Source organism: Streptomyces sp. NPDC006872, from assembly GCF_040635845.1.
GTDB lineage: Bacteria > Actinomycetota > Actinomycetes > Streptomycetales > Streptomycetaceae > Streptomyces.
Genome location: NZ_JBEYIL010000008.1, coordinates 110,918 through 335,784, shown reverse-complemented (window position 1 = coordinate 335,784; position 224,867 = coordinate 110,918). Strand labels below are relative to the sequence as shown.

Annotated in this window: 210 protein-coding genes, 2 pseudogenes and 1 riboswitch (2 of these 213 running past the window's edge); of the genes and pseudogenes, 101 read left to right on the top strand and 111 right to left on the bottom strand. The window is 71.8% G+C overall.

Annotated elements, in window-relative coordinates; genetic code table 11:
• The 9 genes from ABZ725_RS25150 to ABZ725_RS25110 all read right to left on the bottom strand — a co-directional run.
• A protein-coding gene (locus ABZ725_RS25150; RefSeq protein ID WP_358804826.1) for a glycoside hydrolase family 95-like protein crosses the window boundary here: on the bottom strand, positions 1-2,335 show its 5' portion. 14 nt of this gene lie to the left of the window's left edge; only the first 2,335 of its 2,349 coding nucleotides appear in the window; the start codon lies at positions 2,333-2,335; its stop codon lies beyond the left edge, outside the window.
• Between the two features lie 162 nt (positions 2,336-2,497).
• Positions 2,498-3,220 (bottom strand): phosphate ABC transporter ATP-binding protein, encoded by a 723-nt coding sequence (locus tag ABZ725_RS25145; protein ID WP_358804965.1) that lies wholly within the window; start codon positions 3,218-3,220, stop codon positions 2,498-2,500.
• A gap of 117 nt (positions 3,221-3,337) precedes the next feature.
• On the bottom strand, positions 3,338-4,228 hold the full coding sequence (locus ABZ725_RS25140) for a sortase (protein ID WP_358804825.1): 891 nt from the start codon (positions 4,226-4,228) through the stop codon (positions 3,338-3,340).
• Positions 4,229-4,305: 77 nt separating this feature from the next.
• Entirely contained in the window at positions 4,306-6,288 is a 1,983-nt protein-coding gene (locus tag ABZ725_RS25135; RefSeq protein WP_358804824.1) for an Ig-like domain repeat protein, read from the bottom strand.
• Positions 6,289-6,402: 114 nt separating this feature from the next.
• Complete coding sequence (locus ABZ725_RS25130; RefSeq protein WP_358804823.1) at positions 6,403-9,033, bottom strand: hypothetical protein; 2,631 nt, start codon at positions 9,031-9,033, stop codon at positions 6,403-6,405.
• Entirely contained in the window at positions 9,030-10,667 is a 1,638-nt protein-coding gene (gene pstS / locus ABZ725_RS25125; protein WP_358804822.1) for a phosphate ABC transporter substrate-binding protein PstS, read from the bottom strand. Before pstS ends, ABZ725_RS25130 begins: the two co-directional genes overlap by 4 nt.
• Positions 10,664-11,956 (bottom strand): phosphate ABC transporter permease PstA, encoded by a 1,293-nt coding sequence (gene pstA, locus ABZ725_RS25120; protein WP_358804821.1) that lies wholly within the window; start codon positions 11,954-11,956, stop codon positions 10,664-10,666. The genes pstS and pstA overlap by 4 nt, the downstream gene beginning before the upstream one ends.
• A gap of 1 nt (position 11,957) precedes the next feature.
• Positions 11,958-12,953 (bottom strand): phosphate ABC transporter permease subunit PstC, encoded by a 996-nt coding sequence (gene pstC / locus ABZ725_RS25115; RefSeq protein ID WP_358804820.1) that lies wholly within the window; start codon positions 12,951-12,953, stop codon positions 11,958-11,960.
• A 240-nt stretch (positions 12,954-13,193) separates the two neighbouring features.
• Positions 13,194-13,787 (bottom strand): TetR/AcrR family transcriptional regulator, encoded by a 594-nt coding sequence (locus ABZ725_RS25110; protein ID WP_358804819.1) that lies wholly within the window; start codon positions 13,785-13,787, stop codon positions 13,194-13,196.
• 266 nt (positions 13,788-14,053) lie between these two features.
• On the opposite strand from ABZ725_RS25110, the gene ABZ725_RS25105 reads away from it, so the two are divergent.
• Together ABZ725_RS25105 and ABZ725_RS25100 are read left to right on the top strand one after the other, a co-directional pair.
• The gene (locus ABZ725_RS25105) at positions 14,054-14,995 is read left to right on the top strand and encodes a chlorophyllase (RefSeq protein ID WP_358804818.1); all 942 of its coding nucleotides are present in this window, start codon (positions 14,054-14,056) and stop codon (positions 14,993-14,995) included.
• Between the two features lie 14 nt (positions 14,996-15,009).
• A complete protein-coding gene (locus ABZ725_RS25100) occupies positions 15,010-15,903 on the top strand; it encodes an LLM class flavin-dependent oxidoreductase (RefSeq protein WP_358804817.1) in 894 nt (297 codons plus the stop codon).
• 150 nt (positions 15,904-16,053) lie between these two features.
• Here ABZ725_RS25100 and ABZ725_RS25095 read toward each other — a convergent pair whose 3' ends face one another.
• Positions 16,054-16,476 carry a VOC family protein gene (locus ABZ725_RS25095; protein ID WP_358804816.1) on the bottom strand — a complete coding sequence of 141 codons (423 nt, stop codon included), beginning with the start codon at positions 16,474-16,476 and terminating at the stop codon, positions 16,054-16,056.
• Positions 16,477-16,680: 204 nt separating this feature from the next.
• On the opposite strand from ABZ725_RS25095, the gene ABZ725_RS25090 reads away from it, so the two are divergent.
• Both ABZ725_RS25090 and ABZ725_RS25085 read left to right on the top strand, forming a co-directional pair.
• Positions 16,681-17,382, top strand: a complete 702-nt coding sequence (locus ABZ725_RS25090; protein ID WP_358804815.1) for a TetR/AcrR family transcriptional regulator C-terminal domain-containing protein — start codon at positions 16,681-16,683, stop codon at positions 17,380-17,382.
• A gap of 152 nt (positions 17,383-17,534) precedes the next feature.
• On the top strand, positions 17,535-18,524 hold the full coding sequence (locus ABZ725_RS25085; RefSeq protein ID WP_358804814.1) for an NAD(P)-dependent alcohol dehydrogenase: 990 nt from the start codon (positions 17,535-17,537) through the stop codon (positions 18,522-18,524).
• A gap of 73 nt (positions 18,525-18,597) precedes the next feature.
• Here the strand turns inward: ABZ725_RS25085 and ABZ725_RS25080 are convergent, their stop codons facing one another.
• The 3 genes from ABZ725_RS25080 to ABZ725_RS25070 all read right to left on the bottom strand — a co-directional run bounded on the left by ABZ725_RS25080 (position 18,598) and on the right by ABZ725_RS25070 (position 22,531).
• Positions 18,598-20,106: a hypothetical protein gene (locus tag ABZ725_RS25080; RefSeq protein WP_358804813.1), complete on the bottom strand. Its 1,509-nt coding sequence runs from the start codon at positions 20,104-20,106 to the stop codon at positions 18,598-18,600.
• 190 nt (positions 20,107-20,296) lie between these two features.
• Positions 20,297-21,862, bottom strand: a complete 1,566-nt coding sequence (locus ABZ725_RS25075; protein ID WP_358804812.1) for a serine/threonine-protein kinase — start codon at positions 21,860-21,862, stop codon at positions 20,297-20,299.
• Positions 21,863-21,994: 132 nt separating this feature from the next.
• Complete coding sequence (locus ABZ725_RS25070; protein ID WP_358804811.1) at positions 21,995-22,531, bottom strand: hypothetical protein; 537 nt, start codon at positions 22,529-22,531, stop codon at positions 21,995-21,997.
• A gap of 209 nt (positions 22,532-22,740) precedes the next feature.
• Here ABZ725_RS25070 and ABZ725_RS25065 point away from each other — a divergent pair, with 209 nt between their 5' ends.
• Complete coding sequence (locus ABZ725_RS25065) at positions 22,741-24,711, top strand: potassium transporter Kup (protein ID WP_358804810.1); 1,971 nt, start codon at positions 22,741-22,743, stop codon at positions 24,709-24,711.
• Positions 24,712-24,784: 73 nt separating this feature from the next.
• Here the strand turns inward: ABZ725_RS25065 and ABZ725_RS25060 are convergent, their stop codons facing one another.
• The 15 genes from ABZ725_RS25060 to ABZ725_RS24990 all read right to left on the bottom strand — a co-directional run bounded on the left by ABZ725_RS25060 (position 24,785) and on the right by ABZ725_RS24990 (position 41,217).
• A complete protein-coding gene (locus ABZ725_RS25060; RefSeq protein ID WP_358804809.1) occupies positions 24,785-25,996 on the bottom strand; it encodes a substrate-binding domain-containing protein in 1,212 nt (403 codons plus the stop codon).
• Positions 25,993-27,039, bottom strand: a complete 1,047-nt coding sequence (locus tag ABZ725_RS25055) for an ABC transporter permease (protein WP_358804808.1) — start codon at positions 27,037-27,039, stop codon at positions 25,993-25,995. Before ABZ725_RS25055 ends, ABZ725_RS25060 begins: the two co-directional genes overlap by 4 nt.
• Positions 27,036-28,673: a sugar ABC transporter ATP-binding protein gene (locus tag ABZ725_RS25050; RefSeq protein ID WP_358804807.1), complete on the bottom strand. Its 1,638-nt coding sequence runs from the start codon at positions 28,671-28,673 to the stop codon at positions 27,036-27,038. The genes ABZ725_RS25055 and ABZ725_RS25050 overlap by 4 nt, the downstream gene beginning before the upstream one ends.
• Positions 28,674-28,744: 71 nt before the next feature.
• Positions 28,745-31,612: a SpoIIE family protein phosphatase gene (locus ABZ725_RS25045; protein WP_358804806.1), complete on the bottom strand. Its 2,868-nt coding sequence runs from the start codon at positions 31,610-31,612 to the stop codon at positions 28,745-28,747.
• 119 nt (positions 31,613-31,731) lie between these two features.
• On the bottom strand, positions 31,732-32,700 hold the full coding sequence (locus ABZ725_RS25040; RefSeq protein ID WP_358804805.1) for a cyclase family protein: 969 nt from the start codon (positions 32,698-32,700) through the stop codon (positions 31,732-31,734).
• Positions 32,697-33,779: an NAD(+)/NADH kinase gene (locus tag ABZ725_RS25035; protein ID WP_358804804.1), complete on the bottom strand. Its 1,083-nt coding sequence runs from the start codon at positions 33,777-33,779 to the stop codon at positions 32,697-32,699. Before ABZ725_RS25035 ends, ABZ725_RS25040 begins: the two co-directional genes overlap by 4 nt.
• Before the next feature lie 95 nt (positions 33,780-33,874).
• Positions 33,875-34,855: an ABC transporter substrate-binding protein gene (locus tag ABZ725_RS25030; protein ID WP_358804803.1), complete on the bottom strand. Its 981-nt coding sequence runs from the start codon at positions 34,853-34,855 to the stop codon at positions 33,875-33,877.
• 79 nt (positions 34,856-34,934) lie between these two features.
• Positions 34,935-35,357 carry an acyl dehydratase gene (locus tag ABZ725_RS25025; RefSeq protein WP_358804802.1) on the bottom strand — a complete coding sequence of 141 codons (423 nt, stop codon included), beginning with the start codon at positions 35,355-35,357 and terminating at the stop codon, positions 34,935-34,937.
• Positions 35,354-35,899 carry a MaoC family dehydratase N-terminal domain-containing protein gene (locus ABZ725_RS25020; protein WP_358804801.1) on the bottom strand — a complete coding sequence of 182 codons (546 nt, stop codon included), beginning with the start codon at positions 35,897-35,899 and terminating at the stop codon, positions 35,354-35,356. Before ABZ725_RS25020 ends, ABZ725_RS25025 begins: the two co-directional genes overlap by 4 nt.
• The gene (locus ABZ725_RS25015; protein WP_351907432.1) at positions 35,896-36,696 is read right to left on the bottom strand and encodes an IclR family transcriptional regulator; all 801 of its coding nucleotides are present in this window, start codon (positions 36,694-36,696) and stop codon (positions 35,896-35,898) included. Before ABZ725_RS25015 ends, ABZ725_RS25020 begins: the two co-directional genes overlap by 4 nt.
• Positions 36,697-36,712: 16 nt before the next feature.
• Positions 36,713-37,582, bottom strand: coding sequence for an alpha/beta fold hydrolase (locus ABZ725_RS25010; protein WP_358804800.1), 870 nt, complete (start codon positions 37,580-37,582; stop codon positions 36,713-36,715).
• Entirely contained in the window at positions 37,579-38,535 is a 957-nt protein-coding gene (locus tag ABZ725_RS25005) for a catechol 1,2-dioxygenase (protein ID WP_358804799.1), read from the bottom strand. Before ABZ725_RS25005 ends, ABZ725_RS25010 begins: the two co-directional genes overlap by 4 nt.
• Positions 38,532-39,869 carry a deacylase gene (locus ABZ725_RS25000; protein ID WP_358804798.1) on the bottom strand — a complete coding sequence of 446 codons (1,338 nt, stop codon included), beginning with the start codon at positions 39,867-39,869 and terminating at the stop codon, positions 38,532-38,534. Before ABZ725_RS25000 ends, ABZ725_RS25005 begins: the two co-directional genes overlap by 4 nt.
• Positions 39,866-39,988 (bottom strand): hypothetical protein, encoded by a 123-nt coding sequence (locus ABZ725_RS24995; RefSeq protein WP_351907440.1) that lies wholly within the window; start codon positions 39,986-39,988, stop codon positions 39,866-39,868. The genes ABZ725_RS25000 and ABZ725_RS24995 overlap by 4 nt, the downstream gene beginning before the upstream one ends.
• Positions 39,985-41,217, bottom strand: a complete 1,233-nt coding sequence (locus ABZ725_RS24990; RefSeq protein WP_358804797.1) for a Rieske 2Fe-2S domain-containing protein — start codon at positions 41,215-41,217, stop codon at positions 39,985-39,987. The genes ABZ725_RS24995 and ABZ725_RS24990 overlap by 4 nt, the downstream gene beginning before the upstream one ends.
• Before the next feature lie 256 nt (positions 41,218-41,473).
• Here ABZ725_RS24990 and ABZ725_RS24985 point away from each other — a divergent pair, with 256 nt between their 5' ends.
• Genes ABZ725_RS24985 through ABZ725_RS24970 form a run of 4 tightly spaced genes read left to right on the top strand, consistent with a single transcriptional unit; the run spans position 41,474 to position 45,088 of the window.
• The gene (locus ABZ725_RS24985) at positions 41,474-42,472 is read left to right on the top strand and encodes an ABC transporter substrate-binding protein (protein ID WP_358804796.1); all 999 of its coding nucleotides are present in this window, start codon (positions 41,474-41,476) and stop codon (positions 42,470-42,472) included.
• Complete coding sequence (locus tag ABZ725_RS24980; protein ID WP_358804795.1) at positions 42,472-43,332, top strand: ABC transporter ATP-binding protein; 861 nt, start codon at positions 42,472-42,474, stop codon at positions 43,330-43,332. The genes ABZ725_RS24985 and ABZ725_RS24980 overlap by 1 nt, the downstream gene beginning before the upstream one ends.
• Entirely contained in the window at positions 43,329-44,150 is an 822-nt protein-coding gene (locus ABZ725_RS24975) for an ABC transporter permease (protein ID WP_358804794.1), read from the top strand. The genes ABZ725_RS24980 and ABZ725_RS24975 overlap by 4 nt, the downstream gene beginning before the upstream one ends.
• On the top strand, positions 44,147-45,088 hold the full coding sequence (locus ABZ725_RS24970) for a zinc-binding alcohol dehydrogenase family protein (protein WP_358804793.1): 942 nt from the start codon (positions 44,147-44,149) through the stop codon (positions 45,086-45,088). The genes ABZ725_RS24975 and ABZ725_RS24970 overlap by 4 nt, the downstream gene beginning before the upstream one ends.
• A gap of 41 nt (positions 45,089-45,129) precedes the next feature.
• On the opposite strand, the gene ABZ725_RS24965 is transcribed toward ABZ725_RS24970, so the two are convergent.
• Together ABZ725_RS24965 and ABZ725_RS24960 are read right to left on the bottom strand one after the other, a co-directional pair.
• A complete protein-coding gene (locus tag ABZ725_RS24965; protein ID WP_358804792.1) occupies positions 45,130-45,543 on the bottom strand; it encodes an acyl dehydratase in 414 nt (137 codons plus the stop codon).
• On the bottom strand, positions 45,540-46,034 hold the full coding sequence (locus tag ABZ725_RS24960) for a MaoC family dehydratase N-terminal domain-containing protein (RefSeq protein ID WP_358804791.1): 495 nt from the start codon (positions 46,032-46,034) through the stop codon (positions 45,540-45,542). The genes ABZ725_RS24965 and ABZ725_RS24960 overlap by 4 nt, the downstream gene beginning before the upstream one ends.
• 141 nt (positions 46,035-46,175) lie before the next feature.
• Here ABZ725_RS24960 and ABZ725_RS24955 point away from each other — a divergent pair, with 141 nt between their 5' ends.
• From ABZ725_RS24955 to ABZ725_RS24945, 3 genes are read left to right on the top strand one after another with little or no spacing between them, the layout of a single operon-like run.
• Positions 46,176-47,042, top strand: a complete 867-nt coding sequence (locus ABZ725_RS24955; protein ID WP_358804790.1) for an alpha/beta hydrolase — start codon at positions 46,176-46,178, stop codon at positions 47,040-47,042.
• A 17-nt stretch (positions 47,043-47,059) separates the two neighbouring features.
• Positions 47,060-49,351, top strand: a complete 2,292-nt coding sequence (locus ABZ725_RS24950; RefSeq protein ID WP_358804789.1) for a CoA transferase — start codon at positions 47,060-47,062, stop codon at positions 49,349-49,351.
• Positions 49,348-50,883 (top strand): AMP-binding protein, encoded by a 1,536-nt coding sequence (locus tag ABZ725_RS24945; RefSeq protein WP_358804788.1) that lies wholly within the window; start codon positions 49,348-49,350, stop codon positions 50,881-50,883. Before ABZ725_RS24950 ends, ABZ725_RS24945 begins: the two co-directional genes overlap by 4 nt.
• On the opposite strand, the gene ABZ725_RS24940 is transcribed toward ABZ725_RS24945, so the two are convergent.
• Positions 50,855-51,649 carry an alpha/beta fold hydrolase gene (locus ABZ725_RS24940; protein ID WP_358804787.1) on the bottom strand — a complete coding sequence of 265 codons (795 nt, stop codon included), beginning with the start codon at positions 51,647-51,649 and terminating at the stop codon, positions 50,855-50,857. The genes ABZ725_RS24945 and ABZ725_RS24940 overlap by 29 nt on opposite strands.
• A 47-nt stretch (positions 51,650-51,696) precedes the next feature.
• On the opposite strand from ABZ725_RS24940, the gene ABZ725_RS24935 reads away from it, so the two are divergent.
• Positions 51,697-51,969, top strand: coding sequence for a hypothetical protein (locus ABZ725_RS24935; protein ID WP_358804786.1), 273 nt, complete (start codon positions 51,697-51,699; stop codon positions 51,967-51,969).
• A 78-nt stretch (positions 51,970-52,047) separates the two neighbouring features.
• Here ABZ725_RS24935 and ABZ725_RS24930 read toward each other — a convergent pair whose 3' ends face one another.
• On the bottom strand, positions 52,048-53,184 hold the full coding sequence (locus tag ABZ725_RS24930) for an Lrp/AsnC family transcriptional regulator (protein WP_358804785.1): 1,137 nt from the start codon (positions 53,182-53,184) through the stop codon (positions 52,048-52,050).
• 49 nt (positions 53,185-53,233) lie between these two features.
• On the opposite strand from ABZ725_RS24930, the gene ABZ725_RS24925 reads away from it, so the two are divergent.
• The gene (locus ABZ725_RS24925; RefSeq protein WP_358804784.1) at positions 53,234-54,517 is read left to right on the top strand and encodes an amidohydrolase family protein; all 1,284 of its coding nucleotides are present in this window, start codon (positions 53,234-53,236) and stop codon (positions 54,515-54,517) included.
• Positions 54,517-56,091: an AbgT family transporter gene (locus ABZ725_RS24920; protein WP_358804783.1), complete on the top strand. Its 1,575-nt coding sequence runs from the start codon at positions 54,517-54,519 to the stop codon at positions 56,089-56,091. The genes ABZ725_RS24925 and ABZ725_RS24920 overlap by 1 nt, the downstream gene beginning before the upstream one ends.
• A gap of 203 nt (positions 56,092-56,294) precedes the next feature.
• Here ABZ725_RS24920 and ABZ725_RS24915 read toward each other — a convergent pair whose 3' ends face one another.
• The 6 genes from ABZ725_RS24915 to ABZ725_RS24890 all read right to left on the bottom strand — a co-directional run bounded on the left by ABZ725_RS24915 (position 56,295) and on the right by ABZ725_RS24890 (position 61,759).
• Complete coding sequence (locus tag ABZ725_RS24915; RefSeq protein ID WP_358804782.1) at positions 56,295-57,347, bottom strand: LLM class flavin-dependent oxidoreductase; 1,053 nt, start codon at positions 57,345-57,347, stop codon at positions 56,295-56,297.
• Positions 57,344-57,679, bottom strand: a complete 336-nt coding sequence (gene fdxA, locus ABZ725_RS24910; RefSeq protein ID WP_351907488.1) for a ferredoxin — start codon at positions 57,677-57,679, stop codon at positions 57,344-57,346. The genes ABZ725_RS24915 and fdxA overlap by 4 nt, the downstream gene beginning before the upstream one ends.
• 1 nt (position 57,680) lies before the next feature.
• Positions 57,681-58,703 carry an NAD(P)/FAD-dependent oxidoreductase gene (locus tag ABZ725_RS24905; RefSeq protein ID WP_358804781.1) on the bottom strand — a complete coding sequence of 341 codons (1,023 nt, stop codon included), beginning with the start codon at positions 58,701-58,703 and terminating at the stop codon, positions 57,681-57,683.
• A gap of 80 nt (positions 58,704-58,783) precedes the next feature.
• Positions 58,784-59,650: a sugar phosphate isomerase/epimerase gene (locus tag ABZ725_RS24900; RefSeq protein WP_358804780.1), complete on the bottom strand. Its 867-nt coding sequence runs from the start codon at positions 59,648-59,650 to the stop codon at positions 58,784-58,786.
• Positions 59,647-60,663 carry a Gfo/Idh/MocA family oxidoreductase gene (locus ABZ725_RS24895; protein ID WP_358804779.1) on the bottom strand — a complete coding sequence of 339 codons (1,017 nt, stop codon included), beginning with the start codon at positions 60,661-60,663 and terminating at the stop codon, positions 59,647-59,649. The genes ABZ725_RS24900 and ABZ725_RS24895 overlap by 4 nt, the downstream gene beginning before the upstream one ends.
• A gap of 205 nt (positions 60,664-60,868) precedes the next feature.
• On the bottom strand, positions 60,869-61,759 hold the full coding sequence (locus ABZ725_RS24890; protein WP_358804778.1) for a helix-turn-helix transcriptional regulator: 891 nt from the start codon (positions 61,757-61,759) through the stop codon (positions 60,869-60,871).
• A 141-nt stretch (positions 61,760-61,900) separates the two neighbouring features.
• Between ABZ725_RS24890 and ABZ725_RS24885 the strand changes: the two genes are divergently transcribed.
• The gene (locus ABZ725_RS24885; protein WP_358804777.1) at positions 61,901-62,659 is read left to right on the top strand and encodes a nuclear transport factor 2 family protein; all 759 of its coding nucleotides are present in this window, start codon (positions 61,901-61,903) and stop codon (positions 62,657-62,659) included.
• 36 nt (positions 62,660-62,695) lie between these two features.
• Here ABZ725_RS24885 and ABZ725_RS24880 read toward each other — a convergent pair whose 3' ends face one another.
• Genes ABZ725_RS24880 through ABZ725_RS24870 form a run of 3 tightly spaced genes read right to left on the bottom strand, consistent with a single transcriptional unit; the run spans position 62,696 to position 65,417 of the window.
• Positions 62,696-63,685 (bottom strand): macro domain-containing protein, encoded by a 990-nt coding sequence (locus ABZ725_RS24880; RefSeq protein WP_358804776.1) that lies wholly within the window; start codon positions 63,683-63,685, stop codon positions 62,696-62,698.
• A gap of 3 nt (positions 63,686-63,688) precedes the next feature.
• Positions 63,689-64,546 carry an SDR family oxidoreductase gene (locus tag ABZ725_RS24875; protein ID WP_358804775.1) on the bottom strand — a complete coding sequence of 286 codons (858 nt, stop codon included), beginning with the start codon at positions 64,544-64,546 and terminating at the stop codon, positions 63,689-63,691.
• On the bottom strand, positions 64,539-65,417 hold the full coding sequence (locus ABZ725_RS24870; RefSeq protein WP_358804774.1) for an NAD-dependent protein deacetylase of SIR2 family: 879 nt from the start codon (positions 65,415-65,417) through the stop codon (positions 64,539-64,541). Before ABZ725_RS24870 ends, ABZ725_RS24875 begins: the two co-directional genes overlap by 8 nt.
• Before the next feature lie 263 nt (positions 65,418-65,680).
• Here ABZ725_RS24870 and ABZ725_RS24865 point away from each other — a divergent pair, with 263 nt between their 5' ends.
• Entirely contained in the window at positions 65,681-66,784 is a 1,104-nt protein-coding gene (locus tag ABZ725_RS24865) for a HoxN/HupN/NixA family nickel/cobalt transporter (protein WP_358804773.1), read from the top strand.
• Here the strand turns inward: ABZ725_RS24865 and meaB are convergent.
• From meaB to ABZ725_RS24850, 3 genes are read right to left on the bottom strand one after another with little or no spacing between them, the layout of a single operon-like run.
• Positions 66,781-67,800 carry a methylmalonyl Co-A mutase-associated GTPase MeaB gene (gene meaB / locus ABZ725_RS24860; protein WP_358804772.1) on the bottom strand — a complete coding sequence of 340 codons (1,020 nt, stop codon included), beginning with the start codon at positions 67,798-67,800 and terminating at the stop codon, positions 66,781-66,783. The two genes, ABZ725_RS24865 and meaB, sit on opposite strands and share 4 nt — an antisense overlap.
• A 14-nt stretch (positions 67,801-67,814) precedes the next feature.
• A complete protein-coding gene (gene scpA, locus ABZ725_RS24855) occupies positions 67,815-69,992 on the bottom strand; it encodes a methylmalonyl-CoA mutase (RefSeq protein WP_358804964.1) in 2,178 nt (725 codons plus the stop codon).
• A gap of 14 nt (positions 69,993-70,006) precedes the next feature.
• Entirely contained in the window at positions 70,007-71,815 is a 1,809-nt protein-coding gene (locus tag ABZ725_RS24850; RefSeq protein ID WP_358804771.1) for a methylmalonyl-CoA mutase subunit beta, read from the bottom strand.
• A 205-nt stretch (positions 71,816-72,020) separates the two neighbouring features.
• On the opposite strand from ABZ725_RS24850, the gene ABZ725_RS24845 reads away from it, so the two are divergent.
• Entirely contained in the window at positions 72,021-73,118 is a 1,098-nt protein-coding gene (locus ABZ725_RS24845; protein ID WP_358804770.1) for an enoyl-CoA hydratase/isomerase family protein, read from the top strand.
• Between the two features lie 24 nt (positions 73,119-73,142).
• Here the strand turns inward: ABZ725_RS24845 and ABZ725_RS24840 are convergent, their stop codons facing one another.
• From ABZ725_RS24840 to ABZ725_RS24820, 5 genes are all read right to left on the bottom strand, one after another.
• On the bottom strand, positions 73,143-73,952 hold the full coding sequence (locus ABZ725_RS24840; RefSeq protein ID WP_358804769.1) for an ABC transporter ATP-binding protein: 810 nt from the start codon (positions 73,950-73,952) through the stop codon (positions 73,143-73,145).
• Between the two features lie 24 nt (positions 73,953-73,976).
• Positions 73,977-75,041: an iron chelate uptake ABC transporter family permease subunit gene (locus ABZ725_RS24835; RefSeq protein ID WP_358804768.1), complete on the bottom strand. Its 1,065-nt coding sequence runs from the start codon at positions 75,039-75,041 to the stop codon at positions 73,977-73,979.
• Positions 75,038-76,075: an ABC transporter substrate-binding protein gene (locus ABZ725_RS24830; protein WP_358804767.1), complete on the bottom strand. Its 1,038-nt coding sequence runs from the start codon at positions 76,073-76,075 to the stop codon at positions 75,038-75,040. The genes ABZ725_RS24835 and ABZ725_RS24830 overlap by 4 nt, the downstream gene beginning before the upstream one ends.
• Before the next feature lie 41 nt (positions 76,076-76,116).
• Positions 76,117-76,322: riboswitch (cobalamin riboswitch) on the bottom strand.
• Positions 76,323-76,382: 60 nt separating this feature from the next.
• Complete coding sequence (locus ABZ725_RS24825) at positions 76,383-77,246, bottom strand: citryl-CoA lyase (RefSeq protein WP_358804766.1); 864 nt, start codon at positions 77,244-77,246, stop codon at positions 76,383-76,385.
• Complete coding sequence (locus tag ABZ725_RS24820) at positions 77,243-78,406, bottom strand: CoA transferase (protein WP_358804765.1); 1,164 nt, start codon at positions 78,404-78,406, stop codon at positions 77,243-77,245. Before ABZ725_RS24820 ends, ABZ725_RS24825 begins: the two co-directional genes overlap by 4 nt.
• A 204-nt stretch (positions 78,407-78,610) precedes the next feature.
• Between ABZ725_RS24820 and ABZ725_RS24815 the strand changes: the two genes are divergently transcribed.
• The 3 genes from ABZ725_RS24815 to ABZ725_RS24805 all read left to right on the top strand — a co-directional run bounded on the left by ABZ725_RS24815 (position 78,611) and on the right by ABZ725_RS24805 (position 80,782).
• The gene (locus ABZ725_RS24815) at positions 78,611-79,420 is read left to right on the top strand and encodes an IclR family transcriptional regulator C-terminal domain-containing protein (protein ID WP_358804764.1); all 810 of its coding nucleotides are present in this window, start codon (positions 78,611-78,613) and stop codon (positions 79,418-79,420) included.
• Between the two features lie 12 nt (positions 79,421-79,432).
• The gene (locus ABZ725_RS24810; RefSeq protein WP_358804763.1) at positions 79,433-80,128 is read left to right on the top strand and encodes an alpha/beta fold hydrolase; all 696 of its coding nucleotides are present in this window, start codon (positions 79,433-79,435) and stop codon (positions 80,126-80,128) included.
• 123 nt (positions 80,129-80,251) lie between these two features.
• On the top strand, positions 80,252-80,782 hold the full coding sequence (locus ABZ725_RS24805; RefSeq protein ID WP_358804762.1) for a VOC family protein: 531 nt from the start codon (positions 80,252-80,254) through the stop codon (positions 80,780-80,782).
• Here ABZ725_RS24805 and ABZ725_RS24800 read toward each other — a convergent pair.
• A complete protein-coding gene (locus tag ABZ725_RS24800) occupies positions 80,773-81,252 on the bottom strand; it encodes a DUF1801 domain-containing protein (protein WP_358804761.1) in 480 nt (159 codons plus the stop codon). The two genes, ABZ725_RS24805 and ABZ725_RS24800, sit on opposite strands and share 10 nt — an antisense overlap.
• 95 nt (positions 81,253-81,347) lie before the next feature.
• The gene (locus tag ABZ725_RS24795) at positions 81,348-81,809 is read right to left on the bottom strand and encodes a pyridoxamine 5'-phosphate oxidase family protein (protein ID WP_358804760.1); all 462 of its coding nucleotides are present in this window, start codon (positions 81,807-81,809) and stop codon (positions 81,348-81,350) included.
• A gap of 140 nt (positions 81,810-81,949) precedes the next feature.
• On the opposite strand from ABZ725_RS24795, the gene ABZ725_RS24790 reads away from it, so the two are divergent.
• On the top strand, positions 81,950-84,793 hold the full coding sequence (locus ABZ725_RS24790; protein ID WP_358804759.1) for a LuxR C-terminal-related transcriptional regulator: 2,844 nt from the start codon (positions 81,950-81,952) through the stop codon (positions 84,791-84,793).
• A 40-nt stretch (positions 84,794-84,833) separates the two neighbouring features.
• On the opposite strand, the gene ABZ725_RS24785 is transcribed toward ABZ725_RS24790, so the two are convergent.
• Both ABZ725_RS24785 and ABZ725_RS24780 read right to left on the bottom strand, forming a co-directional pair.
• Entirely contained in the window at positions 84,834-85,562 is a 729-nt protein-coding gene (locus ABZ725_RS24785) for an NAD(P)H-binding protein (protein WP_358804758.1), read from the bottom strand.
• 110 nt (positions 85,563-85,672) lie between these two features.
• The gene (locus ABZ725_RS24780) at positions 85,673-86,341 is read right to left on the bottom strand and encodes a nitroreductase (protein ID WP_358804757.1); all 669 of its coding nucleotides are present in this window, start codon (positions 86,339-86,341) and stop codon (positions 85,673-85,675) included.
• 154 nt (positions 86,342-86,495) lie between these two features.
• On the opposite strand from ABZ725_RS24780, the gene ABZ725_RS24775 reads away from it, so the two are divergent.
• Positions 86,496-87,146 (top strand): NAD(P)H-dependent oxidoreductase, encoded by a 651-nt coding sequence (locus ABZ725_RS24775; protein ID WP_358804756.1) that lies wholly within the window; start codon positions 86,496-86,498, stop codon positions 87,144-87,146.
• 101 nt (positions 87,147-87,247) lie between these two features.
• Here ABZ725_RS24775 and ABZ725_RS24770 read toward each other — a convergent pair whose 3' ends face one another.
• Positions 87,248-87,733 (bottom strand): MarR family transcriptional regulator, encoded by a 486-nt coding sequence (locus ABZ725_RS24770; protein ID WP_351911450.1) that lies wholly within the window; start codon positions 87,731-87,733, stop codon positions 87,248-87,250.
• Between the two features lie 504 nt (positions 87,734-88,237).
• Between ABZ725_RS24770 and ABZ725_RS24765 the strand changes: the two genes are divergently transcribed.
• From ABZ725_RS24765 to ABZ725_RS24750, 4 genes are all read left to right on the top strand, one after another.
• Positions 88,238-89,392: an NAD(P)/FAD-dependent oxidoreductase gene (locus ABZ725_RS24765; RefSeq protein ID WP_358804755.1), complete on the top strand. Its 1,155-nt coding sequence runs from the start codon at positions 88,238-88,240 to the stop codon at positions 89,390-89,392.
• Between the two features lie 215 nt (positions 89,393-89,607).
• Positions 89,608-90,582, top strand: a complete 975-nt coding sequence (locus ABZ725_RS24760) for an EamA family transporter (RefSeq protein WP_358804754.1) — start codon at positions 89,608-89,610, stop codon at positions 90,580-90,582.
• A 66-nt stretch (positions 90,583-90,648) separates the two neighbouring features.
• Positions 90,649-91,482: an NAD(P)H-binding protein gene (locus ABZ725_RS24755; protein WP_358804753.1), complete on the top strand. Its 834-nt coding sequence runs from the start codon at positions 90,649-90,651 to the stop codon at positions 91,480-91,482.
• 148 nt (positions 91,483-91,630) lie between these two features.
• Positions 91,631-92,860 (top strand): glycoside hydrolase family 88 protein, encoded by a 1,230-nt coding sequence (locus tag ABZ725_RS24750; protein ID WP_358804752.1) that lies wholly within the window; start codon positions 91,631-91,633, stop codon positions 92,858-92,860.
• Between the two features lie 58 nt (positions 92,861-92,918).
• Here ABZ725_RS24750 and ABZ725_RS24745 read toward each other — a convergent pair.
• Positions 92,919-93,329, bottom strand: a pseudogene (locus ABZ725_RS24745) (alginate lyase family protein); the annotation flags it as partial.
• 292 nt (positions 93,330-93,621) lie between these two features.
• Positions 93,622-94,287 carry a ScbR family autoregulator-binding transcription factor gene (locus ABZ725_RS24740; RefSeq protein WP_358804751.1) on the bottom strand — a complete coding sequence of 222 codons (666 nt, stop codon included), beginning with the start codon at positions 94,285-94,287 and terminating at the stop codon, positions 93,622-93,624.
• Between the two features lie 142 nt (positions 94,288-94,429).
• Between ABZ725_RS24740 and ABZ725_RS24735 the strand changes: the two genes are divergently transcribed.
• The 7 genes from ABZ725_RS24735 (at position 94,430) to ABZ725_RS24705 (ending at position 102,120) form a co-directional block, all read left to right on the top strand.
• On the top strand, positions 94,430-95,413 hold the full coding sequence (locus tag ABZ725_RS24735; RefSeq protein WP_358804750.1) for a ScbA/BarX family gamma-butyrolactone biosynthesis protein: 984 nt from the start codon (positions 94,430-94,432) through the stop codon (positions 95,411-95,413).
• Positions 95,407-96,522, top strand: coding sequence for an acyl-CoA dehydrogenase family protein (locus ABZ725_RS24730; RefSeq protein ID WP_358804749.1), 1,116 nt, complete (start codon positions 95,407-95,409; stop codon positions 96,520-96,522). Before ABZ725_RS24735 ends, ABZ725_RS24730 begins: the two co-directional genes overlap by 7 nt.
• Entirely contained in the window at positions 96,519-97,202 is a 684-nt protein-coding gene (locus tag ABZ725_RS24725; protein WP_358804748.1) for an HAD-IB family hydrolase, read from the top strand. The genes ABZ725_RS24730 and ABZ725_RS24725 overlap by 4 nt, the downstream gene beginning before the upstream one ends.
• A gap of 158 nt (positions 97,203-97,360) precedes the next feature.
• The gene (locus tag ABZ725_RS24720; RefSeq protein ID WP_358804747.1) at positions 97,361-98,347 is read left to right on the top strand and encodes a LuxR C-terminal-related transcriptional regulator; all 987 of its coding nucleotides are present in this window, start codon (positions 97,361-97,363) and stop codon (positions 98,345-98,347) included.
• 369 nt (positions 98,348-98,716) lie between these two features.
• A complete protein-coding gene (locus tag ABZ725_RS24715) occupies positions 98,717-99,742 on the top strand; it encodes an enolase C-terminal domain-like protein (RefSeq protein WP_358804746.1) in 1,026 nt (341 codons plus the stop codon).
• Between the two features lie 405 nt (positions 99,743-100,147).
• Entirely contained in the window at positions 100,148-101,302 is a 1,155-nt protein-coding gene (locus ABZ725_RS24710; protein ID WP_358804745.1) for a pyruvate carboxyltransferase, read from the top strand.
• A 98-nt stretch (positions 101,303-101,400) separates the two neighbouring features.
• The gene (locus ABZ725_RS24705; RefSeq protein ID WP_358804744.1) at positions 101,401-102,120 is read left to right on the top strand and encodes a response regulator transcription factor; all 720 of its coding nucleotides are present in this window, start codon (positions 101,401-101,403) and stop codon (positions 102,118-102,120) included.
• A gap of 31 nt (positions 102,121-102,151) precedes the next feature.
• Here the strand turns inward: ABZ725_RS24705 and ABZ725_RS24700 are convergent, their stop codons facing one another.
• Both ABZ725_RS24700 and ABZ725_RS24695 read right to left on the bottom strand, forming a co-directional pair.
• Positions 102,152-103,159 (bottom strand): TauD/TfdA family dioxygenase, encoded by a 1,008-nt coding sequence (locus ABZ725_RS24700; protein WP_358804743.1) that lies wholly within the window; start codon positions 103,157-103,159, stop codon positions 102,152-102,154.
• Between the two features lie 114 nt (positions 103,160-103,273).
• The gene (locus ABZ725_RS24695; protein WP_358804742.1) at positions 103,274-104,113 is read right to left on the bottom strand and encodes a winged helix-turn-helix domain-containing protein; all 840 of its coding nucleotides are present in this window, start codon (positions 104,111-104,113) and stop codon (positions 103,274-103,276) included.
• Between the two features lie 64 nt (positions 104,114-104,177).
• Here ABZ725_RS24695 and ABZ725_RS24690 point away from each other — a divergent pair, with 64 nt between their 5' ends.
• Entirely contained in the window at positions 104,178-105,653 is a 1,476-nt protein-coding gene (locus ABZ725_RS24690) for an MFS transporter (RefSeq protein WP_358804741.1), read from the top strand.
• A gap of 22 nt (positions 105,654-105,675) precedes the next feature.
• On the opposite strand, the gene ABZ725_RS24685 is transcribed toward ABZ725_RS24690, so the two are convergent.
• Entirely contained in the window at positions 105,676-106,857 is a 1,182-nt protein-coding gene (locus ABZ725_RS24685) for a pyridoxal phosphate-dependent aminotransferase (RefSeq protein WP_358804740.1), read from the bottom strand.
• Positions 106,854-107,510: an isochorismatase family cysteine hydrolase gene (locus ABZ725_RS24680; protein WP_351911467.1), complete on the bottom strand. Its 657-nt coding sequence runs from the start codon at positions 107,508-107,510 to the stop codon at positions 106,854-106,856. The genes ABZ725_RS24685 and ABZ725_RS24680 overlap by 4 nt, the downstream gene beginning before the upstream one ends.
• Before the next feature lie 141 nt (positions 107,511-107,651).
• Between ABZ725_RS24680 and ABZ725_RS24675 the strand changes: the two genes are divergently transcribed.
• Both ABZ725_RS24675 and ABZ725_RS24670 read left to right on the top strand, forming a co-directional pair.
• Positions 107,652-109,520 (top strand): FAD/NAD(P)-binding protein, encoded by a 1,869-nt coding sequence (locus ABZ725_RS24675; RefSeq protein ID WP_358804739.1) that lies wholly within the window; start codon positions 107,652-107,654, stop codon positions 109,518-109,520.
• A gap of 57 nt (positions 109,521-109,577) precedes the next feature.
• On the top strand, positions 109,578-109,988 hold the full coding sequence (locus ABZ725_RS24670) for a cupin domain-containing protein (RefSeq protein WP_351911469.1): 411 nt from the start codon (positions 109,578-109,580) through the stop codon (positions 109,986-109,988).
• Positions 109,989-110,034: 46 nt separating this feature from the next.
• Here ABZ725_RS24670 and ABZ725_RS24665 read toward each other — a convergent pair whose 3' ends face one another.
• The 11 genes from ABZ725_RS24665 to ABZ725_RS24615 form a co-directional block, all read right to left on the bottom strand.
• Positions 110,035-110,931, bottom strand: a complete 897-nt coding sequence (locus ABZ725_RS24665; protein WP_358804738.1) for a LysR family transcriptional regulator — start codon at positions 110,929-110,931, stop codon at positions 110,035-110,037.
• Positions 110,928-111,536: a 3-isopropylmalate dehydratase small subunit gene (gene leuD, locus ABZ725_RS24660; protein ID WP_358804737.1), complete on the bottom strand. Its 609-nt coding sequence runs from the start codon at positions 111,534-111,536 to the stop codon at positions 110,928-110,930. Before leuD ends, ABZ725_RS24665 begins: the two co-directional genes overlap by 4 nt.
• Before the next feature lie 15 nt (positions 111,537-111,551).
• Positions 111,552-112,952: a 3-isopropylmalate dehydratase large subunit gene (gene leuC, locus ABZ725_RS24655; RefSeq protein ID WP_358804736.1), complete on the bottom strand. Its 1,401-nt coding sequence runs from the start codon at positions 112,950-112,952 to the stop codon at positions 111,552-111,554.
• Positions 112,953-113,252: 300 nt separating this feature from the next.
• Complete coding sequence (locus ABZ725_RS24650) at positions 113,253-114,293, bottom strand: TauD/TfdA family dioxygenase (RefSeq protein WP_358804735.1); 1,041 nt, start codon at positions 114,291-114,293, stop codon at positions 113,253-113,255.
• Positions 114,294-114,298: 5 nt separating this feature from the next.
• Positions 114,299-115,438, bottom strand: coding sequence for an aspartate kinase (locus tag ABZ725_RS24645; RefSeq protein ID WP_358804734.1), 1,140 nt, complete (start codon positions 115,436-115,438; stop codon positions 114,299-114,301).
• Positions 115,435-116,478, bottom strand: a complete 1,044-nt coding sequence (locus tag ABZ725_RS24640; RefSeq protein ID WP_358804733.1) for an aspartate-semialdehyde dehydrogenase — start codon at positions 116,476-116,478, stop codon at positions 115,435-115,437. The genes ABZ725_RS24645 and ABZ725_RS24640 overlap by 4 nt, the downstream gene beginning before the upstream one ends.
• Positions 116,475-117,467, bottom strand: a complete 993-nt coding sequence (locus ABZ725_RS24635) for a DMT family transporter (RefSeq protein ID WP_358804732.1) — start codon at positions 117,465-117,467, stop codon at positions 116,475-116,477. The genes ABZ725_RS24640 and ABZ725_RS24635 overlap by 4 nt, the downstream gene beginning before the upstream one ends.
• Before the next feature lie 44 nt (positions 117,468-117,511).
• Positions 117,512-118,450 (bottom strand): transporter substrate-binding domain-containing protein, encoded by a 939-nt coding sequence (locus ABZ725_RS24630; RefSeq protein ID WP_358804731.1) that lies wholly within the window; start codon positions 118,448-118,450, stop codon positions 117,512-117,514.
• Positions 118,451-118,577: 127 nt separating this feature from the next.
• Complete coding sequence (locus tag ABZ725_RS24625) at positions 118,578-119,924, bottom strand: methylaspartate mutase (RefSeq protein WP_358804730.1); 1,347 nt, start codon at positions 119,922-119,924, stop codon at positions 118,578-118,580.
• Complete coding sequence (locus ABZ725_RS24620) at positions 119,921-120,385, bottom strand: cobalamin-dependent protein (RefSeq protein ID WP_358804729.1); 465 nt, start codon at positions 120,383-120,385, stop codon at positions 119,921-119,923. The genes ABZ725_RS24625 and ABZ725_RS24620 overlap by 4 nt, the downstream gene beginning before the upstream one ends.
• A 191-nt stretch (positions 120,386-120,576) precedes the next feature.
• On the bottom strand, positions 120,577-121,476 hold the full coding sequence (locus ABZ725_RS24615) for a LysR family transcriptional regulator (RefSeq protein WP_351911480.1): 900 nt from the start codon (positions 121,474-121,476) through the stop codon (positions 120,577-120,579).
• Between the two features lie 785 nt (positions 121,477-122,261).
• Between ABZ725_RS24615 and ABZ725_RS24610 the strand changes: the two genes are divergently transcribed.
• Entirely contained in the window at positions 122,262-122,579 is a 318-nt protein-coding gene (locus ABZ725_RS24610) for a hypothetical protein (protein ID WP_358804980.1), read from the top strand.
• A 240-nt stretch (positions 122,580-122,819) separates the two neighbouring features.
• On the opposite strand, the pseudogene ABZ725_RS24605 reads toward ABZ725_RS24610, so the two are convergent.
• Together ABZ725_RS24605 and ABZ725_RS24600 are read right to left on the bottom strand one after the other, a co-directional pair.
• A pseudogene (locus ABZ725_RS24605) lies at positions 122,820-122,964 on the bottom strand (alginate lyase); the annotation flags it as partial.
• Between the two features lie 35 nt (positions 122,965-122,999).
• Complete coding sequence (locus ABZ725_RS24600; protein ID WP_358804963.1) at positions 123,000-124,709, bottom strand: glycosyl hydrolase family 28-related protein; 1,710 nt, start codon at positions 124,707-124,709, stop codon at positions 123,000-123,002.
• 388 nt (positions 124,710-125,097) lie between these two features.
• Here ABZ725_RS24600 and ABZ725_RS24595 point away from each other — a divergent pair, with 388 nt between their 5' ends.
• Entirely contained in the window at positions 125,098-125,973 is an 876-nt protein-coding gene (locus ABZ725_RS24595; protein WP_358804962.1) for a phosphotransferase, read from the top strand.
• A gap of 138 nt (positions 125,974-126,111) precedes the next feature.
• Positions 126,112-127,050 carry an endonuclease/exonuclease/phosphatase family protein gene (locus tag ABZ725_RS24590; RefSeq protein WP_358804728.1) on the top strand — a complete coding sequence of 313 codons (939 nt, stop codon included), beginning with the start codon at positions 126,112-126,114 and terminating at the stop codon, positions 127,048-127,050.
• Positions 127,051-127,073: 23 nt separating this feature from the next.
• Here ABZ725_RS24590 and ABZ725_RS24585 read toward each other — a convergent pair whose 3' ends face one another.
• From ABZ725_RS24585 to ABZ725_RS24540, 10 genes are all read right to left on the bottom strand, one after another.
• On the bottom strand, positions 127,074-127,892 hold the full coding sequence (locus ABZ725_RS24585) for a class I SAM-dependent methyltransferase (protein WP_358804727.1): 819 nt from the start codon (positions 127,890-127,892) through the stop codon (positions 127,074-127,076).
• The gene (locus ABZ725_RS24580) at positions 127,889-128,080 is read right to left on the bottom strand and encodes a hypothetical protein (protein WP_358804726.1); all 192 of its coding nucleotides are present in this window, start codon (positions 128,078-128,080) and stop codon (positions 127,889-127,891) included. Before ABZ725_RS24580 ends, ABZ725_RS24585 begins: the two co-directional genes overlap by 4 nt.
• 27 nt (positions 128,081-128,107) lie before the next feature.
• Complete coding sequence (locus ABZ725_RS24575) at positions 128,108-129,943, bottom strand: ABC transporter ATP-binding protein (RefSeq protein ID WP_358804725.1); 1,836 nt, start codon at positions 129,941-129,943, stop codon at positions 128,108-128,110.
• A complete protein-coding gene (locus tag ABZ725_RS24570) occupies positions 129,940-130,065 on the bottom strand; it encodes a hypothetical protein (RefSeq protein ID WP_358804724.1) in 126 nt (41 codons plus the stop codon). Before ABZ725_RS24570 ends, ABZ725_RS24575 begins: the two co-directional genes overlap by 4 nt.
• Positions 130,066-130,067: 2 nt before the next feature.
• A complete protein-coding gene (locus tag ABZ725_RS24565; RefSeq protein WP_351911488.1) occupies positions 130,068-130,688 on the bottom strand; it encodes a hypothetical protein in 621 nt (206 codons plus the stop codon).
• Positions 130,685-132,589 (bottom strand): alpha/beta fold hydrolase, encoded by a 1,905-nt coding sequence (locus ABZ725_RS24560; RefSeq protein ID WP_358804723.1) that lies wholly within the window; start codon positions 132,587-132,589, stop codon positions 130,685-130,687. Before ABZ725_RS24560 ends, ABZ725_RS24565 begins: the two co-directional genes overlap by 4 nt.
• Before the next feature lie 105 nt (positions 132,590-132,694).
• Complete coding sequence (locus ABZ725_RS24555) at positions 132,695-132,982, bottom strand: hypothetical protein (RefSeq protein WP_351911490.1); 288 nt, start codon at positions 132,980-132,982, stop codon at positions 132,695-132,697.
• Between the two features lie 192 nt (positions 132,983-133,174).
• Positions 133,175-134,587, bottom strand: coding sequence for an NAD(P)/FAD-dependent oxidoreductase (locus tag ABZ725_RS24550; RefSeq protein ID WP_358804722.1), 1,413 nt, complete (start codon positions 134,585-134,587; stop codon positions 133,175-133,177).
• Positions 134,588-134,780: 193 nt separating this feature from the next.
• Positions 134,781-136,124, bottom strand: coding sequence for a histidine kinase (locus tag ABZ725_RS24545; protein WP_358804721.1), 1,344 nt, complete (start codon positions 136,122-136,124; stop codon positions 134,781-134,783).
• A 99-nt stretch (positions 136,125-136,223) separates the two neighbouring features.
• Entirely contained in the window at positions 136,224-136,913 is a 690-nt protein-coding gene (locus ABZ725_RS24540; protein WP_358804720.1) for a response regulator transcription factor, read from the bottom strand.
• Positions 136,914-137,136: 223 nt separating this feature from the next.
• Here ABZ725_RS24540 and ABZ725_RS24535 point away from each other — a divergent pair, with 223 nt between their 5' ends.
• Entirely contained in the window at positions 137,137-137,490 is a 354-nt protein-coding gene (locus ABZ725_RS24535) for a helix-turn-helix transcriptional regulator (protein ID WP_358804719.1), read from the top strand.
• Positions 137,491-137,502: 12 nt separating this feature from the next.
• Here ABZ725_RS24535 and ABZ725_RS24530 read toward each other — a convergent pair whose 3' ends face one another.
• The 3 genes from ABZ725_RS24530 to ABZ725_RS24520 are packed head-to-tail and all read right to left on the bottom strand — an operon-like array spanning position 137,503 to position 143,108.
• Complete coding sequence (locus ABZ725_RS24530) at positions 137,503-140,412, bottom strand: hypothetical protein (RefSeq protein ID WP_358804718.1); 2,910 nt, start codon at positions 140,410-140,412, stop codon at positions 137,503-137,505.
• 3 nt (positions 140,413-140,415) lie between these two features.
• Entirely contained in the window at positions 140,416-141,702 is a 1,287-nt protein-coding gene (locus ABZ725_RS24525) for a hypothetical protein (RefSeq protein ID WP_358804717.1), read from the bottom strand.
• On the bottom strand, positions 141,702-143,108 hold the full coding sequence (locus tag ABZ725_RS24520) for a hypothetical protein (RefSeq protein WP_358804716.1): 1,407 nt from the start codon (positions 143,106-143,108) through the stop codon (positions 141,702-141,704). The genes ABZ725_RS24525 and ABZ725_RS24520 overlap by 1 nt, the downstream gene beginning before the upstream one ends.
• Before the next feature lie 117 nt (positions 143,109-143,225).
• On the opposite strand from ABZ725_RS24520, the gene ABZ725_RS24515 reads away from it, so the two are divergent.
• The 6 genes from ABZ725_RS24515 to ABZ725_RS24490 are packed head-to-tail and all read left to right on the top strand — an operon-like array spanning position 143,226 to position 146,993.
• Positions 143,226-143,651, top strand: coding sequence for a hypothetical protein (locus tag ABZ725_RS24515; protein ID WP_358804715.1), 426 nt, complete (start codon positions 143,226-143,228; stop codon positions 143,649-143,651).
• A complete protein-coding gene (locus ABZ725_RS24510) occupies positions 143,648-143,926 on the top strand; it encodes a hypothetical protein (RefSeq protein WP_351911499.1) in 279 nt (92 codons plus the stop codon). The genes ABZ725_RS24515 and ABZ725_RS24510 overlap by 4 nt, the downstream gene beginning before the upstream one ends.
• 1 nt (position 143,927) lies before the next feature.
• Positions 143,928-144,392 (top strand): hypothetical protein, encoded by a 465-nt coding sequence (locus ABZ725_RS24505; RefSeq protein WP_351911500.1) that lies wholly within the window; start codon positions 143,928-143,930, stop codon positions 144,390-144,392.
• Positions 144,389-145,246 (top strand): DUF3592 domain-containing protein, encoded by an 858-nt coding sequence (locus tag ABZ725_RS24500; RefSeq protein WP_358804714.1) that lies wholly within the window; start codon positions 144,389-144,391, stop codon positions 145,244-145,246. Before ABZ725_RS24505 ends, ABZ725_RS24500 begins: the two co-directional genes overlap by 4 nt.
• Before the next feature lie 51 nt (positions 145,247-145,297).
• Positions 145,298-146,695 carry a hypothetical protein gene (locus tag ABZ725_RS24495; protein WP_358804713.1) on the top strand — a complete coding sequence of 466 codons (1,398 nt, stop codon included), beginning with the start codon at positions 145,298-145,300 and terminating at the stop codon, positions 146,693-146,695.
• A 10-nt stretch (positions 146,696-146,705) separates the two neighbouring features.
• Complete coding sequence (locus tag ABZ725_RS24490) at positions 146,706-146,993, top strand: hypothetical protein (protein WP_358804712.1); 288 nt, start codon at positions 146,706-146,708, stop codon at positions 146,991-146,993.
• A gap of 3 nt (positions 146,994-146,996) precedes the next feature.
• On the opposite strand, the gene ABZ725_RS24485 is transcribed toward ABZ725_RS24490, so the two are convergent.
• The gene (locus ABZ725_RS24485) at positions 146,997-147,449 is read right to left on the bottom strand and encodes an Lrp/AsnC family transcriptional regulator (protein ID WP_358804711.1); all 453 of its coding nucleotides are present in this window, start codon (positions 147,447-147,449) and stop codon (positions 146,997-146,999) included.
• Positions 147,450-147,565: 116 nt separating this feature from the next.
• Between ABZ725_RS24485 and ABZ725_RS24480 the strand changes: the two genes are divergently transcribed.
• The gene (locus ABZ725_RS24480) at positions 147,566-148,183 is read left to right on the top strand and encodes a LysE family translocator (protein ID WP_358804710.1); all 618 of its coding nucleotides are present in this window, start codon (positions 147,566-147,568) and stop codon (positions 148,181-148,183) included.
• Positions 148,184-148,234: 51 nt separating this feature from the next.
• Positions 148,235-148,696: a PaaI family thioesterase gene (locus ABZ725_RS24475; protein WP_358804709.1), complete on the top strand. Its 462-nt coding sequence runs from the start codon at positions 148,235-148,237 to the stop codon at positions 148,694-148,696.
• Positions 148,697-148,780: 84 nt separating this feature from the next.
• Here the strand turns inward: ABZ725_RS24475 and ABZ725_RS24470 are convergent, their stop codons facing one another.
• A complete protein-coding gene (locus tag ABZ725_RS24470; RefSeq protein ID WP_358804708.1) occupies positions 148,781-150,229 on the bottom strand; it encodes a hypothetical protein in 1,449 nt (482 codons plus the stop codon).
• A gap of 98 nt (positions 150,230-150,327) precedes the next feature.
• Between ABZ725_RS24470 and ABZ725_RS24465 the strand changes: the two genes are divergently transcribed.
• Positions 150,328-151,662: a cytochrome P450 gene (locus tag ABZ725_RS24465; protein ID WP_358804707.1), complete on the top strand. Its 1,335-nt coding sequence runs from the start codon at positions 150,328-150,330 to the stop codon at positions 151,660-151,662.
• A 36-nt stretch (positions 151,663-151,698) separates the two neighbouring features.
• On the opposite strand, the gene ABZ725_RS24460 is transcribed toward ABZ725_RS24465, so the two are convergent.
• The gene (locus tag ABZ725_RS24460; protein WP_358804706.1) at positions 151,699-152,628 is read right to left on the bottom strand and encodes a LysR family transcriptional regulator; all 930 of its coding nucleotides are present in this window, start codon (positions 152,626-152,628) and stop codon (positions 151,699-151,701) included.
• A gap of 70 nt (positions 152,629-152,698) precedes the next feature.
• On the opposite strand from ABZ725_RS24460, the gene ABZ725_RS24455 reads away from it, so the two are divergent.
• From ABZ725_RS24455 to ABZ725_RS24410, 10 genes are all read left to right on the top strand, one after another.
• Positions 152,699-153,649 (top strand): cyclase family protein, encoded by a 951-nt coding sequence (locus ABZ725_RS24455; RefSeq protein ID WP_358804705.1) that lies wholly within the window; start codon positions 152,699-152,701, stop codon positions 153,647-153,649.
• Positions 153,646-153,900 carry a hypothetical protein gene (locus ABZ725_RS24450; protein WP_358804704.1) on the top strand — a complete coding sequence of 85 codons (255 nt, stop codon included), beginning with the start codon at positions 153,646-153,648 and terminating at the stop codon, positions 153,898-153,900. Before ABZ725_RS24455 ends, ABZ725_RS24450 begins: the two co-directional genes overlap by 4 nt.
• Positions 153,901-153,956: 56 nt before the next feature.
• Positions 153,957-154,769 carry a hypothetical protein gene (locus tag ABZ725_RS24445; protein ID WP_358804703.1) on the top strand — a complete coding sequence of 271 codons (813 nt, stop codon included), beginning with the start codon at positions 153,957-153,959 and terminating at the stop codon, positions 154,767-154,769.
• Positions 154,770-154,903: 134 nt separating this feature from the next.
• On the top strand, positions 154,904-155,341 hold the full coding sequence (locus ABZ725_RS24440; RefSeq protein ID WP_358804702.1) for a hypothetical protein: 438 nt from the start codon (positions 154,904-154,906) through the stop codon (positions 155,339-155,341).
• Between the two features lie 30 nt (positions 155,342-155,371).
• A complete protein-coding gene (locus tag ABZ725_RS24435) occupies positions 155,372-155,827 on the top strand; it encodes a hypothetical protein (protein WP_358804701.1) in 456 nt (151 codons plus the stop codon).
• A gap of 209 nt (positions 155,828-156,036) precedes the next feature.
• A complete protein-coding gene (locus ABZ725_RS24430) occupies positions 156,037-156,633 on the top strand; it encodes a hypothetical protein (protein ID WP_358804700.1) in 597 nt (198 codons plus the stop codon).
• Between the two features lie 2 nt (positions 156,634-156,635).
• Positions 156,636-157,910 carry a peptidoglycan-binding domain-containing protein gene (locus tag ABZ725_RS24425; RefSeq protein WP_358804699.1) on the top strand — a complete coding sequence of 425 codons (1,275 nt, stop codon included), beginning with the start codon at positions 156,636-156,638 and terminating at the stop codon, positions 157,908-157,910.
• The gene (locus ABZ725_RS24420; protein ID WP_358804698.1) at positions 157,907-158,605 is read left to right on the top strand and encodes an ABC transporter ATP-binding protein; all 699 of its coding nucleotides are present in this window, start codon (positions 157,907-157,909) and stop codon (positions 158,603-158,605) included. The genes ABZ725_RS24425 and ABZ725_RS24420 overlap by 4 nt, the downstream gene beginning before the upstream one ends.
• 68 nt (positions 158,606-158,673) lie before the next feature.
• Positions 158,674-159,855, top strand: a complete 1,182-nt coding sequence (locus tag ABZ725_RS24415; protein ID WP_358804961.1) for an ABC transporter permease — start codon at positions 158,674-158,676, stop codon at positions 159,853-159,855.
• A gap of 109 nt (positions 159,856-159,964) precedes the next feature.
• On the top strand, positions 159,965-161,605 hold the full coding sequence (locus ABZ725_RS24410) for an ATP-binding protein (RefSeq protein WP_358804697.1): 1,641 nt from the start codon (positions 159,965-159,967) through the stop codon (positions 161,603-161,605).
• On the opposite strand, the gene ABZ725_RS24405 is transcribed toward ABZ725_RS24410, so the two are convergent.
• Positions 161,591-162,298, bottom strand: coding sequence for a response regulator transcription factor (locus tag ABZ725_RS24405; RefSeq protein WP_358804696.1), 708 nt, complete (start codon positions 162,296-162,298; stop codon positions 161,591-161,593). The genes ABZ725_RS24410 and ABZ725_RS24405 overlap by 15 nt on opposite strands.
• Before the next feature lie 214 nt (positions 162,299-162,512).
• Here ABZ725_RS24405 and ABZ725_RS24400 point away from each other — a divergent pair, with 214 nt between their 5' ends.
• A complete protein-coding gene (locus ABZ725_RS24400) occupies positions 162,513-163,256 on the top strand; it encodes a flavodoxin family protein (protein WP_358804695.1) in 744 nt (247 codons plus the stop codon).
• A gap of 199 nt (positions 163,257-163,455) precedes the next feature.
• Here the strand turns inward: ABZ725_RS24400 and ABZ725_RS24395 are convergent, their stop codons facing one another.
• Both ABZ725_RS24395 and ABZ725_RS24390 read right to left on the bottom strand, forming a co-directional pair.
• Positions 163,456-164,817, bottom strand: coding sequence for a DUF3533 domain-containing protein (locus ABZ725_RS24395; RefSeq protein ID WP_358804694.1), 1,362 nt, complete (start codon positions 164,815-164,817; stop codon positions 163,456-163,458).
• 247 nt (positions 164,818-165,064) lie between these two features.
• Positions 165,065-165,523 (bottom strand): MarR family transcriptional regulator, encoded by a 459-nt coding sequence (locus ABZ725_RS24390; protein WP_351911522.1) that lies wholly within the window; start codon positions 165,521-165,523, stop codon positions 165,065-165,067.
• Positions 165,524-165,650: 127 nt separating this feature from the next.
• Between ABZ725_RS24390 and ABZ725_RS24385 the strand changes: the two genes are divergently transcribed.
• Positions 165,651-165,941, top strand: coding sequence for a hypothetical protein (locus ABZ725_RS24385; RefSeq protein ID WP_358804693.1), 291 nt, complete (start codon positions 165,651-165,653; stop codon positions 165,939-165,941).
• A 10-nt stretch (positions 165,942-165,951) separates the two neighbouring features.
• On the top strand, positions 165,952-166,500 hold the full coding sequence (locus ABZ725_RS24380; RefSeq protein ID WP_358804692.1) for a GNAT family N-acetyltransferase: 549 nt from the start codon (positions 165,952-165,954) through the stop codon (positions 166,498-166,500).
• A gap of 126 nt (positions 166,501-166,626) precedes the next feature.
• Here ABZ725_RS24380 and ABZ725_RS24375 read toward each other — a convergent pair whose 3' ends face one another.
• From ABZ725_RS24375 to ABZ725_RS24365, 3 genes are read right to left on the bottom strand one after another with little or no spacing between them, the layout of a single operon-like run.
• The gene (locus tag ABZ725_RS24375; protein ID WP_358804691.1) at positions 166,627-169,173 is read right to left on the bottom strand and encodes an FtsX-like permease family protein; all 2,547 of its coding nucleotides are present in this window, start codon (positions 169,171-169,173) and stop codon (positions 166,627-166,629) included.
• A 5-nt stretch (positions 169,174-169,178) separates the two neighbouring features.
• Positions 169,179-169,967: an ABC transporter ATP-binding protein gene (locus ABZ725_RS24370; protein WP_358804690.1), complete on the bottom strand. Its 789-nt coding sequence runs from the start codon at positions 169,965-169,967 to the stop codon at positions 169,179-169,181.
• Positions 169,964-170,203, bottom strand: coding sequence for a hypothetical protein (locus tag ABZ725_RS24365; RefSeq protein WP_358804689.1), 240 nt, complete (start codon positions 170,201-170,203; stop codon positions 169,964-169,966). Before ABZ725_RS24365 ends, ABZ725_RS24370 begins: the two co-directional genes overlap by 4 nt.
• 245 nt (positions 170,204-170,448) lie before the next feature.
• Between ABZ725_RS24365 and ABZ725_RS24360 the strand changes: the two genes are divergently transcribed.
• From ABZ725_RS24360 to ABZ725_RS24350, 3 genes are all read left to right on the top strand, one after another.
• Positions 170,449-171,726 (top strand): sensor domain-containing protein, encoded by a 1,278-nt coding sequence (locus tag ABZ725_RS24360; protein ID WP_358804688.1) that lies wholly within the window; start codon positions 170,449-170,451, stop codon positions 171,724-171,726.
• Positions 171,727-171,791: 65 nt separating this feature from the next.
• On the top strand, positions 171,792-172,451 hold the full coding sequence (locus ABZ725_RS24355) for a response regulator transcription factor (protein WP_358804687.1): 660 nt from the start codon (positions 171,792-171,794) through the stop codon (positions 172,449-172,451).
• Positions 172,452-172,635: 184 nt separating this feature from the next.
• Positions 172,636-173,850 carry a serine hydrolase domain-containing protein gene (locus ABZ725_RS24350; RefSeq protein ID WP_358804686.1) on the top strand — a complete coding sequence of 405 codons (1,215 nt, stop codon included), beginning with the start codon at positions 172,636-172,638 and terminating at the stop codon, positions 173,848-173,850.
• Positions 173,851-173,867: 17 nt separating this feature from the next.
• On the opposite strand, the gene ABZ725_RS24345 is transcribed toward ABZ725_RS24350, so the two are convergent.
• Complete coding sequence (locus ABZ725_RS24345; protein WP_358804685.1) at positions 173,868-175,244, bottom strand: mucin-1; 1,377 nt, start codon at positions 175,242-175,244, stop codon at positions 173,868-173,870.
• Between the two features lie 182 nt (positions 175,245-175,426).
• Between ABZ725_RS24345 and ABZ725_RS24340 the strand changes: the two genes are divergently transcribed.
• The 4 genes from ABZ725_RS24340 to ABZ725_RS24325 all read left to right on the top strand — a co-directional run bounded on the left by ABZ725_RS24340 (position 175,427) and on the right by ABZ725_RS24325 (position 179,872).
• On the top strand, positions 175,427-176,446 hold the full coding sequence (locus ABZ725_RS24340) for a LacI family DNA-binding transcriptional regulator (protein WP_351920816.1): 1,020 nt from the start codon (positions 175,427-175,429) through the stop codon (positions 176,444-176,446).
• Positions 176,447-176,569: 123 nt separating this feature from the next.
• Positions 176,570-177,913 carry a sugar ABC transporter substrate-binding protein gene (locus tag ABZ725_RS24335; RefSeq protein ID WP_358804684.1) on the top strand — a complete coding sequence of 448 codons (1,344 nt, stop codon included), beginning with the start codon at positions 176,570-176,572 and terminating at the stop codon, positions 177,911-177,913.
• Positions 177,914-177,983: 70 nt separating this feature from the next.
• Positions 177,984-179,009 carry a sugar ABC transporter permease gene (locus tag ABZ725_RS24330; RefSeq protein ID WP_358804683.1) on the top strand — a complete coding sequence of 342 codons (1,026 nt, stop codon included), beginning with the start codon at positions 177,984-177,986 and terminating at the stop codon, positions 179,007-179,009.
• A 2-nt stretch (positions 179,010-179,011) separates the two neighbouring features.
• Positions 179,012-179,872, top strand: coding sequence for a carbohydrate ABC transporter permease (locus ABZ725_RS24325; protein ID WP_358804682.1), 861 nt, complete (start codon positions 179,012-179,014; stop codon positions 179,870-179,872).
• Positions 179,873-180,014: 142 nt separating this feature from the next.
• On the opposite strand, the gene ABZ725_RS24320 is transcribed toward ABZ725_RS24325, so the two are convergent.
• The 5 genes from ABZ725_RS24320 to ABZ725_RS24300 all read right to left on the bottom strand — a co-directional run bounded on the left by ABZ725_RS24320 (position 180,015) and on the right by ABZ725_RS24300 (position 187,676).
• A complete protein-coding gene (locus ABZ725_RS24320) occupies positions 180,015-181,223 on the bottom strand; it encodes an ABC transporter substrate-binding protein (RefSeq protein ID WP_358804681.1) in 1,209 nt (402 codons plus the stop codon).
• Positions 181,224-181,300: 77 nt separating this feature from the next.
• A complete protein-coding gene (locus tag ABZ725_RS24315) occupies positions 181,301-183,856 on the bottom strand; it encodes an ATP-binding cassette domain-containing protein (RefSeq protein ID WP_358804680.1) in 2,556 nt (851 codons plus the stop codon).
• A 12-nt stretch (positions 183,857-183,868) separates the two neighbouring features.
• Positions 183,869-184,738, bottom strand: coding sequence for a branched-chain amino acid ABC transporter permease (locus tag ABZ725_RS24310; RefSeq protein WP_358804679.1), 870 nt, complete (start codon positions 184,736-184,738; stop codon positions 183,869-183,871).
• 202 nt (positions 184,739-184,940) lie between these two features.
• Positions 184,941-186,344 (bottom strand): FAD-dependent oxidoreductase, encoded by a 1,404-nt coding sequence (locus tag ABZ725_RS24305; RefSeq protein ID WP_358804678.1) that lies wholly within the window; start codon positions 186,342-186,344, stop codon positions 184,941-184,943.
• 246 nt (positions 186,345-186,590) lie between these two features.
• Positions 186,591-187,676: an NAD(P)-dependent alcohol dehydrogenase gene (locus ABZ725_RS24300; RefSeq protein ID WP_358804677.1), complete on the bottom strand. Its 1,086-nt coding sequence runs from the start codon at positions 187,674-187,676 to the stop codon at positions 186,591-186,593.
• Positions 187,677-187,737: 61 nt separating this feature from the next.
• Here ABZ725_RS24300 and ABZ725_RS24295 point away from each other — a divergent pair, with 61 nt between their 5' ends.
• From ABZ725_RS24295 to ABZ725_RS24215, 17 genes are all read left to right on the top strand, one after another.
• On the top strand, positions 187,738-188,532 hold the full coding sequence (locus ABZ725_RS24295; RefSeq protein WP_358804676.1) for an SDR family NAD(P)-dependent oxidoreductase: 795 nt from the start codon (positions 187,738-187,740) through the stop codon (positions 188,530-188,532).
• Positions 188,533-188,657: 125 nt separating this feature from the next.
• On the top strand, positions 188,658-189,794 hold the full coding sequence (locus ABZ725_RS24290) for an acyl-CoA dehydrogenase family protein (protein ID WP_358804675.1): 1,137 nt from the start codon (positions 188,658-188,660) through the stop codon (positions 189,792-189,794).
• Positions 189,795-189,940: 146 nt separating this feature from the next.
• The gene (locus ABZ725_RS24285) at positions 189,941-190,729 is read left to right on the top strand and encodes an enoyl-CoA hydratase/isomerase family protein (protein ID WP_358804674.1); all 789 of its coding nucleotides are present in this window, start codon (positions 189,941-189,943) and stop codon (positions 190,727-190,729) included.
• Positions 190,714-191,121: an OB-fold domain-containing protein gene (locus ABZ725_RS24280; protein WP_358804673.1), complete on the top strand. Its 408-nt coding sequence runs from the start codon at positions 190,714-190,716 to the stop codon at positions 191,119-191,121. The genes ABZ725_RS24285 and ABZ725_RS24280 overlap by 16 nt, the downstream gene beginning before the upstream one ends.
• Positions 191,118-192,266, top strand: coding sequence for a thiolase family protein (locus tag ABZ725_RS24275; RefSeq protein WP_358804672.1), 1,149 nt, complete (start codon positions 191,118-191,120; stop codon positions 192,264-192,266). The genes ABZ725_RS24280 and ABZ725_RS24275 overlap by 4 nt, the downstream gene beginning before the upstream one ends.
• A gap of 57 nt (positions 192,267-192,323) precedes the next feature.
• Positions 192,324-193,535, top strand: coding sequence for an acyl-CoA dehydrogenase family protein (locus tag ABZ725_RS24270; RefSeq protein ID WP_358804671.1), 1,212 nt, complete (start codon positions 192,324-192,326; stop codon positions 193,533-193,535).
• Entirely contained in the window at positions 193,532-194,515 is a 984-nt protein-coding gene (locus ABZ725_RS24265) for a phosphotransferase family protein (protein WP_358804670.1), read from the top strand. Before ABZ725_RS24270 ends, ABZ725_RS24265 begins: the two co-directional genes overlap by 4 nt.
• A gap of 12 nt (positions 194,516-194,527) precedes the next feature.
• Positions 194,528-195,742 carry an acyl-CoA dehydrogenase family protein gene (locus tag ABZ725_RS24260; RefSeq protein ID WP_358804669.1) on the top strand — a complete coding sequence of 405 codons (1,215 nt, stop codon included), beginning with the start codon at positions 194,528-194,530 and terminating at the stop codon, positions 195,740-195,742.
• Positions 195,739-196,515: an SDR family oxidoreductase gene (locus ABZ725_RS24255; protein WP_358804668.1), complete on the top strand. Its 777-nt coding sequence runs from the start codon at positions 195,739-195,741 to the stop codon at positions 196,513-196,515. Before ABZ725_RS24260 ends, ABZ725_RS24255 begins: the two co-directional genes overlap by 4 nt.
• 5 nt (positions 196,516-196,520) lie before the next feature.
• Complete coding sequence (locus ABZ725_RS24250; RefSeq protein WP_358804667.1) at positions 196,521-197,297, top strand: SDR family oxidoreductase; 777 nt, start codon at positions 196,521-196,523, stop codon at positions 197,295-197,297.
• The gene (locus ABZ725_RS24245) at positions 197,294-198,097 is read left to right on the top strand and encodes an enoyl-CoA hydratase-related protein (RefSeq protein WP_358804666.1); all 804 of its coding nucleotides are present in this window, start codon (positions 197,294-197,296) and stop codon (positions 198,095-198,097) included. The genes ABZ725_RS24250 and ABZ725_RS24245 overlap by 4 nt, the downstream gene beginning before the upstream one ends.
• A gap of 112 nt (positions 198,098-198,209) precedes the next feature.
• Positions 198,210-198,836: a TetR/AcrR family transcriptional regulator gene (locus tag ABZ725_RS24240; RefSeq protein ID WP_358804665.1), complete on the top strand. Its 627-nt coding sequence runs from the start codon at positions 198,210-198,212 to the stop codon at positions 198,834-198,836.
• 97 nt (positions 198,837-198,933) lie between these two features.
• Positions 198,934-199,284: a nuclear transport factor 2 family protein gene (locus ABZ725_RS24235; RefSeq protein ID WP_358804664.1), complete on the top strand. Its 351-nt coding sequence runs from the start codon at positions 198,934-198,936 to the stop codon at positions 199,282-199,284.
• The gene (locus ABZ725_RS24230; protein ID WP_351919510.1) at positions 199,281-199,661 is read left to right on the top strand and encodes a hypothetical protein; all 381 of its coding nucleotides are present in this window, start codon (positions 199,281-199,283) and stop codon (positions 199,659-199,661) included. The genes ABZ725_RS24235 and ABZ725_RS24230 overlap by 4 nt, the downstream gene beginning before the upstream one ends.
• A gap of 89 nt (positions 199,662-199,750) precedes the next feature.
• Positions 199,751-200,071: an EthD family reductase gene (locus tag ABZ725_RS24225; RefSeq protein WP_351919508.1), complete on the top strand. Its 321-nt coding sequence runs from the start codon at positions 199,751-199,753 to the stop codon at positions 200,069-200,071.
• A gap of 48 nt (positions 200,072-200,119) precedes the next feature.
• On the top strand, positions 200,120-201,652 hold the full coding sequence (locus tag ABZ725_RS24220; RefSeq protein ID WP_351919507.1) for a class I adenylate-forming enzyme family protein: 1,533 nt from the start codon (positions 200,120-200,122) through the stop codon (positions 201,650-201,652).
• Complete coding sequence (locus ABZ725_RS24215) at positions 201,649-202,704, top strand: MBL fold metallo-hydrolase (protein WP_358804663.1); 1,056 nt, start codon at positions 201,649-201,651, stop codon at positions 202,702-202,704. The genes ABZ725_RS24220 and ABZ725_RS24215 overlap by 4 nt, the downstream gene beginning before the upstream one ends.
• Before the next feature lie 147 nt (positions 202,705-202,851).
• Here the strand turns inward: ABZ725_RS24215 and ABZ725_RS24210 are convergent, their stop codons facing one another.
• The 3 genes from ABZ725_RS24210 to ABZ725_RS24200 all read right to left on the bottom strand — a co-directional run bounded on the left by ABZ725_RS24210 (position 202,852) and on the right by ABZ725_RS24200 (position 205,359).
• Positions 202,852-203,601: a glucose 1-dehydrogenase gene (locus ABZ725_RS24210; RefSeq protein WP_358804662.1), complete on the bottom strand. Its 750-nt coding sequence runs from the start codon at positions 203,599-203,601 to the stop codon at positions 202,852-202,854.
• Positions 203,602-203,652: 51 nt separating this feature from the next.
• Positions 203,653-204,456 (bottom strand): SDR family NAD(P)-dependent oxidoreductase, encoded by an 804-nt coding sequence (locus ABZ725_RS24205; RefSeq protein WP_358804661.1) that lies wholly within the window; start codon positions 204,454-204,456, stop codon positions 203,653-203,655.
• A 195-nt stretch (positions 204,457-204,651) separates the two neighbouring features.
• On the bottom strand, positions 204,652-205,359 hold the full coding sequence (locus ABZ725_RS24200) for a TetR/AcrR family transcriptional regulator (protein WP_358804660.1): 708 nt from the start codon (positions 205,357-205,359) through the stop codon (positions 204,652-204,654).
• 226 nt (positions 205,360-205,585) lie between these two features.
• Between ABZ725_RS24200 and ABZ725_RS24195 the strand changes: the two genes are divergently transcribed.
• Entirely contained in the window at positions 205,586-206,410 is an 825-nt protein-coding gene (locus ABZ725_RS24195) for an SDR family oxidoreductase (RefSeq protein WP_358804659.1), read from the top strand.
• Positions 206,411-206,431: 21 nt separating this feature from the next.
• Here the strand turns inward: ABZ725_RS24195 and mftG are convergent, their stop codons facing one another.
• Entirely contained in the window at positions 206,432-208,015 is a 1,584-nt protein-coding gene (gene mftG / locus ABZ725_RS24190; protein ID WP_358804658.1) for a mycofactocin system GMC family oxidoreductase MftG, read from the bottom strand.
• 123 nt (positions 208,016-208,138) lie between these two features.
• Between mftG and mftA the strand changes: the two genes are divergently transcribed.
• The 9 genes from mftA to ABZ725_RS24145 all read left to right on the top strand — a co-directional run bounded on the left by mftA (position 208,139) and on the right by ABZ725_RS24145 (position 215,877).
• On the top strand, positions 208,139-208,285 hold the full coding sequence (gene mftA, locus ABZ725_RS24185; protein ID WP_351911121.1) for a mycofactocin precursor MftA: 147 nt from the start codon (positions 208,139-208,141) through the stop codon (positions 208,283-208,285).
• Positions 208,286-208,295: 10 nt separating this feature from the next.
• Entirely contained in the window at positions 208,296-208,571 is a 276-nt protein-coding gene (gene mftB / locus ABZ725_RS24180) for a mycofactocin biosynthesis chaperone MftB (RefSeq protein ID WP_358804657.1), read from the top strand.
• Positions 208,568-209,788: a mycofactocin radical SAM maturase gene (mftC, locus tag ABZ725_RS24175; protein ID WP_358804656.1), complete on the top strand. Its 1,221-nt coding sequence runs from the start codon at positions 208,568-208,570 to the stop codon at positions 209,786-209,788. The genes mftB and mftC overlap by 4 nt, the downstream gene beginning before the upstream one ends.
• Positions 209,781-211,013: a pre-mycofactocin synthase MftD gene (gene mftD / locus ABZ725_RS24170; RefSeq protein WP_358804655.1), complete on the top strand. Its 1,233-nt coding sequence runs from the start codon at positions 209,781-209,783 to the stop codon at positions 211,011-211,013. The genes mftC and mftD overlap by 8 nt, the downstream gene beginning before the upstream one ends.
• A gap of 2 nt (positions 211,014-211,015) precedes the next feature.
• A complete protein-coding gene (mftE, locus tag ABZ725_RS24165) occupies positions 211,016-211,837 on the top strand; it encodes a mycofactocin biosynthesis peptidyl-dipeptidase MftE (RefSeq protein ID WP_358804654.1) in 822 nt (273 codons plus the stop codon).
• The gene (gene mftF, locus ABZ725_RS24160; protein WP_358804653.1) at positions 211,834-213,285 is read left to right on the top strand and encodes a mycofactocin biosynthesis glycosyltransferase MftF; all 1,452 of its coding nucleotides are present in this window, start codon (positions 211,834-211,836) and stop codon (positions 213,283-213,285) included. The genes mftE and mftF overlap by 4 nt, the downstream gene beginning before the upstream one ends.
• Before the next feature lie 63 nt (positions 213,286-213,348).
• Entirely contained in the window at positions 213,349-214,530 is a 1,182-nt protein-coding gene (locus tag ABZ725_RS24155) for a hydroxylase (RefSeq protein WP_358804652.1), read from the top strand.
• Positions 214,527-215,099, top strand: coding sequence for a flavin reductase family protein (locus ABZ725_RS24150; protein WP_358804651.1), 573 nt, complete (start codon positions 214,527-214,529; stop codon positions 215,097-215,099). The genes ABZ725_RS24155 and ABZ725_RS24150 overlap by 4 nt, the downstream gene beginning before the upstream one ends.
• A 37-nt stretch (positions 215,100-215,136) precedes the next feature.
• Positions 215,137-215,877 (top strand): hypothetical protein, encoded by a 741-nt coding sequence (locus ABZ725_RS24145; RefSeq protein ID WP_358804650.1) that lies wholly within the window; start codon positions 215,137-215,139, stop codon positions 215,875-215,877.
• 61 nt (positions 215,878-215,938) lie between these two features.
• On the opposite strand, the gene ABZ725_RS24140 is transcribed toward ABZ725_RS24145, so the two are convergent.
• Genes ABZ725_RS24140 through ABZ725_RS24130 form a run of 3 tightly spaced genes read right to left on the bottom strand, consistent with a single transcriptional unit; the run spans position 215,939 to position 218,619 of the window.
• Complete coding sequence (locus ABZ725_RS24140) at positions 215,939-216,697, bottom strand: SDR family oxidoreductase (protein ID WP_358804649.1); 759 nt, start codon at positions 216,695-216,697, stop codon at positions 215,939-215,941.
• Positions 216,698-216,705: 8 nt separating this feature from the next.
• Positions 216,706-217,470, bottom strand: coding sequence for an SDR family NAD(P)-dependent oxidoreductase (locus tag ABZ725_RS24135; RefSeq protein WP_358804648.1), 765 nt, complete (start codon positions 217,468-217,470; stop codon positions 216,706-216,708).
• Positions 217,471-217,494: 24 nt separating this feature from the next.
• Positions 217,495-218,619: an acyl-CoA dehydrogenase family protein gene (locus ABZ725_RS24130; RefSeq protein WP_358804647.1), complete on the bottom strand. Its 1,125-nt coding sequence runs from the start codon at positions 218,617-218,619 to the stop codon at positions 217,495-217,497.
• A gap of 416 nt (positions 218,620-219,035) precedes the next feature.
• Between ABZ725_RS24130 and ABZ725_RS24125 the strand changes: the two genes are divergently transcribed.
• Positions 219,036-219,329, top strand: a complete 294-nt coding sequence (locus ABZ725_RS24125) for a hypothetical protein (RefSeq protein ID WP_358804960.1) — start codon at positions 219,036-219,038, stop codon at positions 219,327-219,329.
• Here the strand turns inward: ABZ725_RS24125 and ABZ725_RS24120 are convergent.
• Complete coding sequence (locus ABZ725_RS24120) at positions 219,310-220,788, bottom strand: aldehyde dehydrogenase family protein (RefSeq protein WP_358804646.1); 1,479 nt, start codon at positions 220,786-220,788, stop codon at positions 219,310-219,312. The genes ABZ725_RS24125 and ABZ725_RS24120 overlap by 20 nt on opposite strands.
• Positions 220,789-221,046: 258 nt before the next feature.
• On the opposite strand from ABZ725_RS24120, the gene ABZ725_RS24115 reads away from it, so the two are divergent.
• Positions 221,047-222,306, top strand: a complete 1,260-nt coding sequence (locus ABZ725_RS24115; RefSeq protein ID WP_358804645.1) for an amidohydrolase family protein — start codon at positions 221,047-221,049, stop codon at positions 222,304-222,306.
• An 83-nt stretch (positions 222,307-222,389) separates the two neighbouring features.
• Here ABZ725_RS24115 and ABZ725_RS24110 read toward each other — a convergent pair whose 3' ends face one another.
• Positions 222,390-223,406, bottom strand: coding sequence for an LLM class flavin-dependent oxidoreductase (locus ABZ725_RS24110; protein ID WP_358804644.1), 1,017 nt, complete (start codon positions 223,404-223,406; stop codon positions 222,390-222,392).
• 64 nt (positions 223,407-223,470) lie between these two features.
• The gene (locus ABZ725_RS24105) at positions 223,471-224,244 is read right to left on the bottom strand and encodes an enoyl-CoA hydratase/isomerase family protein (protein ID WP_358804643.1); all 774 of its coding nucleotides are present in this window, start codon (positions 224,242-224,244) and stop codon (positions 223,471-223,473) included.
• Positions 224,245-224,358: 114 nt separating this feature from the next.
• Between ABZ725_RS24105 and ABZ725_RS24100 the strand changes: the two genes are divergently transcribed.
• Positions 224,359-224,670 (top strand): hypothetical protein, encoded by a 312-nt coding sequence (locus ABZ725_RS24100; protein WP_351911137.1) that lies wholly within the window; start codon positions 224,359-224,361, stop codon positions 224,668-224,670.
• Between the two features lie 18 nt (positions 224,671-224,688).
• On the top strand, positions 224,689-224,867 hold the beginning of the coding sequence (locus tag ABZ725_RS24095) for a long-chain fatty acid--CoA ligase (protein WP_358804642.1). The gene runs 1,342 nt beyond the window's last position; 179 of the gene's 1,521 nt are visible here — the first part of the coding sequence; its start codon is at positions 224,689-224,691; its stop codon lies off the right edge, out of view.

The following is a 224,867-nucleotide window of genomic DNA, read 5'->3' as shown; positions in this document are numbered from 1 at the left end:
GTCCCCAGCGGGGTGCGTCCTCGTTCGCGTGCACGGGCGCGACGGTCAGGTCGGGGCGGTCGCCCCTGGCGGTGATCAGCGCCGACTCGCCCTTGCGCAGGGGGACATGGAGGGCGCCGTCGCCGGCTTCGGAGTACCGCAGGACGCGGCCCCGCCGGTCACGGACATCGACCGGCCCCGCGATCCCGTGCCGTACGACGCAGTCGGCCCCCGCCTCGCTGACCAGCCGCACCCAACGGGTGGCGCCGCCCTGACGGCGGGCGCTCAGCAGGAAGGCGCCCTGGGTGCGGAAGTCGTGCACGACGAGGTCCGCCCAGGCGGCCGGCAGCGCGGGGAACACCCTGATGATCCCGCCCCAGGACTGGCACACCATGTCGTGCAGCGACTGGGCCGCCGACAGGGGCGTTTCGATGACCGGGCCCGACTCCTGGTACATGGTGTTGGGCTTGATGAAGCGGGTCATGAGCTCGCCGAGGTACCGCAGCGCGTCCTCACCCTTGCCGAGCAGCGCGGACATCGAGGCGGCACCCGTGAACGTGTAGCCCTGGAGAGCCCCCTCGAAGCCCACCCAGTGCGCCAACGACCTCTCGATCAGGGCGCGTTCGTCGGGCGTGCGGCCGGTCACCTCGTACAGCGGGTAGACGGCGAGCAGGTGCGAGTAGTGGCGGTGGGACTTCGCGAAGGGGAGGTCCGCGCCGATCATGAAACCGTTCGTGTCCGTCGGATACGCCGCCCGCCTCGCCAGCACCTCGCGCCAGCGGGGGGCCGACGGGTCCTGGACGCCGAGGAGTTCGGCGGATTCGAGGAGGGTGCGGCAGCCCCAGGTCAGGAGCATCAGGTCGTAGTTGCAGTCGCGTGAGTCGCCGCCGTACTCGGGGGAGAAGGTGGCGGGCAGGTGCAGTCTGCCGTCCGGTCCGGGCTCCAGGAAGTGCAGGTAGTAGTTGATCGCCTTACGGAGGAGGGGGTAGAGGACGTCCCGGAGGATCGACCTGTCCATCGTGTGGCGGTAGCTGAGCCAGACGTTGTGCAACGCCCAGGTCAGATTGCCGACTTCGGGGGTCGGCGGGTCCTGGCCGGGGATGCCGACGCCGTACCCCATGAGGGTGCTCGCCGCACCGTTGACCAGGTGGGGGTCGGTGGTGCGGGGGATGCCGAGCGAGTCGGTGCGGTACGGCGTCGGCGTCTCGGCCGCGAGGTTGTCCCGGAACTCGCTCAACGCCCGGGTGATCGCGTCGAGTTCGAGATGGTTGGAGCCGTGGATGAGCCAGTACTCCAGCTGGGCGTTGAGGTTCCACCAGGTGTTGGGCCATGGCGTGGGCTCCAGCCAGGGGCCGCTCGTCGCCATCACCGGAGCGTCGCGGCGGGCCGCGGAGGCGGCCTTGTAGAGCTGGATCCAGTAAAAGCGCTGGATGCGGGCGTCGGGGACGGACAGGAAGCTCTTGCGGTAGTACCCGTGCCACCATGCGCGGTGGTCCACCGCCAGGGCGGAGTACGGCAGCAGGGCCGCGGCACGGACCGTCCGCAGGGCCCGGTCCAGGGCTGTGCTGTGCGGGAACGAGTGGGCGACGTGCACATAGAGCGTCCGCGTCCGGCCCCTGGTCCGCTCCCGCCAGGCGGTGACGTGCTGTCCGCCCGCCAGCAGCGGCTGCACGGCGGCCGTCACCGCGCCGTGGCCGGCGACCTGCGCGGGCGGGTTGCCCCGGTAGCCGTCCGGCAGCGGCTTGAACGCGGCTCGTGGACTGATCGCGTCCGCCGGGTGGAACACCCAGCGGAAACCGCGCTCGCCCGCGCTCGGCGTCACTTCCACGGCGAGGAGCGAGCGGTCGTTGTGGACCAGGGCGCGCAGCGACAGAGTGCCCTTGTCGGTGGTGAGCGTGCCGGTCAACTCGGCGTCGTGCAGCGACAGCCGCCAGTCCAGGCCGGTGATCGCACCCACCGGCTCCAGGGTGAAGTAACCGATCGGCAGCCGGGCCAGGCCGAAGAGGGAGCCGAACTCGGGCCGGTGGTCCTGTACTTCGGAGTGCTGGACGTTGAAGCGCACGGCCGTCGACGCGGCGCCCGGCCCGGCGCTCGGCTCCGCGTAGATCCCGGAGCCGAGGAGGCCGTTGCCGAGGAACGGGCCCTCATACCAGGTCGTCGGCATCCGCTGCCAGACGAGGTCGGCGTCGTCGAGAACGACCCGCCAGGGGTCCTCACGGGGCGTGGCCGCCTCGGCGCGGTCGGCCGCGCTCGCCTGGGCGGCCGACAGGCCGGTGGCCAACAACGCGCCGCCCACGGCGGATCCGGTGGCGAGGACGGTACGTCTGGACGGATCGGGCGCAGAGGGGCAGGGCACGGTGCCTCCAGGCAGGCTCAGTGATTCATCGGAGCTATCCCGTGGCGCAACATAGGGAAGGGGATGATGTACGTCAATGCACTGCGAGAGATCCGATCTATCGGGGGCCAGCGCTCAGGGGCCGTAACAGTGCCCTGCCGCACGCGGACCGTGCGCCGTGTCTCAGCCGAAGCGGCCCGCCACATAGTCCGCCGTCCGGGAGTCCTTCGGGGCGCCGAAGACCTCGGTCGTGGGGCCGGCCTCGACGATGCCGCCCGGGGTGCCCTGTTCGGCGAGGAAGAACGCGCACTGCTGGGAGACGCGGGCGGCCTGCTGCATGTTGTGGGTGACGATCACGACCGTGACCTGCCCGGCCAGCTCCTGGACGGTCTCCTCGACGCGGCGGGTGGAGGTGGGGTCCAGCGCCGAGCACGGCTCGTCCATCAGCAGCACCCGGGGGCGTACGGCCAACGCCCTCGCGATGCACAGGCGTTGCTGCTGGCCGCCGGAGAGCGCGCCGCCGGGCTGGCGCAGGCGGCCCTGGACCTCTTTCCAGAGGCCGGCGCGGGTCAGGGACTCCTCGACCAGGACGTCCCGCTCGCGGCGGCCGGTCCGCGTGCCGGTGAGGCGCAGGCCCGCGACCACGTTGTCGTAGATCGACATCGCGGGGAACGGGTTCGGCTTCTGGAAGACCATGCCGATGCGCCGCCGGGCGTCCGTGAGCCGCCACGACGCGTCGTAGACGTCCTCGCCCTCGAAGAGCACCTCGCCGCCGAACCGGGCGGCCGGGGTCAGCTCGTGCATCCGGTTCAGGGTGCGCAGGAACGTCGACTTGCCGCAGCCGGAGGGCCCGATGAGGGCGGTGACCTCGCCCGCGGGCATCGTCAGCGACACCCGGCTGAGCACCTGGTGGCTGCCGAACCAGGCGGAGACGGAACGCGCTTCGAGGGTGGCGGGGGCGGCGGCCGGAGCAGGAGCGACGGTCGGCAGGACGATCGTGTCGGTCACGGGGGCACCTCGGGTCTAGAGCAGATTGGGCAGGAGTTCGGTGGTGCGGGTGGCGACCTGGAGGCCGAGGACCAGGACGACGGGGGCGAAGACGATCCAGGTCTGGTGACGGCCCCACCGGTGCCAGGTCCACACGGCGGCCACGGAGCCGAGCAGCAGCGCCTGGAGCCACATCACCAGCGGCCAGGGCGCGCCGGACGGGCGGGCCAGCGGCTCCTCGGAGTCAGGGAGCGTGCCGGAGCGGATGACCGCCGCCGGGGTCGGGAAGGGCGCGGAGACCAGCTCGGCGTCCACCCGCAGCAGTCCGGCCGGCATGAAGCGCTGACCGGTGGCGGTGACCAGGACCAGGCGGCCCTTGCCCGCGGCGAGCGGAGCGGGGGCCGGGTCGCCGGCCCGCCGTACGCCGGTGACCCGGTAGGCGGCCTTGCCCTGGCCGGTGGTGACGGTGAACCGGTCGCCCGCGCCGAGGGAGGCGAGCTCGCCGAAGGGGGCGCCGTAGGCGGCGGCGCGGCCCATCAGGACGCTGGTGCCGGTCTGACCGGGCAGGGGGGTGTCCCGGCGGTGGCCGGGGCCCTCGGTCAGGACGGAGGAGTCGGTGCCCTCCAGGACCACCTGGGTCATGCCCAGCCGGGGGACGTCGATCAGCGCGACCGGTGTGCCCGGCGCGAGCAGCCGGCCGTCCTGGTCGGTCTGGGCCACCGGGGCGGTGCCCAGGGCGAGTCGACCGCGCAGTTCGTCGAACGAGGCCTGCTGCGCGGACCGTTCCTGGACGCCGCTGACCAGCAGCAGCTGTGCGGTGATGCCGAGCAGCAGGGCGGCGAGGGCGAGCAGCCCGCCGCGCGCGAGGTGGCGGACGGCGGTGACGCCGCGGGCGCGGGTGAGCGTGCTGGGTACGGCGACCGTCACGGCGGCCCGCCTCCTTCACAGATGTCGGCCCGGCGGCCCGAAGCCCGGGCCGCCGGGATCAGCCACTGGGCTGGGGATCAGGTGGACTTGATGACGAAGTTGGCGCCGCTCCTGCTGTTCACCGTCGTCGAGCCCGCGTAGAAGGCGCGCAGGGTGTGCCGGGCCTTGCTCAGCTTCGGCAGGGTGACGGTGACCTTGCCGCCGCTCAGGGTGCCGGTGGCGATCACCCGGGAGCCCTCGTAGATGCGGACCGTGCCGCCGGGGACGGTGCCGGTCGCGGTGACCTTGACGGTGACCTTGGCGCGGGCCGTGTGCTTCACCGAGACGGGCGCGCTGGTGGAGACCGCGGGCGACGCCTTGGTGACCGCCAGGGAGACGGTCGTCGCGGACGCGTTGAGCTTGGCGGAGCCGCCGTAGGAGACGGTCAGCTTGTGCGTGGCCGGCTTCATGTGGTTCGACAGGCTGACGGTCACCTTGCCGGTGGAGCCGAGGATGCCGGTGCCGAGGGTGGCGGTGCCCTCCTTGACGGTCACCGTGCCGCCCGGCACGACCGCGTGCGTACCGGTGACGGTGACGGCGATCTTCGGGGTCCTGCCGTACGGGGTCGCCGCGGCGGTGGCCTTGGTGGTGCTGGCGTACTTGACCGCGCCGGACCAGATGGCCTCCGCGCCGGTGCCGTTGACGTTGTTCGCGGTGACCGTGGCGGTGTAGGAGCCGGTGGCCAGAGCGGTGAAGGAGTACGACGTGGTGGCCGCCGTCAGGTCCTTCGTGGCGACGACGCCGCCGTCCGCGTCCTTCAGGGTGACGCGGTAGTCGGTGATCGCCTGGGCGGGGGCGGGGCTGGGCGCGGTCCAGGCCAGCTGGAGGCTCGCGTCGCCCAGGGTGGCCTTCAGGGTGGGCTTGGCGGGCGTGCTGCTGTCCAGGCCCGAGATCTCCAGGCCGCCGACCTTGGCGTGCTTGGCCAGGTTGATCGAGCCGTTGTACGACTCGTTCAGGAAGCCGAAGTCGGAGATGACCTTCTCGGCGTTGTCGGAGGCCAGGGCCGCCTCGTGGGCGCCGCTGGTGACGAAGACGTCGTAGAGGTCCTTGTCGAAGAAGATGCTGGTCGCGTCGATGGCCCGGCTCGGGACGACGTTGTAGACGTCACGGCCGAAGGTGGCGTTCTCGTAGTAGCCGGCGACCGGGGTGAGCTTGCCGTTCACTGTGGTGACCGGGCTGGTGTCGCCGCTGTCGTTGGGCAGCGTGATGCTCGCCAGGTGCGCGCCGGCGGCGATCGCGGTGTCGCTCTTGGTGGGGGCGACGCCGTTGTTCTGGGCGATCCAGCTGCCCACGGAGAACGGGACGAGCGTGCCGTCCGTGGTGAGGGCGTCGTTCGCCTGGTTCTCCTGGACGGTCGGCAGGCTCGTGTCCACCGTGTTCTCGTTCAGGCCGATCGCCCCGAGGAAGAACTTGCGGGTGCCGGAGCCGTTCTGCGGGAGGACCGGGTGCACGGTCTGGCCGTTGACCGTGTGGGCGCTGCCGGCCGCGTAGACGTCGTGCAGTTGGGCGACCGTCAGCGAGTCGAGGCCGGAGCCGCGGACCGCGACGCCGACCGCGTCCCGCGCGAACGGGATGTAGGTGAGGGCGTTGCCGGAGACGCTCGGGCCGCCGGAGGACCGGGCGAAGTCGACCTGGCCCTGGACGGCGACACCGGTCGCGGTGGGGAACTTGTCGCCGGTCAGCGACATGCTGAGCGCCGTACGGCCCGGTCCCGAACCGTTGGGGCGGGTGAAGACCGGACCGCCGGAGCGGGTCTGGATCGTGCTGGAGCCGATCGCGTCGTAGGAGGCGAGGCCCGCGCCGGACGCCGACTTCACCGCCGTGGCGGTGTAGTCCGTGCCGTTGACAGTGTCGCCGGCCAGGGCGTTCAGCACGTCCTGGGTGGTGTCGGAGCCCGTGCCGACCAGCTGGCGGAAGGTTCCGGCGGGGGTGGGGTCGGCGTACGCGGGGCTCGCGAGAGCCATGCCGCCGGCCACCACTGAGGCGGCGACGAGGGCCGCCGTGGAGCGCGTTCTGCGCATCGAGAGTCTCCGTGACTGTGCGAATGGGGTGGTGCGGAGAGGGATCTGGCAGGGTGGTGCGGGCCGTCCGCCCCGACTGTCCTTCGGGGCGGGCGGCCGTCTGTGGGGGCGCTCTCAGCGCCGCAGCAGCTTGCGCAGCCGCTCGGGAAGCGCCGGCAGGGCCGGTAGGGCCGGTAGGGCCGGTAGGAGGGTCGCCGTGCGGCCACCGGGCAGTTGCACCCGCAGCGGGAGCCGCAGCCGGCGGCCGCCCGCGAAGGGCGCGCCCACCGCGGCCGCCGCGCCGAGGGCCGCGCCCACGGGAACGGCGTAGCGCAGGGCGTTCGCGGGGTCGTCGGGGGTCGTGCCCAGCGCGGTCGTGCGCACCGCGTCGCCACCGCCGAACGACGCCGAGGCGGCCGGTGAGGCACTCGCGGCGCCGCTCGCCGCCGGGCCGGCGCCGCCGTCGGCCGAAGCACTGCCCGCGCCGGTCTCCGTGCCGGAGCCGCCGGTCGACGAGCCGGCGGAGGAACCGCTGCTCCCGCTGCCGGAGGCACCGCCCTTGTATGCGGCCAGGGCGTTGGCGGCGGCGACGGTGCGGTCGCGCAGCTTCATCGGCAGCGGGGCGTAACCGGCGGGCAGCCGGCCCGGGTCGGCGCCGGTGAGCTGGCCGTCGCCCGCCGCGTACCGCAGCAGGGTCGCGTAGTCCTTGCGGGCGGCGGCGTCGAGCTCGGCGGGGCGGGCGGCGGCGTAGACCAGCTGGGCGAGCGGGTAGGCGGCCTTGGCGGTGGCCGTCGCCGGGCTGATCTCGGCGACCTGGGAACCGGCGGCGCTCGCGGCGGCGGCGGTCAGGGCGGCGGTCGTCGGCGCGGCGAACGTTCCGGCCGCGTTGCGCAGCCGGGCGGTCTGCAGGCCGTAGCGGGTGGCCGAGGCCGCGTCGGTGACGGTGATGACGAACCGGGAGCCGACGGTCTGCGGGCCCGGACTCCTGTAGGCGGGCGGGCTGGCCAGCGGGTCCCAGGTGGACTTCCACAGGCCGTCCGTGCGGCGGGTGTGCAGCGCGGCGGAGTGCATGTCGTCGACGTACGGATGGAAGTCGATCATGCACTGCTGCTGGGTGGCGCCGGTGCCGGGCGGGACGGTGCACCAGGGGTCGCTCTTCGGGTAGTCGTCCGTGCGGGACGGGTCGAAGGCGGCGCCGGTCGGGTTCAGATCGGCGTTCGTGGAGTAGTACGGGTTGACGCGCATGCCCCAGTCGTCGGAGACCCCGCCGAGGAACTGCCGGGCGTCCCTGTCCGACCGGATCCACTGCCACAGCGCCCGGGCCGAGTCGGAGTGGCCCAGCGAGGTGAGCAGGTCGGTGTCGGTGGCCGGGGTCTCGGCGACCGACAGCTCCGCGAACTCGGGGTTCAGCTCCACGAACTCGGGGTCGGTGGCGAGACCGGCCGGGTTGTTCTTCGCCCACCCGTACTTCTTGGCGGCGGTGCCGCTGATCACCGCGCCCCAGGGCGAGTTGCGGTAGGACGAGGTGAGCAGCTTGGCGACCAGCCGCGGGGTGAGGTCGATCGACTCGACCTTCGTGCCCGCGAGTCTCTCCACCGCCTGGGACGCCCCGGCCTTCGGTCTGCGTTCGACGGTGAACCCGACGACGGTCGCGGACAGCGCGACCGGCGCGTACGACGTCGTCCCCGAAGGAGCGGTCGTGCCCTCGTCGGCGCCCAGCGCGCGGGTGGTGAAGGCGAGCCCGGAGCCGCCGTCGCGGGTGAGGCGGGCGCGGGCGTCGGGCTCGCCGAGCTCCGTGTAGCCGTACACCTTGCCGGACGGGCACAGGGCCGCCTGCCAGCTGGTCATCGCGTCGGCCGCGAGCTCGCTGCCGGCGGTGGCGCGTTCGTCCGAGCCCAGGGCGCAGTTGACGCCGACCCGGTTGAAGCCGAGCGGGATCGCGATGCGGTTCTGCCAGTTGCTGGAGGAGACCGGGGAGCCCGCGTTGACCTGGCTCCGGTCGGCGTACGGCTTGCCGTCGAGGTCGAGACGGCCCTGCGGGACGATCACCAGCCAGCAACCGCGCGGCTTGGTCACGCCGCCCGCGGTGACGGGTGCGCCGCAGCCGAGATGCGGGGCCTCGTTGGCGGTCTGGACCTCGAAGAACTCCTTGCCGGTGCCGTCGGCGCCGGTGCGGGCGAAGTCGACCTCGTTGGTGGTGTTGCGGTTGAAGTAGGGGTTGTTCTGGGTGCCGCTGGTGACGGTGTCGCCGCTGACCGGCTTGAAGGGGACCTCGCCCGGCGCGTTCGGATTGGCGGCCCCGTAGCGGTTGTCCTGACCGTAGTTGGCGGGGTCGGCGCTGTAGAAGACGCGGCGGGTGTCGTCGTAGTCGTTGCCCGGCCAGCTGCCCCGGTCGGTGGTCGGGGAGGCGCCGAACTGGCACTGGGTGCGCGACGGGCCGGGGTTGGCCGGGACCGTCCCGTCGTCGTCGCCCCAGCACTGCATGATCTGCACGAAGTCCGTGTTGAACAGCGTGCCCGCGAATGTGGTCGGGGTGCCCCCGGTCCAGGAGACCGTGACCGCCTGGCTGGTGAGGTGCGTGGTCCGGTCGACCGTGAACCTCATGTCCTTGAACTCGCCGCGGCCGGAGACCGTGACGGCGGATCCGCCGCCGGTGCTCGCGGCGGTCGCGGGCGGGGCGGCCTGGGCGAGGGCGAGTCCGGCGAGCGCGCCGACGGCTGCGCCGGCCAGAAGACGGGTGAGAAGACCGCGGACGGCGTTCCTCATCGCGAAGCCCCCTTGTCGCGGAGGAGACGGGACACCACGGACGGCAGCAGAATCAGCCCGAGCACCAGGAACGCGGCGAGCAGCATCAGGGTCTGGGCGCCGGTCCAGCCGGTGCGGCCGGCGACCGCGACCGGCTGGGCCAGGGCGACCGTGCCGTCCGCGGTGGTGGCGGCGTCCCCCGAGCCGCCGGCGGTACCGGATCCTCCGCCCGGGCTCAGCGTCTGACCGGTGTCGGGATCGACGGAGGGCCGGCCGCCCGCGCTTCCTGCGGAGGAGCTGCCGCCGGTACTGCCGCCGGACGTCGTGCCGCCGGTGGATCCGCCGGCGGCAGCGCCGGAACCGGTGCTCGTGCCGGTCGACTTGGCGCCGCCGCTGCCGCCGGTGCAGGACGCGGCGCCCTTCTTGTCGCAGGCCTTGGGGTAGGGGGCCGTCTCGGCGAGCTTGTTGCGGCCGTTGGAGGTGAAGGTGGGGTTGTTGCACTTGCGGATGTCGATGTTCTGCGCCTGCACGCCCGGGATGCGGCGGATCTGGTCGAAGCCGGCCTGGACGAGGTTGATCGGCAGCGGCGAGTAGCCGAGGTCGGGCGCCTGCTGCTGGCCCTGGCACATGAAGTAGTAGGAGAACGCGCCGAGCGTCTTGCCCTTGGCCTTGGTGAAGGTGCCCTGCACCTTCAGCGGCAGGATCATGTACGAGTAGCTGGACAGCGGGTAGTTGCGCCGGTCGCTGTCGTTGTAGACGCCTTCGAGCTGCTGGGTGAGGTAGTCGGCGGAGCTCTTGTTGGTGTTGATCTTCGCCTTGAGGAGCGATACCGCGACGTTCTGCGGGGTGGGCTCGGTGTAGTAGCCGGCGTGGTTGAGGACCTTGGCGACCGGATAGTGCGCGTTGAGGGCGTACGAGTAGTTGACGTAACCGATCGCGCCCTCACCGTAGTTCTGGGCGACGTAGCCGGCCACGCCCAGATCGCCGGACTGCGCGATCATGCCGGAGACGGTGGGGAAGTACGAGGTCTGCCCGCATGCGCCCGAGCGGCCGACCTTGGCGCAGTAGGCCTGCCACAGCGACCTGTGCTGGTTCGCCATCCACATCGTGAACTGGGCGGTCGAGCCGGAGCCGTCGGAGCGCACGACGGGGACGATCGTGCGGTGGGGGAGCTGGAGCCCCGGGTTGTCCGCCTTGATGACGGGGTCGTCCCAGGTCTTGATCACCCCGGTGAAGATCTTCGTGACGACGTCCCCGGAGAGGCGCAGATTGGTGACCCGCTTGCCGTTGACGGTCAGGTGGTACATGAACACCGTGCCGCCGGCGACGATTGGCATATAGGCGTACGATCCCGCGCCCGGGCGTTCGGCCGCGGAGCCGTCGGTCGGGTTGGTCTGGAACGGGATGTCCGAGACGGCGAAGTCGACGGTGCCGGAGAGGAACTGACGCCGTCCGTCGGAGGAACCGGTACCGGCGTAACTGATCCGCATGCCGTACTGGTTGACCGCCCTGCGCCACTCGTCCACGGCGTTCTCGGCCCAGGTGGAGCCTGCGCCTGCGATGGGGGTGTAGCTGTCGGCCGAGGCGGGGGTGGCTGTGGTGAGGATGCCTATGAGCGCGGCCAGGATGCCCAGTCGTCTTAGGGCGTTGATCATCGGTCGCCATCTCCGTGGTCGGGTGCGGGTTGGTTGTCGCTGGTCGCGCCCACGCGGCGGAGCCGCATGTCGATACGGCCCGCGCCCCTTGGTCGGTCGGTGTCGGCGTATCTTTCGACGTCCCGGCGGGACGCTCGCGCCGTTCTGCGGGCCTGGCGTTTCGTCTGGTGCCCGGGGCCCCGCCCGCCGATCACCCGGGCGATCACGAAGAGGATCAGGACGATGGCCATCAGCACCGCCGCCGCGCCGAAGCCGCGCGCGATCATCGTGGGCTCGGGGGACTTGACGAAGTTGAAGACGGCGAGGGGGAGCGAGACCATCGGCCCGCTCGTCGGGTCGGCGTTGAGCGCGGCCGTGAAGCCGGCCGTGAGCAGCACGGGCGAGGTCTCGCCGATGCCGCGCGCCGTGCCGAGGATGACCGCCGTCGCGAGGCCGGAGCGGGCGGTCGGCAGGACGACGTGCCAGACGGTCCGCCAGCGCGGCGCGCCCAGCGCCTCGGCGGCCTCGGTCAGCGTGCCGGGTACCAGCCGCAGCACCACGTCCGCCGCGCGGATCACGATCGGCAGCATCATCACGCTGATCGCGAACCCCGCCGCCAGCCCCGACTTCTGCATGCCGAGGCCGAGGATCCAGACGGCGTACACCATGAGACCCGCCACGATCGACGGCAGCGCGGTCATCGCCTCGACGATGGTCCGCACGAAGCGGGAGAAGCGGCCCGGGAGCTGGTTGAGGTAGACCGCGCAGGCCAGCCCCAGCGGGACCGTGACGGCGAGCGCGATCGCGATCATGATCAGCGTGCCGACCATCGCGTGGGCGATGCCGCCGTTGCTCAGCGGGTCGAGCGGGCCGGCCGCCTGCATGTCCTGGGTGAAGAAGTTGCCGTGCGGCAATGCCTCGCGCCCGCGCCACGCGGTGAAGCCGACGACGAGGGCGAGCGCCGTGAACAACAGCCCCGCCGCCGTCCACAGCACCGTGGTCATCACCCGGTCGCGGACCGCCTGTCCGTCCTCCTCCAGGCCGGTGAGCACGGCGTAGATCGCGAGGAAGGCGGCGTACCAGGTGACGGCGAAGCCCAACGAGCCGGAGAACGGCGCGATCTGACCGAACAGCAGCACCGCGACGCACAGCCCGGACACGGCGGCCCCGCACAGCGCCAGCACACCGGAACGGGTGGGTCCGCCGATGCGGCGCGGCTGGTCGGGAGGTTCGACGGGGGTTTCGAGGGGGGCTTCGAGGGGGCCCGGAGCCGCGTCCGCCACCGAGGGCATCTCTTCTACGACGGTCATCTCATGCCTCGCTCTGCGCGCCGGACCGGGAGCGGGCCACGATGGAGGAGGCGGTGAAGTTGACCGCCAGGGTGAGCAGGAACAGCGCCAGGCCCGCTGCCATCAGCGCAGACATGCCGAAGTCGGAGGCGTCGCCGTAGTGCAGGGCGATGAGGGAGGAGACCGAGTTGGAGCCGGTCTGCAGGATGTGCGGCTGGATGAGGAAGACCGGCGAGATGATCAGATACACGGCGATCGTCTCGCCGAGCGCCCGCCCGAGCCCCAGCATCGTGCCGCCGATGATGCCGCCCTTGCCGTACGGCAGGACGACCGAGCGGATCATCCCCCAGCGGGTGGCGCCCAGCGCGTACGCGCCCTCCCGTTCACCGGCCGGTGCCTGCGCGAACACCTCACGCATCACCGAGCACTGGATCGGCGCGACCATCAGCGCGACGACGATCCCGGCGACGAAGGCGGACGCGGTGTACACGCTCTCGGACGCGAGAGGTTCGCCGGGATCGGCGCCGTCGACCGCGAACAGCGGGATCCAGCCGAACCAGGTCGACAGCCACCGCGACAGTCCGATCACGTGCTGCTGGAGGAAGAACAGCCCCCACAGCCCGTACACCACCGACGGGACGGCCGCCATCAGGTCGACGAGCGTGACGAGGGTGCGGCGCAGACCGCGCGGGGCGACGTCGGAGATGAACAGCGCGGTCCCGACGGCCAGCGGCACGGAGATCGTCACCGCCACGGCCGCGATCAGCAGGGTGCCCGTGAGGACGGCCGCGATGCCGAAGTTGTGGACGTCCGGCTGCCATTGGGCGGTGGTGAGGAATCCGAACCCCCGCGCGCGCAGCGCCTGACCGGCCCTCAGCAGCAGGAACAGTCCGACCGCCGCCATGATGCCGAGGACGACGACCCCCGTGGCCGTCAGCTGGTACCGGAAGATCCGGTCACCGAGCCCCCGGGCCGTGTGCAGTCGGCGTGGCACGGGTGGGTCCAACTTTCCGAACATGCCGGATCTATCGGGCTCCGGTTCATCGGCAGCGTCCAGTACGGACGTCACTGCGCCCCCCAAAGGAAACGTTTCTCCGCAAGCGGCTTCGTGATCGAGGCGCGCGTGCAGAGTCAATGGCCGAATCCTTTCCCCCCAACGCGTCGGATGTGGACGAGATGTGAACCCCTGATGTCTCTTTCGTGGGGGCGCTGTGGGGCTGGATGGTGGCCTGGGGGTGTCGCGGGTGACTCGAAGGGTTCAGGGGGCTGGTCGGCGCAGACCCGCGACGAGGAACGCGACCAGTCGGCGTGCGTCGTAGCGGGAGTCGCTGTCGGCGCCGATGCAGAGGTTTCCGATGCCGCGCATGAGTTGGTAGGCGTCGAGGTCGGCGCGGATCTCGCCGGAGGCGGCGGCGGCGTCGAGGAGTTGGGTGCACACCGGCAGGAGGCGGTCGAGGAAGTAGGTGTGCAGCGCCTCGAAGCCGGCGTTGTCCGTCTGCATCGCGGCTGCCAGTCCGTGCTTGGTGACCAGGAAGTCGACGAAGAGGTCGACCCACTTGCCCAGGGCCGCGTGCGGTGTCGGGCCGGCCGCGAGCAGAGCCGGGCCGGCCTCGGCGCAGGCCTCCACCTGATGGCGGTAGACGGCGATGACGAGATCCGCCCGGGTGGGGAAGTGGCGGTAGATCGTGCCCATCCCGACGCCGGCCTCGGCCGCGATGTCGCGCACCGGCGCCTCCACGCCCGAGGTGACGAAGACCGCGGCGGCCGCGTCCAGCAGGATCTGCTGATTGCGCCGGGCGTCCTTGCGCTTGGACCCGGCCGCGCTGCCCGCCTTCTGGCCGCTGTCGTTCACCGCGGCCCTCCTTCCGTGACGTCTGTGACGTCTGTGGCTTCCATGGCTGAACCTTGCGAAGCGGAACAGTGTTCCGTATCGTAAGCGGAGCAAGGTTCCGGTTTGCTCATGATGGCAGACCGGGGGACCGGCGGCCATGCCGTCATGCCATCACACGCCACCCGCGTCCACCCGGCCCGGCCTGCGGCGCGCTTCGCCGCCGGGCTCGCCGAACCAGGACTCGAAGAAGCCGAAGAAACCGAAGAAACCGAACGGAAGGCACCTCCATGTCCGGATCGACCGCTCCGACGACCTTGACCACCTCGACCACCTCGACCACCGTGATCTCCGCGAAGCCCGTCGTCCTGTCCGCCCCGGGCCGGGGCGAGGACCTCCAGGTCCGCGTGTCCGCCCCCGCCACCGGCGCCGACCTGCCCGTCATCGTCTTCTCGCACGGCTTCGGCTGGTCGATGAACGGTTACGCTCCGCTGGCGGACCACTGGGCCGCGCACGGCTTCGTGGTCGTCCAGCCCACCCACCTCGACTCCCGGACGCTCGGCATCCCCGCCGAGGACCCCCGTACGCCGCGGATCTGGCGCATCCGGATCGAGGACCTCACGCGCGTGCTGGACGGACTCGACGTGCTGGAGGCCTCCGTGCCGGGCCTCGGCGGGCGGATCGACCGCGATCGCATCGCGGTGGCCGGCCACTCCTGGGGCGCCCAGACGGCGAGCACGCTGCTGGGCGCGCGGGTCCTCGACTCCGCCGGCGCGCCAGGCGAGGACATGTCCGACCCTCGGGTCAAGGCGGGCGTGCTGCTCGCCCTGACCGGCCTGGGCGACGACCTCACTCCGTTCGCCGCCGAGCATCTCCCCTTCCTGAGGCCGTCCTTCGACGCCATGACCCCGCCTGCTCTCATCGTCGCCGGGGACAACGACCGGTCCCAGCTGTCCACCCGTGGACCGGACTGGTTCACCGACCCCTACACCCACAGCCCGGGCGACAAGAGCCTGCTCACCCTGTTCGGCGCGGAGCACTCGCTCGGCGGCATCCCCGGCTACGAGGTCGCCGAGACGACCGACGAGAGTCCCGCCCGCGTCGCCCTGATCCAGCAGCTCAGCACCGCTTTCCTGCGCAGCGTCCTCTACCCCGGGGACACCGGTTGGAAGGCGGCGACCGTCGCACTCGAGGGCGACCCCGACCCGCTGGGGAAGCTGCAGAGCAAGTGACGACTCACGGTTCCATGGCGCAATCTCCCACTCCCCGCTTCGGGATCATGACCGCTCCCTCGCAGGTCGACTACGACGACATCCTGCGGGTCTGGCGTGAGGCCGACACCCTCCCGGAGATCGAGCACGCATGGCTGTTCGATCACCTCATGCCGATCGGCGGCGACCCCGACGGCGTGACCTACGAAGGCTGGACTCTGCTCTCCGCCCTGGCCGCCCACACCCGACGGCTGCGTCTGGGCGTGATGGTGACCAGCAATCGTTTCCGGCCGCCGGCGATGCTGGCGAAGATCGCCGCGACCGTCGACGTCGTCTCCGGCGGACGCCTCGACTTCGGCATCGGCGTCGGCTCACGCCCCGGCCACCCCTTGGCCCGGCGCGAGTACGCCGCCCACGGTCTGCCCTTCCACGACACCGCCCAGGCCGTGGGCGGCCTCGCCGAGGCGTGCACGGTGATCCGGCGGCTGTGGACCGAGACCGAGCCGTTCGACTTCCACGGCACCCATGTCCAGCTGACCGGCGCCTTCGGCAACCCCAAGCCGGTCCAACGCCCCCACCCGCCGATCCTCATCGGCGGGCGCGCCGCCTCGACGCTGCGGGTGGTCGCCGAGCACGCCGACCTGTGGAACATCCCGGGCGGCGACATCGTCGACGCCGTCGAGCGCAGCGCACTGCTGGACCGCTACTGCGCCGAGATCGGGCGCGATCCCGCCGCCATCACGCGCTCGATCGTGCTCCACGTCTCCTATGACGACCCCGGCGCGACCCGGGACGCGATCGCCGAAGCGATCGACGCCGGTTTCCGGCACATCGTCCTCGGACTGGCCGCGCCCTACCCCGACGACGTCGCACGCTGGGTCGCGGAGCAACTCGTCGCCGCCTCGCTCGGGGGACGCCGCCCGGTGTGAGGGCACCGCATCGAGGCCGGCCGGGGGTGCGAGGCCGACGCCTGGGCGGCCGACCTGGTCACCGGTCTCGGCCCGTACTGGCCGGCCTCGTACCCGGCCGGCCTCGTACCCGGTCTCGAACCGGCCTCGGTCCCGTACCCGGCCTCGGTCTCAGCCCTGTGCCGCGGTGATGTTGACCATCCACGTGATGCCGAAGCGGTCCGTACACATGCCGAACACATCGCCCCACATCTGCTTGTCCAGCGGCACCGACACCGTGCCGTCGGCGGACAGCTTGTCCCAGTAGCCGCGCAGCTCGGTGTCGTCGTCCCCGCTCAGGCTCACGGAGAAGTTGGTGCCGACGGTGAAGTCCGTGCCGGGCGGGGTGTCCGCGGCCATCAGGGTGAAGCCGCTCGGGGTCTCCAGCATGCCGTGCATGATCTTGTCCGCGCCGGCCGAGCCCGGGGCTTCGCCCTGGCCGAAGTCGCCGTACGTGTTCAGCGACAGGGTGCCGCCGAAGACCTCCTTGTAGCGCTCCAGCGCCTGCCGGGCCTCGCCGGCGAAGGTGATGTAGGGGTTGAGTCGCGAAGCCATGGAATCCTCCTGAAAGAGGCAGCGGGTCGGTTCTGCGGACATTAGCCGGGGGCACTGACAACGGCACCCGGGACGGTTCCGGCTGCATCGGCTCCGTCCCCCATATGACCGACGCGAGACGCCGAACTCATCGGTGGTCACGGACGTTGTACCTTCGTCGACGGGAACGAGGGGCGGCTCCGGGGCCTGCCCGCACGGAAGGGGATGGTGGAGATGGCCACGCAGGTCGGCACCGCCACGCAACCCCGTGCGCCGTTGAGCAGGCAGCGGGTGCTGAGTGCCGCCGTCGCCCTCGCCGACGAAGGCGGAGTCGACGCGCTCAGCATGCGCAGGATCGCGCAGGCGCTCGGTGTCGTGCCCATGGCGCTGTACAAGCACGTGGCGAACAAGAACGAGCTGCTCGACGGCATGATCGACGCCCTCGTCGGCGAGATCGACCCGCCGGCCGACGACGCCGACTGGAAGACCGCCGTCCGGCTGCGGGTGCTGTCGGCCCGCCGCATGCTGCTGCGCCACCCGTGGGCGCCCGAGGTCATCGAGTCGCGGATGAAGGCGCGGTCCGCCCCGACGCCCGCACTCATGGCGTATCTGGACTCGATGATCGGGATCTTCCGGGCCGGGGGGTTCTCACTCGACCTGGTCCATCACGCGATGCACGTCATGGGGAGCCGTCTGCTGGGCTTCTCCCAGGAGTTGTTCGAGGACAGCTCCGACCGCGAGCCGGATCCGGACGCGCTGCCGCCCGAGGAGATGGCCGCGCGCTATCCCCACATCACGGAACTGGCCATGGCGGTCGCCCATGACGAGGAGTCCGTGGTCGGCTCGGGCTGCGACGACCAGTTCGAGTTCGAGTTCGCGCTGGACCTGACCCTGGACGGCCTCGAACGGCTCCAGCGCACGACCTGATCCACTCGCGTGGTTTGTCTTTTTCGGTCCTCTTTCCTCTCCTTTCCTCTTCGCCCCTTGACGGGTGTACGGCGTACACCTACCGTGCGACTGGAGGTGTACGCCGTACACCTCCAGTCGCGATCACGAGGTGACAGGGGAGACGAGACCTGATGAAGGCGATCGTTCAGGAGCGGTTCGGTCCGCCGGACACACTGCGGCTCGCGGACACCGACCGGCCGACGGCCGGGGCCGGCCAGGTGCTGGTACGGGTGCATGCCGCCGCCCTCAACCCCTACGACTGGCACATGCTGCGCGGCGACCCGTATGTGGCACGGCTGATGGGCGGAGTGGGGCTGAACCGGCCCAAGCGCCGGGTCGCCGGCATCGACGCGGCCGGACGGGTGGAGGCGGTCGGCGCCGACGTGCACGGGCTCGAGCCCGGCGACGAGGTGCTGGGCTTCTGCCCGGGCTCCTTCGCCGAGTACGCGCTCACCACCGCGGACCTGCTGGTGCCCAAGCCCGTCGGCCTGACCTTCGAGCAGGCCGCGGCCGTGCCGATGGGGGCGGTGACCGCCCTGCGCGGCATCCGGACCGTGGGGCGGACGCAGGCCGGGCAGCGGGTGCTGGTCAACGGGGCCGCCGGTGGCGTCGGCACGTTCGCCGTGCAGATCGCCGCGGCCCTCGGCGCGGAGGTCACCGGGGTGTGCAGTGCCCGCAACGCCGACCTGGTGGCCGCACTGGGCGCCGCGCATGTCGTCGACTACGCCCAGGAGGACTTCACCGACGGTCGCGTGCGCTACGACGTCATCCTGGACAACGTCGGCAACCGCCCGCTGAGCCGGCTGCGCCGGGCGCTCGCCCCGAGCGGGACCCTGGTGGCCAACGGCGGCGGCTCGCCCGGCCATGTCTTCGGAGCGGTCGGCTCCATGCTGCGGCTGGTCGCGGCCGACGCGTTCGCCCGGCAGCGGCTCCGCCCGATCCTTCCGTCGGCCCCGGCCGGTCCCACCCACGAGGACCTGCTCGCCGTCATCGCGCTCATCGAGGCCGGCACGCTCACCCCGGTGGTCGACCGGACCTACCCCCTGGCCGACACCGCCGAAGGCGTGCGCCATGTGGAGCGGGGCCATGCCCGCGGCAAGGCCGTGATCACCGTGCTGTGAGTGCTGTGAGTGCTGTGAGTGCTGTGAGTGCCGTGAGCGCGCGGAGCGGCGGGTCGCCCCGTGTGACGGACGCTCAGGGCGCCGCTGTCCGCGAGGCGGTCGGCGTCACGTACACCCGCCAGCCGGCCACCTCGTGCCAGGGCCAGGCGCGCGCGTACGCGGGCGGGCCGGCGTCCCCCTTCGCCAGTACGGCGACGGGGGTGTGGCGCGCGGTGTGCAGCAGGGTCGCCGCCGTGGTGTTGGCGTTGTGGCCGACGGTCGCCACGGAGGAGCAGCCCGCGTAGAAGGCGATCGGGACGTTGAAGTGCCCGGTGAGCAGACAGGGCGGCCGGATGCCGAGCCGGTGCAGGCCGGCGGCGACGTGGGTCCAGTTGTGGTGGGCGGCCGTGGTCCGCCGCACCGTGCGGTCCAGCACGGCGAACTGCACGGCGAGGTGCCCGGCCAGCGCGACGGTCACGCAGATCACCGCCACCGTCCGCCGGATCCGGCCCGGCGTCGTGACCAGGCGGACGAGCAGGTCGGCGACCGGCACGGCGAGCAGCGCGTAGGCGGGCAGCAGGAAGCGGGGCGCGGCGTATCCGATGAGGAAGAGGTAGGGGAAGGCCGCCGTCGCGGCGCAGGCCAGCGGCACCAGCGTGGCAGCCGTGCGGCGGGCCCGGACGGCGACCACGAGTGCGAGGGCGGCGAGCAGCGGGAGGGCGTACCACCAGAGCGTCACCGCCGGGTGGGGCAGGTCGCCCGTGCACGGGCGGCACAGGGTACGTCCGCCCATGCTGCGCAGTTGGTCCGCGACGGCGATGTTCCAGCCCAGGCCGCCCTGGATGCGGGAGCCGTCCGACAGCCGCTGCGCCAGGCCGCCGTAGGAGACGTACGCCTCGACGACCCACTGGGCGGCCCCGGCGACCAGGCCGCCGGCCAGCGCCGGCAGCAGCGCGAGCCGCCGCCACTTCGGTACGCACACGAGCAGCGCGAGCAGCGGCAGGGTCGCCCAGAGTGCGTCCGTGGGGCGCATCCAGGCCATCAGGGCGGCGCTCAGGCCCACGCCCCACAGGGCCGTGCGGTCGCGGCGGTCGTCCTGGGCGCGCAGGAAGTACCCGGTGCCGGCCAGGGCGGCGACGGCGACCCAGTAGTTGGGCATGGCCTGCGGGCCGTAGAACAGCGTCACCCACAACGTGGCGAACAGGCCGCCCGCGGTCGCGAGGACGCGGATCGGGAAGACGCCCCGCCAGGCGTGCAGCGCGAGGAACAGCGTCAGGCCGGACAGGGCCGCCAGGTAGACCCGCAGCAGTTCGGTGGACGACGACCACGCGGCGATCGGGGCCACCAGCAGCGGGACGCCACGGGCGCGCGGGGCGCTGAAGAACGCGGCCGGCGCGTGCGGGCTGACCTGGCTGACGTAGACCGTCTCGTCCCAGCCGAGTCCCATCCCCGGCCGGACGAGGAGGAGTTGGGCCAGGGTGAAGGCGCCTGCGACGAAGGCGAGCCATGCAGTGCCGCGAACCGGCCACCGAGCGCCCTCGGCCGTCGGCGCCACTCGCCCGCGGGCGCTGCCGACCAGCGTGGCCTGGGAGCTGTCGGTCATCGCTCACCCCTTGCCCCTACCGCCCGCAGGGTCCGTTTCGCCCCATGGGACGCGGGGCTGCGACAAGGGCCGGTCCAGCAGCCCCTACAGCCGCAACGTTTCATCCATGGTCGGCCCGGGCGCGCGGGGCACCGCCGAACGGCGTAACGCGCCTCGATGCTTCAAGGTGCCTCAAGGGCGTGTCGGGTGGTCAAGGTTGGTGCGTGACGGTCACCTGCACGGTCATCGAGCCCCGGTTGTCCTGGGAGCAGAAGCCGGCGACGTCGTTCGCGCCCAGTTGCAGGGTGCCGTTCCCGGCGGCCCGGAAGGTCAGCTTCTGCCCGACGGAGTGGACCGGGGAGTCCTGCTCGCCCACGAGACGCGCCAGCAGGGCGCCGAACGGAGCCGTGGGCTTGACCTTGCAGTCCTTCGCCCCCTCCATCAGCTTGTCGGTGGCGGCGTCGTAGCCGCTCGGCCCGGTCATGGGCCAGTTGCGGTAGTCGCCCGTCCACTCTCCCGAGAGGAAGTGGACGGTTACCGTGTCGCCCCGCTGGACGGACACTCCGGCCACCGGCTGCCAGCTGGTCGCCGACTGGACGACCTGGCGGGTGGTCGTCGTCTTCGGGTCCTCCTTGAGCGGCAGCGTGCCGGTGGCGAAGAGACCGCCCACGACGCCCGCGGCCGCCACGGTCGTACCGGCCAGTGCCCACCACAGCCGCCTCCGGCCCGCCGGACGCGGCGGCTGCGCGGCCGCGGGTCCGAGCGAGGTGGTGTGCACCGCCGTCGGCACGGTCCCCCAGGCCGGGACGAGCCGCCCCTGGCCGCTGGTCACCGTGTCCGCGTCGGCCGACGGCGTCGAGGGCCACGGCACCCGCTCGGTCGCCGACGGCAGTGGCCCGGCGTCGGCCTCTCCCGCCGCCACGCGCCGCAGCGCGGCACGCGTGCCCGCCGCCGAAGGACGCTCGTCCGGGGACTTGCGCAGCAGCGCCTCGATCACCGGACGCAGGGGGCCGAGCCGCTCCGACAGGGCGGGGCCCTCGTACGCCACCGCGTGCAGTGTCGCGGGCCGTGCCGGTCGGCGGAACGGGGAGTGCCCGCCGCAGACCGTGGCGAGGGTCGCGCCCAGCGACCACAGGTCGGAGGCCGGTCCGACCTCCGCTCCCAGCACCCGCTCGGGCGCCATGAAATCGAGGGAGCCGACCAGTTCGCCGGTGGTCGTCAGGAACTCGCCGTCGTCCAGGGCCGCGATGCCGAAGTCGGTGAGGACGGCGGCGCCGCCGGGGCGCAGCAGCACGTTGGCGGGCTTGACGTCACGATGCAGGGTGCCGGCCGCGTGCACGGCTTCCAGCGCGTCGAGGAGTTGCAGACCGAGGGCGGCCGTGTGCTGCGGGGTGAGCGGTCCGGTCTCGGCGATCCGGTGCGCCAGCGAGGGGCCCTCGACGAGTTCCATGACGATCCACAGCCGGTCCTCGGCCTCGATCAGATCGTGGATGCCGACCACGTGCGGGTGCGGCACCCGGGCCACCGCGCGCGCCTCACGGACGGCGCGGCGCACCCGGACGCGGTGCTCCTCGTCGCCGTGGGGGAGGAAGTGCAGTTCCTTGGCGGCGACCGGACGGTCCAGCAGTTGGTCGTGAGCGCGCCAGACCGTGCCCATGCCGCCCCTGCCGAGGACATCCTGGAGCAGATACCGGTCGGCGATCAGTCGTGCTGAGCCGCGCTCCGAATGTGTCGCCGCCTGGTGATCGCCATGTCCGGATATCACGAGCTCTCTCACGTTTCCTTGGGCATTCGTTCGAACGGCGCCGAGCATAGCCGAGCACAGCCCGGTGACATGCCGTCAACTTACCTGTGAGGAAGGGGATTTGACGGACCGGGCAAAGGCCGCCGCCGGGGACCGGCGTCGAACCTAGGGCCGGTCGAGGGCGTGCTCCTTGAGGAAGGCCCCTGCGTGGGCCGCGGCCTCTTCCTTCGTCGCGTACCGGGTGTCGTCGGCGGCCGGGCCGTGCGTTCCGTCGGCGCCCCGGCCGGTCCACGCCCAGCCGCCGGACGCGGGGTCCTGCCCCAGTTCGGCCACTCCGCCGCACAGTTCGAGCGTGGCGCTCGGCTGCGCTGCCCTGGCAGCCGAGCGGTTGACGGCGTCGGGCCACTTCTTGCGGGCGCCCTGTCGGGTGATGCCCCAGACGGCGCCCAACTGTTCGTAGCTCGCTCCGTAGGCTCCGGCGGTCCCCGCCGCGACGGCGGTCAGCCGCTTGACCTCCGCGTCCACCGCCTTCCAGGCGGCCAGCACGGACAGCGCCACCTCGACCGGATCCGCCTCCCACATGCGGTCCGCGGGCAGCCCTGAGGCTCGCGAGCGCAGCGCCGACGCGAGCGGATGGAGAGCGTCGTAGAGGGCCTTGTCGAGCTCTGTCTGTTCCTCGGGGGTGATCTCGGATGAGGTCATGCGACAACTCTAGTTAACGAATAGCATCTTGTAAACTTTTGTTTCCGAGTCGGATCGCCGCGACGTGGGGCCGTAGCCGGCCGAGCGTTGTCGCGCAGTGCTGTCACGAAATGTGTGAGTGGCTGTGTCGATGGTTGCGTGATGGGATCGACCCGTCCCGTACGTCGCGTCGACCTCACGGCGCGTCGACCCGGTGGAGGAGGGTTGCCGTGAGCGATCGTCAGCACCCGACCGGGCCGGACGACGGTTCCGTGCCGCGATCGGAGTCGGCCGGCGGGCCGAGCGCACGGGAAGCCGTCCGCCTCGCTGTGGTGATCGGCGCCCTCGGCGTCGTGTTCGGCGACATCGGGACCAGCCCGATCTACACCCTCCAGACCGTGTTCAACCCGGACGACCCGCACCCCGTCCCGGTCAGCACGGCGAACGTGTACGGGGTGGTGTCCCTCGTGTTCTGGTCGGTGATGATCATCGTCATGGTCACCTACGTCCTGCTGGCGATGCGCGCCGACAACGACGGCGAGGGCGGCATCATGGCGCTGATCACGCTGCTGAGGCGGCAGAGCGAACAGCGAGGACGACAGGCCGCCGCCTTCCTCGCGGCGCTGGGCATCTTCGGCGCCTCGCTGTTCTTCGGAGACAGCATGATCACCCCCGCGATCTCGGTCCTGTCCGCGGTCGAGGGGCTCAAGGTCGTCGAGCCGTCCATGGACGACGCGGTCGTCCCGATCACCGTAGTGATCATCGTGGCGCTGTTCCTGGTGCAGCGCAGAGGGACCGCGGCCGTCGGCAGGGTGTTCGGACCGGTGATGATCCTCTGGTTCGTCTCCATCGGAGCCTGCGGCGTGGACGGCATCGTCGACCACCCGGAGATCCTCAAGGCGCTGTCGCCGTCATACGCACTCGGCTTCCTGACCGGCCACTTCGGCACCGCGTTCTTCGCCCTGGCCGCGGTCGTGCTGGCGGTCACCGGCGCCGAGGCGCTCTACGCCGACATGGGGCACTTCGGACGCCGGGCGATCACCCGCGCCTGGCTGCTCCTCGTCTTCCCCGCGTGCATGCTCAGCTATCTGGGCCAGGGCGCCCTGATCCTGGGCGACCAGGCGCACGTCAGCAGCCCGTTCTTCCTGCTCGTGCCCGAGTGGGGTCGATGGCCCATGGTCGTGCTGGCCACGGCCGCGACGGTGATCGCCTCCCAGGCGGTGATCACCGGGGCCTACTCGGTCGCCTCCCAGGCGGCCCGGCTCGGCTACCTGCCCAGGCTGCGGATCGAGCACACCTCCGAGTCCACCATCGGCCAGATCTACGTCCCGTGGATCAACTGGCTGCTGATGGTCTCGGTCCTCACCCTCGTCTTCGCCTTCCGCAGCTCCGCGGCGCTGGCCTACGCGTTCGGCATGGCGGTGACCGGGACCATCACGATCACCACCCTCCTGTTCTTCTACGTCGCCCGGGTCAAGTGGGCGACGCCGCGATGGCTGCTCGCCGGCGGCCTGAGCGTGCTGCTGTTCGTGGACCTGCTCTTCGTGGCGGCCAACCTCACCAAGCTCGTCCACGGCGCCTGGCTGCCGCTGCTGATCGGCGTCACCGCGTTCACCGTCATGACCACCTGGCAACGCGGCCGCGCGATCGTCACCGAGGAGCGGGTACGGCACGAAGGCCCGCTGCCCGAGTTCATCGACCGACTGCGCACCGGGGAGGCGCCGACGTTCCGGGTGCCCGGTACGGCCGTCTTCCTCAACCGCGGCAGACAGACGGCGCCGCTGGCCATGCGGGCCAACGTCGAGCACAACCATGTGCGACACGAGCAGGTCGTGATCCTCTCCCTCGAGACCGAGCCCGTGCCCAGGGTGCCGGCCGACCGGCGGATGAGCGTGGACCCCCTCGGCTACGGCGACGACGGGATCATCTACGTCACCGCCCGGTACGGCTACCTGGAGACACCGGACGTGCCCGCCGCACTGGCGACGCTCGACCCGGCCCTGACCGAGGGGCGGCTGGAGTTGGACCAGGCGTCCTACTTCGTGTCGAAGATCAAGCTCCGGCGAGGAACGGAGCCGACCATGGCGGCCTGGCGAAAGCGGCTGTTCATCGCCACCTCCTACATCACCGCGGACGCCGCCGAGCACTTCGGCCTGCCCCGCGACCGCACGGTCATCATGGGAGCGCACATCGACGTGTAGCGGATCCCTCGACCGTGATCCCGGACACCGACGGCTCTCGCGCGAGCCCTGCATCCGCTCGTCTGACCACGCGTCACCGGCCCCAGATCATCCGGTAGGCCTCCTGGTAGCCCGACGGGTCCCAGGAGGTGGCGCCCTGGCTGTTCTCGGCCGTCGCGATGTGGACGGGGGCCACATACCCGCTGGCGGGCCGGCCGGAGAAGGCGCGGTTGAACTCGTCGACGATCTGCCAGCCCTGCAGGGTCAGTGGCTCGGGCACCGTGGCGGACTGGTACTGCCTGCTGTCGATGCGCTGGAAGGCCGAGGGGTCGCCGTCGCCCGCACCGATGTTGAAGGGCGGGCCGGAGCCCTTGCGGCCGGCCGCGCGGAAGGCGGGGGCGGCGTCGGCGAAGTACAGGTCGTTGATGGCGACGGAGTGGGTCCACCTGCCTCGGAACCGGGAGAGGAGGGTGGAGATCTCCCACCGGGTGCGGTTGCTCGCGTCCGCGATCGGGATGTTCTCGTACGAGAGCAGCCGCACGCCCGAGCAGGTGGCGAGTTCCTCTCTGATCAGTTCGGACTTGTGCTTGGCGAACGGGATCGAGGCGTCCGTGATGAGCACGACCCCGGCGCGACCGTCGGAGTGCGCGATGATCCACTGCGCACTGATGTCGGCCACGTCCTCGACCCGCGTGGTGACGTTGGTGAAGAGCTCGGGGCGCCGACTGGGACCCGGTGTGGCGACCGCGTGCCAGCCGATGAGCGGGATGCCCTCGGCGTTGGCCCGGGAGACCTGCCGGGTCGTCGAGCCGGGGTCGAAGCCGCCGATGACGATGCCGGACGGCCTGAGCGTCACGGCCTCGCTCATGGCCGCCTGGATGCCCGCGGGCGTCCCTCCGCCGTCGATCACCCGGACGTTCCATCCGATCGCCCGCGCGGCCTCCCGCACCCCCTTCGCGGCGCCCGCGACCCCGGGATTGATCATGGCCTGGGCGACGTAGACGAGGCTCTTGCCGGATGTCGCCGCGGGCCCGGTGGTCGGACCGTTCCAGGGGACGTCGGTCTGCTCCGCCCGGATGACGGCGGCCTGAGCCCTGCCGCGAACGGAAGGACAGCCGCCCGGACCGCCTGTCGAGGCCCCACCCGACCCGTCCGCCGAGCCCCGCTCGCACCCGACGAGAAGGCTTGCCGTCGCCGCCGCCGCCAGGACACCCGCAACGAGCCGCGACCGCGGACTGCGGACCGGGCGGCGGTCCCGATACCCAGGGCGGGCCGGCGGCGAGGCCCGCCGGGTTCGCCCGGTCATGGTGTGGGGCCCGTCGTGCCGGCGGGTTCCGGCGCCGGTGCGGGCTCCGGGCCCCTGCGCAGACGGTGGCGGGCTGTGTAGCCGGCCAGGCCGACGGCGGCCAGGAGGGTGCCGCCGTAGAACAGGGGGACCGCCCAGAAGTCGGCGCCCAGTTGGCCGATGCCGGTGAGGCCCACCGCGAGGACCGCGACGGCGACCACGGTGCCGAAGGAGTTGGGACGGCCGGGCTTGATGGCCGTGGCGCCGAGGAGCGCGCCGACGAACGCGGGCAGCAGATAGTCGAGGCCGACGCTCGGGTTGCCGATCCGCTGCTCGGCCGCGAGCAGCACGCCGGCGCAGCCGACGATCAGCCCCGACGCGGTGAACGCGTAGACGGTGTATCTGCGGGTCGGGATGCCGACGAGGTCGGCGGCGCGCGGGTTCGAGCCGATGACGTACAGGTACCGGCCGAGCGGCAGTCGCTCAAGCATCAGCCAGAGCACGACCGCGAGGGCGAGCACGTAGAACGCGGGGACCGGCAGGCCGAGGAACGTGGAGTCGTACAACTCGGTGAACGCGGTCGGGAGGCCTTGCGGGCCGGGGACGATCCGGCCGCCCTCGGTGACCCAGCCGGTCACGGCGTAGAGCATGCTGCCGGTTCCCAGGGTGGCGATGAAGGAGTCGATCCGGCCGAACACGACGATGACGCCGTTGACGACGCCCATGACCGCCCCTCCGACGATCACCGCGAGACAGGCGAGCGGCCAGGGCCACCCGGCGTGCACGATGAGCTGCATGACCATGACGTGCGCGAGGCCGAGGGCGTAGCCGAGGGAGAGGTCGAACGAGCCGGTCACGATCGGGACCATGGCGGCGAGCGCGAGGACGGCCGGGATCGACTGGGTGTAGAGGATCGAGTCGACCGTGTCCAGCGTGGGAAAGGTGCGGGGCAGGGCGAGGGAGAAGACCAGGAAGAGCAGGGCGGTCAGGGCGAGCAGACCATACGCGCTGATGAGCTGCCCACCGGGGCGATGTCCCCCGGGTCGCCCGCGCGGGGCCGTCATGTGTGCGCCGGGGGTTCGGAAGGGGGCACGGACGGCGGAGCGGAAGGCGGCACGGACGGCGGGCTGGAAGGCGGCACGGACGGTGGCATGGAAGGCGGCATGGCCGAGGCCGCTCGGGTGAGTTCCGCGACCGTGAGGGCCGTACCGCTCAGTTCGGACGTCACGGCTCCGCGCACGAAGACCAGGGCGCGTCGGCACACGCTCGCGACCTCCTCGAAGTCGGTGGAGACGAGCAGGACCGCGAGGCCCGCGGCCACCGCCTCGTCGAGCAGGCGATGGATCGCGGCCTTCGCCCCGACGTCCACGCTCGCGGTCGGCTCCTCGAGGATCAGCAGCCGCAGATCCACACGCAGCCACCGGCCGAGCATGACCTTCTGCTGGTTCCCGCCGGACAGGGTGGCGATGGGCGCCTCGCTGTCGCGGGGGCGCACCGAGAACCGTTCGATGAGCGCGGCGGCCTCGGCGCGTTCGCGGCGGGGGAGGAGCGGGCGCAGCGCGGACAGGCCTCCCGCACGCGGATTGGCCAGCAGGTTCTCCCGGACGGTCAGCCCGGCGGCGCAGCCCTCCCGCACCCGGTCGCCCGGCACGAAGCCGACTCCGAAGCCCACGGCCTCCGCGACCGTACGGGGGCGGTACGGCTGTCCGCCGAGCAGGGACCGCCCGTCTAGGAGGGGCCCGGACCCGGCGAGGGCCCGGCCCAGCTCCAGGTGTCCGGCCCCCGAGAGGCCGACCAGGCCGAGGACTTCCCCGGCCCGCAGCTCCAGGCCGACCGGCCCCGTGCCGACGGTCCGTACGCCGTCGAGGTTCAGGAGGGCAGGTCCGTGGGCCGGAGCCATGGCGGGCCGGTGACCGATCGGTCCCACGCCATCTCTGTCCCTGCCTCCGTCCCCGTCTCCGACTCCGTCCCCGTCTCCGCCGACGATGTCGTGGACCAGGCGGACCGGGCTGTGGTCCGCCAGTGGGCCGTGGCTGACGAGGCGGCCGTCCCGCAGCACGGCGAAGGAGTCGGCGACCCGGTACACCTCGTCCAGCCGGTGGGTCACGTAGAGGATGGCGTGCCCCCGGACGCGCAGGGCGTGCAGCACGTCGAACAGCCGGGCGCAGTCGGCGGCCGGGAGGCGGGCGGTCGGCTCGTCGAGGACGATGAGCTTCGCGCGGGCCGCGAGTGTTCTGGCGATCGCGACCAGCGAGCGCTCGGCCGGATCGAGCCCGGCGATCGGCGCGTCGGGGTCGAGCTGTCCGGCGACGGTCCGCAGGGCGTCGGCGCAGCGCTCGCGGGTCCGCCGCCAGGAGATCAGTCCGGCGCGGCGCGCATAGCCGGCGCTCAGGGCGATGTTCTCGGCGACCGTCATCCACTCCACGAGACCCAGGTCCTGGTGGATGAAGGACATGCTCCGGGAAGCGGCGTGACTGCCGAGCGGGTGCCCGTCCACCGTGATCCGCCCCGCGTCGGCTTGGTGGACGCCGGCCAACACCTTGATCAGCGTCGACTTCCCCGCGCCGTTCGGCCCGAGCAGGGCGAGCGTGCTGCCGGGGTGGACGTCCAGGTCGACGTCGTCCAGCGCGATCGTCCCGCCGAAGCGCTTGCGGAGCCCGCGGACGCGGACCAGGGGCTCCGACGCGAAGGGACGCATGAGTCGATCCTATAGGGATCATTCATTACATTTCAGACATTCACTTCGCGTGCCTGCCTCGCATGCCTGGTTCACGCCGCGTCGAGCTCGCATTCGGCCCAGATGACCTTGCCCTGCGCGAGGTAGCGCGTGCCCCAGCTCCGGGACAGCTGCGCGACGAGGAACAGGCCCCGTCCGCCCTCGTCGGTGCTGGCCGCCCGGCGCAGGTGCGGGGCGGTGTTGGCGGCGTCGGAGACCTCGCAGATCAGGGCGCGGTCGTACAGCAGCCGCACCCGGATGGGCCCGGAGCCATGGCGGACGGCGTTGGTGACCAGCTCGCTCAGGATCAGCTCCGCGGCGAACGAGGCCTCGTCGAGTCCCCAGTCGGCCAGCTGCCGCAGGGCGGCCGCCCGCACGTCGCTGACCAGGGCCGGGTCGGCGGGCAGCTCCCACGTCGCGATGCGGTCGGGGTCCAGCGCGTGGGTGCGGGCGACGAGCAGGGCGATGTCGTCGCAGGGGTGGGCGGGCGCCACGGTGTCCAGGATCGCCTGGCACGTCTCCTCGGGGGTGCGCCCCGGCTGGGCCAGGGCCTCGCGCAGCTGTTCGAGGACCACGTCGACGTCGCGGTGCCGGTCCTCGATGAGCCCGTCGGTGTAGAGGACGAGCTGACTGTCCTGGGGGACGTCGATCTCGACGGCGTCGAAGGGCAGCCCGCCGAGTCCCAGCGGCGGCCCGGCCGGCAGATCGGGATAGGACACCGTGCCGTCGGGGCTGACCAGCGCGGGCGGCGGATGGCCGGCGCGGGCCATGACGCACCGCTGTGTGGTCGGGTCGTAGATGGCGTAGAGGCAGGTCGCGCCGATGATGCCGACGCCCTCGCCGTCGGGGTCCTCCCGGTCCAGCCGTCCCACGAGGTTGTCGAGGTGGACGAGGACCTCGTCCGGCGGGAAGTCGAGTTCGGCGTAGCTGCGCGCGGCGGTGCGCAGCCGGCCCATGGTGGCGGCGGAGAGCATGCCGTGCCCGACGACGTCGCCGACGAGGAGGCCGATGCGGCTGCCCGAGAGCGGGATGACGTCGTACCAGTCGCCGCCTACGTCGGATTCGGCGGGCAGATAGCGGTGGGCGACCTCGACGGCGTCCTGATCGGGCAGGCCGTGCGGGAGCAGTCGGCGCTGCAGGGCCAGGACCATGGCGCGTTCGTGGGTGTAGCGCCGGGCGTTGTCGAGGGACAGGGCGGCCCGGGTGGAGAGTTCCTGGGCGAGCGAACGGTCGTCGTCCCCGTAGGGTTCCCCGGCGCGGTAGAAGCTGGCGATGCCGAGGAGGACGCCGCGTGCGACCAGGGGGACGGCGATGAGGGAGTGGACATGCTCCAGCAGTTGCCGGGTGTGCTCGGGATCCTGGGCGAGCCAGCCCGCCGCAGCCTTCAGATCCGGCTCCAGCACCGCCCGTCCGCTGGTCAGGCAGCGCAGCTGGGGCGCGGTCGGGCCGAACTCGATCCGCTTGCCGACCGGAGTGAAGGGCAGGCCGTCGCGGATGCCGTGGACCACGATGCGGCGCAGGTCCTCGACGGGGTCGGCGGACTCCTCGCCGCGCAGCGCGGCCTCGGGCAGATCGACGGTCACGAAGTCGGCCAGCCGCGGGACCGCCGTCTCGGCCAGCTCCTCGGCGGTGCGGCGCACGTCCAGCGTGGTGCCCATCCGGGCGCTGGCCTCGGACAGCAGCTCCAGACGGCGGCGCGCGGCGACGGCGTACGCCCCCACGTGCGGCTCTCCCAGCAGCACGAGCCCTCTGGCCGCGGGCGACGGCTCCGCGGCTTCGGGCGGCCGCTCGGCCCGCTCGGCCCGCTCGGCCCGCTCGGCCCGCTCGGCCCGCACGGCGACCGCGAGTCGTGGGTGCGATCGGGCCGCCGACAGGACGGCGTGCTCGGCAGCGGATCCGGCAGCGGCTTCGGCGATGGCTTCGGCGGTGGGGAAGTCCGACACCTCGTCGACCTGGTGGGGGACGAGCAGGGGCATCCCCGGGGCGGAGCCGGGGAGCAGCGCCTCGATGGCGATGCCCTGCACCCCGGACTTGCTCGTCATCGGACGGCTCACCAGCGTGATGCGTCGGCCGCCGGGCAGGGAGACGTCGACGGCGGCCCGCTGGGCGCCCGAGATGAGCTCGGCGGCCTTCTCCTTGAGGATCTCCCGGTCGCGGGGGCGCAGATCGAGGGTCGGCGCGCGGTCCAGCCCGTCGGCGGCGTCGGCGCCCGACACGTCGGCTCCGGTCGCCAGATACGCCTGCAGCAGAGCGCGCTCGCGCGTGGAACTCTGCCTCAGCAGCCGCCGCTCCGTGGCCTGGGCCGCCTTGCGGATCACGGCGGTCAGCGCCGGGGTCTCGGCGCTGAGCGGGTAGCCGAAGCAGAGGATGCCCTCGATGCGCCCGCTGAGCGGGTCGCGGACCGGCAGCGCGATGCAGGCGCCCCGCTGGGAGCGCTCCGCGAAGTGCTCGGCGCCGTAGACCCGTATGAGCTGCCGTTCCGCCAGGGCGAGGCCGATGCCGTTGGTGCCCGCGACCTGCTCGGCGAACACGAATCCGGGCACGGTCTGGATCGCCGGAAGCTTTCTGAGCAGCGACGACTGTCCGAAGCGGCGCAGCAGGACGGTACCGCTCGCGTCGGCGAGGGAGATGTTCATCTCGCTGCCGGAGAACCTGGTCTGCAGCCGGTCGAGCACCGGCACAGCGGCGCGGACGAGACGGCCGCCCGAATCGAAGTCCTCCCGGAAGGGCAGGACGGTCTGGTCCGGCGAGAGGCCCAGGGCCAGGCTGCGCCGCCACGAGCTCAGAATGGGCGTCCGGACACCCGCGTCGACCGGCTCGCCCTGCAGAAACCGCTCACGGAAGCGTGTGGGGCCCGTGCCGCCCGTCGCACGTCCCGTCGCTGTCGGTATCGGTGTCGGCTCGCTGTCGGACCGGACCACGCTCTGCCTCGCTCGCCTCTGCCATAAGCCACTTTCCGGAGGAATCCGGCATTGCCGAGGATACGGTCATTGGTGGCGCGAGTCACGGCCGTCACCTCGCGCCCGGCACCGGGCAGCCGTCAGAGAACCGCGATCGGGGTGACGGGCGAGCCCGTGCCGCCCGGCACGTTCAGCGGCGACACGAGAAACAGGAACGTGTGGCGCCCCGCCTCGGCGGTCGCGGCGGAGAGCGCCTCCAGATCGAGGTTGTCCAGCAGCGGCACCCCCATCGCGGCGACGGCCAGGGTGTGCACCGGCGAGTGCACGCCGGCCACCGGCGAGGGCCGCACATCGCTGTCGCCGTCGCCGCCGAGCAACGCGATCCCCCGCTCGGCCAGCAGCGGCACGGCGTCCACATGGAAGCCCGCGCTGCCCGCGCCGGAGTCCCAGGCGCCGAGTTCCGTGCGGCGGCGGACGTGCCCGGAGCGCAGCAGCACCGCGTCGCCCTCGCCGATCGTCACCCCGAGCGCCTCCTCCACGGCGATGACGTCCTCCGCGTGCACCGCCCGGCCCGGCTCCAGCCAGGGGACGCCGAGGGCGGCCGGCAGGTCGAGGAGCACGCCCGTCGTGACCAGGGGGCCGAGCGCCGACACCGCGCCGAAGCGGGCGCCCGCGGCGTCCACGACCTCGTGTGCGGTCCGGCCGTCGTAGAGCCGCCCCCGGTAGGCGATGTGACACAGGGCGTCCAGATGGGTGACGGCCTTGCCGTGGTGGTCGACGGCGATGAAGTCCTTGTAGGCGGTCGGCTCCGGGCTCTCCACGTCACCGAGGTCGGTCATGTGGTGCAGGGCCGGCCGGCGGTTGTCGGGGCCGGGCTCGGTGTTCCAGGGCAGCGCCATCGGGACGACCGTCCCCGACCGTACGCGCGCCGTGGCCCGCCGTACGTGATCGGCGGTCACCCGGTTCCAGGCGCCGCGGTCGGCCGGGGTCCAGCGACCCCACGTCCGCACGGCCTCGAAGAGCGCGTCGAACTCCCGACGGGAGACGGCCGGCCCATTGCCGGCGCCGGACAGCTCGATCCCGGCGTCCCCGGCGGGCCCCGGGCTCATCCGGACGCGCCGGGATGCGAGGCGCCGTCCGGGCCGGCGGGCAGCGCGAGGTGGGCGAGATCGCCCGGCGGAGGACTCGTCACGGACCACAGCGGAGCGGCGTCCCCGTCGGCGATCGCGGCCGGGGCGTCGGTGAGATTCATGCGCTCGCGCAGCCTGCCGTAGAAGTCCGTCGGACCCAGCCGGACCGCTCGAAGCCGCCGCGGAGCCGCGTACACCCCGATCCAGTCGCCCGGGTCGAGCACTCCGCGCAGCTGGCCGTCGACGCTGACGGCCGCCTGACCGGACCGTTCGAGGATCCGCAGCCCGACGGGTTCGTCCGGAGCGGCCACCACCGAGCGGTTGAACGTCATGTGCGGGGCGACCGGAGTGAACACGAGGCCCTCCGCACGGGGCGAGACGACGGGACCGCCGGCGGCGAAGCTGTACGCGGTCGACCCCGTCGGCGTGGCCACCAGCACCGCGTCGGCGGAGTAGGACGCCAGGAGCCGCCCCGCCAGATAGACGCCGACCGACACCTGCCGGTCCCTCGACAGCTTCTCCACGACGATGTCGTTCAGCGCGATGACGTCGAGGGCGACGCCCCAGTCGTCACCGGACTCGCAGTCGAGCCGCACCGCCGGCGCCGGCAACAGCGGCCCGCGGCCGTACCGCAGCAGCGCCGCCACGTCCGGCGGCACCCGCAGCGGGCACGAGGCCCGCATGGTGAGCAGCATCCGGCTCTCGACGGTGAGCCGCTCCTCGCGCACGGCGTCCAACGCCGCCCGGACGGCCGTGGCGGGAACCTCCGTCAGAAAGCCCACCCGGCCGAGATCGACCCCCAGGACCAGGGCGTCGTGCTCGGCGGCCAGCCGGGCCCCGCGCAGGAAGGTGCCGTCGCCGCCCAGCGTGACGACGAGATCCGGGTCTCCCGCGGCGGCGACCTCCTCCCGGGCGCTGTGCCGCTCGCCTTCCCGCCAGACGTCGATGTCCGCGCACCCCACGGCGTTCTCGGCGCACCACGCCCGCACGGCCCGCGCGGCGTCCACGGCCGCCGCGCGCCCACCGTGTACGACCAAGCCGATCCGGTTCACCGCCATGCCTGCCTCCCAGCCGACTCGCGCGGACGCCTAGAAAGCCATAGTCACCGCGAAAGCCCCCCGGCGCGCCCCGCACGCCATGCCGCCGTGTGCCGTCAGGTGGCGTGCTGCTCGTACCAGCCCTTGAGCAGCGTGGTTCCGAGGTCGGGCGATTTCTTGATCAGCTTCTGGGAGAGCAGGAAGTCGACGATCTTCTGGGACGAGGCGATGTCGGAGTCGTCGATGCCGCGCGCGGCGAAACTGATCTCCGGGAGCACCTGAGTGGTCTGCGCCACCGGGAGCTTGGCCTGCTGGGAAGCCGCCTTCGCCGCGGCGGCGGGGTCCTCGCCGACCAGCTTGTCCGCCTCGGCCACGACCTGGAAGATCTTCCCGGCGACGTCCTCGTTGTCCTTCAGCCAGTTCTGGTCGGCGAGCAGCCACTGTGCGTACCGCACGCCGAAGTCGCCGATGCGGCCCGCGATGTGCCCGCCGTCGGCCGCGCCCTTGGCCGCCCACGGTTCGAACAGGATGTACCCGTCGATCAGACCGCGCTTCAGCATCCCGGGGATCTCCGGCGGTGAACTCTGCACGATCTTCACGGACTTCGGGTCGATGCCGTTGTGCCGCAGATACGTGTGGGTGGCGTAGAGGCCGAGCCCCTGGATCGACGCCATCGTCCTGATCTGCTGAGGCTCGGTGATGCCGTTGCGCAGGACCACCTTGAGGTAGCGGTCGGACGTCTGGAAGACGCCCAGGGCCCGCAGGCCGGGGCTGGTCACCATCAGCGGCAGCGCCGTGGAGTCGGCGTTGGCCGAGATCTGCGCGGTGCCCGCCGTCACCGCCTGGGCCGCGGCCGGCCCGCCCTCCGTCTGCACGAGCTGGACGTTCACCCCGGCCTTGTCGAACAGACCGCGCTCCTCGGCCAGATAGAACGGGGCGTACGAGGCGTCGACGCCCAGGGCGACGCGGACCGTCGGCCGCCCGGCCGACCCCACGGACGCCGAGTCCGTCGACCCGGCGGTACAGGCGGAGGCGAGGAGCAGCGCCGCGCAGGCGGCGATCAGGGCACTGAGGGTGCCGGTTCTGGCGGTGTGCATGGACGTCCTCCCAGGGGCGGAAAGCTCGAGGACTCGACGGTCCCAGCGCGGGCCCGGACCGGTAAGCGCGACGTCCTGCTCACCGGACCGACAGCTCCACCGTCCCCGTGACGCAGGGCGTTCCGTTCTCCTTGACGATCGACACGTCGAGCGACACCCGGACCCCGCCGTCGGAGCCGGAACCGGAGCCGGAGTCGGTGACCGAGCGGACCGTCGCCGTCCAGGTGAGGGGTTCGCCGGCCGTGGCGGTCGAGGCGTTGCGCCAACTCACGGCGAGGAGACGGGCGTCGGGACCGGCCCAGGCCAGTGCGTGCCGACTGAGCGTCTCGCCGTGGAGGGTGGACTGCACGACGACGTCCGCGAACCCCTCCGAGACCGCGAAAGCGGTGTCGTAGTGGATGCGGTGCGAGTTCCACGACACGGCGCTGAACCGGAACAGCTGCACCTTGCTGTGCATGTACCGCAGTGGCGCGCAGACCTCACCCGCGATCGGGGCCGTCACGCCGCGCCTCCCCGGGTCTCCGGTTCCAGGGCCTCGCGGACGACGATCGTCTCGTCCACCGCCGTCAGCTCGCTCCCGTCCGCCGACGTGAACCGTGTCGTGAGCGCCAGGAGCACGAACGCGCCCGAGCGGCCGTGCTTGCGCTGGGCGGACACCACCGCCCGGGACGCCGTGACCCGGGTGCCGGCGACCGGCGCCCGCATCAGCCGCACCGACTGACCGCCGTGCACCTGACGCACCGGCAGGCCCCGGGTGCACGGCGACTCCCGCACGGCCAGGCCGTCCGGCCGCAGGTCCCGTTCCACCGGCCCGTCCTCCCAGCTTATCGTTCCCGCGAGGAACAGCGGGGGCGCCTCGACGGGCTCCCCGGCCGCCTCCCGGGCGCGTGCCCACCGGACGTACGCGTCGTCGTTCAGCGCCGCCGCGTACCGGCAGAAGTCCCGGACCGTCATCGCGCCGCAGTCCTCGTGGTCCCAGCGGTCGACGAGACGGCGGGCCCGGGCCAGCACCTCGTCCAGCGCGGACCCCCCGCCGGCGTTCACAGCGCCGACCGCAGGGCTCGGCTGATCCCCAGACCCGCGGTGCGCAGCGCGCCGGCGTGGGCGGTCGCGTCGACGCGGTAGGTGGGCGCCGTGATGGACAGCGCGCCCGCCGGAACGTCCTCGCGCCCGAAGACCGGCACGGCCATGCTCGTGTAGCCGAGCCGCACCTCCTCCGCCTCCGTCGCGACGCCCTGCTCCCGGATCCGCTCCAGCTGGCCGCGCAACCGGCCCGGCGAGGTGATCGTGTGCCGGGTGAACGGCTTCAGCCCGCTCCTGACCACCTCGCCGAAGAGCGCGGCGGGGGAGAAGGCGAGGATCGCCTTGCCGGTGGCCGTGCAGTACAGCGGCAGCCGGCCCGCCACCCGGGACTCCTCGCTCAGCCCCCGGTGCGGCAGGATCTTCTCCAGGTACACCACGTCCAGGCCGTCGTGGATCGCGAAGTGGATCGTCTCCCGGGTGGCCAGCAGCAGATCCTCCATGTACGGCTGGGCCACCTCGCGCAGGATGCGCTGCCGGTGCACCCGCTGGCCGATCTCGAAGAGCCGCAGTCCCAGCCGGTAGTTGCACCCCGCCCTCTCCAGCAGCCCCCAGACGACCAGCTCCTGGCAGAGCCGGTGCACGGTCGCCTTCGCCACGCCCGTGCGGCGCACGAGATCGGCGAGGGACAGCGAGTCGTCGTCGACGGTGAACGCCTCCAGGATGGGCCGCACCTTGCCGAGCACGGAGTTCATCGAGTCGTGGTCGGAAGCGGAGCCGGGGCCGGGGACTGCGGAGCGGTCGATCGGGACGACGGTCATGGGAGCACCTCGCGATTCAGTCGACGGAGGACGCCTCGGCGAGGAACGCCAGGCTGAGCGGGTTGTAAAGATCGGCCTTCTCATGCTGAGGCCAGTGCCCGCATTCGGGGAAGACCTCCAGGCGGGCGCCCGGGATCGCCGCGGCGATCGCCTCCGCCTCCGGGACGTCGCCGAGCGGGTTCTTGTTGCCCCACACGACCAGCGTCGGCGCCTTGATCCGGGCCATGCGGTCCGGGCGCAGCAGGTTGCGCTCGCGGGCCTCGACCTCCTGCAGCGCCAGCAGGTTGTGCAGGTTCCGCCGGAACTCGGGGTGGTGGTAGATCTCGTACCGCACCCGGGTCAGCTCGTCGCCCAGCTCCTCGTCCCACTCCGCCCACAGCAGCCGCAGCCGCTCGCGGGTGAAGGAGACGTCGTCCTCCAGCGCGGCGGCCCGGGTGGAGGTCTTCAGCCGGTCCATCACCTTCGGGTTGATCTTCGTGCCGCCCATGCACAGCAGCTGGAGCGAGGCCACCCGGTCCGGGTGCTCGCTCGCCGCCCACGAGCCCACCCAGCCTCCCAGCGACTCACCGACGAGGTGCGCGCGTTCGGCGCCGACCGCGTCCAGATAGGACAGCAGGTGATCGACGTACGCCGGGATCTCACCGGGCCGGTCCGGCTTGCCGGTGTAGCCGTGCCCCAGCATGTCGACGGCGTGGCAGCGGTAGCCGGCCTCGGCGTGCGCCGGGATGTTCCGTACGAACGCCTCCAGATGCCCCGTGGTGCCGTGCAGGAACACCACGTGCTCGCCGTCCTCCGGGCCGGCCTGCAGGGCGCGGGTCCTGAAGTCGCCGGTCTCGACATACGCATGGCGGTAGTCGAGGCCCGACAGTTCGGTCCAGATGCTCATGGCTGCCTTTCGTCGGTCGGTGCGGGATCGAGGACGGCGACGGCCATCCCGGTGAGCCATTCCGGCATCGGCTCGTAGGCCAGTCGCCGCCCCGGGGCGTGGTCGAGGACGGCGGCCATGAGCAGCCAGGTGCGCAGCTCCTGCGCCCCGTTGCCGGCGGCCTTCTCCAGCTCCTCGGTGGTGAACGCGGTCGTCCGGTGCGCCTGGCCGCGCTCGACGAGCGTCAGGAACTCGTCGTCGAACTCCGGGGTGATCGCCGCCTCGGCGGCGCGGATGATCTCGCGGCGACGCGCGTCGTAGTCCTGCCAGTTCTCGCGGCCGTTCAGCCAGGCGCCGACCATGAACTCCTCGTCGTCGCCGTGCGGATCGCGCCAGTCGGGCCAGGGCAGCCGGTGCGACAGCCCACCGGAGCCGATCACCGCGATCCGGCGGTCGTCGGGGAACGCCAGCGCCGCCTCCCGGATCGCCCGGCCCAGCTGATCGCAGCGCTCCATGGTCGGCAGGGGAGGGGCGAACACGTTCAAGACGAGCGGCACGATCTCCACGTCCAGCCCGTCGAGCAGGTACTGGATCGCGTGCGACTGGCCGTGGTCGATCTGCAGCCGCGCCGAGAACGCGACGTCGAACCGGCCGCCCTCCACCAGCGAGTCGGCGAGATGCCGGGCGAGCGGGACGTCCACCGGCTGCGGACCCTTCGGGGTGCCGGACTCGCCGCTCGCCACGCATTCGCCGACGCCGATCGTGAACGACGGGATCAGATCGAGCCAGAAGCCCCGGAAGTGGTTGGAGCCGACCAGGATCACGGTGTCGGGCCGGGCCGCGGCGAGCGCCTCGCGCGCCTGGCCGAGCGCGTCACGGAAGCGTTCCGCGCGGTCCTTGTGGAGGGTCTGCTCCCAGTGGGTGTTCATCAGCGTGCTGTGCGACGCGCCCACACCCAGGACGATCTCGGTCATGCCGTGGCTCCTTCCAGCTCGGCGCGCGTGCGGGTGACGGTGTCGACGGCCGTCCGGATCAGATGGCGCGTCAGCTTCTCCATGGCCCGCACGGAGACGGTGTTCATGCCCCGCGCGAAGTCGATCCCGAAGGGCGCCTCGACGACCTTGGGCATGCCGACCCGCACGGTGGGGATGCCCCGGCTGCGCAGGATGTTGGCGTCGGTGGCGCCGCTGTTGCCCCGGATCACCTCATGCTCGCGGCCCTCGAACGCGGCCCAGCCCGCCGTCGCGCTACGGCAGATCCAGCTCTCCGGGTCCGTCCGCGTGCCCGGGATCACGACCGCCGTCTCGGCGCTCACGTCGAGGCCGGGCAGCTTGCCGCGGATCGTGTCGATCGCCGCGAGGAACTCCCGCTTGGCCCGCATCGGAGTCATGTCCGGGCCGATGCGCAGATCGACCATCAGGGTGCAGGAGGCCGGCGTCACCGCCGCCGTCCGCGACCAGCCGCCGTGCACGGAGGAGACGATGCCCTGCGGGGCGACCGTGCCCGACGTGTGGCGCTCGGCGTACTCGACGAACCACTCCTCCAGGTACCGGATCACCTCACCGGCGCGGGCGATCGCGTTGTCATAGGGCAGGCGATGCCGTGAGCCGACGTAGGTGTGCGTGCCGCGGACGGTGACCTCGAACCAGACGAGGCCCACCTCGTCCCAGGAGACCGTCCAGCCCGGCTTGGCGATGACCGCGTAGTCGGTCCACACGCCCTGCTCCAGAAGGAACGAACAGCCCACGCCCTGGCCCGTGTTGCGCCGCACCCCGACCGGCCGGGCGTTCGTGGGCATGCCACCCGCGCCGAACGCGGCCACCAGATCGCCGGTGAGCGGCACGCCCGCCAGCCCGATGGCCTCGGCGGCCATCATCACGCACGCGGCGTGCCCCTTCGGGTTGGAGGCGCCGAGGCCGACGACGAGATCGTCGTAGACCGTGGCCTGCGGGCGCATGTCGTCCCGCAGCTCGGGGCCGATCCACGGGAGGTCCTCGCTCTCCTCGCCGACGGTGAGGGTGTCGATCGGCGCGTAGAGCATCAGGTCGGGGCCGGTGCCGTCGCCCTCCAGCCGGGCCCAGGCGTTGGCCTGCCGGTCGTCGAGCGGCTGAACCTCCGTACGGCATCCGGAGATCGCGAGAGTGTCCGCGATGTGCGCGGCGAGCGGCCCCTCGTCACCGGTGGGGCTCGGGATGTCGACGAGCCCGATGATCAGCTCGCGCAGCCGGTCGCCGGTCACATGCCGCCAGGCCTCCTCGGCCCAGCCGCGCCGGCGGTCGTCGAGGCCCGCGAGCCCGTCGGCGCTCACTGGTTGATCCTGTGGACCTGGGTCATGGCGGTGCGCGCGAGGCGCTTCCTCGCCAGGGGGATGCCGACGGCGATCGCGGCCCCGGCCAGCAGGGTGAGCAGGGTACGGCCCATGGTCATGCCTTCTTCTCGATCGGGGGGTTCCCGCCCGCCGGGTTCGCGCCCGCCGCCGCGAGTTTCTTGGCGTACTCCTCCTCGCTGAGGTTCCGCCAGGCGGTCAGTGAGATGTCGGGGCGGTAGAGCTTCTCCGGCGGCGCGTCCGTGATGTCGACCATCCACGCGTCCTGGCCGGAGAACTGGCCGTGGAACAGCCAGCGGATCGCGCCCAGGTACTTGGCGTAGAAGCGGAGCGTGTTCCAGCCCTCGGTGAAGTTGACCATCACGCCGACGTAGCGGTGGCTGTCCTCGTCGACGGGGACGTAGAACTCGTAGTGGATGAAGTTCGGGTAGGCGATCCGCAGCACCCCCGGCATGGACAGGGAGGCGAAGCCGGGGAACTCCTGCGCCTCGATGACCGGGTCGACCCGGTCCGGCTTGCCGGTGTTGCCGATGTTGAAGGTCTCCTTCGGCGGCTGCTGCTTCCACCAGCGCTTGTTGCTCCAGCGGCCCACGCCGGGGAAGTCGGCCTCCCAGTGGACCTCGTCCTGCACCCGGAAGATCCACCGGTCCCTGGGCACGATCCGGGTGATGTTCCAGGTCGGCATGGGCTTGAACAGCCGCCACAGCGCCGTGCGGTGCAGATACTTGGCGTGCCCCTCGTCGAAGCCGTTCTCGCAGGCGAAGCGCCAGTTGCCGGAGCGCGGATCGATCCGCCCGCCCATCACGAAGGCGTTCTCCACCAGCTCCTCGGGGAGCTGCGAGTCGATCGGCTGCGGTTCCTCGTCGGCGATTGGGATGTACACCCACACCATGCCGAGCCGCTCCTCGACCGGGTACGTGCGCACCGAGACCTTGCCGGTGAGCCGGCAGCCCGGCCCGTCGGTGATGACCGCGCTCAGCTTCCCGGTGGGCAGGTCGAAGGTCCAGCCGTGGTACGGGCAGCTGACGGTGCCGGGGAACTGCTGATCGCCCTCCGACAGCGGCACCCCCCGGTGCGGGCAGCGGTTGTGCAGGGCGTACGCCGTGCCGTTGTCCCTGATCAGCGTGATCTTCTCGCCGCAGATCGTGAACGGCAACGGTTTGCCGGTGATCTGGCCGGCCCAGGTGACCGGATACCAGTAGCCGCGGAAGCCCGCGCCCGCCGCGTCGTAGTGGGGCCAGGACCGCCAGTCCTGGCGGCCGGGCTCGCCGGATGCTCTGCGGCGCCCGCGGACGGGAGTCTGTGCCTCGGGTGAGTCCTCGACCGTCATCGTGCGTGTCCTCCTGCTGCCGTGCGAACAGTCGACCCGAGCATGCGGGCGCCGACGGATCTGCCCAAGGGACCCGTCTCGCTGAGCAGAACGCACCCTCGACGACGGGACGGCGGAGGGATCCTCGGGCCGCGTCCCGCTCAGCGGACCCATGCCGATGCGGGGAGGTCGGGCCGAGGTCTACGGTGCGCCAATTCGGGCCGCTCTTCGACGACCCGCCGCGACCGGCGGTCTCTTCCCCATCACCGAGGTGCGCATGCAGACACCGTCCCGCCCAAGACGTCTCCTCGCAGGTTCCGCAGCCCTGACCGCCGCACTCCTCACGCTCACCTCGTGCGGCGCCGGCACCACCGACTCGACCGCGGCCGGGGGCGGGAAGGACGCCGGCCCCACGATCCGGATCGCCGTCGGCATCGACCCCTCCTTCGCCCCCTTCTTCCTCGCCGACGCCCAGGGACTGTGGGCGAAGCACGGCGTCGACGTCCGACTCGTCCAGTTCGGCAAGGGCGGTGAGGGGGTGGACGCCCTCGGCGCCGGCCAGGTGCAGCTGGCCGGCAACTCCGACACCACCACCATCGGAGTGCTCCAGCAGACCCCCTCGCTCCGGTCGCTGCTGGTGTACGAGCAGTCCGGCCGCTATCTGAAGGTCGTCCTCGGCCCGAAGACCGAGTCGGCCGCGCAGATCAGGAAGATGGCCGTCGTCCCCGGCCTCTCCGAGCTCGCCGCCACCCGGTTCCTGGAGTCGAAGGGCATCGACCCCGAGACGGTCGACCTGGTCACCGCCGACCCGCCCGAGATCCCGGCGCTGACCCAGAAGGGAGACGTCGACGCCTACGTCCTGTGGGAGCCCTGGCCCACGAAAGGCATGGCGCTCGGCGAGAGGATCCTGGAGACCACCGGCGACTTCGGCCTGTCCTACTCCCACTGGCTGCTGACGACCGACACCTGGCTCAAGGACGACCCCGCGACCGCCGTCAAGGTCGCGCAGGCCCTCCAGGAGGCCGCCGAGAAGACCGAGAGCGACCCGGACGCGGCTGCCGAGGCCACGAAGAAGGCCACCAAGATCCCGACGGCCCAGACCGTGAACGCGATCAAGGAGATCGACTTCGCGGTCCGTGACTTCACCGCCGAGGACCTGAAGGCGTACGACGACACCGCCTCCTTCTATCTGGGCACCGGCAAGGTCAAGGCGAAGCCGGACGTGTCCACGGCCGTCCTGCGCGGCTGGTCCACCGAGCACCTGAAGGGATCCTGATGACCAAGGCCATCGAGACCACCGAGACCGAGACCACCGAAGTGGCGAGCGGGCGGGCGGCCGGGCGCGGCGCCGCACTGCGCGCCGACGGCGTCGGCATCCGCTTCGGCTCGTTCGAGGCGGTGCGGGACATATCCCTGGACATCGCCGCCGGTGAATTCCTCTGTCTGCTCGGCCCGAGCGGCTGCGGCAAGTCCACCCTGCTGTCGGCGATGGCGGGATTCGTGACGCCGAGCGAGGGCAGCCTCACCGCGGGCGGCGCCGAGATCACCGGGCCCGACCCCGAACTGGGCATGGTCTTCCAGAGCAGCGAGGCGCTCTTCGACTGGATGACGATCCGGCAGAACGTGATGTTCGGACCGCGCATGCGCCGAAAATCACGAGCGGTGCAGAGGGAACTCGCCGACGAATATCTGCGGTTGGTCGGGCTGCGGCACTGCGCCGACCGCTTCCCCGGCCAGTTGAGCGGCGGCATGCGGCAACGCGTGCAGATCGCCCGCGTGTTGGCCAACGAACCGGGCGTCGTCCTCATGGACGAACCGTTCGGCGCGCTCGACGCACAGACCCGGCAGGTGCTCCAGGAGGAGACGGACCGCATCTGGCGCGCCTCGGGCTGCACCGTCGTGTTCGTCACCCACGACATCGACGAGGCGATCCTGCTCGCCGACCGCATCGCCGTGATGACCGCGGGACCGGCGGCGAGGATCAAGTCCGTGTACCCGGTGGATCTGCCGAGACCACGCGACGAGGCCGACCCGGGCGTCGTCGAACTGCGCCGCAGCCTCCGGGAGGACATCGGCGAAGAGGTCCGCAAGGCCCTGCGCGACCAGGGCCTGGACACGGAGGAGGACGTCCGATGACGGTTGCGACGGCGGGCACAGCCGCCACCCCACAGGCCAGGCGGCGCTCCGACCGGGCGAGCGCCCGGAGCCTGCGCACGATCGGCCTGTACACCCTGTCCGTCCTCATCGGCGTCGGCGTCTGGCAGCTGCTGGCCATCCAGTACGGCTCCTCCCTGGTCGCCTCGCCCAAGGAGACCCTGTCGGCGGCGGAGGAACTGGCCCGGGACGGCACGCTGACCAACTCGATCATCGCCTCCGGCCGGCGCATCCTGATCGGCTGGGGACTCGGGATCGTCGTCGGCGTGCCGGTCGGCCTGCTGGTGGGACAGATCAAGGTCGTACGCCAACTGCTGGACCCGTACATCGAGTTCTTCCGGTTCATCCCGCCGGTCGCCTTCGTCACCCTGGCCGTGGTGTGGCTGGGCATCGGCGAGTCGTCGAAGGTGGTCCTGATCTTCTACACGGCCGTCTTCATCGTCACCCTCAACACGAGCGCCGGCGTCATGGCGGTGAGCGAGTCCAAGCTCAGGGCGGCGGCCGGCCTGGGCGCGAGCCGACGGCAGATCCTTCAGCGGATCGTCCTGCCGTCCACCGTGCCGCACATCATCACCGGCGCACGGCTGGCCATGGGCAACAGCTTCCTGACCATCGTCTCCGCCGAGATCGTCGCCGCCCAGGTCGGTCTCGGCTCGCTGATCTGGACCTCCCGCAACTACGGCCGGATCGACTGGGTCTTCGTCGGAATCATCACCCTGGGCATCCTCGGGTTCGTCTTCGACCGCGTCCTGCGGATCGTCGCCTCCCGGGCCCTGCGTCGATACGGAGTGAAACTGTGAGTCGTGCCCTTGTCCTGGAGACGTTCGGCGCGCTGCCGAGGCTCGTGGAGCGGCCGATACCGGAGCCGAGGCCCGGCCACACCCTCGTACGGCTGAGCGCCGCCGCCGTCACCCACCTCGATCTCAACGTCGTCGACGGCCGGTTCGGCATCCTCCCCGACCTGCCGGCGGTGCCCGGAACCGCGGGCAGCGGAACCGTCCTGGCCTCGGACACCCATCCGGAGGGCAGCCTCGTCCAACTCCGGGGCAAGGCCCTCGGGCTGCGCAGGGACGGCTGCTGGGCGGAGCACGCCCTGGTGCCGGACGCGGCCGTCGAGGCCGTACCGGCCGGCACCGATCCCGCGCTGGCGTGCAGCTACTTCTCCCCGGTGGGCACGGCCTGGGCGGCGGTGCACCCGGTCGCGGCCGTGCTGCCGGGGGAGCGGGTCCTGGTGACCGGGGCCGCGGGCGCGGTCGGCGCGCTGACCGTGCAGCTCGCCGCGCGGGCCGGGGCGGAGGTGGTCGGCGTGGTCGGCCGCCCGGCCAAGCTGGCGCACGTCCCGCCGCCCGCGAAGGCCGTGTCGGCGGCCGAGCTGTCGCCGGAGGCGGTCGGCGGACCGATCGACGTGCTGATCGACACCGTGGGCGGGCCCGTGCTGCGGGACGCGCTGCGGCTGGTCCGTCCACGCGGGCGCGCCGCCCTCGTCGGCTACACCGCCGGACGCGAGTTCACCGTGGACCTCGCCGACTTCCTCCTCGCCGACGTGTCGCTCAGAACCGTCAACCTGATGTCACGGGCCGCGGAGGTCGCCGGCGACGTACGGCGACTGCTCGCCGAACTCACGGCGGGAGAGCTGACGCTGCCGATCGAGCGGTACGCGCTCGACGACCTCGCCGAGGCCGTCGAGCGGCTGCGGACCGGGGAGGCGGTCGGCAGGGTGACGCTCGACCTGGACTGACGCCGGGTCCTGGGGCCTGTCCGGCCGGACAGGCCCCAGGCTCACTCCGGTACGACCACCGCGCGGCCCCGGCAGCACACCGTGCCGTCGGGGCCGCAGTGTTCGACGAGGTCCAGCGTGACCGCACCGCTCGCCGCGTCCACCGCCCGCACCGTGCCGGTCACCACGAGCCGGTCCCCGGCGTGCGCGGGCGCCCGGTTCTGCCACCCGACCTCCACGACGCGTCCGGCGTCCCCCGCGAACCGCGCCGCCGCGCGATGGAACAGACAGCCGTGCAACTGCGCCATGACCACCGGCCCGGCCAACCCCTCCGAGCGCGCGAACTCGCCGTCGTAGTGGATGCGGTGGGCGTTGCGCGTGACCGCGCCGAAGCGGAGCAGGCCGACGGCGCTCGGGGTCAGCTCGACGGCCGGCACCGCCTGTCCCACGGTGATCTGGCGGACATGAGCCGTCATCGGACGATGAACCTCTCCGTGACGTCGATGATCTCGACGGCCTCGACGAGGGCGCTCCGCTCCGCCGCGTACGTCTTCTCGACCGTCAGCAGCAGGAACCCCGCGTCGCCGCCCTTGCGTTCCACGCCCGTGAGGGCCCGGCGCATCCTGATCCGGTCCCCGGGCCGCACCTCGGCCCGGAAGTGCACGTCCTGGCCGCCCGCCATCAGCCGGACGTCGAGTCCGTCGGTGCCGGGCACCTCGTCGCGGTACATGCCGTCGGGCCGGAACTCGGCCGGTTCGGCGCCCGGCGCGCCGCGCAGCAGACTCACCGCGTACAGGGGATGGACGCGGAAGCCGGGGTGACCGGGATCGACCAGGTGCGGTGCGCTCTCGCCGGCGGCGCGGGCGAACTCCGCGGCGTCCTCGGCCCGTACGACTCCCAGGGACCGCTGCTCCGGGACCCCGATCGCCGCCCGGGCCCTCTGCTCGGCCAGTTCCAACGCCGACATGCGCCGCCTCCCCACTCACGTCACGGGCTGTGCACACTAAGGTCAGCCTCCGCGCGACGGCCACGGAACCGGACCGTTCAACGGACCGTTCAACGGACCGATCCGCTTGGGCGGCGATCACCCCCGCCCCACCATCGGTCCATGGACCTCATGGACATCCAGACGCCCCCGCAGGGCGCCTACGCGGAAGCGGACGGCGTCAAGTACCACTACGTCGAGCTGGGGGAGGGCAGTCCGACCGTGTTCCTGCACGGCGGCGGGCCCGGCTGCACCGGCTGGTCCGACTTCGGGCAGGTGGCCTCGCTGTTCGCCGCCGACCGCCGCTGCCTCCTCGTCGACATCCTGCAGTACGGCAAGTCCGCCAAGCCCGTCATCGAGGGCCCCATGTGGGACTACCACGCCGCGAAGACCGTGGCCCTCCTCGACGCCCTCGGCGTGGAGCGCGCCGACTTCGTGTGCAACTCGTGGGGCGGCACCATCGCGCTCAACCTCGCCGCCAAGTACCCCGAGCGCGTACGGTCGTTGGTGATCACCGGCAGCATGCCCGTGTTCTACGGCCCCCTCGCGCCCCTCCCCGAGGGCGGCCGCCGCGGCCGCAACGCCCGCGACGTCTACTACGGCGGCACCGGCCCGTCCTGGCAGAAGATGCGCGAGCTGATCGCCCGTCTGGAGTGGTACGACCCGGAGGCCGTCCCCGACGGCACCGTCACCCTGCGCCACGAGCAGAGCCTCGACCCCGAGGAGACCGCCCTCGCCGGCGCCTCCGACAACCCGCGCGGCGACTGGCAGGACCTCACCGCCGAACTCGGCCGCGTCCAGGCCCCTACCCTCTTCCTGTGGGGCATGCACGACGCCTTCCTCACCCCCGACTACCCGCTGATGCTGGCCCGCATGATCCCCAAGGGAAACCTCCATGTGATCAGCGAGGCCTCCCACCACCCCCAGGAGGAGCGGCCGTACGACTACCACAGCGTCGTCAGCGGCTTCCTGAACCAGCGACACCAGTGACACACAGGGGAGGAAACGTGAGCGGACCGGCTCTGCGCGTCGTCGAACTGTCCAGTCCCTTCGTCCGGTTCGCGGGCCGGCTGCTCGTCGGCCTCGGACACGAGGTCGTGCTGGTCGAACCCCCGGACGGCGACCCGACCCGGCGCGAGTCGGCCGGCGCCGCCTTCGCCCACTGGCACGCCGGGAAGCGATCCGTCGTCGTCGGCTCTGTGCAGGAACTGCGCCGCCTGCTCGAAGGCGCGGACGTGCTGCTCGACGGGACACCGGACGGAGCGGAGGCTCCCGACCATCTGGTGCACGTCCGCGTCACGCCCTTCGGGCTCGTCGGGCCGCGTTCCCACTGGCAGGGCACCGACCTCGTGGTGGCGGCGCTGGGCGGGATGCTGGCGCAGGTGGGCGACCCGGACGGGCCGCCGCTGCGGCTGCCCGAGAACCAGGCCGAGCAACTCGCCGGCGTCAACGCGGCGATCGCCGCCCTCCTCGGGCTCCGCGCCCGCCGCCGGGGCCCCGGCCAGCTGATCGACGTGTCCGCGCAGGCCTGTACGGCGGCCGCGCTGGAGGCGGGCGCCCTCGCCTATCTGCACGAGGACCGGGTGCCGCCCCGGCCGGGAGCCGTGCACCCGCTCGTGCCGCACGGTCTGTTCCGCGCCGCCGACGGCTACCTGGGCGGCGGGCTCGGCGGCAGCCCCCGTATGTGGGACGCGCTCCTGGAGTGGCTGCGCGAGGAGGGCGCCGAGGCCGATCTCGGCGAGCCGCGCTGGCAGGACCCGGTCGAACGCAAGAAACACCAGGAGCATGTCTTCAAGGTCGTCCAGGACTTCGCGGGCGCCTGGCCCAAGGCCGAGTTCGCCGAGGCGGCGCAGGCCAGGAAGCTGCCCTGGGCCGCCGTGGACCTGCCGCAGGAACTGCCGGACAACCCGCAGCTCACGGCCCGCGGCTTCTTCACCCGGGTGGCCGGGCGGACCGACGTCGGTTTCCCCTTCGCGTTCCCGGAGGGCCGCCGGACGCAGGACCTGGACGTCCCCGGCCTCGACGCCGACCGCGCCCTCCTCGACACACCCCGCCCGGCGCCCCGGGTCGTCGCCGCGCAGAACCCCGCGCGGCCCGCGCTGGACGGCGTCCGCGTTCTCGACCTGACCTGGGTGCTCGCGGGCCCGTACTGCACGAAGATCCTCGCCGACCACGGCGCCGACGTCATCAAGGTCGAGTCGGCGGGCCGCCCCGACCCCACCCGGTTCGCCCCCTTCATGCACCTCTCCCGGGGCCCGCACACGGACCCGAACACCAGCGGCTACTTCAACGACGTCAACCGCAACAAGCGCAGCATCACGCTGGACACCCGCTCTGCGGACGGCCTCGCCGTGCTGCGCGACCTCATCGCGTCCTGCGACGTCCTCGTGGAGAACTTCAGCTCCACCGTCATGACCCGGATGGGCCTCGGCCACGAGGAGCTCGCCCGGATCAACCCCGGCATCGTCTACGTCAGCATGTCGGGCATGGGGCACACCGGCCCCCGCAACGGCTGGGTCTCGTACGCCGACACGGTCTCGGCCGCCTCCGGGCTGACCGGGCTGACCGGCTGGGGGCCGCAGGACGTGGTCGGCGTGATCTACGGCCACGGCGACATCGTCGCGGGACTCCAGGCCGCACTCGGGACCCTCGCCGCCCTGGAACACCGCGAGGAGACCGGACGCGGGCAGCACATCGACCTGTCCCAACTCGAGGCGATCGCCGCGCACATGGGCACCAGCCTGCTCACCGGCACCCCCTCGGCGCCGACGGGCAACACCCACCCCGAGTGGAGCCCGCAGGGCGTGTACCGGTGTCTCGGCGCCGACCGCTGGCTGGCCGTCAGCGTGCGCTCGGACCCCGAGTGGGCGGCCCTGTGCGAGGTCGTCGGCCGCCCCGACCTCGCCACCGACGAGCGGACCCGGACGGCGCGGGCCCGCCGACGCGACAGCGCCCTCGTCGACGAAGCCCTCGGCGCCTGGGCCCGAGCGATGCCGGCCGACCTCGCCGCCGAGCTCCTCCAGGAGGTAGGCGTCCCGGCCGGAGCCGTGCAGGACGGGCGTGAACTCGTCGAGCACGACCCGCAGTTGCGGGCGCGCGGCTTCTACGTCCGCCAGGAGCACCCGGCCGCGGGCGCCTTCCTGCACGAGGGAGTGCCGATCCGGCTCACCCGCACGCCCGGCGCCGTCCGCGAGCCCGCGCCCCTGCTCGGCGCCGACACCGACGCCGTACTGCGGGAGGTGGCGGGGTACTCGCCGGAGCGGATCGGGCAGTTGCGGGACGCCGGGGTGCTGCGGTGATCGGGGCCCGCTCCGTCCCCGGGCTGCTGGACGCGGCCGCCGAGGAGTTCGGCGACCGGGTCTTCCTGCGGGTGGGCGAGGTGACGCGCACCTACCGGGAGACCCGCCGGACCGCCGCCACGACGGCCGGGGCGCTCGCGGCCCGCGGCTGCCGTCCCGGCGACCGCATCGCCGCCATGACCGGCAACCGCATCGAGCTCGTCGACCTGATCCTCGGCAGCGCGTGGCTCGGCGCGGTCCTCGTCCCGCTCAACACCGGCCTGCGCGGTCCCGGCCTGCGGCACGTGCTGCACGCCGCCGACCCCGCGTTCCTGCTGGCGGAGCCCGAGCCGGCCGCACGCGTAGTCGAGGCCGGCTACCGGGGAACGCTGTGGGTCACCGACGGGATCGACGACCTCCCGACGCCCGGGGACGGCGCGCCGGAACTCCCGCCCGCCCGGGTCCGCGCCGAGGACACCGCGTTCGTCCTGTTCACCTCGGGCACCACCGGGACCTCGCGCGGCGTGCGCTGCCCGCACGCCCAGTTCTCCTGGTGGGGCCGCAACGTCGCCGACTCCCTGCGGCTGACCGCCGACGACGTCCTGCACACCTGCCTGCCCCTGTTCCACACCAACGCCCTGAACGCGCTGGCCCAGGCCATGACCGTGGGCGCCGCCTACTCGCTCGCGCCGCGCTTCTCGGCCTCCCGGTACTGGACGCAGGTCGCGCAGGCCGAGGCGACCGTCGTCCATCTGCTCGGCGCGATGGTCCCCATGCTGCTCGCTCAGCCCCCCGGCCCCGACGACCGTGCACACCGCGCGTGGCGCGGCCTCTCACCGGCCACTCCCGGCCCCGCATGGCAGCCGTTCCGTGAGCGCTTCGGCGTCACCCTCGTCGACGGATTCGGCTCCACCGAGACCAATCTCGTCATCGGATCCACCCCCGAGGAACAGCGGCCCGGCTGCCTCGGCACCGTCCGCGACGGGTTCTCGGCGCGTGTCGTCGACGAGCTGCTCGCCCCGGTCCCCGACGGCACACCCGGCGAACTCGTCGTCCGCAGCCACCAGCCGTTCGCCTTCGCCACCGGCTACCTGGGCGACGCCGAGAGCCCGGCCCCGGCCGACTGGCGGCGCACCGGAGACCGCGTGGTCCGGGAGCCGGACGGCTCGTTCCGGTTCGTCGACCGCATCAAGGACGTCATCCGCCGCCGCGGCGAGAACATCTCCTCGCAGGAGGTGGAGTCCGCCGTCCGCACCCATCCGGCGGTCGCCGACGCCGCCGCCTTCCCGGTGGCCTCGGAGCTGGCCGAGGACGAGGTCATGGTGGCCGTGGTCCTCCGCCCGGACCGCACCCTCGACCCCCACGACCTCGTACGGCACTGCGAGCGCGAGCTGCCCCCGTTCGCCGTGCCCCGCCATGTCGACGTCGTGGCGGAGCTGCCGCTCACCGAGACCGGCAAGGTCCGCAAGGCGGAGCTCCGCGCCCGGGGGATCACGGCGACGACCTGGGACCGTACGGCCCGGCTCAGCCCTTCGCCACCCACTCCCGGATGACCTCGGCGAACTCCTGCGGAAGCTGCTCCGGCACGGGTACGTGACCGCCCGACAGCACCCGGGTCTCCCAGCCGAGCGCCGCGAACTTCTCCAGCGCGGGCAGCGAGTAGTGGTCGCCCGGGGCGCAGACCGCGAGGGCGCGGGCGGTGACGTACGGCAGCCGCTCCTCCATCCGGTACCGGGTCACCGCCAGATGGCCCTCCTCCACCCGGTCCAGGACGGTGAGCGCGTCCACCATGAACCGGTGGAGCGCGGCCTCCTCGCCCGGCCGGTAGAAGCCGCGGCGCCGGTTCCACAGCTCCAGCAGATGCGAGCCGTCGGGCCTGGGGTCGACATGGTCGACCGGCTTGCGGGTCGCGGCCCGGCCGCGCCGCTCCTCGTCGACGAAGGGCGTGCCGGACAACAGCAGGCCGGCCACCCGGTCCTGGAGACGCGCGGCGACCTCCACGGCGATCACTCCGCCGGTGTGGTGGCCCACCAGGTGGAAACGGTCCAGGCCGAGCGCGTCGACGAGCGCGAGCACCCCGTCGGCGAACCGTTCGACGGAGTGCGGCCCGTCGGGCTTCGCGGAGGCGCCGAAGCCCAGGGTGTCCATGGCGATCGCCCGGTGCCCGGCGGCTCCGACCAGTGGCAGCACGTCCAGGTACTCGGTCCAGGAGCGCGGCGTCTGGTGGAGCATCAGCACGGGCTCGCCGGTGCCGTACTCGACGTAGTGCAACTGCCCGAAGGGACTGGGGACATAGCCGCGCCGCAGGACGTGCGTCATGGTGACCTTCTTTCGTACCGGGGAGGGCGGACCGCACGACCACTGTGGTGAGCGTCGCAGCGGCGCACCAGGCCGACGGTCCGGTCTCCGGACCCGCCGCACCCGTCGGCGGTGCACGCACTGCGCCAGGCCGCCACCGCCATCGGCGAGGTCGCGGCCATCCTGGTCCTCGTCCACAACCCCCGCACCCTGGTGCGACCATCACCACAGCCCGCCCCGACGGCGCCTCCGCGATCCACGGCGGCATCGCCCTCGCCCTGCGGGACGTGTTCAGCGAGCAGGGCATCGCCCGGATGCCGGTGGACGACCGGAAAGGCTGAGGCCGCCGACCCGGCGGGGCCGAGCATGAAGTCGCCGTCCTGGACGGCGGCCGGAACGAGCCCGGCTCCGGTGACGTCTCACGCCGCTCCGCTCGGCACCCGGGGCGTGTCCTGGGGCAGCCGGAGCGGCACGATGCCCACGCTGTGGCCGTCACGGTCCAGCAGCCGTCCCATGTGCTTGACGGTCCGCAGCACCACCGAGCGGTCCTCGACCGTGAGCCGCGGCAGCCGCCGGGACAGATGGGCCTCGAAGGCGTGCACGTCGTGCAGGTCGCGCAGCCACACGTCGACCACCAGGTTGTGCGGACCGGCCGTGATCGCGCACGAACGGACCTCGCGCACCGAGGCCAGCACCCGGCTGGTCTCCTCCACGAACTGCCCCGGCACCGAGGCGAAGTACACGGCGGACAGCGGCCAGCCCGACAGCGGCCGGGCCAGATCGCAGCGCAGGCTCAACCGCGAGGCGAGCAGCGACTGCAGACGCCGGCGCACGGTCGTCAGGCTCGCGCCGGTCGCCGCGGACAGGTCCCGCAGCGACATGCGCCCGTCCACACTGAGCAGTGCCAGCAGCTGGGCGTCCAGATCGTCCCACCTGGCCTCCGCGTCGGACAGCAGCGCGGGGGCCGCGACGGCCTGCTCGACGCGTGCGACCTGAGCCGCGTCGAGGCTGCGCAGCCGCCACCGGCTGCCCTCGGCCGGGATCCCCGTCGACACATGGGTGCGCGTCGCCCGCACCCCGGGCGTCCGCTGGAACAACAGCGTCGTCAGCCGGCCCAACTCGTCGAGGCTGCGGGCCTGTACGGCCGCCACCAGGTCCCGGCCGCCGGCCGTGAGCTTGATGTTGGCCACCGACGGGTCGGCCGCCAGCGCCCGCGCCACGTCCTCGGCGACTCCCGGCTCCGTGTCCACCTCCACCACCGCGCTCACCACGAGCCGCGAGTTGGACAGCCGGGGATAGGCGGTCACCCACGCCAGACCCGCTTCCTCCAGCCGCTGCCAACGCCGGGCGGCCGTGACCGGATTGACCCCCAGCACCTCGCCGACCAGCCGCCACGGGGCCCTGGGATGGATCTGCAGGGCATGGACCACCCCCCGATCGATCTCGTCGAGTCCCGAGGCGGCACAATCCTGCACCCCCCGGTGCGGCGCTTCCCTGCGCACATCGACGGAATCCAGCGTGAAAACTGCACAGTGACACGAGGTTTTCTCGCGCATTCCACACTCCGTTCGCCTGTCCCCGACACCGGAGGAGTGACCGCACCCCATGACGGACACCCACACGAATACCCGGACCGCCCTGCGGATCCACCGCGCCCGGCTCATCGACGGCACCGGCTCGTCCCCGGTGGACGACGCGGTCGTCATCGTCGACGGCGACGGCATCATCTCCTACGCCGGAGCCGCCGCGACAGCCCCCGAGGCCTCGGGCGACGCCCCCGACGTCCGGGTCGTCGACGCCGGCGGCCGCACCCTGCTCCCCGGGTTCTTCGACTGCCACGTCCACCTGGCCTACGCGCAGGGCTCGCCGCCCGGCCGCCGCGCCGAACTCGACCCGGTCCTGGTCACCCTGGACACCGCCGCACGGCTGCGGCAGACCCTCGACGCCGGCATCACCAGCGCCCGCGACCTCGGCGGCCTCTCCGCCGGCTACCGCACGGCGGTCGACAGCGGCCGGGTCGTCGGCCCACGCCTGCACACCGCCGTCCGGATCATCAGCCACACCGGCGGCCACGCCGACGTACGGCTGCCCGACGGCACCGACCTCAGCGCCGGCATGTCGGAGATCGCCGACACCGCCGACGAGGCCCGGCTCGCCGTGCGCCGCGTCCTGCGCGAGGGCGCCGACCTCGTCAAGATCTGCGCCACCGGCGGCATGGGCAGCCCCTACGACCAGCCCGACGACGAGGGCCTGCTGGAGGAGGAGATCCGGGCCGTCGTCGACGAGGCCCGCCGGCACGGCGGCAAGCCGGTCGCCGCGCACGCCCAGGGCAACGCGGGCATCCTCAACGCCCTGCGCGGCGGCGTCACCAGCATCGAGCACGGCTACGGCCTCGACGCACGGGCCCTGGACATGGCGGGCGAGCAGGGCACCTTCGTCGTCCCCACCCTCTCCACCGTGTACGCCGGCATCAACAAGGACACGATGCCGCACTACCACTACGAGAAGAAGGTCCGCTGGTCCGGCATCACCAAGGAGAACATCGCCCGGGCCATCGAGTACGGCGCCCGGATCGCGCTCGGCACCGACGCCGCCGTCGGCCCGCACGGTGTGAACCTCATGGAGCTCAGCTACCTCGTGGACCTGGGCATGGACCCGATGGCCGCCATCGTCGCCGGCACCCGCACCTCCGCCGAACTCCTCGGCGTCGCCGACCGGCTCGGCACCCTCACCCCCGGTCGCACCGCCGACCTCGTCCTGTGCGACGGTGACCCGCTCAGGGACATCGGCGTCCTGGGCGACCCGGCCAACATCGTCTGCGTCGTCCAGGACGGCGTCGTCCGCAAGGACCTCCTGCTCCCAGCGGCCCCCACGGGAAGGCAGCCCTGATGTCCTCACTGACCGACCTCCCGACGCCCGACAGCAAGTCGCCCGACACCGGGCGCCCCGGCGTCCTCGACCGCGTCCTGTCGTTCATCGAGCGGGCGGGCAACGCCCTGCCCCACCCGATCGTCCTGTTCGCGGGACTCTTCGCCCTCCTGGCCGTCGTCTCCACCGGGCTGGAGCTGGCCGACGTCTCCGTCGAGGTCCCCGGCACCGGCGAGACCAAGCAGGTGGGCGGGCTGTTCACCGGCGACGGGCTGCGCTGGCTGGTGGAGAACCTGATCCCCAACTTCGCGACCTTCCCGCCGATCGGCGCCGTACTGGTCCTGATCATGGTGGTCGGCCTCGCGGAGCGCACGGGGCTCCTGGAGACGGTCATGCGGGCCACCCTGGCCCGTGTGCCCCGCGCGGCGCTCCCCTACGCGGTCGCGCTCATCGCCAGCCAGGCGCACATGATGAGCGACGTCGCCGCCATCGTGCTGCCGCCGCTGGCGGCCCTGGTCTTCAAGAGCGCCGGACGCCACCCCGTGGCCGGCCTCATCGGCGGCTTCGCCTGCGTGACCGCGGGCTACGCCGCCGGCTTCACCATCGGCTCGCTCGACGCCCTGTACGTCGGCATCACCCAACAGGCGGCCTCGGTGCTCCCGGCCGCCGCCGGCCTCCACATCCACCTGCTCATCAACTACTTCTTCACCGCGGCGAGCAGCCTCGTCCTCGCCGCGCTCGGCGGATTCCTCATCGGCCGCGTCCTGGAACCGCGCCTGGGCACGTACGAGCCGAGCGGCGAGGAACCGCAGACGCAGGACGACCTGACCCTCACGCCGATCCAGCGCCGCGGCCTGCTGGCCACGACCGTCGTCGTCCTGCTCTACGTGGCCGGGGTCCTCGCCCTGTGGCTGCCGTCCGGGGCCCCGCTGCGCGGCGAGGGCGGCGCCTTCGTGCCCTCGCCGGTCCTCAGCGGCATCGTCCCGGTCCTCTTCGGCGCCTTCCTGCTGGCCGGGCTCACCTACGGCTTCACGGTCAAGAAGCTCACCGGCACCGAGGACGTGGTCACCGCGGTGACCGACTCGGTGAAGAGCATGTCCGGCTACATCGTCATGATGTTCGTCGCCGCCCAGGTCATCGCGCTGTTCACGTGGTCCAACGTGGGCATCCTGCTGGCGGTCAAGGCCGCGGCCCTGTTCACCGACCTCGGCGTGACGGGCTTCGGGGCGATCGTGGTGTTCGTGCTGCTCGCGTCCTGCCTCAACCTCTTCATCGTCTCCGGCTCCGCCCTGTGGTCGCTGGTCGGACCCGTCTTCATCCCCGCGTTCATGCTCATGGGCATGAGTCCGGCGCTCAGTCAGGCGGCCTTCCGCATCGGCGACTCCGCGACCGGCGCCATCACCCCGATGAACCCCTACCTCTTCCTCATCCTGGCGATGCTCCGCCAGTACGAACCCGACGCGAAGCTCGGCACGCTGATATCCCGGCTCGCCGTCTTCGTCATCCCGTTCATGGCGGTGTGGCTGGTGATCCTGGCCGTCTTCTACGGCTTCGACCTGCCACTCGGCCCAGGTGCGCACATCGGCCTCAAGTGACCGCCTTACGCACGCGGCCGACCCCGCCGGGACGAACCGGTGGAGTCGGCCGCGTAGCGCTCCGCTGGTCGTGCCGCGATGTGCCGTCGTTTTGCTGCGGCGCCGTCGTGGCTGGTCGCGCCCGCGCGGCGGAGCCGCAGACGTCAGCGCCTCGCGCCCCTTTGGGGCGCTGCCGAACCGCGTTGTCATCGCGCGCCCGCGGTTCAGGCCGGGCGGGGGAGCGCGAGCGCCGGCAGCACCGACGACCCGACCGCCTCGATCAGGTCGGTCGGCGGGTGGTAGGAGCCGACGTGCTGCAGGAGAACCCCCGTGACTCCGGCGGCGTGCAGGGCGCGGAGCCGTTGGGTGAGCTGCTCGGCGGTCCCGAACAGACAGAACTCCTCGGCGAAGCGCAGGGCCGCCGCGTCGCTGATCCAGGCCGAACAGATCTCGACGGCCTTGTCCCAGTCCTCGGCGTGCACCAGGTCCGGGTAGACGCCCTCCACCGTCGCGGGGACGTCCACCTCGATCCCCGCCAGGGCGAGGAACGGCGCACCGCCGTTCTGGGCGATCGACGCGCACACCGGCTTGAGCCGGCGCGCCGCGGACTCGACGTCGTCGGTGACCGCGCAGAACGCGGACACGGTCAACGGGATCGCCCCGTACGCCCGGCCCGCCGCCTCGGCGCCTTCCCGCACCCGGGCGGTCGCGCTCGCCAGGGTCGCCGGTGAGACTCCGCTGAGCAGGATGACGCCGTCGGCGACCTCACCGGCCAGCCGCAGGTTCTTCGGCCCGCTCGCCGCCAGATGCAGCGGCACCCCGGGCTGCGGATCGCGAAGCCGTGAGCGGACCTTGCCCTCGAACTCCCACTCCTGACCGTCCAGCAGGGCGCGCAGCATGCCGATGCCTTCGCGCATCGACGCCGACGTGCTCTGCCGCAGACCGATCGGCCCGACCGAGCTGTTGCCCACGCCGAGCCCCAGGGTGAACCGGCCGGGGGCGAGTTCCGCGACGCTGCGGGCGGCCGACGCGACGACGGCCGGATGCCGGGTCGCCAGATTGGTGACCGCGGTGCCCAGACCGATGCGCCCGGTGCCCAGGGCCGCGGCGGTCAACGTGGTGAACACATCCCGCCACAGCAGCTGGGAGTCCGGGAACCAGACCTCGTCGAAGCCCAGTTCCTCGGCCCGCCGCACGGTCTCCACCACCCGGTCCGCCCGGTCGCAGGGCGGGATGCGGATCCCGACCCGCGGGGCAGTCGTCCCTGCGCCGGTCACCGCGAACCGCTCGGCGACGCGCTGACGAGAGGCGTGTCCGCGCCCACCGGACCGACGCCGGCGGCTCCGCCCGGAGTGCCCAGGGGCGCGGTGCGGCCCGGCAGCGTCTCGTCGAAGAAGCGCCGGTTGTCGGCGCGGAACTCGGGGTCGGCGAGCCGGTCCACGGTGATCGCCAGCTCGGGGCAGGCCGTCTCGCACGCGCCGCAGTCGATGCACTCCACCGGGTTGATGTAGAGCTTGCGCTCGCCCTCGTAGATGCAGTCGACCGGGCACTCCTCCATGCAGGACCGGTCCATGATGTCGACGCAGGCCGGGCCGATGACATAGGCCATGTCAGTTCTCCTTCTCGGTGGAATGCCCGGGAAACAGCTGGGCCTCCGGGTCGATGACGGTGGCGGCGTTGTTGACGGCGGTCGCGACCTCGCCGAAACCCACGGAGATCAGCCGCACCTTGCCCGGGTAGTCGGTGATGTCCCCGGCCGCGAACACCCGGGGCAGATTGGTGGCCATCCGGGTGTCCACCGCGATCTTCCGGGCGTTCAGGGCCAGCCCCCAGTGCTGGAGCGGGCCGAGGTCGGCGAGAAAGCCGAGCGCCGCGACGACCGTGCGCGCCGGCAGCGGACGGGTGTCCTGGGTGACCCGGTGCCGGACCTCCACCCGCTCCAGCCGGCCGTCGCCGTGCAGCGCGCTGACCTCGGAGTCGGTGATGATCTCGATGCCGAGGGTGCGGACCTTGTCGACGGACGCGCGGTGCGCACGGAACCGGCCGGTGCGGTGGACGAGCGTGACGGACCGGGCGACCGGGGCGAGCATCGCCGCCCAGTCGAAGGCGCTGTCGCCGCCGCCGACGACCACGACATCGTGATCGGCGTGGGCGGCCGCGTCCGGCACGAAGTACACCTGACCGCGACCGAGGTAGTCCTCACCGGCCGGCAGGGGCCGCGGCGTGAACGTCCCCACCCCGCCGGTGATCACCACCGCCCCCGCCCGTACGACCGTCCCCTGATCGCCGCGGACGACGGGCCGCCCGTCGGAGTCGTAGGTCAGCTCGACCGCGCGCTCCCCGAGGAGGTAGCGGGGACCGTACGGCTCCGCCTGGGCGACCAGGGCGGCGACCAGATCCCGCCCGCGCACCGAGGGAAACCCGGCGATGTCGAAGATGGGCTTCTCCGGGTACATCGCGCTGATCTGGCCGCCGCGCAGGGGCAGGACGTCCATGACCGCGACCCGCAGCCCCCGGAACCCCGTGTAGTAGGCGCCGTAGAGGCCCGACGGGCCGGCGCCGATGATCAGGACATCGGTCTCGACCGCCCGCGAGGCGTCCGTGGCGACCGGCTCATCTGAAAGAACGCTCATGGGCCAGGAGCGTATGAACGCTCCCGCCGCCACCCAACGGAACCGGTCCGCCTGACGGTACGCCGACCCGCTCGTCGGTCTCAGGCGGTGAGTTCCTTGGTGATGCGGTCGAGCATGAACGCGGAGGATTCGTGGGCGCGCTCCTCCCAGGCGAAGACGCAGGCGGTGGCGACGCCGTCGAAGTTCAGCTCGCGCAGGGTGCCGAAGAACGCGTTCCAGTCGACTTCGCCCTGTCCGATGTCGAGGTGCTGGTGGATGCGGGCGGCGGTGCCGGGCGGGTTCAGGATGTAGCGCAGGCCGGAGGAGCCCTTGTGGTTGAAGGAGTCGGCGATGTGGACGTGCTGGAGCTTGTCGCCGGCGTAGCGCATCATCGCGGCGACGTCGGCGGTGGGATCGGCTCCGGAGAGATGGAAGGAGTGGGGTGCGCAGTAGAGGTAGTTCACCCAGGGCTTGTCGATCGCCCGGACGAGGTCGACGGCGGGAGCGTTCTCCTCGCAGAAGTCGTCGGGGTGGGCCTCCAGGTCGAGGGCGATGCCCTCGCGCTCGAAGAGCGGCAGGAGTTCGTCGAGTGAGCGCCAGAAGGCGGCTTCGCTCGCGGCGGCGTGTTCGGGTCGGCCGTTGAACTCGGAGTTGATCAGGGGGCATTCGAGGTCGGCGGTGATCTCGATGATGCGTTTCCAGTAGCGGACGGCGGCCTGCCGCTCGGTCTCGTCGGGTGAGGACCACTTGTACAGCGGCAGCACGGAGGAAAGTTGCACGCCGTGCGTACGCAGGGAGTTCTTGAGTTCGGCGATGCGCGCGTCGTCCGCACGGGGGTGGAGGAAGAACGGCATGAAGTCGTCGCGCGGCGACAACTCGATGTATTCGTAGCCGAGTTCGGCGACGGTGCGCACCATGTCGTCGATCGGCAGCGCGCGGAACATGTACGGGTCGAGGGCGATTTTCACGCGGCACCTCCATAGAGGACGGGGCGGGGCTCGAGGTCCGTGGCGACGACCCGGCCCGACTCCAGGGCCTCGACGGTCGCGCTGGTGACGACGGTCGCGGCATAGCCGTCCCAGGCCGAGGGGCCGGTGGGCTCGGCGCCGGCGGCGATCCCCGCGATCCACTCGCGGAACTCGGTGTCGAAGGCGTCCGTGAAACGGCCCACCCAGTCGGTCAGGACCTCCGTGGTGTGCTGTCCGGCCGTGCGCACGCCGACCGAGGCGGGATCGGGCAGCCGTACGAGACCCTCCTCGCCCACCGCCTCGCACTGGATGTCGTAGCCGTACCGGCAGTTGACGAACACCTCCAGATCGATACGGACGCCCTTGGCGGTCTCGAAGAGCATGATCTGCGGGTCCCTGAGATGCGCGAACCGCTTGCTCGTGGCGCGCGGGGTGACCACCTGGGTGGAGACGATCTCGTCGTCGAGCAGCCAGCGCAGCACGTCCACCTCGTGCACCGCCGTGTCCAGTGCAGCCATGGCGGAGGTGTACGTCTCGGGGACGGTCGGGTTGCGGTGGGCGCAGTGCACGATCAGCGGCGCACCGATCCGGCCGGAGTCGATGACCTGCTTCAACTGCCGGTAGCCGACGTCGTAGCGGCGCATGAAGCCGACCTGGACCAGACGGCGGCCGTGGGCCGTCTCGGCCTCGATGATCTTCAGACAGTCCTCGGCGGTGGTGGCGAGAGGCTTCTCGCAGAACACCGGCTTCCCGGCGGCCATCGCGTTCAGCACATGCTCGGCATGGGTCGGTCCCCAGGACGTCACAAGGATCGCGTCGACGTCGTCCGCCGCGACCACGGCCGCGCCGTCGGGCAGCACCCGCGCGCCGGCCGGCGCCGCCGCCTCCTCGGCGCGGACCGGGTCGATGTCGGTGACCGCGGTGACACGGGCTCCGGTGACGGTCTCGGTGAGCCGTCGGATGTGCTCCTTGCCGATCCAGCCGGCGCCGATGACTCCGACACGTACGGTCATGGTCGTTCCTTCACAGAGAGGTTCAAAGGGTCGGGAGAAGCGCGCCCGGAACTCGACGAGGACTGCACTGCCGCGCTCTACTAGCGCGCTCTAGTGCGAGTACGATGACTCCTGTCCAAATGTCATGTCAATAGCTTGTTGCTGGGGGATTTCGGTGCCCCGCGCGCCGGCCCTGTGTCTGAGGTCTGCGCGTCAGGTCTGCGCGTCAGCGCTGTGTGTCGCGGAAGGTGCCCGGGGTTCGGTCCGTCGCGCGGGTGAAGAACTTGCTGAAGTTGGTCGGCTCGGTGAAGCCCAGGCGGTGGCTGATGGCGGCGACGGGCAGGTCGGTGTGGGCCAGGAGACGCTTGGCCTCCAGGGTGACGCGGGCGTCGATCAGCTGCTTGGCGGTGTGACCGGTGGCGCGTTGGCAGGCGCGGTTGAGGGTCTTGAGGGAGTAGCCCAGCCGGGCGGCGTAGTCGTGCGCCTGGCGCAGGACGGCGTACGACCGTTCCAGTTCGTGGCGGAAGAGGCGGTACGGCTCGGTCCCGGCGGCGGTGCGGGGTGTGTCCTCGGACTCGGGGAGGCGGGCGATGCGCAGGAGGAGGGCGGCGAGGAGCAGGCGCAGCAGCTCTTTGTCCGTCTCGGGGTCCTGGGGGTCGGCGTACTCGGTGGCGAGGTCGGTCAGGGCGTGGCGCAGGCGGGCGTGGTCGTCGGGGGCGAGCTGTCGGCGGGCCGGGCCGAACGGGTCGTCGGTCACCGGGGCGGTCGAAGGGAGCCGGGGCGGGAACTCGGGGGTGAACAGCACGACCGTGGCGTCCAGGGCGGCGGGGCGGCCGTCGGGCTCCGTGGGCAGGCGCTGCACCTGGCCGGGACGGATGTGCAGGAGCGTCCCGGGCCCGCAGGGGACGTCGACGAAGTCGACCATGGCCGTGCCCTCGCCCCGGTGGACCAGGGTGAGGTGATGGAAGTCGAGCCGGTGCACCCGGTTGAACTCACTGCCCGGCAGGCGGTCCCTGAGGTCGGCGAAGCCGAGTACCTCCAGTCCCAGATCCGGCCGTGCCGGGTTGCGGTAGCCGCGCTCGATCACCGGAGGCTGTCCCATTTCGACCATAGCCATGCCTGACTCTACCGTGCCCAAGTGCCGGCATCCGGCGAGAGTGGAGCCGAGAGCGGAGCACAGGCCGGTGGACGAGATGTCGCAGGATGCCCGCCGGAATGTATGCGCATGTATGGAAATGGAATAGATCGGAGTCGGGTCGTGAGCAACAAGGAAATCGTGGTCCAGGCCGCAGGTGAGCTGTTCGGCAAGAAGGACCCCGGAGCCGTGGACCGCTGGGTGTCCGATGACTACCGTCAGCACAGCAGCCTGGCCGCGGACGGGCCCGAGGCGCTGCGGCAGCTGGTGGCGGGTCTGCCGGAGGGTTTCCGCTACGAGGGCGCCCGGGTGATCGCCGACGGGAACCTGGTGGCGCTGCACGGTGTCTACCACGGCTTCGGCCCCGCGCCGCTGGTCGCCTTCGACCTGTTCCGCGTCGACGCGGACGGCAGGCTCGCCGAGCACTGGGACGCTCTCACCCCGGTGGTCACGGTCACCGCCTCCGGCCGTACGCAGACCGACGGGCCGAGCGCTCCGGGCGACCTCGACGCGACCGAGGCCAACCGCAGGCTGGTGACGCAGTTCGCGGAGAGGGTCCTCAAGGGCGCCGACTACTCGGTGCTGACCGACTTCATCTCCACCGAGACCTACCGCCAGCACAACCCCGAGGCCGCCGACGGCCTGGACGGCTTCGGCGCTGCCGCCGCCCAGTGGGCCGAGCAGGGCAAGAACCTCGTCTACAAGACGATTCACCAGGTCGTGGCCGAGGGTGATCTCGTACTGCTGCAGTCGGAGGGCGAGTTCGGAGTGCCGGTCGCCTACTGGGACCTCTTCCGGGTCGCCGACGGCAGGATCGTCGAGCACTGGGACGTCATCGCCCCGGTCCCGGCCGAACTGCCGCACTCCAACGGCCTGTTCTGACGGGACTGCCCCTCACCGGCGCGGCGCGTGGCGACATCACCGGCCGGGGCCGCTGTCGGGGGCGCCCGCCAGGAGGGTTTCGTAGGCGGTCCGGTCGTCCTCGCCGAACACGGTGAAGACCACGCGGTCCAGCCGTCCCGGGTGGGCGTTCAGCCAGTCGGCCACGGTCCGCAGCGCGATGCGAGCGGCCGGGGCCTTGGGGAAGCCGAACACGCCGGTGCTGACGGCGCAGAACGCCAGGGTGCGGACGGTGTCCACCTCGGCGGCGAGGTCCAGACAGGCACGGTAGGCCGACGCCAGTGCGTGCTCGTGCGGCGGGCGCAGGGGACCGTCGACGACGGGGCCGACGGTGTGCAGGACGTACCGGGCCGGGAGATGGTAGCCGCGGGTGATCTTCGCGGCGCCCGTCGGTTCCGGCGCGTTCTGCCCGCTCATGACGGCGTGACAGTCCTCGCGCAGCCGCGGGCCCGCGGCGCTGTGGATGGCATTGTCGATGCAGGGGTGCTGGGGGACGAAGCAGCCCAGCAGGGCGCTGTTGGCGGCGTTGACGATCGCGTCGGCGGCGAGGGCGGTGATGTCGCCCTGCCACAGGACGGTCCGGTCGGCCGCCGGACCGGGCGTGCCGGGGAAGCTCTGGGCGACGGTGGGGAGGCTGCGCGCGTCGGCGGCGGGACGGGCAAGGCGCTCGCCGCCGAGCAGGGCGTCCAACTCGGCTGTCACGCCGTCGGGCAGCGGGCCGGGGGCACGGACGGTCAACAGGGCCCTCAACGCCCGGCGAGCCGTTGCGAAGTCGGCGTCGCGAAGGCTTCGTACGGTGTTCGCGTCGAGTCCGAGCCGCCGCACGGCCGGGTCGGCGCCGAGCAGACCGAGCGCCTCATGGACATGCCCGAGAAGCTGGTCGGCCGGGGCGGGCGGTGCGGCCGGTCGGAACGGCTCGTCCAGTGAGACGGCCGCACGGTAGGCGTCCAGGGGCAGTGCGGCCGGAGTTCCCGCGAGGTGCGGTGGGCCGGGGCGAGCGGGGACCATGGCTCAGCCTCGGGTGCCGCGGACGACGTCGGCCAGCGGGGTGGCGGGATGCCCGGTGAGGCGGGGCACCGCGTCGCTGACGCCGTCGAGTTGGCCGGAGGCGATGGCCGTGTAGGTGGACACCCAGGCGTCGAGCTGCCACTGCGGGGCGCCGTAGGAAGCGCGGGAGGCGTACGCCTCCTCGACGGTCTCCAGGTGATACCTGACGGTGCGCCCCTGCACCTCGGACAGGACGGCGGCGGCCTCGTCCAGCGTCAGGGACTCGGGGCCGGTGAGGTCGTAGACGGCGCCGGCGTGGTCGGCCGGCCGGGTCAGGATCGCGGCGGCGGCGTCGGCGATGTCGTCCTGGGCGACGAAGGCGGTGCGTCCCTGCCCGGCCGGACCGCGGATGACGCCGTCCTCGCCGACCAGATCCGGGACCATCTCCGCGTAGAAGTTGTCGCGCAGGAAGGTATGGGCGAGCCCGCCGGCGCGGATGTGCTCCTCGGTGTGGAAGTGGTCGCGGGCGAGGGTGAAGGCGGCATCGGGCGCGGCGCCGAAGAAGGACACGTATACCAGGTGTTCGACGCCGGCCTCCGCGACGGCGTCCACAAAAGCCCTGTGCTGTGAGAGCCGGTCCGCGCTCTCGGAGGCGGACACCATGAACACGGTCCGCGCGCCGTCCAGCCCGCGCCGGAGCGCGTCGCGATCGCCGTAGTCGCCGCGTACCGCCGTGGCGCCCGGCAGTCGGGGCGCCCGCTCGGGGCTGCGCACCAGCAGCCGCTGCGCCACACCCCGCTCGGCCAGTCGGCGGGCGACGCGCCCGCCGAGCCGTCCCGTGGCTCCGGTGACCACCACGGTCGGTTCGGACAGATCAGTCATGGCAGAGGTCGCTTTCCGTCGGTGTGTCGAGTGTGTCGAGTGCGTTCAGGAGCCGGTCCGCGTCGAACGGCACGGACCGGGCCCGGTCTCCGAGGTCGGTGGGGACCCCCGGGTGATCGGGATTGACCCGTACCAGACGGGCCCCTGGAGTGTGGCGTACGACGTTCTCGGCGGGCCGGCGAATCACGCCAGGAGTATGGAAACCGGCGCCGATCTCCAGGACGAGCAGGCGGGAGCCGCCGGGCGTGTCGCCGAGCCACCGCATCAGCCGGTCCCCGGCGGGCAGGTACGCGCCGTCGACGAACTCGGGACCCACGCGCACGTTGGGGAAGACCTCCGCTCCGCAGCGGGGGCAGACGGGCAGGACGGCCGGGTCGGTGACCCGCCCGGTGGCCGGGTCGTACGCGGCGCGGATCCGGTCGTAGAACGGCTGGGCGTCCCAGGTCTCCTGGGTGCAGGGCACAGTGCACTGCAGTCGGCCGTAGTCCCCCTGGGGCGTGAAGACCCGTGCCGGCTCGAAGCCGTTGCGGGCGAACAGGGCGTCGACGTTCGACGTCATGACCCAGTGATCGCGGTCGCCGACGAGCGCGCGCAGCTGCCGGTACAGGGAGTTGGGCCGGGACCCGAACCGGATGTCGTCGATATGGACGGCCCAGTAACCCCACATCATGTCGGGCGGCAGCGGCACGCCCAGCAGGTACCGCGAGCGCAGCCCGAGCCGGTACAGCGCGGGGAACAGCTCCTTGAAGCGTTCGACGTCGCCGTAGTCGTACCCGGCGGCCGCGCTCAGACCCGCACCGGCCGCGACCACGATCCGGTCGGCGTCGTCGAGCCAGGTACGAAGCGTCCGGGCGTCGTTCTGGATGGTCATCTGTGGGGGCCCCTTCCGCCGCGGCGAACATGCCTGTCCACGGCTGCACTCAACGTAAGGGGAGGAGGGGGCCGCATACCCGGTCGGATCGCGACCGGCCATGGTCAGAAGGGGACAGTCGGCGGCGCGTGGCGTATCTGTGCGTTGGGCGAAACCTGGTGCGGCCTTTGCCGCGCCATTCTTGTACCTGCAAACAATGTGCAGAAACCTTGTGGGTGCGGCTGAAAACAGTCGTGCGTCGACAAGTAAGGCCCACGCACCGCATGAACCGCATCCGTACATCGATGACCCGCAAGGAGTGGGCGAGCCTCGGCGGGATGGCCGCGTTCATCCTGGCGCTGCACATCATCGGCTGGTTCACGCTCGTGGCGATCGTCGCCCCCGAGCACTACCACCTGGGCACCAAGACGTTCGGCATCGGGATCGGTGTCACCGCCTACACCCTCGGCATGCGGCACGCCTTCGACGCCGATCACATCGCGGCGATCGACAACACCACCCGCAAGCTGATGAGCGAGGGGCAGCGGCCCATGTCGGTCGGCTTCTGGTTCTCCCTCGGCCACTCCAGCGTCGTCTTCGCCCTGACCTTCCTGCTCTCCCTCGGAGTCAGGGAACTGGCCGGGCCGGTCGAGGACGACGGCTCCGCGCTGCACAGCGTCACCGGCTGGATCGGCACCAGCGTCTCCGGGGCGTTCCTCTACCTGATCGCGATCATCAACCTGGTGATCATGGTGGGGATCTGGAAGGTCTTCCGGCAGATGCGCTCCGGCCACTTCGACGAGGCCGCCCTCGAAGAGCAGCTCGACAACCGGGGCCTCATGAACCGCCTCCTCGGCCGACTGATGAAGTCGATCACCGAGCCCTGGCAGATGTATCCCCTGGGCGTCCTGTTCGGCCTCGGCTTCGACACCGCCACGGAGGTCGCGCTGCTGGTGCTGGCCGGTTCGGGCGCGGCCTCCGACCTGCCCTGGTACGCGATCCTCTGTCTGCCGGTCCTGTTCGCGGCCGGCATGTCGCTGCTCGACACGATCGACGGCTCGTTCATGAACTTCGCCTACGGCTGGGCCTTCTCCAAGCCCGTCCGCAAGGTCTACTACAACCTCACCGTCACCGGCCTGTCCGTCGCCGTCGCGCTCATCGTCGGCACCGTCGAACTCCTCGGCCTGATCGCGGACCAGGCCGACCTGCACGGACCGTTCTGGGACCGGGTGTCCGGCCTGGACCTCAACATCATCGGCTACGTCATCGTCGGCCTCTTCTTCGCCACCTGGGCGGTCGCCCTGCTGGTGTGGAAGATCGGCCGGATCGAGGAGAAGTGGACGACGGGCCTGGCCCGGCCCGCCGCCACCGAACAATGCGACGCCTAATCCTGCTCCTGGTCGCCCTGTCCGCCGAAGGCAGCCCCCTGTCGGCCGAAGGCGGCCAGGATGCGTTCGGCGGCCAGCGTGGCCGTCAACTCGCCCTCCCTGACCTGCTGTTCCAGGGCGGGCGCCAGGGACCGTACCGCCGGGTCCGCGTGCAGACGGCCGAGGAGGTCGTCGCGGACCATGTTCCAGGTCCAGTCGACCTGCTGGTCGCGGCGCTTGGCGGCGAGCCGACCGGTGGAGTCCAGCAGAGTGCGATGCTGTTCGAGGCGCTCCCAGACGGTGTCCAGGCCGGATCCCTCACGCGCACTGCAACTCAGCACCGGCGGCGCCCAGAACGCGTCCGCGCCGTGCATCAGGCGCAACGCGCCCGCCAGTTCACGTGCGGCGGAACGGGCGTCGCGCTCGTGCGGGCCGTCCGCCTTGTTGACGGCGAGGACGTCGGCCAGCTCCAGGACGCCCTTCTTGATGCCCTGCAACTGGTCGCCGGTGCGGGCGAGGGTGAGCAGCAGGAAGGAGTCGACCATGTTGGCGACGGCCGTCTCGGACTGGCCGACGCCGACCGTCTCCACCAGCACCACGTCGTAGCCCGCCGCCTCCATCACCACGATCGACTCGCGGGTCGCCTTCGCCACCCCGCCCAGCGTTCCCGCGGTGGGGGAGGGGCGGACGAAGGCCGCGGGGTCCACGGCCAGCCGTTCCATCCGCGTCTTGTCGCCGAGGATCGAGCCGCCGGTACGGCTGGAGGAGGGGTCCACGGCCAGGACGGCCACCCGGTGCCCGAGCCCCGTCAGCATCGTGCCGAACGCGTCGATGAACGTCGACTTGCCCACGCCGGGCACCCCGCTGACGCCGATCCGCCGCGCCCGGCCGCTGTGCGGCAGCAGCTCGGTCAGCAACTCCTGTGCCAGCGACCGGTGTTGGGGACGGGTGGACTCGACGAGCGTGATGGCGCGGGCGATGACCGCCCGCTTGCCGTCGAGTACACCCTTCACATACGTGTCGAGGTCGAGTGCCATGGTGCGCGCGGGCCTCAGCGTTCGTGCCCGAGACCGGCGGACAGCCGCTCGACGAGGTCGTACGCCGCGTCCGGGATCACCGTCCCGGGCGGGAACACGGCTGCCGCGCCCATCTCCAGGAGCGTGGGCACGTCCTGCGGCGGGATCACCCCGCCGACCACGATCATGATGTCCTCGCGGCCCTCCTCGGCGAGCTGCTCGCGCAGCGCCGGCACAAGGGTGAGGTGCCCGGCGGCCAGCGAGGAGACCCCGACGATGTGCACGTCCGCCTCGACCGCCTGCCGGGCCACCTCGCCCGGCGTCTGGAACAGCGGGCCGACGTCCACGTCGAAGCCGAGGTCGGCGAAGGCGGTCGCGATCACCTTCTGGCCGCGGTCATGGCCGTCCTGGCCCATCTTGGCGACCAGGATGCGCGGACGGCGCCCCTCGGCCTCCTCGAAGGAGTCCACCAGCGTGCGGGTGCGTTCGACGGACGGGGACTCGCCGGCTTCGTTGCGGTACACGCCGGAGATCGTACGGATCTGACTCGCGTGCCGCCCGTACACCTTCTCCAGGGCGTCGGAGATCTCCCCGACCGTCGCCTTCGCGCGAGCCGCGTTCACGGCCAGCTCCAGCAGGTTGCCCTCGCCCCCGGCCGCCCGGGTCAGCGCGTCCAGCGCGTCCTGGCAGGCCCGCTCGTCGCGCTCCGCCCGCAGTCGCCGCAGCTTCTCGATCTGCTGGGTGCGCACGGAGGAGTTGTCGACCTTGAGGACGTCGATCGCCTCGTCGGTCTCGACGCGGTACTTGTTGACGCCGATGACCGGCTGACGTCCCGAGTCGATGCGCGCCTGGGTCCGGGCGGCCGCCTCCTCCACGCGCAGCTTGGGAATGCCGGCGTCGATGGCCTGCGCCATGCCGCCCGCCTGCTCGACCTCCTGGATGTGCTGCCAGGCCCGGCGCGCCAGGTCGTACGTGAGCTTCTCGACGTACGCGCTGCCGCCCCACGGGTCGATGACCCGGGTGGTGCCGGACTCCTGCTGCAGCAGCAGCTGGGTGTTGCGGGCGATGCGCGCCGAGAAGTCGGTGGGCAGGGCGAGCGCCTCGTCGAGGGCGTTGGTGTGCAGCGACTGGGTGTGGCCCTGGGTCGCCGCCATCGCCTCCACGCACGTACGCGTGACGTTGTTGAACACGTCCTGCGCGGTCAGCGACCAGCCCGAGGTCTGCGAATGGGTGCGCAGGGAAAGGGACTTGGAGTTCTTCGGGTCGAACTGCTTCACCAGCCTGGCCCACAGCAGCCGGGCCGCGCGCAGCTTGGCGACCTCCATGAAGAAGTTCATGCCGATCGCCCAGAAGAACGACAGCCGGGGCGCGAACGCGTCCACGTCCAGGCCCGCCTCACGCCCGGCCCGGATGTACTCCACGCCGTCCGCGAGGGTGTACGCCAGCTCCAGGTCGGCCGTCGCGCCCGCCTCCTGGATGTGGTACCCCGAGATGGAGATCGAGTTGTAGCGGGGCATCCGCTGCGAGGTGAAGGCGAAGATGTCGGAGATGATCCGCATCGACGGCTTCGGCGGATAGATGTAGGTGTTGCGGACCATGAACTCTTTGAGGATGTCGTTCTGGATGGTCCCCGCGAGCTTCTCCGCGGGTACGCCCTGCTCCTCCGCCGCCACGATGTACAGCGCGAGGATGGGCAGCACCGCGCCGTTCATCGTCATCGACACGGTCATCTTGTCCAGCGGGATGCCGTCGAAGAGCTGCCGCATGTCGTAGATCGAGTCGATCGCCACGCCCGCCATGCCGACGTCACCGGTCACACGCGGGTGGTCGCTGTCGTAGCCGCGGTGCGTGGGCAGGTCGAAGGCGACGGACAGGCCCTTCTGGCCGGCGGCCAGGTTGCGCCGGTAGAAGGCGTTGGACTCCTCGGCCGTGGAGAAGCCCGCGTACTGGCGGATCGTCCACGGCTGGTTGACGTACATCGTCGGGTACGGGCCGCGCAGATACGGGGCCATGCCCGGGTGGGTGCCCAGGAAGTCCAGGCCCTCCAGATCCTGCCCGGTGTAGAGCGGCTTGACCGCGATGCCCTCCGGGGTCTCCCAGAGCAGGTCGTCCCCGTCGGCGGCCCGCTTGACGGCCGAACGCCACTCGTCGGGGCCGCCGTCGGCGGTCGGGGTCCCCAGCTCGATGCCGGAGAAATCGGGGATCGCCCCCATCGGACGGTCTCCCATCAGGACACTCCCATACGGTCGAGGGCGGCGGAGAGGACGGCGACGGCGTCACATCCCGCGAAGACGTAGCTGTCCACCCCGGAGTACTGCCCGGGGCGGCCCGCCAGGAACACGTGCTCGGCGCCCGCTGACCTGAACTGCACGGTGGTCGGCTCGGCCTGTTCCTCGTACAGCGCGTCGCTGGAGCACAGGCAGACCTCCCGCGCCCCGCTCTCCTCGAACCCGCCCTCCGTGACGGGCTCGATGCCGCCCGCCTGGAACAGGTTGGCGGCGAAGGTGAGACGGGCGGTGTGCGCGGCGGCCGGGCCGAGGGCGGCCAAATAGACACGGGGGCGGGCGCCGGTCGCGGCGAGGTGGGCGTCGGAACGGGCGCGCAGCGCCTCGAACGCCTCGTCGCGCCGCACGCGCGGCAGACCGCCGGACGGCGGCTCCGGCGCGGGCGCGCGGACGACCGGCTTCTCCGCCAGGTGCGGGAACTCGCTGACGCCGGTGACGGGTTCACGGCGCTTGGCGAGCTTCGCGCTGCGCACCGACCACGTCTGCGCCAGCCGCTCACGGATCATCCCGGAACGCAGCGCGGCCGCCTGGCCGCCGGCCTGCTCGATGCCCTGGAAGAACTCCCAGCCCGCGTGGGCGAGTTCGTCGGTGAGCCGCTCCACGTACCAGGAGCCGCCCGCCGGGTCGATCACCCGGGACAGATGGGACTCCTCGATGAGGATCGTCGAGGTGTTGCGGGCGATGCGCCGCGCGAACGCGTCCGGGAGACCGAGAGCGTCGTCGAAGGGCAGCACGGTGACGGCGTCGGCGCCGCCGGCCCCGGCGGCCAGCGTGGCGATCGTCGTGCGCAGCATGTTCACCCACGGGTCGCGACGCGTCATCATCACCGGCGAGGTCACCGCGTGCTGGCGCTGTGCGCCCGCCCCCGGGGCCCCGCAGACCTCGGCCACCCTGGCCCACAGCCGGCGCGCCGCCCGCAGCTTGGCGATCGTCAGGAACTGGTCGGCGGTCGCCGCGTACCGGAACTCGAGCTGCGCACACGCCTGGCCGACGCTCAGCCCGGCCCCGGTCAGCTCCCGCAGATAGGCGACCCCGGTCGCCAGTGAGCAGCCCAGCTCCTGGGCGGCCGAACCGCCGGCCTCGTGGTACGGCAGCGCGTCCACGGTCAGCGCGCGCAGCCCCGGGTACCCCTCGGCGCAGCGCCGCGCGAGACCGGCCGCCGGCGCGAACTCCAGCGCCTCGCCCGTACGGGCCTCATGGCCCAGCGGATCCGCGCCCAGGTTCCCGCGCGCGGCCTCCGCACCGACGCCCCGCTCCGCGTAGAGCCGCAGCAACTCGTCCGCGGCCGACTCGACGTCACGGCCGGCGTCGAGGACGACCGGCGCCAGATCGAGATAGACGCCGTCCAGGACCTGGCCGAGCGAGGAGACCGGGATGCCGTCGCCGCCCACGACCAGCCAGAGGGAGGTGACGCCGTTCTCCAGGTCGGCCAGGACCGCGCCGCCGTCCGCCGCGGCGTGCCGCTGGCGTACGTCCCAGCCGCCGACGGTGTTCCCCTCCGCCCGGCCCCCGCGCACGAACGGGGCGAAGCCGGGCAGGCCGGGATCCGGGGCGGTCTCGCGCGCGGTGTAGAGGGGTCGGGTGCCGAGCCCGTCCTCCAGCACGGTGGACAGGGCGTCTTCCGCCGCCGCTCCGGAGACCTCCTTGCCCGACTTGCGCAGGACACCTTCCACGAGACGTTGCCACTGTTCACGTGTCGTGTCGGGGAACTCGGCGGCGAGCGAGAGCCCGTCGTCAGGCAGCACTGTCATGCTCGGATGCTAGGCCAGATCGCCAAAGCCGCAGCAGAGCGCATGGCTGTGAGTTTGTTCTCCCGAAAAGTGTGGCGTGGGTCACTCTTCTGGCCTGTCCATCTTCTGGCCCGTCCATCTTCTGGCCTGTCCATAGGATTCCCGGCAGGAACCGACGAGATCATGCGCGTCATCGTGGCGCGCGGCCCCTGACGGAGGCGTACGGATGAACGGCCCGACCAGCGCGACGAGCGCGAGCAGCACGTCCGAGGCGACCGCCGGAGAGGAACCCGTCCTGCTGCACACCGCCGGACGGGCGGCCCACATCACCCTCAACCGCCCCAGGGCCCTCAACGCCCTGAACCACGTCATGGTGCGCCGCATCGACGAAGCGCTCACCGCCTGGGAGCACGACCCGGCCGTCGAGACCGTCGTCATCACCGGAGCCGGGGAGCGCGGCCTGTGCGCGGGCGGCGACATCCGCGCCGTCCACGACGACGCCCGCGACGCGGACGGCGCCGCCTCGGCCGCGTTCTGGCGCGACGAGTACCGCCTCAACGCGCGCATCGCCCGCTACCCCAAGCCGTACGTCGCCGTCATGGACGGCATCGTCATGGGCGGCGGAGTCGGCGTGTCCGCCCACGGCAGCGTCCGCATCGCCACCGAACGCTCGCGCATCGCCATGCCCGAGACCGGCATCGGATTCGTCCCGGACGTCGGCGGCACCTACCTCCTCGGGCTCGCCCCCGGCGAACTGGGCACCCACCTCGCGCTGACGGGGGCGCAGATCGGCGCCGGGGACGCGGTGCTGTGCGGGCTGGCCGACCACTACGTACCGTCCCCGTCCCTGCCCGACGTCGTCGGCGACCTCGCCCGCCTGCCCGCCCCGGAGGCCCTCGCGCGCCATGTGCAGCCTGCTCCGGAGGGGGAGTTGGCCGGTCAGCGGGAGTGGATCGACGACTGCTATGCCGCCGACACGGTCGAGGAGATCGTCCGGCGGCTGCTCGCGCACGGCGACCCGGCCGCGAAGGAGGCCGCGCAGACCCTGCTCGCCAAGTCGCCCACCACACTGAAGGTCACGTTGACCGCGCTGCGGCGCGCCCGTCGGCTCGGCTCGCTGGAGCGGGTGCTGGAGCAGGAGTACCGCGTGTCCTGCGCGGCCCTGTCCACCGCCGACCTGGTCGAGGGCATCCGCGCCCAGGTCATCGACAAGGACCGCAACCCGCGCTGGTCGCCGGCCACCCTCGCCGAGGTCACCGACGCCGACGTCGAGCGCTATTTCCGTCCCCTCGGCGGACGACCGGAACTCGGGCTCGACATCTGAGCCGAGAGCCCGGCCGGCCGGCGCTCACTTCCCGGCGACCGTCCCCAGGAAGCGGATGTACGGCCGGTCGCCGGGGTCGGGGTGGGTGACCGTGGCGCGCACGCCGTACACCTCGGCGATCAGGGACTCGGTGAGGGTGGCGGCAGGCGCGCCGGCGGCCACCACGCGGCCCTGCCGGAGCACGACGACCTGGTCGCAGTACATGGCCGCCAGGTTCAGGTCGTGCAGGGCGACGACGCTGGTGACGGGCAGTTCGGCGACCAGGTTCAGCAGGTCGAGCTGGTGCTGGATGTCCAGGTGGTTGGTCGGTTCGTCCAGCAGCAGTTCGCGTGGCTCCTGGGCGAGGGCGCGGGCGATCTGGACGCGTTGGCGCTCCCCGCCGGAGAGCGTGTGCCAGGGCTGGTCCAGGCGGTCGGTGAGTCCGGTGCGTTCGAGGGCGGTGCGGACGGCCCTCTCGTCCGCCGCGGTCGTCGGCGTCCAGGCGCGGCGGTGCGGGACGCGTCCCAGGCGCACCACGTCGACGACGGTCAACTCGACCAGGGTGTCCGCCTGTTGCTCGACGACGGCCACGCGCCGGGCGACGGCTCGGCGGCCCCAGTCGCCCAGCGGGCGACCGTCGAGGGTCACGACGCCCGAGGCGGGGGCCAGGACCCCGGACAGCAGCCGCAACAGGGTCGACTTCCCTGATCCGTTGGGGCCGAGCAGTCCGGTCACGGAGCCGGGCCGGGGGGCGAGGCTGACGCCGTCGAGGATCAGCCGTCCGTCGGCGGAGCGGCTCACCCGGGCGGCGGCGAGGGTGGGCGACGCGTTCTCCCCGTCGTGCGTTTCGCTCACCGCGTCCTCCTCATCGGGTCCTCCTCATCGGGTCCCCCTCGTGCGGTACAGGACCAGGACGAACGCCGGGACGCCGACGAGCGACGTCACCACGCCCACCGGCACCTCCTGCGGGTCGAGGACGGTACGGGCCAGGGTGTCGGCCCACACCAGGAACACCGCCCCGGCGAGCGCGCTGACCGGCAGCAGCCGGGCATGCCCGGGGCCGACCAGGGCGCGGGCCGCGTGCGGCAGGACGAGGCCGACGAAGCCGATCGCGCCCGCCGCGCTCACCAGCACGGCCGTCAACAGCGCGGTCACGCACAGCAGCACCAGCCGGGTCCGGACCACCGCGACCCCGAGTGTGGCCGCCGCGTCCTGGCCGAAGGCGAAGGCGTCCAGGGTGCGCGCGTACCCGAGGCACACCGTCAGGGCGAGCGCCAGCACGGCCAGGCAGAGCCACACCTCGGTCCAGCCGGCGCCGCTGAGCGACCCGAGCAGCCAGAACAGCACGCCCCGGGTGGTCTCCGCGTCGGCCGCCGTCAGTACGACGAACGAGGTCACGGCCGAGAACAACTGCATCGCGGCCACACCGGACAGCACCACCCGGTCCGTCGTCCCGCCGAGCGTGTGGCTGAGCAGCAGCACCAGCGCGAACGAGCCGAGCGCGCCCGCGAACGCGCCCCCCGACACGGACACGACGCTCCCGCCGACCCCGAGGACGACCACGACGACGGCCCCGGTCGACGCGCCGGAGGAGACCCCCAGGACGAAGGGGTCGGCCAGCGGGTTGCGCAGCAGCGACTGCAGCACCGCCCCGCACACGGCGAGCCCGGCACCGCACACCGCGGCGAGGAGGGTGCGCGGCAGCCGCAGGTTCCAGACGATGCCGTCCCGGATGGGGGACAGGTCCGAGGCGCCCCAGCCCAGGTGGGAGGCGACCGTGGACCAGACGTCGCCGACGCCGATGTCCGCGGGCCCGATGGTGATGGCCACGGCGACGGACACGGCCAGCACCGCGAGTCCGGCGACCGGGCCGGCCAGGCCCCGCAGCGCCCCGGCGGCTGCCCGCAGCCGTCGGACCCCGGGCGACCGCAGGGCGGTGGTCATCCGGCGAGCCCGTACGCGCGCAGCGCCGCGGCGACCTTCTCCACGCCTTCGACGGTGCGGATCGTGGGGTTCATGGCCTGCCCGCTGAGCAGTACGTAGCGCTTCTTCCGCACCGCGTCCATGTTCTTCGTCGCCGGGTTGGACTCCAGGAACGCGATCTTCCGCGCGGCGGTCTCGGCCGTCTGCGACTTACGGGTGAGGTCGCCGATGACGAGCACGTCGGGGTTGCGGTCGGCGACCGTCTCCCAGTTCACCTGCGGCCATTCCTGTGTGCTGTCGTCGAAGACGTTCTTCGCGCCGAGCGCGTTCGTGACGATGCCCGGCGCCCCGCAACAGCCCGCCAGATAGGGGGACTCCTGGTTCGCGAACCAGTACAGGACGGTGGCGTCCCCGGCGTCGATGCCGGACGTGGCCTCGGCCACCCGGCCCTCGAGCTGCGTGACCAGCTTCTCGCCGCGCTCCGCCACCCCGAAGATCCGCGCCAGTTCGCGCACTTCGCGGTACACGGTGTCCATGGCGAGCGGCTCGGTCCGCGAGCCGTCGCCGCCGCCGCTGTTGTCCTTGCCCTCGCAGTCGGCGGGCGAGAGGTACGTCGGCACCCCCAGCTCCTCGAACTTCTCGCGGGGGGCCACTCCGCCCTTGCTCAGCGTGGAGGCGAAGGAGGAGGCGACGAAGTCCGGCTCGACGTCCAGCACCTTCTCGAACGACGGCTGGTTGTCGGCGAGTCGCGGCACCTTCGCGTCGGCCTTCTCCAGCCCCTTCATGACCGGGTCGGTCCAGGTGGCGGTGCCCACCATGCGGTCGGCCAGGCCGAGCGAGAGCATGATCTCGGTGGTGCCCTGGTTCAGCGAGACGGCCCGCTCCGGAGGGGCCCCGACGGTCACCTTCTGCCCGCAGTTGTCCAGCGTGACGGCCTTCGCGGACGCGCCGGCGCCCGAAGCCCCCTCGGACGACGAGCCCGAACCACAGGCGGACAGCAGCAGTGCCCCGGACAGGAGCAGGACGGAACAGCGGGCGGGACGTGACAGATGCACGAAGCGGCTTCCTAGGCGTCGAGGCCCATGCGCGGGGCCCGTTCGGACGGTCGGCTGCCAGCAGGTCTTCGGACTCGGGATCACCCCGGCGGGGCACCTTCCCAGACCCGGCCATGGCCGTCGTCCAGTGGTTGCCGCCCCGCCCGTCACCCTCACCGCTGCGCGTCAGTTCCGGACTCCCACCGGATTCCCTGACCCGTGCACGCGTACTACCGCGTATACGAATACGACTGGCGTTCGAAAATTACCATGGCATTGCCTGCTCGCCCCACGTGCCCCCGATGCCCCCGATGTCCCCCGGTCGGTCCTACGGCGCTTCGTCAGGGTCGTAGTGGGCGTTGCGGTCGACCGAGCGGTAGATGTCGGGGGCGATGGGCCGGCGCAGTTCCTCGGCGAGATGCCCGAGCAGTCCGGCCGTCCGGGCGAGCAGCGCGAAGCCGCGCAGCAGCTCGACGGGGAGCCCGAGATCGGCGAGCGCCGCTCCGCACACTCCGGCGCCGTTGAGGGGCAGCGCGCGACCGAGGACGTCCGGCGCCACCCGCCCGACGGCCTCGAACAGGGCGAGGTGAGGGCCGTAGACCCCTTCCTCACGCGCGATGCGGACGATCACCGGCGTCCGTGGGTCGCCCTCCTTGTGCACCGGGTGGCCGAGGCCGGGCACGAGCTGTTTCGCCGCCTTGCGTTCCGTCAGCGCCTCTCGTGCCAGCGCATCCCAGCCCGCGTCGGTGGCGGGAAGGGGCTTGCCTGCCGAGCCTGCCGAGTCCGCCGCGCTCGCCTCGGCGAGCACCTCGGCGAGGAAGCGGCCGGTGTCCTCGGTGACGCCCAGGAAGCGGGAGCCGCCGCCGAGCAGCCCGGCGGCGAGGGCTCCTTGCACGGACTCCGGCGCGGAGAACAGGGTCATGCGTGCGGCGATCGCGGTGGGTGTGAAGCCGTGGTCGGCCAGCGCGACCAGCACCGTCTCGAAGAGCCGCACCTCGCCCGCGGTGGGGCGGCGCCGGGCGGTGAGCCAGAACGCGAGTTCGCCGAAGCCGACCTGGCCCATCAGGTCTTCCGCCAGGTTCTGCCCGAGGAGGCTGATGGTGGCGGCGTCCGAGGTCCCGAGACCGGTCGGGTACCGGGGCTGGGGTTGAGGCCGACGCTGGGAGTCGGGTCGGGGCTGTCCGGCGGTCATCGATCTGTTTCCTTGTCCGCCGCGAGCCAGGCCCGTAGCTCTTCTCCGTGCTGGTCGAGGGCGGGCGGCGGAAGATCGTGCCGGGGCGGGGTGCCGCTGAAGGTGATCGGATTGCGGATCATCGGCACGGAGTCCGGCCCGCTGCCCAGGGCGACCACCGGGTCGAGCCCCAGGTCCGCCGCGAGCGCGACACCTGCGTCCACGTGGTTGATCGGTCCGCAGGGCACACCCGCCGCGGACAGTCTCCTGAACCATTCGTCCGCCGGGCGCTGTTCGAGCTTGGCGACCAGGAGCGGACGCAGTTGCTCGCGGTTGCGGGTCCGGGCCTCGTTGCCGGCGAACCGAGGGTCCTCGACCAGCTCGTCCAGGCCCAGTTCGACGCAGAGTCTGCAGAACTGGCCGTCGTTGCCCGCGATGACGATGAGGTCCTTGTCGGCCGTGGGCAGCGGTTCGTAGGGGAACAGGCTGGGATGCGCGTTGCCCATCCGGTGCGGGACGACACCGCCGGCCACGTGGGCCGAGGTGTGGTTCACCAGGCCCGACAGCGCGGAGGAGAGGAGGTTGACCTCGACGTGCTGTCCGGCCCCGGTCGCGTTGCGGTGGTTGAGCGCGGCCAGGATCCCGATGGCGGCGTGCATGCCGGTCATGACGTCGAACACCGAGATCCCCGCCCGGTACGGCGGACCGTCCGCGTCCCCGGTCAGGCTCATGAGCCCGGACGCCGCCTGCACCAGCAGGTCGTAGCCGGGCAGGGACGCCCCGCCGGCCGTGCCGAACCCGCTGATCGAGGTGTAGATCAGCCCGGGGTTGTCCGTGCGGACCGTCGCGTAGTCCAGACCGAACCGGGCCAGACCGCCCGGCTTGAAGTTCTCGATCATGATGTCCGCACGCGAGACCAGTTCCTGGGCCAGTCGCAGATCCTCGGCGTTCCTGAGGTCCAGGGCGAGGGAGCGCTTGTTGCGGTTGACGCCCAGGTAGTAGGTCGACACCCCGTCCCGGACCGGCGGCATCCAGGTGCGCGTGTCATCGCCGGACGGCGATTCCACCTTGATCACCTCGGCCCCCAGGTCCCCGAGCAGCATGGTGGCGTACGGCCCGGCCAGGATGCGGGAGAAGTCGGCGATCAGCAGCCCGTCGAGGGCGCCGGCTGTGACGGTCATCGAGCGACACCTTTCACCGTGTCCGGCAGGCGGACCAATGTCCGCCAGTGTGGTTCCTTGGTCCGTCCACTGTCAATCATGAGAGGTGTCGGCGCGAGAAGCGGCGATACAGTGGCGGACAACCATCCGGTGGGCGGCCCTTCGGCCCGTCCGCCCAGCTCGCGGATATCTCGTATGTATCTCGCATGTACGGAGGGACGAAAGATGCGGCGGGACACCGGCCCTGACTTCATCGAGGCCCTCGCGAGAGGGCTCGACGTGCTTCGGGGCTTCCAGCCGGGCAGGCCGTGCATGACGCTGAGCGAGGTCGCCGCCGAGGCGCAGCTGGCGAGGCCCACGGCGCGCCGGATCCTCATCACGCTCCAGGAACTGGGGTACGTGCGCAGCGGCGAGGGCGGTTTCTCGCTGACGCCCCGGGTGCTCGAACTCGGGATGACCTACATCGGCTCGCAGAGCATCTGGGAGCTGGCGGAACCGCACCTGCGCGCCCTGGCGGCGCGTACCCGGGAGTCGTGCTCGATCGCGCAGCTCGACGGCTCCGACATCGTCTACGTCTGCCGGGTCGCCATGCCCAAGCTGGTGACGCTGTCCGTGACCATCGGCACGCGCTTCCCCGCCGCACAGACCTCCCTCGGGAAAGTGCTGCTCGCGGCCCTCGACGAAGCCGAGCTCGACCGCGTCCTCGCCCTCCCCGGCAGGTCGGGCATCGAGCCCCGGTACCGGCCGCAGCGCGAGGAACTCGACGAGATGCTGCGTGACGTACGGGCCAAGGGGTGGGCGGTGACCGACGAGGAACTCGCCCTCGGCATCCGGTCCGTCGCCGCGCCCATCCGCAACGGCCAGGGCCGGACGGTCGCGGCGGTGAACGTGAACGCCCATGCCGCCGAGACCTCGGTCGAGCACCTCATGGAGCACCACCTCCCCCCGTTGCTCCGCACCGCCGGCGACATCAGCTCGGACTGGGCGGCCTGGGAAGGGCGTCCCATCGCCACGCTCGCGCCCCGGGCCGGCTGAGACCCGACTGTCGTGAAACCCCTGGTTCTCCTGGTGCACGGGGCCAACCACGATGGTTGGTGCTGGAGTCCGGTCCTGGAACGGCTGGACCGGATCGGGGTCGCGGGCCGGGCGATCGACCTGCCGCTCACCTCCTTCGAGGAGGACACCGCCGCGGTGCGAGCGGCGGTCCGCGAAGCTGCGGGGGCACGGCCCGTCGTGCTGGTCGCGCACAGCTACGGCGGCCTGCCGGTGACCGCCGGCGGGCATTTGGCGGACCGTCTGGTCTTCGTCGCGGCGCGGATGCCGCTGCCCGGGGAGTCACCCGCGGCGCGCACACCCCGATGGGGCCATCCCGAGTTCCGGGCGGCCTGGGACACGGACGACGACGGCGCCGTCGTCCTGCGTGCGGAGGCCCGCGAGGTGCTCTACTCGCACTCGCCGCCCGACCTGGCCGAGGCGGCGGCGCGGCGCTGGCGGCCGATGCGGAGCCGGGTGCCGCGGACGCCGATCGCCGACCCCGCGTGGACGTCCGTGCCCACCGCCTACGTGGTCTGTGCGAAGGACCGCACGGTACGGGTCGAGGCGCAGCGCGAGTGCGCGGCACACGCGACCGAGAGCGTCGAGATCGACTGCGATCACTCCCCCTTCTTCTCGGCCCCGGACCGGCTGACGGCGATTCTCGCCGAGCAGGCGACACGTGCCTTCCCTGCCCTGCCGGGCTATTGACAGCAGGAAGAGCCGCACGCCATCGTCGATCCGTGCCCGCCTGGCGGACAGGTGTCCGAAGATTTCTCCGGTTCGGTCGTCCGCCGCCCCGGAAGCGGGAGATCGCGAAGGAGAGAGTCAAGGATGACGCAGTCACTGCCGACGCGGCTTCACCACAACGCCTACGTCACGCGCGACCAGGAGGCGACACGGGCGTTCTACGAGGACGTCATCGGTCTGCCGCTGGTCGCGACCTGGAAGGAGTCCGACGAGCTGTTCGGGGCCGTGCGGACCTACTGCCACACCTTCTACGGCCTCGGAGACGGCAGCGCGCTCGCCTTCTTCCAGTTCGCCGACCCCGCCGACCAGGAGGAGTTCGGCCCGCGGATGCCGCACTCGCCGTTCCAGCACATCGCCCTCAAGGTCACCGAGGAGGTCCAGAAGGACCTCGCCCGGCGACTCGAGGACGCCGGCTGGAAGCCCGACGAGACCTACGTCCTGGAGCACGGGTACTGCCGTTCGCTCTACACCAGCGACCCGAACGGCCTTCTGCTCGAGTTCACCCTGGACGCCCCCGGCATCGAGAAGTCCGACGCGGAGCGGCGGCGCACCGCCCACGCCGAACTCAAGGCCTGGCTCGAAGGCGACCACGTCAGCAACAACACCTACCGCTGAGCCGCCTTCCCGATGAGCTCACCGATCCGTGCCTGGGTGGCGGCGGTCAGTTCCGTCAGGGCGTAGGTGGTGGGCCACAGGGCGCCCTCGTCGAGCTGCGCCTGGTCGCTGAAGCCGAGCGTGGCGTACCGGGTCTTGAACTTCTGCGCGCTCTGGAAGAAGCAGACGACCTTGCCGTCCCTGGCGTAGGCGGGCATCCCGTACCAGAGCTTCGGCGAGAGGTCCGGGGCGGCCGACCCGACGATCTCGTGGATCCGTTCGGCGAGGACGCGGTCCGCGTCCGCCATCCCGGCGATCTTCGCGAGCACGTCGGCTTCCGCGTCGGCCTTGGCCGTGTGCGGGCTGCGGCGCGCGGACTTCTTCAGCTCCTGGGCGTGCTCCTTCATCGCGTCGCGTTCCTCGGCCGTGAACCCGTCGAACTTCTGGTCGGGCGCGACGGTGCTCCGGGCGGACTTCCGTGTGTTCGTCATGGCGGATTCCCTCTCCTGTGAAGTGTGGTCAGGCGTGGTCAGGCGTGGTCAGGCATGGTCAGGTGTGAAGTGCGGTCAGGCCTTGTGACATGCGGTCAGGCGAGCCAGCGGCCGTCGCGCATGAGCTCGCGGCCCCGCAACTCGTCCGCCTCGCGCCAGCTCTGGACGCGGCGCGGGGTGATACGGAACCAGCGGTACGCAGTGGCCGACGGGCGCGGGTCGAAGCCGGTGCGGGCGGCGAACCGGTCACCCAGCCGCCCGGGCAGCGCGTCGAGGTCGAGGACCTCGACCTCGCCCTCGATCATCGACACGTCGCGGGTGTGGCCCAGGCCCAGCCGAGCGGTCCGGGTGGCGGTCAGGTTCCGGCCGGTCGGGCTGTCGGCCGGGGTGGCCGCCAGCAACGTCTCGCCGTCCCAGTCGAACGACAACGGCACCAGATACGGCACCCCGTCCGCCGAGGCGCTGGCCACCCAGACGTCGACGTCATGGGTGAGCCGGTGCTCGGTGTCCCGGCGACGCTGCGCGCGGGGCCGCCTCTGCGGGGACGAACCGGTCATGGTCACTCCTGTCGTCGTGGGTCCCGATCGACCCGGCGGCCGTGCCGTGCCGGGCTCGATCGCCGTGGTCACAGGCTCTCCCGGCCGGGGTACGGTCCGCCTCCGTGCCGGCCACGGAAAGCACCACGGATAATGACTCGGTGTCCAGTCCAGTGGTCCCAGGGGTACCGGCCGTCTCGAGCCGGGAAGCCGAAGTGCTCGCGCTGCTCGGGGAGCACCTCAGCAACGCGGAGATCTCCGCGCGGCTGTTCATCTCCGTGCGCACCGTCGAGTCGCATGTCTCCGCACTGCTGCGCAAGTTGGAGGCGCCGGACCGGCGCGCGCTCTCCCGGCGGGCGGCCGAATCCGCCCGCGCCGACCGGTCGCGCCCGGCGCCCGCCCTCCCGGCGCCCCTGACCGCGTTCGTCGGCCGGGTACGGGAGCGCGCGGAGCTGGCCGAGGCGCTCAAGACGCGCCGTCAGGTGACCGCCGTCGGTCCGGGCGGGGTGGGCAAGACCCGGCTCGCCCTGGCGGTGGCGGCGGAGGCGGCCGAGGACTTCGCCGACGGCGTGTGGTTCGTCGACCTGGCCCCCGTCACCGATTCCGGGCGGGTGGGCGCGGCGGTCGCGGCGGCCGTGGGCGTCGGCGAGCAGCCCGGGCGCGGCATCGACGAGGCGGTGCTCGCCGTCCTGGCGGACCGTGAGGCGCTGCTGGTGCTGGACAACTGCGAGCAGATACGCGACGGGGTGGCGCCGTTCCTGGAACGGCTGCTGGCAGCCGGCCCGCGGCTGCGGGTGCTCGCGACCAGCCGGGCCCGGATGCTGGTGCCGTTCGAGTGGGTCTTCCCGGTTCCGCCGCTGTCCTGGGCCGACGGAGGCGAGTCCGAGGCCGTGACCCTGTTCATGGAACGGGCGGCGGCGGCCGGCCCGCCGCCGGATCCGGCGCTGCGCGGCCGGATCGCGGCCGTCTGCGAACGCCTCGACGGCATGGCGCTGGCCATCGAACTGGCGGCGGCACGCTGGCCCACGCTCGGACTGGACGGTCTCACGGCCGGCCTCTCCGACCAGCTGCGGATCCTCGCCGGCGGACCCCGCGCGGACGACAGGCACCGGTCGGTGCGGGCCGCGCTGGACTGGAGCCACGATCTCCTGCAGCCATCGGACCGGGCGCTGCTGCGCCGGATCTCGGTGTTCGTCATGCCGTTCACCGCCGACGCGGCCGCCGTGGTGGCCGGGTTCGCCCCGCTGGAGCCGGCCGCGGTCGCCGACGGGCTCGGCAGACTCGCCGAACAGAGCCTGCTCACGGCGACACCGTCCGCCACCGGCACCCGGTACCAGGCGCTGGAGACCATCCGGCAGTACGGGGCGCAGCGACTGGACGCCGCCGGTGAGCCGACGGACGTCCGCTCTCGCCATGCGAGGTGGTGCCTGGCGGGCGCGACCGCCCTCATGGGAGCTCAGGGCGCGGACTGGCGCCCACGGTTCGACGCGCTGGCAGAGGATGTCCGAGCCGCCCTCGCCTGGGTCGCCGACCGTCCCGAGCAGCGCGCGGACGCCCACCGTCTCGCCCTCGCCATGGCCGAGCTGACCTTCACCCGCAACCTCCTCGGCGAGGCCCAGCAGCGGTTCGAGCAGGCGGCCGCGCTCGCCGACGACGCAGCCGCCGCCGCGGCCTTGCGGGAGGCTGCCGGGGTGGCCGGTTGCCGCAGGCTCGGCGACGACATGTTCCGTCTGCACCGGGCCGCCGCGGAGGCCGCCCGCCGGGCCGGCGACACCGCGGGCGCCGGCCGCGACCTGGCGGCCGCCGCCACCGTCGCGTACCGCTTCTCCAGCGAGTTCAAGCTGATCCCCACGGCTGACGAGGCGTCCGCCGTGCTCACGGCAGCGCGGGCGCTGTCCGGCGGCGACGAGGACCACGGCGATGGCGACAGCGATGGCGACGGCGATCCGGCTGCCGAGGCGGCCGTCGCGCTGGCCGAGGCGGCGGTGATCGCGGACGCGTTCGGCGCGGTCCAGGGAGCCGCGGACAACACCGCGCACGAGACGGTCGAGTACGCCGAACGGGCCGTCGAACTCGCCCGGCGGGCGGGCGACCCGGTGGCCGAGTCCGCCGCCCTCGACGCGCTCTCCGGCGCCCGGACCTGGGCCGGTGACTCCTTCGGCGCGGCGGCCGCCGCCCGGCGGCGGATCGACCTCCTGGCTTCGGCGCCGCGCACCCCCGCCAGTACCCACGAGCGGATGGACGCCCTCGCCATGGCCGCCGGCACCGCCCTCGGCGTCGGCCGACTGCCACAGGCCCGCCGGTGGGGCAGGGAACTCGCCGACCAACCCCTGTTCGCCGAGGTCGGCCACCACGCCACGTCCTGGCTCCTGGTCGCGGACGCGTTCGCGGGCCACGGCGACGAAGTACGCGCGGGCAGCGGGAGATTCCTCGACGCGTGGACGCGGAGCGGTCGGCAGCGGTCGTTCTCGCTCGGCCCGGCCGCCGCGTCGGTCGCGATGATCCACGGCCTGCGCGGCGACCACGACGCCCGGGCCGCCTGGCTCGACGTCGTCGACCGGGCGGGCACCGCGTCGGAGCACCGCCACGGCTACGGCGCGGTCTTCGACGCCATGGTCCTGCTCCACCACGGGGACCCGGACGCGGCCCTGGAACGCGTCGCACCCGAGCCGGATCAGGTGTGGAAATGGGTCTCCTGGATCTGGCTGCACTGGTACGTGGCGCTCCGGGCGGAGGCCTCGGTGCTCGCCGGGCACCCGGACGCCCGCGACCGGGTCGACGCCGCCCGGGGCCTGGTCGCCGGCAACCCGGTCGCCACCGCCCAACTGGACCGGGCCCAGGCGCTGTCGGACGACGATCCGGTGGGGCAGCTCGCCGCCGCCGCGGCATTCGAAGCGGCGGGCTGCCCCTACCAGTCGGCGCGCACGCTGCTGCTCGCCGGGGACGGCCACACCGCCGCCGGTACGAAGGCACTCGCCGCCCTCGGCCTGCTCGGGGCGGGCTGAAAGCTCGTCGACGCCCCAGGCGCGGACGGCCGCCGATGGGTCAGGACAGCCAGTCGGTGTAGCGGGTGGGGGCGAGGTGGGCGTTCTTGTCGGTGAGGACGTCGCCCTTGATGACGGCGAACATGCCGGCGGCGGGGTCGGTGACGACGGTGCGCTTGTCGCCCTTGTGGGACAGGGTGATCCGGCCCAGCTCGTCCAGGGAGAAGACCTCGGGGCCGGCGATGTTGCGAATGCCGTTCAGCGGGGCGCCCGCGGCGACCTCCGCCACCGCGGCGGCCACGTCCTTGGCGGCGATCGGCTGGATCGGCGTGGCGGGCAGCCGGACGGTGTCGCCGTCGGCGGTCCAGGTCATGACGGCGTCCATGAACTCCATGAACTGCGTCGCCCGGACGATCGAGTACGGGATCGGCCCGGCCGCGAGGAGCTCCTCCTGGAGGACCTTGGCCCGGTAGTAGTCCATCTCCGGCACCTGGTCCGCGCCGACGATCGACAGCACGACGAAGTGGCCGACGCCGCCCTTCTGCGCCGCGGCCAGCAGATTGTCCATCGAGGTCTGGAAGAACGCCAAGGAGGCTTCGTCGAAGGTCGGGGAATTCGTCAGGTTGACGACGACATCGGCCCCCGCCACCGCCTCGTCCAGCCCCTGGCCGCTGAGGATGTCGACTCCGGTGGACTTCGAGTGCGGTACCGCCTGGTGCCCGGCCGCGTTGAGATTTCCGACGACCTGGGATCCGATCAGCCCGGTGCCGCCGATGACCGCAAACTTCATGACATGCCTTTCATTTGCGCTTTGTGCGTGATGCTGTATATGAACCACCATGTGGGCGCGGATCGGATCGCGCCACATGGGGCACCGGGTCCAGTCGGCGACGGACCGTGTCAGACGCAGTCGACGAACGTGACCGTCTCGTCGAGCGGCGCGCGGCCCGTGCGCGGGTGAGTCACCGTGACGTCCTCGAACCCGATGGACATGCCACAGAAGAGGATGAGCTCCTCTGGGGGCGACAGGGTCTCCGCGACGCTCTTGTGGAACTTCGCCCAGGCCATCTGCGTGCAGCTGTGCAGCCCTTCGGCGCGGAGCAGCAGCATGACGGTCTGCAAATACATACCGACGTCGGCCCACTGGGCCGGGCCCATGTCGCGGTCGATGTAGCAGAAGAGGGCGGCGGGCGCGCCGAAGCACTGCCAGTTCGCGGAAGCGGCTCTCTGGCGCGCCTCCAGGTCCCCGCGCGCAATGCCGAGTGAGCCGTAGCGCTCCTCGCCGAAGGCGGATCGGCGCTCGTGGTACGGGGACTTCAGCGCGGGAGGGTACTGCTGGTACTCCGGTTCGTCCCAGGCGTCGCCCGAGGCCAACCGCTCGCCGGCGCGCTTCTTGAGCTCGGTCAGCGGCTCGCCGGTCAGCAGGTAGGCGTGCCAGGGCTGGATGTTCGATGCGGACGGCGCCCAGGTCGCGGTGGACAGCACGCGCTGCAGTACCTCTCTCGGAACGTGTCGGTCGGTGAATCCGCGCACTGCCCGTCGGCTCGTGACCGCCTCACAGACGTCCAAGGTCGTCTGCCTCCCTGCCTGTTCGATGTGCTGGCTTCATTACACTCGCAACGGTATCATTCGATACTGTCGTGATCGCAACCATCAGTGGATGCGAACACCCAATCCCCAGCCCCTGGTTGACGCCTCGGGCGCAGTCGTCTGGAGAATGTCCATGGCCGTGCTTTTGCACATCGATTCGTCCGTGTTTCCCGGTGAGGCGTCTTCGTCCCGTTCGGTCACGGACGCCTTCCGCAAGGTGTGGGAGGAGCAGCACCCGGACGGTGCGGTGATCTACCGCGACCTCGCCGCCGACCCGGTCCCGCACATCAGCGCCGCCGCCCACACCGCGGGCTTCGCCGACCCCGCCGCGCACACTCCGGAGCAGTCGGCCGCGTTCGCCGCACGCGTGCGGCTCATCGAGGAACTGGAGCAGGCGGACGCCGTCCTGATCGGCGCCCCGATGTACAACTTCACGATCCCGTCGACCCTCAAGGCGTGGCTGGACAACGTGATCCTGCTCGGCCGCACCTCGGGCGAGAACCCGTCCGCGAAGGGCACCCCGGTCACCGTGGTCGCCAGCCGCGGCGGCTCCTACGCGCCGGGCACGCCGCGCGCGGACTACGAGTACGTACAGAACTACCTGGAGGCCGTTCTGCAGGGTTCGCTCGGCCTGGACGTCCACTTCGTCGTCCCGGAACTCACGATGGCCCCCCGCAACGCGGCCATGTCCGAACTGGTCCCGCTCTACGAGGCCTCCCGCAAGCGGGCCTTCGAGGACGCGACTGCCAAGGCCAAGGAGCTCGCGGAGCGCCTCGCCGCGTGACTTCCGGACCGTAGACGCCGTGTGGCGCCCCGTCACCTCGGGGCGTCACGCGGCGTTCTCGTGGCAACGGGCAGTGAGGAAGGCGGGTCGAGGAGGTGTGCCTACGCCTCGTCGCCTGCGGGATGGGCGAACCGGGTCAGCAACTCCGTCAGCCGCTCGGGCTCGCCGGGCCCCAGGTCGGCGACCAGACGCCCGGTCAGCGGCGCCGCCGCCACATGAGCCGCGTCGAACAGCTCGATGCCCTGAGGCGTGATCTCCACGGCCCGCACCCGCCGGTCCCCCGGAACGGCCTTGCGCACGGCCAGCCCCTTGCGCTCCAGGTCGTCGACGACCCGCATGATGCCCGCCTTGTCCGAGCCGGTCTCCGCCGCCAGGTCCCGCTGGACGGTGGGCCCGCGGTCGACCAGCACGAGCAGCACCGCGAAGTGCCGCAACTCGATGCCGAGCGGTCGCAGCGCCTCCGTCATGACCGCGGCCGCCCGCCAGTGCGCCCGGCGCAGCAGCAACCCGAGCGCGAAGGGTGATTCATCCCCGGGGCGGTCGGTCGCACGCCCGGTGCTGGATCGGTGTGGAAGATCGGCGGTCATGAGGCCACAGTACAGCCGTCCAATCACGCGATACGGTATCAATTGAAACCAAATGCGCGACGCGCAACTCTCTGGGGCAGCTCGACGACGACGAAAGCGTGACCGTGTGCTGGACGCGGCGGCGAGCCGAGCGGGCGTACGTGCACTGTGCACAGAGGTCCTCCTGCGGTCCCGACTGTGGCGGCCGCCCGCCCCGGCCGAGCCGGTCGCCGGGATCGCGGGGGGACGGGCCCCGGTGCCGGGTCGAGCTGCCTCACACCGGGACAGAGAGCCGACGGCTACGTGCTGACGTGCGTGGGCTGCCCACTGTCGAAGGTCACCCTCGACATCGCGGACCCCTGATCGTCGGCCTCGGAGACCTCGGAGCCGCGGTGTCCGTCGGCTGTCGGGTGCCGTCGGGAGCTGTCGGTCCGATGTCGGCGGCTTGTCGGCGGGGCCCGGCACGTTGTGGGGACGACCTGCCGAGTGCCCATCCGGCAGGCGTGCGACGCGCAAGGAATCACCATGACCACTGACGTCACGATCATCGGCGCCGGACTCGGGGGACTGACCCTCGCCCGTGTCCTGCACGTCCACGGAATCCCCGCCACGGTCTACGAGGCGGAGCCCTCGCCGACGGCGCGTTCGCAGGGCGGGATGCTCGACATCCACGACTACAACGGCCAACCGGCCCTCCAAGCGGCAGGCCTGATCGACGAGTTCCGCGGCCTCGTCCTGGAGGGCCGCGAGGCGACCCGCTTCCTCGACCGGGACGGGACCGTCCTGCTCGACCAGCCCGACGACGGCACGGGCGGACGCCCCGAGGTGCAGCGCGGCGAGCTGCGACAGATGCTGCTCGACTCGCTCCCGGCCGACGCCGTCCGATGGGGCCACAAGGTCAGCGGTGTCCGTGCGCTCGGCGAGGGCCGCCACGAGGTCACGTTCGCCGAGGGCGGCACCGTCGTCACGAGCCTGCTCGTCGGCGCGGACGGCGCGTGGTCGAAGGTTCGGCCACTGCTCTCCGCCGCCACACCCGAGTACACCGGCATCTCGTCCGTCGAGACCTATCTGCTCGACGGCGACACCCGGCATCCCGCGGCGGTGAAGACGGTCGGCGGCGGGTCGCTGCTCGCGCTCGCGCCGGGGAAGGGCATCGTGTGTCACCGGGAGAGCGGCAGCACCCTCCACACCTACGTGATGCTCGCCAAGCCGCAGGACTGGTTCGCCGGCGTCGACTTCACCGATGCCGCCGCGGCCGCCGCGCGGATCGCGCAGCAGTTCGACGGCTGGGCGCCTGAGCTCACCGCGCTGATCACCGACGGCGACACCGCACCTGTCCTGCGCCCCCTCAACCGCCTGCCGATCGGGCACCGGTGGGACCGGGCGCCGGGCGTGACCCTGCTCGGCGACGCCGCCCACCTGTCACCCCCGGACGGCGAAGGCGCCAACCTGGCCATGTACGACGGCGCCGAACTCGGCAAGGCCCTCGCCGCGCACCCCGACGACGTCGAGGCCGCCCTCACCGAGTACGAGAAGGCCATGTTCCCCCGCAGCGCCGAGGTCGCCACCGAAGGCGCCGAGCTCTACCGGCTCATGTACGGCGACGACTCACCCCACGGCCTGTTCACCGCGTTCGCAGGACACGAGCAGGCTTCCGGCGAGGGGAACTCTCCCGCCTGACGCGCTCGCCTGTGTCGCCCGGCAGGTAGCATCGCGGCATGAACAGCTACTGGCACGTCGTTCTGCCGCCGCTCTGCGCCTGACCGGGCGCCGACACCGACGGTCTGATCCCCGGCCCCGACCGACCCCCAGGGCGGTCAGGGGCCGTCGTTGTGCGCGCCCGTTTCGGATCGAGTCCCTGACGCAGACGCATTCGACGACGGAAGATCACGACTGTGCCGAACCGCACCACCCCTCCGACTCCCACGCGCCCGGCCACCCCCGGCACGCGCCCTTCTCGCACCTCCCGACTCCTCGGCGGTCCCACGCCCATCCTCGCCTCGGCCGTGCTGTGGGGGACCACCGGGACCGCCGGTTCGCTGGCGCCGGCCGGGGCCCCGGCGGCGGCCATCGGCTGCGCCGGTCTCGCCCTCGGCGGCATCCTGCTGTTCCTCACCTCCCGCGGCGCGCGCTCGCTGCCCGCCGCCTGCACACGCCCCGAGCGGTGGCTGCTCGTCCTCGGTGCGCTTGCGGTGGCCGGCTATCCGGTCACGTTCTACCCGGCGGTGGCCCGCACGGGTGTGGCGGTGGCCACCGTGATCGCGCTGGGCAGCGCGCCGGTCTTCGCCGGACTGCTGTCCTGGATCACCGGACAGGCCCGGCCGACCGCACGGTGGACCGCGGCCACGGCGGCCGCCGTGCTGGGCTGCACCCTTCTCGTCCTGGGCCCCCAGCTCAGCGGGCACGCCGCGCCGATCGACCCGACAGGCGTCGCGCTCGCCGCCTGCGCCGGACTGTCGTACGCCGCCTACTCGCTGATCGGCGGCCGGCTCATCACCGGCGGGCATCCTTCCGGCGCGGTGATGGGCGTGCTGTTCGGTGCGGCCGGGCTGCTCGTCCTGCCGCTCGTCCTGTTCGTCGACACGGACTGGCTCACCACCACGCGAGGGGCCGCGGTGGCCGGGTATCTCGCCCTGTTCACCGTCTACCTGGCCTACCGCCTCTTCGGGCACGGACTGCGCCGCACCCCGGCGTCGACGGCCACCTCGCTGACCCTGGCCGAGCCCGCCGTCGCGGCGGTCCTGGGCGTCACGGTCCTCGATGAGCGCTTGCCGGCGGCCTCCTGGTGCGGGCTGGCCGTCCTCGCCGTGGGCCTGGTCCTGCTGACCGTCCCCCTCGGCGCAGGCAGCCGCAGGCAGGGATCGTCTTGACCTGAAGTGCGATTGAGCTTCTAGCGTTTCCGTCGGTTGATCATCTGACGACGGGAGAACGCGCTCGTGATCCTCGTGACCGGAGCCACCGGGAACATCGGAAGTGCACTGCTGAAGGAACTGCACGCATTTGGTGCCCCGCCGCTGAGAGGGTTCACCCGGGACGCGGCGCGGGCCGCGTTCCCCGAAGGGGTCGAAGCGGCCGAAGGCGACTTCGCGGAGCCGGAGTCGCTGACGCCCGCGTTGGACGGGGTGCGCTCGCTGTTCCTCGTGTCGCGTCTGGGCCCGGATGCCGACATCATCGAGGCTGCTCGGCGGGCGGGCGTGGAGCACGTGGTGCTGGTGTCGTCCATCACCGCCCATACCCATGCGCATCTCGGCCCCGCGGCCGAGAACCTGGCGGTCGAGCGGCTGCTCAAGGACAGCGGCATGGCCTGGACGATCCTGCGGCCGACACAGTTCGCCTCGAACGCCCTGATGTGGGCGGCGTCGATCCGCGACCACGGGACGGTCCGCGCACCGTACGCGGACGTCGGACTGCCCACGATCCACCCCGCGGACATCGCGTCGGTGGCCCGGGTGACGCTGACCGAGTCCCGTCATCGGGGGCGGACGTACGCCCTGACCGGCCCGGAGCCGGTGACACCCCGACAGCAGGTCGAGGCCATCGCGGCAGCGCTCGGGCGGGAGGTTCCTTTCGCCGAGATCGGCCGACAGGAGGCCCACGCCCGGATGGCCGCGGTCTTCGGCCCCGAGGCCGCGGACGCGGTGCTCGACGTCATGGGCGGAGACGTCAACGACGAACTGCTGACGGTGCGCGACACGGTCACGCGGATCACCGGCGCCCCGGCCAGGCCGTTCCGCCAGTGGGCCGCGGAGAATGTCGGCGCCTTTCACTGACATGCGGCGCGGCTCGGCTGTCGGTCGGGGTGTGAGCGCGAAGCGCGTTCATGGTGATGAACATGACTCACATGGGTGTACATCGCCGACTTCCCTGTGTAACGCTCGGTCAACTCCTTTCTCCTGCTGCTCAGTTGGAGGCGTAGGCATGAGTGTTTCCCGACGTGCTGTGCTGGCCACCGCGGCCGGCGCCGCAACAGTCGTAGGCGGCTCTTCGACGCCGGCGGTGGGCGCGACCGACGACCGGATTCCCGCCCCCGCCCTGCGGACGCTCCGCGCGGCGGCGGACTACGCCGTCGAAAAGGTCGCCGCCGTCGCGCCCGGCGTGAGCGCCTTCCCGGTCGGCACGAAGTTCGAGAAGTGGGTCTACTCGCAGAACGGCGACTGGGTCGGCGGGTTCTGGCCGGGGACGCTGTGGATGGCGTGGCTGCACACCGAGGACGAGGCGTTTCGCACCTGGGCACTGGCGTCGGCGGAGAAGCTGGCCCCGCGTCAGTACGACACCGGCACACACGACCTCGGCTTCCTCTTCTACCCGTCGTGGGTCACCGCCTGGCGACTGACCGGCGACGACGTCTGGCGGGCGGGCGCGGTACGGGCCGCCGACTCCCTGATCCAGCGGTACAACCCGCGCGGACGCTTCATCCGGGCGTGGGGCGCACTGACCGATCAGCGCAACGCGGGCCGGGTCATCATCGACACGATGATGAATCTCGATCTGCTCGCGTTCGCGAGCCGGCAGACCGGCGACGCGAAGTACCTGGACATCGCCGTGGAACACACGAAGACCGCACAGCGTGTGTTCCCGCGCCCGGATGGATCGACCCCGCACGTCTTCGACTTCGACCCGGACACCGGCGCGCCCCTCGGCCCGAACACCGTGCAGGGGTACAGCCCGACGTCGTGCTGGTCGCGTGGGCAGGCGTGGGGGGTCTACGGGTTCACGACGATGTACCGGCGGACCGGGAACGGGGAGTTCCTGGCCACCGCACGCGGCCTCGCGGACTTCGCGGTGCGATCCCTGACTCCGGACCATGTTCCGGTGTGGGACTACCGGGCTCCGCAACAGCCCCACGACATCAAGGACGCGTCGGCCGGCGCGATCATGGCGTGCGGTCTGCTCGACCTGGCCGAGGCCACCGGCAGGCGCTCGTATCGCGAGGTGGGGCTACGACTGCTCACCGCGCTGGCGGAGACCTGCCTGACGACGAACTCCGCCCGCGCCGACGCGGTCGTGGCCCGCTGCACTCGCAACCGGCCGAACGAGGACGGGATCGAGATCTCCCTTCCCTATGCCGACTACTACCTGCTCGAGGGCATCCTGCGCGTGCTCCGACCGCAGGACGTCGACCGGGCGATCGACCTGTCCACGGTCTGACACCCACCGTCGTCCGACGGCCACCGCGGGGATGCCCTCTGAACCGGGCAGACGCCGATCAGCCCGCGATGGAGTCCAACTGCTCCGCCGCCGGACGCAGCGCCGACAGGTCACCGCCCGGCGGCGCCTCCAGCAGCGGAACCGCCCTTCGCGCCCGCGCGTCCCCGGCATCGGCGGCGGCGTGGACGGCATCGGTCGCCGCGTACCTGCGGAACTCGAGCTCCTGATGCGGCCGGACGACGGCTGCCGTGGCGGCGGGCAACAGGTAGTCGACCGCCTTGAACAGGCTCTGCCCGTCCGGGCCCCGGTACGCCCACGGATTCACACCGATGTGCCGGCCGAGGGCGGCGAGCCGTGTGTAGGCCACCAGGTCGAAGGTCGAGTAGTGCGAACTCCTGGCCCGTGTCAGCTCCTGCGGCTGGCTGCCGTCGGCTGCGATCTGCGGCGCTATACGCAGCGTCCGGGCGTCGTCCTGCGCCGACCTCTCCGGCATCCACGGCACCGCCCGCCAGAGGCAGCGTTGCTTCTGACCGATGCCGAAGCCGCCGAGTGGCTCACCGCCACGGTGGGCGGAGAGATCTGACCCCGAGTCGGCACACACCTACGGGCCCCGGGGGAGCAGCCGTGGCATCCCCGGGGCCCGGCTCGGGGGGCGCGCCGTTCATGGACGGTGAGCCGGGCCAGTGTCGTCGTAGGGGCGCTCGCCGGAGTGATTCGGCCCCTGTTGTGACCTCTCCCGGGAGGGGAGGGGCCGGGCGGTCCTACGGCCGCAAGGCTGAGAAAATCAGGTCCCGGGCGTCGGACCAGCGCTGCACGAGGTCAGCGCGACGGCTCAGCCGCGCGGAGATGTGCTGGGTGCCGAAGAACGCGGAGACCAGCGTGTGGGCCGCAGCGGAGGGTGAGACCCCCTCGCGCAGCTCCCCGGCCTCCGCCGCCTCCACCAGCAGCTCCGTCAGCAGGCTGATCCAGCCGACGTACGGCTGCGGCAACAGGCCCTCCGGCAGGGGCTGCTCCATCTGCAGCCGTGCCCCGCCCTGTACGACCACGTCGTCCTGGAAGGCCTCCGCGGTCTGGTCGAGCAGTTCCCCCACGGTGTCCAACGGGCCGAGCCCCTTGGCCTGGGCGGCTTCGAGGAGCGCGGGCCAGCGGTTGTAGTGCGCCTCGACGACCGCGATCGTGAGCGCTTCCTTGGTGGGGTAGTGGAAGTAGACCGCCCCCTTGGTCATCCCCACGTGGTCGGCGACGTCCTTGACGGACGTCTTGCCGTACCCGCGCTCGTCGAAGAGCTGCGCGGCAGCGTCCAGGATCTGCTGGCGGGTGTGCGCGGCCCGTTCCTGCTGCAACTCCGGGCTGCGGCCGTGAAGGGCGATGCTCCCCGCGCTGCGCTCGGGTACCGGGAACGTGGCCCGACTCTTCTTCAGTTCCATGATGTCTCCGCTCGCCGTTCGTCTCCAGCCCCCCGTTGCAATATACCTTCCCGGAGGTATATTTTTCACCGAACAGCCGGTGACCGACCACCACGCAAGGTCACTGCTTTTGCGGTATAGCCGCTTCCGGAGGGGGAAAATCATGTATGACACCGACATAGCGCCCGGCGACACGACCGCCAGGCACTGTGCCGATGCGCATGTTCCGCGCACTCTGGTACACAAGGCCGCGGACGGGGAAGTCCTGTTATCGGCCGTTCATCCGCTGGGCGGGGATCGTTTCGAGGTCCTCGCGCGCTGGCCGCACGACCATCTCCTGCACCACCGCGCCGCCGACGGGACCCGGGACTCCCTGGTCGTCGTCGAGACGATGCGTCAGGCGGGGATCTGCCTCTCGCACCGCTTCCACGGTGTCCCGGCGGACCACATGTTCGTCCTGCACGGCTTCGACTTCCACCTCGACGCGCCGCTGCGCGACAGCGGCGACGGGGCCGACGTCTCCTTCCACGTCACCTTGCGCCGCGTGCCCGGCAGCCCGCGACGCTTCCGTCTGACGTCCGAGGCGGACCTCCTGATCGACGGCCGCACGGTGGGCCGGGCGAGCATGCGCTGGGACGCGCTCCCGCCCGCGCACTACGCCCTCGTGCGCAGCCGCAGCGCCGCCGCGGCGGCCCCCTTCGACGTCACCGACCTCACCGTCGAGGCGCGGACCCTTTCGCCGGCCGCCGTCGGCCGGGACCGCGACGACGCCGTGCTGCTCGCGAGCCTGGGTGACGCGTCGGCCGGATGGCAGCTCAGACCGGACACCGGGCACCCCGCCCTCTTCGACCACGCCAGTGACCACATCCCGGGGATGGTGATCGTCGAGGGGTTCCGGCAGGCCGTCCGCGTCCGCGCCGCCCAGGACACCCCGGGCGCCTGGGCCATCAACTCCCTGCAGGCGTCGTTCCTCTCGTTCGGCGAACTCGGGCAGCCCGTCGTCATCACCGCTGAGCCCGAGGGTGCCGGGGCCTACCTGCTCGCGGCCCGCCAGGGCACGCGCACCCTGGTCACCGCGCTGGCCGCCCGCGCCACCGCCTCCCCGCTCGGCGGCCTCCTCGCCGGGGTCGGTGCTGCCGCGTGCTGAGTGACCTGGGCAAGACGCTGGACACCGCCCGCGAGGACCGCATCGTCCTGGACGAGACGTGCCGGCTCACCGACCGGCTGGCCGACTCCCTGGTCGAGAACGGATTCGCCCGGCACTTCGTGCCCGAGCGCTGGAACGGCGGCGCCGGCACCTTCACCGCACTCCTGGACGCGGTCTCCGAGCTGGCCGAGACCTGCGCGTCCACCGCCTGGTGCGCCGCGCTGTACGCGGCACACGGCAGGCTCGCCGGCTATCTCCCCGAGGCCGGACAGCGCGAGATCTGGGGCGAGGGTCCCGATGTGCGGGTGGCCGCGTCCGTCGTGCCGCCGCAGGGCAGCGCCGTCCGCGTGGACGGCGGCTGGCGGCTGACCGGCAGGTGGGCCACGGCCAGCGGTGTCGACCAGGCAGAGTGGATGCTGCTCGCCTCCTGGGTCGCGCAGCACGGCGACCCTGCGGGCGAGACGCGGGAGCACCGGATCTTCGCCGTGCGGCGCTCGGAGATGGAGGTGCTGCACACCTGGCGCCCCGTGGGACTGCGCGGCACCGGCAGCAACACCGTGGAGGGCGACGTCCTGGTCCCCGACCACCTCACCTTCACGCTGAGCGACCTCGGGCGTGTCCAGCCGCACGCCGCCCGCTGCCACACCGTGCCGTTCTCCCTGGTGGCCGCCCTCATCTTCGCGGCGCCGGTGCTCGGAGTCGCCGAGGGAGCGCTGCGCACCTGGTGGGAGACGCAGACCCGGCGAGCGCGCCCCGGCGGCGGCACCGCCGTCCAGCCGCTGGTGCTGGCCAGGGCGTCGGCTCATATCCAGGCCGCGCGACTGCTCCTCGAGCGGGTCGCGCAGCGCGCCGACCATGCGCCCGTGACGCCCGTTCTCGTCGCCGAGAACCAGCGGGACGTCACCGTGGCCGTGGAGCTGTGCGGCACGGCCGTCGACGAGCTCTTCCATACGGCGGGGCTGCGCGCACTGGAGGAGGACGACGCACTCCAGCGCCGCTGGCGCGACATCACCGCGGCACGCACCCACGGCACCCTCAACTTCAGTTCGGCGGCGACCAGTTACGCCAACGCTCTGCTGGCGGCGCGAGCGGGGGAGGAGGCCCGATGACCCGGCGCATCGCCTTCTTCGACGTGGACGAGACCCTGCTCGCGGGCAGGACCCTGCTCGAGTTCTGGCATGCGCATGCCGCGCGGCTCGTGGGGGAGGGGCGGACGCCGGGCGTCCTGCGCACCGCCGGCGCCGACCGGGAGACGCTGAACCGCGCCTACTTCGCGCATTTCGCCGGAGCGCGCCGCTCGTCGTTCGACGAGGCGGCCCGCCAGTGGTACGCCCGGTTCAGGAGCGGTCCGCACGCCTATCTGACCGAGACCCTGGACGCCCTGCGCCGCCATCAGAGCGAGGGTGACGAGGTCGCCCTGGTGACCGGCTCGGGGGTGGCTCTGGCCCGGCCGGTCGCCGAGGACCTCGGCGTGCTCCATGTGCTGGCCACCGAGCAACTCGCCGACGCCGCCGGGGTGCTGACCGGTGAGGTCCGCCGACCGATGATCGGAGCGGCCAAGCAGGACGCCGCGGCTGCCCTCATCCGCCGGCTCGGCGTCCGTGCGCGGGACTGCTGGGCCTACGGCGACCATGAAAGCGATCTGCCGATGCTGTCCCTGGTGGGCCATCCCGTGGTGGTCGGCGACGACCCGGTCCTCGCTGCCCGGGGCATGGCGCAGGGCTGGTACTTCGTCGGCACCCGGACGGGTCCGCGCTTCGAGCGGAGTGCGCTGCTGCAAGTGAGCTGAGTCGTTCCCTCCCCGGTCGGCCGAGGGCCGTCCGGGGCGGGACACGTGAGAAAAACATACCTTCGGGAGGGTTTTTTGTTGGCCAGGAGCAGAGACGACGACCCGCCATCGGCATCCCCGGACCCAGTACATCCGTTGTAGGAAGGCAGCAGACGGACATGAGCGCACCGAGCATCGGGCCGCAGGCCCTGAGACTCTTCCAGTACGCCTCGGCCCGCAGCGACTGGACCGTCCGCAGCGCCTGCGAGCAACTCGACACCACCGTCGACGAGATCGAGCACGCCCGCGGCCAACTGATCGGCCTGGGCCTGCTCGTCGAATCGTCCGACGGCGAACCGACCGCCAAGGCCACCGCTCCCGAGGCCGCGCTGCTGCGGCTGCTCACCGCCGAGGAGGAGGCCACCGCCCGCCTGGCCGACCAGATCCGCCGCACCCGCGAGCAGATCCACGCGATGCGCGACGTGTTCCTGCCGCTGCACATCGCCCGCAGCGGCACGCTCAGCGACGAAGTGATCACCGGCGCCGACCGGATCGCACGAGTGCTCGGCGACACCGCCGACATCGCGACCTCGGAGATCCTGAGCATGCACCCCGGTCCCGTCCGGCCCTCGGAGGTGCTCGCCGAGGGGCTGCGGCGCGACATGCAGGTCCTGGAACGCGGTGTGACCATGCGCAGCATCCATCTGCGGCCGATGACCCGCATCGTCCACTCGATGAACCATCTGCAGGACCTGAGCTCCGCGGGCGCCCAGGTCCGGATCGCCAACATCGTGCCGTTCCGTTTCATCCTGGTCGACCGGGTGCAGGCCCTGGTACCCGCGCTCCACACCAACGCCGGCAACGCCATGATGGTGCTGCGCGGCGAGGCCGTCACCGCCCTGCTGGTCAAGGTCTTCGAGATGTGCTGGGCCTCCTCGGTGCCTCTGGAGGACACCGGCGCCGGCGAGGAATCCGGGCTCACCTCCCAGCAGCTGTGCGTGCTGCGGCTGATGTCCACCGGACGCAAGGATGAATCCATCGCCCGTGAACTCGGCGTCTCCGTACGGACGTTGCGTCGCGTGATGGCCGACCTGATGGCCCAGCTCGGCGTGGAGAGCCGCTTCCAGGCAGGGGTCACGGCCGCGCGGACGGGACTTCTCGACTAGGACCTGTCCGGTCGATCACGGCGGAGACGCGGGGTGTGGCACGCTCCCCCAGAGGGGGCGCCCCCCCACCCCCGGAGGGGCACCCCCAGCGGCGTTGTCGTCGGTTGCCGACTCCCCCCACTCTCGGCTGCGCTCGAGCGGGGGGACCCCCATCACCCCGCTCACCGGCACCGATCAGGCGACCTCCACTCGGCCCGCGCCGCTCACTCCTGTGCTGCACCGCGCCGCGCCGCGCGGCTCCGCACCCTGCCCGGGCCGCCCTGTCCGCTACCGGCCACGCCGCAGGGTGCCGCGCCTGCTGTCTGGCGGCCCACCGCTGCCGCTCACACGATGGGGTTCCGGCTGAACGCCCGCGAGTCAGGAGCCCTCGTGTTCGACCCCGCACTCCTCCGATCCCTTACGGGCACCCCGATGCAGGTCCGGTGTGCCGTCCTGCCCGCCAGGCTGTCTCCCGCGGGTGCCGAACCGGGCGCGGGCGGGTGGGCCGTACTGCGGGTGACCGTGCGCAACGCGGGCAGCACCGGACAAGGCGAGGCGGCCCTCCAGCCCGCGCTGGACGCACACGGACCGGACGTCCTGCGCGACCAGTTCGCCTCCGTCAGGGACGGCCTGGAGCGGATGATCAGCCCCGTCCAACTGCCCGGGCTGCTGTCGCCGGGCCCCCTGTGCAGCGCCCTCGACTCCGCCCTGTGGGATCTGCTCGCCAAGCGCAGCGGACAGCGCGCGTGGGAGCTGCTGGGCATGCCGCCGCCACGACCGGTGCCCGCCGTCCGCACGGTTTCCCCGGTGGCGACCGAGCTGCTGGAGCAGGAGCTGAAGGACGGTGAGGACTTCGTCTCCCTCAAGCTCAAGCTCGGCGCGGGCGACCTCGCCGACGACCTCGCCCGGCTGACCGCCGTACGCCGGCTGCGGCCCGACGCCTGGCTGATGGTCGACGCCGACGGGGCCTGGGACGCCGGCCGGCTCCACGTGATGCTGCCGATCCTCCACGCCCACGGCGTACGCATGCTCGAACAGCCGCTGCCGCAGGCCCAGTCCGCGGCTCTCGCCGCACTGCCCCGCCCCTTCCCGATCATCGCCGACCTGACCTACGAGCAGAGCACCGACCTGGGGCGCCTCGGGGACCGCTACGACGGCATCAACCTCTCACTCGACGCCGTGGGCGGCCTGACGGCGGCCCTGGGCATCATGGAACAGGCCGGTCAGCGGGGCCTTGCGGTGCTGCTCGACTCGCCCCCGGCGACCGCTCTGTCCTGCGCGCCCGCGCTGCACGCGGCGCCGGGCGCCGACCACGTCACCCTGCCGCGGTGGCTGGATGCCTCCGGAGCGGGCGCTCCGACACTGCAAGGGGAGGGCGGGATGCTGGTCCCGCCCTCCCCTGCGCTGTGGGGATAGGCCCTCACCCGCGGGCCGCTCCTCAACCCCAGATCAGATCGTCGTCGCTGAGGCAACGGATGGCAAAGGCAGTCGGTTCGGCCATGGAATTACGCATCGGGGATGCCCCTTCGTTCGAGAAGTCCGGACGCGTTGCAGCGCCTTCGACAAAACTTTCGCATTCCACCTCCACCCCCCGGCAAGCGGTGGAGCTGACCCAGAAGTGACGTGGCCCGAACCGGCCACGGGCCACCGTTCCGGTGATTCCCGGCGGCCTGCACGACTCAAACGGGTCATGGCCTCCAGAGGCCAGCGCAACCGGCCTCCAACGGCGCCGACTCCGCCTAGCCTCACCGGTGTTGCGCTGCGTGAGCAGCATCGGGCGAGGAAGAGGACACGATGTCAGTGAAAAGGGAATCACGCCGGGTGTCTATTTTCGACACCACCCTCCGTGACGGTGAGCAGGCACCCGGAAACGCGATGACCCCACGTCAGAAACTCGAAATAGCGCTGCGCATAGAAGCGCTCGGTGTGGATTACATCGAATCCGGGTTCCCCGCCTCCTCGCCCAGCGAGTTCCAGGCCACCCGGCTCATTTCCCGGAACCTGACCTCCGCGCGTTTCACCACGTTCTGCCGGGCCGTACGGTCCGACGTGGACACGGCCGTCGATGCGGGCGGCACCGAGCGCCACCAGGTGCAGGTCATGGCCACCGGCAGCGACCTGCACCTCGCCCACAAACGGGGCATCAGCCGCGACAGGGCCGTCCACGAGGTCGCCGACACCGTCGCCCACGCCTACGCCCTCGGCGTCGAGGAGGTGTCCGTCGGCATCGAGGACGCCAGCCGCGGCGAACTGGACCTGCTGCGCGCCATCGCCCTGGGCGCCGTCGAGGCGGGTGCCGTGTGCTTCGCCGTCGCCGACACCTCCGGATGCCACCTCCCCCAGGAGTACGGGGCGCTGATCACCGAGTTCCGCTCCTGGCTCCCCGACGGGGTTCGGGTCGCCACCCACTGCCACGACGACTTCGGGCTCTCCCTCGCCAACGCCGTCGCGGGCCTGGCTGCCGGCGCCGACGAGGTGCAGGTCACGCTCGGCGGCGTCGGTGAACGCGCGGGCAACACCCCGCTCGAGGAAGTGGCCGCGCTGCTGACCTACAAGGGCGATCTGCTCGGCCTGCACACCGACATCGACGTGGCCGGGATGTACGAGGCCTACACCGCGCTGCGCGCGGCGATCGGACTGGAGGAACCCCGCAACAAGGCGATCTTCGGCACCTACGCCTTCGGCACGGCGGCCGGCATCCACCAGCAGGGCATGCTGCGCAACCCGGCGACGTACGAATACGTGGAGCCCGCCCGCTTCGGCCGTGAGCGTTCCCTGCTGATCGGACGGCACTCGGGTCGGGCCGTGCTGCGGCACATCCTCGACGAGCTGGGGATCGCCGTGAGCGAGGAGGACCTGGCGGGGCTCTACCGGACGCACATCGCCGAGCGCACCGGCGGCGACTGCGAGGACATCTCCGTCGTCAAGGCCCGCCTGGCCCGCGAACTGACGGCACGGCAGCCCGCCGCCGCCTGAGCGAGGCCCGGACCGGGGCCGGCCGAACGCCGGCCCCGGTCCGCTTGTCCGTGGCGCAGGCGGCGCAGTGAGAAAGGGGACAGCGCGTGGAGATGACCGTGCGAAGCACCGAGAACGGCCGCGTCCTGCTGTACGAGCCGGAGGCCTCCGACGTCAGCGTCCTGCTCGCCGACGCCGATCCGGTGTCCCGGCACGTCCTGGCGGGGGCATTGGACGGGGCCGACCGGATCAGGGTGCTGGGCGCCGCCGACAGCGGCCGGCCGCTGCACCGCTGGCCCCTGGACGGCGTGGACGTCGTCGTGCTCGCCGACGCCTTCCGGCCCCGGCCGGCCTCCCTCGTGCCCGGCCTGGTGCACAAGGGGGTGCGCGTCCTGCTCCTCGACACGCGGTGGACGGCGCGCACCGTCGGGGACGCGCTGGCCGCGGGCTGCGCGGGGGTACTGGTCAAGGACCCCGCGATCGGCCGACTCGCGGCCGCGGTGCGGGCGGTGGCCGCCGGATACGTCGTGGTGTCGCCGGAGTTGGTGGGCCTGTGCCCGCCGGCGGGTCGCGCGAGCACGACCGCTCCCGCGCGCCCGCGCGGCGACCGGTCGGTCGGCCTGCGTCTGCGCTCTCTGACCGAACGCGAGCGTGAGGTGCTCACGGTGCTCGCGGAGGGCATGTCCACTCGCGAGGCGGCCCGGCGGCTGAAGGTCACCCCGGCGACCGTGAAGAGCCATGTGTCTCATGCGCTGACGAAACTGTCCGTGCGCAACCGCCTGGAGGCGGTCCTGCTGATGCGCCAAGCGCTCGACGAGGACCGCCCACCCTGGTCGTGACGGCGCGACGTGGACCGGCGCGCCCGGGACGTCAGTCGCCCACGCGTCCGCGCACCCCGTCCAGCCAGCGGTCCGCGTGCCGTTCGGCGGCCGCTTCGTCGCGGAAGGCGTACGTTTTCAACAGCCAGCGCTGTCGCGCCCGCGCCGCATCGTTGATCTCCATCTTGTCGCGGCTGTGCAGCCCGTCCTGGTTGGCGAAGACGAACAGGTCACCGGTGCGGATGCGGTGACGGGTCTTGTCCGCACGCACCAGCGCGTCCTTGAGCGCCAGCAGCGCGTCCTTCGCGGACTCGGGAGCGCCCGGCGCGGCCGTCGTGCACGTGTCCAGGTAGCGGAAGCTGTGGTGGTTCTCCAGGATCGGGTGGACCTCGGAGACGGTCAGTTCCTTGTTGTTGTCCCGCGAGAACACGTCGAACGGCGTGACGAACTGGGCCGTCCTGAGCTGCCGCTGTTCCTCGTCCGTCAGATGCGCGAGCAGGTCACGCCCGTCGACGAACCCGGTGTAGATGAACTCGCCTTCAGGGCAGTGCATGCCGAGCAGCGAGATGAAGTCCGCCCGCACGGGATGGGCCGTGCGGTCGTTGTGGTAGACGAGTTCGCTGTCGCTGAATCCCGTCTGCATCCCGCTGTAGCGGTTGATGGCGACGACGTCGGTGAAGAAGTCCCCGTTGAATCGGGTGGCGTAGGACAGCAGTGGAGTCTTCACCAGCTGGGCGAAGAGCTCCAGGAACGCCTCGCCGATGAACGTCTTCTTCCGCGCGTGCTTGTCCGCGACCGGGTCGTCCAGGTCCAGCAGGGGGATGTCCTCGTCCAGCGGGCAGTTGCGCAGCGCGTGCGCGTCGGAGGCGCCCGTCGCCCGGTCGTGGTGGATGCGGGCACAGACGTCGGCGAAGAAGGCGGGCACCTCGCCCCGTGCGATCAGGTCGCCGACGGCACGCGAGAAGCCCTCGTAGTCCTCGTACGGGTTCTTGGCCACGGAGCGCAGCACCGTGGTCAGTTGCTCGCGCTGCGGCCCGGACAGTACATAGATGGGTTCCATGCCCCCGAGCCTCGCCGCCGCGCCGCCGCCGCACATCGGCCTTCGGAGGAGGCTCCGTCCACCGCGTCCGCCGATGTCGTACCGCGCCTCCACCGAAGTGGAGGCCGGGCCCGCTCACCCGACCACGAGCCCCAGAGTCCGCTCCAGGCCGGCGGCGCCCTCGTCCGTCAGGTGCACCACGCGCGGCGCGGCGCCCCAGCGCACCCAGCCGAGGTCGAACAGACGCGCGGTGAGGGCCGCGCCGAGCCCGCCCGCGAGGTGGTGCTGGTGCTCGCTCCAGTCGACGCAGTAGCGGACCGCAGGGCGGCGCGGCGGCAACCGGCCCGTGTCGACGCCCAGTTCGGCGAGGATCGACGGGCCCTCGCCGGAGAGTTCGTAGACGATGTCGCGGCCGTACGACGACGGCCTGTCCCGTACCGCCTCGGCGGGCCGGTGGATGCCGTCGTGGCCGGTGAGTACCCCGAGGTCGAGCAGCGACTGCATCAGGGCGACGCCGAGCCGTCCGGCCAGATGGTCGTAGCAGGTGCGGGAGCGGTGCAGGGCGTTGGTGCGGCTGCTCTGCTTCAGGGACGTGATGGCCAGCGGCGGGGCGATCAGGGCGAGCGCCTCCAGCGCGGCGCTCACGTCCGGCCCGAACAGCCGGTAGTAGCGGTGCCGGCCCCGCGCCTCGACGGTGACGAACTCTCCCTCGACCAGCTTGGCGAGGTGTGCGCTGGCCGTGGCGGCGGTGACCCCCGCCTCACCGGCCAACGCGCTCGCCGGCAGGGCGCGGCCGTCGGCCAGGCACTTCAGGATGCGGGCGCGCGAGGGATCGGCGATGAGGGCCGCGGCGCGGGCGATGTCGGTCTGGTGCTTGAGCGGCGCACCGGGGTGCTCATCGGATGCGGGGCCCGGGCGCCGTGACGCGCCCGCGCCGCGGGCGGATGCCCCCGTGGTACGGCTGGTGTTCGGCATGACACCACCGTACGACAACGACACTTCGTCCTGTGGCGAAGCATCTGGCGTCGAAGCTGGCGCCATGACCACCACCGACCTCACCCCCGAAGACGGGCGGACCGTCGTACCGCGCGCCGCTGCCGCCTCCTCGCCCGCCCCGGCCGGCCCGCCCGCCCTCTTCCTGCCCCCGCTGATCGCCCTCAGCCTCGGCTACTTCCTGGTGATGCTGGACGTCACCGTCGTCAACGTCGCCGTCCCCGAGATCCGCACCGCCCTCGACACCGGGCCCTCCGCCCTCCAGTGGATCGTCGACGGCTACAGCACCGTCTTTGCCGGGCTGCTGCTTCTGGGCGGCGGGCTCGCCGACCGGCTCGGCCACCGCCGCATGTTCCTCACCGGGCTCGGCGTCTTCACCGCGGCCTCCCTGGTCTGCGGCCTGGCCGGTGACTCCGGCACCCTGATCGCCGGACGCCTCGCCCAGGGCGCCGGCGCCGCCCTGCTCGTGCCCGCCTCGCTCGCGCTGCTCCAGGCCACCTACCCCGACCGCGCGGTGCGGGCCCGGGCCATCGCCGTGTGGGGGGCCGTCGCGTCGATCGCGTTCGGCGCCGGGCCCGCGGTGGGCGGCCTCCTCGTCTCCGGGCTCGACTGGCGCTCCGTGTTCTGGCTGAACCTGCCGGTCGCCGCGCTCGCTGTCGCCCTGACCCTCCGCCACGTCCCGGCCACCGCCCGCAAGACGCCCGCCCGCCGCATGGACCCGGCCGGCCAGGTGCTCGGCATCGTCGGCCTCGTCGCCCTGGCCGGCGGCCTCAACGAGGCCGGCTCACACGGCTGGACCTCCCCGCCGGTCCTGGCGGCGTTCGGGACGGGCGTGGCCTGCCTGACCGCCTTCGCACTGGTCGAACGCACCCTGGAAGCACGCGAACGGGCCGGACGCGGCCGACGTGCGCCACTGCTGCCGCCGTCTCTGTTCCGCTCGGGCGCCTTCACCGCGACCGCCACGATCGGCCTGCTGATCAGCCTCGGCTATTACGGCATGCTCTTTCTGACCACCCTCTACTTCCAGCAGGAGCGCGGCTTCACCGTCCTGGCCACCGGCCTGGCCCTGCTGCCGTCGGTGTGCATGGGACTCGTCGCGGCCCCGCTCTTCAGCCGCCTGGCCCCCCGCACCGGCCCCTACGTCCCGATGGCCGGCGGGCTCGCCCTGGGCGCCGTGGGCTTCCTCGGCTGGCTGACCGCCCGGCCCGACACCCCGTACCCGGTCCTGCTGTTCGCCCTGATCGCCACCGGGCTGGGTCAGACGATGACCGCCCTCGCCGCCACCGCCGCCATCATCGAGACCGCCCCCGTCTCCGGCGCGGGCATCGCCTCCGCCGTCTTCAACGTCGCCCGGCAGGTCGGCAGCGCCGTCGGGGTGGCCCTGTTCGGCACCCTCGCCGCCGCGGCGGGCGACTTCACCTCGGGGCTGCGTCTGTCGGCAGGCATCGCGGCGACGGCCTTCGCCGTCGGCGCCGTGCTGGCCGTGGGCGTCCGGCGTCGCGCTCCCGGACGCACCACGTGAGCCGCGGCTTTCGCGCAGCCCGTCAGCCCCGGTCGGCCAGCGCCCGCGCCATGCGGTCCAGCGCCGTCTGCAGCACCTTGGGCGACGTCGCGAACGACAGCCGGACGAAGCCCTCACCGCCCGGCCCGAACGCGGAACCCGGCATCACGGCCACTCCCGCCTCCCGCAGCAGCCACCGCGCGAACGACGCCGAGTCCGCGAACCCCGTGCCGCGTACGTCGGCGAAGGCGTAGAACGCCCCGTCGGGCGGCGAACAGGACACCCCGGGCAGCGAGTTCAGCCCCCGCACGATGAGATCCCGGCGGGCCGCGTACTGCGCGGTCATCCACTCGACCGGCTCCTGCGAGCCGGTCAGCGCGGCGATCCCGCCGCGCTGCACGAACGACGCCGTGCAGCCCACCGTGTGCTGCTGCACCTTCAGCAGTTGCGCCATCAGATCGGTGGGCCCGGCCGCGTAGCCCAGGCGCCAGCCGGTCATCGCGTAGCCCTTGGAGAAGCCGTTCACCGTGATGGTGCGGTCGGCGCAGCCCGGCTGCGCGGCCAGGCTGAGATGGGCGCGGCCGTCGTAGAGGATCTTCTCGTAGATCTCGTCCGAGATCAGCAGGACGTCGTGCTCCTGCGCGAACCGGGCGATCACGGCCGCCTCCTCGGCGGTCAGCGACCGGCCCGTGGGATTGTTCGGCGAGTTGACCAGCAGTGCCTTCGTCCGCGGGGAGACATGCCGCTCCAGCAGTTCCGCCGTGATCCGGAAGCTGTCCGCGCCGTCGAGGGCGACCTGCACGGGCCGCGCGCCGATCAGTCGCGCCATCTCCGTGTAGCTGACCCAGCTCGGCGTCGGCACGAGCAGCTCGTCGCCGGGATCGAGCACCGTCACCAGCGCGGCGAACAGGGCGTGCTTCGCCGACGGCGTGACGACGATGTCGGTGGCCGCGTCCGCCACGACCCCGTTGTCCCCGGCGAGCTTCGCCGAGACCGCTCGCAGCAGCGCGGGCAGCCCGCGGCTCGGCGTGTAGTGCGTGAAACCGTCGCGCAGCGCGTCGACCGCCTCGTCCACGACATGGCCGGCGGTGTCGAAGTCCGGCTCACCGCCGCCCAGGTCCACCACCTCCAGACCCTGCGCGCGCATCCGCGCCACCATGTCGAAGACCGCGTACGTCGCCGACTCCTCGACGGCGTGGAAACGGGCCGCGGCTCGCGCCCTCATGACCGAGTGCCCTGCCGCTCGGCGGCGGAGACCGGCCGGGCGGCAGGCAGCGCCTCGGCGACCGTGCTGACCGTCGAGATCCGGGACAGGATCTTCAGCGCGGCTTCGTGGATCTCGGCGTCGCCCGCCAGAGTCGCGTCCTCGAGGACCCGCACGCGGTAGTCCCGGTCATGGGCGGCCTGCGCGGTGGTGAGCACCACCAGCTCCGTGGAGACGCCGGTGAGCAGCAGCGTGTCGATGCCCGCCGTACGCAACAGCACCTCCAGGTTCGTGCCGTGGAACGGGCTGATGCGGTGCTTGACGACCACCGGTTCCCCGGGCCGCGGCGCGAGTGCGTCGTGCACCCGCGTCGCCCAGGAACCCAGGACCAGACGGCCGTCGTCCTTCGCCTTCTCGAAGACCGGGGACCCGGCCGGCCACTCCGGATACCCCGGGGAGAAGCCGACGACGACGTAGATCACCGGTATGTCCGCGGCGCGGGCCCGCCGGATCGCGTCGGCGGCCCTGGCCAGGACACCCCGCTCACGCGCCTGCGCGCCGTAACCGTCGGCCGCGTACTTGCCGTTCGGATGGACGATCTCGTTGATGAGGTCCAGTACGAGCAGCGCGGGGCGCTCGCCCGGGCCCCGCTGCGGTGTCCCAGCCCAGTCCATTTTCTTCTCTTTCCTTCCGCTCGTGAATTGCATGAGAAACACTCATGCGATGAATCAATGAATCAGTGTTGAACCCGGATGTCGAAACTCCTACCTTCGGAATGCGAGAGGGCGGAAATCCGATTCCCGGAAGGGGTACAAATGAAAGTGGCAATCGTCGGCAGTGGGCCGCGTGGGGTCTCCGTCCTCGAACGCATGGCGGCGCGCCTCGCCGAAGGACCGCTCCACGAGGCCGTGGAGATCTACCTCATCGACTCCCACCGGGTCGGCACCGGCCGCATCTGGCGCACCGACCAGCCGCGATGGTTCCTGATGAACACCGTCGCCGACGAGGTCTCCGCGTTCTCCGGCCCACCCGACGGCGGCCCCGCCAGACCCGGCGCCGGCCCTTCGCTCGCCCAGTGGTGGAGTTCCGTCGACCCGGAATACCCGGGGCCCAACAGTTACGCACCGCGCGCCCTCCACGGACGCTATATGCAGTTTCTTCTCGATGCGATCGGAAAGAATCTCCCCGAAAGAGTGCGGCTGATCCCGGTATACGCGACGGTGGACGCGCTCCAGCACACCGCCGACGGATACCGGCTCACCCTCCGGGGCGGCACCCACCTCACCGCCGACCGCGTCGTGCTGACCACCGGACACACCAGCCCCGAACTCACCGGCAACCAGCGCCGCCTCGCCGCCCATGCCGCCCGCCATCCCGGCCTGCGCCACATCGCGGGGGACAGTGGCGCCGACATGCCCCTGGACGAGATACCCGCCGGGTCGACGGTCGGCGTCCTCGGACTCGGCCTGTCCTTCTACGACGTGATGGCCGCGCTCACCGAGGGCCGCGGCGGACACTACGACGAGGACGCCGGCCGGCTCGTCTACCGGCCCGGCGGCAGCGAACCCGTCATCGTGGCCGGCTCCCGCAGCGGGATGCCACTGCCCGCCCGCGGCCGTAACCAGAAACACCACGACCACCGCCACCGCCACGTGCTGTTCACCACCGAACGGGTCCTGGCCCGCGGCCGCCGCGGCGCGCTCTCCTTCGCCGACCACGCCCTGCCATGGCTGCTCGCCGAGGTCGAACTCGTCTACTACGCCACGACTTTGACCGCCCGCGGAGAGCCGGGCAAGGCCGCCGCGCTCGAGGCGGAGGTCGTCGCCGCCGCCCGGAGCGGCGTACCGGACGTCCCTGCCGTCGCCGCCGGACACGGCCTCGGCGACGTGCCCCGCATCGACCTGGACGCCCAGGCCCGCCCCTTCGCCGGCCGGCACTTCGCCGGACCCGAGGAGTTCACCCGGGCCCTGACCGACGCACTGGCCGAAGACCTGGCGCACGCTGACACCGGCAACGTCGACGACCCGCTCAAGGCCGCTCTCGACGTCATCCGCGACTCCCGCGCCGTGATCCGCTCCCTCGTCGACTTCGCGGGCCTGACCCCCGTCTCGCACCGCGAGGAGTTCCTCGGCTGGTACGTCCCGCGCAGTTCCTTCCTCGCCGCGGGGCCCCCGCGCCGGCGGCTGCGACAGGTCGACGCCCTGCTGCGCTGCGGGGTCCTGCGCGTGGCCGGCCCCGACACCCGCATCCGCCCGCACCCGTCGGGACGCTTCGCAGTCCACTCGCCCTACGTGAGCGGCTCCGAGGTCCTCGTGGACACCGTCATCGACGCCCGTGTCCCCACGCCCGACATACGTCTCGACCCCCACCCCCTCACACGCAGCCTGTGCGACAAGGGCATCTGGACGTCGTACGTCAACCACGGCACGGACGGAGACCGCTTCGACACCGGCGGCGTCGCCGTGACCGGCGCTCCCTTCCACCCCGTGGACCACACCGGCCGGCCCGACCGCGGCCTGTACGTCCTCGGCATCCCCACCGAGCACACCCGCTGGTTCATGCAGGGCGGCAGCAGCAGACCCGGCTTCTGGACGGACTTCGTCCAGAACGCGGACGCCATCGCCGCGGACGTCACCGCCCCGGCCATGGCTCCCACGCCCCGGCTCCCGGCCCGAACCGGCTGACCCGTACGACGAACCCGCCCCCGTCCCACGTCCCGCCCCCGGAAAGCGAGCACACCGATGTCCGTCGTCACCCGTCCCGCCGCCCCCACCGCCTCGCCCCAGAAACGCCAAGTGACCGTCCTGCGCGACATCTTCGACCCCGTCGGGCTGGACGCCCTGCCCTGGGAGCGCTGGGAGGAACCCGGTCGCGTCGGCGTCGACCTGCACCGCCTCTACCTGACCGACGGCGCCGACCCGGGCGCCGCGATGATCACCCGCATGGCCCCCGGCGCCCACGGCGACCTGCACGAACACCTCGGCTACGAGGTCATTCTCGTCCTGGAGGGGGAGCTCCTCAACGACAACGGCGACTGCTACCGCCCCGGCGACCTCGTCATCGAGCAGCCCGGCAGCGTCCACCAGGTCAGCACAGAGACCGGCTGCACCGTGTTCGGCGTCCGGCACGCGCCGACCCGCCTCGTGACCTGACCCCCCGCCCGTCGGCCCGGAGGCCCGCGGCCCACGGGCACCCCGGCTACACAGCAACGGGAAGCCTCCTCCAGTCACTGCGCAGCGCCAGGGACCGGGCCGCGTGCACGAAGGCCCCCACCACCGGGGACCCCTCGACGCCCGGACGCGTACCGATGCCCAGATGCCGCACGACCGCCGGGGACAGCGGCACCAGCCGCACCTCCGGCAGTGCCGGCGGCAGGGCCAGCCAGGGAATGACCGTCGTGCCGAGCCCGGCGGCGACCATCGCGAGCAGCGCGTTGATGTCCCGCACCTGGTGGCTGACCTCGGGCTCGAGGCCGGCCGTACGGAACGCGGCACGCACCATCGTCTCGACCCCGCCGACCGGCATCAGAAACGGCTCTCCGGCCAGCTCACCGATGGGCAACTCCCGCTGGGCGGCCAGCGGATGGTGCTCCGGCAGTACCGCGAACATCTCGTCCTGCAACAGCGGCGCCGTGACCAGACCCCGCTTGGGCAGGGACACGATGCCCAGATCGACGCCGCGTCCGCGCAGCCATTGGGCGATCTGCGCGTCGCCGCCCTCCCGCAGCTCGATCCGCAGCCGCGGATAGCGCACATGCAGCTCCGACAGCAACGCCGGAAGCAGCCGTGCCGCGAAGCTCTGACTGGTGCCTATCCGCAAGGTGCCCTCGGGTTCGGTGTCCGTTCCGCGCACCGCCCGCCGCACCCGGTCCGCCTGCGCCACCACGCCCCGCGCGGGCTCCAGGGCACGGCGCCCGGCATCGGTGAGCTCCACACCGGAGCGGTCCCGCACCATCAGCGTCACCCCCAGCTCGGTCTCCAGACCGGCGATGGCGTGACTGACGGCGGACTGACTGACGCCCAGCGCACGCGCGGCGTTGGTGAAGGTGCCGGTGTCGGCGATCGCGACGAACGCCGCGCACTGGTTGAGCTTCACGACGCCACCGTCACAGGAGTGCCCGTCACCGGCAGCGCGGGCCGGCGCCCGGCCTCGTAGCGGGCGATGTCCGCCTCGTACCGCAGGGTGTCGGCGATGCCGTCGAGGCCGCCCAGCAGCCTGCGCCGTACGTCCGGGTCGATGTCGAAGGCCTGGACGAGACCGGCGCACCGCACTTCCCGGCGCTCCAGGTCGACGGTGACCCCGACCCGCGGATCACCCTCCGTCAGCTCCCACAGCCGCTCCACCGCCTCGGTCGGGACGACGACCGTGAGCAGGCCGTTCATCAGCGCGTTGCCGCGGAAGATGTCACCGAAGCGAGGGGCGACGACGGCCCGGAACCCGAAGTCCTGCAAGGCCCATACCGCGTACTCCCGCGACGACCCCGTCCCGAAGTCCTGACCGGCCACCAGAACGCTGGCGCCCGCCCGCTCGGGCCGGTCCAGGACGAAGCCGGGCTCGGCCCGCCAGTCGGCGAACAACGCGTCCGCGTGCCCGGTGCGGCGGGTACTCGCACAGAACCGCACGGGAATGATCTGGTCGGTGTCGACGTCGGTGCGGCGCAACGGGACGGCCGTACCGGTGTGCACGGTGAACTTCTCCATGGCGGGCCTTTCGTCTCACAGATCGGCGGGCGAGGACAGGCGTCCGGTGACCGCGGTGGCCGCGGCCACCGCCGGCGACACGATGTGGGTGCGCGATCCGCGGCCCTGCCGGCCCTCGAAGTTGCGGTTGTTGGTGGAGGCGGCGCGCTGCCCCGGCAGCAGCCGGTCCTCGTTGAGAGCCGCGCACATCGAACAGCCCGCGCCCGCCCGGAAATCGGCGCCCGCCTCCGCGAACACCCGGTCCAGGCCCTCTTCGACGGCCTGCCGCCGCACCCGCGCCGACCCGGGCACGATCATCATGTGCAGGCCGTCCGCGACCTTCCGGCCCCGCAGCACGTCCGCGGCGGCCCGCAGATCCTCGATTCGGCTGTTGGTGCACGACCCGAGGAAGACGGTGTCCACCGCGACGTCCCGCAGCGCCGTCCCCGGCGTCAGATCCATGTAGGCCAGCGCCCGTTCCGCCGCGTCGCGCTGCGCGCCCGGCGCGAAGTCGGCGGGCGCGGGCACCCGTCCCTCCAGCGGGACGCTCTGCGCGGGATTGGTGCCCCACGACACCTGCGGACTCAGGATGCTCGCGTCCAGGGTGACGGACTTGTCGAAGACGGCGTCGTCGTCACCGGCCAGGCTGCGCCAGTACGCGACCTCGCGCTCCCAGTCGGCACCGCGCGGCATCCCCGGGCAGCGCGCGAGGTAGGCGAAGGTCGTCTCGTCCGGGGCGACCATCCCGGCACGCGACCCGGCCTCCACCGACATGTTGCACAGCGTCATCCGAGCTTCCATCGAGAGCGCCCGCACAACCGCACCGCGGTACTCGATGATGTGCCCCTGCCCGCCCGCCGTGCCCACCTGGGCGATCAGCGCGAGCACCAGGTCCTTGGCGCTCACCCCCGCCGGAAGGACGCCGTCCACGGTCACGGACAGCTGCCTGAGCGGCCGCATCGGCAGCGTCTGGGTGGCCAGCACGTGCTCGACCTGACTGGACCCGATACCGAACGCCAGTGCACCGAAGGCGCCGAGCGTGGTGGTGTGCGAGTCGCAGCACACGATCGTCATCCCCGGCCGCACCAGACCCAGCTCGGGCGCGATGACATGCACGATGCCCTGGTCCCGGTCCCCGAAGCGGTGCAGCGGAATCCCGAACTCGGCACAGTTGGAGCGCATCAGCTCCGCCTGCCGGCGGCCCTCACGGTCCTTGATGACCCGATCCAGTGCCAGCGTCGGCGTGTTGTGGTCCTCGGTGCCCACCGTCAGGTCCGGCCGGCGGACGGTACGGTTCGCCGCGCGCAGCCGGTCGAACGCCTGGGGCGTGTTCACCTCGTGCAGCAGCTGCAGATCGATGTACATCAGCTCGTCGCCGCCACTGGAGCGCCGCACGACATGGGCGTCCCACGTCTTCTGCGCCAAGGTCCTGCCCATGGTCTCCCTCACGTCGTTGCGGGTTGCTGCCGACACGTCGATCATCGGGCGCGTGGACCCCGCAGGCACCGGCCTGCGGCTGGCCACGAGGGGCCTGACCGGTCCAGGCCATCCGGCGCCCCCGAGAGGACCCCGGCCCGCCCCGGCCGCCGGCCATGGGGGTGCACGAGCCCCGCCGGCCGACGGCGGACCCGGGCACGCGAAAGCCCCGTGCCGCGCCGAGGGTCGCTCGGCGTGACACGGGGTTCTCAGGGGAGCCCGGCGCGCCACCGGATCGGTGCGATGGCGTGGGGCGGCCGGTCAGTAGTGCACCCGGCGGTTGTCCTCGGTGACCCGGTAGCGCACGTTCCACAGGCTGCGGCGCACGTAGGTCCGCTGCAGCCAGCGGTCCCCGCCGTCGTAGCGGGCGGTGAACGTGGACCGCGCGTGCACCCCCTTGCGGTTGTTGATCAGCAGGGCCTGCCCGGGACGCAACCGGACACTGTGCGCGACCTCGCCGCACACCGTCTGCAGGGTGTCCATCGCCGCGCGGGCACCGCTGGTCAGCGGTTGCACCCCGTTGGCGGAGATCGCGATCTCGGGATAGTCGGTGTGACCGCTGATCAGCGGCACCGGTTCCGACAGCACATCCAGGCCGCCGGCGACGTCACGGACGTAGCTGCCCGGGGCGTTGAGCCGGAACAGCGGACTGCGCAGCGTCTCCAGGACCTCGGGGGCGAGCGCCGCCGACACGTCGCGGGCATCGGCGTAGTAGGTGCCGGCGATGCCCTCGTGGTCGGCACGCAGGCAGGACAGCACCAGGAAGTCGGGGTTGGCGACGTCGTAACGGCCGATCACGTCGTACATGATGTCGCTGTGGAAATTGAGGAAGACCTCCGAACCCTGGTTCGTCTGGGTCCGTGAACCCCCCGCGACGGGGATGACGTCGTGGATCAGCCGGCCCGCCTTCTCCGTCAGCACCCCCAACGGCTCCCCGAGCAGACCGCTCAGCCCGAGCAGCACCCCCTCGGCGACGAACGACCGCTTCTCGGTGCTGGGCCCGCCGTCGGACGGTGTGTCCGGCACCACCGGATCCACCGGGAGGTTGCTGACGAGGCTGACACCTGGCGTGTCGATGTGCCGGCCGAAGTCCATGACCTGTTGCAGCAGGTCGGTCGGCAGCGTCGCGAAGATCTGCAGCAGCCGGGCGGACGAGCGGTCGATGTCGATGTTCGGATCCGGCAGGCCACGCAGTTGTTCGCCGAGCGCGTCCCGTACCGCGTCGGGCAGGGCGATCTCACTGAAGGTCGGCATGGCGACGCCGGCCGTGGCGGGCACTCCGTGGTCGGTGGTGGCGGTCATGTGGTTCACACTCCTTGCAGCTCGAGCAGTGGCGCGTTCGGATCGATGCCCGCGCCGGGACGGTTCACGTGATCGTGCAGACGCTGCGTCAGATGCAGCGCGTCCTCCTCGTCGGCCGCCAGCTGGGTCACCACCTGGCTGCCGCGCACCGCGGTCACCGGCACCCCCGCGTACTCGCCGGGCGCCAGACCGCTGCGCCGCTGGAACTCGGGAAGGTCCACGAACCCTCCGGTGACCGCGACCAGCGGCCCCGCGGTCAGACGTACGACATCGATGTTGGCGCCGTGGAAGGCCGTGTACGCGCGGTCGGCGAGCTCCTCCGTCTCGTACCGCAGAGCCGCCGAACGCTGGTTGAGCACCACCGCCGCCACCGAGGAACCGGCACTGCCGATGACCGAACCCGCGGGAAACGGCGGTCTGTTGTAACGACAGACGATCTCGATCCGGTTGCGCTGCGCCAACCGCACGGCCCGACGGTGCAGCACCTTCGCGCCGTACAACGACATCAGCGCCGCCGTGTTGTACGAGACCTCGCTCAGCAGCCGGGCGCCGGTGATCAGGTGTGGGTCGGAGCTGTAGATGCCGTCGACGTCCGAATGGATCTCGCAGCGCGGCGAACCGACAGCCGCCGCGACGGCCACCGCCGACAGATCCGAACTGTTCTTGCCCAGCCAGGTCGGCCGGCCCTCCTTGTCGGCGGCCTGGCCACCCGGCACCACCACCACGTCGTGCTCACGCACGGCCGAGCGCAGCGGCTCCGGATCGGTGTGCTCCAAGCGCGCCCACATGAACGACGAGTCGGTGGTGAGCCCCAGCTGGTGCCCCGCCAGCACCGTGGAGGTACGGCCCTCCCGGTGCAGGGCCGTTGCCAGCAACTGCGCGCCCACCGTGTCGGCCAGGGTCAGCAGACCCGCGACGGTCTCGTCCTCGGGATGCGGATTCACCTTGCTCAGCCGGTCCCGGAACTGCTCCGTCTCACCGGGCTGGCCGCTCACCACGACCACCAGGCGGGTGTTCTCCTCCTCGACCCGCCGGGACAGCGCCTCGGCGAGTTGCCCGTACGCCGCCAGGGTCCGGAAACTGGAACCCCCGAACTTCACCACCGCCGGCGGCCGCTGCGAGGAGTCCAACGGCGGTCGCGTCACAGGGTCCCCCGGGCTATGAGCTCCTCGGCGATCTGGATCGCGTTCAACGCCGCACCGATGGTGAGGTTGTCGGCGACCAGCCACAGCCAGAAGGCGCGCGGGTTGTTCGGGTTCACCCGGATCCGGCCGACGTGCACCCGGTACGGATCGTCGATCGTGGCGGGAGTGGGGAACTCATGCTGCGACTGACGGTCGTGCACCGTCACCTCGGGCAGCGCGGCGAGCAACTCGACCAGCTCGGCCCGGTCCACGACACCCTGCGTCTCGATCCAGACGGCCTCCGAATGGCCGTTGACGACCGGTACCCGCACACACGTGGTGGTCACGTCCAGATGAGGGATGCCGAGGATCTTGCGGGACTCCAGGAGCATCTTCTGCTCCTCCAGCGTAAAGCCGGAGTCCAGGAAACGGTCGATCTTCGGAATGACGTTGAAGGCGAGCGACGGCGAGAACTCCTTGCTGGGATACACCTCCCCGGGATGCTCCAGCGTCGCGCGGCTGGCGTTCATCAGCTCCTCGACACCGGGATGCCCCAGCCCCGAAGCCGCCTGATAGGTGCTGACCACGGCCTGGCGTACGCCGTAACGTCGTTCGACGCCCTGCAGCAGCCGCACCAGCGGAATCGTCGAGCAGTTCGGATTGGCGATCACACCCGACTTCGGACGGGTGTCCAGCTCATGGGCGTTGACCTGCGGTACCACCAGCGGGGTGTCCGGGTCCATGCGGAAGGCGATCGTGTTGTCGATGACGACGGCGCCGGCCGCGGTGGCCTTGGGCACCCACTGCTCACTGGCCTCGGTGCCGGCGGAGAAGAACGCCAGATCGACGCCGGTGAAGTCGAACTCCTCCACCGCGTGCACCGGATGGGCCACGCCGTCCACGCTCAACTCCGTGCCGGCCGAGCGCGCCGACGCCACCAACCGGATGTCGCGGTAGCGCAGACCCCGCTGTTCGATCAGCTCGATCAGGGTGTTGCCCACAGCGCCGGTGGCGCCGACGATCGCGATCCGCGGGGCTGCGGGGTCGGTCACGAGGGTCATCGAGTGCCTCCGGTCTTGATCTCGGTCTTGGACGCGGCAGCCGCACCGGCGGCCGGTGCGGGCTCCTCGGTGGGCGCGACAGGGGCCCGGCGCCCGGTGAAGGACCAGCCGAGGTTGATGCCCAGGCTCGCCGCCACGATCAGCGGAATGCCCAGGGCCTGCAGCAGACTCACGCTGTGCCCGTACACCGCCCAGTCCATGAGCATCGCGACCGCCGGGTACACGAACGCCAGGACGGCGATCTTCGGGGTCGGCAGCTTCTGGTACGCGGAGTACATGAGGACGTACATCACGCAGGTGTGGATGACGCCGAGGCCCACCAGCCAGCCCCAGTCGCCGCCGAGCCCCTTCATCTCGCTCAGTTGGGTGAACGGCAGCAGCAGGAAGATGCCGAGCACCAACTGCACCAGCGCGACCAGATGCGGCCGTACCCCGGTGACCCGCTTGGTGATGACCGTCGAGATCCCGTAGAACACCGCAGCCAGCAGCGCGTACCCGAGCCCCGTCAGATAGGCGCTGTCCCCGCTGCCCGTCAGGTCGGCCGCGGACACCCCCGCCACCAGGATCAGACCGATGAACGCGACCCCCAGCCAGCCGAACTTGGCAGCCGTGAGCTTGTCGCGGAAGAGCACAGCGCCCAGCAGCATCACGTAGAACGGCTGTGTGTGGTAGACGACCGTCGCCACCGAGATCGACGTGTCCTCGTACGACTCGAAGAGGAACGCCCAGTTGAAGACGATGAAAACACCGCCCAGTGCGGCCAGGCCGAGCTTCTTCGGGGTGAAGTTGTGGTTCTTGAAGAAACCGCGCACCAGGCAGTAGAGGCCGAGCGTGGCCGTACCGAACAGGCAGCGGAAGAAGACCACGTTGAAGGGCGACGCGCCGGACTCGATGACGAAGACGCCGAGGGTGCCGGAGAGCACCATGGCGAGGGTCAGCTCGATCGCTCCCTTCGTCTCCGTGCCCGCCGGCCGGGTGTCAGTACTCATGGTGAGATGCCTTTCCAAGGGGAAGGGGGGAAGGGGAGGATGGGTCAGTGAAGGGGGACGGCATACTGCAGACCGCCTCGCGTGAACAGTTCGTTGAGCCCTCGCGGCACGGCCAGACCCGCGGCCGGCCCGAGGTTGCGGTCGTAGACCTCTGCGTAGGTGCCGACGGTGGCCAGGACACGGGCCGCCCAGTCCTGGTCGAGACCGACAGCGGGCCCATGGACGCCCGCCGTCTCGGCGGCCTGCGCGAGCGCCTTGTCCCGCTCGCCCACCTCGAGGACCTGCTGCTCGGCGGAGACCAGCAGCTGAAGCACCCACCGGCACAGACGGAACCACGCTGGATCACCGTCGCGCACGGCAGCCGCCATCGGCTCGCGGGAGATCGCCTCGTCGAGGATCCGGTGCGCCGCCGGGTCGTCGAGCGCGGCCCGCTCTCCGGCCAGGGCGACCCGGTCCAGGACATACGCGGCACACTCACCGGCCGCGTACGCCGCGAGCGTCTCGGCCGGCGTCGCATGGGCGACCGGCTCGACGGCCAGGCCCCGACCGCCGAACCAGGCCGCCAGGTTGGCCGCGCTGGTCGTACCCGCCTGCACGGCCACCCGCCGCCCCGCCAACTGCTCGGGCCGGGTCACACCACTGTCGGCACGGACGAGGAATCCTTCACCGTCGTAGCAGGTGACCCCGGTGAACAGCACCGGCAGGGACGCCTCGCGGCCCAGGGTCCAGCTCACATTGGACACGGTCAGTTCCGCATCGCCCGCGACGAGCCGCGTCAATCGGTCCACGGGATCGGAGGAAACCCATTCGACCGCCTCACCGTCACCCACGGCGGCGGCCGCCACGGCCCGGGCGACGTCGGTGTCGAGCCCGCGCCAGCGGCCGTCGTCACCGCACAGCGACAACCCACGAATGCCGCGGCTCACCACGGCACGCAGCGCACCGCGCTCCCGTACCGCATCAAGAGTGGGAGTGATGGTCACAGGATGCTCCTCGGATGAGAACGGACACTCCGGGCGAGACTGTCGAGGGCACGGATCCGCAGACGGCGGACTTGGCGCAGTGCCAGGGAAGGCAGACCGATCCGGGAAGCGTCACCGGTGCGCGGCATCACGACAGACTCCTTCGCCTCTCGGCCGCCGCGTACTGCAACCCCCGCAGATGACCCTGAGTCAACTGCTCACGGTCGAAACGCCGCTCGTTGAAGCCGAGCATCGTCAGCAGGCCCTTCGCGCTGACCGGCCGCGCCGAGGCGCCACGTTCCACACGCAGCGGCATCCGCCCCGGCTCCGCCCACTGCAGCATGCCCGCCGGATCGACGTAGGCCCGGGACTTGTTGGCGTTGTCCTGATGCAGGCAGTACGGCACATCCAGATGACCTCGGCCGAAGGCCCGCACCAACGCCTCGCCGACCGTCGGCGCCATCTCCAGCGTGCTGTCCACCAGCAGCCGCGCCTCCTCGTAGATCCCCGAGTCGGTCGCGACGACCTCCGGCGGACGCTCCGCCTCGTCCCGAGCGATGGACGCCGCGAACTCCAGCGCGTCGACGTTCTCGGTGATCGTCGGGATGCGGTGCGCCTCCGCCGGCGTCTTCACGATCAGCCGCTCGCTGCCGGTGCGCACGGCAAGCCGCACACTCTCCTCGAGAATCCGGTACGAACCCACCGACGTACGGGGGAAGACCCCCATGAAGGTGTAGAGCACGACATGCCAGTCGGCCTGCGCCAGCCGTTCGCCGGCCAGCCGCCGCAGCGCCGCGATCGCCTCCATGTCCTGCCCCGGATGGGTCTGCTGCGCATAGCTCAACGAGATGTCGCTCAGTCCGTGCTCCCGGAAGAACAACGCCTCCAGCACACTGAGAGCCACCAGCAGACTGGGCGGGCACAACTGCCCCAGCATGCAACCGCCGAAGCTCTCCAGATGCATCGGATCGGGCTGCGCCGCGATCAGCTCGCAGCACTGTGCCCAGGCCTTGACCGCCTCACTGATCGGCGCCCGGCTGTAAGGCAGGCAGTACGACACCGGCCCGCCCTCGGTGGCATCCACGCCGGCCTCGACCATCGCCCGGAACAGCGGGTACGGCAACGCCGAGCCATGGCGCACCTGCACCGGGAAGTCCGGCCCAGACACCGAACCCAGCAGCTGCCGGGTGGCATCCGGACCATGGGCGACCAACGGGAACCCGTTCAGCTCGGCCCCCGTACGCAGGGCCTGACGGGCGGAGTCATGGTCGTTGACACGTGTGTAGCTGTCCAGGGTGATCGTGCCGATCGCCGTGGCTTCGGCGCCTCTCACGCCCAGCAGCCCTTCGCGCATGGTGGCCAGATCCGCGAACCCCATCCGAGGCTGCACCACCAGCCGGCCCTGGGCATGCGCCCCTCGGACGTGCCGCGAGAAACGTCCTCTGGGAGCGATCTGGGGCGCATACCGCTCGGGAATCCTCGCGAGACTGCTCATGCGGCTGCCCTCGCCGACTCCAGCGCGGGGCGCTCGGCACTGTCGAGTGAGCCCAGGAACTCCTGGAAGGCCTCGATCCCGCCGTCCGCCTCGAACACCGCGTCGAACCCGCTGAGCGCCAGCTCCTCGGCGAACACGATGTTCTCCGCTCCCCGCACCCCGAGCTTCCCGCCGATCACCACATGCAGGTCCATCAGGTCCGGCTCACTGCGGATACGGCGGATGAGCCGGAGGCCGTCGAGGTGGCCATGTCCGTTGACCGTGCTGATGATGAGCGCGTCCGGCCGCGAGCTTCGGCACTCTTCGATGATGAGGTCGTCGGGCACACAAGCGCCGAGATTGGTGACCTGGGCGCCCTGCTCCTCCAGCATCAGCTGGAGGAAAACCAGATTCCACATGTGGGCGTCGGACGACACGCTCGACACGACAAACCGCTTAGCCGGGAGCATGACCTGTGACATAGGAGCCTCTCCTTGCCGATTACTGGGACTGCAAAACATTCTTCATGCCGTCCGACCTGGAAGTCCACAAATCCCATTCGGCTTTGCAGATGGCCTTTATCGACTCCATCGATCGATAAAGCCAATACATTCATGTGCAGCATGCGGGCCGCTCATGGAATCCGGACGGCTCCCCGCTTTGCGGATGCCGCTCAGGACTCCTGGTACTCCCGGCTCAGGAAATCGATGACCTGCTCCACGAACACGCGCCGCTCCCGCGACAGCTGCGCCCCCTTGCGCCAGGCCAGCTGCGTGAACAGCTCGAAGGGCGGCTCCCACGCCAGCGGCACGAGCGTCCCGGCCGACAACTCCTGGCCGACCGCCATCCGCGGCAGCAGACTGATCCCGAGACCGGCGCCGACACCACGCTTGATGGCCTCGATGTTGCCGAACTCCAGAAATGGCACCGGCTCGCCCGTGCCGTCGTTGAGCTCCGCCTCCAGCAGCTCCCGGTAGGCGCACCCCGCCTCCGGGGCCAGCACCGACTCCTGCCGCAGATCGTCGGTCTCCACCTTCGACGCCCCGGCGAGCCGATGCCCCGGCGATGCCACCACGACGAGCCGCTCCACGCCGAGAACCTCGCTGTGCACCCCGGAGTGCTGCGTCTCGGCCTCCATCAGGAAGCCGGCGTCGAACAGCCCCTGACGCAGCGAGTGCAGCGTCTCCGCGCACAGACTCGGTCGCAGCGCGATCTGCAGCCGGGGGTAGCGGTGGTGGAAGAACTCCAGCACCGGCGGCATCCGGTAGGAGGTGATGCTCTCCATCGTGCCGATGGTCAGCACACCCTCGGGCTGCGCGTCCGGAGACGCAGCCCCTCGCGCCTCGTCCGCCAGGGCCAGCATCTGCCCGGCGTAGGGCAGCAGCCGCGTCCCCGCCGGGGTCAGCTTCACCTTGCCCCCGAACCGCTCGAACAGCTCGCCCCCCAGGGACACTTCAAGACTCTGGATCTGCGCAGTCACCGAGGACTGCGCGTAGTTCAGCTCGGCCGCGGCCCGGGTGAAGCTCCCCAGCGCGGCCACACGGTGAAAGGTTCGGAGTTGCCGGATGTCCATTTTGGTCTCTCCCGGAGGGACTCGACGGAGGCGACCCGCAGTGGTCGACACCCCGAGCCTGCCGACCACCCCCCTCCCGTGGAAGCACCTTCACCTGGCACACAGTGCCCACGACACCAATGTGCCGGACCCTCACGACCGGGTTGTGGGGATGACTCCTGGACGGCGGTGGCCTCGGTGGAGGCAGGTTCAGCGGGCAATACCGCTGCCACGCCCCCGTCGATCCCGTTTCGCCCATTCAAGATGAATACCCGCGCTATCGGCAAGGTGAGCCCGCCCAGGCCTTCGATTGACAAACCCGTCACATATTTCGCACGTATTCGAATCAGGTGATACCTCGTTGGTCATATTGGGTGCCGCCGAGCCGCCGGTGGCTGCTCAGCAGTGGCACTCCCTTTCCATGGCGCTCCGGGATTTCTCGGCGTTGCCGCTCAAGGGCGAGGACGGCTGTGGCGATCGATGTCATTCGATTGCGGTTATCGGGCCCGCGATGGAGGCCCGCCCGGCTCACCAGGACACGACCGGGCGCGATCCGGGGTGGCGGCTTCCCGGGCGACGACCGCTGACGCCGTCGCACGCGGGCGCGGCTTGCGCAGCGGAGGGAACTGTCCCGTCGTCCGAGGTGTGGACGCGCGCGAGATGGCGCTCCGACAGGCGTACGGCCACGCCGTGCGCCGGCCGGCGAGCCTCGCCGACCGCCGGGTTCCCGCTCGCGCCCCGAGCTGTTCCGGCGCGGCCGCGGCTTCCCCGTGCGGGCCGCCCTCCGGTCCCTCGGCCGATCAGGTGTGGCCGACCTGGTCGAACGGCTGTGCTGGCGCGCCTGCGCGTTCGCCGCGGGCATCGCCGAGATCGAGGGGGCGACCGTCCTCGACGACGTCGTCTTCACCCAGGTCTGCGCCGAGTTCGGCGACGACGAACGCGCGGACCGCGTCCTCGCCCGGTTGCTCGACGACGGCACGGCCTGGATCAGCGGCTCCACCTGGCGCGGCCGGCGTGTCATGCGCAGCTCGGTGAGCAACTGGTCGACGACCGACGACCGACGACGACGTGATGGGCACGCTCGACGCCGTCCGGCGCGCCGCTCGCGATCGCCGACGGCGTGAGGGTGCACAGTCGCCCGTCACGAGGGCCGAGCACTCCGGCGAGCCGCGGCCGCCGGGCCCCCGCGCCGCCCGGTCGCGGGGTCGGCGCGGGGTCGCGACGGGCGCGGTCTTCTTACGCGCGCGGTAGGCGGCTGCTTTGATCCTGTTGCCGCACTCCTTCATCAGCGGGACGTCCGGGCCGCTGAGCAGTTCGGTCAGTAACGAGTCAGCACGCCACCAGCCCCGTGCTGGTTCCGTGCTGACTTCGCTGGTGAAGGACTGCGAGAAGTCGATGAGGCCGATGGCACGACCGTCGTACTTGCAGGGCGACGTCCTGCCGGTCGGCGCCGGAGTCGACCTCGGGATTGCGCTCGCCGTCGCGCTGCGCGTACGGGCAGCCCCAGGGCGGTGTGCGGGACCCTGGGCGGCGGGAGCGTGCGCTCATCGATCCACTCCGTTCAGGTAGGTGAACGCATGCTGTCCGTCGTCCATCGCCGTGTGCCCCAGCTCGCGCTGCGCCGCGTACAGGTTCCGCGGCCGTACCGCCTGCGGGCTGCCGTACAGCTCCAGGCGCGTGTGCAGCTCGCCCGTGAAGTCGGGGACGTCGATCTGGTCGAACTCCCTGACCTCGTCGATGCCGACGGTGGCGGAGTACGGTGCCAGGGCGTCGATCCTGACCAGGCCCGCCCGGGCGTTGGTGACCCGGATGTTCCAGTGCGTGAAGCGGGCGCCGAACAGGGGACCGGCGCTCGCGTCACCGCCGTGGCGGCCGTTGTTGTTCACGGTGATGTCGGTGCGGACGTTGGCGAAGGGCAGGCCGCGGTGGCTGTCGAAGGTGCCCATCCGCATGTCGCCGCGGGACCAGACGTTGTACGAGGACAGCCCCTCGACGTTGATGCCGTGCAGTTGGGTGTTCGAGGGCGCGGGGCCGGTGCGCTCCTCGATCGTGAAGTCCTCGATGAGGTTGTCGTGCGATCCCTCGCGGCAGAAGTAGGGGTGGTGGGAGCCGCGGCCGGTGACACGGGTACGCCGCAGGGTGCACGCGGAAGCGGACACCAGGCCGAAGCCGTTGTCGACGTGGCGGACCGTCACGTCGTCCACCCAGCAGTCGTACGCGCACTGGAGGACGACCCCGTTGTGGCCCTTGTCGAGCAGGTGCGGCTGCTGCGGGGTCTGCACCGCCTCCAGCGTCAGGCCCTCCACTCCCGAGCCCGTCAACTCCGGTACGTGTGTGGTGAGTTGCGGGCTCCACTCCGGGCGTAGGTCGAGCGGGAGCGGGCGTTCGAGAGTGACCTTCCGGCCGCGGATCCGGGCGATGCGGACGGGCCACTCGTAGGGGACGTACGACGTCAGCTTCGTCTTGTCGTCCCAGGAATAGGCCTCCGGTCCCGGGCCGCCGCCGCACATGTGCTCGAGGAGCGTGTGCTCCGCGTCGTCGGAGAGGCGCAGGAGGACCAGGGCGCCGGGGCGCAGCGACGACGCGTCCGTCACGGTGACCGTCCATGAGCCGCGTCGCGCCGGAGCGATCGGGGTGAGTGGACGCCACTCGTCGCGCCTGTTGCCCGTCCAGCCCTCGAAGGGCCAGTCCTTTGCCCTGATCGCGGCGGTGAGAGAGGTCCAGCGGGCTTTGGGGGCCAGCCAGATCAGGCCGCCGGCCCACGACCAGCCCGACTTGTCGCCGCCGTAGCGGGAGCCGTACGCCCCGATCAGCTCGGTGAGGTTCTTCGTCGCGTACAGCGTGGTGCGGCCGCTGCCGGCGCCCTTGAGGATCACGTTCGAGCGGTCGACGCGGATCACGTCGTCGATCCGGAACGTGCCGGGCGGGATGGTGACCGTGCCACCGCCGGCCCTGGCGGCAGCGGCGATGGCACGGTTGATCGCGGGGGCGGAGTCGGTCGTGCCGTCCGCCACGGCGCCGAAGTCGCGTATGTCGGCGACAGTGCGGCGGCGCGGGAGGCGGACCGCCCCGCCGCGGCAGCCGGCTCGGCCGATGTACGGGATCTGCGGGTGAGTGAAAGGTGTGCGCCTGAACTCCCGCCAGAGCGCCGGGGTCTCGGCCGACAAGGAATTCGAGTCGGCCGCCGTGGCGGTACCGGCGCCGGCCGCCACGGCGATGGCGCTTCCCAGCAAGGCTCGTCTAGTCATGCCCATGACATTCTGACCGCCCATGGCGGCCGTGTGCGCGTGTCTCATGCCCGTTCGCCCTTCCCATACTTTTCATGGATGTGAACGACGTTCATATGTGCGTTGAGCGGTGAGCATGCCATGACGCCGTTGAGTACGAAAGGGGTCACGCAGCGTTTATTGGCGTGGACGGAGCTGCTCCATCGCCACCAGGTAAGTGGCCCGGGAAACCGATCGCCGCCGGGGTGTCGGCCCCCGTAGGGTGCGCGGGTCATCACGACGGAGGGGCGGTTCGGTGGACGCGATACCCGGTGCGGAGACGCGGGAGCAGTTGGCGGACGCGGCGCGGGCCGCGCTGGGCGGTGGGCGGCGGCTGGAGGCGGTCGAGCGGATCGCGGGCGGCACCAAGAAGGGCGTGTACCGCCTGGTCATGGACGATGCGACGACGGCGATCGCCTACCTCTGGGACGCCGCCGAGAACTACTGGCCGGCGGCCGAGGGCGACGACGACCTCACCGACCCCTTCTCGCCCGGTCTCGGCCTCGACCTGTTCGAGGCCGCGCACGCACGGCTGCACGCGCTCGGCGTCCATGTCCCGGCGATCCGTCTCGTCGACCGCGACGGCGCCCACTGCCCGGCCGACCTCGCGATCGTCGAGGATCTCCCGGGCGAGACCCTGGAGCAACTTCTCGCCCGCGACCCCCGCACGGCCGCGCCGGTCATGACCCGGCTCGGGGAGGCGCTCGACGCGATGCGGCGGCACCGCGCGCCCACGTACGGCAAGGTGGCCGTCGTCGACGGGGGAGGCGCATCGCGCGGGACGTCGTGCGAGGGCGTCGTCCTGGACCGTGCGCTGCGCGACCTTGCCGAGGCGGCGTCGCGTGATCCACGGATCGCCGGAGCCCGCGACCGGCTGGAGGAGCGGCTGTCGAGGCTCGCGGCGGCGGTGCGCCCTCGCGCGCAGTACGCGGTGGTGCACGGCGAACTGGGCCCCGACCACGTACGGGTGGACGCGGACGGGAACCCCGTGGTGATCGACATCGAGGGCTCGATGTACTTCGACGTCGAGTGGGAGCACGTCTTTCTGCGGATCCGCCTGCACGACGCCTACCGGCCGCTCGAGACGGACGGCCTGGACGAGGACCGCCTCGCGCTCTACATGCTGGCCCAACGGCTCTCACTGACGGCGGGTCCACTGCGGCTGCTCGACGGGGACTTCCCCGACCGGGCGTTCATGGCCGGCATCGCCGAACACAACCTGAAGCAGGCGCTGGAACTGGTCCAGGACTGAACGCGCCGCGGATCGCCGCCGCCCGGCTCTTTCGGTCATGTACACGTTCACATATCGAGGTGTTCATGACTGTCACGCGCGGTCGGTCCAGACTGCAGGTGCACGACTCGCCCGGCAACCGCCACAGAAGGAGTGCCTGTGCCGAACGACAGCCGAGTCACGCGTCGCCTGAGTCTGAAGACCGCCCTCGCCGCGGCGGTGGCGCTGCCCGTGCCCCGTACCGCCACCGCAGCCACAGCAGTCACCGCCGCCACCACCACCGAACCCGCTGCCGCGGTGGCGGCGGAACTCGCCGGTCCCCGTCTCGACGTGATGTCCTTCAACCTGCGGTTCGCGAGCACCCTCCTGCCCAACAGCTGGGCCGTGCGCAGGCCGGTGATGCGCGAACTGCTGCGGCAGCAGGCGCCCCATGTCATCGGCACCCAGGAAGGCCTCCACCAGCAACTCCTCGACATCGCGACCGACCTCGGAGCGAACTACCGCTGGATCGGCACCGGACGTGCGGGCGGCACCCGCGACGAGTTCATGGCCGTCTTCTACGACACCCGCCGGCTCGCGCCGGTCGAGTACGCCCACTTCTGGCTCTCCGACACACCGGAGACAGTCGGCTCGAACACCTGGGGCGGCGGCTCCATCCGCATGGTCACCTGGGTCCGGTTCCGCGATCTGCAGGACGGCGACCGGCAGTTCTACGTCCTCAACACCCACCTCGACAACGTCAGCCAGTACGCGCGCGAGCGTTCCGCGTCCCTGATCGCCCAGCGCATCGCCGGTTTCGACCAGTCCCTCCCCGTCGTCGTCACCGGCGACTTCAATGTCGCGGCCCACAAGAACAAGGTCTACGACACGATGCTCGGAGCCGGGCTGGTCGACACCTGGGACACGGCGGCCGAGCGCAGCGCCCTCTACGCGACCTTCCACGGCTATCTGCTGCTGACGCCGGGCGGCGACCGGATCGACTGGATCCTGGCCACGCCGGAGGTCGCGGTGCACCGGGCCTCGATCAACACCTTCGCCCTGAACGGGCAGTTCCCCAGCGACCATCTGCCCGTACAGGCCGCGCTGACCTTGGGCTGACACCGCCGCGGCGGCCCTGCGGTTCAGGGCCGGGCCCGCGGTGGCTTGACGTAGGTGCAGATCGCCAGCGGTGAGCGCCGGTCGTACGACTCGGCCTCGGTGGGCCAGTCGCCGAAGCGGCTCTCGGGTTCGAGGCCCGCGGCGACGGCGTAGGCGTCCATCTCCTCGGGCGCGGTCAGCCGGGAGACCTCGGTGCCGACGCGGGTGGTGCCGTCGGACTCGTACCAGATGTGGGAGAGGTGCCACAGCGCTCCCTCGGGCAGCAACAGGGAGTGGCTCTGCAGCCCGGTGCCGGGCTCCGGATAGGGCGTGAAGTACGTGGCGCGACTGCGGCCCTCGTGCAGGGCCAGGACGGCCGGCTTGTTGTGCGTCTCCATGACGAGCCGGCCGCCGGGGGCCAGCAGGTCGGCGGCGCGACGCACCGCCTGTCGCTGCTCCTCGGGGGTGAGCAGCATGGAGAGCGTGGCGCAGACGCAGTACACGAGCCCCACCGTGCGGTCGGCGGAGTAGGTGCGGATGTCGGCGTGCACGGGCTCGACGGGGGTGTCGTCGGCCAGGTTGCGGCGCAGGACCTCGAGCATCTCGGGGGAGGAGTCGACACCGGTGATCCCGCCGACGCGGCGCGACAGCGGGAGCGCGATCCGCCCGTTGCCGACGCCGAACTCGACCGTTCCCGAGGTCGGGTCGGGGTGCAGGGCGGCCAGGCGCTCCACCTCGGCGGTGACCGACGCGTCGTCGGGGAAGAGACGGTGGTACCAGCCGTCGAACTGCCGGCCGTAGCCGATGTCGTCGACGATGCCGGTCGTACGCGTCGTCGTGGGTGCGTTCGTGGGCGCGTTCATGGGTGTTGCCTCCGCTTCCTGGGTGGGGTGTTCCTCGGGTGGGCGTTCCTTCTGACCTGTGACCAGGCGCCGAACAGCACCACGAGGGCGGCGCCGATGACGGCGGGGGCGCTGACGGCCCGGGTGGCGATCAGGAAGCCGACGATGCCCAGGGCCAGCACGAGCGGGATCAGCAGGAAGTCGTTCATGCACGTTCTCCTGTCGGGATCTTCGGATCAGGGTGCGACGTCGGTGAGCTCCTGGAGCCGGGCGAGCCGGCGGTAGAGGTCGCTGTGCCGGTGGAGCTCGTCGTGGGTGCCGACCGCGTGCACCTGCCCCTGGTCGAGCACGATGATCTGCTGGGCCTCGGTGACGGTGGACAGCCGGTGGGCGATGGCGATGACCGCGCAGAAGTCCGAGATCACGGCGATGCTGTCGCGCATCGCGTTCTCCGACTCGGTGTCGAGGTTGGCGGTGGCCTCGTCCAGCAGCAGGAACCGCGGTGCCTGCAGCAACGTACGAGCGATGGCGAGACGTTGCCGCTGACCCCCCGACAGCCCGGCGCCGCGATCGCCGAGTTCGGTGTCGAGCCCGTGGGGCAGCGCGGCGATCACCTCGGTCAGGTTGGCCATGCGCAACGCCTCGGCGATGTCCTTGTCACCGGCGTCCGGCGCACTGTAGGTGAGGTTCTCCCGGACGCTGCCGCGCAGCAGAGTGTGGTCCTGGTCGACGTATCCGACGATGGACCGCAGCTGGTTCAGCGGCAGTTCGGCGATGTCCGTGCCGTCGATGCGGATCGCCCCGGACACCGGGTCGAAGAGCCGCTCGATGAGCTGGAAGACGGTGCTCTTGCCGGCGCCGGACGGGCCGACGACGGCGGTGAGCCCGCCCGCAGGGACCGTGAAGGAGACGTTGCCGAGGACCGCCTTGTCGCTGCCGGGGTAGGAGAACGACACGTCGTCGAAGGCGAGCCCGCTGCCGTACGAGGGCGTGGCGGGGCGGGCGCCGCGCCTGCGGTCGACCGGGCGGTCACCGGGCCGGTCGCCCTCCGTCTCGATCTCGCCCAGCTCCGCCAGCCGGTCGATCGACGCCCTGCCGATCTGGAACTGCGCGATGGACGTGAACAGCGTCAGCAGCGGGGCCACCAGGTAGAAGAGGTACAGGATGAACGCCGTCAGGTCCGCGGCGCTCATCTCGCCGGTCGCCGTGCGGGCCGCGCCCAGGGCGATGACGACGGTCAGGGCGAGCTGGGTGCCGATGCTCATCGTGGGGTCGAGGAGCGACGACAGGAACGTCACCCGGATGCCCGACCTGCGGGCCTGTTTGGCGATGACCGCGATGCCCTCGGCCTCCCGGGCCTCGGCGCGGGACGCCTTCACGGTCGGCATCGCGCCGAGCACCCGCATCAGGGCGGTGCCGAAGTTGCCGGTGTCGGTCTGGTTGAGCACCGACACCTTCCGCACCCCGCGCGCCAGCCACAGCGAGATGACGCTGGTGACGCCGAGACAGCCGAGCGTGGCGGCGAGCAGCACCTCGTCCACCCAGGCCATCAGCGCGATGCCGCCGACGACCAGGAAGCCGTTGTTGATGATGCTGTCGATGGCGTGCGTCATGGTGGAGCGGGCGAGGAGGGTGTCGCTGACCATCCGGGCGAACACATCGCCCTGCTTCCAGCCGCTGTACGCGCGAAACCGGGAGCGCAGCAGCCGCGAGGCGAGGGTGCTGCGGATGTCGTAGACGATGTTCTCCCCGGCCAGCCCGATCACGTACGAGTGGAGGGCGCCGAAGACGGCGTCGGCGATGAACAGGGCCGCACCGACCAGGATGGGGCCGGTCACCGGTCGTCCCTGCTCGACGGAGGCGACCAGCTCGCCGATGATCGCGGGCTGGGCCAGCGAGGTCGCGGCGCCCACCAGGCCCAGCAGGATGCCCAGCAGGATCAGCCGGCGGTGCCGGCCGAGCGCCTGCCAGGGTTTGGCGCCCTTGCCCCACAGCAGATGCAGACGGAGTGGGGGAATCGCCCGGTGTGCGGCCCGCGGCCTGGTCGGGGGCCGCGGGCCGGCGGGGCTCATTCGGCGTCACTCCCGTCCTGCTTGCGCTCCCGTACGACCTGGGCGTACAGGACGGCCGCCCGGATGAAGCCGACCACGACCAGCGCGCAGCCGCTGAGGAAGAAGGGGTTGTCGAAGCTCATGGTCAGACCCTCGCTTCGGTCTTGGCCGGCGCGAGCGGAGTGCTCGGCGCGTGCGGGTCGAGCGGTACGAACGGGGAGACGAACATGAGCTGCGGGTCCTGGCGTTCGTCGTAGCCGGTGCTGGAGGCCAGGGAGAACTGGAAGCCCCGGACGTCGTGGGCGGCTTCCCCCTCGGCCGCGATACGGGTGCGTACGTGCTCGGTGATCAGCCGGTAGCCCGGGGTGTGGGCGACGGCTGCGAAGCCCTGATCGAGGCGCGGCAGGATCTCCTGGCACGCGTCGAAGACGGACTTGTCGGCGCGGCGGGTCGGGAACCAGACGAGGTGCAGCGGCTTGCGGTCCACGATGCCGCTGGCGTCGCGCCAGGCCGAGGACGTGCCGTCGGCGCCCACCGTGCGGTACAGGAAGTGGAAGTCGAACATGGCCGGGTGCGGTGCGAAGAACCGCCAGTTCGGCAGGAGCGAGAAGTGGTCCCCGCTCCGGACCCGGCCGAAGTCGTGGTGGGGGTGCTGGCCGGCGAGGGTCAGCAGGAGCACGGCGGCTCCGGCGATCCGCCAGGCGGCGCCTTCATCCGTGAGCACGTTCTTCAGCCGCAGGCGCGGCAGGGAGTTCGGGGAGTTCATCGGGTGGCGCCCTTCCGGGTGACGGGTCGGGCGACGCGTGCAGAGGCGGGGGAGCGGTCGTCGAAGAACGCGATGATGCGGTCCGTCACCTGGTGTGCGTACCGGCTGGTGATCAGCATGCTCTCGTGGGTGGCGCCCTCGATGATCACGGTCTCGGTGTGCGCACCGACGTGCGCCTGGGCGAGTTCCCTGTGCAGCAGCAGTTGTTCGGGTGCGCGGTCCACCGTCCGCTGGGCGGAGACCACGAGCGCGGGGACGCCCTCGATGCGGGCGAGCGCTCCGGTGAAGGACCGGAAGTCGGTCCGGACGGCCTTCCATTCGCGGCGTGCGGCCTCCCACATGCGTGCGTCCGCGTACTGCGCGAAGACCTTCTTCCGGTAGGCGTAGGGCAGTTCGGTGATCCACGCCGGGCGGGTGAGGAGGATCCCGGTACCCAGCCGCAGCGCCCGGCCGACGGCGGTGAGATTCCCGGCCAGGCCCTTCTCGACCGGGCCCAGCCCGTCGGCGAACTGGCCGGGGTGGGAGGAGTCCAGGTAGACGATGCCCTGGAGCCGGTCGCCCAGTTGGCGGGCGGCGCGGCGGGCGAGCTCGCCGCCGATGGAGTGGCCGACGAGGATCACCTTGCGGTGCGGGGCGACGGCGCCGTTCACCAGGTCGACGAGATCGTGCACGGACTCCGACAGCCGGAAGGCGGTGGTGGCCCCGCGACGACTGCCGGCGTATCCGGCGCGGGCGTAGGCGATGACCCCGTACCGGGTCTCGTAGCACAGGCGTTCGGCGATCCAGGCGTAGTGCTCGCTGGTCGACAGCAGCCCGCTCGCCAGCACCACGACCGGCTGCTCGGCGTCGCCCGGCGCGTACTCCTCGTACTGGAGCCGGTTTCCGTGCCGGGTGGTCAGCGTGCGGGAGGTGTGCCAGCCCTCGGTGGCGCGCAGACGTCGGCGCACGGCGGTGACGCCGGCCGCGAGGGCGCCGCCCGCGAGCGCGGCGAGCGCAGCCGGCACGGCACGGTCGTCGCGCCCGGCGACGGCCGGGTGGGAGCGAGGGGTGCTGGTGTAGGCGACCAGGGGGTGGAACGCGGGGAACGCGGTGACGAACCTGCCGAGGCCCATGAAGTAGCCGTTGGCCACGTGGAACGCGGCGGCGCTCGTGATCACGGCGCGGGTCGGCTTGCCGCCGAGGGCGTAGAGAAGCGGGAACGAGCACTCCAGGGCCAGCACGCCGTGGGTGAGCACCTTGGCGGTCTTCGGGTGTTCCTGGGTCCACCGGAACATGCCGTCGTGCCCGTACGTACGGGTGCGCATCACTCCGCCGAGCGCGGAGGCGTCGCGCCAGGGCTTGCCGAAGAGCTTGACCCAGCCGGACACCGCATAGGCCATGTTGGCCTGCAGGGCGGCGTACCACAGCAGTGCGTCCTTGGCCGCAGGCGAGGGTGCCAGGCGGGCGGCGCCGGTGGCCAGCTGCACCAGCGTCGCCACTTGGTCGGAGCCGTCGCCGCCGTAGTGGTGGCGTGGGGAGAGCAGGGCGGACGACGTGCCGAGGAAGATGTTGCCGGCGCCCCGCCAGGTGGAGTCGCCCGGCAGCAGCATGCCGAGGGCCACGGCCGAGCGGGCGACGTGCAGCGCGGTGGTGGTGCGCACCCCGCTGACGCCGTCGACCAGACGGCGCGTCAGGGGGCCGGCTCCGGCCAGGTACTGCCGGGCGACCTCCCAGTCGTTCATGCCGCCCTTCTCGATGTCCCTTCGCTGGGTCAGGTACTCCAGGGAGGACTGCAGACTGGACACGGCGGCCAGCCGCTCGGACAGGCCGATGGCGCGATCCCGGCCGACCGGAGCCGGTCCGAACAGCGTCGAGGCGATCTTTCCCGGAATGACGGGAGGAATTTTTACGCCGAATTTCACGGGCTCCTCTTTCGTGGTGCTCTCCAGCGGAGTATTTTTTGCCTTATGGCGAGCTGCCGGGCCAGAACTCACCTCTGGCCCGGCAGCTTTTGCCCATTTTCTGGATCAGACGCCGCCGGCCGCCGCGGCCTGGGCGTTCGCGGCGTTCGCGACGGCCTGGTTGGCGTCCGCGGCGGCCTGGTTGGCCTCCACCGCGCTGGCCGCGCCGACCACGGTGGCGACGCCGCCCGCCGCCTGGGCCAGGTCCGCCAGTCCGCCCAGCGCGTTGAGGGCGTTGCCGGCGTTCGCCACCCGGCCGATGCGCGGGGTGCCGAGAGTCGGCCGGGCGGACGTGAGGATGACTCCCTCGACGGGGAGGTCCATACGGTCCATTGCCTTCGCGATGCTGCTCATTTTCTCTTCCTTTCGTCAGGGGGCCTCGGACAATGTTTCCTTGCCCTTCGAGAAAGGACAGTACGGCTATTCACAGGCGCCTCACATCGACAAAAATGCCGATTCCGAGAGTGACCTGGTTCACAATGTGCGGGCAGCGCAAAAAGACGGCCCGGACCACGCGGTCCGGGCCGTTTCGAGAAGTCGGGGATATCAGCGAAGGCTGCGCAGCGCCGACGCCGCCGCGTTCGCGCCGCACATGCCGTGGGCACCGGCTCCCGGCGGTGTGGCCGCGGAGCAGATGTACATGCCCGGCACGCCGGTGCTGTAGGGGTCGAGCGCGGCGCGGGGGCGCAGCACCAGCTGGAAGGCGGTGTTCGCCCCGGCGACGATGTCTCCGCCGACGTAGTTCGGGTTGTACTCCTCGAAGCCGGCCGGCGAGCGGACGGCCATGTCGAGGACTCGCTCACGGAATCCGGGCGCGAACCGTTCGATCTGCGCGACGACCGCCCCCGTGACGTCGCCGTCGTAGCCGTGCGGCACGTGTGCGTACGTCCAGACCGGGTGGACGTCGCCCTTCGAGCGCTGCGGATCGGCCAGGTACTGCTGGCCGACGAGGACGAAGGGCCGCTCCGGCATCCGCCCGGCGTGGATCGCCCGCTCGCCGGCGGCGACCTCCGCGTAGCTCCCGCCGAGGTGGACGGTGCCGGCCCGGCGGGCCGCCTCGGCGGTCCAGGGCACACCGTCCTGGACGGCGAAGTCGACCTTGAACGCGCCGGGACCGTGCCGGTACCGGCGATAGGCCCGGGCCACCCGCCCCGGCAGCCGGTCGCCCAGGATGTCGGCGACGGCACGCGGCGCGAGGTCGAAGAGGACCACGTCGGCCGGGGGCAGGTCGGTCTGGGAACGCACCCGGACACCGGTCTCGATCCGGCCGCCGAACTCGGCGAGCTGCGCCGCGAGCGCGTCGGCGATGGCCCGGGAACCGCCTGCGGCCACCGGCCAGCCGTGGCGGTGACCGGCGGCGATGATCGTCAGGCCGACCGCCGCGCTCGCCGGCCGGTGGAACGGAAGGAACGCGTGCGCGGCCACCCCGGCGAAGAGTGCGCGGGCCGTCTCCGACCGCCACACCCGGGCCACCGCGGCGGTCGGCAGCAGGGCCTGCGGCCCGAACGCGGCCAGGCGCAGCGGATGCCGCGGCAGGTGGGTGAGCGGCCGCATGATGTCCTCGGCGAGCGCGTCGTAGCCGTCCGCGAGCGGTCGGAACACCCGCCGCCACCTGCGTGCGTCCATACCGCCGAGGCCGTCGGCCGTCTCCTCCACCGACCGGTGCAGTACCCCGGCCGCGCCGGAGTCCAGCGGGTGTACGCAGTCGATGTCCGGCAGACGCCATGTGAGGCCGTGCCGGCCGAGGTCGAGGCCGCTCAGGAAGGGGGAGCCGACGGCCATGGGATGGGTGGCGGAGCAGTGGTCGTGCAGGAGCCCCGGGGTCAGTTCGCTGGTGCGCGTGCCGCCGCCGATGGTGTCGGCGGCCTCCAGCACGGTGACGTCCAGACCTTCCCGGGCGAGGAACACGGCGGCCGCGAGACCGTTCGGACCGCTGCCCACCACGACGGCCGTGCTCATGGGCCTCCTGCGTCTCCTCGAAGCGGTGGATCGGGCCCCTTGTCGGAGCCCGATCCGTGCAGTTTCACCACTGTGCGGGATGTGAGAAGGCCGTCCCGGTGCCTTTGGGTCTTCGACACTAGACGGCCGTCCCGCCCGGCGCGATTCGCAGAATTGCCTAATCTCGCGCCTCGCGGTCTCGCGCCTGCATCGGCTAACGCGCCTCCCAACTCATGCCGGGCTCGGGTTCCGTGGCAGCGGTCCGCCTGGCGTGGCGGCCGGATTTCGCGAGGGACGGCGATGCCGGGGCGTCGGACGGTTCGTCGCGCGGGAGGGCGGATTCCGTGACCACCGGGAAATGGGCGATGAGCCACCAGCCGCCGTCGTCGGCGGGGCCCGCCGCGAGCGAGCCGCCGACCGCGTCCGCCCGCTCGCGCAGACCGATCAGACCGTAGCCACCGTCGCCTCCCGTGGGGCGGGAACTCCGGCACGGCGAGCCGGTGTTGTACACGTCGACCCGGAGCAGGTCGTCGCGGGTGCGGTGGACGCGCACCGTCGCGTCGGCGCCCGGCGCGTGCCGCCGTACGTTGGTCAGCGCCTCCTGCACCACGCGATGGACCGCGGAGCCCACCTCGGGCAGCAGCGTGCTCCTTCGGGCCGCGCCGGTGATCTTCAGCTGGGCGGTCGATCCCACCCCCTGCTCGCTGAACGACGAGACCAGCCTGGTGAGTTCCGCGTACGGCTCCTCGGGGCGTTCGAGGGCGGTCTGTTCGCCCTCTTCGCGCAGTACGCGGATCAGCCGGCGCATCGAGTCCATGGTCCGCTGTCCGGCTTCGGCGATGTTGTCCAGGATGGGACCGACCTGGTGGGGTGAGCTCGCATGGATCACCCCGCCGGCGTGTGCCTGCGCGATGATGCCCGTCACGTGGTGGGCGACGAAGTCATGCAGTTCCCGGGCGAGTTGCATCCGCTCGGCGAGCCGTACGGCGGCGATCGTCCGGTTCCGCCGGGCGTCCAGGGTGCGCAGATAGCAGCCCCCTCCGATGGCCCCGCCGATGGCGAACGTCAGCAGAAAGGGATAGGTCAGGGTGATGCCGGTGCCCCCGGTGCGCAGGGGTTCGTCGATGACGCTGGCCCCCATGGCGGCGGCCAGCGCGAGGGCGACGCCGGGCCGGGTGACGTTGCGGCAGATGCCGGCGAGGAGGACCAGCATGCACGCCGTCTCCAGGAGCCCCCATTCGGGCATGGCCCAGCCCATCATGCAGGTGCCCAGCGTCACCGTCGTCGAGACGGCCGCGGAGATCCCTGCCCGCCACTCGGTGCGCAGCCGCGGTTCCGGAGTGAGCACCAGCGCCAGGGCGAAGGGGCCGGTCACGAGCGGCAGCCAGTCGACCGGGCCGCGCTGCTGTGTCCCGATGATCCCTATGTCGAGCAGCCACAGCACGCCCAGAGCCGGATACAGGGCGCGGTGGCCGAGCCCCCGCACAGGTAATCGAGGGGGGCCGAGGTGCGGCCGGGTCGCTCGTGCCGAGAGCGCCGCGAGTGACGAAGTTGTCATACAAACGGAGGGTAGGCATGTACATGCCTCGCTGGTGGGTGGTAGATCGATCTGTGGGGAGGGACACAAAACGATTACAGCGGCTTCACAGGACCTCCGTCAGCGTCCCGCCCGGACGGCCCCGTTGCCCCAGGCCCATGCGGCCACCTCGACACGGTTGCGCACCCCGAGCTTGTGGTGGATGTGCCCCAGATGCGTCTTCACGGTGGACAGGGACAGACACAGCTGGTCGCTGATCTCCTGATTGGTACGGCCCACCGCGACCAGCCGGGCAACCTCCAACTCCCGGGCGCTGAGCGACGATTCGGGCACGCCGACGTCGTTTCCCGGTGCCGACGCCCGCTCCTCCAACTGCTTCAGCAGCCGGACCGTCACCGCGGGGGAGACCAGCGCGTCACCGCGCGCCGCCGCCCGCACCGCCTCGACCAGCAACGCGGGCGTGGCGTCCTTGAGCAGGAAACCGCAGGCTCCGTTGCGCAGCGCCACGTTGAGGTAGTCGTCCTGGTCGAAGCTGGTGACCACCACGACCGCGGTCGGATGCGTCGCCCCGGGGCCGGACAGCAGCCGGGTCACCTCCAGCCCGTCCAGCTTCGGCATGCGGACGTCCACCAGGCACACGTCCGGCCGCAACGCACGCGCCAACTCCACGCACGCAAGCCCGTCGGCGGCCTCTCCCACCACCTCGATGCCGTCCTGCGCATCGAGGATGAGGCGGAAACCGGCTCGGACGAGATCCTGATCGTCGGCGATGACGACGCGCGTCGGGGTGCTGCTCACGCGGCCGAGCATGCCATGGATCACGTTGCCGGTCCGGCGGTCCGGGAATGCCGGTGGATCAGATGGTTGGAACGGCCGAGCGGTTGACGCGTTCCCGGCGATCCGGCCCCGTCGGGCGGAAGGACCGAGGCCGAACGACCGATGACTACCGCCGGGTATCAGTCGAACGGTCGATGGCCGGGGCCCAGGTGTCACGGAAGAGTCACGGCACACCCCTCCGAACAAGGCAGGCATCATGACAGTGGACAGCTCTGGCCGACTCAGCACCCGGGAGCTGGAGATCCTGCTTCTGGCAGCCCATGGCATGTCGGACGCGGACATGTCTCATCAGCTGTCGATCTCACCCCGCACGGTGGCCTCCCATATGCGCAGCGTCCGGGAGAAGTTGTGCGCGAAGAATCGCACGCATCTCATCGCGATAGCACTCCGCGCGGGAATCCTCGCGCTGCGCACGGAACTGACGGAGCGGGCGGGGTGGCCGGGCCGACCGGATCGGCCGGACGGGATGGGCGGGCCGGATGAAACGTTCCGCTTGACGGGGCGAAGCGGGGTGCACGGGGTACAGGCTCAACCCGTCGGCATGGCTTAGCAGCCACGGAATTTACACGACGATGCACGTCATGGCCGCCCACAGCAGGGGTGAGTGCTCGATCCGGCCGTCGGCGCGCCAGCGGTCGAGCTGCTCGCGCTGCCAGCGGCCGAGCCGGTGCACCGGGTCGCGGTCCTCGTGCGCGGCGTCGACGGCGACGATCGCCTCCGACAGCGGGCGCACGGACTCGGGCAGACCGGCCAGCCGGTGGAACGCGAAGCTGGTCGGCAGAACCCAACGGGTGGCCGTGACCAGTTCGGCGCCGTTGTGGATCATCGCCGTGGCCAGGCCGAACGACTCGGCGAACCGCAGATCGCCACCGCTCTCACAGCCGATCAGGGCGACCCGCGGCGGCGCGGGCCAGATCCGCGCACCCGGTTCCCCGTCGGCCCGCAGGGGCAGCGTGCCCAGCAGGAGATCCTTGGCCGACAGCGGCCGATGCGTGCGGACCGCCTCCGTCAGGCCGACGGTCTGCGGGCCGCAGGACAGATGCAGAGTGCCGTCCTCGCTCTGTCCGCCCTCGACCGGGGCGCCGCCCACGTGCCCGACGTACATCAGTCTGTGTGCCCCCTTGCGGAGCACGCCGCTCAGCCAGTCCCGGTCCAGGTCGGTGCGGCGGAACGCCTCCGCCGGGTCGGCGAGGGACGGCTCGACGGCGCCCGCGTCGAGGCGACTGCGGACCAGCGACAGCAGTTCAGGATCCGAGCCGGGCGGCCCCAGGACCGAGCCGAGCGGGGAGTCGGCGCGGAATCCGGGCACCCGGGGGTCGAGGACGAGCACGACCGGGCCGGTGTCCGGACGGTCGGCCGGACGTTCGGGATGAGTGCGCCGCGGTGCCTTCTGTCGTCGCAACGAGGTCGGCGCGGTGGTCACCACGTCCGCCAGATCGATGAGCCGGGTGTCGGCGTCGTCGACGGCCAGCAGTTCCCAGGGGACCTGAGCGACCCGGGGCGACGGCTGGATGCGGACCAGCGGGCGGCCCGCGCGCTCCGACACCTGGCGGATCTGCGCCGTCAGCCCCTCCGGCCACAGCGCCTCGGCCAGCGTCCGCGCGAGCTGTCGCTCGGTGCGGTGATCGGCCAGCGCGCCCGACTCGAAGGCCCGCCGCATGCCGGCCGTCCCCTCGCCCGAGCCGGGGAGCGCCTCGGTCAACTCGCGTACCGCACGGTCGACTTCGGCAGCAGGGCCGTGCCCGGTGCCGAACCCCTGGGCGCCGCCGGCCCAGGTCCAGGTCATGAACAGGTCGCCCGCGTCGGCCAGCCGGATCTGGACCACGGGACGGGCGGTGAGTTCGTCGGTGATCCAGAACGGCACCTCCTCCTCGTCCACGATCCGTCGGCGATAGCGGAACTCGGCAGCCGCGATGAACTCCTGGAGGGCGACGCGGCCGGACTCCGCCGACATGCGCACCTTCGGAGGCGGCGCGACGCGCAGCCCGGCGGACGCGGCGGCCTCGGCAGCCACACCCCCGAGGGCCATCGTCCCGTCGTCGCCGTACGCCTTCATGCCCGCGTCCGGGAAGACCGACGGCCCGTCGTGCCCGTCGGCGGAGCCCGGCCCTGGACCCAGTGCCGGCGCGGCGCCCGCGCACCGGTGTTCCACCAGCTCGAAGAGGAGCCCCTGGTCCTGGCGGCGCACGGCGAGCCGGAAGACCAAGTGCATGGCCCTGTCCGCCAGTTGCAGCCACTGGGCGCGGGCGTGGGCGGTGACGAAGTCGTGGCGTGCCGCGGCCAGCGCCAGGGCGGCGGGCAGCGCGAGGGAGAGCGCGGTGTCGATGGACCGCGTCTCGTGCCGGCCGTGGTCCGCCCGGTTCAGGTTGTCCTCGAGGGCGCCCGCGAGCATGAGGTCGACCTGGGCGCACCGCTCATGGATCTCCCGCGCCTGGTAGACGTCACGGGCCTCCTGGGCCAGCCGCTTCATCTCCTCGATGTCGCCCCGCTCGTACGCGTGTTGGGCGCCCAGCAGCATGGTGTCGGCGGCGGCGACAGAGGCGCCGAGCCGCTGGAACCGGTCCAGGCTCGCCGCCATGAGATCGCTCGCGCCGGCGGCGTCCCCGCGCAGGCCCGCGAGATGGCTGCGGGCCTGCTCACAGACCGCCAGATCACCGAACCGCCGCTGTTCCTCGAAGAAGGCGGACGCCTGCGCGAACAACCGCTCCGCCAGGTCGAGTTCACCTCGTTCCATCGCCAGCGACGCCCGGTGCGCGAGCAGTGTCTGCCGCTCGCCGGTGTCCCCCAACGCCCGGAAACCGTCGTCCGCGCGGGCGAGGTAGTCCTCGGCCAGGTCGAACCGCCCGGTCGTGGCACAGATGGTGCCGAGCGCGGTCAGCAGGCGGGGGACGGTCTCCGCGGCGGTGGCCGCAGTCGTGGACAGCAGGAGCGTGGCCTGTTCCTCCGCCCTTCCCCACTCGCCCCGGTTCATCAGCAGGAGGACCCGGTTCAGGCCGAGTTCGGCGGCGCGCAGCCCGTCGGGGTCCTCGAACTCGGGGAACAGGGCCGCCGCTTCGTCCAGACAGGCCAACGACTCGTCCAGACGCCCGGTCCTGCTCATCACGTCGGACCTGGCGATGAGTGTCTTCAGTACGGTTTCCAGCCACAGTTGACGGCCCTGCGGGCCCATCTGCGCCGACGCGATGCCGTCGAGCAGGGCCCGGGACCGCTCGATCGCGTCCTCGGCCCCGGGCAGGTCCGAGGCGGTGAGGAGGACGACGGCGAGGTCGCACAGCACGTGCGCGCGCAGGAACCGCACGTCGGGCGAGTCCTCGATGGACTCGGCCAGGGCGAGCATCTCGCCGTAGACGGCGCACGCAGCCCCGAAGTCGGCGGCCATGTGATGCTCGTGGGCCTGGGCGAAGCCGCTGTCGAACGGCTCCCCGTACAGCTGAGCCGCCGCTTGGACATCTGACTCGTTTCCGTCCGGCATCCGTCAGTAGTCCTCACTGGTGGCGGTGGCGGCGAGGGTCTCGGCGAGGAAAGGCGCCGAGAAGGTGTCGTACGCGCCGTCGGATGCCAGGTGCTGTGCCGCGGCGGCCAGTCGGCGCCGGGCCAGGGCGCGGACCGCGTCACGGTCGGCGCGGCCCCCGAGGCCGGCGCCCGGGTCGAAACCGGGCAGCAGGACTCCGACTTCGACCTGCGGAGCTCTCGCCGCGGCCGGCAGATCGAGATGCGGGTTCAGGTCGAGATCTGCCCGGCCGGTCCACACATCGTCCCGTCTGGCGAGCGGCACCCGGCTCGGCGGGCCGCCGTTCACCTGGACCTCCGCGACGAGCAGCGCACCCGCGCCGGGAGCCGCGACGTGCGCGACGACCTCGACCTCGATCTGGCGGCGCGCACCGAGCGCGCGGGCGGTCCAGGACACCGAGTCCTCGGCGGCGTCGACGAACCCCGGCGGGTAGCGGCGCCAGTCGTTCGTCCCCGAGCCCTGGGCGATGACCCGGCCGCCGGACCCGGGTGCCTCGCCTGCCGCGAGGGCGTAGCCGTCCCGCCGGGCGAACAGCGCGCCCGCGTCGACCGGCGTACCGGCGAGGCCCCGCTCCAGGGCCGAGCGCAGTTCGCGCAGGGCCGGCCCGTCCAGCCCGGCGCCGTCCGCCGCGTCGTCGATCAGCCGCAGGACGCTCTCCAAGCGGCGTGCCGTGTCCGGCGGTTGTGGCGCCGAGCGCCACCACTGGATCAGCGGGCCGAGTCCGGCCCGGTGCTCCTCGATGAGTTCGGGCACGCAGTCGTCGGGCTGGTCGCCGAAGTCGTCGAACAACTGCTGGCACCGGTGCGTGAGCGCCGCCGACTCCAGGCCGAGCACATCCGGTTCGAGTACTGCAATGCCGTCGGTGTACGACGCCGGCCACCACCGGGCCGCCCAGTGCGCGAACCCGAGCCGTGCGGCGTCGCCCGCGAGAGCGCCGAGCCCCGCCGGCACAGTGCTCGCCTCGCCTCCCCCTGCCGCGCACGCGTGCACCGCGGCAGCGGTGGGCTCGCCGTAGACCGCCCACAGCCACTGCTGCGCCCGCCCCACGTCATGGACCTCCGCCACCGGCGGCCCCGGCTCCCCGAGGACGGGCCAGACCAGCACGGCACCCGCGACGTCGAGAACGGAGCGCGCGAAGTCGGGGCCTACGGCGTCCACATCGTCGTGGGCGAAGACGGGACCGCAGGCGGCGACCCGGATCGTGCCGTCCGCGCCCCGTGCGACGTGGATACGCGTTCCGTCCCCGGCCATCACGCGCTCCTCGGCTCGGCCGTGTCCACGGCGGTCGTCGCCGCCAGGGTGCGCAGCGCCGACCGGACCCTGGCGCGGTGGTCCATCATCACCGAGCGGGCCACCCCGTCGAGCACCGCCCAGAGCGAGGCGAGGTCCCCCAGGGGCGCGTCACGGACGTCCCGCCCGTGCAGCCGCACCCACAGCCGCCGCATATAGGCGGCCCAGGGGGTGCGCAGGTCCTGGGCGAGGGCGTCCAGCACGCCGCCGCTGTCGCCGCTGTCGCTGTGGCTGCCGCTGCCGCCGTCCGGGTCGGGGCGGGGAGAAACGGTCATCCTGCGGGCGCGCAGGACCGATGCCTCGCGCCGCCAGCGGCTGTTGACGGCCCGGTGCGCCGCGGTGCGCCCCGGCGCGGGTTCCCCGGTGCCCAGCGGGTCGAGGCCGACCGCGAGCCGCCCGCCGAGGACGACGGCGACGCGCAGGCTCTCGTCGTGCAGGCCGAGCGGAGCGCAGCTGCGGCCGACCTCCCGCTGGACGAGATCCGGCACCGTCGGCAGCTCCTCGCGCCGGGACGAGGACTGCAGCACGACGAAGAGCCGCTCGAAGAGCGTGCGGTCGAGCGGCGCGGGAAGCGTGGCGGTGGAGGCGGCGCGGCCGACCTCCGGACGCGGCGGCGCCTGGCGCGCGGTCAGCCCCAGATGCGCCGGCAGCTCCCCGTCGCCCCAGATCTCGTCCGCATGCGCCCACAGCGCCCGGCCGAACAGACCTCCGTGACCCGCCTCGACCATGGCCTTGTACTCGGTCGAGTCCCCCGCCGGCCCCGCCGCACCACACGTTTCGAGCACCTCGCCCGCCAGCGCGACCGCTGCACCGAGGTCGGTGGCGACCGGATGCCGGCCCGCCCACGCGACGGCCAGCTCCCCGTCGAGCCGGGCCCGCCGCGCGGCGTCCGCCAGATGGCCCTTCAGCGCCTCGACGGTACGTCCGCCGCCCGCGTCCGCCACGTCCTCCACCACGCCCCTCGCCACGGCGTCCGCACCGACGGAAGGCGCCCCGTACTCGGTAGCCAGCTCGAAGCACCGCTGGAAGTACAGATCCTGGGGGTGACCCGCCACGATCCCCAGAGCCCGGCGGGTCTTCTTGAGCAGCGTGAACCACTGAGCCGTCGCCCGAAGACGTGTACCGGACTCCTGGACCAGTGCGTCGAGGCGCGCGGCCTGCGCCGGTTCGAGGAAATCCGCCGCGAGTTCGGGACGCAGCGACGGCCTGACGATCAACGGCAGCACGATCAGTTTGACCGTCCGGGTCAACGGCGCCCCGCCGGGCCCGCTCAGCGACTCCAGCCCCGGCCCGAGGCCACGCCAGGCACGGTCGATGACCAGGGCGCGAGATCGGCATGCGTCAGTCGGCTGGCTGGGCGGCGGCATGCGGCGAGCGTACGTCGTCCGGGAACAGGCGCGCGAACCTGGGATCGGTAGGGGATTCGGGCCGCCTAGCGTCCACACCGTGCACCGCACATGACATCACCACAAGGAGAAGCGGTCATGGGAATCTTCAGCAAGCGTGGCAAGAACCGCGAGGAGCGGGCCGCCCACATCGCCGACCAGGTGGCCGGCGGCAAGGGGTTCTACGGCCGGGCCACACGCGCCTTCCTCGGCAAGCAGGACTTCGCCGAGGTCCAGCAGACGATCGGCGCGTACAAGTCCGGCCAGGACGTCCAGCAGCTGCTCGCCATGGGTGCGCCGACCATACCGGCCGTCGTCTTGGCGATCGGCGACACCGGACGGCTGGTCAACTACGACCCGGTCGTCGACCTGGTCCTCCAGCCGTCCGGGACGACCGACCCGATCACCCTCCAGACCGTCGTCTCCAAACTGCGCATCCCCCGTACCGGCGATCAGGTCCTGCTGGTCGCCGACCCCGCGCGGCCGGGCGGCTACCTCTACGCCGGGGACGGCGTCGCCCCGTGACCTCGCCGGTCTTCCACGAAGCGGCGGCGAGCGACTCCGTCCTGCTCTCCTTCGACGGCCGGGTGCTGGAGGTGTTCGGTTACGTCGACGACGCCCGCTATCACCTCTGGGAGCGGCCTCGGCTCGAGTTCCGCCCCGGCCGAAGCCGCAGAGCCTCGATCGTCACCAGGCACGGCAGACGCCACACCATCCCGTACGACGCACACCTGCTCCCCGGCCTGCAAGCCCTGGCGGCCCGCCTGGCGGAGAGCGTGTCCGAGCTCCCGGGATCCTGACATGGCGGACGATGGGGACGGGCCCCGCTGGACTCAGGTGTCGCGGGCCGGCCCGTGGGGCGCCGCCTCCGCGTACGGCGGCGCGGCGGTGATGTGCCTGTGCGGCCCGGTCATGCTCGGCTCGGCTCTCCTCGGCGCCGCGAACCTCCTGGTCATGGGCATCGTCTTCACGGTGGTCTGTCTTCCCCTGGGCCTGGCGCTCTGGGGCATCACCACCGTCGAGCGGGCACAGACCCGACGGCTCGACACCGTCGGGATGCCCGCCACCGCGGAGATCACCGAGCTGAGCTGCTGGGACGACGGAGACGAGGTCGGCTTCACCGTGGGCCTGCGGGTCAGCGGGCCGGGAATCGCGACCTTCGAGACGCACTGGAGGCGTTCGTACCACTCCGCCCTGCGCGTGGGCCTGCGCCTGACGGCCGTCGTGGACCCGCCCAGCGGCAGCTTCCGCGTGGAGATCCGATGAGGGGGCACGAGGTGCTGGAGTTCTGGTGGGTGATACCCGCCGCCCTGGCGCTGCTCGGCTACGCGCGCTCGCTGGCCGGGGTGACCCGGGCCCAGCGAGCGGTATGGGTGAAAGCGCGGGTCGTGGCAGTGGAACAGCCGGCCCACGGCGCCTCCAGGAAGCCCGGGATACCGGTGACACTCACCTTCCAGGACCCGGGCACGGGCCGGGAGTTCACCCTGTCGAACGCCGGCAAGCACGGCGACGCGATCGAGGAAGCCTGGGTGGGCCGGGAGGTCGAGGTGCGCTACCCGCCCGGGCAGCCGCTCCGGTTCGCCGTCGTGCTGGGCGGCGCGGAGGAGCAAACCGGGCGCGAGGGGCCCGACTGCGCGGTCATGCTGCTCCTCATCGGGCTGGTGATCCACGCGACCATCCGCTGGGGCTGGCCATGGGCACTGCTCGGCTTCGGCACTCTGCTGACGGCTGCCGCGGTGCGGAGCCCCGACATCCGCATGGTGCGCGCCCGCAACGCCCTGTTGGCCTCGGCGGTAGCCGTCCCCGCCCGGGTGGTGGCCGTCACCCGGGACGTCCACACCGACGACGAGTCCGGCGGCAACATCGTCGTCCATGCCCCGGTCATCACCTTCACCACCCACGAGGGCGCCCACATCACCGCCCTGCCCGACCGGGGCATCCCCGATCCGGGCCGGTCCCTCCGCCGCACCCTCACCATCCACTACGCCCCCACGGACCCGGCCGTCTACACCCCCGACCCGGCGGCCGACCGCCGTTCGGGAGCGCTGAACATCGCCTTCGTCGTCGCTCTCCTGCTGGCCGGGACAGCGGCGGCAGTGGCCGGCGCGGTCATGTTGTGACACCCCGGAAGGCGACGGAAGGGGATGAGGAAAGAAGCGGAAGAGGAGCAAATGCGCAGCCATATCGGTGTGTTCGTCGGGAATCTCGTGTTCACGGGACTCTGCTTGTCGACGGGTCCGATCTTCCTCGTCCTCGGGGGCGCCGCCTGGCACGACGGCGCGAGTTGGGGCTGGGCCGTGTCCGCATGCGGCGCGGCCGTCACCGTCATGATTCCTGTCCTGGCTCTCCGCTCGACGCGCGCCGAGTTCCCCCGGATCACGGGCGGGGACCGCGTGCGGGCCGAGAGCGGCTCTTACGGGGACGACACCTTCGTCATGTGGGCGCCACGGTCCGAACAGGGCCCGGTGGGCGCGCGATTGGTACGGGCGGACGTCCTGGAGGCGTCGTCGGTGCGGTACGACCCGGACGGGGAGGCGACGTTCACGACGTATGTGGGCGACTACGCGCCCGCCGAGTTCACGCCGCTGGTCAGGCTGAGGCTGCGGGTGCACGCCGCGGAGGAGGCGGAAGGGGCTGTGGGGTTCTCCGGGTTCGAGATCACGGACGAGTGGCGGGTCCCGGCGCTGTGCCTGTCGGCGATCACGGCGGGCCGACTGGCCGTCCGCACGGACGGCCTTGGCAAGGTAACCGTCCTCTGGCCGCTCAGCACCCTGCTCGCGGGCACGAGAACCTGCCGGTTGATCGACCTGGACGGTCGGCTGATCGACGTGACGCGACGCACCGGGCATCTGCTGGAGCAGATGCGGCTCTCGTCGGCGGTCGACGGCGTCGAGATGGCGGGGGACACGATCGATCTCCGGCGCCTGGACGCGGAGACGGCAGCACGGTTCCGCAGGCCGGCCGCCCGGGCCCGCGCCTTTCCCGAGGACCGGGCGCCGGTGACCGAGCCGGGCGAGGAGGCCCGTCTGCTGACGGCTCAACTCCCGGGCGAGGAGGGAGGGTTCGGCTCGGTGGGCCGACGGTGGTCGCGGCGCGGTGGGCATCTGGTGCGTGCCCGGTTCCTGGAGATGCGCGGCACGACCACCTTCCAGTACCACGGTCCGGTGCTGGACACGGTACTGCGCGTCCAACCGGTGGACGGCACACTCCCGTTCGACGCCGCCCGGCGACTGACGGTGCCGATGAACTATCTGGCGGTCCTGCACCACACCAGGGAGGCGGTCCTCCGCGTCAGCCCGAACGGCAGGGCCTTCGTGGTCGACTGGAACCGCACCAACCTCCTCGCGGGCGTCAGCACGGCCAAGGTCATCGCCCCCGACGGCCGGGAGATCCCGGTGCCGCGCCGCTCCGACGCCCTCTGGCCCCTGATGAACCTGTTGGCATCCCACGCCGTCTCGAATCCGACCGCAGTCCTGGACCTCCGTAAGCAGCGCATGCGTGCGGTGGCGGGGGCGGTCATGGAAATGGTGCGCGACAGGGGCCTGGCGCCGACTGATCACCGTGCATAGATTCCTCCGCATGAACGACGAGATCATGACCACGGTCGGCCACCAGCTGTACTCGTTCGACGGTCGGATACTGGAGATCTTCGGCAACTACCCCAAACGCTTCCACATCCGGCACATGCAACTGAGCATCACCGGCCCCGACCGGAAGGGGAGACGGAAGGTGGAGATCTCGGCCCCGGGGACGCACACCACCTGGAACTACACGGCCGCGGAGTGGGAGCAGGCACCCGGCCTGGTCGCACTGCTGGAAGCGGTACAGGCGGCCATCGACTCCGGGCCGGGGCGCGCGCCAGGGTGACGGCTACTCGGGCAGCGGTCGGTCCTGGACGACGTTCTTCATGACGAGAGTGGAGGTCAGGCGCTGGACGCCCGGCAGCTGGGCCAGTTGCTGGTCGTAGAGCTGCTGGTAGGCGGCCAGGTCGGTGGTGGCGACGCGCAGCAGGTAGTCGGGGTCGCCGAAGAGGCGCTGGGCCTGGGTGACGTGCGGGATGGCGGAGACGCCCTCTTCGAACGCGATGACGGTGTCGCGGTCCTCCCAGCGCAGGGTCACGAAGACGAGAGCCTCGAAGTTCAGGCCGACGGCGGCCGGGTCGACGACGGCGCGGTAGCCGCGGATCGCGCCCTCGCGTTCGAGGTCGCGCAGTCGGCGATGGCAGGGCGAGACGCTCAGCCGCACACGGGCGGCCAGCTCGGTGACTGTCAGGCGGCCGTCCAACTGCAGCTCGGTAAGAATCTTCCGGTCCAGGGCATCCATGGGAAAGATTCTCCCTCAAAGGGCGCGATCATGAAGCAAAGGCGGAAACATTTTCGGGCGAATCCCACCTAATCTTCCCTCTCAGGCAACGCATGTGAGAGGGATCGGATCGATCGATGGACACGACGACGGTGGCGGCATTCCTGGCAGTGGATCTGCTGCTGGTGTTCACTCCGGGCGCGGACTGGGCCTATGCGATCTCGGCGGGGCTGCGGGACCGGTCGGTCGTCCCGGCGGTCGCCGGGCTGATAGCCGGGTACGCGGGATACACGCTGCTCGCCGTCGCCGGCCTGGTGGTGCTCGTCGCGAGCTCGGCGACCCTCCTCACCGCGCTCACCGTCGCCGGGGCCGCGTACCTGATGTGGCTGGGCTGGGGCGTGCTGTCGCGGCCGGCGGTCCTGGGTGCGTCCACGGAGGCCCTGGCCTCCTCGCGCGGGCAGATCATGCTCAAGGGCGCCGGGATCAGTGGCCTGAACCCCAAGGCGCTGCTGCTGTACTTCTCGCTGTTCCCGCAGTTCATCGACTCCGCGGGCGGCTGGTCGGTCGCTGCCCAGACGGGTCTGCTCGGCGCGCTCCACATGACCGCCTGCGCCGTCGTCTATCTCGCGGTCGGCGTGCTCGCCCGCACCGTGCTGAAGACCCGGCCTTCGGCGGCCCGGGCGGTCACCCGCGTCTCCGGTGTCATGATGATCGTCATCGGTGGGTTCCTGCTCGTGGAACGCCTGGCCGGCTGACGAATCCGCCCCCGCCCCCATGCCGCTCACAGACGAGACGAAGGAGTGCACGTGGATGGTCAGCCGCAGTCGGAACCGGCGAGCCCCGAGACCCGGGCACGGATCCGGGCCAGCTTCGACCGGCAGGGACTGATGAGCCACCTCGGTGCACGCATCACGCACATCGCGCCGGGCCGCGTGCACATCGTGCTCCCCAGCCGCCCCGAAGTCACCCAGCAGCACGGCTACTTCCACGCCGGTGCCACCAGCGCCATCGCCGACACCGCCGGCGGCTACGCGGCCTTCACCCTCTTCCCCGAGAACACCGAGGTGCTCACCGTCGAGTACAAGATCAACCTTCTCGCGCCCGCCGTCGGCGACCACCTCGAGGCGGTCGGAACCGTCCTCAAGGCCGGACGCACGCTGACCGTGTGCCGGCTGGAGGTGTTCGGCGTCCAGGACGGCGAGGGCAGTCGCAAGCTGGTCGCCAACGGGCAGCAGACGCTGATCCGGGTGAACAGCCCCGAGCAGTGAGCCCGGAGCCGGAGCCGGAGCCGACGGAACGCTGCGCCGCCGTTGCCTTGGCCGCGTCGCCCTGGTCGCCATGCCCGACGTCCTTCAGCCCGCGGTGCGGAAGGCGGCTTCTCCTTTCCACAGGCGGGAGAAGAGTGCGCCCGGGTTCAGCCGTGTCTCGTCGTCGCCGTCGTCCTTGGTGAACACCTCGTCCACCAGGATGGTGCGCAGGTACTCCTGGACGCCGTCGCCGTACCCCTGCCCGTAGTCGTCGATGTCGAAGTGGTGCTCCGCTTCCACGTGGGCCTGTACATCGTGGTCGTCCTCGATGACCAGGCGTCCCCGGACGGTGCGTGCCTCGAGGGTGTGGTCGTTGTAGTAGCCGTAGACGATGTCCGCCTCGATGTCGCCGCTGACGTGCATGTCGCCGTCGGTGTACACCGCCCGGGCCGTCAGGTCCCCGCCGATGGCGATGCCCGAGCCCGGGCCCGAGTCCGCCAGGCAGCCCACCACGGTCACCGAGCCGGTGACCACGAAGGAGCGCATCACCTGGAGGTTTCCCTCGACGACGAGGTCGCCGTGGTGGAAGAACGGGGCGCGCAGCTCCTGCTCGCCCACCAGGGTCCGGGCCGTGCCCATGTCGCCGAGCACTCTCCGGCAGAGCTCCAGTGCCCACGCGAACCCGTCGGGGCCGCAGTTGCGGCTCAGCTTGTCGATGAAGTGCTGGTAGCTGTCGTACGTCTCGTCCACGTGCCGTTGCAGGCTGGGGTTGTCCTCGCCCTCGGCGCGTAGTTCCGCCGCGGCCCGGCGTACGGCGGGCAGGTCGATGGGCAGGGGTCCGCCCTCGGTGAAGGGGTAGCGCACGTGTGCGGGTGCCCCTGCCGCTTCCAGCATGGGCACGATCTGCGACCGGGCGCGTCGTTGATGGTCGTTGTGCTGGTCCAGGTGCAGTGCGATGCCCAGCGGTGTCTGTCCGAGGTGGTTGACGGCAGCGGTGTCGGCGCCGCGCCGGAGCAGGAGTTCCACCAGCTGGGGCTGGGCCGAGCCCACCGTGGCGTGCAGGGGTGTGTTGCCGAGTCTGTCGGTGTCCGCCGTCGGCGCGCCGTGGTCGAGCAGGAAGGCGTAGACCGGGGTGGCGGTGGTGCTGTGGTGCGCGAACGAACCGCCCATGACGTCCCCGCAGGGTCCGTCGAGGCGGGCGCCGTGCTCGACCAGGAGTTCCAGTACCGCCACCGACCGGTCGACGGCGGCTTCCGGCGCGGTGCTGTCGAGCAGGACGGCCCGGGCGGCGGGCGTGACCCCGATCCGGTCGCGGGCGTGCACATCCGCACCCGACTCCAGCAGAGCACGCACCACGTCCAGCGACGGCAGCGGATCCCTGTCCTGGTAAGGGGCCTGTACCGCCCGGTGCAACGGGGTGGCGCCCTGCTCGTCACGCGCCGACACATCGGCGCCTTCGGCCAGCAGGGCGCGGATCCTCGCGACTTGCCCGAGAGGCTCGGCGCCGTGCGCAGGTGTGACCGCGTCAAAGAGACCATCGTCTGTTCCCGACATGACACCGGACCATATCCCCCGCCCCCGCCGACGCCGACCTGCGAGGTTTCGCCCCATATCTTGATCGAGTTCCAGCCGCAGGCCCCTACGATGGAGTGATGGGCACTCCCACCTCACTGTTGCGGGCCTTTCGGCCCCAAGTCCAAGAGCGTCTCTACGACTTCTACGAAGAGCTGAGGAGCGCCGACGACCTCTTCTGGGACCGCACCCTGCGCGCCTGGGTCGCGACCGGGCACGCAGTGGTCAGCAAGGCGGCCGGTGACCCGGGGCTGTCCTCGGTGCGCTACGCCGACATCGAGACCGTCCCCGAGGAACTGCAGCCGCTGGCCCGGGTCCTGAGCCGGCAGATGCTCTACAGCGACGCCCCCGACCACGCCCGGCTCCGGGCGCTGATCAGCAGGGCCTTCACTCCCCGGGCGGTGGAGACACTCCGCGCCCGGATCTTCGAAGCCGTCGACCGGATCATCACCCACGCGGCGCCGACCGGGCGGATGGACATCGTCGCGGACCTCGCCCGACCGCTGCCGCTCACCATCATCTGCGACCTCCTCGACGTACCGCAGCAGGACCGCCCCGCCCTCGCCTCCTGGTCCGAGCCGATCGCCGAAGCCATAGGCAACTCCCGGCTCGACGCCGACCGCAACCGCGAGGCGTCGCAGAGCATGACCGACATGCTCGCCTACTTCCGCGAGCTCCTCACCGGCCGAGACAACCCGCCGGCCCCACACACCCTGCGCGCCCTGGTGACCGCACAGGCCGAGAACACCGACCAGGACCTCGACGAACTCCTCGCCAACTGCGCCCTGTTGCTGATCGCCGGCCACGAGACCACCACCCACTTCATCGGCAACGCCACCCTCGCCCTGCTCCGCCACCCGGACGCGGCCGACCGACTGCGCCGACGGCCCGATCTGATGCCCGCGGCGGTCGAGGAACTCCTGCGCTACGACGCCCCGGTACAGCTGATGCTGCGCACGGCCCGGCGCGACCTGGACCTGGCGGGCCGCACCATCGCCGAAGGGCAGACGGTGCTCCTGGTGGGCGGCGCCGCGAACCGGGATCCGGCCGTGTTTCCCGATCCCCATGTGCTGGACTTCGAGCGGCCCGGCGGACGGCACATGGCGTTCGGGCACGGTCCGCACTTCTGCCTCGGCGCCGCGCTGGCCCGGCTGGAGGGCGCGATCGTCCTCGAAGCACTGCTCACCCGGCTCCCCGGCCTGCGGCTCGACGGCACCGCACCGCCGCAGTGGCAGCGCAGCCTCAACTTCCGCGGGCTCACCCGCCTGGACGTCGCCTTCACCCCGCCTGCGGACGATCCCGACAGCGGTACACGGGCCATGCCGGCCGACGTCTCCGAAGGCGGCCCCGGCCGTGCGGCGCAGGCCGGCGGCTGCCCCGTCCACGCGGGGCCCGGCGGTGTCGCGGGCGCTTGACCGCGGCCACGCGCGCCGCCCCTGTCGTGGTGCGCGCTAGGCAGTCGCGACGGGGGTGAGTCCCAGGCCGACCGCGGCTTCCTGGAGGGCGTCCACCAGGGCGGCGGTCAGGGGTTCGGGGCCGGAGGGAGAGGCGCGCCGGACGGCGGCGATACGGCGGTGGCCGGCGACCGGGACGGTGGGGAGGGTGACGGTTTCGGGCGGGGCGTCGGCCAGGGCCAGGGCGGGGACGACGGCCGCGCCGAGACCGGACCGCACCAGGGCGAGGACGGTGGGGAACTCCCGGCAGATGTGCATGCGCCGCGCGGTGAAGCCGTACTGCCGGGAGATCCGTTCCAGGGCGCGGCGGCAGGCGGTGCCGGGCGGGCCCGCGACCCAGGGGCGGTCCGCGAGGTCCCTGACCGTGCGAGGCGGCGGGCTCCAGTCGGCGGGCGTGACGACGCGGTACTCGTCGTCGGCCACCGGGGTGGCCGCCAGGTCCCTGGCCTGCTCGTCCGGGGCGGGATCGTCGGCGTCGTACTCCACGACCACCAGGTCCAGGCCGCCGGTGCGCAGCTCGCGCAGGGCCTCCGGGCCCTCCAGCTCGACCACCCTCGGTTCCAGGCCGGGATGGGTGCGGGCGAGGGCGCCGAGGGCCGGGACCAGCAGATGACTGACCGCGGTGGAGAACGCGGCGATCGCCACCGGGCCGGTCGCCCTTCCGGTGAGCTCGGCCAGTTCGCGGCGCGCCTCGGCGAGTTCGTGCTCGATGCGCTCGGCGCGCGCGGCCAGCAGCTGCCCGGCGGGGGTGAGCCCGGCCCGGCGGCGGGAGCGGTCCACCAGCGGCTGGCCGACCTCGCGTTCCAGCTGCGCCAGGTGTTGGGAGACGGCCGAGGGCGTCAGATGGAGCACCTTGGCCGCGTCGACGACGCCGCCGCGCAGCGCGACGGCGCGCAGCACCCGCAGACGCCGGGGATCCAGTTCCATAAGTCGCACTGTAGTGCCACTTCAGAAAATCTTGCTTGTCGTCCAGTCCCACTGCACGGATGATCGGGTCATGAACGAAGACGACGAGCGGTGGCGTGTGCGGTTCGACGCCGACGTGACCTTCGCGGGCGGTGGCAGCCTGCAGACCCAGGGCTTCCTGCTGGACGTGACCGACCCGGAGGTCGACGACCCCGACCTGGCCGACCTGTTCGTGCGCCATCTCGGGCTGCCGAAGGTGGACGAGGTGCGGATCAGCGGGCGGCGATCGCTGCGGGAGCCCCACCCGGGGGCCTGGGGTGCCACCGGTCCACGCCGGACGGCCCACCGCCGCACCGTCGATCTCAGCCACTCGATCCGGCACGGGATGATCACCTACCCCGGAGTGCCCGGGCCGGAGATCGGCGACCACCTGTCCCGGGAAGCGTCGCGGGCGCACTACGGGCCGGGCACCGAGTTCGCCATCGGCCGCATCTCGATGACCGCCAACACCGGCACCTATCTCGACGCCCCCTTCCACCGCTTCGGCGACGGAGCGGACCTCGCGGGGCTGCCGCTGTCCGGGCTCACCGACCTCGACGGCATCGTCGTACGGGTGCTCGGCACGGACCGACGGGCCGTGGACCGGGAACTGCTGCTTCCGCACGACGTCACCGGTCGGGCCGTACTGATCCACACCGGCTGGGACCGGCACTGGGGCACCGAACAGTACGGAAGCGGCCACCCCTACCTCACCGCCGACGCCGCGGCCTGGCTCGTCGAGCAACGCGCGGCCCTGGTCGGCATGGACTCGCTCAACATCGACGACACCGACGACGGCGCCCGCCCCGCGCACACCACGCTGCTTGCCGCCGGCATCCCGGTCGTGGAGCATCTGCGAGGCCTGGAGCAACTGCCCCCGCACGGCTTCCGCTTCCACGCCGCGCCACCGGCCGTCGAAGAGATGGGCACCTTCCCGGTACGGGCCTACGCGCTGCTCGACGACGAGGCCGTCGAAGGCGACGACCGGGGTCAGGACCAGTGACCTGGGGGGAGGGGGTTCTCGCCGCCGTCGGCTGGGGCGGAGCAGGGCTGTTGCTCACCGCGTACGCGATGGCGTCGACCGAACGGATCCCCGCCGGAGGACGCGCCTTCCAGTTGCTGAACCTGTTCGGCGCCGCCGCCCTGACCGTCAACTCCGGATACCACCGGGCCTGGCCCTCCGCCCTGCTCAACACCGCCTGGATCGCCATCGGCCTGGCCGCCCTCACCCGCCGCACACCCCGGGTCCCGTGACCGGGTACGCAGTTCATCCATATAGGTTCGTTCGTCCATAGAGGAAAGGGGATTCGGTGGCCCGTCGCACCGACACGTCCTGCCTGGCGGTGGCAGTCAAGGGCTACCTGCTGCTGATGATGTGGTCCTTCGTCGGCTCCACCCTGGCGCTGCCGGTCACCGTGGTCGATCTGATGGCGTCCCAGGATCCGCCGCTGCAGCTGCGCGGCTTCGGGCAGCACGCGGTCGTGTACAGCGCACCCGTCGTCGCCGCCGCGGGGGTGGCCGCGTACATGAGCCGGACGCGTCGCGGGCCGTGGCGGGACCTCCTCGTCCGTACGGCCGTCGTGCTCGTCCTGAGCCAGGTCGCCGTGCTCTGGGCCGGGGCACGGTTCGACTCGCCCGACTGGAACTCCCGTGTCCTGGCCCCGGGCGCGGCCGCCGGGCTCACCGCGTTCCTCTGCCGCCGAGCGATGCGCTGGTGGGAGAACGGCGGTCTCAACGACGGCCGACGCCGCCCGGCCGCCGGCGAGATCTGGCACGCCCTGGTCCCGTTCCGGGAGTCCGAGGGCGAACTTCCCCATTACTGCGTGGTCATGAGAGCCGGCTTCCGTCATGTCGAAGTGCTCCAGATCACCAGCCAGGACAAGGACGGCCGCGACGACCACATCCGCATCTCCAACGACGGCTGGGACTTCAACTCCGGCAAGGACCACTGGGTCGAGACAGGCCTCCCGCCACGCCGGGTGCCGTACGAGAAGTTCACCAAGACCAGACCCCAGGGCCCCTGCCCGAAGCAGGCCTGGCGTCGGCTCCGAGCGAGCCGCCTGACACCCGTCGCCGCCGGCTCGCCCACCCTGTGGACCCGGATCACGCAGTACCTCGGCTGAGGCATCGGCTGCCCGCCGACAGTTGCGCCCTGGCACGACGTCCTCGCCCCTTCGGCCAGTGGTTTTGATCGCCAACCTCGGTGAGCGAGAAAACACGTGTCGCTGCAGCTCGCCCGGCATCTAGCCTGTGGCCCATGCACCAGCCCCCAAGGCGCGACCGGCGTTTGAGTCGCCGTATGCAGTCGGCGTCGACCCGGCGCCAGGCTGCGCGGCTCACGGTCGCGGGGGCCGATGTGGTGCTGGTCGGCTACTTCTCCGCGAAGGAGAGGGACTTCATGACGCTCATGGCGTCAGCGGCCACAGAACTGGCAGCGCGCGACGCTCGGGTCGTCGGGCAGATCGTGCAGCGACGGGGCGTCTCGGACGGCGGCGCCCACAAGATGGGCCTGCCCTATTCCTCGCGGACTCTGCTCAGCTACGGAAAGGTTCGCGAGGTGGCTGAGGGATGCGAGCAGGCCAACGCTGACGCGGCAATCTTCGTTGCCTCTTTGACCGAGCGCCAGCGGTGCGCGCTGACAGCGATACTCGGCTGCCCCGCCGTAAGTCTTTCCGACGTCCTTGCCGACGACTGACCGCTCACTCGAAGCGCGCTTCTGAATTACTTGATTTTGATCGACGGTGGACGCGAAGCGCTGTCACGATGGTCGCCGATCGAAATGGGGTTGAGGATGCTTTGGGGCGTGTTCATCCTGGCGGGCCTGATTGCGCTGGCCGTCCGGTATGTAAGGCTGGCCGTACGCGTGTGGAGGGAACCGGAGCGTGCCCCGGACGCAGCGCAGTCGCTGAGCATCCGCATCGGGATCGGCGGTGGATGGGTCCTGACGCGTGGGGTCGTGGTCCTGGCCGCCCACTGGGTCTTCCTGTCGATCGCCATGATCGCGGCGGCCGTGGGAGAGGGGGCCTCCGGCGCCGGCAGGCCGGCAGAGCCCTGGTTGGTGATCGCGCTGTCGGGAGCTGCCGGAGTCCTGTTGTGCTGGCTGCTGATAGTCCCGATAGCGATTTTCAACAGGCCCCGATTCCTGGTGGTCCCCTACCTGCGCGACCGGCGCCGGCTCTGAAAACGGGCTGACCATCCGGGTCCGGCTCCGGCTCCGGCTCCGGGAAGCCTCCGCGACGGCCGACGGCCGACGGCCGACGGCTGACGGTCGCATGATCGGCTGACAGGTTCTTCAAGGGTTCTTCATCATCTCCGCTCTACGGTCGGCCTGCCCGTCGCATTCGCCGACGGTTCGACCGGATATCCGGCAGCAGAGTGGGAGAACCAATGATGACCAATCGGGTGTTACCGGCTGTGGTGGCCTCGATCGCGGCCTTCGCGTTGGCCGGCTGTGGCGGCGACGACGGTGGCTCAAAGGTGCCGACGGCCGACGGTGGGGACTCCTCCGCCTCGGCCCGGACGACGGGCGAGCAGGGCGGCGGGGACGAAGTGGCCGCGTATGTGAAGGCGCAGCGGGACTGGGTGGAGTGTCTGCGGGACAACGGCGTCGACGCGCCGGACCCGGACGAGAAGGGCGAGGTCGACTTCGGCAGCGGCGACGGAACGCGTGCCCTGAAGAAGGATCCGAAATTCCTCGACGCGTCGCAGAAGTGCGCCGACAAGAAGGCCACGGTTCCCGAGAGCATCGAGGACGCCAACCGGCCCAAACTCACTGCCGCGCAGATCAAGGTCGCGCGGGACTTCGCCGCCTGTATGCAGAAGAACGGCGCCCCCGACTACCCCGACCCCGGCCCGGACGGCTACCAGAAGAACGACAACTCGGGCATCCCCGAGTGGGATCAGAGCTCGGCCGGTGCGCAGCGCGCGACGCGCATCTGCGCACCGATCTCCGGCAACCCGACGAACCAGCCCCCGGCCAAGGGCTGAAGATGACGGAGACAGTGACGAGGCTCGACGACGCGGACGGGACGGCCCCCGCTCCGCCTCCGCCTCGCGGCCGACGCAGACGGCGTACGGTGCTGATCGCCTCGGCCGTCGTCGTCGTGGCGGCGGTCGCCGTGGCCGGCGCCCTCGGGCTCGGCGGCGGCAAGGACGAGGGGCCGGGTGCCCTGCCCCGGAGCGGCTCCGTCGTATCGGTGACGCGGGAGACGCTGACCGAACGCACCACGGTGGAAGGCCGGTTGGGCTACGGCACGGAACTGCCGCTGCCGGTCAAGGCGACCGGGACCGTGACCTGGCTGCCCGAGCAGGGCGCGACGGTGGAGCGCGGCGACGAGTTGCTCCGGGTCGACGACCGGCCGGTGATCCTCATGTACGGATCGCTGCCGATGTACCGGAGCCTGGGACCGGCCCCCCAGGAGGACGAGCAGGACGCGGCGGACGACCAGGACTCGGGGGAGCAGCAGCCGAGCGCCGGGGACGGCAAATCCCCGAGCCCCTCCGGTTCACCGGCACCGGAGGGGCTCGCAACCGGAGGGGACACCGGTGCCTCCCAGACGCCGAGCGAACTGTGGGGCATGGATGTCATGCAGTTCGAGACCAACCTGGCCGCCCTGGGCTATACCGGCTTCACGGTGGACGAGCGATTCACGACCGGCACCGCCGCGGCGGTCGAGCGTTGGCAGAAGTCGCTCGGACTGGCCGAGACCGGCACGGTCGGGGTGGGCGACGTCATCTACTCCGCCGGAAAGGTACGGATCGGCTCGGCCGGCGCCCGGCTCGGTTCGGCGGCCGGCGAGAACACCCTCACGTACACCGGTACCGCCCGGAAGGTGATCGTCGACGCCTCCGCCGCGGACGCCTCCTGGGCCGTACGCGGGTCCGCCGTCACGGTCGAACTGCCCGACGGCACGCCCGTGAAGGGCAGGGTGGCGTCGGTGGGCAAGCAGGCGACCGCGCCCGAGGGCGGCGAGGGCGGCTCGGGGCAGCCCGCCACGATTCCCGTGACCATCACAATGGAGGACCAGAAGACCATAGGGCGGTTGGAGAGCGGCCCGGTGACGGTCGAGTACGTGGGCAAAGAGGTCAAGGACGTGCTGGCCGTGCCGGTCGCCGCGCTGGTAGCCCTGGCCGAGGGCGGGCACGGCCTGGAGACCGCGGACGGCCGGTTCGTCGCCGTACAAACCGGACTCTTCGCCGACGGCAACGTGGAGGTCAGCGGTCCCACGGTCCGCGAGGGCATGAAGGTGAGGATCCCGGAGTGACGGCGGTCGTGGAGTTCGACGCGGTCTCCAAGACCTACCCCGGAGGAGTGGCGGCGGTACGGGACGTGAGTCTGCGCATCGGACGGGGCGAACTGGTCGCGATCGTCGGCCCGTCGGGCTCCGGTAAGTCGAGCATGCTCAACCTCATGGGCAGCCTCGACCACCCCTCCGCCGGCCGGGTCCTGGTCGACGGCCACGACGTGGCGAGCCTGTCGGACCGGGAGGTCTCCGCGCTGCGGGCCACCCGGATCGGCTTCGTCTTCCAGCAGTTCCATCTCTCGGTCGGCGTCTCCGTACTGGACTCGGTGGCGGACGGCCTGCTCTACGCGGGCGTGCCGATACGCCGCCGCCGTGCCAGGGCGGCGGCCGCGCTGGCACGGGTCGGGCTCAGCCACCGTGTGCACCACCTGCCGCACCAGCTGTCCGGTGGCGAGCGCCAGCGCGTCGCGGTCGCCCGGGCGGTGGTCGGCGGACCCTCGGTGTTGCTGGCGGACGAGCCGACCGGAAACCTCGACTCGGCGTCGGGCACGACCGTCCTGACCCTGCTGCGGGAGTTGAACGCCGCCGGTACGACCGTCGTCGTCATCACCCACGACCGGGACATCGCGGCCGGGCTGCCGCGCCGTATCGAGATGCACGACGGCCGTCTGGTCGCCGACACGGCACAGAGCACGACGATCGGGGCGCCTCGGTGACGGACCGCACGACGAACTCCTCCGCGCAGGATCCGGACTCCCGTCCGACGGCCCCGGAGCGGTCGCGGCTGCGTGCCGCGCGGCTCGGCCCCGTGGACGTCGTACGGCTCGGCGGCACCGGTCTGCGGACTCGTCCGCTGCGGGTCTTCCTCTCCGCGCTCGGCATCGCCATCGGTGTCGCCGCGATGATCGCGGTGGTCGGCATCTCCGGCTCCGGGCGGGCGGAGGTCGACTGTCGGCTCGACGCCCTCGGCACGAATCTCCTGCGGGTCGCCCCCGGCCAGACCCTCGCCGGCGACGAGGCCGAGCTTCCCCCGGAGTCCGTGGCGATGATCCGCCGTGTTCCCCCGGTGCGACAGGTCGCCGCCACCGGCGAGACCGGTGCGAACGTCTACCGCAACGAACGCATCGCCGTCGGCCGCACCGGCTCGCTGCACGTCCTGGCGGCCGACGCCGATCTGCTGCCGGCCGTCGGCGCACAGGTCAGCAAGGGTCGCTGGCTGGACACCGCGACGGAGGAGTACCCGGCGGTGGTGCTCGGCTCGACCGCCGCCCGGCGGCTCGACGTGTACACCCCCGGCACCCGGATCTGGCTCGGCGACCGCTGGTTCTCGCTGATCGGCGTCCTCGACCCGGTACCGCTCGCACCGGAGATCGACAGCGCCGCGCTGGTCGGCTGGTCGGCAGCCGAGAGGTACCTCCGCTTCGACGGCCATCCCTCGACGGTGTACGTCCGTGCTGAGGACAGCCAGGTCACGTCCGTACGGTCGGTGCTGGCGGCCACCGCGTTCCCCGAGAAGCCCGGCGAGGTGCAGGTCTCCCGCCCCTCGGACGCTCTCGCGGCCCGCGAGGCCGCCGAGTCGGCGCTGACCGGTCTGCTGCTCGGCCTCGGCGGTGTGGCGCTCCTGGTCGGAGGGGTCGGTGTCGGCAACACCATGGTCATCTCGGTCCTGGAACGCCGCTCCGAGATCGGCCTGCGCCGCGCCCTGGGCGCGACGCGGGGGCAGATCCGCACGCAGTTCGTCACGGAGTCCCTGCTGCTGTCGCTGATCGGCGGGCTCGGCGGAACGGCGCTCGGGACGCTGATCACGGCCGGATACGCCCTCAGCCGCGACTGGCCGACGGTCGTCCCGGCGTGGGCGAGCGCGGCGGGCATCGGTTCGACGCTCGTCATCGGCATGATCGCCGGCCTGTATCCGGCGGTCCGGGCCAGCAGGCTGTCACCGACGGAGGCGCTGTCCGGCACATGAGCCGACCGGCACCGGTGACTTTCCGTACGGTGATCTTCCGTACGGACCAGGGGGCGGCCTCGACCGAGGCCGCCCCTGACCTGGCACCACTCGGAAGGAGTCCCGTGCGATGAGTTTCCGGCTCCGGGTCCTCGCCCTGCTTATGCTGGTCGCGATGGCCGCCACCGCCGCCACCGCCTGGCTGACCTTGCGCCAGGCGAACCGCCAGGTGCAGGACACCGTCACGGCCGGTCGGCAGGAGGTCTCCCGGATCACCGGCGAACTCCGCGCGTACGGGTTTGCGCACGGCACCTGGGACGGGCTCTCGTCGACCGTGGCCCGGCTCGCGAAGGACACCGGCCAGCGCATCCGGGTGGCCACGGATTCCGACGTTTTGCTCGCCGACTCCGACGCCCTCGCCGGTCGCGATCCCCGCGCGCTGAGCAGTCAGCCCCCGGTCCTGGTCGACCCACGACCCGTCCTGCGGTTCCCCGAGGGTCAGGTACCGCGCCTCTCGCTGAAGCAGACCGCCCAGGCGACCGCCGACTACCGCGCCGCAGTGACGTACGCGGCCTGCCTGACACGGGCGGGCGCCGAGCCGACGGCCCGGCCGGACGAGCGGGGCGTCCCCCGGATCAGCACGGACGGCCGACCGACGCGGTGCGAGGAGCCGGACGGAGCAGCGGATCCGCGCATTCAGCAGGATCTCGACGCGCTGCGGGTATGCGAGTCCGAGCCGCTGTTCACCGCCTGTGTGCAGCGGGTGTTCAACGAGCGGGTCGATTCCTTGGCCCCGGCGCGCCTGTCGATCCGCCTCGGTGTCCGCAACGAGTCACCGCCCACCCTGGCCGCCGCGCCCACCGTGGCCGTCGCGGTGGGGGTCGCCCTCGGGGTCATCCTCGGCGCTCTGCTCCTGAGCAGGGCCGTACTGCGCCCCGTCCGTGCCATGACGCTCGCCGCGGAGGGGCTGGGCGAGGGCGACCTGGGGCGGCGGGTCCCCGTCTCCGGCCGTGACGAGATCGCGCAGCTCGGCGGCGCCTTCAACCGCATGGCCGACTCCATCCAGGCGGGCGAGGACCGCCAGCGCCGCCTCACCAGTGACATCGCACACGAACTGCGCACCCCGCTGGCCAATCTGCGCGGCTATCTGGAGGCGCTGCGGGACGGGATCGTCGAGCCGACCCCCGACCTGCTCGCGTCCCTCCACGAGGAGGCGCTGCTGCAGCAGCGGATCGTGGACGACCTGCAGGACCTCGCCCTGGCGGAGGCCGGCGCGCTCACCTACCACCGCACCGAGGTCGACCTGCGCGAGCTCCTGGAGGCCGGCCGCAGGGCCCACCGGGCCCAGGCCGAGGCAGCAGGCATCGCACTCGAGCTGGAGGCGCCCCGGCCCGTGTACGTGACCGCCGACCCGGACCGGCTGCGCCAGGTCGTCGGCAATCTGGTCGGCAACGCGCTGCGGGCCACGGCCCTGGGCGGCACCGTGACCCTGGCCCTGAGCCCGCACGGCGAGCCGGCCGTCGTGGAGGTACGGGACACCGGCACGGGGATACCGGCAGAGGACCTGCCGCGGCTCTTCGACCGCTTCTGGCGGGCGGACGCGGCACGGGGCCGCGCGACCGGCGGCAGCGGCCTGGGGCTGTCCATCGCCCGTCAGATCGTCACCGACCACAGGGGGACGATCGAGGTGCGCAGCACGGTCGGGGCGGGCACGACGTTCACCGTCGTACTGCCCACGACTCCAGGAGGCGGCGCCTCAGGCGAGCGCTGAGCCCGAACCGTCCGCGAGGCGGTAGCCCCGCCCGTACACCGTCTCCAGGTGGCCGGCCCGGCCCGGATCCGCCTCCAGCTTCCGTCGCAGATTCATCACGTGCGCATCGACGGTCCGCTCCTGCACGTCGTGGTCGAACCCGAAGACGCGCTCGATGATCTGCGCCCGGGTGAAGACCCGGCCCGGTTCACGGGCCAGTGCCTCCAGGATGGAGAACTCCTTGGCGGTCAGCGCCACCGGTCGCCCCTCCACCCGGACTTCGAAGCGTGCGGTGTCCAGCTCCACCTCGCCGACCCGCAGCACAGCGGGCTGCGCCGCACCGCCGGCCTTCTTGGACCGGCGCAGCAACGCCCGCACCCGCGCGGTCAGTTCGCGGGGGCTGTACGGCTTGGTGAGGTAGTCGTCGGCGCCGAGGTCGAGGCCGAGGAGCAGGTCCTCCTCGGTGGTGCGGGCAGTCAGCAGCAGAATCGGGACGTCCGACTCGGTGCGCAGAATGCGGCACACATCGAGCCCGTCGACCAACGGCAGCATCACATCGAGAACGATGAGGTCCGGCTTCGCCGAGCGTGCCCGTTCCAGTGCCGCGCGGCCGTCGGCCGCGACCTGCACCGCGTTTCCTTCCCGCTCCAGATAGATCCGGATCAGTCGAGCCTGTTTCTCGTCGTCTTCGGCGACCAGAATCCGAGCGCTCAACGGTTCTCCCCCCGCAAGCTCCTGCACATCCCAGAACCGTAGTACAGAAGCAGCCGGCAACTCCCGCCCAGGCCCGGCCCCTTCTTCCGGATCGTGGATACGGCCGCCCGAGTCAGTCTCCGTCACCGAGGAGAGTCGGGCGGGGACAGACGGAGATCCGCGCGAGAGGCTGCCGCTGAGCCTTCCCGTCCCCACCTCATGTGAGGAGCCCGCCATGGCAGCATCGCCGTCCACCGGCAGCCCCGCCGCCGACGCGTATCGCTTCGACGACCTGACCGCCCTGTACGTCAACTGCACCCTCAAGCCGTCGCCGCAGCAGAGCCACACCCAGGGACTGGTCGACAAGAGCCGCGCGATCATGGAGGGGCGCGGCGTCGCCACGGACGAGTTCCGGGCCGTCGACCACGACATCGCGACCGGCGTCTACCCGGACATGACCGAGCACGGCTTCGCCACCGACGCCTGGCCGGCCCTGTACGAGAGGGTGATGGCCGCGGACATCCTGGTGCTGGCCGGGCCCATCTGGCTGGGCGACAACAGCTCGGTGACGAAGCAGGTGATCGAACGGCTCTACGGCTGTTCCGGCCTCCTCAACTCCCAAGGTCAGTACGCCTATTACGGCCGCGTCGGCGGCTGTCTGATCACCGGCAACGAGGACGGCGTCAAGCACTGTGCGATGAACGTCCTCTACAGCCTCCAGCACCTCGGCTACACGATCCCGCCGCAGGCCGACGCCGGCTGGATCGGCCCCGCGGGCCCGGGACCGTCGTACCTCGACCCCGGCTCGGGCGGCCCGGAGAACGACTTCACCAACCGCAACACCGCCTTCATGACCTGGAACCTGATGCACATGGCGGCCCTCCTCAAGCGGGCGGGCGGCTTCCCGGCCCACGGCAACCAGCGCTCCGAGTGGGACGCGGGCTGCCGCCTCGACGCCCCGAACCCCGACTACCGCTGATCGGCACCGGCCCGGCGGGTGAAATCAGGTGCACATGGGGCAGGTCGAGGGCGGCGCAGCCGGATGCCGTCTCCGTGGCTGCGCCGCCCGCCGGCCCTCGCGAGGGCCGGATGCGGCCGCCGATGGTGCCGTCCCCTGCTCCTGGCGGCCGTCCCGTGCTCCATGCGGCACGGGAGACTGTGGTGGTGCGGTTACGCGGTCATGCGGTCGCCGTGGCTTCGGCGTGCGCCGCTTCGTGCTCGCGGTGGAGGAAGTGCCGCAGCCGGGTGAGGGCGTGCGGGTGGATGCGGTGCCAGCCCTTGTGGTCGTAGAGCCAGGTCATGCCGAAGCCGACGACGAGGGCGGTCAGGGTTCCGGCGCCGATCGTGGTCCAGGCGCGGTCGAGTCCCGCGGCGCCCTGCCCGTCGAAGTAGATGATGGCGCGGACACCGTCGGTGAAGGCTCGCTGTGGTTCGAACATGGCGAGGAACCGCCAGAACGGGGGCATCGCGTTCAGCGGGATCGCGCCGCCCGAGGTGGGGATGGAGGCCGCGATGAAGAAGATCACGCCGATGAGGACGCCGGGACCGCCCAGCACGGCCAGCATGGCCAGGGCGCCGATGCCCACCGCTGCGATCGCCGCAGTGCTGAACAGCCACAGCGTGAGCGAATTCGGCAGGTCGAGATGGAGGGCCCACGTGGACATCGCCAGGATCGTGGCGGACAGGATCGGGGCGACGCCGACCATCATCAGGCACTTGGCCAGCAGGGTCTGACGTCGGTTGATGCGCTGGGGAGCGACGACGTGTCGCTTGGGCCCGAGTTCGTTCGGGCTGTAACCGAGGCTGCCGTCGAGCGCCGCGTGCAGGAGGTTCGCTCCGAGGAAGCCGGAGAGCATCAGCAGGATCGCGTAGAAGAACGCGGTCATGCCCATGCCGGTGCGCTCACCCAGGGGTGCTCCCGGCGCCGAGGCGACGGTGATGGGGTCCTTCAGCAGGGCCTGATTGGCGGCGGGCACCTCGGCTCCGGCCTTCAGGCTCTGCTGCAGGGCCCCCTCGGCGGCGCCCGAGGACGCGGCCCGGACCGCGTTCGTGGCGATCTTCTCGCCGATCGAGGCCGCCATGGCTCCCGAACCGTGGTTGGTCAGGATCGTGACCTCGGGCTTCTCGGGGTGAGTGCCCATGAGGCCGAGCATCTTGGCGCTGTAGTCCTGCGGTAGGACGACCGCCGAGAACAGCTCGTTCCGTCCGATCGCCTTCTTCGCGTCGGCCATGGAAGTGAACGTCTTCCACTCCACCTGCTTGTGCGGCTTCTGCGGTCGGGCGGCGATGCCCTCCACGACCTTGTGGCCGATGTTCAGGTTCGTGGCCTGTCCCGTGGTGGCCCCCTTGTCCAGGCTGACCAGACCGATGGGGGCGTCCCGCAGGTCGGCCCCGGGATTCGCGATGCTGCCGTTGAAAAGCAGTGTGATGAGGGTGAGAGCGATCGTGAGCACCACAGCCGGCGGGAGCCACAGCTTGGGTGTGCGGAGCAGGCGGACGGCGGTGACGCTCGCCGGATGGTCTGTGGGAGTGGAGGGCATGTCTCGGTTCCTGATGTCGTGATCTCCTGATGAGTCTAAAACTATACCTCTACCACTAGATATCACCACCGGTTCGAGGGCAAGCTTCCCGTGAGTGAATCTAGTCATAGAGGTATATCTGTAGACTTACCAGCGGCGCGCGATCGAGGGGCCGGGCCGGGCCGGACCCCCGTCCCCCTGCGCACCGGAGCCGCGCGCTGCTACCGCGCTCTGCCCACGTCATGAACACCCATGCCCTGACGCGCCCTCACTTCTGCGGAGGGGCCAGCGTCTTGGCGAGTTCCCACAGGTCGGGGATCGCGGCGACGATGCGCTGGGACGCCTCTGGCGGCAACTGCTCCAGGACCTCGGTGATCGCCTCGTTGAGGCTTTCGTTCACCTCGTTGATCGCCGTGTGCATTTTGTCTGTGGGGTGCAGCTCCACATAGCGCTTGTCCTGGGGGTTGGTACGGCGTTCGAGATAGCCGTCACGGGTGAGCTGAGTGACCAGTGTGCTCACGTTGTTGGGCTGCATGCGCAGCATGGTCGCGACCTCGCGGACGCTGATGCCCGGCTGGCTCTCGACCAGGCGCAGCACTTCGACCTGGGCGAGCGGACGCCTTGATTCGCCGCTGGGAGGCGACTGCCGCTGGTTCATGACCCGGTGCAGCGTCCAGATCACTCGGATCAGCTGCACGGGGTGTTCTTGACTGGGAAGCTCGCTCACCCTGTCAGGCTACTTCTAGCCCTAGAGCTTTCGCGGTGCACGGCACGGCGACTTCACGGCCGCACAGCGCGATGACCCTCGCCTCATCCGTCTTCCACCCGGCCGTCTGCTGTGCTTTGCTGCGGACATGGGCGTCGAGGGTCTGGCTCATATGGAGTTGATCGAGCGGTGGCTGCGCGGCGAGGTGGTCGACAACACCGTGGGCATCAGAACGCGTGGCGGGCCGTTCCATGGCCGCACCCGCATCGTGGAGCTTGACGAGCAACATCGTCCGCCGGCGAAGCAGCGGGCAAGCGGTTCGATCGCGCGCCCTCCAGCGGACGCATGGCATGTGTACGTGGCCACACCGGCACCCGACGCTGCGGCAGGCTGGGCATACGAATATGTCGGCACGGAGCCATGTCGGGACGTGCGATAACTTGCCCGTCATGACCGAGCTCGGACCTGTCGCCTGGCCGCCTGCCCCGATCGGGACCGAGCGGCTGGTGCTCCGCGGGTCCGAGGCCCGGGACCGGGCCTCGTTCATCGAGCTGTTCGCCTCACCGGAGGTGCACACCTACCTCGGTGGCCCTCGACCGCGTGACGAGCTCGAGCGCACGGTGCCTGAGGTGCCCGGTCGACGCCCCGGCTTTTTCGTGATCGATCTCGACGGAGCGATGATCGGCATGGTCAGGCTCGATCGGCACGACGCGGAGAGTCCGGGGCACATCCGTCCGGATCTCGGGGAGGCCGAACTCGGCTATCTGATCCTGCCGTCGGCGTGGGGACGCGGGTACGGCGCCGAGGCGTGCGCAGCGGCACTCGACTGGTTCGCCGACGCGCTTCCCGGCAAGTCGGTGGTGCTGCGCACCCAGACCGCCAACGAGCGCTCGATGCGCCTCGCGGAAAAGCTGGGGTTCACCGAGGTCGAGCGGTTCGAGGACTTCGGCGCCGAGCAGTGGTTCGGCGTGTGGTCCTCGGTCACGTCGTCCGCTTGAGCTCGGGCCCGACAGCGCGACGGATCCACGAGGCCGCTGATCGGGCGTGTTCCGACCGTCGCTGTCGGGCTGCCTCTGTCGGGCTGCCCCTTGCGGGCGGCCGCACGGCCGCTGCCGCCGGTGTGTCTACTGACGGTCGGCGAGGGCGTGGACGGGCGCCGTTCGCAGGGCCTGGCGGGTGGGGAGCTCGACGGTCAGGAAGGCCAGGGCGACGATCGTCAGCACCAGGGCGGGCAGCAGCCAGACCGGGCCCGCGGGCCAGGGGCGGCCCAGGAACCCCACGCCCAGCAGGGCGAGCGGAACCGCCGACAGCGCCAGGCCGGAGCCGAGCGCGGCGGCCGCGATCACCGCGGCCTCGCGGCGCATCATCACGCGGACCTGGCGCGGCGTGGTGCCGTTGAGGCGGAGCGTGGCCAGTTCGGTGCGGCGCTGGGCCGTGGCGGCGACGATCTTGTTGGCGATGCTGAGCAGGAGATAGCCGAGAAGCACGACGATGAGGGCCAGGTTCACCCAGACCTCGGGCGGCGCGTCGCTCAGTCCGCCGTCGGCGGTGTCGACGGCTGGCTCGACGGTCAGGCCCGGCCGGGACGCGGCGAGAGCGGCGAGGCTGCGGCTCGCGGCGGCAGTGCCGTCGGTGCGCACCAGGATGCTCTGGTCGAGACCCGTGGTCGTGTGACCGGCGGCGAGGTCACGGGAGAGCACGACCGTGCCGAAGCCGAGGCCGCGGTCGTACACGGCGACGACCCGGGCGGTGACGCGGGCGCCGTCGCCGAGGACCAGGGTCACCGGGCGGCCCGACTCCGCGTCGCGCGAGGCGGCGACGTCCGCGCTGACGGCGATCGTGTCCCCGGTGAGCCCGGTCAGGCTGCCGGAGTTCACCTCCAGGTCGAGGACCTTCGCCGCGTCCGGGGTCAGGATCATCGCCGAGCCGGACTCCACCTCCTCGTCGCCGAACATCCGGTACGGCCACACCACCGTCGTCGTACTGACCGGGGCGGCGGCGCGCACGCCCTCGGTCCGGCGTACGGCGGTCAGCGCGTCGGCGGGCAGGCCGCCGAGGCCCGGTGCGGTCAGCCGCTGCTGGGCGAGGGTGCCGTCGCGGGTCTGCTGCGCGGTGGCGGTCAGCACGGTGGTCTGCGTGAAGGTGTACGTCAGCACGAACACCACAGCCATCGCGAGGGTGCTGACCACTCCCGCGAGACGCAGCGCGTAGCCGCGGACGTTGGACACGGCCAGCCAAGTCGGCGCGGAGCCACCGGACTTCAGGCCCCGGGCCAGCGTGTTGCCGATGCCCCGCACGAGGGCGGGTCCGGCCGTCGCCAGGCCGATCGCCCCGAGGATGCCCGCTATGGAGGTGGCGGAGGCGCCGATGGGGGTGCGGGAGAAGAGCGGCGCGGCGGACAGGGTGGTCGCGGCGACGATGGTCAACAGGCCCGCGCCGGTGCGGAACTTCGACGGGTTGCGGGGTTCGCTGCGCGACTCCGCGACCGCCTCGGTGGCCGGCAGGCGCGAGGTGCGCCAGGCCGCGCCGCGCGCCGACGCCTGCACGGCGATGCCCAGGAGGAGAACCGTGGCGAGCGCGGGCAGCGGGCTCAGGCTCAGCGGCAGGCCGTCCGGCAGGACCCCGCGGTCCGCCAACCGGCTCCGGAACTCGCCCGCCAGGAGATAGCCGACGGCGACACCGGGCACCGCGGCCACGGCCGCGATGACGCAGGCCTGAGCGGCGGCGAGCCGACGGATCTGCTTCGGGGTCGCCCCGACCGCCCGCATCAGGGCCAGGTCACGACGCTGCCCGGAGATCGACACCGCCAGCGCGCTCGCCGTCACGAACCCGGTGATGAGCAGGATGATCCCGGACAGCGAACCGGCCAGGAGGATGAGCAGGGAGCGTGCCGCGCCCGCGCCGACCGCCGCGAGGTCGCCCCGGTCGTCGCCGGTGACCACCACCAGCCCCATGCCGCTCACCCGCTCCCGGATGTCGGCGGCCACCGCGTCGGCGTCCGCGCCCGGCTCTGTCCGCAGGGCGATCAGGTCGACGGTCGCCGAGCGGGGCGAGCCGTCCCGACCGGACAGCTGTGCGGCCGTCGCGTCGGCGAAGAAGATCCCGGCGCCCGGGGCGTCGACCACCGCCGACACCCGGTGGACGGCGGCGGACCGGCCGGCCGCCACGACCTCGACCCGGTCGCCCACCCCGACGCCCGCGGCGGCCGCCGTGACACTGTCCACGGCGATCTCGTCCGCACCCGCCGGTCGGCTGCCGTCGACCCGTGGGTCCCGCAGCAGCCCGGTCGACGACCAGCCGTGGCCGGCCGTCCCGGGGTCCTCGGTCGGGACGACGGCGCCCCGGCCGTCGACGAGCGCGGCGGGGAAGCCGATGTCGCCGACCGCCGTGGCCACGCCCGGCCGCCCCGCCAGCTCGTCGACCAGCTTCGCCGGTACGTGGCCGCGCTCCGGGAGGGCGATCGGCAGGTCGGCGGCCGGGCGGTAGTTCTGGTCGGCCGAGACGACGACGTCCGAGTCGGCCAGCCGCCCGGCCGGAAGATGGGACCGGAGCCCGGACTCGGCCAGCACTCCGGTGGCTGTGATCAGGGCCGCGCCGCCGAGCACCGCGCAGGCCACGGCCAGCAGTGCGGCGATCCGCTGCCCGGCCATCCGTATCGCGAGACTGAACATCGCTGCTACACCTTTCCGAGCGCGACGAGACGGCTCGCCAGATCGGGGGCGGTGGGCCGGTCGAGGCTCTCGACCACCCGGCCGTCGGCCATCACCAGCGCCCGGTGCGCCTGAGCGGCGGCCGCCGGATCATGGGTGACCATCACGACCGTCTGGCCCAGTTCGTCGACGATCTCCCGCAGCAGGCCCAGCACCTCGTGGGCGCTGTGCAGATCCAGCGCGCCGGTCGGCTCGTCCGCGAACACGACGGCCGGCCTGGCCACCAACGCCCTGACGATGGCGGCCCGTTGCTGCTGACCCCCGGAGAGCTCGGCCGGCCGGTGCGCGAGCCGTCCCGACAGCCCGACCCGGTCGATCAGCGCCCGCAGCCACTCCTGGTCCGGCGCCCGGCCCGCCAGCCGCAGCGGCAGCGTGATGTTGTCCGCGATGCTCAGCGAGGGGACCAGGTTGTACGACTGGAAGACGAACCCGATGTGCTCACGGCGCAGTTCGGTACGGCGGGTCTCGTTCAGCCCGGCGATCTCGCGGCCGTCGATCCGGATGCTTCCCGAGGTGGGGGAGTCCAGCCCGGCGGCACAGTGCATCAGGGTGCTCTTGCCCGACCCCGACGGCCCCATCACCGCCAGGAACGTGCCGCGCCGCACGGTGAGGGTCACGTCGTCGAGGGCGCGGACGTCCCCTGGATACGTCTTGCTGACCTGCGTCAGCGCGATGGCGGGCGGCGCCTGCTCCGCCGTCCCCGAGGTGCTCCCGTGAGGGACCGGGCGGTCGGCGCCCGCGACGGCCGCATTCATCGACGGCCCCGCAGCCGCTGTGCGACGAGCGCCGCGACGCAGAGCGCGGTGACCGCGCCGAGCGCCAGGTGGACCGGGGTCGAGGCGGCGGCGTACGAGGCGACCGAGTTGCCGACCGCGCTGATCACCAGCACCGCCCAGAGCAGGACACGCAGAACGTCCGCGCGGGTCGCGCCGGGCGCGGGCGCCTCAGGAGTGTGGACGGTGGTGAGGTGGTAGGGGTCGCTGTACGTCATCGGGTGTCCTCCGCCGGAGTCTTCGGGGATCCGGGACCGCCTGCCGGGCCGGCCCCGCTGTCATGCCCAGACGCTATGGATCAACGGCCCTCGCGGCCGACCCCGCCTGCCGCCCGGTTCGGGGTACAGCAGGCTGTACCTGCGGGGTCCGGGTCCGCGTTCCGGGGCGCTGACACTCGTCGAAACGGGATCCGATCCGGCGGCGAACTCCGGCGCACTCTAAGGTCGTTGGCGAAAGGGGGCCGATGAGGACCCAGCCAGAACCATCAGCTCACCGGCGGACCGGGATCAAGGCCGTCGCGCGCCAGACCGTCAGCGCCGCCGTCGCCGCTCTCGAACAGCTCGCCGGCGCCCTCGGCACCGCTCTGCCGGCCCTGGCCCTGCTGGCCGGTCTGGCGCTCGCCGCGCTGCTCGCGCCGGTCGGCGTGGGACTGCTCATGGCACCCGCCCTACTGCGCGCCCTGCACGCCCTCGCCGCGCGGGAACGCGGCCGGCTCGGCCGCTCGGGCCCCGAGGTCATAGCCCCCGGTCCGGCGCCGACCCGGCTGCGGCTCGCACTCGTCGACCCCACCACCCGGCGGGAGGCGCGCTGGCTGGTGCGCCACGCGACACTGGGGCTCCTGCTGAGCCTGATCGCCGTCCTGCTCCCGCTCTTCGCGCTCCGCGATCTCCTCTATCCGCTGTACTGGCAGCTGATACCTCAGGACGCGGCCCAGGGCACCTGGCCGGCCGGGAACGCGGCCGCGCACTCCTGGCCGGACGCCCTCGCGGTGGCCCTGACGAGCCTGGCCTGGATCGCGATGCTCGTGGGTCTCACCCCCGGCATGGCCCGGTCGCAGGCGGAGCCCGGACGCCGTCTGCTCGCAGCCGGCCCCGAGACGGACCTGTCCCTGCGCGTCGCGGAGCTCACCGCCACCCGGGCCGCCGCCCTGGACGCCCACGCGGCCGAACTGCGCCGCATCGAGCGCTCGCTCCACGACGGCACCCAGAACCGGATCGTCAGTGTCACCGTGCTGGTCGGCGCCGCCCGCCGGATGGTCACCCGCGACCCGTCCGGCGCCGAGGAACTCCTCGAACGCGCCCAGAGCGCCGCCGAACAGGCGCTGGCCGAACTGCGCTCGGTCTCCCGGAGCATCCTGCCGCCCGTACTGGACGACCGCGGCCTCGAAGGCGCCCTGAGCGGACTGGCCGCCGACTGCCCGGTGCCCTGCCGGATCGACGTCGAGGCGTCCGAGCGCTGCGCCGCCTCCGTGGAGGCGACGGCCTACTTCGTCGTGGCCGAGGCGCTGACCAACATCGCCAAGCACAGCCAGGCCTCGCACGCCACCGTCACGGTCCGCAGCCGCGGCGGCCGACTGCAGCTGCGGATCACCGACGACGGCCGCGGCGGCGCGGACGACGGCGGCGGCTCCGGACTCACCGGCATCCGCCGCCGCATCGCGGCACACGACGGCGCCCTCTCCGTGACCAGCCCGCCCGGCGGCCCCACCGTCGTCGCGGTGGAGCTGCCCTGCGGATCCTGACCACGCCCGACACCGCCCGCCCGTGCGGGCCTCGACGACTCTCGACGACTCTCAAGGTGAACTTCATGCGGATAGTGATTGCCGAGGACGACCCGCTGCTGCGCGAGGGGCTGGCCCTGCTGCTGCGCGCCGAGGGCCTGGACGTCGTGGCCACCGCCGGGACCGCCGACGCGGCCCTGGCGGCCATCGACGAGCACAAGCCCGACGTGGCCATCCTCGACGTCCGGATGCCGCCGACCCACACCGACGAGGGGATCGTCGCCGCCGTCGAGGCCAGACGCCGTCGGCCCGACCTGGCAGTCCTCGTGCTGTCCGCGTACGTCGAGCAGTCCTTCGCGACGGAACTGCTCGGCAGCGGTGTGGGCCGCCTCGGATACCTCCTGAAGGAACGGGTCGGCCGGGTCGAGGAGTTCCTCGACGCGCTGCGGCGCGTGGCGGACGGAGGCACCGCCATCGACCCCGAGGTCGTCGCCCAACTGTTCACCCGCAGCCGCCGGGACAGCAGACTGGAACGGCTCAGCCCCCGGGAACGCGACGTGCTCGCCCTGATGGCCGAGGGCCTGGGCAACAGCGCCATTGCCGAACGGCTCGTCGTCACGGACGGCGCCGTCCACAAGCACATCCGCAGCATCTTCGCCAAGCTCGACCTGTCTCCCACCGACCAGGTCGACCGACGGGTGGCCGCGGTGCTCCGCTACCTGGAGGACGTGCAGCGCCGGAACTGACGGCACGTCGGCAGCCGGGCCGGGTCCGGGCGGTACAGCAGGCTGTACCCGGGCACGGGGGACAGCCCTCCCCCGAACAGGCCCGCTGGCTTGATCGTCGGTCACAGGCAGAGTCCCTAGCGTGATGGTCACACCGCAAGGGCGGTGCGAAGACCGCGTCACCGAGCGCAAGGAGCCAGCCCCCATGAGCGCCACGACCACCGCCAGGACCCGGATCACCACCCGCATCGTGGCCACGAGCGTGCTGGCCGCGCTGGTCGGCACCGCCACCGTGACGGGCGCGGCGAGCGCCACGACCCATGAGTCGACGCCCCCGAACAGGCCTGCGCAGGGCGGGAAACTGCAGGACGCGGTGGACGCGATCATGAAGACAGGGACCGTCGGCGTCGTGGCCGAGTCGACGGGCCCCGGCGTCCACCGCTACGCCACCGCCGGGGTGACCGACACCGCCACCGGGGCCCCGGTGCGCCCGGGCGACCGGTTCCGCATCGCCAGCGCCACCAAGACCTTCGTCGCCACCGTGGTGCTGCAACTGGTCGGCGAGGGACGGCTGTCGCTGGACGACACCGTCGAGAAGTGGCTGCCGGGAGTCGTCTCCGGCAACGGCAACGACGGCAGCAAGGTGACCGTACGGCAGCTGCTCCAGCACACCAGCGGGCTGTTCAACTACACGGCGGACCTCCCCGTGCTCGCGAGCGTGGACGACTTCGAGGCCGGCCGGTACAGGACCTGGACCGACGAGCAGCTCGTCGCCATCGCGATGCGGCACCAGCCGGACTTCGAGCCCGGCGCCAAGTGGTCGTACTCGAACACCGGTTACATCCTCGCCGGAATGATCATCGAGCGGGTCACCGGCGACACCTGGCAGCAGGAGGTGACCCGGCGCATCGTCCGGCCGCTGGGCATGCGCCACACCGTCGCGCCGACCACGGACGCCACGATCCCCGGCCGCCATCTGCACGGCTACTCCGACTTCGGCGGCTCCGGCGAGACGATCGACGTCACCGAGTTCAACCCCACCGCCGCGGGCGCGGCCGGCGCCATGATCGGCACGACCGCCGACCTGACCCGCTTCTACTCCGCCCTCCTCGGCGGCCGGCTGCTGCACCCGGCCGAGCTGGCCGAGATGAAGACGACCGTGCCCGCCCCCGACCTCGACGTCGTATGGCCCGGCGCGAGTTACGGCCTCGGCCTGCTGCGAGTCCCCCTCACCTGCGGCGGCTCCTACTACAGCCACCCCGGCGACTTCCCCGGCTACACCACCCGCGACGGCATCAGCGAGGACGGCCGCCGGATCGTCGTCCTGAACGCCACCGGCGACGGCGCCCGCGACCTCTCCACCGAGCAGGCCCAGAACGCCCTCGTCGACCGGGAACTCTGCGCCTCGCGCAAACGGTGACCGAGGACGTCCGCCGATCAGGCCACCGACGTGTCGTGGACAGGGAGATCCGGGCTGCCCGGCCAGACGGCGGACGCGTCGTCGCGGTGGGGGTCGGGCAGGCGGACGGGGCGGACGGGGACGAGGCGTTCGCGTCCGTCCGTGACGGCCGTCCACGGGGCCGGATGGCCGGAGTAGCTCAGCGTGGACAGGACGAAGACGCCGTCGGCGTACACCTCGACGTACTCACCGATGGTCAGGATGCGCAGGGCGGCCGCGGGTTCGGCCAGCGCCGCCTCGCCGAGCGGGACTCCGTCGAGACCGGTGACCGTGAGCTCCTTGCCGTCGCAGCCGACGACGAGGGCGGGGCGGCCGCCGCCGGGGATGTCGGTGCGCAGGGTGACCTCGACGCGTCCGGAGACGCCGATGTCGCCGACCGCGTGCAGGGCGGCCTGGTCGCTCTCCTCGCCGAGCCAGGCGTCCAGGCCCGGCCACCATTCCAGGCGCGGCGCCGCGCCCGAGGGCGTGACCAGCAGTTTCGGCTGGGCGAGCATGCCGCGGCAGCGGTCGCCCGAGTCGGTGAGACCGACCCGGCGCGGGGTGGTGTGCAGGACGACGCGGGAGCCGTCCGGCGCGACGATGACACGCGGGGCGTAGGAGCCGGTCGGACCGAGGGGGCCCCGGCGGGTCCAGGGGCCGCGCAGCCCGGGCGCGGTCCATGCCTCGAAGCCCCGGCTCGCGCCGATGGAGCCGAGCAGCAGCCAGCTTCCGTCGTCGAGGCGTTCCAGGACCGGGCACTCCAGTTCGTCGACGTCGCCGGGTGAGACGAGCGGCGGGTGGACCGTCCAGTGCTCCAGGTCGTCGGAGGTGGCCCAGGCGACACAGCCGCTGACCTCCACCGGCAGGGAGGCGTCACTGGCGCAGACGACCATCACCCAGCCGTCCGACTCGTCGTCGCGCACGACGAACGGGTCGCGCCAGCCCATGTGTTCGCCGGTGCGGTACCAGCGCGGGTCCGCCTCGACGACCGGCCCGACGCCGTGGCGGCGCCAGCCGGTGCCGTCGGTGCGGTCGGAGTACGCCAGGCCCACGGACTGGAGCGGCCAGCCTTCGGGGGTGAGGCCGACGACGCCGGTGTAGAACATCGCCATCCCCGCGCCGCCGTGCCGGAACGGGTGCATGGTCCAGACGGCCTGCTGGTCGAAGCTGCCGGGCAGACCGTTGCCGAAAGCGGTGCCCTGCGGGTGCCACCGGACCAGGTCGGTGGAGGTGGCCCGGCCGTACGAGGTCTCCATGCGCAGATGGTCGAACTCCGTTGTCCAGGGCCCCTGGAGATGCAGTACCGCATACGTGCCGTCCTCGTCCCGCAGCAGAGCGAAGTCGTTCACACAGAGGCCGGGCGGGGCGTATCGCATGGGCAGTTCCTGTCGGCTCACAGCGCCCAAACGCATGCGCTGAATGTTGATCTCCATCGGATCACTTGAGAATCGGCCCAAGTAAATATGAACGCAAACGCTTGCGCAACGACAGGGTCGGGTTTACGGTCACGTCACTCACAGATCACACCGACGTGAAATCCCGACGGGAGGAAAGCCCTGTGACGGTCAGCATCAACGACGTCGCCAGCGCCGCAGGTGTCTCCGCGTCCACCGTGTCCCGCGCCCTGCGCGGCCGGGCGGGCGTGTCCGAGGAGGTACGGGCGCAGATCACGGCCGTCGCCGCCGCACTCGGCTACACCGCATCGCGCTCGGCGTCCAGCCTGGCCAGCGGACGCACCTACACCATCGGGGTGATCGCCCCGTACATCGGCCGCTGGTTCTTCGGCACGGTGCTGGACGCGGCCGAGCAGGTGTTCAGCGCCGCCGGATACGACGTGCTGCTGTACAACCTGGGCTCCCCGGAGACGCGCAAGCGCTTCTTCACCGGGATGCCGGTCCGCAAGCGCGTGGACGCCGTGCTGTCCCTGCTGATTCCCGAAGAGGACGAGGCCGCCGCGCTGCGCGCCCTCGGCGTGCCACTGGCCACCACGGTCGGCGGAGCCCGGCCCGGCTTCACCGTCGTCGGCATCGACGACCGCGCCGGGACCGAGAGCGCGGTACGGCACCTGGTCAACCTCGGCCACCGCCGGATCGGCATGATCTCCGGGTCCAGCGGGCCGCTGCACTGGACCACCCCCGTCGAGCGACGCCAGGCGTACCTGGACGTCCTGGCCGACGCCGGGATAGAGCACGACCCGGCCCTGGAGGCGGACGGCGACTACACGGTCAAGGGCGGCGAACGGGCCATGACCGAACTGCTGGCCGCCGCCCGCCCGCCGACCGCCGTGTACGCCCAGTCCGACGAGATGGCGATGGGCGCCCTGCGCGCACTGCGCCGACACCGGCTGAAGGCACCGGACGACGTGTCCGTCGTCGGCTTCGACGACCACGAACTGGCCGACGTGGTCGGGCTGACCACCGTCGCCCAGCCCGTCGCGGGCCAGGGCGCCGAGGCGGCTCGGCTGCTGCTGCGCCGGCTGGACGAGCCCGACGCCGAACCGCCGGGGCACGTCCGTATGCCCACTCGCCTGGTCCTGCGTGAGACGACCGCTCCACCACGTCCGCGCGGACCGCAGTGACCCGCGAGCGCCCCGAGCAGGGCGCTCGCACCCCCAGGCCCCACGCGGGACGGCACCCCGCAGTCCCGCACCCCACCCTCGCCCAGCACTGACGCACGCACCGATGCACGGAGGCACCGACCCATGAACGCCGGAAACAGAAGGTCCCGCCACGCGGCCCGCACGGGCCTGGCCCTCGCCCTGCCTCTGGCGGCACTCGCCGCCTGCGGCGGAGGCGGCGGCACCGACACCGCCGCCGAGTCCGGCAGCGGCACGGGCACCATCAGCGTCTGGGCCCACCAGGGTCAGAAGAGCGAGGACGCCGCGCTGCAGGCCGCGGTGACGTCCTTCAACTCCTCGCAGAGCAAGGTCAAGGTCGAGCTGAAGCTCATCCCCGCCAACGACTACACCAAGACCATCACCGCCACCGACGCCTCCAAGCTGCCGGACGTCATGGAGTTCGACGGCCCGACCATGGCGAACTTCGTCTACAACAAGAAGCTCGCCCCGGTCGACGGCTACGTGTCCGCCGCGACGCTCGACAACGCCACCGACGCGATCAAGGCGCAGGGCGCGATAGGCGGCAAGCACTACGGCCTGGGCATGTACGACTCGGGCCTCGGCGTCTACGGCAACAAGAAGCTGCTGGACGCGGCCGGCGTGAAGTACCCGACCGGCCTCTCCGACGACTGGACGGCGGCGCAGTTCACCGACGCACTCAAGGCGCTCAAGGCCAAGGACTCCGACGGCAAGACCCTCGACCTCCAGGAGGGCAACGGCTACGCGACCGAATGGGGCACCTACGGCTTCGCGCCGATCGTCTGGTCGGCGGGCGGCTCGCTGCTCAAGGACGGCAAGGCGGCCGGCGCCCTCGACACCCCCGCCGTCGTCTCGGCCATGAAGACCTTCCAGTCCTGGAAGACGTACGTCGACCCCAACACCGACGGCAACGCCTTCGCCAAGGGCCGTGTCGCGCTGAGCTGGGTCGGCCACTGGATGTACCCCACGTACAGCGAGGCCCTCGGCGACGACCTCGTCGTCCTGCCGCTGCCCGACTTCGGCAACGGCCCCAAGACCGGCCAGGGCTCGTGGGCCTGGGGCATCGGCGCCGACACCAAGAACGCCAAGGCCGCCGGCACCTTCCTCGACTACCTCCTCAACGACGCCAACATCACCGCGATGACCACGGCCAACGGCGCGGTGCCGGCCACCAGGACCGCGCTCGCCAAGAGCCCGCTGTACAAGACCGGCGGCCCGCTCCAGCTCTTCGCCGACCAGCTCGCCAAGCCCTGCGGTGACACCGACATCAGCAAGTCCTGTGTCGCGGTCACCCGCCCGGTGACCGCCGGATATCCCACGGTCACCGCCAAGTTCAGCGAGGCCCTGAACGCCGTCTACGGCGGCGCCGACCCGAAGAGCGCCCTGGAGAAGGCCGCCCGCGGCATCGACCAGGACTTCTCGGACAACGCCGGCTACCAGATCCCGTAGACCGCAGGACACATCGGCCGGGGTGGGCGCAGATGAACCGCGCCTGCCCCGCCGGGAACAGGACCGACCCGTGAATTCTGCCGAAACGGCGCAGTCCGCGTCCTCGGACAGGGCGCAGAACCCACCCGTGACCTCGGAGAAGCCCGCCGGCTCCGGGCGACCCGCACGATCCATGAAGCCGGGCCGACCGGCGCGCAGGAACCGCGACTGGATCCACGGGCTGGCCATGTCCGGCCCCGCCCTCGCCGGACTCATCGCCTTCGTCGGCGTACCGTTCGGCTACGCCGTGGTGCTCTCCTTCTACAACGTGCGGCTCGGCTCCCCGCTGCCGCCGACCTTCTTCGGCCTGGAGCAGTACCGGCGGCTGTTCACCGACCCCGACCTGTCCGGCCCGTTCCTGCGGGCCCTGTTCAACAACCTGACCTTCGCCGTGGTCGTCGTCCCGCTGCAGACGAGCCTCGCGCTCGCCCTGGCGATCCTGCTGAACCGCAAGCTGAAGGCGATCGGCGTCTTCCGGTCCCTGTTCTTCATGCCGGTCGTCTTCCCCATGGCGCTGGTCGCCGTCATCTGGCGGCTCATCCTCTCCCGCAGCGACCAGGGCATGCTCAACTCCGCACTGCACGCGGTGAGTTTCGGCAACTGGGGCGCGTTCGACTGGCTCGGCGACTCCGCCACCGCGATGGCCTCGATCATCGTGCTGTCGGTGTGGCAGGGCGTCGGCTTCCAGATGGTCATCCTGCTGGCCGGACTTCAGCAGATACCCACCGAGCTCTACGAGGCGGCCCGCCTCGACCGCGCCACCCGCTGGCAGCAGTTCCGCCACGTCACCCTGCCCGGCATCCACGGCACCCTCGTCTTCGTCGCCACGCTCACCTCGGTGCTGTCCTTCCGGGTCTTCGACCAGGTGTACGTCCTCATCCGCGGCGGCGGACTCGACGAGGACGCCACCCGCACCGTGATGTACCAGGCCGTCACCACCGCCTTCGACCAGAACAACATCGGCCAGGCGTCCGCGATCACCGTCGTCTTCTTCTTGATCGTCGTGGTCCTGACGCTCGTCCAGCGCCGAGTCGTCCGCCCCGGAAACGAGGACTGAGCATGAGTACGAGCATGAGTGCGGGGACGACCCGCCCGCCACTGCGGCGCTTCCTCGACTACGCGGTGCTCAGCGTGCTGGCGTTCGTCTTCGCACTGCCGGTGATCTACCTGTTCCTGGGCAGCCTCAAGCCCTCCGACGAGGTACTGAACGGCCTGTCCGGCTTCCTCCCCACCCACCTGTCCTTCGACAACTACGCCGCCGTGTTCGACGCCCTGAACTCCGACAGCACCGGCTACTTCTGGCGCTTCATGGGCGTCTCGCTGCTGCTGGCGTTCGTGGTGGTGACCGGCGGTCTGTTCGTCAACTCGATGGCGGCGTACGGACTGTCACGGCTGAAGTGGCGCGGACGGGAGGCCGTCTTCACCCTCGTCCTGCTGCTGATGCTGGTCCCGTTCGAGTCGGTGGCCGTGCCGCTGTTCTACATGTTCAACGACCAGCGGAACACGCTCCTCATCCAGGCGCTCCCGTTCATCGCCAACGCCTTCTCCGTCTACCAGTTCCACACGTTCTTCCGCACGATCCCGCCGAGCATCGAGGAAGCCGCCCGCATCGACGGCGCCGGAGCCTGGCGCACCTTCTTCGCCATCATCGTCCCCATGTCGAAGCCGGCGTTCGCGTCGGTCGCGATCCTCACGTTCCTCACCCAGTGGGGATCCTTCCTGTGGCCGGTCCTGATGGTCTCCGACCCCTCGGTCCGTCCGCTCCCGATGGAGATGAGCGTCTTCCAGGGACAACTGCCGCCGGACTGGGGTCAGATCCTGGCCTTCGGCGTCCTCCTGGTCCTGCCCGTGCTCGTGGTGTTCGCCTTCTTCCAGCGCTGGTTCGTCCAGGGCGTGGCCAGCTCGGCGGTCAAGGGATGACAGATCCCAGGTGTACGGCGTCGTCGGTCAGGATCCGCTCGATGCGGGCGATGCCGACGTGGAAGGGCGTTCGGCCGGCCCGGCATGCAACACCGTGCCGGGCCGGCCGAGGCTCCTTCCAGGAGTGCGGCGGGGAGAACTCTCAGTCGCGGGCCGGAGGCGTGTAGAAGTCGCCGACGGATGTCCAGACGCCGTTCTTCACGACCACGCGCTGCACGCTGCGCGTGCCGAGATGGCCGCTCGCGCTGAACTTCATCACCGGCGACACCCCGGGATCCACCGAGGACGCCTTCTGGTACGCCGCGGTGATGGCCTGGGACGTGACCGGCCCCTTGACGGTCTTCGCGATCTCGGCGAACACCTTCGCGTTGCTCCAGCCCCACAGGGCGAGGAAGCCCGCGTCCTGACCGGGCTCGTACTTGGCCATCGCGGTCCGGAACTCCTGCACCGCGGGGTCCGGGTCCGAGGGCGCCTTCACCAGCTGTACGGCCTTGAGGCCCTCGGCCGCGTCCTTGGCCAGGGCGACCGTCGACTCGGCGGCCACCGGCGCGTACGCGTAGGTGGGCAGGGAGAGTCCCTGGAGCTTGGCCTCCTTGAGGAAGGCGGCCGCCTCGGGGGAAGTGAGGATCACGATCACCGCCTGGGTCTTCGCGGCCTTCACCTTGCTGATCACAGGTGTGTAGTCGGTGGTCTGGTACTTCACCGGCAGCCGCTCCACCTCGACCGACGGGTCGATCTTCGTCGCGACGGGCTCCACCTGCTTGGCCACGTTCACGAAGGCGGCCGGGTCGCTGTGCACGACGAGGATCTTCTTCGCGCCGTCCTGCACCGCCCAGGCGGCGATCGCCGCGGCCTGGTCCTCGTAGAGGGTCTGGGTGCCGAACAGACCGGCGCGCGGCGGCTTGTACCAGGACTCGGTGCCGCCCACCTCGTTGAGGACCGGCACCTTGGACTGATTGAGGACGAACGGGAAGGCCGCCTCCGCCTGCGCGGTGCCGTTCGCGTTGACGATGGCCACGACCTTGTCCTGGCCGACCAGTTCACGTGCGATCTGCACGGTCTGCTGGGGGTCGGCCGCGTTGTCCTTGACGGTCCACTTGATCTTGCGGCCGTTGACGCCCCCAGATGCGTTGAGCATCTTGAAGTACGCGTCGGCGCCCGCCCTCTCGGCCACGCCGTACGTGGCGGTCGCGCCGGTGAGCGGGAGCCACGCGCCGATGTGGATCTCGGACGAGCTGCCACCGGCTGCTGCGGAGTCCTCCCCGGCACATGCGTTGGCGGTCAGCGCCACCACGGCCAGTACGGCCGTCGCTCCCGCTGCTCGGCGGAATCTTCTTATGGTCCGGAACACGGTCCACCTCGTTCACAACGGGAGATCACAACGGGAATGCACATGACGAGTGCACAACGGGAGATCACAACGGGAGTTCAGTTCACTCGGGAGGTCCGGGCGGAGGCCGCCGCGGTCGGGACGGCCGCCAGGCCGCCGCTGAAGTACGCCGTCTCCGCCAGGGCCGCGAAATCGGGGTCGTCCGGCCGCCCGTGGGCCGCGACGACGCCCTCGTGCAGCACGGCCACCTCGTGGCACACCGACATGGCCCGGCTGAGCAGTTGTTCGAGCAGTACGACGGTCAGGCCGTCGTGGGCCAGCCTGGCCAGCCGGTCGTACACCTCGTCGACCAGGGCGGGGGCCAGCCCGAGCGCCGGTTCGTCGACGATCAGGACGTCCGGCCCGACGATCAGGGCCCGGGCGATCGCGAGCATCTGCTGCTCGCCGCCGGACAGCCCGCCGGCCGAGGCGGACATCCGGTCGCGCAGCCGCACCGGGAGCCATTCGACGGTCTCCTCCAGCCGTTCGCGCAGCGGCGCACCGGTGATGCCCGCCGCGTACGCCGCGACTTCGAGGTTCTCGCGCAGGGACAGCGTCTTGAACAGGGCCCGTCCCTCGGGCGCCAGGCTGGTGCGGACGACTCCGCCCGTCGCCCGGTCGCCGCGGGCCGGTTCGAGCGAGCCGTGCAGGATGCCGGCCAGCGTGCTCTTGCCCGCTCCGTTGGCTCCGGCGATGCCCAGCACGACCCCCTGGCGGACGTCGAGGTCGACGTCGCGCAGCGCGACCACGCCGCCGTAGGTGTGGCCGACCCCGTGCAGGCGGATCATGCTCCGTTCGCCCACGCGCTCGGGCGGCCGTGTCCTGCCGTCGACCGTCCCCAGGTACGACGACCGCACCTTCGGGTCCTTCAGAACGGTGTCCGGGGCGCCCTCGCCGATCGTTCGGCCGAAGTCGAAGGCGAGCACCCGGTGGGCGACGGAGAAGAGGTCGTCGAGGACGTGGTCGATGACCACCACGGCGGTGCCGTCGGCCTGCAGCCGCCTGATGTGCCCTGCCAGCAGGGCCCGTTCACTCGAGTCCAGGCCGCCGAACGGCTCGTCCAGGACCAGCAGTCTCGGTTCCCCGGCCATCGCGCGGGCCAGGTCGAGACGTTTCTGCAGGCCGAACGGCAGCTCCCCGGGGCGGCGGTCGGCCATGTCCGCGAGGCCGACGGAGTGCAGCAGCCGCGTGACATCGGCCCGGTCCCGGGCGGTGATCCGGCGGCGGGTGCACAACACGTTCTCCGCGACGGTGAGTTCGGAGAAGACCTCCGCGTGCTGAAACGTGCGGCCGATGCCCAGCCGCCGCCGTGCGGTCGCCCTGGCCTTCAGCAGCGGCCGGTCGGCGAAGTCGGCGGTCCCGCTCACCTTGCCGTTGCCGGTCAGCCCGGACAGGGCGTTCAACAGGGTCGTCTTTCCTGCCCCGTTGGGCCCGATCACCGCCAGGATCTCGTTCTGCCGCAGGGACAGCGAGGCGTCCTCCAGGGCTTTGAGCCCCCCGTAGGAGACCGACACGTGCTCCAGGCGCAACAGGATGGGGTCGGTGCCGTCGCCGGTGGCCTCGGACGGCGGCCGGGGCGACTCGACGGGCGTGAGGTCCGCCGACGCCTGGGCGGGCGACGGTGACGGGACCTCGGTGCCCGGCCCCGGCAGCACGCGCCGCAGGACGATCCGCGCGGGCCTGGCGAGGAACGGCACGACTCCACCCGGCAGGAAGAGGAGCACCGCGATCAGCACGAGGCCCTGCACGACCGGCTGGGGCAGCCCGACGGCGGACGACAGCGAAGGGTTCCAGGTGAGGTAGATGCCGCCGGCCACCGCGCCGACTACGGTGCCGACCCCGCCGAGCACACACGCCGCGATCAGCGAGATGCCCAGGGTCAGCGAGAACGGGTCCGGGCTGACGAACCCGGTGAGCAGCCCGAGCAGTACGCCCGCGAAGCAGGTGGCCGCCCCGCTCACCGCGAACGACAGCGCCGACTGCGCCTCCGGCGCGATGCCGATCGTACGGGCGGCCAGGGGGTGCGACTTGGCGGCCACCAGCCGCATCCGCAGCCCCGAGGCGGCGGCCGGTACGGCCAGCGCCAGCACCACGGCCGCCGCTCCGACCGCGAGGTACTGGGCATCGGTGCCGCCGCCCGCGAGGGTGCCCAGGCCGAGCGCGCTGCGCAGCTGGATCACCGGCACCCCCTGGTCGCCGCCGGTCACGCTGCTCCAGCGGTTGATCAGTTCCAGGGTGACCGTGGTGAACGCGAGGGTCAGCAGGGCGATGTAGAGCACCGAGAACCTGGCGCCCGCGTACCCCAGGAAGGCGCCCAGGGCGGCGCCGGTGGCGACGGCGGCGAGGACCACCGCTTCCAGGGACCAGTCGTGGCCGCTGCCGTACGCGGCGAAGTAGGCGCCGATGGCGAAGAAGGCGGGGTGGCCGACCGACCAGATGCCGGACCAGCCGGCGAGCAGGCCGACCGACAGCACGACGATCGTGTACACGGCCGCGAGCCCCACCGAGTACATCTGGTAGGCGGGGATCGCGCCGGCGGCCATGAACGCCATGAGCACCGCGCCGGCGGCCGGGCCCAGGGCGGCCCTCGCCAGGAGGGAACGGTTGAAGACCATGGATGCGACCCCTCAGACCCGTTGGAAGGTGCGGGTGCCGAACATTCCCTGCGGACGGATCAGCAGCACCAGCACGGTGAACGAGAACACGAACGTGTCCCGGAAGCTGGCGGAGGCGTAGTTCGCCGCCAGGTTGTCCAGGACGCCGATGGTCAGCCCGCCGAGGACAGCCCCGTACATGCTGGTCAGGCCGCCCAGGAAGATTCCCGCGAAGGCCCGGAACAGGGGCGCGACGAGTGCGGTGGGCACCAGGCCGGAACGCGGTGCGTACAGACAGGCGGCGAGTGCGGCCAGGCCCAGGCCGAGCGCCCAGGAGATCCGGGCCAGGCGCTGTGCGCTCAGCCCGACGACGCGGGCGGTGTCGGCGGACTCGGCCACGGCGCGCATGGCCGAGCCGAGCGTGGTGCGGGAGAACAGATACCCCACCAGCGCCATCGCGACGGCGGCGACGGCGATCGTCACCAGGCTCTGGACCGGCACCGCGGCGCCCGACCAGCGCACCGACCCGTCGACCAGGCTGGGGAAGGCCTTGGGCTGGTCGCCCCAGATCGATCCGGCCACGCTCTCCGCGATCAGGGACACGCCCATCGTCACGACGAGTGCGGAGAACAACTGCCCCTGTCCCAACGGCCGGATCACCGTCTCGCGGACGACCAGGCCCGCCGCGACGGTGATCGCCACGGCGGCGAGGATGCCGACCACCGTGGCCACGCCGCGGTCGTGGAGCGAGACCGCCACATACAGGCCCAGGGTCGCGAGCGAGGCCATCGCGAAGTTCACGACGTCCGTGGCCCGATAGATGATCACCAGCCCGAGACCCATCAGGCCGTACACGGCTCCACTGGCCACACCACTGACCAGGACAAGCAGGAACTGACTCACAGTCCCTCCCTCGGGGAAGAGCGCGTTCGCGCCACGCATGCGGAAAGCATGATCACCTCACGAGCAATCGAGTTAAAGTGAACTCAATTCAGTAAGCTAGACACTGCGGTGCCGGACGGGCAAGCCTCGTGCACGGGATTTGTGCGGAGCGAGAGCCGAAGCCGACCGAAGCCGACGGAAGCCGACCGCAGGCGACCGGAGCTCAGCGTGCGAGGGCCGCCGGCGACCCGGTGAGGGCGGTCCGTGCCGCCGTCAGGCCGAAGACCAGCGCGGGGGCGAGGCCGCCCGCGTAGGCGCGGCGGTAGAGGCCCCCGGCGTCCGCGCCGGCCGCGAGGAGGCCGGGTATCGGGCGTCGGCCGCCCGGGTCCGTGTCCGCGTCCGTGTCCGTCGAGAGGACGTGCGTCCCGGCGTCGGTCAGCAGGCCCCCGAAGGCGAACGTGATCGCCGGGGCCGCCTCTACGACGTAGAACGGCGGCTCGTCGAGAGGCCGGCGGTCGAGCAGTCGGCCGGGTGCCGGCGTGCCGTTCGCGTCGGCCGTGCCGGTCTCGCCGGTCCAGTCCGCGGAGGCGTTGAACTCCTTGATGCGGTCGCGGATCGTGGCGCCGGGATAGCCCCATTCCTCGGGCATCGAGGCGAAGTCCTCCAGGCTGTCGGCCACCGCGCTGCGGGCGCCGGCGCGATGGCAGAGCTGGAACTTGTCCACGCCGGGGATGCCCTCCACGTACGAGGCGCTGATCCACTCGCGGTGCACCCGCGCGTCGGCGACCAGCAGACCGCGGGCCTCCGGCCGTTCCAGCAGCGCCATGGTGGTCAGATGGTCCCCGAGTGTCTCGTCGACGAAGCGCTCGCCCGTCGTGTCGAACAGCAGGGCGTGCTCGCTGTAGTAGAGGGCCAGTTCGACGAAGCGCGCGGGGTCGGCCAGCGAGATGCCCGCCGGCATCAGATGGCCGTAGAACCCCGCGTCCTTCTTGCCGAAGGCCGCGCCCGCGGTGCGCCCGAGGGCGAGGCCGTCGCCCCGGCTGTGCGGGTTGGCCCGGAGCCCGATGTCCGCGGCCCGGGGGTGGAGATGTTCGGCGCGCAGGCTCGGATCCCCCTGGAAACCGCCGGTCGCAAGCAGGGTCCAGGCGGCCTCGATGCGGCGCAGGGAGCCGTCCGGCAGGACGCACTCGGCCCCTTTGACCACGCCGTTCTCCGTCACGAGGGAGCGGGTCCAGGTGGCGGTCAGCACTTCCTGGCCCCGATCGCGGATCAATCGCTCGCATGTGTCGACGTAGTGGTTCGTGTCGACCTGGTGCCCGCGGCCGAAGCCGAGCACGGGCACCGGCGGTCGGCATTCCACGCCGAGCGACCGGATCCAGGAGACGCCGCCGGCGAACCCGTCCATCAGGGCGGTGGCCAGCTCCGGGTCGCCGTCCGGGTTGACCCGGCGCATCTCCTCGACGGTCGGGGTCGTCCATACGAAACCGGCGAAGCGCGCGGAGCCGCCGGTGCGCTCCGCCTTCTCCACCAGTACCACTGAGCCGCCCTGGGCGGCCACTCGGGCGGCGGCCGTCAGGCCGGCCATGCCGCCGCCTATCACCAGCAGATCCACGGTCTCCGCATTCATAGCGGGTCCCACCGCCTTCGCATTGCCGAGTAGTGCGAGAAAACGCTAATTGAACTCACTTCTGGAGTCGAGAGGGTGGTCGGCAACAGGTGCGGTGGTACGGGTTTCGGCCGGACGGACGGGAGCGGCGGGAGAAGCGGGGTCGATCGATCGGGTCGATCGGACCAGCCGGGCCGTTTCGGATCGGCCGGGCCGTTCGGATAGGTCGGACTGTTCGGATGGGTCGGGCCGATTGGATCGACCGGGTCAGTCGGGGAGCAGTACTGCCCGCCCCCGGACGTCGCCGGAGCGGAGTCTCTCGACGGCCTCCGTCGCGCTCGACAGCGCGAATCGCTCGACGCCCACCTTCAGCACCCCCTCGCGCGCCAGGGCGACCACTGCCTCCAACTCGGGCCGGGTCCCCCAGAAGGGCAGCGAGATCCGCGTTCCGGGAGGCAGCGCGCCGGGCTTACGGACCGTCAGCTCCCCGCCGCCGCTGCCGACCACGGCGAGTTCCCCGCCCGCCCGCAGTACATCAACCGCAAGCTCCAGGCTGGAATTGCTGCCGACGAAGTCGAGCACGGCCACCGCACCGACTCCGCCCGTCCGGGCCCGCAGGGCCGCCGCCGTGTCGGGCCGCAGCAGCGTGCCGAAGTGGGCCCCGCACTCGTCGGCCAGAGCGAGCGCCTCCTCCCGCACGTCCACGGCCAGTACCTGTGCGGTCGTCGTGGCGCGCAGGATCTGGACGGCCAGATGCCCCAGCCCGCCGACGCCGACGACGACCACGCCGGCGCCCGTCTCGTCGCCCAGCGCGCGCCGGACCGTGGCCACGGCGTGGTACGCGGTGAGCCCGGCGTCCGACAGGGGCGCCGCCTGGGCGGCTGCCAGGTCGCCCACCGGGACCAGCAGCCGTCCGGACGGGACGAGCAGCAGGTCGGCCATCCCGCCGTCGCGCCCGAGCCCCGCCCCGGTGCCGACGCGGTCCGCGTCCAGGGCCGCGCGCCGGTCGCAGTAGTTCTCCGCTCCGACCGTGCAGCGTGCGCAGCTCCCGCAGCCCCAGGGGCCGTGGACGACGACGCGCGCACCCACCGCGGGACCGACGGCCAGCGGGCCGCGTTCCAGCACCCGGCCCGCGACCTCGTGTCCGAGGGTGAACGGAAGCCGGTAGGGGAGATCGCCCGGTCGCGCGTCGATGACATGAAGGTCCGAACGGCACAGGCCGGCCGCCTCGACCCGGATCAGCACCTCTTCGCCCGTGGGGGTGGGTCGCGGCACCTCGGTGAGGAGCGGCGGACCGCCCCAGCGGGTCAGCCGCAGCGCTCTTGTCCCGTCCGCCGTCCCGTGTGTTGACATACGTGAGACAGTAACAAAAATGAAGTCAGTTCAGTATCCGATTGCGGGGTGGTGACCGTGCATGGACGATGAGCAGGCAGGGAGCTTCGACGGGCGGATCGCGCTCGTCACCGGCGCGGGATCCGGCATCGGCGCGGCGGTCGTCCGGCGACTCGCCGCGCAGGGCGCCGAGGTCTTCGCCGTGGACGTCGACGGCCCGGCGGCGCAGGCCCTCGCGAAGGAGGCGCCGGGAGCGCACCCCCTGACCGTCGACGTGGCCGAACCGGCGCAGGTCGACGAAGCCTTCGCGGAGGTCGTACGGCGGCGCGGGCGGCTCGACGTCGTGGTGCACGCGGCCGGAGTCGACGACCCCACGGCCAAGGAGTGGATCGCCGAGGCCCTGGTGGCGGACCGGCCGCCGGAGGTGACGGCGCGGCTCGACGACGACGCCTGGCGGCGCGTCATGCGCGTCAACCTGGACGGCGCCTTCCACGTCCTGCGGGCCGCCCTGCGGGTCATGACACCGCACCGGTCCGGAGCCGTCGTCACCATCGGTTCCTCCTCGGCCTTCGACGCCCAGGCCGGCTATCCGCACTACGCGGCCTCGAAGGCCGGTGTCCATGCGCTGAGCCAGTCGGTCGCCAAGGAGGCGATCGCGTTCGGCGTCCGCGTCAACACGGTCGCTCCGGGGCCGACGGAGACGGGCATGGCCGCGCGGACCCCTGCGGCGCTGCGCAGCGGTTTCGCCGATCCGCGGGTGCGCCCGTACGCGACGCCGGAGGAGATCGCCGACATCGCGCTGTTCCTGGCCGGTGACGAGGCCGCGAACCTCGTGGGGGCGGTGCTGCTGGCCAATGGCGGGCGGTTCACGGTGTGACGTCCCCTTGGCGTGAGTCGGCTGCGGGTCGGCTGCGCGTCGGCTGTGACCGGCCGCGCCGAGCGGCGCAGCCGCAGATCGCTACAGCCCCGCGCCCCTGGAGGGCGCAACCGAGGGAGGTATGGATGTTCCGGCTCGATGCTGATCCGGTGCTGCTGCTCGAGACCGACGAGCGGCGCGAACTGCGCACGGTCCTACGGGACTTGCTCGCCGAAAGCGGTGGGTCCGAAGAGGTTCGCCGACAGGTCGAGAGTCCGCGTGGATACGACCGGGCGCTCTGGGGCCGGCTCGCGGGCGAGATCGGCGTGCACGGGCTCGCCGTGCCCGAGGAGTACGGCGGCGCGGGCTACACCTTCGCCGAACTCACCGTGGCGCTGGAGGAGACCGGGCGCGTGCTGTGCCCCGCACCGCTGCTGAGCACCGTCGTCCTCGCCGGACACGCCCTGCTGCACAGCGGCGACCGGCAGGCCTGCGCGCGCTGGCTGCCGGGCATCGCCACCGGTGCGCGCACGGCGACGGTCGCCGGATTCCTGCAGCCCGCCGACGTGACGGCCGAGCGTGGCCCCGACGGCTGGGTGCTGCGCGGAGACGCCGACTTCGTGCCCGATGGAGCGGGCGCCGATCTGCTCCTGGTCGCGGCCCGCGCGCCGGACGGGCAGCGGCTGTTCGCCTGCGAGCCGGACGGCGCGACCTGTGACCGCACGGCCCGCCGGGTCCTCGACCCCACGCGCCGCCAGGCGCTGGTCCGCTTCCGGGCGGCTCCGGCCGAGCCGGTCGGCGAGCCCGGACCGGCGGCGCGGGAGGTCGTCGATGCCGTCCTGGACGCCGGGCGGGTGGCGCTCGCGGCCGAGCACGTCGGCGGCAGTGCGCACGCCCTGGACGCCGTACTCGCCCATGTCTCCCGGCGGACCCAGTTCGGCCGGGCCATCGGCTCGTTCCAGGCGGTCAAGCACCGGCTGGCCGACCTGCTCGTCGAGGTCGAGGGTGCGCGGTCGGCGGCGGCGTATGCGAGCGCCTGCCTCGCCTCGCGGGCCGGAGAACTGCCCGTGGCGGCGAGCGCGGCGGCGGTGGCCTGCACCGGCGCCTACCGGCTGGCCACCACGGAATACGTCCAGCTCCACGGTGGGATCGGCTTCACCTGGGAGCATCCGGCCCACCTCCATCTGCGCCGGGCACGGGCCGACGAAGCGCTGTTCGGCACCGGCGACGACCATCGCCTGCGCCTGGCCGGCCTGCTCGGCCTCACCGGCCGCACCGACTGACCGGCCGCACCGACCCAGCGCGTACCGACCCGGCGCGTACCGGCCGATCGCCGGTCATCCGGAGCAGTCGCCCCCTCCCGGTCCATTGACAGGGGCAATCGCTGCCCACAGAATCGAACTCAATTCAGTTCAGTTTGGAGGAGCTCATGGCAGTCGAAGACGAGATCCAGTTCGAGCGGGACGGTCATGTCGCGCGGGTCTGGCTGAACCGCCCGCACAAGAAGAACTGCGTGACCGTGCCGATCCTGAACCGGCTGGACGAGATCATCACCGAGGTCGACGCGGACCCCGAGCTGCGCGTGCTGGTGCTGCGGGGGCGTGGCAACACCTTCTGCTCCGGGTTCGACCTGGACAGCCTCAAGGCCGACTTCGTCGGCAGGTCCAACGCGATCGACGTCGCCGTGCTGTCGGCGAAGGTCTGCGACCGGCTCTACTCGATGAGGACGCCGTCGATCGCCGTCCTCGAAGGCCATGTCACCGCGGGCGGCTTCGAGCTGATGATCTCCTGCGACTTCGCTATCGCCGCGGACGACGCCCTGATCGGGGACTTCCACATCCGGCGCGCGCTGTTCGGCGGCGCCGGACCGATCTACCGGGTGCCGCGCATGATCGGCGTCCGCAAGACCAAGGAGCTGATGCTCACCGGCAAGCTGCTCACCGGGGTCGAGGCCGCGGAGTTCGGCCTCATCAACTCCTCGGCACCCGCGGACAAGCTCGACGCCACCGTCGAGGAGTTCGCCGACCAGCTCATCGACAAGAGCCCGTTCACCATGTGGATCACCAAGATGACCATCGACCGCAGCCTCGACGCCGACATCCAGTCGCTGATGGTCATGGAGCACCTCGCGGTCGGCGTGATGCTCAACTCCGAGGACGCGGCGGAGGGCGTGGCAGCGTTCCTGGAGAAGCGGGAGCCGCAGTGGAAGGGCCGCTGACCGGCGGGCCGGAGACCGGGAGCCGCCTGCGCGGCTCCCGGTGCGCCGGCTGCGCGGTGGCCGCCTACCCCGCCCAGCCGGCGTGTTCGCGCTGCGGCGGGCCGGCCGAGCCGGTCCTGCTCTCCGCCGCGGGCACGCTGTGGACGTGGACCGCACAGTGGTACGCGCCCAAGTCGCCGCCGTATCTCCCGCCCGCCGCCGGATTCGCGCCGTTCACCGTCGGATACGTCGAACTGCCGGAAGGCGTACGCGTGTTGGCCGCCCTCGACATCCGGCCCGAGGATGCCGAGATCGGCATGCCGGTGACGATCACGGCGAAGGACGGCGTCCCCAGGGCCGCCGGAGCTGCCGGAGCTGCCGGAGCCGCCGGAGCCGCCGGAGCCGCCGTATGAGCAACGAGGAAGTACTGGTCTGCGGTGCCGGGATCACCTCCTTCGCCCGTACGGAAGTGAGCGGCCGGCACCTGGCCGTGCAGGCCGTACGCGCCGCTCTGACCGACGCCGGACTGCCGTGGTCACGCGTGCGGGCCGCCTACGGCGGCAGCGACGCGGCCGGCAACGCCGACACGCTGGTCGCCGAACTCGGCCTGACGGGAGTGCCGTTCACCAATGTGCGCAATGGCTGCGCGACCGGCGGCAGCGCGCTGGTCGCGGCCACCCACGCGATCCGCTCCGGGGCCGCGGACGTGGCCCTCGCCGTCGGCTTCGACAAGCACCCGCGTGGCGCCTTCGACCCACGGCCCGCCGACTGGGGGCTCGACGAGGCCTACGGCCGCGACGGGCTGATGGTGACCACCCAGTTCTTCGCCATGAAGATCCAGCGGTACATGTACGACCACGGCATCACCGCCCGCACCCTCGCGCTGGTCGCCGCGAAGGCGTACGCCAACGGAAGTCTCACCCCGCACGCCTGGCGCCGCAAACCGCTCGACGCGGACGAGATCCTGGCATCCGGCACGGTCAACGACCCGCTGACCCGGTACATGTTCTGCTCGCCAGGCCAGGGCGCCGTCGCCCTGATCCTGTGCAACCGCGCGGTGGCCCGCGAGCTCGACGCAATGCCGGTCGCGCTGCGGGCGGCGGTCGTACGGACCCGCCGGTTCGGCTCCTTCGAGGTGTTCAGCCCATGGGCGCCGCCGGGAACGCCGACGAGCGTGACCGCCGACGCCGCGCAACACGCCTTCGAGGAAGCCGGGTTGGGGCCACGCGACATCGACGTGTGCCAGCTGCAGGACACCGAGAGCGGCGCCGAGGTGATGCACATGGCCGAGTGCGGGTTCTGCGAGCACGGCGAGCAGGAGTCGCTCATCCCGTTCGGGGCGACCGGGATCGACGGCTTGCTGCCGGTCAACACCGACGGCGGATGCATCGCCAACGGCGAACCCATCGGCGCCTCCGGACTGCGTCAGGTCCACGAGGTCGTACAGCAGCTGCGCGGCCGGGCCGGCGAACGGCAGGTGCCGGGGGACCCGTCGACCGGCTTCACCCATGTGTACGGGGCGCCGGGCGTCAGCGCCTGCACCGTGCTGACCCGTTGAGAGTCCACTCAGATTTCTGTTTTGAGAGTCCGTCGAGAGTCCGTCGAGAGGAGGATCATGGACGGCATACCCGCCCCGGACGACTTCCGCGCCGAGGCCCGGCGCTGGCTGAAGGGCGTGGCGACAGCGCGCGCCGCACATCGTGAGTGGGGCAGCGGCGACGACTCGGTGGCCGTCTTCGAGAACTGGACCGAGGCCGAGGAACGCACCCACACGGACCGGGCACGGGACTGGGAACGCACCCGCTACGACCAGGGCTGGGGCGCGCTCGCCTGGCCGCCGGAGTACGGCGGCCGTGAACTGCCCGCCCACTACGAGCAGGTGTACCGGTCCGAGGAGTCCGGCTTCGACGTGCCGAGGCGCACCGAGATCTTCCCGGTCACCCAGCAACTCGTCGCCCCCGCCGTCCGCATCTGGGGGACGCGGGAGCAGCGGCAGCGCTGGCTGCGCCCCATGCTCCGCACCGACGAACTCGCCTGTCAGCTGTTCTCGGAGACGGAGGCCGGCTCCGATCTCGCCGCCGTCCGCACCCGGGCCGTGCGGGAGGGCGACGGCTGGATCCTGAACGGCCACAAGATCTGGACCTCCGGGGCCCGCGTCGCCACCTGGGGTGTGGCCGTCTGCCGCACCGATTCCGATGTGCCCAAGCACGCGGGCATCACGGTCTTCCTGGTCCGGATGGACGCGCCGGGCGTCACCGTCCGGCCCATCCGGCAGATGACCGGCGGCGCCAGCTTCAACGAGGTCTATCTGGACGACGTCCATGTGCCCGACACCGACCGGCTCGGCCCCGTCGGCGAGGGCTGGCGGGTCACCCTCACCGTGCTCGCGGCGGAACGCCTCGACTCCGGCGGACTCGGCCTGGACAACGCCGACCGCGCCCTCGACCTCGCCCGGCACCTGCCCCGCCCGCTCACCGACGGGGAGCGGCAGCAGGCGGCCGACCTGTTCGTCCACACCCTCGTCCAACGGCTCACCGGGTTGCGTGTGACGTCGGCGCTGGCGGCAGGCCGCGCGCCGGGTGCCGAGGCCTCGGTCGGCAAGCTCCACGCCACCGCCACCATGCGCGCCACCACCGACCTCGTCCAGCAACTCCTCGGACCGCGCCTCGCCGCCGACACGGGGGAGTGGGGCACGTTCGCCTGGACCGAGCACCTGCTCGGCGCTCCCGGCTACCGCATCGCCGGCGGCAGCGACGAGATCCAGCGCAACATCCTCGCCGAGCGGGTGCTGGGACTGCCCAAGGAGCCGAAGGGGGCAGGGAGTTGAGCGGGGAGTCGAGTACCGCCACCGAGGTCGCCGAACTCACGCGCCGGGTCCGCGGGCAACTGGCCGAACGGCATCCGGGCGCCCCCCTCGGCGACCTGCGCACCCTGCCCGGCGGCCACTCGGGACTGACCTACTCCATCACGGCGGGACCGGTCTCCTACGTCGTCAAGGCAGTGCCACCGGGCCGGCGGCCCATCGGGCGCAACGACGTGCTGCGCCAGGCGCGGATCCTGCGCGCGCTCGCCGGATCACCGGTGCCCGTGCCGGGCGTCGTCGCCGTGGACGAGGCCGAACCGGCCTGGTTCGCGATGGAGTTCGCCGACGGCGAGGCCATCGAACCCGTCCTCGACGAGCACCGGCTCGACCCGGGGCTCTGCCGCACGCGAATGCTGGTCCTGGCCGACGTCCTACGCGACCTGCATCGCACGAAGAGCCCGGAGACGGACGAACTCCTGGACCTGGCGGGAGAGTTGGACAGATGGAGCCGGACCATGCGCGCGGTCCCGCCCGAACTCTGCCCCGCGGCCGAGGACGTGTTGGCCGCCCTGGCCGCACGCCTTCCGGAACCGGTCGCCCCCACCCTCACCCACGGCGACTTCCGGCTCGGCAACGCCCTGTTCGAGGGCGCACGACCGGCCGCCGTCGTCGACTGGGAGATCTGGGGCTACGGCGATCCGCGCATCGACCTCGCGTGGTTCCTCCTCTTCGCCGACCACCGCAACTTCCCCCGGCTCGGCCGTGCCGTCCCCGGCCTGCCCACCGAGGAGGAGTTGCTCGCCGCCTACCTCGACGGACGTCCCGAACCTCCTGCCTTCGACTGGTTCCGTGCCCTGGCCCGCACCAAGATGGCCGCGATCATGGGCCACAACCTGCGCCGGCACCGCGAGGGCAAGCACCACGACCCCGACCAGGAGCGGCTGCCGCCGACCATCGCGGCGATGATCCGCGCGGCCCGCGACATCCTCGCCCGACGGCCCTGAAGGAGCGCCACCATGGATTTCGCACTCTCCCCGAGGGCCGACGAACTCCGCTCGCGCATGGCCGCGTTCATGGAGGAGTACGTCCTGCCCGCCGAGCCCGTATACGACCGGCAGCTCGCCGAGGCGGACGATTGCCATGAACTGCCGCCCGTCATGCATGAGTTGAAGGAGAAGGCGCGAGCCGAGGGCCTGTGGAACCTCTTCCTCGCACACGGCGACTGGGGCGCCGGCCTCACCAACCTCGAGTACGCGCCGCTCGCCGAGCTTGCCGGACGGTCGGTGATCGGACCGGAGGTGTTCAACTGCTCCGCCCCCGACACCGGCAACATGGAACTGCTCGCCCTCTTCGGCACCCCCGAGCAGCAGGACCGCTGGCTGCGGCCCCTGCTCGCCGCCGAGATCAGGTCCTGCTTCGCCATGACCGAGCCCGAGGTGGCCAGCTCCGACGCGCGCAACATCCGCACCCGGATCACCCGGGACGGCGACGAGTACGTCGTCGACGGCCACAAGTGGTACACGTCCGGGATCCTCGACCCGGACTGTCGGCTGATCATCCTGATGGGCGTCACCGACCCGGACGCGCCGACGTACCGGCAGCAGAGCATGCTGCTGATCCCGCGTGACACCCCCGGCATCACGATCCTCCGCGATCTGCCGATGTTCGGCTACACCGACCGTTGCGGCCACGGCGATGTGCTCTTCGAGGACGTACGGGTGCCGGCTTCGGCGCTGCTGGGCGGCGAGGGCGAGGGATTCGCCCTGGCGCAGGGGCGGTTGGGGCCCGGGCGCATGCACTACGCCATGCGGGCGGTCGGATTCGCTGAACGGGCACTGGAGTTGATGTGCCGACGGACCCTGACCCGCACCGCCTTCGGCGGCCCGCTCGCCGAACGGGGCGTGGTGCGCGAGTGGATCGCCCGGAGCCGGATCGAGATCGAGCAACTGCGGCTGCTGGTCCTCAAGTCGGCCTGGCTGATGGACACCTCGGGCAACGCGGCCGCCCGCACCGAGGTCGCCGCGATCAAGGTGGCCGCGCTGGAGGTGGCCCACCGGGTGGTCGACCGGGCGGTCCAGGCGCACGGTGCGGCCGGGGTCAGCGACGACACCGTACTCGCGCGGCTGTACGCCATCACCCGGGCGCTGCGCATCGCGGACGGGCCCGACGAGGTGCATCTGCGGACGGTCGCCCGGCGTGAACTGGCCAAGTATCCGGAGGGGTCGGCGTGAGCACACAGGTATTGAGCGGGCGGGTCGCCGTGATCACCGGCGGCTCCCGGGGCATCGGACTCGGGATCGCCAAGGCGTACCGGGAGGCGGGCGCGCATGTGGTGATCGCCGCCCGCAGACCGGACGGACTCGCCGCCGCACGCGAGGAGTTGCTGCGCGTCAAGGGCGACGGCGAGGTCCACGAGACGGTCGCCAACGCGGGCGAGCCGGCCGACGCCGAACGCTGCGTCGAGGAGACCATGGCCCGCCTCGGACGCCTCGACATCATGGTCAACAACGCGGCCACCAATCCCTACATGGGCGATCTCCTCGACCTCGACCTGCCGCGCGCGGAGAAGACCGTGCGGGTCAACCAGTACGGCATGATCGCCTGGACCCGGTGCGCCTGGCGGGCGTGGATGCGCGAGCACGGGGGCGCGGTGGTCAACATCGCTTCCGTCGGCGGACTGATCGTCGACCCGCACATCGGCTGGTACAACGCCACCAAGGCGGCCATGCTGCACATGACCCGCCAACTCGCCTACGAACTCGGCCCGATGGCCCGCGTGAACGCGATCGCGCCCGGACTGATCAAGACCGAGCTGGCTCGAGCCGTCTGGGAGCCGAGAGAGCCGGTCCTGACCGCGAAGCTGCCGCTGCGTCGACTCGGGACGGTGGAGGACGTCGCGCATGCGGCCCTCTTCCTGGCGTCCGACGCCTCTTCCTGGATGACGGGGCAGACGCTGGTCCTGGACGGTGGCGCGACCGTGCTGCCGATCGGGGTGGAGGCATGACCCCCATGGCGACCCCCGTGACGGAGCTGTTCTCGCTGCAGGGGCGGACCGCCGTGGTGACCGGAGCGTCGTCCGGGCTCGGCGCCCGGTTCGCCACGGTGCTCGCGTCGGCGGGCGCCACCGTTCTCGCCGCCGCCCGGCGTCTGGACAAGCTCAAGGAACTCGCCGACGGCGAGCCGCGCATCCGCCCCGTCGTCTGCGACGTCTCGCGGGCGGAGGACCGTGTGCGGCTGATGGAGACGGCGCTCGACGAGACCGGCCGGATCGACGTCCTCGTCAACAACGCCGGCGCGCCCGGCGCCGTGCGCGCCGAGGACGAGAGCGCCGACCACTTCGCGGACGTACTGGCCGTGAATCTCGTGGCGCCCTTTCACCTGGCGCGGCTGATGGCGGAGGCGACGGCGCACGACCACGGCCGTACGACGCGATCGGTCGTGAACGTCTCGTCCGTCCTGGGCCTGGTCTCCGGCGCCCCCCTGGGCGGTGCGGCCTATGCGGCGTCCAAGGCCGGGCTCGTCGGGCTGACCCGGGAACTGGCGGGTCAGTGGGGAAGATCGGGGGTGCGGGTCAACGCGCTCGCGCCCGGCTGGTTCCGCTCGGAGATGACCGACGGACTGTTCTCCGACGAGCGCTCCCGGCGCTGGGTCGAGCGCGGCACGATGCTGGGGCGCGGCGGCGAGCCGGGGGAACTGGACGGGGCGCTGCTCTATCTGGCCTCGGACGCGTCCTCGTACTGCACCGGGCATGTGCTCACCGTGGACGGCGGGTGGACGGCGCGATGAGGGTCACGGTCGAGGTCGACGGCGACGGGCTGGCCCGGGTCGAGATGTGCCGCGGGGCGGGCAACGCCATCGACCTGGCGATGGCCCGGGCGCTGCTGGACGCCGCCCGGGAGTGCGAGAAGGAGCGGGTTCGGACGGTGCTGCTCACCGGTCGGGGGCGGTCCTTCTGCGTCGGCGGTGATCTGAAGGAGTTCGCCGCGCTGCGTGCGGAACGGCTGGCCGGGCATCTCACCGAGGTCACCGACGCGCTCCACGGGGCGCTGCGGATCCTCGCCGGGCTGGACGCTCCGCTGGTGGTCGCCGTGCAGGGGGCCGTCGCGGGCGCCGGTCTGGGGCTCGTGGCGGCGGCGGACGTGAGCCTCGCGGCGACCGACGCGGGCTTCACGGCCGCGTACACCGCGATCGGGTACACGCCGGACGCCGGGGTCAGCTGGTCCCTGCCCCGGCTCGTCGGACCGCGGCGGGCCGTGGACCTGCTGCTGACCAACCGGCGCGTCCCGGCCGCCGAGGCGCTGCAGATGGGCCTGGTCGGCCGGGTCGTCGCACCGGAGAGGCTGGACGAGGAAGCCGCGCGGACGGCGGGCGAGCTGGCGCGCGGGGCGACGGCGGCGTACGGGGCGACCCGGCGGCTGGTCGGGCAGGCGTCGGCCGACAGCCTCGACGCACACCTCGACGCGGAGGCCCGCCAGCTGGCCGCCGCCGCGGTCTCCGCGGAGGGCCGGGAAGGCGTGGCGGCGTTCATCGCCGGACGACGGCCCGACTTCGCGGGACCCCGCGCCACGCGGTCGGACGGCCGGTGAGGGCTCGGGAGGGCTCGGGACGATCTTCGATTCGTAGCCGACCTGAACTTGGGTCTACTCTCGGACGACCGGGGCGGTGATCGGTGCCGACCGTGGAGGAGAGGGAGAGACGATGGCAAGGGCGCGGATCGTGGATCCGGAGGAGGGGCCCAGGTCGAAGCGCAGCGCGATCCTCGTGGCTGCCGTGGAGCGGTTCGGGGAGGACGGCTACGAGAACACCAAGTGGTCGGAGGTCGCCGACCGGGTCGGCATCGGGCAGACCGCGCTGTACCACTACTTCGAGTCCAAGGCCCACTGTCTGCTCACCATCATGCGCCTGGAACTGCAGCGCTCCCACGACCAGTTCGTCGAGGCCACGGGTGGTGTGTCGGAACCCGTGGAGGAGCTGCGCGCGGCGGTCCGGGCCGCCTTCGCGGTCACCGACCAGGAGATCCGCCAGATGCGCATCCTGCAGGCCAACATGTCGCTGCTCGCCACCCCGCGGAAGTCCAAGCGCGAGGAGACCGAGCGGGTCGCCGCCCGCCAGCTGGTCCAGATGGTCGAGCGGGACTGGACGAGCCTGCTGATGCGCGGCATGGCGAAGGGCGCCTTCCCGGTCCGCGACGCGCACACGCTGGGCCTCGCCGTGCTCGGCATGATCGTCAGCGTCTGGCGGTGGTACCGCCCGACCGGAGCGATTCCTCTGACGGAGATCGGCGACACCATCGAGGGATGCGTGGTGCGGACGGTCGCGGAATAGCCTCCGCCCCGCCTCTTGCCGGGGCGGGGCGGCCGTCTTAGAGTCAAACTGAACTGAACTCAGGTTGTTTCATGGCGCTGAGGGAGAGCGGTCGGCAATGGTGCTTCGCGAATACATGGCCAGAATGGACGGCCAGGACCCGGAAAAGGCCCTGGAACTTCTGGAACCCGGATTCCGGTTCCTCATCGCCCTCCCGGGCGGTCTGCACAGCGGCACGTCCCGTGCGGACTTCGCCGACTACATCGCGGGGCGCAACGCCGTGGACCGCAGGCACGAGATCGTGCGCTACTCCGTCGACGGCGACGTCGAGACGGCGTACGGCTTCGTCGTCGACCAGGGTGTGACCGTCGGCGCCTTTCTGTCCGCCGTGCAGGTCTCGCCCGCCGGGCTGATGGCCCGCTACCAGTCCTTCTTCACCCCCGACTTCCACCTCGTGGACCGGCCGTGAGCGCGCCCGCCCCGTCCGCCGCCCCGTTCCTGACCACCTGGTTCGGGATCCTGGACAGCGCCGACGCCGACCGGATCCTCGACCTGATCAGCGACGACTTCTCCTTCTCCATCCTGTTCTCCACCGGGGGCGACGCCGGCACCGACTTCCACGGCGGCCGGGCGGAGATGGAGGGCTACCTCGCCCAGCGCGAGGTGGGCGTGCGCACCCACCACCTGCTCACCGCGTCCGTGGTCGGCCGGGACGAGCTGTACCTCGGCGAGGTGCGCCGAGCGGGCGTGCCGGAGGCGACCTTCGTGGCCTCGGCGCGACTCGACGACCAGGGCCGGGTACGGCGGCTGCTGATCGGGCGCTCGCCCGCGGTCCTGTTCACCTGAGCGGACCCGATCCCGACCAGGCACGATCCCGACCAGGCACGATCCGGACCAGGCACGATCCTGGGCGCGCGCGATGCTGAGGAGGCGCGATGTACAACCTCGTCCTACTGGCGGCCCGGCCGCCGGAGTGGACCCACGAACGGTTCATCGCCTGGTGGCGCGGCGAACACGCCGAACTCACCCGGCATCTGCCTGGGCTCAGGTCCTGGCGGCACACCGACCTCGACGCGGCCCTCGAACCGCGCTCGGAGGGCTGGGACGGCCTTTCCGTCCTGAGCTTCGACACCGCAGAGGACCTGCGCAAGGCGCTGCAGAGCCCGCAGTGGGCGGCCGCCGTCGCCCAGGTCGGCGACATGCGCGGCCGCCGGATCGCCGTCATGGGCGGCGAGCTGGAGATGTACGGCGGCTGAGCACAGGAGAGTTCGGCAAAGAGGCTTCGCAACGAGGCGAGGAACTGGATGCGACAGACAGTGCGGGAGTTCTACTACCGGTCCGAACAGGCCGACTTCACAGCCGTCGTCGACGATCACGGACGCCACGGCGCACGCGATCTCCTACAGCGGGCCACCGACCTGGCCGAGGCGATGACCCCGCAGGACACGGCGGGCGGCACCGTGCTCCTCCAGGCCGACAACTCATGGCGCACCGTCGCGGCGACTCTCGCCGTCGGACTGACCGGCGGTGTCCTGGCCCTGGTCAACCGGCACACGACGGGTGCCGAGTTCGCCGCCGCCATGGAGGACATCCGGCCGGACGTCCTGATCGCCGAGCCGTCCGCGATCGAGGAGTGGGGCGGCGCCCCGGCCCTGCCCGACGCCCTGACGGCCGAGGCGCTGGACGGCTGGACGGTCCGCGCCGGCCGCGGCCCGCGCGATGTCTCCCGCTGGTCCGGCGGCAGCGTCATCGGCCTCACCTCCGGCTCCACCGGGCGCCCCAAGGGCGTCGTCCAGTCCGAGAGGGCCCTGCGGTACGCGTGCTCGTGCACGATCGACGTCAACGGCCTGAGCGACGGGGACGCGGTGGCGGCCGTCGTCCCGCTCTCCTCGACCGCCGCCTACTGCTTCGGCGTCTGCCTCGCACTCATGCTGGGCGGGCCCCTCGTCCTGTCCGGCCGCTGGGACCGCGAGGAGGCACTCGCGCGGATGGCCGCCCATGACGTCCGGTGGACCATGTGCGTGCCGACCATGGCGCTTCAGATGGGCTCGGCCGCGGCCGGCTCCAAGGCGCTCGACGGGGTCCGCTCGATCACCGTCGGCGGCGGCCCCATGGACCGCGGAGCCCTCGCCCGCGCCGAACGCTCCCTGGGGACGAGGATCCTGCGCGTCTTCGGGATGTCCGAGTGCCTCGGACACACCTCCCCCCGGCCCGACGACCCCGAGGAGATCCGCCTCGGCCGCGACGGCCGGCCCTTCCCCGGCACCGACCTCAGGGCCGTCGCCGCCGACGGAACCGTTCTGGGGCCCGGCGCGACCGGCCGTGCGCAGGTCCGCGGCCCGTCCCTCTTCCTCGGCTACGCCCGCGACGGCAAGGTCGAGCCGCCGGCCCTCACCCCGGACGGCTTCTTCCCCACCGGAGACCTGCTCGTCACCGGCGAGGACGGCACGGTCACCGTCATGGGCCGGGAGAAGGACGTCATCATCCGCGGCGGACGCAACCTCGACATCACCGAGATCGAGCGCGCCGTCGCCGCCCATCCGGCGGTGGCCCGCGTCTGCGTGACCCCCGTACCGGACCCGCTCCTCGGCGAACGCGCCGCCGTGCTCGTCGTGGTCGAGGACGGCAGCGGTGAACTCGGCCTCGACGAGATCACCGCACACCTCGCCCGCACCGGCCTGTCCAAGGCCAAGTGGCCCGAATTCGCCTTCACCGTCGGCGAGTTGCCGCAGACGACCGTCGGCAAGCTCGACCGGTCGGGAGCGCGCAGACTCGCCCACGACCTGTACGCGGTGCTCGCCGCACACCCCGAACAGCACCGGCAAGGAGATGCATGACCACCCCCACGACCCGCACCGCCCGTTTCGACCGCGGCAGTTGGGCGCAGCCCGGACCCGAGACCGTGCGGCCCGGCGTCCACCGCATCCCGCTCCCACTGCCGGACGACGGACTGCGGGCCGTCAACGTCTATGCGCTGGAGGGACTGACGGAGGGGCTGGTCCTGATCGACGGCGGATGGTCGATCCCCGAGTCCCGCAAGGCACTCGAGGACGCGCTGACCGACCTCGGCCACGACCTCGGCGCGATCACCCACGTCCTGGTGACCCACATCCACCGCGACCACTACACCCAGGCCGTCGAACTGCGCAGGCTGCTGGGCTCCCGGGTCTACCTCGGCGCGGGCGAGCGGCCCGGCCTGGAGCTCCTGGGCGAGCTGCGGACGGACGAGCCGACCGGCTCGCTCCAGACCCTCCGCCGGGCCGGGGCTCACGAACTCGCCGAGCGGGTCGCCGCGATGTACGACGGTGACTTCGACGCCACCGTCTGGGAGGCGCCGGACCGCTGGCTGAAGGCGGAGGAACTCCGCTTCGGGGACACGCGGTTGACGGTCGTGCCGACGCCCGGACACACCCAGGGGCATGTCGTGTACCTCGACCGGGCGCGCGGGCTGCTGTTCTCCGGGGATCACGTCCTGCCGCACATCACCCCGTCCATCGGCTTCGAACTCGGCGGCCCCGCCCTTCCGTTGGGCGACTACCTGGACTCGCTGCACCTGATGACCACACTCGCCGACGCGAGCCTGCTACCCGCACACGGTCCGGTCGGCGACAGTGTGCACGCACGGGTCGGGGAGCTCCTGGCGCACCACGACGACCGGCTCGCCGAGACGCTGACCGCCCTCGGCGGCCGTACGCGCACCGCACATGACGTGGCGGGGGATCTGGGGTGGACCCGGCGCAGGGTCGCCTTCGCGGACCTCGGGCCCTTCGACCAGATGCTCGCCGTCAACGAGACGGCGGCGCACCTGGACGTGCTGGCGGCCCGCGGACGGGCCGGCCGCACACAGACGGACGGAGTCGACCGGTACACGGCCCCGACGGCCGGCTGAGCGATCCGCTGGCAGTGCCGCGATGTGCCACGCTGTGCCGTCGTGTTGCTGCGGCGCCGTCGTGGCTGGTCGCGCAGTTCCCCGCGCCCCTGAGGGGCGCTGCCGAACCGCAGCCGACTTCGCCCGACGGGCCGCAGCCCGGCGGACTCAGCGCGCCGTCCAGCCTCCGTCGACGTACAGCTCGGACCCGGTCATGAAGCTCGCGTCGTCGGAGGCGAGGAAGGCCACGGCGGCCGCCACCTCCTCGGGCGTGCCGAGCCGGCCGAGCGGTGTGCCCTCGATCATCGCGGTCAACCGGGGTGTGTCGCGCCAGAGTTCGCGCGACCGGGGCGTCTCGACGAAGCCGGGGTGCAGGGAGTTCACCCGGACTCCGTGCCGCGCCCAGTGCAGCGCGGCATTCTTGGTCATCAGGCGCACGGCGCCCTTGGCCGCGTGGTACGAGAACTGGGCGCCGAAGCCGCCGACCGTGCCGAAGATCGACGCGACGTTCACGATCGAGCCGCCGCCGGAACGCTCGATGGACGGGCCGCCGTACTTCATGCCGAGCCAGACACCGGTCTGGGTCACCCCCAGGACCTGTTCCCAGGACTCCATGGTCTCGGTCTCGACCGTGTGCATCGTGGCGATGCCGGCGTTGTTGACCAGCACGGACAGCTCTCCCAGCGCGGCGGTGGCCGTGGCGACGACCTCGCGCCACGCCTCCTCCTCCGAGACGTCCAGCGCCAGCCCCAGGGCCCCGCCCCCGACCTCCTCGGCGAGCTTCTCGCAGCGATCGGCGTCGAGGTCGGTCACCACGACGGCCGCGCCCTCGGCCGCGAGCCGTCGTACGACGGCGTCGCCGATGCCTCCCGTGGCCCCGGTCACCAGCGCGGTCTTCCCGGCCAGCCTCGATTGCATGGAGTCCCCTCCTCGTTGACAGCGTGATGGTGTGTCGGCCTTCGGTGGTCTTCAGTCCCGTACGCCGAGCCAGGCGAGCGCGCCGCCGTCGATCACGTACGACGATCCGGTGATGAACGCGGCGTCGTCGGAGGCCAGGAAGCACGCCAGCCTCGCGACCTCCGCCGGGCGTCCGAGCCGCTCCACCAACTGCGGTGCGGTCAGCTCGTGTTCCATGGCGGCACGGTCGGGGGCGGCGGCGAAGAAGTCCTGGGCGAGCGGTGTGTCGATGACGCCGGGACAGAAGCAGTTGCAGCGCACCGGGGCCAGGTCGACCGCGGTGACCTTGGTCAGATGGATGACGCCGGCCTTGGTGACCCCGTAGGCGGGGGCGTTGGGGAAGCCGGTGAGGCCGGACACGGATGCGGTGTTGACGATGGCCGGTCCACGCCGCGAGCGCCGCAGATGCGGTGCGGCGAACTTGGTCGTCAGCCACACCGCCTTGAGGTTGACCTCGTAGACCGCGTCCCAGACCTCCTCGGAGAGCGAGCCGACGCCACGGTCCGGTTCGGCCGTGAACGCGGTCTCGATCACCCCGGCGTTGTTGACCAGGACGTCGAGTCCCTCGAAGCGCTCCGCGGTCCGCGCGACCATGTCGGCGATGCTGTCGCGGACGCGCAGATCGCAGACGATCGCCTCGGCCTGCGCCCCGGCGGCGCGTACCAGCTCCGCGGTCTCGGCGGCGGTCTGCTCGTTCCGGTCGGCGACGGCCACCGCGGACGCGCCCTGCCGAGCCATCTCCACGGCGATCGCCTGTCCGATGCCCTGTCCCGCACCGGTGACGAGCACGGTCCTGCCGTCCAAGGAACCCATCATGAGTCTGCTCCCGAGTACGCGTCGCGAGACCTGAACTGAATTTGCTTCATTTCGATAGAGTCTAGGTTCGCAAGGCGCGGGCGACAAGGCTGGGGGCGGAGACTGAACCCGGTTGAAGTGGTGTACGGGGTCAGCTCGGAGCCGGGGCGGCTCCGGCCGGCCTGCGGTGCGCCGCAGCGCCCCGCAGGCCCTTCGTCACTGATCGGCGGGGACGGACTCCCACTTGGCCTCGGGGTCGAGCGGCAGCTCGGGCCGGTCGCGCTTGAAAGCCTCGGCCAGTTCCTCGACCCTCGGCAGGGCGTGGTCGGGCGCGCCGAATCCGCGGAACAGGGTCGCGCAGTACTCGTGGGCCAGGAAGGCGGCGTCCCAGTCCCCGTCCGGGTTCACCCACTGGTAGGTGTGGTTGTGCAGGTTGAGGAACTGCAGGGTGGCCAGTCGCGGCGGCATCGTACGGAAGGTGCCCTGCTCGACGGCCTCCGTGAGCAGTCCCGAGATCAACTGCTCGAAGTCGGCACGCTGGCCCAGCAGGGTCTTCAGCTCGGTGCCGCTCAGACTGCGGTAGTCGTGCTCGTAGACCCAGATGTGGTCGAGCCTGCGGAAGATGATGGTCAGCAGTGACTCGGACAGCAGGCGCAGTCGCAGCAGGGGATCCGCGTCGAGCTCCGCGATCTGCCGGGTCCGGGACAGCAGCGGCCCCATCACGCGGGACTGGATCTCGACGAGCAGGTTCTCCTTGGAGCCGATGTAGTAGTACAGGGCTCCCTTGGCGAGCCCGACCGCCCGGCCCAGGTCGTTGATGGACGTCGCCGCGTATCCCTGCTGGGCGAACAACGACGCCGCGATGTCGATGATCTTCTGGCGTCTGACCTCGAAGCCCGGTCCGTGGCCCGGCGGTCGTGGCATGAGCTCTCTCCCCGCTTGACGTGACGACGTATCGATTAAAGCCGACTTCGGGGGCCGCGTCGGACGGCCGGCCCTGGCGTCGGGGGAGCGGACTCGGGGACCTCGTTCGATGTGACCGGACCAAACGGTACGACAGGTTGCGGGACGCGGGGTGTCCGGGGAGGCCTCTGTGCCGCCGACCGCGAGACACTCGTCCGTGACGAGTGTCTCCAGTGAGGAGTGACGCATGACCACGGTAGGGATCGCCACCGGTGCCGGGCGCGGGACGGGGGAGGCATGCGCGAGGCGTCTTGCCGACATGGTCGACGTGCTGTTGCTCACCGACGCCAACGACGCGGTCGCCGCCGCCGTCGCGAAGGACGTGTCCGGCGCCGGCACGAGGGCCGCCGTCGAGCCGTTCGGCATGGATGTCACCGATCCGGAAGACCTCGCCCGGCTGGCCCGGCGGGTCAGGGAGCTCGGCACGCTGCGCGCTGTCGCGCACGCCGAGAGCGTCGCGCCGGAGGAGGCCGACTGGCGCAGGATCATCGAGGTCGACTTCGTCTCGACTGTACTTCTCGCCGCGGAGCTCGGCCCGCTGGCCACCGCCGGGACGGCCTTCGTGTACACCGCCTCGGTGTCCCCGTTGATCGCGCACATCGACCCCGCCCGGGACGTCGCGGCCGTCCTGGACGACTCGGCGCAGGAGGGATTCCTCGACCGTCTCCGTGACGCCATCGGCCCGGCCGTCGAGGACCCCGCCTGGGCGTACCCGTGGGCCACCTACGGTGTGCAGCGCTTCGCCCGCGCCGAGGCGGTGCGACTCGGGCCGGTGGGCGCCCGCGTGTGCTCCCTGTCGCCCGGCGCGATCGACACCCCGCAGACGCGGAGGGAGGCGGCGCGGAACGAGTCGGTGCGACAGCTCATCCAACGCACGCCGCTGGGCCGCACCGGCCGATGCGAGGAGGTCGCCGCGGTCGCCGCGTTCCTGCTGTCGGACGAGGCGAGCTACCTGACCGGTGTCGACATCGTCGTCGACGGCGGTCTGTGCGCCGCCGTACAGGACGAGTGACAACGGTGCGACCGGACCGGTTCACGTCAGGCCGCGTCGCATGGCGTCGGCGACGACCTCGCCGATGAGGACGGCGGTGGCCGCCGGGCCCCGCAACGGGGGCGCGGGCAGGATCGACGTGTCCGCGACCCGCAGTCCCGCGACACCGTGCACCCTGCCGTAGGAGTCGACGACGGCCCGCGGATCGTCGGCGGGGCCCATGGGCGCGGTGCCGCAGGTGTGATGGGACGTGCCGAGCCGCCCGAGGATCCACCGGTCGAGCAGACGGTCGTCGTTCAGCACCTGCGCCACCGGTTCCGTGAGCCCGTCGGAGAGCTCCCCGAAGTCGTCGGTGCCGACCGACTCGGCGGTGACACGGACCGCTTCGCGCATGGCCCGCCGGTCCCGGGCGGTCGACAGATAGCCGTAGTCGAGGCTCGGAGGCATCGCGGGATCGGCGGAAAGCATGCGCATCCGGCCGCTCAGCCGCGGGGTCTGGACGGAGACGAGGAACGCGAGGGGTGCGAGGGGAGCGCCGGGAACGGACACCCTCCCGCTCGTCAGCCCGGCCATGGGGACGAGGGACTGCAGGATCTCCAGATCGCCCGGGTGACCCCCGTCCGAGGAGGACAGGTGCAGGACGCCGCCGAGCCACGAGCCCGAGGGCTCCGGCAAGGGCCGCCGGGGCACCCACTCCAGGACCACCTGGGGGTGGTCACCGAACCGGGCTCCGACGGCGGGAGCGTCCCTGACGACGGGGATGCCGAGGGCCTCGAGCTCGCGGCGCGGCCCGATCCCCGACAGCTGCAGCAGGTGAGGGGAGCGGAACGCGCCCGCGCAGAGCACGATCTCGCCGCCGAGGACGACCGCGCGGCGTCCGTCCCGCTCCACCAGTACACCGACCGCGCGGCCACGCTCGACGACGACCCTGAGGACCGTACTGTCCCCTTCCACCAGAAGGTTGGGACGGTCGAGCGCGCCCAGCAGGTAGCCGATACCGGTGTTGACGCGCACGCCGTCCACGGCGTTGGACGGCACGGGTCCGAATCCGGGCGGGTCCTGAGCGTTCTTGTCCGGCTCCTCGGGAAAGCCCAGCCTGCGGGCGGCTGCCCGGAACGCGACGGCGGCGGGGTGCCGAAGCTCCGTGCGGCGCACGCGTACCGGCCCGCGATCACCGTGCAGCGCATCGGCGCCGTGGTCGAGGTCGGTCTCCAGAGCACGCAGAAACGGCAGCACCCGCTCGTACGACCAGGCGGCGCCGCCCACGGCTGCCCAGCGGTCGAAGTCGTCCCGCCGGGCACGGACGAAGTACCCGCCGTTGACGGTCGTCGAGCCGCCGAGCCCGTGCCCCCGGACGACCGTGTACGGACGCGTCGGCGTGAGGTGCACGGCGTACGGCCGAAGAGCCGGGTGTCCCGGCTGTGCCCCGGGGACGAGCCGTGCGTCCAGCGACCCGGGTGCGAACGCCGACGGGTGCCGCGGCACCGGACCCGCCTCCAGTACCAGTACCGTGCGGCCGGGGTCCTCGCTGAGCCGGGCCGCGAGGGCGGCGCCGCTGCCCCCGGCGCCCACGACGATGACGTCCGGGGCGCGTGCCAGGCCGCGCCCGTGCTGGGTCGGCTCCATGGGCCAGGGATTCAACACACGCTGACCGCACCGTGCAACGGCCTGTTCCACTGGCCGGGACCGGCGCACGTAACCGGCCTGCCGGTGACCTACCGTCAGTCGCCGATGCCAAGGGAGGGTCGCATGAACGAGCTCCGCACCGCCCTGTCCGAAGGGGCCGCCGCCGAGACGGAGTCCGAGGCCGATCGGGTCGCGGACATGGCCCCGCTGATCGAAGCCGAGGATCTCCTGGAGGAGATCTCCATCGACGGCATGTGCGGCGTCTACTAGGCGCCGCCGTATGACGGAGATGGACCTCGACCGCGCCTGGGGCCTGCATCCGCAGGTCTCGGTGCGGCCGGAACCCTTCGGCGCGCTGCTGTACCACTTCGGTACCCGCAGGCTCTCGTTCCTCAAGGACCGGCGGCTCCTGGCCGTCGTCCAGGCCCTCGCCCACGAGCCCACGGCTCGCGCCGCCTGCCGGGCCGCGGGTCTCGGAGAGGACGAGCTGCCTCGCTACGGCCGGGCCCTCGCCGTCCTCGTCCAGTCGTCGATGGTCGTCGGAAGGACCCCATGAGCGCCCGCATGACCGGTATGCCACGGCTGGTCGACCTGTTCGAGCAGGGGCTCGACGCGCCGATCTGCCTCACCTGGGAACTCACCTACGCCTGCAACCTGGCCTGCGCGCACTGCCTGTCCAGCTCAGGCCGCCGCGACCCGCGCGAACTGAGCACCGCCGAGGCCAAGGCCGTCATCGACGAACTGGAGGCCATGCAGGTCTTCTACGTCAACATCGGCGGCGGCGAGCCCACCGTCCGCGCGGACTTCTGGGAACTCCTGGACCACGCCACGGCCCACCACCTGGGCGTGAAGTTCTCCACGAACGGGGTGCGGATCACCCCCGAAGCCGCCGAGCGCCTCGCCCGCAACGACTACGTCGACGTCCAGATCTCCCTCGACGGCGCCACCGCCGAGGTCAACGACGCGGTGCGCGGGGCGGGTTCGTACGCGACGGCGCTCCGGGCGCTGGAGAACCTGGCTGCCGCGGGGATGCAGAACTTCAAGATCTCCGTGGTCTGCACCCGGCACAACATCCCCCAGCTCGACGCCTTCAAGACCCTCGCCGACCGCTACGGCGCCCAGCTCCGCCTGACCCGGCTGCGCCCCTCCGGGCGCGGCGCCGACGTCTGGGACGAGCTGCATCCCACGGCCGCGCAGCAACGCGAGCTGTACGACTGGCTGTCGGCACACGGCGACGACGTGCTGACCGGCGACTCCTTCTTCCACCTCGCCGCCTATGGGCAGCCCCTGCCCGGCCTCAACCTGTGCGGCGCCGGGCGCGTCGTGTGCCTGATCGACCCGGTCGGCGACGTCTACGCCTGTCCGTTCGCGATCCACGACGACTTCCTCGCCGGGAACGTCCGCGAGGAGGGCGGCTTCCGCGGCGTCTGGCGCGACGCCGAACTGTTCGCGCGGCTGCGCGCCCCGCAGCACGGCGGCGCCTGCGCGTCCTGCGCGTTCTACGACACCTGCAAGGGCGGCTGCATGGCAGCCAAGTTCTTCACCGGGCTCCCGCTGGACGGCCCCGACCCCGAGTGCGTCCAGGGCCACGGCGAGCGGGAGCTGGCCCGACACGACCGGACCCGGGCGCCCAGACCCTCCGGCGACCACTCGCGGCGCGCCCCCGTGGACCTCGCCCTCACCCGGCGTCCCCCGGTGAGCGCCTGCGACGAGAACCCGCTGGCCGGGCTGGACCTCACACCTACCCGAAGCAAGGACACGGCACATGCCTAGGAACCCCTGGTTCGAGACGGTCGCCGAGGCACAGCGGCGGGCCCGCAGGCGGCTGCCCCGTTCGGTGTACGGCGCGCTCGTCGCCGGCTCGGAGCGCGGCCGCACGCTCGACGCCAACCTCGCCGCCTTCGCCGAACTCGGCTTCGCCCCCCGGGTCGTGGGCCACCACGCGGACCGGGACCTGTCCACGACCGTGCTCGGCGTGCCCACCGCGCTGCCCGTGCTGATCTCGCCGACCGGCGTGCAGGCCGTCGACCCCGAGGGCGAGGTGGCCGTCGCCCGCGCCGCCGCGAGCCGGGGCGTCGTCATGGGCCTCAGCTCGTTCGCGAGCCGAAGCGTCGAGGACGTCGCCGCCACCAAGGCCGACGTCTTCTTCCAGCTGTACTGGAGCGGCACCCGCGAGACCATGGTGCAGCGCATGGACCGGGCCAGGGCCGCCGGCGCCAAGGCGCTCATCGTCACCCTCGACTGGTCCTTCTCCCACGGCCGTGACTGGGGCAGCCCCGCCATCCCCGACAAGCTCGACCTCAAGGCCATGCTGCGGTTCGCCCCCGAGGTGCTGCCCAGGCCCGGCTGGTTGTGGAAGTACGCCAGGTCCGGCCGGCTCCCCGACCTGACCGTGCCCAACCTGAGCGCTCCCGGCAGCCCGGCCCCCACCTTCTTCGGCGCCTACGGCGAATGGATGCAGACCACGCCGCCCACCTGGGAGGACGTCGCATGGCTGCGAGCGGAGTGGGGCGGCCCCTTCCTCCTCAAGGGCGTGACCCGGGTGGACGACGCCAAGCGGGCGGTCGACGCCGGTGTGTCGGCGTTGTCCGTGTCCAACCACGGAGGGAACAACCTGGACACCACCCCGGCCACCGTCCGGGTGCTCCCGTCCATCGTGGAAACGGTCGGCGACCAGGCCGAAGTCCTGCTGGACGGCGGTGTCCGCCGTGGCGGCGACGTGGCGAAGGCGCTCGCCCTGGGCGCCCGCGCGGTCCTCATCGGCCGTGCCTGCCTCTGGGGCCTCGCGGCGAACGGACAGGCCGGCGTCGAGAACGTGCTGGACATCATGCGCGGCGGGCTCGACTCGGCCGTCCTGGGCCTCGGACACTCCTCCGTCCACGAACTGGGTCCCGAGGACCTGGTGACACCCCCGGGCTTCCCGCTGACCCTGGGCGGCGCGGACGTGCCGACGGCTCCCGCGACGCCCCCGGCCGGCACCGGGGCACCGGTCGGCTGAGCATGTCGGAGGAAGCCGCGTCCCGAGTGCTGGCCGACACGGTCTGGCCGGCCGTGCCGTCCGGCGCGCTCGTCCTGGTGCCGGTCGGGTCCACCGAACAGCACGGACCGCATCTGCCGCTCGACACCGACACCGTCGTCGCCCACGCCGTCGCGCGGCGCACCGCCGACACCCTCGCCGCGGGACCGAACGGCCCGTTGTCGGTCGCACCGCCCCTCGGCTACGGCGCCAGCGGCGAACACGCGCACTTCCCGGGGACCGTCTCGATCGGGTACGAGGCGCTGCGCGCGGTCATTGTGGAACTGGCCCGCTCGCTGTCCCTGTGGGCGGGCCGCGTCGTGTTCGTCAACGGCCACGGCGGCAACACGGCCGCCCTCGACTCGGCCGTCGCTCTGCTGCGCGCCGAGGGCCACGACCTCGCCTGGACCGGCTGTGCGGTGCCGGGCGGCGATGCGCACGCCGGCCGCACCGAGACCTCTCTGATGCTGCACCTGGCGCCCGAGCGGGTACGACTGGACAGCGCGACCGCCGGTGACACACGACCGCTCGCCGTCCTCCTGCCGGACCTGATGGCGCTCGGAGTCCGCGCGGTCTCGCCCTCCGGCGTGCTCGGCGATCCCGCCGGAGCCTCCGCCGAGGAGGGGCGCCGGGCGTTGGACGCGACGGTGTCCGCGACGGTCCGCCGGATCACCCGGTGGACCGTCGACGACCGGGGCCGCCTGGCCGAACCCGACCGCCCGCCCGGGATATCAGGGACATCAGTGACATCGGGGGCATCCAGGTCATCCGGACGGTCCGGGTCGCCGCAGGCCATGGGCCCATGACGCTTCCCCTCGGCTCCGTGGTCGAGTTCGACCGGCACACCCGGGTGGTCGACGGCGGCCGGGCCCTTCTCGGCGGCTTTCCGACCCGGCTGCTGAAGCTGACCCCGAGGGCGCGCAGACTGCTTGTCGGCCGGAGGCTCCCGGTGCGGGACGCGGCGAGCGCGCTCCTCGCCGACCGGCTGCTCGACACCGGCATGGCCCATCCCGTCGTCGCCTCGCTCCCGACTCCCGCCGACCCCCGGTACACGGTCGTCGTACCGGTCCGCGACCGTGCACGCCAACTGGACCGGCTGCTGGGCAGCATCGGCACGGACGCCCCCGTGATCGTGGTCGACGACGCCTCGCGGCGCCTGGCGGCCGTGGCCGCCGTCGCCGCCCGGCACCGCGCCCGACTGGTCGCCCTGCCCGCCAACGTCGGGCCCGCCGGCGCGCGCAACGCCGGGCTGCGCTGGGTCACCACCCCGTACGTGGTGTTCGCCGACTCCGACATCGTGCTCGACCCCGACACGGTCCCGACCCTGCTGCGGCACTTCGCCGACCCACGGGTCGCCATGGCCGTACCTCGCATCACCGGCCTGTCCACCGCCGCCACGACCTGGATCGAACGGTACGAGAACTCCCGGTCCTCCCTCGACCTCGGCGCCCACCCGGCCTCGGTGCGCCCCGGCACTCCCGTCTCGTGGGCGTCCTCGGCCTGCGTCGTGGCACGGGTCGACGAGTTGGCGGACGGCTTCGACGAGAGCATGCGCGTCGGTGAGGACGTCGACCTGTGCTGGCGGCTGATCGAAGCGGGCCGACGCGTACGCTACGAGCCCACCGTCCGGGCCGCCCACGAACATCGCGTGCGCGTGGGGGACTGGCTGCTGCGCAAGGCCGTCTACGGCACCGGAGCCCAGCCCCTTGCCGAGCGGCACCCCGACTGCATCGCACCTGCCGTGTTCGCCCCGTGGAGCACGGCGTTCGCCGCCGCGCTGCTCGCCCAGCGGCGCTGGTCGGCGCCGGTCGCGGGGGCCGTCCTCGGCGTCGTCGCCGTGCGCATCGCCCGCAAGCTTGACGGGACCGGGCACCCCGGCCGGCTGGCCGTGCGGCTCACCGTCAACGGCGCGCTGGGCACCCTGACGCAGACCTCCGCGCTGCTGACCCGCCACTGGTGGCCGCTCACCGCAGTCGGCTGTACGGTGTCCCGCCGGGTGCGCCGGGCCACGGCGGTCGCCGCCCTGGCCGACGTCGCACTCGAGTACCGGCGTGATCAGGCCACTCTCGACCCCCTCCGCTACGGCATCGCCCGCCGTCTCGACGACCTCTCCTACGGCGCCGGCGTGTGGCTCTCCGCCCTCGAGGGCCGCTCCGTCGCCGCACTGCGCCCCCGCGTCACGCGCCGAGGCCGACGCCCTGTCCCGGTCAGCGGAAAGCGCCCAGCGGGTGCCCGTCCCGCGCCCCGACACTGAGGCCATCCCGCCGCCGGCGACGCGCGGCGCATGCGATGGATCAGTCACCAGGAGGTGTGCGGAGTGACGCATGAAGTGGTCGGCCGTGTAGAGGAGTTGGGCGCCGAACTGGCCGCGCTCGCCGACGAGAACGAGTCACTCGGCAAGCTGAGCGACCGGACCGTCGAACTGCTCAAGTCCGCGGGGGTCATCCGGCTTCTGCAGCCCAAGGAGTTCGGCGGATTCGGTGCCCATCCCCGGGACTTCGCCGAAGCGGTGATGGCGGTCGCCCGGTACGACGGGGCCGCGGGCTGGGTCAGCGGCGTCGTCGGGGTGCATCCCTGGGAGCTGGCCCAGCTGGACCCCCGGCTCGCGCACGAGGTCTGGGACGACAACCCGGACACCTGGATCGCCTCGCCCTACATGCCAGGCGGCATCGCCGAACCGGTGGACGGCGGATACCTCCTCAGCGGACGCTGGCCCTTCTCCTCGGGCAGCGACCACTGCGGCTGGGACTTCCTCGGCGCCCTCCTCGGGGACGGCAAGGGCAGACCGGCGGGGCCGATCACCGTGCTGCACGTCGTGCTGCCCCGCTCGGACTACGAGATCATCGACGGCACCTGGGACGTCGTGGGACTGTCCGGCACCGGCAGCAAGGACGTCGTCGTCGACAAGGCGTTCATCCCCGAGTACCGCACGATCAGGCAGGAGGAGGTCCAGGAGGGAACGGCCGCCGAGGCGGTCGGACTGACCGACACGCTGTACAGACTGCCCTTCAGCTCGATGTTCCCGCTCGGGATCACGGCCGCCGTCATCGGGATCTGCGAGGGCGCGCTCGCCGTTCACCTCGGGCAGCAGCGCGACCGCGTCGCCGTCACCGGCGTCCAGGTGCGCGACGACCCGTACGTCCTCTACGCCGCCGGGGAGGCCGCGGCCGAGATCGCCGCCTCGCGGGTCCAACTCATCGACGGCATCAGCCGGTTGTACGACCAGGTCGAGGCCGGCAGGCCGATCAGTCTGGAGGATCGGGCGAACGTCCGGCGCAACCAGGTTCGTTGCGCCTGGCGGGCCGTCTCCGCCCTCGACGAGATCTTCGCCCGGTCCGGCGGCAACGCGATCCGCCGGGGCAACCCGATGCAGCGGTTCTGGCGGGACGCGCACGTCGGACTCCAGCACATGATCCATGTGCCGGGCTCCGCCTACCACGCGAACGCGCTGGCCGCGATGGGCCTCGAACTGCCCGAACCGATGCGCATCCTGATATGAGCGACGGCGCGTCGCACTCCCGGACGGCGGACGCGCATGCGGTCGAGGGGCGACGGTTCCGCGAAGTCCTGGGCAACTTCCCCACGAGCGTGGTCGCGATCACCACCACGGACGGCGAGGCACGGCCGCACGGCATGGTCGTCGGCACCTTCACCTCGGTGTCGCTCGACCCGCCCCTGGTGTCCTTCCTCGCCGACCGCTCCTCCACGACCCTGCGGACGATCAGGGCCGCGGGCCGCTTCTGTGCCAACGCGCTCGCCGGCAACCAGGAACGCCTGTCACGGCAGTTGGCGACGCGTCCGGCCGGGCAACGGTTCGACGGCGCCCCGTGGCAGGCGTCGGACCTGGGCAATCCCGTGCTGGACGGGATCGTCGCCTGGGTCGACTGCGCGGTGGAGCAGGTCGTCGAGATCGGCGATCACCTGTTGGTCGTCGGGCGGGTACGGGACCTGCGCGTCGAGTCGATGAAGACCCCGCTGCTGTTCTTCCGGAGCGGATACGGCGACTACCTGTCGAGCACGACCGTGCTCATGGACAGGCTCGTCGGCTGGGACGAGATCGGTCGGTAGACACCGGTGGAAACCGGTCCGCACACAAGGAGCCGCAATGAAGAAAGACCTGCACATAAGACTGCAAAGAGTGTCGGCGTGGTGTGGCGTCATCCTCTTCGTGGGATTCCTCGTCGCGTTCGCCGTGGGCCATCTCACGCCGCCCATGAGCCCGACGGAGAGCCCCGAGGACGTCGTCGCCTTCCTCAAGGACCACCGCACGGGAATCCTCACCTGTGTCGCCCTGATGGTTCTGCTCGTCCCGTTCGAGTATCCGTACGTCGTCGTGACGAGCATGCAGCTGCGCCGGGTCGAGGGCGGCTGGGGGCTGCTGTCCATGATCCAGCTCACCACGGGCGTGGTGGCGCCGATCGGCTTCTTCTTCCCGCTCGCGATCCTCGCCGCCGCGGCCTACCGGCCGGAGGCCCACTCCGTCGACGTCCTGACTGCGATGGTCGACACCTTCTGGCTCATGTTCGTGGGCAACGCCTGCATATTCGTGCTCCAGGTCTGGTCGATCGGATACGCCGCGTTCATCGACCACACCCGGGAGAAGCCGCTCTTCCCACGCTGGTACGGCTGGCTCAGCGTCGTGCTGGGAGTGACGCTCATTCCGGGCGCCTTCGTCTTCCTCAACCAGGACGGGCCGCTCGCCTGGAACGGACTGCTCGCCAACATCGTCCCCTCGATCGCGTACGCCCTGTGGAAGATCGCCACGCCGTACGTGCTGCTGAAGGCGATCACGAACGAGGAGCAGGAGCCGGCCGGGAAGCCGGACACCGAACCGGTGACCGTGTAGAACGGCCCGACACGCCTGTGGCCCCGCGGTAGTCGTCGTACGGCCACAGGCATGTGTGCGGCTAGACCGAGAGCGCGAATCCGCCCGTCACCCGCAGCGTCTCCCCTGTGACGAAGGACGCCCTCGACGAGACCAGATACAGCAGCGCCTCGACGATGTCCTGCTCCCGGCCCTCCTGCCGCAGGATCTGCTCCCCGAGGACACGATCGGCCTCGGCCGGGGACAGCTGGGCCCGTACGGCGTCGGTGAAGATCAGGCCCGGCGCGATCGCGTTCACCCTGATGCCGTCGGCGGCGAACTCGCGAGCGAAGGACACCGTCAGGCCTCGCACGGCGAGCTTGGACACGCCGTAGACGCTTCGGTTCGCGTAGGCCGCCGCCGACGAGATGTTGACGATGGAGGCGCCGGCGCGGCCCTTCATCGCCTCCCGGGCCGCGAGCGAGCAGATGACGACGCCCATGACGTTGACGTCGAGCACCCGCCGGACAGCGGCCAGGCCGAGTTCGGTGAACGGTCTGTTGTAGGCGGCGTGCAGGCCGGCGTTGTTGACCAGGACGTCGAGTCCGCCGTGGCGTTCGGCGACCTCGCGCACGACGGCGTCGACCGCGGCCTCGTCGGCCACGTCACAGGCGACTCCGCTCGCGCTGCGGCCCTTGGCGGTGAGTTCCGCCGCCGCCTTGGTCGCGGCGGCGCCGTCGATGTCGGCGAGCACGACATGCGCGCCGAGGGCCGACAGCGCGTCGCCGAACGCCTTGCCGAAGCCTCGGCCGCCCCCGGTGACGAGGGCGACCTTGCCCCGGTGCGCTGTGGTGTCGGGCATGGCAGACCTCACCTCGGTCCGAAGCGCTGGCCGGCGTCGAGGCGCAGGCACTGGCCGTTCAGCATGGGGTTGTCGACGACGGCCAGTGCCAGCTTGGCGAACTCCTCCGGTCGGCCCAGGCGTCGTGGGAACGCGGCGTCCTTCACCAGCGCGGCCCGCGTCTCGGCGGGGATCCTCTCGGTGGCGCCCGTCTCGAACAGGCTGGGCGCGATGGCCACGACGCGGATGCCGAGCGAGCCGAGGTCGCGGGCCATGGTGAGACTCATCCCGGCGATCGCCGCCTTGGCCGCCGAGTAGGCGACCTGGCCGATCTGCCCCTCGAAGGCGGCGATCGAGGACGTGTTGACGATGACGCCCCGTTCGCCGTCAGGCTCCTCGGGCTCGTTGCGGCTCATGTGCGCGGCGGCCAGCCGGCTGATGTTGAAGGTGGCGACGGCGTTGAGGTCGAGCACCCGGCGGAAGGTCTCCAGGTCGTGCGGCCCGTCCTTGCCGAGTGTGCGCCGCACGCTGCCGCCGCCCGCCGTCGTGACCGACACATGCAGCCCGCCGAGCGCCTCGACGGCGGCGTCCAACGCGCTTGCGGTCGCCTCGAAGTCGGTCACGTCGACGGGATGGAAGCTTCCGCCGAGCGCGGCGGCGGCCTCCTTCCCGGCCGATGCCGGACGGTCGAGCACGGCGACCTCGGCGCCGCGGGCCGCGAGCAGCTCGGCGGTGGCCCGGCCCATGCCGGAGGCGCCGCCGAACACGACGGCCTTCTTGCCCTTGATCTCCATCGGGAACCTTTCGGATCTTTCCGCTCAGGCGGACGCGGGAACCGGTCGCAGGAGGGCGCACAGCCGGTCGCGGTGCACGGCGGCGTCGCCGTACAGCACGCTGTCGGCCCTGGCGCGGCGCAGGTGGAGGTGGAGGTCGTGCTCCCAGGTGAAGCCGATGCCGCCGTGCAGCTGGAGCGCCCGGCCCGCGACCTCGCCGGCCCCGGCCGAGACGTACGAGGCGGCGGCACAGGCCGCCCGGGCGGCGTCGTCGGCGCGGGCGTCGGCCGCCATCGCCGCGTGGTGTGTGGCGGCGCGGGAGGCGTGGACGAGCAGTGCCATGTCGGCGCACGCGTGCTTGACGGCCTGGAAGGCGCCGATCGGCCGCCCGAACTGCACCCGGGCACGGGTGTGTTCGACCGTGAGCTCCACCATGCGGTCCATCACCCCGAGCGCGTCGGCGCACCGCAGCAGCGACGCCTCGTCGAGCAGCCGCTGGATCTCGGCGGGTCCGCAGTCGAGGCGGCACTCGCGGGGGACGCGTACGCCCGCCAGTCGGACCTCGTGGAACGAGCGGGTCGGGTCGAGGACGCGTTGCCGCCGGACCGTGACCCCCGGGACCTCGCGGTCGACGAGGAACGACGCCGGGACGCCGTCCTGGAGCGCGGTGACGAGCAGCCGGCGGGCACCGCCCGCGTCCTGCACGGCCGTCTTCACCCCGTCGAGGACGAACGCGTCGCCATCGGCGCGGGCCGTGGAGCGGACGCCGTCGAGTGTCCACGGGAGGCGAGGTTCGGCGAAGGCCCAGGTGGCCCGGTCCGATCCGGCCACGAGCGCCGACAGCACCTCGGCCCGCAGCCGGGGCGGCCCCCAGGCGGCCAGTGCCCGGCCGACGATCGCGGTGGGCACGAACGGACCCCGCCCGAGCGCCCGCCCGATCTCCTCGGCGACGAGCGCGAGTTCCACCACGCCCTGGCCCGCGCCGCCGTACTCCTCGGGTACGGCCAGTCCGGGCCACCCGAGGTCCGACATCAGCTGCCACACGTCGGGGTCGACGTCCTGGTCGGCGTCCAGCCACGCCCGGACGCGCTCGATCGGGGCCCGGCCGGCCAGCAGGGCGCGCGACGCCTCGCGCAGCATGGCCTGCTCCTCGCTGAGCTCGAAGTCCATCACAACAAGGTATCCTCTTTCCATGGCGTGGTCGAGCTGAACTGCCTGATTATCGCCCGGACTAACGGTCGACCGTTGAATTGAGTACGCTGAATTTCATGGCTGACGCCGTACTCCTGTCCGGACCCCTGGATGCCGCCGTCCCACGTCCCGACTCCTCGGCCTCACCCGGGAGGAGATGGACGTCTGGGCGCTGCGCTCCCACGAGCGGGCCGTACGCGCCGTCGACGAGGGCCGGTTCACCGACGAGAGCGTGCTCCATCACGGCAGGCAGCGCCAGCGGCGTCAACGACGGGGCGGCCGCGGTCGTCGTCGCCGATGCGGACCTCGCTGCTGCCCATGGGCTCACTCCCCTCGCGACCGTACGGGCCTGGGCGAGCGTGGGAGTCGACCCCGTCTAGACGGGGCCGGCGCCGATCGCCGCGATCCGCAAGGCCCTCGACCGCGCCGGGCTGGGCGTCGACGACGTCGACCTCTTCGAGGTCGACGAGGCGTTCGCCGCAGTGGCCGTGGCCGCCACCCGGGAGCTGGGCCTCGATCCGGAACGGGTCAACCCGTTCGGCAGCGGATGCAGCCTCGGCCACCCGATCGGGACCACCGGCACCCGTATGGTCGTCACCCTGGCGCACGAGCTGCGCCGACGCGGCGGCGGGACCGCGGTCGCGGCCATGTGCGCGGGCGGCGCGTGCCTCAGCGTGCCGCCCAGCTGACCGCCTTGGTCTGCAGGTACTCGTCGAGCCCGAACGCGCCCCACTCCCGGCCGAGTCCGCTCTGTTTGTACCCGCCGAACGCGGTCCGGGGACTCACCCCGGCGCTGCCGCCGTTGATGGTGACGCCCCCGGCCCGGACCCGGGCGGCGATCTCGTACGCGGCCACGGTGTCGGCGCTCCACACGGCGCCGGCGAGACCGTAAGGGCTGTCGTTGGCGATCCGTACCGCCTCCTCGTCGGTGCGGAACGGGATGACGACGCCGACGGGCCCGAAGAACTCCGTGCGCGCGACGGTCATCTCGTTGGTGACGTCGACGAACAGGGTGGGTTCGAGGAAGTGCCCCCGGTCGAGAGCGGCCGGCCGGCCGCCGCCGCAGACCAGACGCGCTCCTTCCTCCTCGCCGACGCGGATCAGCTTCTCGACCTTGTCCCGCTGCGCCTCGCTGATCAGCGGGCCCATGGTGGTGGACGGGTCGGCCGGGTCGCCCACCTTGACCCGGGCCAGGCCCTCGGCCAGCCGGGCGACCAGTTCGTCGTGGACGGACTCGTGCACCAGCGTGCGGGTCAGCAGGGAACAGCCCTGGCCGGCGTGGGTGGTGATGCCCGCCAGTGCGGACCGCACGGCGCCGTCGAGGTCGGCGTCGGCGCGGACGATGGCGGCCGACTTGCCGCCGAGTTCGAGGACCACCTTCTTCAGCGAGGCCGCGGCCTGGGCGTAGACCGTGCGCCCGACCGTGTCCGAGCCGGTGAAGCTGACGAGGTCCACCAGGGGATGGGTGGTGAGTTCACGACCGGCTTCGATGTCGCCGGTCACGATGTTCAGCACACCCGGAGGCAGACCGGCGGCGTCGGCGAAGTCGCCGATCAGCAGGGACTCCAGCGGGGTGGCGGGCGCCGGTTTCAGCACGGCCGTGCAGCCTGCCGCGAGGGCCGGGATCACCTTCATCATGCTGAGGAAGAAGGGGAAGTTGTAGGCGGAGATCAGGGCGCACACACCGAACGCCTCGCGTCGCAGCACCCCTTGGGAGATGCCGATGCCCGGCGCGACCGTCGGGTCCATCGGGCGCTCCCAGGCGAAGGCCGGCATCACCCGCTCGGCCGTGTCGCGCAGATGCGCCACCGGAACCCGGGTCTGCAGGGACTCGGCCAGGGAACGCACCGAGCCGGCCTCGGCCATGTTGACAGCGGCCAGCTCGGGGAGCCGGCGCTCCATCTCCTCGGCCATGCGCAGCAGGATCGCGGCCCGCTCGCCGGGCCTCATCCGGGGCCACGGACCCTCGTCGAAGGCGCGCCGCGCCGCCTCGACGGCCAGGCGCACATCCGCCGAAGAGGAGCCGGGGACCTCCGCGACGATCTCCTCCGTCGCCGGATTGCGGACGAGGATGCCGGTCTCCGACCGGCCGTCGGTCCGGCGGCCGTCGATGTAGAGCTGCGAAGAGAACGCGTACGCCGTCGTCATGTGCGGGTCTCCTGACCGTCAGCAGGATGCGTCCATTTAAGTGTACTGAATTGCATGCGCTCGGGAAGGGTGGCGCCGCGCGATCTTGTGTCAGCCGCTTGTCAGGTTCTTGGGTGGTAGACGTCAGGTTATTTCGTATGCTGAATTATTGACTAGACCGATCGGTACAGCTAACTTCGGCGTCATCCGCGGGTTGCGTTTCTGGCATGCGAACGACGAGGTTCGAAAGAGGTACCGCCTGTGTTCAAGGAATTTGTCGTGTCCGGCGATTCGCACATCATCGAGCCGGTCGATCTTTTCAAGACCCGACTGCCCAAGAACCTTCGCGAGAGGGCTCTCTGGGAAGAGGAGTTCACCCTCGAGGAGCCGATCGTTCCCGGCGGCCACACGGAGTTCAAGAAGCTCCACACCATCGGGTTCGACGGCTGGACCATCTCCAAGTACCGCCAGCTCGGCGGGGAGACCCCGGACGGCGATCCGGAGCACATCATCCGGGACATGAACATCGACGGCGTCGACGCCTCGGTCATGTTCCCCAATCTCTCGCTGTTCGTCCTGTTCACCGACGACCACGAGCTGTCCATGGCCCACGCCCGGGTATGGAACGACTACCTCGTCGAGCGGTACCTGCCCTACAAGCAGCGGCTGCGCCCGACGGCGGCGATCCCGCTGACGAACGTCCCCGAGGCCGTGGCGGAGATCGAGCGGTGCGCGAGGCTGGGCCTCGGGGCGATCCTCCTCCCGGAGATCCCGCCGCTGCCCTACTACGCCCGGGAGTACGACCCGGTCTGGGCGGCCGCGCAGGCGCACGGGCTGCCGGTCTTCATCCACGTGGCCACCGGCGGCGTGAAGGTCAAGGAGGAGGTGTCCGAGACGGCGGTGACCGTCCGGGGCCTGATGAACGCCATGAACATGGGCAAGGGCAACCTGACCGACGACATGGTGGCCGGCCGGACCATGGGCAGCGCGGTCGGCTCGGCCGTGGCAGGTCCGCAGGGCATCATCGCCAGCCTCGTCGGCGGCGGCGTGTGTGAGCGCTTCCCCGACCTGCACTTCAACCTGATCGAGTACACGGCCGGCTGGCTGGTCTCCTTCATGGGCTACATGGACAAGGCGTGGAAGACCGGCACCGGCCAGGACCCCGACTGGTGGCTCGGCTTCTGGGACGACAACCGTCCCCCGACCGAGCAGCCCTCCATGGGACGGCTGTTCGCGATCAACGACAAGTGGCCCTACCCGCTCAAGCCCACGGACTACGTCCGCCGCCAGATCCATGTGCAGTTCGCGGACGACCCGACCGCCGTCAAGGCCCGCCACATCACCGGCCTCTCGACGGTCATCTGGGGCAACGACTACCCGCACGCCGAGGGCACCTTCCGCGACAGCGCCGAGTGCATCGCGGAGAATTTCGAGGATGTCCCGGACGAGGACCGCGCGGCCATCCTCGGCGGCACGCTCGCCGACGTCGTGCACTTCGACAAGAGCAAGAAACTCGCGCCGCTGCCCCAGGACGCGTGAGCCGATCCCGGCAAGCGGCTCAAGCCACGGACCGGCCCCGGAGCATCCGCGCTCCGGGGCCGGTCGCTTCCGCGCCGCGTAGGTCAGAGGCGTCGTGGCGCGTCCGGCGCCGCGCCGATCAGGGCGAGGGCGGCCCGGGCGTACGCGGCCCGCCGCCTCGGGCTGACCAGGAAACTCGGGGGCGCGAAGTAGCCGACGTCGCGGGGGAGCGATCCGGCGCGGTGGGCGAGGGCGTCCTTGGCCTCCGCGGTCGTCCCGCAGACGGCGATCTCGGTGACCATCTCGTCGGTGACCGCCCGGGCCATGGCGTCGGTGTCTCCCGCCCGGAACGCGGCCCGCAGCTCGGCGACCGGTTCCTCCCAGCCGTGGTGGGCCACATAGGGGTCGTACGTCTTCACCGTGAGATAGAAGGCGATCATCCGGCGCGCGTCGGCGACGGCACGCTCGGGCGCGGAGTCGTCGACTGCCGTGATGATCCAGCCGTGTTCGAGGAACCGGGCCCCGGGGGCGGCGCCGCTCGCGCCGCGCTCGACCGAGGGCCGTACGACGTCGTTCCACCAGGAGGAGGTGAACAACCCGTGCCCGACGACCCCGTCGGCGACCCGTCCCGCGGTGGCGGCCATGCGGGTGTTGAACGCGGCGAGCAGAACGGGGATGTCCAGCCGGCCGAGCACGGGCGCCCGTACATCGGCGTCGAGTGCGTAGAACTCGCCGGAGTAGCGGACGTGTTCGCCGTTCTCCGCGTGCAGCCAGGCCCGCACCGCACCGACGGTCTCGGCGATCCGGTGCACGGGACGGTCGGCGGGCACGCCCAGCCAGTCGCGGTTGATCCGGAACGCGGCGCTGCCCAGGCCGAGGAAGAGCCGACCCGGCGCCCGGGCGTGCAGTTGGCGCAGGGCGGTGGCATGCGCGTACGGGGTGCGGGCGAAGGCGTAGGCGATAGCGGGGCCCGCCAGGGCGTGTTCCGTGTTCGCCACGATGTCGGCCACGGTGAGGTAGGCGTCGTGGTCGGCGAACTCCCCGGCGCAGAAGGCGCCGACACCCGCCTGCTCGGCCTCCCGCGCGACGTCCCGGCCGGGCCAGGGCATGCCGAACCGCATGAGAGCCTCCTCTTTCATCATCCCCTAAAAAAAGTACACTTATTTAGGGGAGGGTAGGGGAGCGTCAGCGGAGTGTCCACTGTCCGCGCGGCACCGCGGAGCGGTCGATCCCGGCCTTCCCGATCGGGTTGCCGAGCTGTGTGTACGACAGCCCGCCGCGCAGTGCCTGGGTGCGGGTCGCGTCGAGCGACTCCCAGATGGCGCGGACGGTCCCCTGGATCGCGGCCGGTGGTTTGGCCGCGATGATCCGGGCGATCTCGTCGGCCCGGGCCCACAGGCGTTCGCGCGGGAGCACCTCGCTGACCAGGCCGATCTGCAGGGCGCGCGCGGCCGACACACGCTCGTCCAGCCCGAGCAGCGCGATGCGCAGCGCCTCGCCGAGCGGGACGCGGCGGGCCAGGCCGATCGGCTCCAGGGCCGCGGTGAGTCCGTAGCTGACGTGCGGGTCGAAGAATGTCGCGTCCTCGGAGCAGATCAGGATGTCGGCCTCGTTGAGCCAGTAGAAGGCGCCGCCGGCGGCCATGCCGTGCACCGCGCACACCAGGGGTTTCCATACCTGGTTGAGCTTCGGCGAGAGGTGCTCGCCGGGGTCGGTCTGCGACCAGACGTTGGGATGGCGGTCGATGCCCTCCTTCACGTCCATGCCCGTGCAGAAGGCACGCTCACCGGCGGCGCGCAGGACGACGACGTGCACCTCGTCGTCCGTCCTGGCGGTGTGCCAGAGGGCGGAGAACTCCTCCAGCATCCGCTGGTTGAAGCCGTTCATGGCCTGGGGCCGGTTCAGGGTGATCGTGGCGACGTGGTCGGTCACCTCGAACAGGACGGTCTCGAGATCCATCCGGCAACTCCGTTCTCGACGCGATCGAGGTAAGTAGTATACTTTTTTTGGGTTGATCGGCACAGTTGCTCAACACAGTCACTCGGCACCATGAGAACCGCGGAGGACGCTGCGATGAGGCCACGCGTGGGGCAGATGCTCGCCAGTACGGTCGACACGACGGCGGTGATCGTCGTGCGATGCCCCGACGAAGAGGTGGAGATCACCTGCGGTGGCACGGCCATGGCCGAGGGGAGCGGGACGGGCCCCGCGACAACCGGCGCCCCCGATCCCGAACTGATGGGCGGTTCGCTGCTGGGCAAGCGGTACGCCGACGACGACCTCGGTCTCGAACTGCTCTGCACCAGGCCCGGACCGGGCACCCTGGCCGCGAACGGCGTCGCACTGCCGATGAAGAGCCCCAAACCGCTCCCGGCCTCGGACTGAGAGGGCGGGAACGAGCCCATGAACCTATCGATGCTCCTGGACATGGGCGCCGAGGGTTTCGGCGACCGGGTGGTGATAGGACGCGCGAACGACGGGCTGACGGCCCGGCGGCTGCGCGAGCTGTGCATCGGCGGAGCCCACGCCGTGCGCACCGCCGGTGCCGACGCGATCGTGTACCTCGCGGCGAACGGGCCGGC

Bases quoted from the DNA above. Each gene is read 5' to 3' on its own strand.
- ABZ725_RS24370 (WP_358804690.1), bottom strand. From the start codon at position 169,967: ATGAATGCGGCCGTCGCGGGCGCCGACCGCCCGGTCCCTCACGGGAGC.
- ABZ725_RS24315 (WP_358804680.1), bottom strand. From the start codon at position 183,856: ATGGTCTTCAACCGTTCCCTCCTGGCGAGGGCCGCCCTGGGCCCGGCC.
- ABZ725_RS24250 (WP_358804667.1), top strand. From the start codon at position 196,521: ATGGCGACCCCCGTGACGGAGCTGTTCTCGCTGCAGGGGCGGACCGCC.
- ABZ725_RS25105 (WP_358804818.1), top strand. From the start codon at position 14,054: ATGTCCGGATCGACCGCTCCGACGACCTTGACCACCTCGACCACCTCG.
- ABZ725_RS24765 (WP_358804755.1), top strand. From the start codon at position 88,238: ATGACCACTGACGTCACGATCATCGGCGCCGGACTCGGGGGACTGACC.
- ABZ725_RS24440 (WP_358804702.1), top strand. From the start codon at position 154,904: ATGCACCAGCCCCCAAGGCGCGACCGGCGTTTGAGTCGCCGTATGCAG.
- ABZ725_RS24470 (WP_358804708.1), bottom strand. From the start codon at position 150,229: ATGTCGGGAACAGACGATGGTCTCTTTGACGCGGTCACACCTGCGCAC.
- ABZ725_RS24800 (WP_358804761.1), bottom strand. From the start codon at position 81,252: ATGACGAACACACGGAAGTCCGCCCGGAGCACCGTCGCGCCCGACCAG.
- leuC (WP_358804736.1), bottom strand. From the start codon at position 112,952: ATGGGCAGGACCTTGGCGCAGAAGACGTGGGACGCCCATGTCGTGCGG.
- ABZ725_RS24290 (WP_358804675.1), top strand. From the start codon at position 188,658: ATGTTCCGGCTCGATGCTGATCCGGTGCTGCTGCTCGAGACCGACGAG.
- mftD (WP_358804655.1), top strand. From the start codon at position 209,781: ATGCCTAGGAACCCCTGGTTCGAGACGGTCGCCGAGGCACAGCGGCGG.
- ABZ725_RS24880 (WP_358804776.1), bottom strand. From the start codon at position 63,685: ATGGTCCCCGCTCGCCCCGGCCCACCGCACCTCGCGGGAACTCCGGCC.
- ABZ725_RS24520 (WP_358804716.1), bottom strand. From the start codon at position 143,108: ATGCCGCCGCCCAGCCAGCCGACTGACGCATGCCGATCTCGCGCCCTG.
- ABZ725_RS24540 (WP_358804720.1), bottom strand. From the start codon at position 136,913: ATGCTCGGCCGCGTGAGCAGCACCCCGACGCGCGTCGTCATCGCCGAC.
- ABZ725_RS25030 (WP_358804803.1), bottom strand. From the start codon at position 34,855: ATGCACACCGCCAGAACCGGCACCCTCAGTGCCCTGATCGCCGCCTGC.
- ABZ725_RS24375 (WP_358804691.1), bottom strand. From the start codon at position 169,173: ATGTTCAGTCTCGCGATACGGATGGCCGGGCAGCGGATCGCCGCACTG.
- ABZ725_RS24700 (WP_358804743.1), bottom strand. From the start codon at position 103,159: ATGGAACCCATCTATGTACTGTCCGGGCCGCAGCGCGAGCAACTGACC.
- pstA (WP_358804821.1), bottom strand. From the start codon at position 11,956: ATGACCGTCGTAGAAGAGATGCCCTCGGTGGCGGACGCGGCTCCGGGC.
- ABZ725_RS24625 (WP_358804730.1), bottom strand. From the start codon at position 119,924: ATGAGCAGTCTCGCGAGGATTCCCGAGCGGTATGCGCCCCAGATCGCT.
- ABZ725_RS24140 (WP_358804649.1), bottom strand. From the start codon at position 216,697: ATGCCCGACACCACAGCGCACCGGGGCAAGGTCGCCCTCGTCACCGGG.
- ABZ725_RS24815 (WP_358804764.1), top strand. From the start codon at position 78,611: ATGCGGCGGGACACCGGCCCTGACTTCATCGAGGCCCTCGCGAGAGGG.
- ABZ725_RS24845 (WP_358804770.1), top strand. From the start codon at position 72,021: ATGAACGGCCCGACCAGCGCGACGAGCGCGAGCAGCACGTCCGAGGCG.
- ABZ725_RS24345 (WP_358804685.1), bottom strand. From the start codon at position 175,244: ATGCGATACGCCCCGCCCGGCCTCTGTGTGAACGACTTCGCTCTGCTG.
- ABZ725_RS24570 (WP_358804724.1), bottom strand. From the start codon at position 130,065: ATGAGCTTCGACAACCCCTTCTTCCTCAGCGGCTGCGCGCTGGTCGTG.
- ABZ725_RS24145 (WP_358804650.1), top strand. From the start codon at position 215,137: ATGAAGAAAGACCTGCACATAAGACTGCAAAGAGTGTCGGCGTGGTGT.
- ABZ725_RS24525 (WP_358804717.1), bottom strand. From the start codon at position 141,702: ATGGCCGGGGACGGAACGCGTATCCACGTCGCACGGGGCGCGGACGGC.
- ABZ725_RS24960 (WP_358804791.1), bottom strand. From the start codon at position 46,034: ATGTCGGCGTTGGAACTGGCCGAGCAGAGGGCCCGGGCGGCGATCGGG.
- ABZ725_RS24865 (WP_358804773.1), top strand. From the start codon at position 65,681: ATGAACCGCATCCGTACATCGATGACCCGCAAGGAGTGGGCGAGCCTC.
- ABZ725_RS24720 (WP_358804747.1), top strand. From the start codon at position 97,361: ATGAGCGCACCGAGCATCGGGCCGCAGGCCCTGAGACTCTTCCAGTAC.
- ABZ725_RS24260 (WP_358804669.1), top strand. From the start codon at position 194,528: ATGGATTTCGCACTCTCCCCGAGGGCCGACGAACTCCGCTCGCGCATG.
- mftA (WP_351911121.1), top strand. From the start codon at position 208,139: ATGAACGAGCTCCGCACCGCCCTGTCCGAAGGGGCCGCCGCCGAGACG.
- ABZ725_RS24410 (WP_358804697.1), top strand. From the start codon at position 159,965: ATGAGTTTCCGGCTCCGGGTCCTCGCCCTGCTTATGCTGGTCGCGATG.
- ABZ725_RS24985 (WP_358804796.1), top strand. From the start codon at position 41,474: ATGCAGACACCGTCCCGCCCAAGACGTCTCCTCGCAGGTTCCGCAGCC.
- ABZ725_RS24195 (WP_358804659.1), top strand. From the start codon at position 205,586: ATGACCACGGTAGGGATCGCCACCGGTGCCGGGCGCGGGACGGGGGAG.
- ABZ725_RS24240 (WP_358804665.1), top strand. From the start codon at position 198,210: ATGGCAAGGGCGCGGATCGTGGATCCGGAGGAGGGGCCCAGGTCGAAG.
- ABZ725_RS24685 (WP_358804740.1), bottom strand. From the start codon at position 106,857: ATGAGGGCGCGAGCCGCGGCCCGTTTCCACGCCGTCGAGGAGTCGGCG.
- ABZ725_RS25060 (WP_358804809.1), bottom strand. From the start codon at position 25,996: ATGACCGGGCGAACCCGGCGGGCCTCGCCGCCGGCCCGCCCTGGGTAT.
- ABZ725_RS24245 (WP_358804666.1), top strand. From the start codon at position 197,294: ATGAGGGTCACGGTCGAGGTCGACGGCGACGGGCTGGCCCGGGTCGAG.
- ABZ725_RS24895 (WP_358804779.1), bottom strand. From the start codon at position 60,663: ATGACCGTACGTGTCGGAGTCATCGGCGCCGGCTGGATCGGCAAGGAG.
- ABZ725_RS24495 (WP_358804713.1), top strand. From the start codon at position 145,298: ATGCGCAGCCATATCGGTGTGTTCGTCGGGAATCTCGTGTTCACGGGA.
- ABZ725_RS24380 (WP_358804692.1), top strand. From the start codon at position 165,952: ATGACCGAGCTCGGACCTGTCGCCTGGCCGCCTGCCCCGATCGGGACC.
- ABZ725_RS25085 (WP_358804814.1), top strand. From the start codon at position 17,535: ATGAAGGCGATCGTTCAGGAGCGGTTCGGTCCGCCGGACACACTGCGG.
- mftB (WP_358804657.1), top strand. From the start codon at position 208,296: ATGACGGAGATGGACCTCGACCGCGCCTGGGGCCTGCATCCGCAGGTC.
- ABZ725_RS24990 (WP_358804797.1), bottom strand. From the start codon at position 41,217: ATGACGGTCGAGGACTCACCCGAGGCACAGACTCCCGTCCGCGGGCGC.
- ABZ725_RS24680 (WP_351911467.1), bottom strand. From the start codon at position 107,510: ATGGACTGGGCTGGGACACCGCAGCGGGGCCCGGGCGAGCGCCCCGCG.
- ABZ725_RS24395 (WP_358804694.1), bottom strand. From the start codon at position 164,817: ATGCCCTCCACTCCCACAGACCATCCGGCGAGCGTCACCGCCGTCCGC.
- ABZ725_RS24150 (WP_358804651.1), top strand. From the start codon at position 214,527: ATGAGCGACGGCGCGTCGCACTCCCGGACGGCGGACGCGCATGCGGTC.
- ABZ725_RS25010 (WP_358804800.1), bottom strand. From the start codon at position 37,582: ATGAGCATCTGGACCGAACTGTCGGGCCTCGACTACCGCCATGCGTAT.
- ABZ725_RS24545 (WP_358804721.1), bottom strand. From the start codon at position 136,124: ATGACAACTTCGTCACTCGCGGCGCTCTCGGCACGAGCGACCCGGCCG.
- ABZ725_RS24235 (WP_358804664.1), top strand. From the start codon at position 198,934: ATGGTGCTTCGCGAATACATGGCCAGAATGGACGGCCAGGACCCGGAA.
- ABZ725_RS25090 (WP_358804815.1), top strand. From the start codon at position 16,681: ATGGTGGAGATGGCCACGCAGGTCGGCACCGCCACGCAACCCCGTGCG.
- pstS (WP_358804822.1), bottom strand. From the start codon at position 10,667: ATGATCAACGCCCTAAGACGACTGGGCATCCTGGCCGCGCTCATAGGC.
- ABZ725_RS24620 (WP_358804729.1), bottom strand. From the start codon at position 120,385: ATGTCACAGGTCATGCTCCCGGCTAAGCGGTTTGTCGTGTCGAGCGTG.
- ABZ725_RS24275 (WP_358804672.1), top strand. From the start codon at position 191,118: ATGAGCAACGAGGAAGTACTGGTCTGCGGTGCCGGGATCACCTCCTTC.
- ABZ725_RS24110 (WP_358804644.1), bottom strand. From the start codon at position 223,406: ATGCGGTTCGGCATGCCCTGGCCCGGCCGGGACGTCGCGCGGGAGGCC.
- ABZ725_RS24650 (WP_358804735.1), bottom strand. From the start codon at position 114,293: ATGACCGCCACCACCGACCACGGAGTGCCCGCCACGGCCGGCGTCGCC.
- ABZ725_RS24535 (WP_358804719.1), top strand. From the start codon at position 137,137: ATGACAGTGGACAGCTCTGGCCGACTCAGCACCCGGGAGCTGGAGATC.
- ABZ725_RS24670 (WP_351911469.1), top strand. From the start codon at position 109,578: ATGTCCGTCGTCACCCGTCCCGCCGCCCCCACCGCCTCGCCCCAGAAA.
- ABZ725_RS24795 (WP_358804760.1), bottom strand. From the start codon at position 81,809: ATGACCGGTTCGTCCCCGCAGAGGCGGCCCCGCGCGCAGCGTCGCCGG.
- ABZ725_RS24825 (WP_358804766.1), bottom strand. From the start codon at position 77,246: ATGACCGCCGGACAGCCCCGACCCGACTCCCAGCGTCGGCCTCAACCC.
- ABZ725_RS24305 (WP_358804678.1), bottom strand. From the start codon at position 186,344: ATGAATGCGGAGACCGTGGATCTGCTGGTGATAGGCGGCGGCATGGCC.
- ABZ725_RS24335 (WP_358804684.1), top strand. From the start codon at position 176,570: ATGAACGCCGGAAACAGAAGGTCCCGCCACGCGGCCCGCACGGGCCTG.
- ABZ725_RS25015 (WP_351907432.1), bottom strand. From the start codon at position 36,696: ATGACCGTCGTCCCGATCGACCGCTCCGCAGTCCCCGGCCCCGGCTCC.
- ABZ725_RS25035 (WP_358804804.1), bottom strand. From the start codon at position 33,779: ATGGCGGTGAACCGGATCGGCTTGGTCGTACACGGTGGGCGCGCGGCG.
- ABZ725_RS24980 (WP_358804795.1), top strand. From the start codon at position 42,472: ATGACCAAGGCCATCGAGACCACCGAGACCGAGACCACCGAAGTGGCG.
- ABZ725_RS25040 (WP_358804805.1), bottom strand. From the start codon at position 32,700: ATGAGCCCGGGGCCCGCCGGGGACGCCGGGATCGAGCTGTCCGGCGCC.
- ABZ725_RS24215 (WP_358804663.1), top strand. From the start codon at position 201,649: ATGACCACCCCCACGACCCGCACCGCCCGTTTCGACCGCGGCAGTTGG.
- ABZ725_RS25135 (WP_358804824.1), bottom strand. From the start codon at position 6,288: ATGCGCAGAACGCGCTCCACGGCGGCCCTCGTCGCCGCCTCAGTGGTG.
- ABZ725_RS24615 (WP_351911480.1), bottom strand. From the start codon at position 121,476: ATGGACATCCGGCAACTCCGAACCTTTCACCGTGTGGCCGCGCTGGGG.
- ABZ725_RS24430 (WP_358804700.1), top strand. From the start codon at position 156,037: ATGACCAATCGGGTGTTACCGGCTGTGGTGGCCTCGATCGCGGCCTTC.
- ABZ725_RS24295 (WP_358804676.1), top strand. From the start codon at position 187,738: ATGGACGATGAGCAGGCAGGGAGCTTCGACGGGCGGATCGCGCTCGTC.
- ABZ725_RS24965 (WP_358804792.1), bottom strand. From the start codon at position 45,543: ATGACGGCTCATGTCCGCCAGATCACCGTGGGACAGGCGGTGCCGGCC.
- ABZ725_RS24805 (WP_358804762.1), top strand. From the start codon at position 80,252: ATGACGCAGTCACTGCCGACGCGGCTTCACCACAACGCCTACGTCACG.
- ABZ725_RS24500 (WP_358804714.1), top strand. From the start codon at position 144,389: ATGAGGGGGCACGAGGTGCTGGAGTTCTGGTGGGTGATACCCGCCGCC.
- ABZ725_RS24455 (WP_358804705.1), top strand. From the start codon at position 152,699: ATGAACGAAGACGACGAGCGGTGGCGTGTGCGGTTCGACGCCGACGTG.
- ABZ725_RS24580 (WP_358804726.1), bottom strand. From the start codon at position 128,080: ATGAACGACTTCCTGCTGATCCCGCTCGTGCTGGCCCTGGGCATCGTC.
- ABZ725_RS24835 (WP_358804768.1), bottom strand. From the start codon at position 75,041: ATGACCACCGCCCTGCGGTCGCCCGGGGTCCGACGGCTGCGGGCAGCC.
- ABZ725_RS24225 (WP_351919508.1), top strand. From the start codon at position 199,751: ATGTACAACCTCGTCCTACTGGCGGCCCGGCCGCCGGAGTGGACCCAC.
- ABZ725_RS24365 (WP_358804689.1), bottom strand. From the start codon at position 170,203: ATGACGTACAGCGACCCCTACCACCTCACCACCGTCCACACTCCTGAG.
- ABZ725_RS25080 (WP_358804813.1), bottom strand. From the start codon at position 20,106: ATGACCGACAGCTCCCAGGCCACGCTGGTCGGCAGCGCCCGCGGGCGA.
- ABZ725_RS24120 (WP_358804646.1), bottom strand. From the start codon at position 220,788: ATGACGACGGCGTACGCGTTCTCTTCGCAGCTCTACATCGACGGCCGC.
- ABZ725_RS25055 (WP_358804808.1), bottom strand. From the start codon at position 27,039: ATGACGGCCCCGCGCGGGCGACCCGGGGGACATCGCCCCGGTGGGCAG.
- ABZ725_RS25095 (WP_358804816.1), bottom strand. From the start codon at position 16,476: ATGGCTTCGCGACTCAACCCCTACATCACCTTCGCCGGCGAGGCCCGG.
- ABZ725_RS24515 (WP_358804715.1), top strand. From the start codon at position 143,226: ATGGGAATCTTCAGCAAGCGTGGCAAGAACCGCGAGGAGCGGGCCGCC.
- ABZ725_RS24735 (WP_358804750.1), top strand. From the start codon at position 94,430: ATGTATGACACCGACATAGCGCCCGGCGACACGACCGCCAGGCACTGT.
- ABZ725_RS24995 (WP_351907440.1), bottom strand. From the start codon at position 39,988: ATGACCATGGGCCGTACCCTGCTCACCCTGCTGGCCGGGGCCGCGATC.
- ABZ725_RS24725 (WP_358804748.1), top strand. From the start codon at position 96,519: ATGACCCGGCGCATCGCCTTCTTCGACGTGGACGAGACCCTGCTCGCG.
- ABZ725_RS24300 (WP_358804677.1), bottom strand. From the start codon at position 187,676: ATGTCAACACACGGGACGGCGGACGGGACAAGAGCGCTGCGGCTGACC.
- ABZ725_RS24485 (WP_358804711.1), bottom strand. From the start codon at position 147,449: ATGGATGCCCTGGACCGGAAGATTCTTACCGAGCTGCAGTTGGACGGC.
- ABZ725_RS24480 (WP_358804710.1), top strand. From the start codon at position 147,566: ATGGACACGACGACGGTGGCGGCATTCCTGGCAGTGGATCTGCTGCTG.
- ABZ725_RS24205 (WP_358804661.1), bottom strand. From the start codon at position 204,456: ATGATGGGTTCCTTGGACGGCAGGACCGTGCTCGTCACCGGTGCGGGA.
- ABZ725_RS24465 (WP_358804707.1), top strand. From the start codon at position 150,328: ATGGGCACTCCCACCTCACTGTTGCGGGCCTTTCGGCCCCAAGTCCAA.
- ABZ725_RS24690 (WP_358804741.1), top strand. From the start codon at position 104,178: ATGACCACCACCGACCTCACCCCCGAAGACGGGCGGACCGTCGTACCG.
- ABZ725_RS24675 (WP_358804739.1), top strand. From the start codon at position 107,652: ATGAAAGTGGCAATCGTCGGCAGTGGGCCGCGTGGGGTCTCCGTCCTC.
- ABZ725_RS24905 (WP_358804781.1), bottom strand. From the start codon at position 58,703: ATGAGCGTTCTTTCAGATGAGCCGGTCGCCACGGACGCCTCGCGGGCG.
- ABZ725_RS25005 (WP_358804799.1), bottom strand. From the start codon at position 38,535: ATGACCGAGATCGTCCTGGGTGTGGGCGCGTCGCACAGCACGCTGATG.
- ABZ725_RS24890 (WP_358804778.1), bottom strand. From the start codon at position 61,759: ATGGCTATGGTCGAAATGGGACAGCCTCCGGTGATCGAGCGCGGCTAC.
- ABZ725_RS24285 (WP_358804674.1), top strand. From the start codon at position 189,941: ATGGCAGTCGAAGACGAGATCCAGTTCGAGCGGGACGGTCATGTCGCG.
- ABZ725_RS24930 (WP_358804785.1), bottom strand. From the start codon at position 53,184: ATGCGCGAGAAAACCTCGTGTCACTGTGCAGTTTTCACGCTGGATTCC.
- ABZ725_RS24925 (WP_358804784.1), top strand. From the start codon at position 53,234: ATGACGGACACCCACACGAATACCCGGACCGCCCTGCGGATCCACCGC.
- ABZ725_RS24550 (WP_358804722.1), bottom strand. From the start codon at position 134,587: ATGAGCACGGCCGTCGTGGTGGGCAGCGGTCCGAACGGTCTCGCGGCC.
- ABZ725_RS24635 (WP_358804732.1), bottom strand. From the start codon at position 117,467: ATGAGTACTGACACCCGGCCGGCGGGCACGGAGACGAAGGGAGCGATC.
- ABZ725_RS24565 (WP_351911488.1), bottom strand. From the start codon at position 130,688: ATGAACTCCCCGAACTCCCTGCCGCGCCTGCGGCTGAAGAACGTGCTC.
- ABZ725_RS24505 (WP_351911500.1), top strand. From the start codon at position 143,928: ATGGCGGACGATGGGGACGGGCCCCGCTGGACTCAGGTGTCGCGGGCC.
- ABZ725_RS25070 (WP_358804811.1), bottom strand. From the start codon at position 22,531: ATGACCTCATCCGAGATCACCCCCGAGGAACAGACAGAGCTCGACAAG.
- ABZ725_RS25100 (WP_358804817.1), top strand. From the start codon at position 15,010: ATGGCGCAATCTCCCACTCCCCGCTTCGGGATCATGACCGCTCCCTCG.
- mftE (WP_358804654.1), top strand. From the start codon at position 211,016: ATGTCGGAGGAAGCCGCGTCCCGAGTGCTGGCCGACACGGTCTGGCCG.
- ABZ725_RS24360 (WP_358804688.1), top strand. From the start codon at position 170,449: ATGAGGACCCAGCCAGAACCATCAGCTCACCGGCGGACCGGGATCAAG.
- leuD (WP_358804737.1), bottom strand. From the start codon at position 111,536: ATGGAGAAGTTCACCGTGCACACCGGTACGGCCGTCCCGTTGCGCCGC.
- ABZ725_RS24135 (WP_358804648.1), bottom strand. From the start codon at position 217,470: ATGGAGATCAAGGGCAAGAAGGCCGTCGTGTTCGGCGGCGCCTCCGGC.
- meaB (WP_358804772.1), bottom strand. From the start codon at position 67,800: ATGGCACTCGACCTCGACACGTATGTGAAGGGTGTACTCGACGGCAAG.
- ABZ725_RS24770 (WP_351911450.1), bottom strand. From the start codon at position 87,733: ATGACCGCCGATCTTCCACACCGATCCAGCACCGGGCGTGCGACCGAC.
- ABZ725_RS24400 (WP_358804695.1), top strand. From the start codon at position 162,513: ATGGCAGCATCGCCGTCCACCGGCAGCCCCGCCGCCGACGCGTATCGC.
- ABZ725_RS25130 (WP_358804823.1), bottom strand. From the start codon at position 9,033: ATGAGGAACGCCGTCCGCGGTCTTCTCACCCGTCTTCTGGCCGGCGCA.
- ABZ725_RS24350 (WP_358804686.1), top strand. From the start codon at position 172,636: ATGAGCGCCACGACCACCGCCAGGACCCGGATCACCACCCGCATCGTG.
- ABZ725_RS24600 (WP_358804963.1), bottom strand. From the start codon at position 124,709: ATGGGCATGACTAGACGAGCCTTGCTGGGAAGCGCCATCGCCGTGGCG.
- ABZ725_RS24555 (WP_351911490.1), bottom strand. From the start codon at position 132,982: ATGAGCAGCATCGCGAAGGCAATGGACCGTATGGACCTCCCCGTCGAG.
- ABZ725_RS24530 (WP_358804718.1), bottom strand. From the start codon at position 140,412: ATGCCGGACGGAAACGAGTCAGATGTCCAAGCGGCGGCTCAGCTGTAC.
- ABZ725_RS24870 (WP_358804774.1), bottom strand. From the start codon at position 65,417: ATGACCATCCAGAACGACGCCCGGACGCTTCGTACCTGGCTCGACGAC.
- ABZ725_RS24575 (WP_358804725.1), bottom strand. From the start codon at position 129,943: ATGAGCCCCGCCGGCCCGCGGCCCCCGACCAGGCCGCGGGCCGCACAC.
- ABZ725_RS24820 (WP_358804765.1), bottom strand. From the start codon at position 78,406: ATGACCGTCACAGCCGGCGCCCTCGACGGGCTGCTGATCGCCGACTTC.
- fdxA (WP_351907488.1), bottom strand. From the start codon at position 57,679: ATGGCCTATGTCATCGGCCCGGCCTGCGTCGACATCATGGACCGGTCC.
- ABZ725_RS24740 (WP_358804751.1), bottom strand. From the start codon at position 94,287: ATGGAACTGAAGAAGAGTCGGGCCACGTTCCCGGTACCCGAGCGCAGC.
- ABZ725_RS24385 (WP_358804693.1), top strand. From the start codon at position 165,651: ATGGGCGTCGAGGGTCTGGCTCATATGGAGTTGATCGAGCGGTGGCTG.
- ABZ725_RS24640 (WP_358804733.1), bottom strand. From the start codon at position 116,478: ATGACCCTCGTGACCGACCCCGCAGCCCCGCGGATCGCGATCGTCGGC.
- ABZ725_RS24695 (WP_358804742.1), bottom strand. From the start codon at position 104,113: ATGCCGAACACCAGCCGTACCACGGGGGCATCCGCCCGCGGCGCGGGC.
- ABZ725_RS24355 (WP_358804687.1), top strand. From the start codon at position 171,792: ATGCGGATAGTGATTGCCGAGGACGACCCGCTGCTGCGCGAGGGGCTG.
- ABZ725_RS24210 (WP_358804662.1), bottom strand. From the start codon at position 203,601: ATGCAATCGAGGCTGGCCGGGAAGACCGCGCTGGTGACCGGGGCCACG.
- mftC (WP_358804656.1), top strand. From the start codon at position 208,568: ATGAGCGCCCGCATGACCGGTATGCCACGGCTGGTCGACCTGTTCGAG.
- ABZ725_RS24100 (WP_351911137.1), top strand. From the start codon at position 224,359: ATGAGGCCACGCGTGGGGCAGATGCTCGCCAGTACGGTCGACACGACG.
- ABZ725_RS24875 (WP_358804775.1), bottom strand. From the start codon at position 64,546: ATGACTGATCTGTCCGAACCGACCGTGGTGGTCACCGGAGCCACGGGA.
- ABZ725_RS24130 (WP_358804647.1), bottom strand. From the start codon at position 218,619: ATGGACTTCGAGCTCAGCGAGGAGCAGGCCATGCTGCGCGAGGCGTCG.
- ABZ725_RS24775 (WP_358804756.1), top strand. From the start codon at position 86,496: ATGGCCGTGCTTTTGCACATCGATTCGTCCGTGTTTCCCGGTGAGGCG.
- ABZ725_RS24940 (WP_358804787.1), bottom strand. From the start codon at position 51,649: ATGACGCACGTCCTGCGGCGCGGCTATGTCCCCAGTCCCTTCGGGCAG.
- ABZ725_RS24955 (WP_358804790.1), top strand. From the start codon at position 46,176: ATGGACCTCATGGACATCCAGACGCCCCCGCAGGGCGCCTACGCGGAA.
- ABZ725_RS24920 (WP_358804783.1), top strand. From the start codon at position 54,517: ATGTCCTCACTGACCGACCTCCCGACGCCCGACAGCAAGTCGCCCGAC.
- ABZ725_RS24270 (WP_358804671.1), top strand. From the start codon at position 192,324: ATGGACGGCATACCCGCCCCGGACGACTTCCGCGCCGAGGCCCGGCGC.
- ABZ725_RS24425 (WP_358804699.1), top strand. From the start codon at position 156,636: ATGACGGAGACAGTGACGAGGCTCGACGACGCGGACGGGACGGCCCCC.
- pstC (WP_358804820.1), bottom strand. From the start codon at position 12,953: ATGTTCGGAAAGTTGGACCCACCCGTGCCACGCCGACTGCACACGGCC.
- ABZ725_RS24750 (WP_358804752.1), top strand. From the start codon at position 91,631: ATGAGTGTTTCCCGACGTGCTGTGCTGGCCACCGCGGCCGGCGCCGCA.
- mftF (WP_358804653.1), top strand. From the start codon at position 211,834: ATGACGCTTCCCCTCGGCTCCGTGGTCGAGTTCGACCGGCACACCCGG.
- ABZ725_RS24585 (WP_358804727.1), bottom strand. From the start codon at position 127,892: ATGAACGCGCCCACGAACGCACCCACGACGACGCGTACGACCGGCATC.
- ABZ725_RS24460 (WP_358804706.1), bottom strand. From the start codon at position 152,628: ATGGAACTGGATCCCCGGCGTCTGCGGGTGCTGCGCGCCGTCGCGCTG.
- mftG (WP_358804658.1), bottom strand. From the start codon at position 208,015: ATGGAGCCGACCCAGCACGGGCGCGGCCTGGCACGCGCCCCGGACGTC.
- ABZ725_RS24850 (WP_358804771.1), bottom strand. From the start codon at position 71,815: ATGACAGTGCTGCCTGACGACGGGCTCTCGCTCGCCGCCGAGTTCCCC.
- scpA (WP_358804964.1), bottom strand. From the start codon at position 69,992: ATGGGGGCGATCCCCGATTTCTCCGGCATCGAGCTGGGGACCCCGACC.
- ABZ725_RS24975 (WP_358804794.1), top strand. From the start codon at position 43,329: ATGACGGTTGCGACGGCGGGCACAGCCGCCACCCCACAGGCCAGGCGG.
- ABZ725_RS25050 (WP_358804807.1), bottom strand. From the start codon at position 28,673: ATGCGTCCCTTCGCGTCGGAGCCCCTGGTCCGCGTCCGCGGGCTCCGC.
- ABZ725_RS24325 (WP_358804682.1), top strand. From the start codon at position 179,012: ATGAGTACGAGCATGAGTGCGGGGACGACCCGCCCGCCACTGCGGCGC.
- ABZ725_RS24220 (WP_351919507.1), top strand. From the start codon at position 200,120: ATGCGACAGACAGTGCGGGAGTTCTACTACCGGTCCGAACAGGCCGAC.
- ABZ725_RS24200 (WP_358804660.1), bottom strand. From the start codon at position 205,359: ATGCCACGACCGCCGGGCCACGGACCGGGCTTCGAGGTCAGACGCCAG.
- ABZ725_RS24105 (WP_358804643.1), bottom strand. From the start codon at position 224,244: ATGGATCTCGAGACCGTCCTGTTCGAGGTGACCGACCACGTCGCCACG.
- ABZ725_RS24785 (WP_358804758.1), bottom strand. From the start codon at position 85,562: ATGAAGTTTGCGGTCATCGGCGGCACCGGGCTGATCGGATCCCAGGTC.
- ABZ725_RS24490 (WP_358804712.1), top strand. From the start codon at position 146,706: ATGAACGACGAGATCATGACCACGGTCGGCCACCAGCTGTACTCGTTC.